General features: G+C 61.0%; 169 protein-coding genes and 4 pseudogenes. 101 read left to right on the top strand and 72 right to left on the bottom strand.

Annotated features, from left to right (window positions below):
* Positions 1–77 precede the first annotated feature (77 nt).
* From BSF40_RS24225 to BSF40_RS24190, 9 genes and pseudogenes are all read right to left on the bottom strand, one after another.
* Positions 78–1,502: an amino acid permease gene (locus BSF40_RS24225; RefSeq protein ID WP_095967102.1), complete on the bottom strand. Its 1,425-nt coding sequence runs from the start codon at positions 1,500–1,502 to the stop codon at positions 78–80.
* A 208-nt stretch (positions 1,503–1,710) separates the two neighbouring features.
* The gene (locus BSF40_RS24220; protein ID WP_095967101.1) at positions 1,711–3,966 is read right to left on the bottom strand and encodes an ATP-binding protein; all 2,256 of its coding nucleotides are present in this window, start codon (positions 3,964–3,966) and stop codon (positions 1,711–1,713) included.
* Entirely contained in the window at positions 3,963–4,736 is a 774-nt protein-coding gene (locus BSF40_RS24215) for an ABC transporter substrate-binding protein (RefSeq protein ID WP_095967100.1), read from the bottom strand. The genes BSF40_RS24220 and BSF40_RS24215 overlap by 4 nt, the downstream gene beginning before the upstream one ends.
* A 5-nt stretch (positions 4,737–4,741) precedes the next feature.
* Positions 4,742–5,011 (bottom strand): annotated as a pseudogene (locus tag BSF40_RS24210) (winged helix-turn-helix domain-containing protein); the annotation flags it as partial.
* Positions 5,012–5,533: 522 nt separating this feature from the next.
* Positions 5,534–6,484, bottom strand: a complete 951-nt coding sequence (locus BSF40_RS32245) for a hypothetical protein (RefSeq protein WP_141249790.1) — start codon at positions 6,482–6,484, stop codon at positions 5,534–5,536.
* Between the two features lie 290 nt (positions 6,485–6,774).
* Positions 6,775–7,491, bottom strand: coding sequence for a response regulator (locus BSF40_RS24205; protein ID WP_095967099.1), 717 nt, complete (start codon positions 7,489–7,491; stop codon positions 6,775–6,777).
* A gap of 92 nt (positions 7,492–7,583) precedes the next feature.
* The gene (locus tag BSF40_RS24200) at positions 7,584–8,231 is read right to left on the bottom strand and encodes a TetR family transcriptional regulator C-terminal domain-containing protein (RefSeq protein ID WP_095967098.1); all 648 of its coding nucleotides are present in this window, start codon (positions 8,229–8,231) and stop codon (positions 7,584–7,586) included.
* 217 nt (positions 8,232–8,448) lie between these two features.
* A complete protein-coding gene (locus BSF40_RS24195; protein WP_095967097.1) occupies positions 8,449–9,237 on the bottom strand; it encodes a class II aldolase/adducin family protein in 789 nt (262 codons plus the stop codon).
* 74 nt (positions 9,238–9,311) lie between these two features.
* The gene (locus tag BSF40_RS24190) at positions 9,312–10,361 is read right to left on the bottom strand and encodes an ABC transporter substrate-binding protein (protein ID WP_095967096.1); all 1,050 of its coding nucleotides are present in this window, start codon (positions 10,359–10,361) and stop codon (positions 9,312–9,314) included.
* Positions 10,362–10,678: 317 nt separating this feature from the next.
* On the opposite strand from BSF40_RS24190, the gene BSF40_RS24180 reads away from it, so the two are divergent.
* Both BSF40_RS24180 and BSF40_RS24175 read left to right on the top strand, forming a co-directional pair.
* Complete coding sequence (locus BSF40_RS24180; RefSeq protein ID WP_095967094.1) at positions 10,679–12,640, top strand: FAD-dependent oxidoreductase; 1,962 nt, start codon at positions 10,679–10,681, stop codon at positions 12,638–12,640.
* A 177-nt stretch (positions 12,641–12,817) separates the two neighbouring features.
* On the top strand, positions 12,818–13,414 hold the full coding sequence (locus BSF40_RS24175) for a cupin domain-containing protein (RefSeq protein ID WP_095967093.1): 597 nt from the start codon (positions 12,818–12,820) through the stop codon (positions 13,412–13,414).
* Here BSF40_RS24175 and BSF40_RS24170 read toward each other — a convergent pair.
* Positions 13,411–14,343: a helix-turn-helix domain-containing protein gene (locus BSF40_RS24170; protein WP_095967092.1), complete on the bottom strand. Its 933-nt coding sequence runs from the start codon at positions 14,341–14,343 to the stop codon at positions 13,411–13,413. The two genes, BSF40_RS24175 and BSF40_RS24170, sit on opposite strands and share 4 nt — an antisense overlap.
* A gap of 162 nt (positions 14,344–14,505) precedes the next feature.
* Between BSF40_RS24170 and BSF40_RS24165 the strand changes: the two genes are divergently transcribed.
* The 10 genes from BSF40_RS24165 (at position 14,506) to BSF40_RS24115 (ending at position 26,323) form a co-directional block, all read left to right on the top strand.
* Positions 14,506–15,864, top strand: coding sequence for a glutamine synthetase family protein (locus BSF40_RS24165; RefSeq protein WP_007974329.1), 1,359 nt, complete (start codon positions 14,506–14,508; stop codon positions 15,862–15,864).
* Positions 15,865–15,941: 77 nt separating this feature from the next.
* Complete coding sequence (locus BSF40_RS24160; RefSeq protein ID WP_095967091.1) at positions 15,942–17,030, top strand: polyamine ABC transporter substrate-binding protein; 1,089 nt, start codon at positions 15,942–15,944, stop codon at positions 17,028–17,030.
* Complete coding sequence (locus tag BSF40_RS24155) at positions 17,027–18,328, top strand: FAD-binding oxidoreductase (protein WP_095967090.1); 1,302 nt, start codon at positions 17,027–17,029, stop codon at positions 18,326–18,328. Before BSF40_RS24160 ends, BSF40_RS24155 begins: the two co-directional genes overlap by 4 nt.
* A gap of 316 nt (positions 18,329–18,644) precedes the next feature.
* Entirely contained in the window at positions 18,645–19,241 is a 597-nt protein-coding gene (locus tag BSF40_RS24145) for a paraquat-inducible protein A (protein ID WP_095967089.1), read from the top strand.
* Positions 19,238–19,894, top strand: a complete 657-nt coding sequence (locus BSF40_RS24140; protein ID WP_095967088.1) for a paraquat-inducible protein A — start codon at positions 19,238–19,240, stop codon at positions 19,892–19,894. Before BSF40_RS24145 ends, BSF40_RS24140 begins: the two co-directional genes overlap by 4 nt.
* Positions 19,875–21,551: an intermembrane transport protein PqiB gene (locus BSF40_RS24135; protein ID WP_095967087.1), complete on the top strand. Its 1,677-nt coding sequence runs from the start codon at positions 19,875–19,877 to the stop codon at positions 21,549–21,551. Before BSF40_RS24140 ends, BSF40_RS24135 begins: the two co-directional genes overlap by 20 nt.
* 17 nt (positions 21,552–21,568) lie before the next feature.
* The gene (locus tag BSF40_RS24130; protein WP_095967086.1) at positions 21,569–22,126 is read left to right on the top strand and encodes a membrane integrity-associated transporter subunit PqiC; all 558 of its coding nucleotides are present in this window, start codon (positions 21,569–21,571) and stop codon (positions 22,124–22,126) included.
* Positions 22,127–22,640: 514 nt separating this feature from the next.
* Positions 22,641–23,654, top strand: a complete 1,014-nt coding sequence (locus tag BSF40_RS24125) for an iron ABC transporter substrate-binding protein (protein WP_095967085.1) — start codon at positions 22,641–22,643, stop codon at positions 23,652–23,654.
* Between the two features lie 3 nt (positions 23,655–23,657).
* A complete protein-coding gene (locus BSF40_RS24120) occupies positions 23,658–25,256 on the top strand; it encodes an iron ABC transporter permease (protein WP_095967084.1) in 1,599 nt (532 codons plus the stop codon).
* A complete protein-coding gene (locus BSF40_RS24115) occupies positions 25,253–26,323 on the top strand; it encodes an ABC transporter ATP-binding protein (RefSeq protein WP_095967083.1) in 1,071 nt (356 codons plus the stop codon). Before BSF40_RS24120 ends, BSF40_RS24115 begins: the two co-directional genes overlap by 4 nt.
* Before the next feature lie 4 nt (positions 26,324–26,327).
* On the opposite strand, the gene xerC is transcribed toward BSF40_RS24115, so the two are convergent.
* Positions 26,328–27,266 (bottom strand): tyrosine recombinase XerC, encoded by a 939-nt coding sequence (gene xerC / locus BSF40_RS24110; protein ID WP_095967082.1) that lies wholly within the window; start codon positions 27,264–27,266, stop codon positions 26,328–26,330.
* Positions 27,267–27,582: 316 nt separating this feature from the next.
* Here xerC and BSF40_RS24105 point away from each other — a divergent pair.
* The 7 genes and pseudogenes from BSF40_RS24105 to BSF40_RS24075 form a co-directional block, all read left to right on the top strand.
* Positions 27,583–27,726, top strand: a pseudogene (locus BSF40_RS24105) (DegT/DnrJ/EryC1/StrS family aminotransferase); the annotation flags it as partial.
* Positions 27,727–27,875: 149 nt separating this feature from the next.
* Positions 27,876–28,013: pseudogene (locus tag BSF40_RS24100) on the top strand (4-amino-4-deoxy-L-arabinose-phospho-UDP flippase); the annotation flags it as partial.
* The gene (locus tag BSF40_RS24095; protein WP_095967081.1) at positions 28,010–29,389 is read left to right on the top strand and encodes a UDP-glucose/GDP-mannose dehydrogenase family protein; all 1,380 of its coding nucleotides are present in this window, start codon (positions 28,010–28,012) and stop codon (positions 29,387–29,389) included. The pseudogene BSF40_RS24100 and the gene BSF40_RS24095, both read left to right, overlap by 4 nt.
* A gap of 251 nt (positions 29,390–29,640) precedes the next feature.
* The gene (locus tag BSF40_RS24090) at positions 29,641–30,819 is read left to right on the top strand and encodes an MFS transporter (protein ID WP_095967105.1); all 1,179 of its coding nucleotides are present in this window, start codon (positions 29,641–29,643) and stop codon (positions 30,817–30,819) included.
* Positions 30,820–30,978: 159 nt separating this feature from the next.
* Positions 30,979–31,686 (top strand): HPP family protein, encoded by a 708-nt coding sequence (locus BSF40_RS24085; RefSeq protein ID WP_095967080.1) that lies wholly within the window; start codon positions 30,979–30,981, stop codon positions 31,684–31,686.
* A gap of 97 nt (positions 31,687–31,783) precedes the next feature.
* Positions 31,784–33,247, top strand: coding sequence for a nucleobase:cation symporter-2 family protein (locus tag BSF40_RS24080; RefSeq protein ID WP_095967079.1), 1,464 nt, complete (start codon positions 31,784–31,786; stop codon positions 33,245–33,247).
* A 66-nt stretch (positions 33,248–33,313) separates the two neighbouring features.
* Entirely contained in the window at positions 33,314–33,784 is a 471-nt protein-coding gene (locus BSF40_RS24075; protein WP_015095281.1) for an LEA type 2 family protein, read from the top strand.
* 27 nt (positions 33,785–33,811) lie between these two features.
* On the opposite strand, the gene BSF40_RS24070 is transcribed toward BSF40_RS24075, so the two are convergent.
* Entirely contained in the window at positions 33,812–34,828 is a 1,017-nt protein-coding gene (locus BSF40_RS24070; RefSeq protein WP_095967078.1) for an AraC family transcriptional regulator, read from the bottom strand.
* A 270-nt stretch (positions 34,829–35,098) separates the two neighbouring features.
* Positions 35,099–36,442, bottom strand: coding sequence for a CDP-diacylglycerol--serine O-phosphatidyltransferase (gene pssA / locus BSF40_RS24065; protein WP_095967077.1), 1,344 nt, complete (start codon positions 36,440–36,442; stop codon positions 35,099–35,101).
* A 217-nt stretch (positions 36,443–36,659) separates the two neighbouring features.
* Here pssA and BSF40_RS24060 point away from each other — a divergent pair, with 217 nt between their 5' ends.
* The 3 genes from BSF40_RS24060 (at position 36,660) to BSF40_RS24050 (ending at position 38,726) form a co-directional block, all read left to right on the top strand.
* Positions 36,660–37,223, top strand: a complete 564-nt coding sequence (locus BSF40_RS24060) for a TetR/AcrR family transcriptional regulator (protein WP_095967076.1) — start codon at positions 36,660–36,662, stop codon at positions 37,221–37,223.
* A gap of 55 nt (positions 37,224–37,278) precedes the next feature.
* Positions 37,279–37,755: a nuclear transport factor 2 family protein gene (locus BSF40_RS24055; protein ID WP_095967075.1), complete on the top strand. Its 477-nt coding sequence runs from the start codon at positions 37,279–37,281 to the stop codon at positions 37,753–37,755.
* 191 nt (positions 37,756–37,946) lie between these two features.
* Positions 37,947–38,726 (top strand): TSUP family transporter, encoded by a 780-nt coding sequence (locus BSF40_RS24050; RefSeq protein WP_007974280.1) that lies wholly within the window; start codon positions 37,947–37,949, stop codon positions 38,724–38,726.
* On the opposite strand, the gene nudC is transcribed toward BSF40_RS24050, so the two are convergent.
* Positions 38,694–39,524 (bottom strand): NAD(+) diphosphatase, encoded by an 831-nt coding sequence (gene nudC, locus BSF40_RS24045; RefSeq protein WP_015095286.1) that lies wholly within the window; start codon positions 39,522–39,524, stop codon positions 38,694–38,696. The two genes, BSF40_RS24050 and nudC, sit on opposite strands and share 33 nt — an antisense overlap.
* A gap of 6 nt (positions 39,525–39,530) precedes the next feature.
* Entirely contained in the window at positions 39,531–40,343 is an 813-nt protein-coding gene (locus tag BSF40_RS24040) for a crotonase/enoyl-CoA hydratase family protein (RefSeq protein WP_095967074.1), read from the bottom strand.
* 560 nt (positions 40,344–40,903) lie between these two features.
* Here BSF40_RS24040 and glgA point away from each other — a divergent pair.
* The 9 genes from glgA (at position 40,904) to BSF40_RS23990 (ending at position 56,592) form a co-directional block, all read left to right on the top strand.
* A complete protein-coding gene (gene glgA, locus BSF40_RS24035) occupies positions 40,904–42,487 on the top strand; it encodes a glycogen synthase GlgA (RefSeq protein WP_095967073.1) in 1,584 nt (527 codons plus the stop codon).
* A gap of 12 nt (positions 42,488–42,499) precedes the next feature.
* The gene (treZ, locus tag BSF40_RS24030) at positions 42,500–44,299 is read left to right on the top strand and encodes a malto-oligosyltrehalose trehalohydrolase (protein WP_095967072.1); all 1,800 of its coding nucleotides are present in this window, start codon (positions 42,500–42,502) and stop codon (positions 44,297–44,299) included.
* Positions 44,292–46,370, top strand: coding sequence for a 4-alpha-glucanotransferase (malQ, locus tag BSF40_RS24025; protein WP_095967071.1), 2,079 nt, complete (start codon positions 44,292–44,294; stop codon positions 46,368–46,370). The genes treZ and malQ overlap by 8 nt, the downstream gene beginning before the upstream one ends.
* Positions 46,367–49,162, top strand: coding sequence for a malto-oligosyltrehalose synthase (locus BSF40_RS24020; protein ID WP_095967070.1), 2,796 nt, complete (start codon positions 46,367–46,369; stop codon positions 49,160–49,162). The genes malQ and BSF40_RS24020 overlap by 4 nt, the downstream gene beginning before the upstream one ends.
* A 21-nt stretch (positions 49,163–49,183) precedes the next feature.
* Positions 49,184–49,504 (top strand): DUF2934 domain-containing protein, encoded by a 321-nt coding sequence (locus tag BSF40_RS24015; RefSeq protein WP_095967069.1) that lies wholly within the window; start codon positions 49,184–49,186, stop codon positions 49,502–49,504.
* Positions 49,505–49,602: 98 nt separating this feature from the next.
* A complete protein-coding gene (gene glgX, locus BSF40_RS24010; RefSeq protein WP_095967068.1) occupies positions 49,603–51,765 on the top strand; it encodes a glycogen debranching protein GlgX in 2,163 nt (720 codons plus the stop codon).
* Positions 51,766–51,980: 215 nt separating this feature from the next.
* Positions 51,981–52,739 carry a PIG-L deacetylase family protein gene (locus BSF40_RS24005; protein ID WP_015095294.1) on the top strand — a complete coding sequence of 253 codons (759 nt, stop codon included), beginning with the start codon at positions 51,981–51,983 and terminating at the stop codon, positions 52,737–52,739.
* 242 nt (positions 52,740–52,981) lie between these two features.
* Positions 52,982–53,782 carry an endonuclease/exonuclease/phosphatase family protein gene (locus BSF40_RS23995; protein ID WP_095967066.1) on the top strand — a complete coding sequence of 267 codons (801 nt, stop codon included), beginning with the start codon at positions 52,982–52,984 and terminating at the stop codon, positions 53,780–53,782.
* Between the two features lie 272 nt (positions 53,783–54,054).
* Positions 54,055–56,592, top strand: coding sequence for an autotransporter outer membrane beta-barrel domain-containing protein (locus BSF40_RS23990; RefSeq protein ID WP_095967065.1), 2,538 nt, complete (start codon positions 54,055–54,057; stop codon positions 56,590–56,592).
* Between the two features lie 121 nt (positions 56,593–56,713).
* Here BSF40_RS23990 and glgB read toward each other — a convergent pair whose 3' ends face one another.
* From glgB to BSF40_RS23975, 3 genes are read right to left on the bottom strand one after another with little or no spacing between them, the layout of a single operon-like run.
* Positions 56,714–58,945: a 1,4-alpha-glucan branching protein GlgB gene (gene glgB / locus BSF40_RS23985; RefSeq protein ID WP_095967064.1), complete on the bottom strand. Its 2,232-nt coding sequence runs from the start codon at positions 58,943–58,945 to the stop codon at positions 56,714–56,716.
* Positions 58,946–58,947: 2 nt separating this feature from the next.
* Positions 58,948–62,289: a maltose alpha-D-glucosyltransferase gene (gene treS / locus BSF40_RS23980; protein WP_095967063.1), complete on the bottom strand. Its 3,342-nt coding sequence runs from the start codon at positions 62,287–62,289 to the stop codon at positions 58,948–58,950.
* 56 nt (positions 62,290–62,345) lie between these two features.
* A complete protein-coding gene (locus BSF40_RS23975) occupies positions 62,346–64,343 on the bottom strand; it encodes an alpha-1,4-glucan--maltose-1-phosphate maltosyltransferase (protein ID WP_095967062.1) in 1,998 nt (665 codons plus the stop codon).
* A gap of 203 nt (positions 64,344–64,546) precedes the next feature.
* On the opposite strand from BSF40_RS23975, the gene BSF40_RS32770 reads away from it, so the two are divergent.
* Together BSF40_RS32770 and BSF40_RS23970 are read left to right on the top strand one after the other, a co-directional pair.
* Positions 64,547–64,714 (top strand): hypothetical protein, encoded by a 168-nt coding sequence (locus tag BSF40_RS32770; RefSeq protein ID WP_172435747.1) that lies wholly within the window; start codon positions 64,547–64,549, stop codon positions 64,712–64,714.
* Positions 64,715–64,960: 246 nt separating this feature from the next.
* Positions 64,961–65,206, top strand: coding sequence for a hypothetical protein (locus tag BSF40_RS23970; protein WP_095967061.1), 246 nt, complete (start codon positions 64,961–64,963; stop codon positions 65,204–65,206).
* Here BSF40_RS23970 and BSF40_RS23965 read toward each other — a convergent pair.
* The gene (locus tag BSF40_RS23965; protein ID WP_095967060.1) at positions 65,203–65,703 is read right to left on the bottom strand and encodes an MgtC/SapB family protein; all 501 of its coding nucleotides are present in this window, start codon (positions 65,701–65,703) and stop codon (positions 65,203–65,205) included. The genes BSF40_RS23970 and BSF40_RS23965 overlap by 4 nt on opposite strands.
* Before the next feature lie 120 nt (positions 65,704–65,823).
* On the opposite strand from BSF40_RS23965, the gene BSF40_RS23960 reads away from it, so the two are divergent.
* The 3 genes from BSF40_RS23960 (at position 65,824) to mapR (ending at position 69,210) form a co-directional block, all read left to right on the top strand.
* Positions 65,824–66,057 (top strand): DUF3203 family protein, encoded by a 234-nt coding sequence (locus tag BSF40_RS23960; protein ID WP_095967059.1) that lies wholly within the window; start codon positions 65,824–65,826, stop codon positions 66,055–66,057.
* Between the two features lie 195 nt (positions 66,058–66,252).
* Positions 66,253–67,665, top strand: coding sequence for a cytochrome c oxidase accessory protein CcoG (gene ccoG, locus BSF40_RS23955; protein WP_095967058.1), 1,413 nt, complete (start codon positions 66,253–66,255; stop codon positions 67,663–67,665).
* Between the two features lie 135 nt (positions 67,666–67,800).
* The gene (gene mapR / locus BSF40_RS23950) at positions 67,801–69,210 is read left to right on the top strand and encodes a GntR family transcriptional regulator MpaR (protein WP_095967057.1); all 1,410 of its coding nucleotides are present in this window, start codon (positions 67,801–67,803) and stop codon (positions 69,208–69,210) included.
* Between the two features lie 149 nt (positions 69,211–69,359).
* Here the strand turns inward: mapR and BSF40_RS23945 are convergent, their stop codons facing one another.
* From BSF40_RS23945 to tpx, 7 genes are all read right to left on the bottom strand, one after another.
* Positions 69,360–70,106, bottom strand: a complete 747-nt coding sequence (locus tag BSF40_RS23945; RefSeq protein ID WP_095967056.1) for an SDR family oxidoreductase — start codon at positions 70,104–70,106, stop codon at positions 69,360–69,362.
* 179 nt (positions 70,107–70,285) lie between these two features.
* Positions 70,286–72,367: a bifunctional diguanylate cyclase/phosphodiesterase gene (locus tag BSF40_RS23940; protein WP_095967055.1), complete on the bottom strand. Its 2,082-nt coding sequence runs from the start codon at positions 72,365–72,367 to the stop codon at positions 70,286–70,288.
* 303 nt (positions 72,368–72,670) lie between these two features.
* On the bottom strand, positions 72,671–74,152 hold the full coding sequence (locus BSF40_RS23935) for an efflux transporter outer membrane subunit (RefSeq protein ID WP_095967054.1): 1,482 nt from the start codon (positions 74,150–74,152) through the stop codon (positions 72,671–72,673).
* The gene (locus BSF40_RS23930; protein ID WP_095967053.1) at positions 74,149–77,256 is read right to left on the bottom strand and encodes an efflux RND transporter permease subunit; all 3,108 of its coding nucleotides are present in this window, start codon (positions 77,254–77,256) and stop codon (positions 74,149–74,151) included. Before BSF40_RS23930 ends, BSF40_RS23935 begins: the two co-directional genes overlap by 4 nt.
* Before the next feature lie 100 nt (positions 77,257–77,356).
* Positions 77,357–80,452, bottom strand: a complete 3,096-nt coding sequence (locus BSF40_RS23925) for an MdtB/MuxB family multidrug efflux RND transporter permease subunit (RefSeq protein ID WP_095967052.1) — start codon at positions 80,450–80,452, stop codon at positions 77,357–77,359.
* The gene (locus BSF40_RS23920) at positions 80,449–81,765 is read right to left on the bottom strand and encodes an MdtA/MuxA family multidrug efflux RND transporter periplasmic adaptor subunit (protein ID WP_095967051.1); all 1,317 of its coding nucleotides are present in this window, start codon (positions 81,763–81,765) and stop codon (positions 80,449–80,451) included. Before BSF40_RS23920 ends, BSF40_RS23925 begins: the two co-directional genes overlap by 4 nt.
* A gap of 308 nt (positions 81,766–82,073) precedes the next feature.
* A complete protein-coding gene (gene tpx / locus BSF40_RS23915; RefSeq protein ID WP_095967050.1) occupies positions 82,074–82,574 on the bottom strand; it encodes a thiol peroxidase in 501 nt (166 codons plus the stop codon).
* Between the two features lie 344 nt (positions 82,575–82,918).
* Between tpx and BSF40_RS23905 the strand changes: the two genes are divergently transcribed.
* The 13 genes and pseudogenes from BSF40_RS23905 to BSF40_RS23845 all read left to right on the top strand — a co-directional run bounded on the left by BSF40_RS23905 (position 82,919) and on the right by BSF40_RS23845 (position 99,671).
* A complete protein-coding gene (locus BSF40_RS23905) occupies positions 82,919–83,344 on the top strand; it encodes a YciI family protein (protein WP_095967048.1) in 426 nt (141 codons plus the stop codon).
* A gap of 505 nt (positions 83,345–83,849) precedes the next feature.
* Positions 83,850–84,131: pseudogene (locus tag BSF40_RS23900) on the top strand (DUF1214 domain-containing protein); the annotation flags it as partial.
* A 12-nt stretch (positions 84,132–84,143) separates the two neighbouring features.
* Positions 84,144–85,091, top strand: a complete 948-nt coding sequence (locus BSF40_RS23895; protein ID WP_095967047.1) for a transporter — start codon at positions 84,144–84,146, stop codon at positions 85,089–85,091.
* Positions 85,092–85,145: 54 nt separating this feature from the next.
* Positions 85,146–86,126 (top strand): MoxR family ATPase, encoded by a 981-nt coding sequence (locus BSF40_RS23890; RefSeq protein ID WP_095967046.1) that lies wholly within the window; start codon positions 85,146–85,148, stop codon positions 86,124–86,126.
* On the top strand, positions 86,126–87,070 hold the full coding sequence (locus BSF40_RS23885; protein ID WP_371918117.1) for a DUF58 domain-containing protein: 945 nt from the start codon (positions 86,126–86,128) through the stop codon (positions 87,068–87,070). Before BSF40_RS23890 ends, BSF40_RS23885 begins: the two co-directional genes overlap by 1 nt.
* Entirely contained in the window at positions 87,067–87,660 is a 594-nt protein-coding gene (locus BSF40_RS23880) for a DUF4381 domain-containing protein (RefSeq protein WP_095967044.1), read from the top strand. Before BSF40_RS23885 ends, BSF40_RS23880 begins: the two co-directional genes overlap by 4 nt.
* On the top strand, positions 87,647–88,639 hold the full coding sequence (locus BSF40_RS23875) for a VWA domain-containing protein (protein ID WP_095967043.1): 993 nt from the start codon (positions 87,647–87,649) through the stop codon (positions 88,637–88,639). Before BSF40_RS23880 ends, BSF40_RS23875 begins: the two co-directional genes overlap by 14 nt.
* 1 nt (position 88,640) lies before the next feature.
* Positions 88,641–90,221, top strand: a complete 1,581-nt coding sequence (locus BSF40_RS23870) for a VWA domain-containing protein (RefSeq protein ID WP_095967042.1) — start codon at positions 88,641–88,643, stop codon at positions 90,219–90,221.
* Positions 90,218–91,645 carry a BatD family protein gene (locus BSF40_RS23865; protein WP_095967041.1) on the top strand — a complete coding sequence of 476 codons (1,428 nt, stop codon included), beginning with the start codon at positions 90,218–90,220 and terminating at the stop codon, positions 91,643–91,645. The genes BSF40_RS23870 and BSF40_RS23865 overlap by 4 nt, the downstream gene beginning before the upstream one ends.
* On the top strand, positions 91,642–92,670 hold the full coding sequence (locus tag BSF40_RS23860) for an HAD family phosphatase (RefSeq protein WP_095967040.1): 1,029 nt from the start codon (positions 91,642–91,644) through the stop codon (positions 92,668–92,670). Before BSF40_RS23865 ends, BSF40_RS23860 begins: the two co-directional genes overlap by 4 nt.
* A gap of 69 nt (positions 92,671–92,739) precedes the next feature.
* Positions 92,740–94,320 carry an arylsulfatase gene (locus tag BSF40_RS23855; protein ID WP_095967039.1) on the top strand — a complete coding sequence of 527 codons (1,581 nt, stop codon included), beginning with the start codon at positions 92,740–92,742 and terminating at the stop codon, positions 94,318–94,320.
* 266 nt (positions 94,321–94,586) lie between these two features.
* Complete coding sequence (locus BSF40_RS23850) at positions 94,587–97,100, top strand: fused MFS/spermidine synthase (protein WP_095967038.1); 2,514 nt, start codon at positions 94,587–94,589, stop codon at positions 97,098–97,100.
* A gap of 210 nt (positions 97,101–97,310) precedes the next feature.
* Entirely contained in the window at positions 97,311–99,671 is a 2,361-nt protein-coding gene (locus BSF40_RS23845; RefSeq protein WP_095967037.1) for a tetratricopeptide repeat protein, read from the top strand.
* A gap of 104 nt (positions 99,672–99,775) precedes the next feature.
* On the opposite strand, the gene BSF40_RS23840 is transcribed toward BSF40_RS23845, so the two are convergent.
* The gene (locus tag BSF40_RS23840; RefSeq protein WP_095967036.1) at positions 99,776–100,678 is read right to left on the bottom strand and encodes a universal stress protein; all 903 of its coding nucleotides are present in this window, start codon (positions 100,676–100,678) and stop codon (positions 99,776–99,778) included.
* A 272-nt stretch (positions 100,679–100,950) separates the two neighbouring features.
* Here BSF40_RS23840 and BSF40_RS23835 point away from each other — a divergent pair, with 272 nt between their 5' ends.
* The 3 genes from BSF40_RS23835 to BSF40_RS23825 are packed head-to-tail and all read left to right on the top strand — an operon-like array spanning position 100,951 to position 104,929.
* Positions 100,951–102,246: an exo-alpha-sialidase gene (locus tag BSF40_RS23835; protein ID WP_095967035.1), complete on the top strand. Its 1,296-nt coding sequence runs from the start codon at positions 100,951–100,953 to the stop codon at positions 102,244–102,246.
* Positions 102,243–102,860, top strand: a complete 618-nt coding sequence (locus BSF40_RS23830) for a hypothetical protein (protein ID WP_095967034.1) — start codon at positions 102,243–102,245, stop codon at positions 102,858–102,860. Before BSF40_RS23835 ends, BSF40_RS23830 begins: the two co-directional genes overlap by 4 nt.
* 32 nt (positions 102,861–102,892) lie before the next feature.
* Complete coding sequence (locus BSF40_RS23825) at positions 102,893–104,929, top strand: LTA synthase family protein (RefSeq protein WP_095967033.1); 2,037 nt, start codon at positions 102,893–102,895, stop codon at positions 104,927–104,929.
* Between the two features lie 64 nt (positions 104,930–104,993).
* On the opposite strand, the gene BSF40_RS23820 is transcribed toward BSF40_RS23825, so the two are convergent.
* The 4 genes from BSF40_RS23820 to BSF40_RS23805 form a co-directional block, all read right to left on the bottom strand.
* Positions 104,994–105,488 (bottom strand): hypothetical protein, encoded by a 495-nt coding sequence (locus BSF40_RS23820; RefSeq protein WP_095967032.1) that lies wholly within the window; start codon positions 105,486–105,488, stop codon positions 104,994–104,996.
* A 187-nt stretch (positions 105,489–105,675) separates the two neighbouring features.
* Positions 105,676–106,197, bottom strand: coding sequence for a GNAT family N-acetyltransferase (locus BSF40_RS23815; RefSeq protein WP_095967031.1), 522 nt, complete (start codon positions 106,195–106,197; stop codon positions 105,676–105,678).
* Positions 106,198–106,384: 187 nt separating this feature from the next.
* Complete coding sequence (locus BSF40_RS23810) at positions 106,385–107,365, bottom strand: LysR family transcriptional regulator (protein WP_095967030.1); 981 nt, start codon at positions 107,363–107,365, stop codon at positions 106,385–106,387.
* A 73-nt stretch (positions 107,366–107,438) separates the two neighbouring features.
* A complete protein-coding gene (locus BSF40_RS23805) occupies positions 107,439–107,879 on the bottom strand; it encodes a carboxymuconolactone decarboxylase family protein (protein ID WP_095967029.1) in 441 nt (146 codons plus the stop codon).
* Between the two features lie 203 nt (positions 107,880–108,082).
* On the opposite strand from BSF40_RS23805, the gene BSF40_RS23800 reads away from it, so the two are divergent.
* The 4 genes from BSF40_RS23800 to BSF40_RS23785 all read left to right on the top strand — a co-directional run bounded on the left by BSF40_RS23800 (position 108,083) and on the right by BSF40_RS23785 (position 111,433).
* Positions 108,083–109,516 (top strand): PLP-dependent aminotransferase family protein, encoded by a 1,434-nt coding sequence (locus BSF40_RS23800; protein WP_095967028.1) that lies wholly within the window; start codon positions 108,083–108,085, stop codon positions 109,514–109,516.
* Between the two features lie 123 nt (positions 109,517–109,639).
* On the top strand, positions 109,640–109,933 hold the full coding sequence (locus BSF40_RS23795) for a putative quinol monooxygenase (protein ID WP_095967027.1): 294 nt from the start codon (positions 109,640–109,642) through the stop codon (positions 109,931–109,933).
* Between the two features lie 153 nt (positions 109,934–110,086).
* Positions 110,087–110,497 carry a cupin domain-containing protein gene (locus BSF40_RS23790; RefSeq protein WP_095967026.1) on the top strand — a complete coding sequence of 137 codons (411 nt, stop codon included), beginning with the start codon at positions 110,087–110,089 and terminating at the stop codon, positions 110,495–110,497.
* A gap of 228 nt (positions 110,498–110,725) precedes the next feature.
* Entirely contained in the window at positions 110,726–111,433 is a 708-nt protein-coding gene (locus BSF40_RS23785) for an ATPase (RefSeq protein ID WP_095967025.1), read from the top strand.
* 853 nt (positions 111,434–112,286) lie between these two features.
* On the opposite strand, the gene BSF40_RS23775 is transcribed toward BSF40_RS23785, so the two are convergent.
* Together BSF40_RS23775 and BSF40_RS23770 are read right to left on the bottom strand one after the other, a co-directional pair.
* Positions 112,287–117,182 carry an NAD-glutamate dehydrogenase gene (locus BSF40_RS23775; RefSeq protein ID WP_095967023.1) on the bottom strand — a complete coding sequence of 1,632 codons (4,896 nt, stop codon included), beginning with the start codon at positions 117,180–117,182 and terminating at the stop codon, positions 112,287–112,289.
* A 593-nt stretch (positions 117,183–117,775) separates the two neighbouring features.
* Entirely contained in the window at positions 117,776–119,596 is a 1,821-nt protein-coding gene (locus tag BSF40_RS23770) for a S8 family serine peptidase (protein ID WP_095967022.1), read from the bottom strand.
* A gap of 321 nt (positions 119,597–119,917) precedes the next feature.
* Between BSF40_RS23770 and BSF40_RS23765 the strand changes: the two genes are divergently transcribed.
* The 10 genes from BSF40_RS23765 to BSF40_RS23720 all read left to right on the top strand — a co-directional run bounded on the left by BSF40_RS23765 (position 119,918) and on the right by BSF40_RS23720 (position 133,198).
* Entirely contained in the window at positions 119,918–120,271 is a 354-nt protein-coding gene (locus BSF40_RS23765; RefSeq protein ID WP_095967021.1) for a hypothetical protein, read from the top strand.
* Between the two features lie 294 nt (positions 120,272–120,565).
* Positions 120,566–121,525: a MoxR family ATPase gene (locus BSF40_RS23760; RefSeq protein ID WP_015095342.1), complete on the top strand. Its 960-nt coding sequence runs from the start codon at positions 120,566–120,568 to the stop codon at positions 121,523–121,525.
* Positions 121,526–121,530: 5 nt separating this feature from the next.
* A complete protein-coding gene (locus BSF40_RS23755; RefSeq protein ID WP_095967020.1) occupies positions 121,531–122,475 on the top strand; it encodes a DUF58 domain-containing protein in 945 nt (314 codons plus the stop codon).
* Positions 122,472–122,966: a DUF4381 domain-containing protein gene (locus BSF40_RS23750; RefSeq protein WP_095967019.1), complete on the top strand. Its 495-nt coding sequence runs from the start codon at positions 122,472–122,474 to the stop codon at positions 122,964–122,966. The genes BSF40_RS23755 and BSF40_RS23750 overlap by 4 nt, the downstream gene beginning before the upstream one ends.
* On the top strand, positions 122,959–124,041 hold the full coding sequence (locus BSF40_RS23745; RefSeq protein WP_095967018.1) for a VWA domain-containing protein: 1,083 nt from the start codon (positions 122,959–122,961) through the stop codon (positions 124,039–124,041). Before BSF40_RS23750 ends, BSF40_RS23745 begins: the two co-directional genes overlap by 8 nt.
* Entirely contained in the window at positions 124,038–125,777 is a 1,740-nt protein-coding gene (locus tag BSF40_RS23740; protein WP_095967017.1) for a VWA domain-containing protein, read from the top strand. The genes BSF40_RS23745 and BSF40_RS23740 overlap by 4 nt, the downstream gene beginning before the upstream one ends.
* Complete coding sequence (locus BSF40_RS23735; protein WP_095967016.1) at positions 125,774–127,426, top strand: BatD family protein; 1,653 nt, start codon at positions 125,774–125,776, stop codon at positions 127,424–127,426. Before BSF40_RS23740 ends, BSF40_RS23735 begins: the two co-directional genes overlap by 4 nt.
* Before the next feature lie 296 nt (positions 127,427–127,722).
* The gene (locus BSF40_RS23730) at positions 127,723–128,967 is read left to right on the top strand and encodes an exonuclease SbcCD subunit D C-terminal domain-containing protein (RefSeq protein ID WP_095967015.1); all 1,245 of its coding nucleotides are present in this window, start codon (positions 127,723–127,725) and stop codon (positions 128,965–128,967) included.
* Positions 128,964–132,605, top strand: a complete 3,642-nt coding sequence (locus tag BSF40_RS23725; protein WP_095967014.1) for an AAA family ATPase — start codon at positions 128,964–128,966, stop codon at positions 132,603–132,605. Before BSF40_RS23730 ends, BSF40_RS23725 begins: the two co-directional genes overlap by 4 nt.
* On the top strand, positions 132,602–133,198 hold the full coding sequence (locus BSF40_RS23720) for a glutathione S-transferase (protein ID WP_095967013.1): 597 nt from the start codon (positions 132,602–132,604) through the stop codon (positions 133,196–133,198). The genes BSF40_RS23725 and BSF40_RS23720 overlap by 4 nt, the downstream gene beginning before the upstream one ends.
* A gap of 167 nt (positions 133,199–133,365) precedes the next feature.
* Here the strand turns inward: BSF40_RS23720 and BSF40_RS23710 are convergent, their stop codons facing one another.
* The 9 genes from BSF40_RS23710 to BSF40_RS23675 all read right to left on the bottom strand — a co-directional run bounded on the left by BSF40_RS23710 (position 133,366) and on the right by BSF40_RS23675 (position 140,330).
* Positions 133,366–133,623, bottom strand: coding sequence for a hypothetical protein (locus BSF40_RS23710; protein WP_015095351.1), 258 nt, complete (start codon positions 133,621–133,623; stop codon positions 133,366–133,368).
* On the bottom strand, positions 133,620–133,832 hold the full coding sequence (locus tag BSF40_RS23705; protein ID WP_095967104.1) for a hypothetical protein: 213 nt from the start codon (positions 133,830–133,832) through the stop codon (positions 133,620–133,622). The genes BSF40_RS23710 and BSF40_RS23705 overlap by 4 nt, the downstream gene beginning before the upstream one ends.
* A 115-nt stretch (positions 133,833–133,947) precedes the next feature.
* A complete protein-coding gene (locus BSF40_RS33150; protein WP_007979948.1) occupies positions 133,948–134,073 on the bottom strand; it encodes a hypothetical protein in 126 nt (41 codons plus the stop codon).
* 217 nt (positions 134,074–134,290) lie between these two features.
* Positions 134,291–134,470: a hypothetical protein gene (locus tag BSF40_RS23700; RefSeq protein ID WP_007979950.1), complete on the bottom strand. Its 180-nt coding sequence runs from the start codon at positions 134,468–134,470 to the stop codon at positions 134,291–134,293.
* Between the two features lie 156 nt (positions 134,471–134,626).
* The gene (locus BSF40_RS23695) at positions 134,627–135,796 is read right to left on the bottom strand and encodes a lactonase family protein (protein ID WP_095967012.1); all 1,170 of its coding nucleotides are present in this window, start codon (positions 135,794–135,796) and stop codon (positions 134,627–134,629) included.
* Positions 135,789–136,088, bottom strand: a complete 300-nt coding sequence (locus BSF40_RS23690) for a DUF5629 family protein (RefSeq protein WP_172435746.1) — start codon at positions 136,086–136,088, stop codon at positions 135,789–135,791. Before BSF40_RS23690 ends, BSF40_RS23695 begins: the two co-directional genes overlap by 8 nt.
* Before the next feature lie 176 nt (positions 136,089–136,264).
* Positions 136,265–137,845, bottom strand: coding sequence for an aldehyde dehydrogenase (NADP(+)) (locus tag BSF40_RS23685; RefSeq protein ID WP_095967010.1), 1,581 nt, complete (start codon positions 137,843–137,845; stop codon positions 136,265–136,267).
* Between the two features lie 10 nt (positions 137,846–137,855).
* Positions 137,856–138,848: an AraD1 family protein gene (araD1, locus tag BSF40_RS23680; RefSeq protein ID WP_095967009.1), complete on the bottom strand. Its 993-nt coding sequence runs from the start codon at positions 138,846–138,848 to the stop codon at positions 137,856–137,858.
* Positions 138,849–139,007: 159 nt separating this feature from the next.
* Complete coding sequence (locus tag BSF40_RS23675) at positions 139,008–140,330, bottom strand: MFS transporter (protein ID WP_095967008.1); 1,323 nt, start codon at positions 140,328–140,330, stop codon at positions 139,008–139,010.
* A 194-nt stretch (positions 140,331–140,524) separates the two neighbouring features.
* On the opposite strand from BSF40_RS23675, the gene BSF40_RS23670 reads away from it, so the two are divergent.
* Positions 140,525–142,261 carry an IlvD/Edd family dehydratase gene (locus BSF40_RS23670; RefSeq protein ID WP_095967007.1) on the top strand — a complete coding sequence of 579 codons (1,737 nt, stop codon included), beginning with the start codon at positions 140,525–140,527 and terminating at the stop codon, positions 142,259–142,261.
* Between the two features lie 185 nt (positions 142,262–142,446).
* Positions 142,447–143,166: a FadR/GntR family transcriptional regulator gene (locus BSF40_RS23665; RefSeq protein ID WP_032829613.1), complete on the top strand. Its 720-nt coding sequence runs from the start codon at positions 142,447–142,449 to the stop codon at positions 143,164–143,166.
* A 181-nt stretch (positions 143,167–143,347) separates the two neighbouring features.
* Here BSF40_RS23665 and BSF40_RS23660 read toward each other — a convergent pair whose 3' ends face one another.
* Both BSF40_RS23660 and BSF40_RS23655 read right to left on the bottom strand, forming a co-directional pair.
* Positions 143,348–145,732, bottom strand: a complete 2,385-nt coding sequence (locus BSF40_RS23660; RefSeq protein ID WP_095967005.1) for an RND family transporter — start codon at positions 145,730–145,732, stop codon at positions 143,348–143,350.
* Between the two features lie 28 nt (positions 145,733–145,760).
* Entirely contained in the window at positions 145,761–146,813 is a 1,053-nt protein-coding gene (locus tag BSF40_RS23655; RefSeq protein ID WP_095967004.1) for a YCF48-related protein, read from the bottom strand.
* Positions 146,814–147,180: 367 nt separating this feature from the next.
* On the opposite strand from BSF40_RS23655, the gene BSF40_RS23650 reads away from it, so the two are divergent.
* Positions 147,181–148,488, top strand: a complete 1,308-nt coding sequence (locus tag BSF40_RS23650; protein WP_095967003.1) for an ElyC/SanA/YdcF family protein — start codon at positions 147,181–147,183, stop codon at positions 148,486–148,488.
* A gap of 82 nt (positions 148,489–148,570) precedes the next feature.
* Here the strand turns inward: BSF40_RS23650 and pepN are convergent, their stop codons facing one another.
* The 6 genes from pepN to BSF40_RS23620 are packed head-to-tail and all read right to left on the bottom strand — an operon-like array spanning position 148,571 to position 155,087.
* On the bottom strand, positions 148,571–151,228 hold the full coding sequence (gene pepN / locus BSF40_RS23645; protein WP_095967002.1) for an aminopeptidase N: 2,658 nt from the start codon (positions 151,226–151,228) through the stop codon (positions 148,571–148,573).
* A gap of 10 nt (positions 151,229–151,238) precedes the next feature.
* Entirely contained in the window at positions 151,239–152,069 is an 831-nt protein-coding gene (locus BSF40_RS23640; protein ID WP_095967001.1) for a DUF2797 domain-containing protein, read from the bottom strand.
* Positions 152,066–152,326 (bottom strand): YeaC family protein, encoded by a 261-nt coding sequence (locus BSF40_RS23635; RefSeq protein WP_007979148.1) that lies wholly within the window; start codon positions 152,324–152,326, stop codon positions 152,066–152,068. Before BSF40_RS23635 ends, BSF40_RS23640 begins: the two co-directional genes overlap by 4 nt.
* Positions 152,327–152,359: 33 nt before the next feature.
* Positions 152,360–153,229, bottom strand: a complete 870-nt coding sequence (locus tag BSF40_RS23630) for a rhomboid family intramembrane serine protease (RefSeq protein WP_095967000.1) — start codon at positions 153,227–153,229, stop codon at positions 152,360–152,362.
* Positions 153,226–154,200, bottom strand: coding sequence for a metallophosphoesterase (locus BSF40_RS23625; protein ID WP_371918120.1), 975 nt, complete (start codon positions 154,198–154,200; stop codon positions 153,226–153,228). The genes BSF40_RS23630 and BSF40_RS23625 overlap by 4 nt, the downstream gene beginning before the upstream one ends.
* Positions 154,197–155,087: an NAD(+) kinase gene (locus BSF40_RS23620; protein WP_007979142.1), complete on the bottom strand. Its 891-nt coding sequence runs from the start codon at positions 155,085–155,087 to the stop codon at positions 154,197–154,199. Before BSF40_RS23620 ends, BSF40_RS23625 begins: the two co-directional genes overlap by 4 nt.
* 117 nt (positions 155,088–155,204) lie before the next feature.
* On the opposite strand from BSF40_RS23620, the gene BSF40_RS23615 reads away from it, so the two are divergent.
* Positions 155,205–156,155 carry a DUF1853 family protein gene (locus tag BSF40_RS23615; protein WP_095966998.1) on the top strand — a complete coding sequence of 317 codons (951 nt, stop codon included), beginning with the start codon at positions 155,205–155,207 and terminating at the stop codon, positions 156,153–156,155.
* Positions 156,156–156,353: 198 nt separating this feature from the next.
* Here BSF40_RS23615 and BSF40_RS23610 read toward each other — a convergent pair whose 3' ends face one another.
* A complete protein-coding gene (locus BSF40_RS23610; protein ID WP_095966997.1) occupies positions 156,354–156,914 on the bottom strand; it encodes an NADPH-dependent FMN reductase in 561 nt (186 codons plus the stop codon).
* 175 nt (positions 156,915–157,089) lie between these two features.
* On the opposite strand from BSF40_RS23610, the gene BSF40_RS23605 reads away from it, so the two are divergent.
* Both BSF40_RS23605 and BSF40_RS23600 read left to right on the top strand, forming a co-directional pair.
* Positions 157,090–157,317: a hypothetical protein gene (locus BSF40_RS23605; protein WP_015095369.1), complete on the top strand. Its 228-nt coding sequence runs from the start codon at positions 157,090–157,092 to the stop codon at positions 157,315–157,317.
* A gap of 88 nt (positions 157,318–157,405) precedes the next feature.
* Entirely contained in the window at positions 157,406–158,299 is an 894-nt protein-coding gene (locus BSF40_RS23600) for a LysR family transcriptional regulator (RefSeq protein ID WP_095966996.1), read from the top strand.
* Here the strand turns inward: BSF40_RS23600 and BSF40_RS23595 are convergent.
* The 5 genes from BSF40_RS23595 to BSF40_RS23575 all read right to left on the bottom strand — a co-directional run bounded on the left by BSF40_RS23595 (position 158,265) and on the right by BSF40_RS23575 (position 163,666).
* Complete coding sequence (locus BSF40_RS23595) at positions 158,265–158,879, bottom strand: GNAT family N-acetyltransferase (protein ID WP_095966995.1); 615 nt, start codon at positions 158,877–158,879, stop codon at positions 158,265–158,267. The genes BSF40_RS23600 and BSF40_RS23595 overlap by 35 nt on opposite strands.
* A gap of 14 nt (positions 158,880–158,893) precedes the next feature.
* Positions 158,894–161,149, bottom strand: coding sequence for an arginine/lysine/ornithine decarboxylase (locus tag BSF40_RS23590; protein WP_095966994.1), 2,256 nt, complete (start codon positions 161,147–161,149; stop codon positions 158,894–158,896).
* A gap of 261 nt (positions 161,150–161,410) precedes the next feature.
* On the bottom strand, positions 161,411–162,169 hold the full coding sequence (dnaQ, locus tag BSF40_RS23585; protein ID WP_007979124.1) for a DNA polymerase III subunit epsilon: 759 nt from the start codon (positions 162,167–162,169) through the stop codon (positions 161,411–161,413).
* Between the two features lie 193 nt (positions 162,170–162,362).
* Positions 162,363–162,815, bottom strand: coding sequence for a ribonuclease HI (gene rnhA / locus BSF40_RS23580; RefSeq protein WP_007979123.1), 453 nt, complete (start codon positions 162,813–162,815; stop codon positions 162,363–162,365).
* 92 nt (positions 162,816–162,907) lie between these two features.
* The gene (locus BSF40_RS23575; RefSeq protein ID WP_095966993.1) at positions 162,908–163,666 is read right to left on the bottom strand and encodes a class I SAM-dependent methyltransferase; all 759 of its coding nucleotides are present in this window, start codon (positions 163,664–163,666) and stop codon (positions 162,908–162,910) included.
* A 65-nt stretch (positions 163,667–163,731) separates the two neighbouring features.
* Here BSF40_RS23575 and gloB point away from each other — a divergent pair, with 65 nt between their 5' ends.
* From gloB to fabI, 8 genes are all read left to right on the top strand, one after another.
* The gene (gloB, locus tag BSF40_RS23570; RefSeq protein WP_095966992.1) at positions 163,732–164,499 is read left to right on the top strand and encodes a hydroxyacylglutathione hydrolase; all 768 of its coding nucleotides are present in this window, start codon (positions 163,732–163,734) and stop codon (positions 164,497–164,499) included.
* Positions 164,500–164,598: 99 nt separating this feature from the next.
* Positions 164,599–166,029: a transglycosylase SLT domain-containing protein gene (locus tag BSF40_RS23565; protein WP_095966991.1), complete on the top strand. Its 1,431-nt coding sequence runs from the start codon at positions 164,599–164,601 to the stop codon at positions 166,027–166,029.
* A 225-nt stretch (positions 166,030–166,254) separates the two neighbouring features.
* Entirely contained in the window at positions 166,255–168,075 is a 1,821-nt protein-coding gene (locus tag BSF40_RS23560; protein WP_371918119.1) for an extracellular solute-binding protein, read from the top strand.
* The gene (locus BSF40_RS23555; RefSeq protein WP_095966989.1) at positions 168,072–169,913 is read left to right on the top strand and encodes an extracellular solute-binding protein; all 1,842 of its coding nucleotides are present in this window, start codon (positions 168,072–168,074) and stop codon (positions 169,911–169,913) included. Before BSF40_RS23560 ends, BSF40_RS23555 begins: the two co-directional genes overlap by 4 nt.
* A 4-nt stretch (positions 169,914–169,917) precedes the next feature.
* Positions 169,918–170,991, top strand: a complete 1,074-nt coding sequence (locus BSF40_RS23550) for a microcin C ABC transporter permease YejB (protein ID WP_007979116.1) — start codon at positions 169,918–169,920, stop codon at positions 170,989–170,991.
* A gap of 1 nt (position 170,992) precedes the next feature.
* Positions 170,993–172,012, top strand: coding sequence for an ABC transporter permease (locus BSF40_RS23545; protein WP_015095378.1), 1,020 nt, complete (start codon positions 170,993–170,995; stop codon positions 172,010–172,012).
* 1 nt (position 172,013) lies between these two features.
* Positions 172,014–173,624 carry an ABC transporter ATP-binding protein gene (locus tag BSF40_RS23540; protein WP_095966988.1) on the top strand — a complete coding sequence of 537 codons (1,611 nt, stop codon included), beginning with the start codon at positions 172,014–172,016 and terminating at the stop codon, positions 173,622–173,624.
* Between the two features lie 19 nt (positions 173,625–173,643).
* Positions 173,644–174,438, top strand: a complete 795-nt coding sequence (gene fabI, locus BSF40_RS23535; RefSeq protein WP_008028639.1) for an enoyl-ACP reductase FabI — start codon at positions 173,644–173,646, stop codon at positions 174,436–174,438.
* Between the two features lie 182 nt (positions 174,439–174,620).
* Here the strand turns inward: fabI and BSF40_RS23530 are convergent, their stop codons facing one another.
* On the bottom strand, positions 174,621–175,481 hold the full coding sequence (locus tag BSF40_RS23530; protein WP_095966987.1) for a LysR family transcriptional regulator: 861 nt from the start codon (positions 175,479–175,481) through the stop codon (positions 174,621–174,623).
* A gap of 113 nt (positions 175,482–175,594) precedes the next feature.
* On the opposite strand from BSF40_RS23530, the gene BSF40_RS23525 reads away from it, so the two are divergent.
* A complete protein-coding gene (locus tag BSF40_RS23525; RefSeq protein ID WP_015095381.1) occupies positions 175,595–176,020 on the top strand; it encodes a VOC family protein in 426 nt (141 codons plus the stop codon).
* Between the two features lie 121 nt (positions 176,021–176,141).
* On the opposite strand, the gene BSF40_RS23520 is transcribed toward BSF40_RS23525, so the two are convergent.
* The 5 genes from BSF40_RS23520 to BSF40_RS23500 form a co-directional block, all read right to left on the bottom strand.
* On the bottom strand, positions 176,142–176,723 hold the full coding sequence (locus tag BSF40_RS23520; protein ID WP_095966986.1) for a GGDEF domain-containing protein: 582 nt from the start codon (positions 176,721–176,723) through the stop codon (positions 176,142–176,144).
* A gap of 74 nt (positions 176,724–176,797) precedes the next feature.
* Positions 176,798–177,379, bottom strand: a complete 582-nt coding sequence (locus BSF40_RS23515) for a hypothetical protein (protein ID WP_095966985.1) — start codon at positions 177,377–177,379, stop codon at positions 176,798–176,800.
* A gap of 1 nt (position 177,380) precedes the next feature.
* A complete protein-coding gene (locus tag BSF40_RS23510; protein WP_095966984.1) occupies positions 177,381–179,549 on the bottom strand; it encodes a xanthine dehydrogenase family protein molybdopterin-binding subunit in 2,169 nt (722 codons plus the stop codon).
* 7 nt (positions 179,550–179,556) lie between these two features.
* Positions 179,557–180,012: a (2Fe-2S)-binding protein gene (locus BSF40_RS23505; protein ID WP_007976259.1), complete on the bottom strand. Its 456-nt coding sequence runs from the start codon at positions 180,010–180,012 to the stop codon at positions 179,557–179,559.
* 172 nt (positions 180,013–180,184) lie between these two features.
* Positions 180,185–181,339 (bottom strand): NnrS family protein, encoded by a 1,155-nt coding sequence (locus BSF40_RS23500; protein ID WP_095966983.1) that lies wholly within the window; start codon positions 181,337–181,339, stop codon positions 180,185–180,187.
* Positions 181,340–181,701: 362 nt separating this feature from the next.
* Here BSF40_RS23500 and BSF40_RS23495 point away from each other — a divergent pair, with 362 nt between their 5' ends.
* The 5 genes from BSF40_RS23495 (at position 181,702) to BSF40_RS23475 (ending at position 187,269) form a co-directional block, all read left to right on the top strand.
* A complete protein-coding gene (locus tag BSF40_RS23495; protein WP_095966982.1) occupies positions 181,702–182,226 on the top strand; it encodes a sigma-70 family RNA polymerase sigma factor in 525 nt (174 codons plus the stop codon).
* A complete protein-coding gene (locus BSF40_RS23490; protein WP_095966981.1) occupies positions 182,223–183,206 on the top strand; it encodes a FecR domain-containing protein in 984 nt (327 codons plus the stop codon). Before BSF40_RS23495 ends, BSF40_RS23490 begins: the two co-directional genes overlap by 4 nt.
* A gap of 99 nt (positions 183,207–183,305) precedes the next feature.
* Positions 183,306–185,795, top strand: a complete 2,490-nt coding sequence (locus BSF40_RS23485; protein WP_095966980.1) for a TonB-dependent siderophore receptor — start codon at positions 183,306–183,308, stop codon at positions 185,793–185,795.
* A 103-nt stretch (positions 185,796–185,898) separates the two neighbouring features.
* Positions 185,899–186,402 (top strand): VOC family protein, encoded by a 504-nt coding sequence (locus BSF40_RS23480; protein ID WP_095966979.1) that lies wholly within the window; start codon positions 185,899–185,901, stop codon positions 186,400–186,402.
* 33 nt (positions 186,403–186,435) lie between these two features.
* Complete coding sequence (locus tag BSF40_RS23475; RefSeq protein WP_095966978.1) at positions 186,436–187,269, top strand: AraC family transcriptional regulator; 834 nt, start codon at positions 186,436–186,438, stop codon at positions 187,267–187,269.
* A 179-nt stretch (positions 187,270–187,448) separates the two neighbouring features.
* On the opposite strand, the gene BSF40_RS23470 is transcribed toward BSF40_RS23475, so the two are convergent.
* Positions 187,449–188,036, bottom strand: a complete 588-nt coding sequence (locus BSF40_RS23470; RefSeq protein ID WP_095966977.1) for a LysE family translocator — start codon at positions 188,034–188,036, stop codon at positions 187,449–187,451.
* Between the two features lie 86 nt (positions 188,037–188,122).
* Positions 188,123–189,454 (bottom strand): PLP-dependent aminotransferase family protein, encoded by a 1,332-nt coding sequence (locus tag BSF40_RS23465; protein WP_095966976.1) that lies wholly within the window; start codon positions 189,452–189,454, stop codon positions 188,123–188,125.
* A gap of 89 nt (positions 189,455–189,543) precedes the next feature.
* On the opposite strand from BSF40_RS23465, the gene BSF40_RS23460 reads away from it, so the two are divergent.
* From BSF40_RS23460 to BSF40_RS23435, 6 genes are all read left to right on the top strand, one after another.
* The gene (locus BSF40_RS23460; protein WP_095966975.1) at positions 189,544–190,440 is read left to right on the top strand and encodes a DMT family transporter; all 897 of its coding nucleotides are present in this window, start codon (positions 189,544–189,546) and stop codon (positions 190,438–190,440) included.
* Positions 190,441–190,530: 90 nt separating this feature from the next.
* On the top strand, positions 190,531–191,151 hold the full coding sequence (locus BSF40_RS23455; RefSeq protein ID WP_095966974.1) for a LysE family translocator: 621 nt from the start codon (positions 190,531–190,533) through the stop codon (positions 191,149–191,151).
* Positions 191,152–191,183: 32 nt separating this feature from the next.
* The gene (locus BSF40_RS23450; protein WP_172435744.1) at positions 191,184–192,140 is read left to right on the top strand and encodes a Dyp-type peroxidase; all 957 of its coding nucleotides are present in this window, start codon (positions 191,184–191,186) and stop codon (positions 192,138–192,140) included.
* 70 nt (positions 192,141–192,210) lie between these two features.
* On the top strand, positions 192,211–193,293 hold the full coding sequence (locus BSF40_RS23445) for a bifunctional transcriptional activator/DNA repair enzyme AdaA (protein ID WP_095966972.1): 1,083 nt from the start codon (positions 192,211–192,213) through the stop codon (positions 193,291–193,293).
* 35 nt (positions 193,294–193,328) lie between these two features.
* Positions 193,329–194,141 (top strand): isocitrate lyase/phosphoenolpyruvate mutase family protein, encoded by an 813-nt coding sequence (locus BSF40_RS23440; RefSeq protein WP_095966971.1) that lies wholly within the window; start codon positions 193,329–193,331, stop codon positions 194,139–194,141.
* A 4-nt stretch (positions 194,142–194,145) separates the two neighbouring features.
* Positions 194,146–194,763 carry a DNA-3-methyladenine glycosylase gene (locus BSF40_RS23435; RefSeq protein ID WP_095966970.1) on the top strand — a complete coding sequence of 206 codons (618 nt, stop codon included), beginning with the start codon at positions 194,146–194,148 and terminating at the stop codon, positions 194,761–194,763.
* 132 nt (positions 194,764–194,895) lie between these two features.
* Here the strand turns inward: BSF40_RS23435 and BSF40_RS23430 are convergent, their stop codons facing one another.
* From BSF40_RS23430 to BSF40_RS23420, 3 genes are all read right to left on the bottom strand, one after another.
* A complete protein-coding gene (locus BSF40_RS23430; RefSeq protein WP_095966969.1) occupies positions 194,896–195,993 on the bottom strand; it encodes an extracellular solute-binding protein in 1,098 nt (365 codons plus the stop codon).
* 2 nt (positions 195,994–195,995) lie between these two features.
* A complete protein-coding gene (gene aguA / locus BSF40_RS23425; protein WP_095966968.1) occupies positions 195,996–197,120 on the bottom strand; it encodes an agmatine deiminase in 1,125 nt (374 codons plus the stop codon).
* A 100-nt stretch (positions 197,121–197,220) separates the two neighbouring features.
* Entirely contained in the window at positions 197,221–198,105 is an 885-nt protein-coding gene (locus BSF40_RS23420; protein WP_095967103.1) for a LysR substrate-binding domain-containing protein, read from the bottom strand.
* A gap of 341 nt (positions 198,106–198,446) precedes the next feature.
* On the opposite strand from BSF40_RS23420, the gene BSF40_RS23415 reads away from it, so the two are divergent.
* Entirely contained in the window at positions 198,447–198,935 is a 489-nt protein-coding gene (locus tag BSF40_RS23415; RefSeq protein ID WP_095966967.1) for a GFA family protein, read from the top strand.
* 107 nt (positions 198,936–199,042) lie between these two features.
* Positions 199,043–201,286 (top strand): TonB-dependent siderophore receptor, encoded by a 2,244-nt coding sequence (locus BSF40_RS23410; protein ID WP_095966966.1) that lies wholly within the window; start codon positions 199,043–199,045, stop codon positions 201,284–201,286.
* A 192-nt stretch (positions 201,287–201,478) separates the two neighbouring features.
* On the opposite strand, the gene BSF40_RS23405 is transcribed toward BSF40_RS23410, so the two are convergent.
* On the bottom strand, positions 201,479–202,087 hold the full coding sequence (locus tag BSF40_RS23405; RefSeq protein WP_007976299.1) for a tRNA-(ms[2]io[6]A)-hydroxylase: 609 nt from the start codon (positions 202,085–202,087) through the stop codon (positions 201,479–201,481).
* Positions 202,088–202,249: 162 nt separating this feature from the next.
* Here BSF40_RS23405 and BSF40_RS23400 point away from each other — a divergent pair, with 162 nt between their 5' ends.
* Complete coding sequence (locus BSF40_RS23400; RefSeq protein WP_095966965.1) at positions 202,250–203,113, top strand: universal stress protein; 864 nt, start codon at positions 202,250–202,252, stop codon at positions 203,111–203,113.
* 130 nt (positions 203,114–203,243) lie between these two features.
* On the opposite strand, the gene BSF40_RS23395 is transcribed toward BSF40_RS23400, so the two are convergent.
* Positions 203,244–203,714: a DUF1289 domain-containing protein gene (locus BSF40_RS23395; RefSeq protein ID WP_095966964.1), complete on the bottom strand. Its 471-nt coding sequence runs from the start codon at positions 203,712–203,714 to the stop codon at positions 203,244–203,246.
* A gap of 454 nt (positions 203,715–204,168) precedes the next feature.
* Between BSF40_RS23395 and acnB the strand changes: the two genes are divergently transcribed.
* Positions 204,169–206,769 (top strand): bifunctional aconitate hydratase 2/2-methylisocitrate dehydratase, encoded by a 2,601-nt coding sequence (acnB, locus tag BSF40_RS23390; protein WP_095966963.1) that lies wholly within the window; start codon positions 204,169–204,171, stop codon positions 206,767–206,769.
* Positions 206,770–206,943: 174 nt separating this feature from the next.
* On the opposite strand, the gene BSF40_RS23385 is transcribed toward acnB, so the two are convergent.
* The gene (locus BSF40_RS23385; RefSeq protein WP_095966962.1) at positions 206,944–208,596 is read right to left on the bottom strand and encodes a SulP family inorganic anion transporter; all 1,653 of its coding nucleotides are present in this window, start codon (positions 208,594–208,596) and stop codon (positions 206,944–206,946) included.
* Positions 208,597–208,712: 116 nt separating this feature from the next.
* Complete coding sequence (locus BSF40_RS23380; protein WP_095966961.1) at positions 208,713–209,993, bottom strand: serine/threonine transporter; 1,281 nt, start codon at positions 209,991–209,993, stop codon at positions 208,713–208,715.
* A 364-nt stretch (positions 209,994–210,357) separates the two neighbouring features.
* Between BSF40_RS23380 and BSF40_RS23375 the strand changes: the two genes are divergently transcribed.
* The 5 genes from BSF40_RS23375 to BSF40_RS23350 all read left to right on the top strand — a co-directional run bounded on the left by BSF40_RS23375 (position 210,358) and on the right by BSF40_RS23350 (position 214,798).
* Positions 210,358–210,741, top strand: a complete 384-nt coding sequence (locus BSF40_RS23375; RefSeq protein ID WP_095966960.1) for a tautomerase family protein — start codon at positions 210,358–210,360, stop codon at positions 210,739–210,741.
* Positions 210,742–210,768: 27 nt separating this feature from the next.
* Entirely contained in the window at positions 210,769–211,356 is a 588-nt protein-coding gene (locus BSF40_RS23370; protein ID WP_095966959.1) for a TetR/AcrR family transcriptional regulator, read from the top strand.
* Positions 211,357–211,682: 326 nt separating this feature from the next.
* A complete protein-coding gene (locus BSF40_RS23360; protein WP_095966958.1) occupies positions 211,683–212,648 on the top strand; it encodes a 2-hydroxyacid dehydrogenase in 966 nt (321 codons plus the stop codon).
* 144 nt (positions 212,649–212,792) lie between these two features.
* On the top strand, positions 212,793–213,860 hold the full coding sequence (locus BSF40_RS23355) for a phosphotransferase family protein (protein ID WP_095966957.1): 1,068 nt from the start codon (positions 212,793–212,795) through the stop codon (positions 213,858–213,860).
* Between the two features lie 170 nt (positions 213,861–214,030).
* Entirely contained in the window at positions 214,031–214,798 is a 768-nt protein-coding gene (locus BSF40_RS23350) for an SDR family oxidoreductase (RefSeq protein ID WP_007976320.1), read from the top strand.
* Between the two features lie 171 nt (positions 214,799–214,969).
* Here BSF40_RS23350 and BSF40_RS23345 read toward each other — a convergent pair whose 3' ends face one another.
* A complete protein-coding gene (locus tag BSF40_RS23345; RefSeq protein ID WP_095966956.1) occupies positions 214,970–216,937 on the bottom strand; it encodes a hypothetical protein in 1,968 nt (655 codons plus the stop codon).
* Positions 216,938–217,394: the final 457 nt, after the last annotated feature.

Below are 217,394 nucleotides of genomic sequence, written 5' to 3'. Positions count from 1 at the left end.
ACATTGATGGTGACTGACACTCCGCTTTCGCGAGCAAGCCCGCTCCCACAGGGGGGGGAAGTGTTTAGTTCGAGGTATCAGGCAGTCGGCAAGCTCGGTGCCAGCACGCCCTGACGCTTGCGATGAATCAGGAAGTACGCGCCATAGCACAGCGCAATGAAGCCAAAGCCCCAATACAGCGACGGACGCTGGGTTTCATCCAGGGCCAGGAACACGAACAGCGAGCAGCACAGCGTGATGCACATCAGCGGCAATACCGGGAACCACGGTGCGCGGTACTTCAGGTCGCTGAGTTTGCCGCCGTCACGCAGGTACGCCTTGCGGAACTTGTATTGCGCCAGGGCGATGACGATCCAGGTCACGGTGCCGGACATGCCGCTCACCGCCATCAGCACCATGAACAAGGTGTCGGCGGCAACGAAGCTGGTCATCAGCGATACCAGCGCGAAGCACAAGGTGATGCTCAGGGCACGCAACGGCACGCCACGCTTGCTCAAGGGCGACAGGCTTTTCGGTGCCATGCCGGTTTTCGACATCGCCCACAGGATGCGCGTCGAGGCATAGAGGCCGGAGTTGCCCACCGACAGGATCGCGGTGAGGATCACGAAGTTCATCAGGTCGGCGGCGTAGGGAATGCCAACCATGTCGAACACCTGCACGAACGGGCTTTCCATCAGGCCGGCCTGCTGCCAGGGCACGATGGCCGACAGCACGATGATCGCCAGCACGTAGAAAATCAGCACGCGGAACACCACGTTACGCACGGCCCGGGGAATGCTCTTTTCCGGCTGGTCGGTTTCACCGGCGGCCACGCCCATGATCTCGCACCCCTGGAACGCGTAGACCACGGTCATCATCACCGCGAACACGGCGGACAGACCGTTGGGGAACAACGAATCGCCGATCAGGTTGGTCGCCATCGGTGCCGGTGCGCCGCTGCTCAGGGGCATCACGCCGAAGATCACCAGCACACCGACCACGATGAAACCGAGAATGGCCGCGACCTTGATCCCCGAGAACCAGTATTCGGCTTCACCGAAAGCGCGGGTGGCCAGGGCATTGATGCCGAACAGCACCACCACGAACAGCGCCGACCAGTACCAGATCGGCACTTGCGGAAACCAGCGGGTCATCAGCATGCCGGCGGCGGTGAATTCCAGGCCGACGGTGGTGGCCCAGCTCATCCAGTACACCCAGCCGATCATGAACCCGGTGGCCGGGCCGATGTACTTGGTGGCGTGGGTCTGGAACGAACCGGACACCGGCATCTGCACCGACAGTTCACCCAGGCAGACCATCACCAGGTACATCAGGAAACCCGCGACCAGATAAGCCAGGATCGCCCCCACCGGGCCGCCCTGGTTGATGGTCACGCCGGAGCCCATGAACAGCCCGGTGCCGATGACGCCGCCCAGGGACAGCATGAAGATGTGCCGGCTCTTGAGAGCGCGGGTCAGCTGTATGCCTTTTTGATGGGTGCTGCGATCAGTGTTTTCGTTCATCTCGGCACCTCAGCAGTCAGTGAGGAGCGCAGCGCGCGACAGGACGTCACGGCGCAGGGAGGGATCAGCTTTACGGCAATTCATTATTATTATCTCCAATAAGCTTCGAAGACCGCGCTGCGGCGGTTGCGTCGATTATTGGAAAGCCATGTAAGTTCGCGTTGACCGTAAAGATCGAAGTTGTACAAAGTCGTAACAAATTTGTACGTCAGCTCTGCAACAGGCCTTTGAGGGTATCGAGCGAGTGCTGCAATTGCTCATCCAGCGCCGGGTTCATACGCTGGATGTCCGACTCATCGTTGGCCAACGCCAGGGTTTCCAGCGTCCTCAAGGTGCTGGCCAGGGCCCTGAAACCCAGGGAATCGCAGCTGCCGGCCAGACGGTGCGCCAGTTGCGCGACCTCTGTGCAGTCAGCGGCGGCCATGGCTTCATGCAGCGCATCGCGGTGCTGCAGGATCGAATCGCGCAGCACCGCCAGCAGGCCCTGGACCTTTTGCTCACCGAGCAAGGTGCGATGGGTCTGCAACAGCGGCCAGTCCATCGCTTCATCGCTCATCAGCGCCCCGGCGAAGTGAGTACGCCCTTCCAGCACCTGGCGCAGGTTTTCCAGCTTCAAGGGCTTGGCCAGGACACCGTCCATGCCGGCCTCCAGATAACTGCGCACCAGTGCCGGTTGCACGCTGGCGGTCAGGGCGAAAATGCGCGTATGGCGGTTCGGCCCGTCGCTGTGACGGATCTGCCGGCATAACTCGACACCGCTGATGCCCGGCAGATGCACGTCCAGCAACAGCAAATCGAAAACCTGCGTTGTGCAGTGTTGCAGCGCCTGCTCCGCGTCTTCGGCGAGCCACACCCGGTGGCCGTCGCGCTGCAGCAACCCCTTGGCCACTTCGCGGTTGAGCGCCACGTCTTCGACCACCAGGATATCCAGTGCCGGCCCCGCCGCCAGAACCGGCGGGGCCTCTGCCACGCCGCTGGCCGGCTGCAGGGACAGCTCGAACCAGAAACAACTGCCGCGCCCCTCTTCGCTGTCCACACCGATGCAGCCGCCCATCTGCTCCACCAGGTGTTTGCAGATCGCCAATCCCAACCCGGTGCCGCCAAAACGTTGCGCGACTTCTTCGCTGGCCTGGGTGAAACGCTCGAAAATCTTCGCCTGCATCGCCGGGGCAATGCCGATGCCGTCGTCAGTGACACTGACCCGCAGCCGCTGTCCCACTTGTTCGCCGGTTTCGCCGAGAAGCGCCACCTGGACACTGACTTCGCCGCCCTCGGTGAACTTGATCGCGTTGGCCAACAGGTTGCTCAGCACCTGGCGCAGGAATTGCTCGGCGCCGTGGTGATGGTCGGCAATCCGCTGGTCGACCCGGCAACTGAGGATCGTGTCGTTGTTCAAGGCTCGCGGCTCCAGCAGCGTCAGCACCTCGTCGAGCAACTGGCGCAGCGAGAAATCCACCGGCTCGGGATGGCTGACGCCCTCCTCCAGCTTGGCGAAATACAGCACTTCGTTAAGGATCGTCAGCAAGCCTTCGCCGGCCTTGTGCAAGGCATCCAGGCGTTTGCCGTCCTGGGCATCCAGGCGCGCGCCGCGCAGCAATTCGGCCATGCCGAGGATGCCGTTGAGGGGCGTGCGCAGTTCGTGGCTCATGGTCGCCAGGAACCGCGACTTGGCAAGGTTGGCCGCTTCCGCTTCATCCTTGGCGCGCATCAGGCTGGCGGTGCGGCGCTCGACCATTTTCAGCAGCTCGTCGCGGTTGTCCTGCAAGGCCAGGCGATCGCTTTCCCGGCGCTCGATGTCGTGCAGGATCGCCCGGCGCATATCGTCCAGGGCATGGGCCACGGTGTCGATTTCGTCGCTGCCGCGGCGCTTGTCCAGTTGCAGGGGTTCCTGCCATTCACCGGCGGCGATGCGCCGGGCGAACTCGGCCATGACTTTCAGGTGTCGGGTCACCAGGCGATAAAACAAGCCCGACAACGCCACGGCCAGACCGCAGAGAAACACCGCCATCCACAACAGGCTGGTCAAACCGGTGGCGTACAGACGCTGGTACACCGCGCCCAGATCGGTGCTGACTTCCAGTTCACCCAGGTTACGCAACGGGCCGGACGGCGGCTGATAGTCCAGGGCAAAGCGCTCGATGCGCAGCGGCCCGACCGGCTCGGGATTGCCCTGTATCAGGTCGAAATCGGCGCTGGTCAAGTGCACCCGCGCGACGTCGGAGAAGTCCACCAGCCCGCGCAACTGCACGTTCAGCTGCTCCTGGTTCAAGTCCCACAGGCTGCGTTCCAGGCTGGCCAGGTAGCCGGCGCGGATCAGTTCCATGCGCGAATCGATGTCGCGCATTTCCCGTCGATACTCGATGTACAGTTGCACGCTGCTGGCCAGCACGGTGAAGCACAGGCTGAACAACAGAATGAACAGCAACAGGCGCCGCAACAGTCCACCGGGACGCGCGCGAATCATTGCGCATCCGCCGGCAGGTTGATCATGTCGCGGTAGGTCACTTCGCTTTGATTGAGCCAGCGTTCGATATCGCCGGCATCGACCATGCGCTGCAATTGCGCGTTGATCTCGGGCATGCGATTGGCCAAGGGCGAGCGCCGCGACACGGCAACCCGCAGATAGTCCACGCTCAAGGCTTTGGGCAAGGCGACGATGTCCTGGCCGCCGGGCAGGTTTTCCACGTACAACTGGCCGGTGCGCCGCTCCTGGGTGATGAAGTCGATGCGCCCGCGAATCAGCTTGCCGAAGTTCTGGTGGCTGTCGGACACCCATTCGATGTTGTTGTTGCGCGCGACCATGCGATCGAACTCCACACCGTAGCTTTCGCCGAACAACAGGCCGCCACGGTAATGGGCCAGGTCATCCAGTTGCTCGAATTTCACCGGGTGTTGACGGTTGATGAACAGCGCCACTTCTTCACGCAATACCGGCACCGTCGAGAACAGCATGCTCTGCTCCCGTTGCGCGGTGCTGTAGGCCAGCACCACATCGACCCGACCTTCGGCGGCGTCCAGCAGGCAGCGTTTCCAGTTGCCCAGCACGACCATCTCGACTTCGTACCCCAACTGACCGAACAGGTTTTTCACCACGCTCGGCGCCAGGCCACGCACCTGTTTGCCATCGCTCCAGGAGACCGGCGGGTACACCGGGTAATCGCAATAGCGAACCTTGTCCGCCGCAACGCCCTGGCCGGCCACCAGCAGCGCCAGCAGGCAAAGCCATCGCGCCATCCGGTTCAGGCCGCTACGCCGGCGGTGAACAGGTAACCGGCGCCGTGAATGGTGATGATCAACTGCGGTTCGGCCGGATCGTCGTGCAGTTTGCGACGCAGGCGCCCGACCAGCACGTCGATGGAGCGGTCGTTGGGCACCCATTCGCGGTTGCGGATCTGGCTGAGGGTGTGGCCGCTGTTGCGCAGGAACACGCTGAGCAACTGGTATTCGCCGTGGGTCAGCAGGGTTTCGTTGCCCGATGGATCGATCAGGCGACGGCGGTCGGTGTCCAGCGAATTGCTCTGGACGGGGTGATTGAGGGTGTTCCCCGCAGCGACTGCTTCGACCAAACCGAGCAGAGAACAGTGAGTAGTCATGCGAGCCCTCGAATTAGTGTGATTGGTCAGAGGTGATGTGTCTGAGGTCAGACTAAGCACGCGTTCAGAAAAGTGGGAGATGGTGTCGACTGAAACAGCTTAAAGCAAACTATCTACTGTGCTCATGGTTTTTTTGTGAAAGATGGATTTGGAGACGATCGCGCTGTTACAACTATGAACAACTGGAGACACGCTCATACTACAACACACAACCTCGTATGAACCAGGCTTGCCGGCGAAGGTGATCTCAAGAGCGCTTTCGCCGGCAGCCTGGCTCATACAGGTTATTACCCATAGGGAATGTGCTTGATGTTCAGAGCCGAACCTTCGGCAAGCTCGGCGCCAACACGCCTTCGCGCTTACGATGGGTTGGAGAACTCCAAGGCAGATTGGCAGCAATAACTATCGTGCCCAATATGCCTGTACTCGTTTTTTACATCAGGACTTTGGAGAAAGAAGCATATACCCTCTGCTCTCTCCGGTTGTACCGGGACGCTTCATTGAATCATACAGCTCTGCCAAGGGCACCCAAGGATCATCGCCATATTTATAATTTGCATGTTCAACAAGATGAAGATAACAACGACCTTCCTCATCAACCCTCATTTTGTCAACGTATGTAAAATGCCCAGTATTTTTACTAGTAAAGTGGGGTGCATATTGATCTAGAGGCTGCTCGACCTTTCCCAATTGATACAACTGCGCCCCACCAAAGTTCACGATCAACCTCTTCCCATCTAACTGATTTAACTGTTTTGCAAAATCCTCAAAAGAGGTGTTGGGAACTGGAAAATATTCCGCGCCCCATGAGATACCACAACCATCAAGGAGGCGACCACCAATGTTTGTTAATTGCTGTAGACTGAAGCCATCCGTAAATACATGTGCTCGCTCTTCATCGGTTAAGAACCCAATGGCAAAATCCAACTTGTCGACAACAGTTGCCTGCGCGATAAAATTCGGCGCCAATAGATCATGCACAGCAGCTAAAAAAGAAGTGAGATGGCAAGTCCTGGGCGTTGGTTGCGTGTAGCTCAGGGCTGTGACAGAGTTACCACTTGATAGATCCACCTCATACGCTGAGGGCTCTATTGCGAACTGCAGGGCTTTTTCATTTTCAAGTTGGTAAAGCGCTCTGCGTATTTCATTAAACACTGCTGGCTGAGCTCTCCAAAGCGTCCCTGCCCCGCTATTTTTTGCGGATGCAAAGTTCGAGTTATCAATGGCTATACTGGGTAACGACTTTGACTTTGATAATGGTGCGAAGCCCTTACTGGCATTCGAAGCCGATACGAGTTCTCGAGAAATAACACCAGGCACTTCGGTAGATGAGAGCTTTGATGAATCAACAGCAGGAAGCTTAACTGTAGAATTAAATGCTATGGGCATTATATCTCCTGAAACAGGTTGTTTTGCTTTTTTGTACAGGCGTAGACGCTGGCGCCCTCGCATTAACACATGAACCATCTAACGAGTCTTCAAAGCATTTCATAACATTTCGAAATCCTGCTAATGACTCAGACAGTTTTTCCATGCACAACAATAAGTTAGCGCAACCTGCTGCATGAAGCTCCTGAAAGAAAATTACATTTTATTGCATCAACAAAAACCAAGTGCACGCGTGACATCTGTAGTTATATGTGGCTAGTTTTGATAGGCCTGTAGTACGCCAATGAAAATCACGCCGCCACGCCGGCGGTGAACAGGTAACCGGCGCCGTGAATGGTGATGATCAACTGCGGTTCGGCCGGATCGTCGTGCAATTTGCGACGCAGGCGTCCGACCAGCACGTCGATGGAACGGTCGTTGGGCACCCATTCGCGGTTGCGGATCTGGTCCATCAATTGATCGCGGCTGAGGGTGTGGCCGCTGTTGCGCAGGAACACGCTGAGCAACTGGTATTCGCCGTGGGTCAGCAGGGTTTCGTTGCCCGATGGATCGATCAGGCGACGGCGGTCGGTGTCCAGTGCCCAATCGGCGAACTGCTTGACCGGTTTGGCCTGCGCAACGGCTGGCTGTGGTATCTGCGCATGACGTACCCGGCGAATCAGGTTTTTCGCCCGGGACACCAGTTCCCTTGGATTGAGGGGTTTGATCACATAGTCATCGGCGCCGCATTCGAGGCCGACGATGCGGTCGATTTCATCGTTACGCCCGGTGATCAGGATGATCCCGACCTCCGAACGCACCCGTAGCTCGCGGGTCAGGGTCAGACCGTCCTTGCCCGGCAGGCGGATGTCGAGCATCACCAGGTCGACGGACTGGCTGGCGAGGAAGGTTTCAGCCAGTTCCGCCGTGGCGGCGCAATGGACGTCGTAGCCTTCCTGGGACAGGTAGGCATGCAGCAGATCGCGAATCAGCGGATCGTCATCGACGATCAGTACCCGAGGAGTCATCGCTTGGTGTCCGGCTCAGGCCCGAAGGCCAGTTTCTTATTAGAGTGTTTTCCCGCATCGGCGCCAGAGAGTATCCAGTGTTGAACAACTGATCAACAGTCGCTCGTCTGCACGCAAAAGCGCTGGCGTCCACCGGCCCGCAAACCATCGACCCAGGCCTCGCAAATCTGGATGCCCTGTTCCGGGGTAAAGGTCCCGGGGTTCAGCCCGGACTCCAGCCACAGGCCGTCGAGCAAGGCGCTGAGGCTGATGGCGGCAAGGTCGGCGTCGAAGTTTTCCCACCCCTCCTCCTGGGCCAATTCCGCCAGCACCTTGCGCAGGATGGCGCGATACTCGCCATAGGAATGATCGTGGGCCTTGTTGATCGCCTCGGCGGTTTTCACCGCGCCCCAGAACGCCAGCCAGGCATCGATCAGTTGCGGATCGAGCAGTTCAGCGGAAAACGAACCGCGGAAAAACGCCGACAAACGCTCCCGGGCATTCGGTGCGGCCTGCTCCATGGCGTCGCGCAGCAGGGTCATGACCCGCCCGGTGATTGCCATGTAGGCCTCGGCCACCAGTTCATCCTTGCCGGAATAGTGATGGCTGATCAGTCCCACCGAGACCCCGGCCTCGGCGGATATCTTGCGGATCGACGCACCCTGGAAGCCGTGACGCTTGAGGCACACCAGCGTCGCCTCGATCAGGTTGGCTTTGCGCAGCTCCGGTTCCATGCGGGAAAAACGGGCTTCCTGGTTCATGGGCGACACGCTCCTTGGTTCAATCGTTTGGGCCGGCGCGGGTTGGCGGCGGGCTGAACGACTGTACAGCAAGAGTGGGCCTTGTCTCCAGTCAGATGGACCGCGGCGCCTGCTTCGCGAGCAAGCCCGCTCCCACAGGGTTTTGCGTACGGTGCAAATCTCCTGTGGGAGCGGGCTTGCTCGCGAAGAGGCCAGTTCAAACAACATAGGGTCTGGATCAGTCCCGATACCCCGGCGCCACCCGATCCAGCATCCGCAACAACGCCGCCCAGGCCAGTTGCATGGCATCCGGATCGTTCAACTCGCCTTCCTCCAACGGCCGCCCCGGATCATTGAACTGCCGCTCGGTATGCGCGCAGACCTCATGCGACGGCAGAACAACTTCACCGGCCGCTTGCGCGGCCAACTGGATTTCACAGGCCTTTTCCAGGTAGTACATGCGCAGGAACGCCTCGCTCACCGTTTCGCCCACGGTCAGCAACCCGTGGTTGCGCAGCATCAGGACCGATTTGTCGCCCAGGTCCGCCACCAGCCGTTGTTGCTCGCTCAGGTCCAGCGCCACCCCTTCGTAGTCGTGATAGGCAACCCGGCCGTAGAACTCCATGGAAATCTGATTGACCGGCAACAACCCGCACTTCAACGCCGCCACCGCACACCCGGACTTGGTGTGGGTGTGCAGCACGCACTGCGCATCTTCACGGGCGCCATGAATGGCGCTGTGGATCACGAAACCCGCCGGGTTGACCGGGTATGGCGATGGCTCCACAGCGTGGCCATCGAGGTCGATTTTCACCAGGTTGGACGCGGTGATTTCGTCGAACATCAGCCCGTAGGGGTTGATCAGAAAGTGATGCTCCGGCCCCGGAATGCGCACCGAGATGTGGGTGAAGATCAGGTCGGTCATGCGAAAGTGCGCAATCAGGCGGTAGCAGGCCGCCAGTTCCTCACGCAGGCGCTGCTCGGTGGCGCTGCGCTCAGGGGCCAGGTGGCTGGCGATTTTATTCATTGTCGTGGTTCTCCAGGCTGATCGGCTGGGCAGACAGTAAGGCTGGACGCTTGCACACGTCCAGCCACGCGCATTTATTTACTGGCCCAGGCGTTGAAGCGCTCTTCCAGCTCTTCGCCATGATCGACCCAGAAGCCGACGTTCATCGCCAGCGCGCCCTTGAGGTTCTGCGGCGCCGTAGGCACCCATTGCGCCAGTTTGTCGTCCAGCCGTGCGGCGGCCTGGATGTTGGTCGGGCCGTAGGGGATCTGCTGCACGTAGTTGACCTGGGCGTCCGGCTGATTGGCAAAGGCGATGAAGCGCTTGGCCTGGTCCACGTGCCTGGAGCCTTTGATGATCGCCCAGTAGTCCATGCCGTATAGGCTGCCGGGCCAGACCAGGCCGAGGTGACTGCCTTTCTGCGCGGCGTCGGCGATGCGTCCGCTGTAGGTCGAGGTCATCACCACATCGCCGGCGGTCAGCCACTGCGGCGGTTGCGCGCCGGCCTCCCACCACTGGATGTAAGGCTTGAGTTCAGTGAGTTTGGCGAATGCCCGGTCCACGCCTTGCGGGGTACCGAGTACTGTATAGACGTCTTCGGTTTTCACGCCGTCCGCGAGCAAGGCGAACTCCAGGTTGTACACCGCGCGTTTACGCATCCCGCGCTTGCCGGGGGTTTTCTTCACGTCCCAGAAGTCTGCCCAGGAGGTCGGGGCCTGGGCCAGTTTGTCGGTGTCGTAGGCAATCGCCACGCTCCACACCAGTGCGGCGGAACCGCATTCCTGTGCTGCTTCGGGGATCAACTGGTCGGCGTGACCCAGGCGGGTCCAGTCCAGGCGCTCGTACATGCCTTCCTCGCAGCCGCGCATCAGGTCGGGGCCTTCGATCTGCACCACGTCCCAGTCGACGTTGCCGGTGTCGACCATCACTTTGATCTTGGCCATCTCGCCGTTGTATTCGCTCTGGATCACCTTGCTTTGATCCACGGCGGCGAAGGGTTGAAACAACGCCACGTCCTGGGCTTTTTGTCCGGCTCCGCCGTATCCGACCACCACCATGTCCGATGCTGCCTGAGCGCTGCCCAGGCCCATGGCCATGGACAACACCAAGGGATAAAAACCGTGCTTGAGCGTGTGCGATTTCATCAAGGGTTCCTCTTGCAGGTGCTGCCCGGACAGAGGCCGGCGCAGCCCTTTTTTATTGTTGTGAGGTACGGCCCGGGAGCGGGCTCGAAATGAAATTACTCCACGCCGCAGTAAAAAAACAAGTTGATTTTTTACTGAAGGTAAATTTCTATAGCGCAATAATAACAACGCACAAAACCTGCTGCCTCTGTAGGAGCGAGCTTGCTCGCGATGGACGTCAACGATAACGCTGGGTACCTGACACCCCGCGGCGTTCTCGGGTCCATCGCGAGCAAGCTCGCTCCTACACAGGTCAGCCTGCCTGGAGTACCTGCACCATGCCGACCTCGACACCTGCCTTCGCGCACCTGTTCGAACCCCTGGAAATCCGTGGCAAGCGCCTGAAAAACCGCATCATGTCCAGCGGTCACGACACCTCGATGCCCACCGACAATCTGGTCAATGAACAACTGATCGCCTACCACCGGGCACGTGCCGAAGGCGGTGCCGGGCTGATCGTGCTGCAAGTGGCCGGTGTGCACGACAGTGCGCGCTACACCTCCCATGTGCTGATGGCCACCGACGATGCGTGCATCGAGGGTTATCGCAAACTGGCGCAAACCTGCCACGCCCACGGCACCCTGGTGTTGTCCCAGGTGTTCCATCCGGGTCGGGAGATCATGGAGTCCAGCGATGGCCTGCTGGCGGTGGCCTACTCCGCATCTTCAGTGCCCAACGAACGTTTCCGGGTGATGCCCCGCGCACTCGATCAGGCCATGATCGATGAAATCGTTGCCGGTTATGCCGCTGCCGCAAGCCGCCTGCATCAGGCCGGGATCGATGGCGTCGAAGTGGTTGCCAGCCATGGTTACCTGCCGGCGCAATTCATCAATCCGCGGGTCAACCGGCGCACCGATGGTTACAACGGAGATTTGGAACAGCGCTTGCGTTTCCTGCGCGAAGTCATCGAAGCCGTGCGTGCGGCGACCGACGAGCAGTTCATCATCGGCCTGCGCATCTCTGCCGACGAGCGCGACCCCGAAGGCCTGACCGAAGACGAATCCCTGGCCGCCGTGCAGTCACTGCAAGCGCAGCTCGATTACGTGCACATCGTCGCCGGGACTTCGGCCTCTCTGGGCGGCGCGGTGCATATCGTGCCACCCATGGCGATCGAAGCGGCGTACCTGGCCAAGGAAGCCGGGACGTTCAAGGCCGGTTTGAACATTCCGCTGTTCGTCACCGGGCGCATCAACCAGCCCCAGGAAGCCGAGCTGATTCTGGCTCGCGGCCAGGCCGATGTCTGCGGCATGACCCGGGCGTTGATCTGCGATCCGCAGATGCCCAACAAGACCGACACCGGCCGCGTCGAAGACGTGCGCGCGTGCATTGCCTGTAACCAGGCGTGCATCGGGCACTTCCACAAGGGCTTGCCGATTTCCTGCATCCAGCACCCGGAAACCGGTCGCGAGCTGATCTTCGGCGAACGCCAACAAGCGCCACAACGCAAACGCATCATGATCGCCGGCGGTGGCCCGGCCGGGATGAAAGCCGCCACCGTCGCGGCCCAACGCGGCCATGAGGTGACGTTGTACGAAGCCAGCTCGCAACTGGGCGGCCAGGTGTTGCTCGCGCAGTTGCTGCCACGGCGCAGTGAGTTTGGCGGCGCCAGCACCAACCTGCAGCGGGAAATGCAGCTGGCCGGCGTGCGCGTGCTGCGCAACACGCGGGTCGACCGGGCACTGGTGGAGCAGGAAAAACCGGACATGGTGATCGTCGCCACCGGTGCCGAGCCCTACTGGCCAAGCTTCGAGCGTGGCGGTGAATTGCAGGTGGTGGACGCCTGGCAGGTGTTGCGCGACGAGGTACGGATCGGCCGTTCGGTGGTGGTGGTCGACTGGCGCTGCGACTGGATCGGCCCCGGCATCGCCGAGCGCCTGGTTCGTGCCGGGCATCAGGTGCAACTGGCGGTCAACGGCACCCACTGCGGGGAAAACCTGCCGCTGTACGTGCGCGATCAACTGGCCGGCGAGCTGCATAAACTGGGCGTGCCGATCACGCCGTACGCGCGGCTGTATGGCTGCGATGACAACACGGTCTACCTGCAACACACCGCCAGCGGCGAGCCGATGCTGATGGAGAACATCGATACGCTGGTGCTGTGCCAGGGTCATCAACCAGTGGATACGTTGGGCGCCGAGTTGCAAGGGCTGGTGGAGTTTCGCCGCATCGGCGACTGCCTGGCGCCGCGCACCGCCGAAGAAGCGATTTATGAAGGCCTGAAAGTCGCGTGGGAGCTTTAAGGCTGTTTATACTCGGGGGCTTAGACGGCTAACACCACCCCTGTAGGAGCGAGCCTGCTCGCGATGAACCCGAGAACACCGCTGGGTGTCAGGCTTGCAGCGTTATCGTTGGCGACCATCGCGAGCAAGCTCGCTCCTACAGGGATTTGCGCCACTCCTCCCGGTTCGGATTTGACCATGAGCAACAGCAGCACCACACAGCCCGCACCCGGCAACGCCGAACCGCATTTCCTCGGCACACGCATTCGCGGCCTGCGCAAACGCCGGGGCATGACCCTGGCGGAACTGGCGCAACAGAGCGAACTCACCGCCGGCTACATCAGCCAGCTGGAACGCAACCTCGCCTACCCGTCGATTCCGGCGCTGTTCAACATTGCCCGCAGTCTCGGTGTCACCATCCAGTGGTTCTTCGCCAGTGAAGCGGTCACCGCCCCCGAAGACGATGGCGTCGTGGTGCGCAAGAACAGCCGTCTGAACGTGCATTACGAAGACGGCATCGTCGACCAGTTGCTGACGCCGCAAGCCAACCGCCAACTGGAAATGCTCCACTCACGGTTCCCGCCCGGCACCTACAGCCAGCAAAGCTACAGCCACGATGGCGAAGAAGCCGGTTTTCTGCTGTCCGGCAGTTTCGAACTGTGGGTTGGCGAGCGCCATTTCCAGCTCAATGAAGGCGACAGCTTCAGCTTTTCCAGCCAGGAGCCGCACCGCTACGGCAACCCCGGCGATGTGGACGCGGTGGTGATCTGGGTGATTACGCCGCCGACGTTTTAACGCCGGCCGCGCCCGATGGGCTGCGCGACACTCGCACGCTTGAGGGTGTCGCTCGGCAGTTCCTTGAACAGCGCGCGATAGCTGCTGGAAAACCGCCCCAGGTGCCAGAACGACCAGCGCATCGCCACTTCAGCCACGGTGGTTTGCGTGGGCGTGCGGCTCAGCAATTCGCGGCGGGCGCTGTTGAGGCGGCGCAAGCGCAGCCATTGGGTCGGCGCCATGCCGGTGTAGGTCTTGAACGCATGCTGCAACTGGCGCAGTGAAACCCCGGCCACATGGGACAATTCCAGCAGGTTGAGGTGTTCTTCCGGGGTGTCCGCCGCCCATTCCCCTACCCGCTTCATGATCGCCCGCTCTCCGGCACGGCGCTGCAATGCGCCTTGGTCGAGGCCGACACAGGCGTTGTCGAGAATGAACAGGCAGTCTTCCAGCAATTGCTGGGTCAGCGCTTCGCGGCTCGGTGGGTCGAAGGTCTGCGACAGCCGCGTCAGGGTCCCGCTGAGCCAGCGGCAGAACAGCGCGTTCTGCTGCGAGTTGAGCGGCGCCATGAACAGCCCTTCGAGCCGGGCGATGTCGAGGCTGTGGCGTTTTACGAACTCCGGCCCGAACACCACGGCGATTTCCTGGTAATTCTCCGGGGTGATCCAGATGTTGCGACTTTCGCCATTCAATACGTACAGCGCGTTGTCGCCGCGATCGAAACAGAACGACAACGAGCCCTGGGGCGCACTGAAATTCTGCTCGACCCGGGTATTCATCGACTCTTCGTAAATCTCCACGCCCTGCAGATCCAGATAGCGCACCAACCCCGCGAAATGCCCCGGCGACATCTGCTGGTAATGCTGAGTCCAACCCGGTGTGGCGCGGATTTGCTCGGCGACATCGGCGGTGTTGAAGGCTTGGACCTGGAGGGCGTTGGAACCTGTCATGGGATGACCTTACGCACTCTTTTGGTGCGCTTTGTGCTGCTTAAAGTGGATAGATGGAACCGCAAGGCTCGCCCAAGATAGACCTCAACGCGCTACAGGGGAAGTGTCCGGCGGATGAAACCGGCCTCTCCTGGCGTTAATAAAACCAATAACGAGGTCTTTATGAATGTCCCTTTCGATCAGCTGTTCACTTGGCTGAAAGATCACAAGATTACCGAAGTCGAGTGCGTTGTCAGCGACCTGACCGGCATTGCACGCGGCAAAATTGCACCGACCAACAAGTTCCTGCATGAGCGAGGCATGCGCCTGCCGGAAAGTGTCCTTCTGCAAACGGTAACCGGGGACTTTGTCGACGACGACATCTACTACGACCTGCTCGACCCGGCCGACATCGACATGGTGTGCAAGCCGGACGCCGACGCCGTCTACGTGGTGCCGTGGGCCATCGAGCCGACCGCCATCGTGATCCACGACACCTTCGACAAGTTCGGCAACCCGATCGAGCTGTCGCCGCGCAACGTGCTGAAGAAAGTCCTGCAGCTGTACACCGACAAAGGCTGGCGGCCGATTGTAGCGCCGGAAATGGAGTTCTACCTGACCCAGCGCTGCGAAGACCCGGACTTGCCGCTCAAGGCGCCGATGGGCCGTTCGGGCCGTGCCGAAAGCGGTCGGCAGTCGTTCTCCATTGACGCGGCCAACGAATTCGATCCGCTGTTCGAAGACGTCTACGACTGGTGCGAACTGCAAGGCCTGGACCTCGACACGCTGATCCACGAAGACGGCCCGGCGCAGATGGAAATCAATTTCCGTCATGGCAACGCACTGGACCTGGCCGACCAGATCACCGTGTTCAAGCGCACCATGCGTGAAGCGGCGCTCAAGCACAACGTGGCGGCAACCTTCATGGCCAAGCCGGTCGGCGACGAGCCTGGCAGCGCCATGCATATTCACCAGAGCGTGGTGGACATTGCTACCGGCCAGCCGATCTTCGCCGATGCCGATGGCAACATGAGCGAGCTGTTCCTGCATCACATCGGGGGCTTGCAGAAGTACATCCCGAAAGTGCTGCCGATGTTCGCGCCGAACGTCAACTCGTTCCGCCGCTTCCTGCCGGACACCTCGGCACCGGTGAACGTCGAATGGGGCGAAGAAAACCGCACCGTCGGCCTGCGCGTACCGACGTCCAGCCCGGACGCCATGCGCGTGGAAAACCGCCTGCCGGGTGCCGACGCCAACCCGTACCTGGCCATCGCCGCCAGCCTGCTGTGCGGTTACCTGGGCATGGTCGAGCGTATCGAGCCAAGTGCCGCGGTACAGGGCCGCGCCTATGAGCGTCGCAACCTGCGCCTGCCGATCACCATCGAAGACGCCCTGACCCAGATGGAAGAATGCGACACCATCAGCCGCTACCTGGGCAGCAAGTTCGTACGGGGCTACGTCGCAGTCAAACGCGCCGAGCACGAGAACTTCAAGCGCGTGATCAGTTCGTGGGAGCGTGAGTTCCTGATGCTCAGCGTCTGAGGCCTGCGCTCCCACAGGAGGCAAGTGATTACCAAAGAATTGCCTGAAGCATCCAATAATTCCAAGAAGGTATCGATATGCGTCTATTGAAATCCATGGTCCCGGCCGCACTGGCGGTTCTGTTCAGCGCCGTTGCCCAGGCTCAACCCCAGGTCAGTGTCTACAACTGGACCGACTACATCGGCGAAACCACCCTCGCCGACTTCCAGGCCAAGACCGGGATCAAGGTGATCTACGACGTTTTCGATTCCAACGAAACCCTGGAAGGCAAACTGCTTGCCGGTCGCACCGGGTATGACGTGGTCGTGCCGTCGAACCACTTCCTCGCCCGCCAGGTAAAGGCCGGCGCGTTCCTCAAGCTCGATCGCGAGCAGTTGCCGAACTTCAAGAATCTGGACCCGAAACTGCTGGCGCTGCTGGAGAAAAACGATCCGGGCAACGCCCACTCGGTGCCCTACCTGTGGGGCACCAACGGCATCGGCTACAACGTCGACAAGGTCAAGGCTGTGCTGGGCATCGACAAGATCGACTCCTGGGCCGTGCTGTTCGAACCGGAAAACATCAAGAAGCTCAGTGCCTGCGGCGTGTCGATGATGGACTCGGCGGATGAGGTGTTCCCGGCGGTCCTCAACTACATGGGCATGGACCCGCGCAGCGAAAACCCCGAAGACTTCAAGAAGGCCGAAGCCAAGCTGCTGCAGATCCGCCCGTACATCACCTACTTCCACTCCTCCAAGTACGTCTCGGACCTGGCCAACGGTGACATCTGCGTGGCGTTCGGTTACTCGGGCGACGTGTTCCAGGCCGCCAACCGCGCCAAGGAAGCCAACAACGGCGTGAACATCGCCTACGCCATTCCCAAGGAAGGCGCCAACCTGTGGTTCGACCTGCTGGCCATCCCCGCCGACGCCGGCAATCCGAAAGAAGCCCACGCCTTCATCAACTACCTGCTGGACCCGCAAGTGATTGCCAAGGTCAGCGCGTCGGTCGGCTACGCCAACCCGAACCCGGCCGCCAAGCAGTACATGGACCCCGAGCTGGTCAGCAACCCCGAGGTGTATCCGCCCCAGGAAGTCCTCGACAAACTCTACATCTCCACCACGCCGCCACAGTCGATCATGCGCCTGATGACCCGCTCGTGGAGCAAAGTGAAGTCCAACAAATGAATCAGTACACCCAGGAACATACCCACTCCTATTACGCAGCGTCCGCCAAGGGCATGAGGCAGCGTCCCGCGCTGGCCTCGGACCTGGTGGCCGATGTCTGCGTGGTCGGCGCGGGTTTCACCGGCATCAACACTGCCATCGAACTGGCCCAGCGCGGGCTCTCGGTGGTCCTGCTGGAGGCCCGGCGGATTGGCTGGGGCGCCAGCGGACGCAACGGCGGCCAGTTGATACGCGGCATCGGCCATGACGTCAGCGGCTTTGCCAGACATGTGGGCGCCGAAGGCGTGCAGTACCTGGAACAGGCCGGGGTCGAATCGGTGCAAGTCGTGGCCCATCGCATCCGCGAACACGGCATTGATTGCGACCTGCGCTGGGGCTTCTGTGAACTGGCCAACACCCCGGCGCATTTTGCCGGGCTGAAGGCCGAACACGCCCAATTGCTCGAGTCCGGTTACGCTCACGAAACGCGCCTGATCGAACCTGGCCAGATCCGCGAGCAGGTGGTGGACTCCGGCGTTTACGCCGGCGGCCTGGTCGACATGGGCTCGGGGCACCTGCATCCGTTGAACCTGGCACTGGGCGAAGCGCAAGTCGCCGAGTCCCTTGGCGTGCAGATCTTCGAGCAAAGCCCGGTGCTGGAGTTGATCCACGGCAGCACGGTGCAGGTGCGCTGTGCCGGGGGCACCGTGCGTGCGGCCACGCTGGTGCTCGCTTGCAATGCCCACCTGGAAGAGCTGGAACCGAAGCTCAGCGGCAAGGTACTCCCGGCGGGCAGCTACATCATCGCCACCGAACCCTTGTCGGAAGACGCCGCCAGGCAACTGATTCCGCACAACGTCGCGCTGTGCGACCAGAAAGTCGGACTGGATTACTACCGGCTCTCGGCTGACCGGCGTCTGTTGTTCGGCGGTGCCTGTCATTACTCGGGGCGCGACCCGGCGGACATCGCGGCCTACATGCGCCCGCAGATGCTCAAGGTGTTCCCGCAACTGGCCAACACGCGCATCGACTATCAGTGGGGTGGCATGATCGGCATCTCGGCCAACCGCTTCCCGCAGGTCGGGCGTCTGAGCCAGCACCCGAACGTGTTCTACGCCCAGGGCTACTCCGGCCATGGCCTGAACGTGACCCACTGGTGCGCGAAGTTGTTGGGCGAAGCGATCCATGCCGGACACAGCAAGGGCTTCGACGTGTTCAGCGCCGTGCCGCACATGACCTTCCCCGGCGGACGCGCCCTGCGCTCGCCGCTGCTGGCCCTTGGCATGTTCTGGTATCGGATGCGGGAAATGCTGGGCTGACACAATTCTCCCGGGCGCCCCCTACCTACTGTGGGAGCGGCGGTGCGGCGATCCGACTTGCTCGCGAAAGCGGTCGGACATTGAACATTGATGTCGACTGACCCACCGCTTTCGCGAGCAAGCCCGCTCCCACAGGTTCAGCGGTTGAGCGCAAACCTGCGAACTACCCAAGTCATTGGGGAGCTTGCTCCTACAGGGTTCTGCGTATTCGCTCATCTACCCATCCCCTTGTTTCGACTTTCGATTTGCTCAATCGCGAGGCACTTCTATATTGAGGGGGTGCTCTGAACTTCCTGCCTCTTGTTGAGCTTGACCCATGGCAACTACCGATCAGCTGATCATCTGCGAGCACTGCGACAGCGTTTACCAAAAAGTCACGCTCGCCAAACATCAGAAAACCTTGTGTACGCGCTGCGGCGGCGTGCTTCAGCGCTATAACGGCCTCACGGTGGAGCAGCGTCTTGCGTTGACCTTTACCGCGCTGATGCTGTGGATTTTCGCCAATTTCTATCCCGTGATGAGCATCAGCCTCAAAGGCTCGAAGCACAGCGCCACCCTCTGGGACTCGGTGCTGGCCCTGAGCCTGGGGCCTATCACCTTCATCGCCATGGTGGCGGCGATCGCCATGATCATCGCGCCGATCTTCCAGTTGTTGCTGCTGATCTGGGTGCTGGGCTTCGCACTCGCCGGGCAACGCTCACCGGGCTTCAGGTTCTGCATGCGCTGGCTGGAAACCCTGAGGCCCTGGAGCATGCTCGAAGTCTGCCTGCTGGGCGCCATGGTCGCCGTGATCAAACTTGCCGGCCTGCTTGATGTGCTGCCCGGTATCGGGTTGTTTGCCCTGGCCGTGCTGAGCCTGATGATGATCCGCATCGCCGGGCGCGACATCCGCGAACTATGGGACATTGTATGAGCACGCCTCCGTACGCCGACGAGCTCAACCTGTGCCTGTGTCACACCTGCGGCCTGGCTTGCGACATGACTGACGAACCTCACGAATGCGAGCGTTGCGGTGCACCGCTGCACCGGCGCAAAACCAATTCGCTGACCCGCACCTGGGCCTACATGATCGCGGCCCTGGTGTTTTACATCCCGGCCAACCTGTTGCCGGTGATGAACACCGAGATGGTCGGCCATGGTGCCGACAGCACGATCATGAGCGGCGTGCTGGAGTTCTGGGAAGCCGGGGCCTGGGACATCGCCCTGATCATTTTCATTGCCAGTATCGCGGTGCCGGGCATCAAGTTCGTCGCCATCACCTTGCTGCTGATCACCGTGCAGCGCGACAGCGAGTGGGCACGCAAAGAGCGTTCGACGCTGTACCGCTTCGTCGAGGTCATCGGCTACTGGTCGATGCTCGATGTGATAGTCGTGGCCCTGGTGGCCTCGCTGGTGAAATTCCAGGCCCTGGCCGACATCGAGCCGCGTCCGGGCATTCTGTTTTTTGGTCTGGTTGTGGTGTTCACCATGCTCTCGGCAATGAGTTTCGATCCACGCATGATCTGGGATAAAGAGCGGGAAAACCCGCACAATGAGGAGGTCACGGATGAAGTCGCAAGCCACTGACGGGCCGCAAGCCCCTGGGCAGGCACCGATCAAGACCCGCCGTTTCAGCGTTTCGCTGGTCTGGATCGTGCCGATCGTCGCGGTGCTGGTGGGTATTTCGCTGGTGGTTCACAGCATACTGCAGCAAGGCCCGACCATCGTTGTCACGTTCAAGACCGGGAGCGGCCTGACGGCGAATAAAACCGAGGTCAAGTACCGTAATGTGGTGATTGGCCAAGTCTCGGATGTGGAACTGAGCAAAGACCAGAAGAGTGTCAACGCCACCATCAAGCTGGCCAAGCAGGCCGAAAGCTTTACCCGCGAGGATTCGCAGTTCTGGGTCGTGCGCCCGCGCATTGGCGCTGGCGGTGTGTCCGGCATCGATACCCTGCTGTCGGGCGATTACATCGGCGCCGATATCGGCCAGGCCAACAGCCGGGCAAAACACTTCACGGGGCTGGAAAACCCGCCACCCATCACCTACGGCGAACCGGGCAAGCGTTTCACCCTGTTCACCCAGGACCTGGGGTCTTTGGATATCGGCTCCCCGGTCTACTACCGCAAGATCCCGGTAGGTCAGGTGGTGGCCTATGCGCTGGACCCGGATGGCAAAGGCGTGAACATCGAGCTGTTCATCCACGCCCCCAACGACAAGTACGTTACCGAAAACACGCGTTTCTGGAACGCCAGCGGCATTGACGTGAACGTCGGCGCCAACGGTTTTGCGGTCAAGACCGAATCGTTGTCCTCCCTGCTGGTGGGCGGCATTGCCTTCCGCGCACCCGACTACAGCCCTGGCGATAAACCGGCCGCTGCGGAGTACGCCTACGAACTGTTCGACGACCAGCAAACCGCCCTCGCCCCGCCAAACGGCAAGCCGCAATACCTGGCCATGCGTTTCGACCAGGCGATGCGCGGGCTCAAGGTCGATGCTCCGGTGGAATTCCTCGGTGTGGAAATCGGCAAGGTGGTGACGGTCAATCTGGATTACGACGAGAAGAATCGTTCCTTTCCGGTCAACGTCGGCATCGTGATTTACCCGCAACGCCTGGGCAAGGCCCACGAAAAGATGCTCAAGGCGCTCAATCATGACCCCAATGACGAAGCGGGTGGCGTGCGCCTGATGGGCACCTTTATCGATAACGGCCTGCGTGCCCAGGCGCGCACCGGTAATTTCCTGACCGGCCAGTTGTACATTGCCCTGGACTTCTACCCCAAGGCAGAAAAAGTCGCCTTCGATCCAACGGCACGTCCGATCATGATTCCAACCATTGCTGGCAGCCTCGAGCAATTGCAGGAAAAACTCGAAGCCATGGTCGACAAGATCAACAAACTGCCGATCGAGCGAATCGCTGGCAATCTCGATGGCAATCTCGTGGAACTGCGTAAGGGCATGGCGCAATTCAATGGCAAGATCCTGCCTGGCGTGCAAACCACTCTGTCGGACTTCAGCAAGACGCTGGAAACCGCCAACACGACCCTGAAATCCGCCGGTTCGACCTTGGCCGACGACTCGCCGCAACGGGAAAAACTGGATCAGACCCTGGATGAACTGGGACGCACGTCGAGATCCTTGCGTGATCTATCGGATTACCTGGGACGGCATCCGGAATCGCTGCTTCGCGGCCGCCCGAACAATGCCCCGCCCATGGATCTGCAAGGGCCACCGCGCAATTGAGCACAGGAGCAACACCCATGGCTTTTCCGCTGAAATTCACAGTGTTCACCGCGTTGTTGCTGCTCGCCGCTTGCCGCAGTGACCCGATTCAGTTCCACACCCTGACCCCCGCCCAGGTGGGCGATCATTCCAGGACCACCGTCGGGGTGATTCAGGTCGAGACGCTAAGCTTGCCACCCCAGGTCGATCGTGCGCAGATCGTCATTCGCGAGGGCAACAGTGGCCTGGCGATCCTCGAAACCCATTGGTGGGGCGCAACCCTCGTCGACGAATTGAGCAGTGCGCTGGCCGATCAACTGGGCAACAGTCCCGTACAGGGCAGGTATTCGGTGCGGGTCGATGTGCAGCGCTTTGACTCTGTCCCCGGTCAATATGCGCTGATGGACGTGATATGGCGTCTGCGCAGTGCCGAGCCAGGCGACAAGAAACAGGTGATTTGCCGCAGCACCTTGCAAACGCCGTCCGGCGCAAGTGTCGATGAACTGGTACTTGCCCACCAAAACAACATCAAACGCCTGGCCGCGCTGATCAGCCAGGCGGCCACCCGCCCCCAGGCGAGTTGCCCTTCGTCCTGACGGCCATCCATTGCCAGCCAGCTGGCTCCTACAGACGCGGTCTCTTGTAGGAGCTGGCTTGTCGGGTCGCCGCATCGCAGCGATGGTCGTTAACGATAACGCGTGGGATCTGGATGAACGCGGCGCACTGGAGTCCATCGCCAGCAGGCTGGCTCCACAGTAGTTTCAGCGACCCGTTCCTCGGCACACCGGCAATCACCGAGCTATCCTTTCGCAACCCCGATGAACTCCGCGCGGGGCCAGCAGCAACTGGCATCGGGTGATTGAAAAAGCAGTCGTGGGCAGCGTCACATTCTGACCGATGACATCGTTTGATCGAAGAGTCGAACCACAGTGGACGCAGTACTGCTAATCTGAATGAAAATTACATGTATTAACGGTTTTTTTGACGTTATTTTCTCATTTGGATCTCTACATTTCCCGCAACTCAAAAAACATGCAAATGATTCGCATTGGTTAACTGGCGTTTCACTGCGCATGACTTTCAAAAAATGCACCAGGAGCAGCCCGCAGAATGATTCCAAAAATCCCTTCGTTCTTGAAAAAAGCCCTGCTGGCCACCGCGTTGCTGAGCGCTGGCCAGGTCTATGCCGCTGACTCCGTCGGCATCGTGGTGTACAACGCGCAACACGCAGGCCTGACCAAGGCCTGGGTCGAGGGCTTTACCCAGGAAACCGGTATCCCTGTCACCTTGCGCAACGGCGATGACACCGAAATGGGCAATCAGATCGTGCAGGAAGGCGCGTCCTCTCCGGCAGATGTATTCCTGACCGAAAACTCCCCGGCCATGGTGCTGGTCGACAACGCCGGGCTGTTCGCACCTGTCGATAAAGCCACACTGGAGCAGGTCGACCCGGCCTATCGTCCGGCCCACGGCAAATGGGTCGGGATCGCCGCGCGTTCCACGGTGTTTGTGTACAATCCGAGCAAACTCTCGGAAACCAACTTGCCGAAATCGATCATGGACCTGGCCGACCCAAGCTGGAAAGGTCGCTGGGGCGCGTCGCCAGGCGGTGCTGACTTCCAGGCCATAGTCGCGGCCATCCTGCAACAAAAGGGTGAAGCCGCCACGCTGGAATGGCTCAAGGGGATGAAAACCAACTACACCAGCTACCGGGGCAACAGCGCGGTACTCAAGGCGGTGAATGCCGGGCAGATCGAAAGCGGTGTGATCTACCACTATTACAGCCTGGTGGATCAGTCCAAGACCGGGGAAAACAGCAAGAACACCGCCCTGCACTATTTCAAGCACAAGGATCCGGGCGCTTTTGTCAGCATCTCCGGCGGCGGCGTCCTCGCTTCCAGCCAACACAAGGAACAAGCCCAGGCGTTCCTCAAGTACATTACCGGCAAGGACGGCCAGGCTGTGCTGAAGAACGGCAAATCGTTTGAATACGCCGTCGGCAAAGGCGCTGAATCCAACCCTAAACTGGTGCCTCTGAATCAGCTCGATGCGCCGACTGTCGATGCTTCAAAACTCGACAGCAAAAAAGCCGTGGAGCTGATGACACAGGCCGGACTGCTCTAATTGATGCCTGAAACCCTGCCTGCGGGAGTCGCCAAGGCGACTCCCGCACCATTGCGTCGACGATCCCGCGGAGTATTCGCCGGGCGTGGCGGTGTATGGGTGATCGGTTTGTCGGTGCTGGTTTCATTACTGGCACTGCTACCGATCGCTTACGTTATCGGCGTGTCCCTGCAGACAGGCTGGTCAACCGTCGTGACCCTGGTGTTCCGCCCTCGGGTCGGTGAGCTGCTGGTCAACACCCTGTTGCTGGTGCTGCTGACGATTCCCTTGTGCGTGGCACTGGGGGTGACGCTGGCATGGCTGACCGAACGCACGAATCTGCCAGGGCGGCGCTGGTGGTCGTTGCTGGCCACCGCACCGCTGGCGGTGCCTGCGTTCGTTCACAGTTACGCCTGGGTCAGCCTGGTGCCACCGATTCACGGCTTGTTTGCCGGTGTCCTGGTCTCGGTCATCGCCTATTTCCCGTTCCTGTATTTGCCGGTGGCGGCCACGTTGCGCCGGCTCGACCCGGCCATCGAAGACGTCGCCGAGTCCATGGGGCTCAAACCCTGGAAGGTGTTTTTCCGTGTGGTGTTGCCGCAATTGCGCCTGGCGATCTGCGGCGGCGCTTTGCTGGTCGGTCTGCACCTGCTGGCCGAATATGGCCTGTACGCCATGATCCGCTTCGACACCTTTACCACCGCGATCTTCGACCAGTTCAAATCGACCTTCAACGGCGCAGCGGCGCACATGCTGGCCAGTGTGCTGGCGCTGTGTTGCCTGGCCATGTTGACGGCCGAGTCCGCCGCCCGGGGTTCGGCACGTTACGCTCGCGTCGGTTCGGGGAGCGCCCGGGAGCAACGGGTCGTGTGCCTGAAACCGGCATCCACCCTGCTCTCGTTGACGCTGCAAATGGTGACCTGTGCCCTGGCCCTGGGCGTGCCCTTGATCACCCTGGGCAAATGGCTGATCGCCGGCGGCGTGGAAGTCTGGGACATGGCCGAGTTGTTGCCTGCTCTGGAACAAACCCTGTTGCTCGGCGTCGCAGGTGCCGCGCTCACAACTTTCGCGGCGATCCCGATTGCCTGGCTGTCGATCCGTTACCCCGGTCGAATGCAACGCGTGCTGGAAAGCTGCAACTACATCACCAGTTCCTTGCCCGGAATCATCGTGGCGTTGGCCCTGGTCACCGTCACGATCCATTTTGCCCGGCCGATTTACCAGACCACCTTCACCGTGTTGCTGGCGTACCTGCTGATGTTCCTGCCCCGCGCCCTGGTCAGCCTGCGCGCCGGCATTGCCCAGGCCCCGGTGGAGCTGGAGAACATCGCCCGCAGCCTTGGCCGTTCGCCAGCCCGGGCACTGTGGCTGGTCACCTTGCGCCTGGCCGCCCCCGGAGCCGCCGCCGGCGCGGCGCTGGTGTTCCTGGCGATCACCAACGAATTGACCGCCACCCTGCTGCTGGCCCCGAACGGCACGCGCACCCTGGCCACCGGATTCTGGGCCATGACCAGCGAAATCGATTACGCCGCCGCGGCGCCCTACGCCTTATTGATGGTTGTGCTGTCGCTGCCGCTGACCGGACTTCTTTATCACCAATCGAAAAAAACGGCTGGCCGATGAACACTCTTGAACTGAATGCCCTCTACAAGTCCTATGGCGCCCATTGCGCGCTGGACAACGTCAGCCTGTCGGTGCCGAGCGGCAGTCGCACGGTCATCGTCGGCCCGTCCGGCTCCGGCAAAACCACCTTGCTGCGTATGATTGCCGGCTTCGAATTCCCCGATTCCGGGCGTCTGTCGCTCAATGGCCAGACCCTGGTCGACGGCACCCACGAAGTGCCGGCCCATCAACGCCTGATCGGCTACGTGCCGCAGGATGGCGCGCTGTTTCCGCACATGACCGTGGCGGCGAACATCGGCTTCGGCTTATCGACCAAGGGCACTGAAAAACAACAACGCGTCGCCGAACTGATGGACAGCGTGGCGCTGGACGCGAAGATGGCCGAGCGCTGGCCTCACGAATTGTCCGGCGGCCAGCAACAGCGCGTGGCCCTGGCCCGGGCATTGGCACAACAACCACGGCTGATGCTGCTGGACGAGCCGTTCTCGGCGCTCGACACCGGATTGCGCGCCGCGATGCGCAAGATGGTCGCGCGGCTGCTGGAAGACGCGGGCGTCACCACCATCCTGGTCACCCATGACCAGAGTGAAGCCCTGTCATTTGCCGACCAGCTGGCGGTGATGCGCCATGGCCGACTGGTACAGTCAGGGCATCCGCTGGACCTTTACCGCTATCCCGAAGACGAACAGACCGCCCTGTTCCTGGGGGATGCCGTGGTGATGCCGGCGCGCATCGAGGCCGGTTGGGCTCATTGCGACCTGGGGCGGATCCCGGTCAACAACCACCGCAACAACAACTCGGCGCAGATCATGCTGCGCCCTGAACAGCTGCAATTGGCCAGTATCCTTCCCGGCGACCCGCAAGCCGATGGTTGCCGGGCCGTGGTCACCGATCGGGATTTCAGTGGCAACACTTGCACGCTGACGGTAGAACTCCAGTCATTGACCAGCCGCGAGCAACCGGGCCGATCACTGCTGGTGCGCAGTTCCGGCATGTACGCACCACCCGCCGGCAGCGCGGTTCAGGTCTCGACCATTGGCCACGCCCATGTGTTGAGCGAGCTGTAATCGTTCACAGGTCGAAACGATCCACTGCCCGACGCCGCTCGTTGTCGTCGCGCACATCGTAGTTGGCCGTAGTCTGAATGTTGCTGTGGTGCGCCAGTTTCTGCGCAATCGACAAGTCATGCTCTTCGATCACCCGGGTAATGAATGAACGCCGGAAGTCGTGGGGCATGATTTTCACTCCGACCTGCGCGCCCCGTTGCCGGGCGATGTAGTAGATCGCATGTTTGGTGATGCGCTCACGGGTGATATGGCTGCCACGGCGAATGCGATTGAACAGGAACGGATCGTCCGGTTCGCCTTCCTTGAGCAGGGAGCGGCGCAGTTCAAGCCAGGCTTGCAGTTTGGCGAAAGCCCAGGCCGGCGCGTACTTGATCAACTGCTTGTTGCCCTTGGCCGTCACCTGCAGGCTGCGCTGGGTGAAGTCGACCTGATTCAGCTCCAGGTTCACCGATTCGGACTTGCGCATTCCCGAGCCGTACAAAATCCCGATGATCGCCGCATCCCGCAAGCCTTGTGGCCGCGGATCGGCGGCGCAGACGGCCATCAGTTCCTGGATCAGCGTACGCCTGAGGTTGCGTCCCTGGGACAGCCGTGTACCGGCGATGCCCTTCACCGAGCGCATCTTCAACAGGTGCTCCTGCGAGATCAGGCTCATGCGCCACGCTTCGTTCATCACCCCGCGCACCGCGTTGACATACAGTGAAGAGGTGTTCGGCGCATAGCCGTCTGAACGCAATGTGGCCACCAGTGCGATCACGTCTTCGGGCTGCAGGTTGTGCCAGGGGATCTCCTCGATATCGCAGTCTTCGAAGCCCAGGCGGTCGGCGGCGTCCTGCAGCACGTAGCGCATGGTCAGCTGACTGGAGGGTGCCAGCCGCGCCAGATACAGGGTCAGCGGATTGGTGAGGGGCGTGCGAGAATCAATTACAGGTAAGTCAATCAAACGAAACGGCCTTGAATGAAAACAGGTCAAAGAAGCAGCTAAGAAGAGAAATAACGATCATATAAAAGACATTGGTTCTGTAGAACTTTTCCTAAAACACCATCAACGCGGGAAGTCTGAACAGCAGATTAAATAGCCTTCAGATAAACGATTCCCCCACCGCTTTTCATGTCCCTTTCACAAAATCGGGCATAACCTCCCATGAAGTCGAAGCAACCCGAATGGACGTCCAACCTGCCGCCCACGGCGAAAAAAGTCAACCGAAGCAGTTTTTTACCGCCGACCGGTAACTATCTGATTTGATGCAGGTTCTGATATCGAAGCGGCGATCACGCCGTGCACCAAAGCCATCATCCCGGTGTATTACGCCGGTGCGGCATTCGATCTCGATCCGCTTTACGCCCTCGCCGACAAACACGGCATTGCCGTGATCCAAAACGCCGCCCACGCCGCAGTCACTCAGCCAGAGCGTCAGATTGCCGAGCAACGACCTGGGCGCCGCTTCGGCGTTGTCCTGGCGGATGAAACGGCCGCAAGTGGCTTTTTTCAACACGATAAGCAAATTGAAATATGGCCTTGCCTATCCTGCTGACCTGCCTGGGCCTGGGTCTGCTGGTCGCCAGCGTACCGCTGTTCATCGAAGCGTCCAGCCTTACAAAGAGCCCAGGCGTGGCATTGGTCATCCTCGGCGTCATCACCATCAATTCCCGACCTGCTCGTGCGCCCGAACAAAGGAGTGCCCCATGAAAATCAGTGTGTTTGGTAGCGGCTATGTTGGCCTGGTGCAGGCCGCGGTACTGGCGGAAGTCGGCCACGACGTGATCTGCATGGACGTTGACGAGAAAAAAGTCGAACTGCTCCAACAGGGCCACGTGAGTATTTTCGAACCCGGCCTGGCCAGCCTGGTACGCGAAGGTCTTGACGCCAAACGGTTGCAGTTCACCAGCGACGAAAGATTAGCGGTCCAGCACGGCCAGGTGCTGTTCATCGCGGTCGGCACACCGTCCCGGGAAGACGGCTCGGCAGACTTGCGCTACGTGATGTCGGTGGGCGAAGCGGTAGCACGGTATCGCGAACAGCCGGCGATCCTGGTGGAGAAATCCACCGTCCCGGTCGGCACCGGCGACGCCTTGCGTGCCCACATCGACAAATGCCTGCTCAGTGTCGGGCGGTTATTGCAGTTCGATATCGTCTCGAACCCCGAGTTCTTGAAAGAAGGTTCGGCCGTGGCCGACTGCCGACGCCCGGACCGTATCGTCATAGGCTGTGAACGCGATGAAGTGCGTGACGTGATGCGTGACCTGTACTCCCCCTTCAACCGCAACCACGAACGCATCATGTTCATGGGCCTGCGCAGCGCCGAACTGACCAAATACGCCGCCAACTGCATGCTGGCGACCAAGATCAGCTTCATCAACCAGATCGCCGAACTGGCCGAACACCTGGGTGCCGACATCGAATCGGTACGCCTGGGCATCGGCGCCGATTCGCGTATCGGCTACCACTTCATCTATCCCGGTTGCGGCTACGGTGGCTCGTGCTTCCCCAAGGACATGCGCGCCCTGATCCACAGCGCCGAAGAGGCCCATTGCTCCAGTGACCTGCTGCAGGCAGTGGAAGCCATCAACGAGCGGCAAAAGCACAAGCTGTTCGAGCGCATCAACGCGTTCTACCGGGGCGATTTGCGTGGCAGGACCTTTGCCGTCTGGGGCCTGGCCTTCAAACCCAATACCGACGACATGCGCGATGCACCGAGCCGGGTGTTGCTGGAATCGTTGTGGGCCGCCGGGGCGAATGTCCGCGCGTTCGATCCCGAAGCCATGCAGGAAACCCAGAAGCTGTATCCGGATGAGTCGAAACTGATGCTCATGGGGACGCCTGAGTCGGTCTTGTCCGGCGCCGATGCATTGATCATCTGCACCGAATGGCAACAGTTCAAGGCGCCGGACTTCGAGTTTATCCGCCAACGCCTCAACACGCCGGTGATCTTCGATGGCCGCAACCTGTACGACGCGGACCGACTGGCACGCATCGGATTTACCTACTTCCCGATCGGTCGGGGTGAGTCGCACAAATTGCCGATGCCTTACCAGCAATGGCTGGCCGAATCAGTGGTCGCTTAAACCTCATGCTCCCAGCTGTTTGTCTCGCGAAAGCTGGCATCGGCGCTGCTGGTGCCTGGCGCCGTTGCGTTGTCAGGCTCACGGGAAGCCGGGCCGGCCTTGCGCTTGCAGCGTAGCGGGCGATTCGACGGGAATGACTGGGTGTTGCTGCACCGCCAGTAAATCCCGTAGCAACGACCGGGTGTCCAACTGCTAGAGTAGCGCTGACCATTGGACTGATGCCGGCCCGATCGAATAAGGACATTCACACCGTGACCCGATACTCCCCCCTCATCCGCCGCCTGCTGATCTGCTCGCTGACCATCGTTGTCAGCCGCGCCATCACCAGCCCGTTACTCACGTTGTTCGTCAGCGACAAACTTGGCCTCAACCAACAGGACGTTGGTCTGCTGCTCGGCATTGCGGTGTTCGTCGCCACCCTGCTCTCCCTCTACGGCGGCTACATCATCGATCGCTTCGAAAAACGCCGATTGCTCGTGCTGTCGATGGCGTCCAGCGCGGTCGGCCTGGTGTTGCTGACCTTTGCCGAAAACCTCTACCTGACCACGATCACCCTGATCGTCACCGAAACCGCCTCGGCACTGTTCCTGATCGGTTCGAAAGCGATCCTCAGCGACAACCTGCCCGTGGGCCAGCGGGCCAAGGCGTTTTCCTTGAGCTATACGCTGACCAACATTGGCTACGCGGTCGGGCCGATGCTTGGCGTGCTGATTGCCGGTGCCTTTGCCAGTGCGCCATTTCTGATCGCGGCGGCCATCGCTTTTTTCAGTATTTTCCTGATGACCGGCATTCCCGCGGATCCGGGCAAAGTGGCTCCTGCGGGTCAAGCGCAGAGTTTTCTGAAAACCCTGATCACCCTGAAAAACGACCGCACCCTGATCATGTTCACCGCCGGTTGCCTGCTCAGCACCGTGGTGCACGGGCGATTTACCTTTTACCTGTCGCAATACCTGCTGGTGACCAGTAATCCCCAGCACACCATGGAAATCATGGCCGCCCTGCTCGCCTGCAACGCCATCAGCGTGATCCTGTTGCAATACCAGGTCGGACGTTTTCTCAAACGTGAGCAATTGCGCCAGTGGATAGTGGCCGGCACCGGCCTGTTCATCCTCGGCCTGATCGGTTTCAGCCTGGCGGACAGCCTGGTGAGCTGGTGCGTGGCAATGTTCATCTTCACCCTGGGTGAAATCATCATTTACCCGGCCGAGTTTCTCTTTGTCGACACCCTGGCTCCGGAAGCACTGCGCGGCAGTTACTACGGCGCGCAAAACCTGGCTGCGCTGGGTGGCGCGGTGAGCCCGGTGATTTGCGGCTTCATGCTGATGCACAGCCCGGCGCCGACGATGTTTTATGCCTTGAGTGCACTGGCTGCGGTGGGCGGCCTGCTCTGCTACATGAGTGGCCGACGGGGCCACTTAAAGCAAAATTAATGCACTGAAAGCTCATTAATATGAATTTGTCAGTAGCTGGATTGAACGGCACACTGTGCCTGTTCCTCCCCCAACAGTTGGAACACCTTCAAGGGCTTTCTGGGTTTCCCAGCTAAGCCCTTTTTTTACCTCGTTTTTTTCTTCCGGAGTTTTCTCGCAATGCTTGCCCGCTGGTTGCCTGTCGCCATCAACACCCGCCCCACCGAATGGAGCCGCGCCGCCATCGGCATGGCCTTGGGCACGCTGCTCAGCGTCTGGCTCTGTAGCCAGGTGTTTGGCATCGAGGTGGCCCAGCACCTGATCGGCCCGCTGGGGGCCTCGGCGGTGCTGTTGTTTGCCGTGTCTTCGGGGGCGCTCGCCCAGCCCTGGTCGATTCTGGGTGGCTACTTGTGCGCCGGGGTGATTGCGTTGCTGGTGGCCCATGTGTTGGGCCGAACCCTGGGGAGCGCCTGTCTGGCGGCGGGCATGGCAGTGTTGCTGATGTGTTGGTTACGGTGCCTGCATCCACCGGCCGGGGCATTGGCCCTGACCCTGGTGCTGGCCGATCCGGTGACCATTGCCATGGACTGGAAAGCCATTGAGCCGGTCATGCTCAGCGCAGCGACGATGCTGCTCTGCGCCCTCGCCTACAACAACCTGACCCGCGTTCGTTACCCCAAGGGCAGCAGCGAACCGGCCGTCATGATCCCGGCCGATCACCCGCCCGTCGACAGTCAGGCCATCACCGCCGAAGACCTGAAACTGGCGCTGGCGGACATGGAAGCCTTCTATGACGTCACGCCCGAGGACCTCGAACAGCTGATCCAGGCCAGCCAATTGCACGCCAAACGCCGCAGCGTCACCGAGGTGTTCGCCCCGCGTCCGTAAGCCCCTGTTCTGGTGGAACTTTTGCCGTGGCCGGGCGGTTCTGGCATCCTGCGCCTCCATTTTCTGACCCGGCCCGCCTTCTGGCACGCAAACCACCATGACCGCCTCCGAAAAAGCCCCCGCGCCCCGTAACACTGATCTGATCTACGGCCTCGATGACCGTCCGCACCTGACCGCCACCGTCTTCGCCGCCCTGCAACACGTGCTGGCGAGTTTCGTCGGCATCATCACCCCGACGCTGATCATGGGCAGCGCCCTGGGCCTGCAAAGCGAAATTCCCTATCTGATCAGCATGGCGCTGTTCGTCTCGGGCCTGGGCACCTTCGTCCAGGCGCGGCGCTTTGGCCCGGTGGGTTCGGGCCTGTTGTGCCTGCAAGGCACCAGTTTCTCGTTCATCAGTGTGATTCTCAGCGCCGGCTTCATGGTCAAGGCCCGGGGCGGTGGCACCGACGAGATTCTCTCGACCATCTTCGGCGTGTGCTTTTTTGCCGCGTTCATTGAAGTGGTGTTGAGCCAGTTCATCGGCAAACTGCGCATGCTGATCACCCCGGTGGTGACCGGGACGATCATCACGCTGATGGGGTTGTCGCTGATCAAGGTGGCGATGACCGACATCGCCGGCGGCTTCGGCGCCCAGGACTTGGGGGCTGCCAGTCACCTGGCCCTGGCGGCGCTGGTGCTGGGAACCATCGTGGTGTTGAACCGGGTAGACGTGCCGTTTCTGCGCCTGGGGGCGATTGTCATCGGCCTGACCCTCGGTTACGGGGTGGCCTGGCTCATGGGCCAGGTGGATTTCAACGGCCTGCCCGACGTCCCGCTGATGAGCGTACCGGTGCCTTTCAAGTACGGTTTTTCCTTCGACTGGGTGGCGTTCATTCCGGTCGCGGTGATCTTCCTCGTTTCGCCATTGGAGGCCGCCGGTGACCTCACGGCCAACTCGATGATTTCCCGGCAACCGGTCAAAGGCCCGGTGTACATACGCCGGATCAAGTCCGGCCTGCTCGCCGATGGTCTCAACTCGGCCATGGCGGCGGTGTTCAACAGCATGCCAATGGTGACCTTCGCCCAGAACAACGGGGTGATCCAGCTCACGGGCGTGGCCAGTCGCTACGTGGCGTTTTTCATTGCCGGTTTGCTGGTGGTGCTGGGCCTGTTCCCGATGATCGGCGCGGTACTGCAACTGATGCCCAAACCGGTGCTGGGGGGCGCGGAGCTGGTGATGTTCGGCACCGTCGCCGTGGCCGGGATCAAGATTCTCGCCGAGGCCGGCCTGCATCGGCGCAACATGCTGATCGTGGCGATTTCCATCGGCATGGGCCTGGGGGTGGCCGCCGTGCCGGAAGTCTTGCGTGAACTGCCCAAGGCCCTGCACAACATTTTCGAATCGCCCATCACTGTCGGCGCGCTGTGCGCTATCGTTCTTAATATCTTCCTGCCTGAGGAGTTCATCGAGCTGGAGGAGGACGAATTCGATCCGGAAGCCTCTGTGCTTCAGGTGATGCAGAACCCCGATGTGACCACCAGGGATGAACCCGCAAAAGCTGCGCTGGTTGCACCGTAAAACCGCCGGACGGGCTCAGGGGCTGAGCCGGTAGCGGAACAGCCCCTTTCAGATGAGAGCACGTCCATGCGCAGCGTTCACGCGGTCCTGATTTCCCTCCTGCTCTGCCTGAGCGCCTGTTCCTCGCTGCCCAATCGAGACCCGCTGAAAATCAACGTCGTGGGTATCGAGCCCCTGCAGGGCGAGGGCATGGAAGTACGCTTTGCCGTGACAATCCGCGTGCAGAACCCCAATGACAACAACCTCACCTACAGCGGCGTGGCCCTGGATCTGGACATCAACGGCCAGCCATTCGCCTCGGGCGTCAGCGATCAGAGGGGCGAGATCGGGCGTTTTTCCGACACCGTCGTGAGCGTGCCGGTCAGCGTTTCGGCATTTTCGTTCATCCGCCAGACCTATGGCATCAGCCAGATGAAAACCCTCAACAACATGCCTTATATCCTGCGCGGCAAGCTCTCGGGCGGGGTGTTCAACACGAAGCGTTTCGTCGACAGCGGCACCCTCAATCTGCCGGGATCGACCACTGGCAGTCGCTAGCGAGAGAGGGGCAGGCTGGCGCTGGATTTACTCGACGTCATTGAGAATCAGGCTGCGGTAATGCCCCGGATTTGACCCCGACCACTTGCGAAAGGCCTTGTAGAACGAACTGGTGTCAGCGAACCCGAGCCGTGTGGCGATTTCGCTGAAGCTGATCGCCGGCTCGGCCAGCCAGACGATCGCCAGTTCCTTGCGCACGCTGTCCTTGAGACCTTGATAGGTTTGCCCTTCTTCGGCCAGCCGGCGACGCAAGGTCGATGCCGACATGCACAGGCGTTGCGCCAGGGCCTCGGTTTCCGGCCAGTGCTCGGCCGGCAGGTGACGCAGATCGTATTTGATACGGTTGGCCAGGCTCTGCGGATCACGGTATTTCACCAGAATGTTCGCCGGCGCGTGGGCCAGGAATCGCTTGAGCTCTTCGGGGCTGCGCTTGATCGGCAAATCCAGGCAATCGGCGGAGAAAATCATCCGCGTGCGCGGACGGTCGAAACGCAGGTTCTCGGAAAACATCACCTGATAATCATCGCAGAAATCCGGTTTCGAACAGCGCAGCTCAATGGCCAGAATCGGAATCCGCCGCCCTGCCAGCCAGCAGGCAACGCCGTGGACAATCATCCAGTAGGTGAAATAGGTGAAGGCCCGGCGTGGCTCTTTGTCGTCTTCGAGCAGGACGATTTCCGCCAGGCTTTGCTGACGCACCAACTGCGCCGGCAGGTGTTCGAGGATCAACGACAGAAACGCCAGGCCGCCAGCCAGTCCCGCCGCCACGTTGGGTTGGAGCATGGCGCTGCGGCACAGGAATGCGAAGCTGCCGGATTTGAGTTTGCGTGGGTCCATGCCAAAAAACTCGTCATCCCCACGCCGTGCCAGCAGCCGCCACAGGCGCGCATAAGCGGTGGCTGGAACCCGGGCGCCGCAATTGCCCAACAGCTGTGGGTCGATGCCAACCTTGATCAACACCTCGTCCTTGTCGATGTCTGGCGCACAGCTTTGCAACAGTGCTTCACGCACCAGTTGGATGGAGATGGTGTCTTTTTCCGACATGGATTGCGGCAAGCCCTGTTCTTGTTCGAGTGGGGGGCATATTAGCTGAAACCACCCATTGAACGCAGATCCCCTGTACGAGCGAGCTTGCTCGCGAAAGCAGTGTGCCTGTCGTTGATGTACTGAAAGTGAAAACGCCTTCGCGGGCAAGCCCGCTCCCACAGGTTATTCAGCGAACACAGAGTTTGTGTACGACAAAGATCCTTGTGGGAGCGGGCTTGCCCGCGAAGGCGTCAGTCGCCGCAGGCTGCGACCTTTTGATTTTAATCTTTAAAGAATCCGGTAAAGCAGCCGCTCGATCCGCACACGACTCACGCGCTTGAGGAACTTGGCCACGCCCACCGGGTATTCGGCGAGGGTTTCCAGGTTCTGGAAGTGCTCGATTCGCCGCGTGTGCTGGAAAATCTCCGCCAGTTCCTGACGGCGCGGCTCCAGCCATTCGCCGTGCGGATCATCGATCAACAAGGCGTTTTCCAGATCGAGCCGGAACGCCCGCGGGTTGAGGTTGTTGCCGGTCAGCAAGGTATAGCGCCGGTCGATCCACATGCCCTTGAGGTGATAGGTGTTGTCACCATCAAGCCACAGGTGCAGGTTCAACTGACCGCTGTCGATGTTGCGCTGATGACGCTTGGCAAAACGGCGCAAGCTGATTTCGTACAGGTACGGCAGCGCCGAAATGACCCGGAACGGTTCGCTCGGCGGAATGTAGAAGTCATTGGCCGTCTTGTCACCGACCACAATATCGATCTTCACCCCACGGGCCAGTGCGCGGTTGATCTCGCGGATGATCGCCAACGGCAGGTTGAAGTACGGCGTGCAAATGGTCAGCTGCTGCTGGGCGCTGGCGATCAGCTCGCAGATCACCCGGTTCAGCGGATTGTTCTTGCCGACGCCGAGCAACGGGCTGACGGACAGACCGGTCCGGTCGGTGGTGCCTTGCGTGGTGTCGTACGCCGCGTGCTTGAGCCGGCTGCGCAGGTCGCCGATGTCATTGCGCAGGCTGCGGGTCGTCGGCAGGTTCGGCAGGTCGAGGCGGTGCACCGCTTTGGAGGCCACCAGGCCGTGCTGCACCAGGTGCTGCATCGAATCGGCCAGTTCGCGATTGTGCAGCACGTGATAGCGGTCGTAGCGGTACTTGTCGAACTTGTGCAGGTAGACGTTGTTCAGGCTCGCACCGCTGTAGATCACGCAGTCATCGATCACGAAGCCTTTGAGGTGCAGCACACCGAACAGTTCGCGGGTTTGCACCGGGACGCCGTAGATCGGCACTTCACTTGCGTGGGTGCGGGTCATTTCCTGGTACCAGGCCGAGTTGCCCGGTTGCTTGCCGGCACCGATCAGGCCGCGCTGGGCGCGCAGCCAGTCAACGACCACCACCACGTCCAGTTCCGGACGCGCCAGTTTGGCCGCGTGCAAGGCATCGAGAATTTCCTGGCCAGCTTCATCCTGTTGCAGGTACAGCGCAACGATGTAAATGCGCCGGGTCGCACTGGCGATTTTCTCCAGCAGGCAACGGCGGAATTCGGCAGCGCCGGAGAGGATGCCGACGGCATCGGCCGTCAGCGGAAAACTGCGCAGCTTGGGCAGCAGGGAACGTTTGAAAAGCGACGGCATAGGGCTCGCAATGGGTCGAATCCGAAGAACCTGAGAGCTTACACCATCGCTGGGGTCGGGTCTTGTTACTGTCTGTAATGCCCTATTCGCGAGCAAGCCCGCTCCCACAGGGGAACGCATTTCAAATGTGGGAGCGGGCTTGCTCGCGAAGACCATTTATCAGGCACTGCAAAAATATCGATTGACCAAGGAGAACGATCGTTCTACTGTTAGCCACATGAACGAAATCAATAGCAACGACACACGCGACATCATTCTGGATGTCACCGAAAAGTTGATCTACAAAAGTGGCATAGCCGCCACTGGCATGGATCTTCTGGTGAAAACCGCCGGCGTCTCCAGAAAAAGCATCTACCGCTACTTCGCCAACAAGGACGAACTGGTCGTGGCCGCCCTGCAACGCCGCGATCAGCGCTGGATGCACTGGTACCGCAGCGAAGTCGGCCAGGCCCAGACCCCGGCCGGGCGGCTGCTCAACCTGTTTACCGTACTGAAGTCGTGGTTCGCCAGCGAAGGCTTCCGCGGCTGCGCTTTCATCAACACCAGTGGCGAAACCGGCGACCCGCAAGACCCGGTGCGACTGGTCGCCAAAGAACATAAACAGAAACTGCTCGACTACCTGTGCGAGCTGTGTACCGAGCATGGCGCCGAGGATCCGCAGAGGCTGGCCAGACAGCTGCTGATCCTGATCGATGGTGCCATTACCGTGGCGCTTGTAACGGGTGATCACAGTGCCGCCGATAATGCGCAATGCATGGCGCGCAAGTTATTGGACCTGTAGCAACCAGATCAAGCTCGACAATTGTTTTAACTTTAACTTGATACGGAGACTTGAAATGTCTAATGCCGAAGTTCGTCCGCCATTGCCCCCTTTCACCCGTGAATCGGCCATTGAAAAAGTTCGCCTGGCTGAGGATGGCTGGAACTCCCGCGATGCGGAGCGCGTGTCCCTGGCCTACACCCTGGACACCCAGTGGCGAAACCGCGCCGAGTTCGCCCATAACCGCGAAGAAGCCAAAGGCTTCCTGACCCGCAAATGGGCCAAGGAGCTCGATTATCGACTGATCAAGGAACTCTGGGCCTTTACCGACAACCGCATCGCCGTGCGTTATGCCTATGAATGGCACGACGACTCGGGCAACTGGTTCCGTTCCTACGGCAACGAAAACTGGGAGTTCAACGAGGACGGCCTGATGGCCCGTCGCTTCGCCTGCATCAACGACATGCCGATCAAGGAAAGCGAGCGCAAGTTCCACTGGCCGCTGGGACGTCGTCCTGACGATCATCCGAGCCTGTCGGATCTGGGTCTGTAATTTAAATCCACACTAATCCCTGTGGGAGCGAGCTTGCTCGCGAAGAGGTCGTCAGATCCAGCATCGATGCTGGCTGACACACCCGCTTTCGCGAGCAGGCTCGCTCCCACATTGGTTTTGTGCTGTGCAGGTGGTTAAGATGCTGCCCTTCCCCGCAGCCTCTTTCTGCACCCGCCGAATAAGCCGATCCCATGCCTTTCGAACTCAGCGTTGACCTCTCCACCCTGGCCATCTTGGCCCTTGTCGCTTTTGTTGCCGGTTTCATCGACGCCATCGCCGGTGGCGGTGGGCTGTTGACCACCCCGGCCCTGTTGACCGCCGGCCTGCCGCCGCACCTGGTGCTGGGCACCAACAAGCTCAGTTCGACCTTCGGCTCGGCGATTGCCAGTTTCACCTTCTATCGGCGCAAGCTGTTCCACCCCGCGCAATGGGTGCACGCCATCGTCGGTACCCTGGTCGGCGCGCTGACCGGTGCCGTGGTCGCGCACTACCTGCCAGCGGAATGGTTGAACAAAATGCTGCCGGTGATCGTCTTCGCCTGCGGCGTTTATCTGTTGTTTGGCGGTACGCCGAAAGCGCCGACGGACAGCGACGCACCGATCAAGAAAACATGGCAGTCGACCCAGGGTTTCAGCCTCGGTTTCTATGACGGCGTGGCCGGTCCCGGCACGGGCGCGTTCTGGACCGTCAGCAGCCTGTTGCTCTACCCCATCGACCTGGTGAAGGCCAGCGGCGTGGCGCGCAGCATGAACTTCGTCAGCAACGCGGCGGCGCTGTCGATCTTCATCTTTTCCGGTCAGGTGGACTGGATCATCGGCCTGTGCATGGGCTCGTCATTGATGGTCGGCGCCTTTTTCGGCGCTCGCACCGCCATCAGCGGCGGCGCGAAATTCATTCGCCCGGTGTTCATCACCGTGGTGTTGGGCCTGACCGTGCGCCTAGCCTGGCAGCACTGGTTCAGCGTGGCCTAAACGCCGCGCCACGTAGACATCGATCAGGTAACGGGCAATCGAGCGCGACGCCGGCAACGGCGGCAGCGCATGTACGTTGAACCACTGGGCGTCCTCGATCTCGTCTTCCTGGCAGACGATCTCGCCACTGGCGTATTCGGCATGAAAGCCGAGCATCATCGAGTGCGGGAACGGCCAGCACTGGCTGCCCATGTACTGGATGTTCCTGACCTCGATGCTCACCTCTTCACGAACCTCGCGAATCAGGCAGTCCTCGGCCGATTCGCCCGGTTCGGCGAACCCCGCCAATGTGCTGTAGACACCGCTGACAAAACGCGGTGAGCGTGCCAACAGCACTTCATCGCCTCGGGTGACCAGTACGATCATGCTCGGCGAAATCCGTGGATAGCTGCGCAGATCACACGGCTGGCAATACATCGCCCGTTCGCGCGGCACCTGGGTCATGGCCTGACCGCAGTTACCGCAAAAGCGGTGCTCGCGGGCCCAGGTGCCGATCTGTGCGGCGTAACCGAGCACCTTGTAGACCGTGTGATCGCCTTCGAGCATGAACGCCCGCAAGCCCTTCCAGTTACAGCCCGACACCTCGCTGTGACTGCGCAGCTCCAGCAGGTAGACCGGCTCGCCATCGAGATGACCGATGCCATGTTCGGCAAGAATCGGCAGGTCCTGACGCTTCAGCCATTCGCGCGGAAACAGTGCGCCATTGTCATCGAACAGAAAGCCTTCGGGGCTGCGCGCGACGGCCCAGCCGCCGGGTTGGTCGGTGTCCAGTACTGCAGTGGTCCAGCGAGGAATCATGGTTAATCAATCCAGAAATTCGGGTTTCTGTTTGCTCATATGGGCGGCCATGGCCACGCGCAGATCGGTGGATTGCAGCATGGCGGCGTTCCAGGTGGCGATGTATTCGAGGCCGTCATCGATGCGATGGTCACGCATGTAGCTGATCATCTCCTTGGTGCCGGTGACGGCGATCGGCGACTTGCTGGCGATTGCGTAGGCAATGCCCATGACGCCGTCGAGCAGGCTGTCGTTGTCGCTGTAGACGCGATTGACCAGGCCCATGCTCCGCGCTTCGTCGGCGCCAAAGGTGCGACCAGTGTAAGCCAGTTCGCGCAGCATGCCGTCACCGATGATCCGCGGCAAGCGTTGCAGCGTGCCCACGTCGGCGGCCATGCCGATGTCGATTTCCTTGATCGAGAACTGTGCGTCCTCGGCGGCATAACGCATGTCGCACGCGGCAATCAGGTCGATGGCGCCACCCAGGCAGTAGCCCTGAATCGCTGCGAGCACCGGTTTACGGCAGTTGTCGACGGCATTGAACGACGCTTGCAGGGTAAGGATCTTGCGCCGCAACAGCCGCGCATTGCGGCCAACGTCCTTGCCCAGTTCATTGGCCACACCGGCCAGCATCATCAGGTCGATACCCGAGGAGAAATGCTTGCCTGCCCCGCTGAGGACCACCACGCGCACTTCATCGGTGTCGTCGATCCACTGGAAGATTTCGACGATCTCGCTCCAGAACGCAGCGTTCATCGAGTTGATCTTCTGCGGCCGATTGATCTGCACATGGGCGATTTTATCAACCAGTTCGACGTTGAACGCGCTGTACTGAGACATTCCATTGATCCTTTTGCGGGCAGAAAACGAGGCCCGAACTATAACAAGGCATCGCGACCGGCAGTAAGGCAGTGGTTCCGCCAAATCCGGGACTTGGCACGCGCACCATATTGGTGCGCGTGCGCTCGATCACGTCGCACATTGATGTGACGGCCCGGTGACTTTTTGCGGCAAAAACGCAAAAAAAACATGCACTTCGTCGGGGCGTTTGCACCTCGATCAAGCACGTCCGTACCGTTACAAACCGATTGTCGAACAATTTTGCCATCTGCCCTTTACCGCTCTAAGTTCTGGCCTAGACTCATTTTCTCAAAGCGAAACCGGTCGGTCACAAAGTGGAAAAACAGTCGAAACTTTTTCCATTCCCGATCGGTCCTCTGACAAGAAGGTGCGTTGCGACTGGTGCAATCTTTGCAACGGCTCATTCACCCCTTTTGCTTCAAAGCATCGGGCAGCGCTTGCTCACTGATGCGCAGCGCTTTTGCGCCCGGCCACGGGAATTGGCCATGAAACACCGTTTGCCAGACCTAAGAATTAGATCAACAGCACGGGAGATTCATATGATCAGTACGGCTTTGGAAATACAGGGAGAGCGTGCTCATCAGGTCGGCGAATCGAGCGCCGTAACTGCCGCAAACACCCAACCCGTCAGCGTGCCCGGCACCAGGACGCTGACCCCGGCAGCCCAGCAGAATCCGAACCGTAAGAAAGTGTTGTTCGTGACCTCGGAAATTGCCGACCTGGTGAAAACCGGTGGCCTGGGCGACGTTTCCGCGGCGCTGCCACGGGCCATGGCCCATCTGCACGATGTGCGGGTGTTGATCCCGGGTTACCCGCAGGTGCTGCACAGCGAGAACCCCATTCATATCATCGGTGAGCTCGGCGGTCATGCCGCGTTGCCTCCGTGCAAGATCGGGCGCATGGACATGCCCGATGGTCTGGTCATCTACGTACTGATCTGCCCCGAACTCTACGAGCGCGAAGGTTCACCCTACGGCGCCAACAACGGCCGCGACTGGCCGGACAACCATATCCGTTTCGCCCGCCTGGGCCTGGCGGCGGCCGATATCGCCGCCAACCTCGCGCAAATCCACTGGTGCCCGGACCTGGTGCACGCCCACGACTGGCCGGCCGGCCTGGCCCCGGCCTACATGCACTGGCGTGGGCAGCGCACACCGACGCTGTTCACCATCCACAACCTGGCCTATCAAGGCGTAACCAGCCTGGGCTCGTGCCCCGAACTGGGCATTCCCCATCACGCGCTGCAACAGGAAGGCATGGAGTTCTACGGCAAGATGTCGTTCCTCAAGGCCGGCATGGCCTACTCGAGCCACATCACCACCGTCAGCGCGACCTACGCCCAGGAAATCACCACCCCGGATTTCGGCTGCGGTCTCGACGGTTTCCTCGCCGCAAAGACCCAGCAAGGCCTGCTCAGCGGGATTCCCAACGGCATCGATGAAAGCTGGGATGCGGCCACCGACCCGCACCTGTTCTGCCCGTTCGAAATCGGCGACTGGGACGGCAAGGCGGTGAACGCCGCCCATGTGCGCGAGCTGTTCGGCCTGCAAGACTCCGAAGGGCCGCTGTTCGCCGTGGTGTCGCGCCTGGTCTACCAGAAAGGCCTGGACCTGACCGAAGCGGTCTCCGAGTACATCGTCAAATCCGGTGGCCAGATCGCGATCATCGGTCGTGGCGAGCCGGAAGAAGAACAGTCGATGCGCGAACTGGCCCTGCGTTTCCCCGGGCAGATCGGCGTGCGCATCGGCTTTAACGAAACCGATGCCCGGCGCATGTTCGCCGGCAGCGACTTCCTGCTGATGCCTTCGCGTTACGAACCCTGCGGCCTGAGCCAGATGTACGCCCAGCGCTTCGGCTCGTTACCGGTGGCGCGCAATACCGGCGGCCTGGCCGACACCATCGAAAACGGCGTGACCGGCTTCCTGTTCGATGAATCCACCGTGCAGAGCTACCAGGAAGCCCTGAGCCGCGCGTTCAAGGTGTTCGCCTTCCCCGACCTGCTGCACGCCATGCGCTGCCGGGCCATGGCAGCGCCGTTCAACTGGTGCAAGGCGGTCGAACCCTACGCCGAACTCTATGAACAGCTTGTGGCGAAAGCGTTGGGGAAATCGAACAAACAGTAAGAGGCTTTCAAGATGCCGTTACGGACCCTTGAGACCTGGCCCCACGGCGCAATCATGCTGGACGCAGAGCACACGCGATTCGCGTTGTGGGCGCCAGATGCGTTTTACGTCAGTGTCGAACTGGAACATGGACAGTCCTTGCCGTTGTTGCCCCAGGCCGACGGCTGGTTCGTGAGCGACACCCGATGCGCGGCGGGCACGCGTTACCGCTACAGCATCGACGGCGAACTGGAAGTGCCCGACCCGGCTTCCCGCGCACAGGACGGCGATATCGACCGGCACAGTGTGGTGGTCGATCCGCTGGCCTATGCCTGGCAACACAGTGCCTGGCCGGGACGGCCGTGGAACGAAGCGGTGATCTACGAGTTGCACGTCGGTGCCCTCGGCGGCTTCAGTGCCGTCGAGCAGCATCTGGCGCGCCTGGTCGAACTGGGGGTCACTGCGATCGAACTGATGCCCATCGCGCAGTTTCCCGGGGAGCGCAATTGGGGGTATGACGGCGTCCTGCCCTACGCGCCCCAGGCTTCATACGGGTCACCCGAGCAGCTCAAACACTTGATCGACACCGCCCACGGTCATGGTCTGGCGGTGATTCTCGACGTGGTCTACAACCACTTCGGTCCGGACGGCAATTACCTGCATCGTTATGCCAAGGGTTTTTTTCGCGAAGACAAACAGACGCCGTGGGGTGCGGCCATCGACTTCCGCCGCCGCGAAGTACGGGACTTCTTCATCGAAAACGCCTTGATGTGGCTGCTCGAATACCGTTTCGACGGTTTGCGCCTGGACGCGGTGCATGCCATCGAAGACCCGGATTTCCTCCAGGAACTGGCGCAACGGGTGCGCCAGCAGACGGGACCGGCGCGACATGTGTGGCTGATGGTGGAGAACGAACACAACCAGGCCGGCCTGCTTGAACAGGGTTACGACGCGCAGTGGAACGATGACGGCCACAATGCCCTGCATGTGTTACTGACCGGCGAAACCGAGGCCTATTACGCCGACTACGCACACAACCCCACCGAACAACTGGCGCGTTGCCTGAGCCAGGGGTTCGTGTTCCAGGGTCATGTCAATCGCCATGGCGTGGCCCGCGGTGAACCCAGCGGACACTTGCCTCCCGGCGCCTTCATCCTGTTCCTGCAAAACCATGACCAGATCGGCAACCGGGCCTTCGGCGAGCGCCTGCATCAACTCGCCCACCCGCAAGCGCTGCGGGCCGCCACGGTGTTGCTGCTGTTGTCGCCGATGATTCCGCTGCTGTTCATGGGCGACGAGTTCGCCGTCGAGCAACCCTTCCTGTTTTTCACCAGCCATCACGGTGAGTTGGCCAAGTTGGTACGGGACGGCCGGCGCAACGAGTTCGCGGCGTTCAGCGTGTTTGCCGACCCACTCCTGCGCGAACACATTCCTGACCCGAACGATCCGCAGACATTTGCAGCGTCCCGCCCTGTCCTGCCTTCGACCGGCCATACTGAGATGCACGAGCTGTATTGCCGGCTGTTGCAGATCCGTCACCGGCTCCTCATCCCCCGCTTGCCGGGCACCCAGGCACTGGGGGCGGACAAGCTGGGCGAAGGCGCGGTCAGTGCCGCCTGGCGCCTGGGCGATGGCAGCGAACTGCGCATTGACCTGAACCTCAGCGACAAGCCCGTAGTCCACTCCTCACAGAGCGGTGCCGCGCGGTTGTTCGAATACCCGCCACAGAGCGCCGATCTGCTGGACCAGGGCACCCTTGCCCCCTATTGCGCGCTCGTCAGTCTCGCCGCCGCAGCCCCTATGCCACTTCGTATGGAGAGCGTCCATGAGTGATGCGCAACTGGAAATTCTGGCCAGCCGTGCCGGCCTCGCGGTCGACTGGATCGACGCCAACGGCCGCCCGCAAAAAGTCGCACCTTCCGTGTTGCGCAATGTGCTGACCGGCCTGGGCCACCCGGCGGGCAGTGCCCAGGAAATCGACGCCAGCCTGCTGGAATTGCAAGCGGTGCAACAGACCCATCACTTGCCGCCATTGATCACCGCCGATGTCGGGACAAGCCTGGATCTGGCGCGCTTTTTTGCACCTCAAACCCCTTGCGAAATCCACCTCGAAGACGGTTCGCGGCTCAACCTGAAACTGGACGCCAACGCAAAGCTGCCGGGGCTGGTACCGGTCGGCTACCAACAGGTCAGTATCGACGGACAAACCTTCACCCTGGCGGTGGCCCCCTCCCGGTGTTACAGCGTCGCCGATGCCGTGGATAACCCGATCCCCCGTGCCTGGGGCCTGAGCGTGCAACTGTATGCCTTGCGCCGCCCCGGCGATGGCGGGTTTGGTGACACCCAGGCGCTGGAGGACCTTGCCCGGGTGGCCGGTGAACGTGGCGCCGAGGCGCTGGCGATCAGCCCCTTGCATGCGATGTTTTCCAATGACACCCAACGCTACAGCCCTTACTCGCCCTCCAGCCGTCTGTTTCTCAACAGCCTTTACTGCGCCCCCGGCACCATTCTCGGCGAGCGCGCCCTGCGTACCGCCATCGATGCCACCGGGCTGGCCATTGAGCTCAAGGCGCTGGAAGAGCGTCCGCTGATTGACTGGCCGGCCGCCGCCGAAGCCAAGCATCGGCTGTTGCAGTCGCTGTACGAAGGTTTCGTCCAGGGTGAACACCCCTTGCATGAAGACTTCAGCAGTTTTCGTCACGCTGCCGGCGAAGCGCTGGAAAACCACTGTCGCTTCGAAGCCATCCAGGAGGCACGCGCCGCTCGCGGTGAACACCTCGACTGGCGGCAGTGGCCCGAACCCTGGCGTAATCCGCGAAGCGCTGAACTGGCGGCATTCGCCGAAGAGAATGCCGGGCGCATCGGCTTCTTCGCTTTCTGCCAGTGGCTGATCACCCGCTGCCTGGAGCGCGCGCAAACCGCCGCCCGCGCCAGCGGCATGAGCATCGGCCTGATCGCCGACCTGGCCGTCGGTGCCGATGGCGGCGGCAGCCAGGCCTGGAGCCGGCAGGACGAATTGCTCGCGTCCCTCACCGTCGGTGCGCCACCGGATATTCTCAACCGCACAGGCCAGGGCTGGGGAATTTCCGCGTTCTCCCCGGAAGGCCTGGTGCGCAATGGATTCCGGGCGTTCATCGAGATGCTGCGGGCCAATTTCGCCCACTGCGGTGGCTTGCGTATCGATCACATCATGGGGCTGCAGCGTCTGTGGGTGATCCCCAACGGCTCGCCGCCGGCCGACGGCGCCTACCTGTATTACCCGGTGGACGACCTGTTGCGTTTGCTGACCCTGGAATCCCATCGGCACCAGGCCATCGTCCTCGGCGAAGACCTCGGCACCGTGCCGGACGGCCTGCGGGAAAAACTCATCGCCCGTTCGATGCTCGGCATGCGGGTGTTGCTGTTCGAGCAGGACAACACGCACTTCAAGCCGATCCTTGACTGGCCGGACAACGCACTGGCGACCACCAGCACCCATGACCTGCCGACCCTCAACGGCTGGTGGCATGGTCGCGACATCGACTGGAACGCCCGGCTCGGCATGGTCGACGCCAGCGGTGAGATCGAATGGCGCCAGCATCGCGAGCGCGAGCGCGAGGGACTGCGCCGGGCGTTGAGCCAGGACCCGCAGAACTTCCGCGAAGAATCCCACGAAACCGACCAGGTGCTCGACGCCAGCGTGCGTTTTCTCGGGCATACCCGGGCCCCCTTGGTGCTGTTGCCGCTGGAGGATGCCCTTGGCGTGGAACAACAGGCCAACCTGCCCGGCACCATCGACACCCACCCGAACTGGTCACGGCGCTTGCCCGGCTACAGCGAAGCCCTGCTCGATGGACCGGATGCCGCGCGGCGCCTGGAACTGCTCGCCTGTGCGCGACTGCAGGCGGCTGAGCGTGACCGATGACCCGACAGCCGACCCGCCCGCTGCGCGCCACGCTGCGCCTGCAATTTCATAAAGGTTTCACGCTGGAAGATGCGGTGCCGCTGGTGCCGTATTTCGCACGCCTGGGCATCAGCCATGTCTACGCCTCCCCGCTGTTGCGTGCCCGAGCCGGATCGATGCATGGCTATGACGTGGTGGACCCGACCAGGGTCAACCCGGAACTGGGAGGCGAAGGGGCGCTGCGCAGCCTGGTCAACGCCTTGCACGAGCAGGACATGGGGTTGATCCTCGACATTGTCTCCAACCACATGGCGGTCGGCGGCGCTGACAATCCCTGGTGGCTGGACCTGTTGGAGTGGGGACGCCTGAGCCCCTACGGCGAGTTTTTCGACATCCAGTGGCACTCTCCCGATCCGTTGATGGAAGGCCAGCTGCTCCTGCCGTTCCTGGGCAGCGATTACGGCGTGGCACTGCAGGACGGCACCCTGCCCCTGCGCTTCGATGCCTGGCACGGCAGCTTCCATGTCGAGCACTACGAACACCGTTTCCCGATTTGCCCCCGGGATTACGGCGAACTGCTCAAGCCCGATGCAGCGCTCGATACGGAGCAGACCGAACAACTGAAAAACCTGGCCGATCGCTTCAGCACCCTCAGCTACCAGTTCGACGCCCACAGCCTGGCCATACCGTTGAAAGCGGAACTGCGCGATCTGGTCAGCGATCCACTGATTGCTCAAGCCATTGAGCAACACCTGAAACACTACGACTCACTGACCGGCGAAGGCTTCCAGCGCCTGCACAACCTGCTGGAGCGCCAGAGCTATCGCCTCGCCAGCTGGCGCACGGCCGCCGATGACATCAACTGGCGGCGCTTCTTTGATATCAATGAACTCGGCGGACTGCGCGTCGAACGTCCCGCGGTGTTCGAAGCCACCCACGCGAAGATCTTCCAGCTGGTGGCCGAGGGGCTGATCGACGGGTTGCGCATCGACCACATCGACGGCCTCGCCGACCCGCGAGGCTACTGCCGAAAGCTGCGGCGTCGGGTCGACAGCCTGTCCGCAGGCCGCCATCTGCCGATCTTTGTCGAAAAAATCCTCGGCGAAGGCGAGTCTCTGCACCTCGACTGGTCGGTGGACGGCACCACCGGTTATGAATTCATGAACCAGCTGTCACTGCTGCAACACGACCCACGGGGCGCGCAGACACTGGCCGAACGCTGGCAGCGCCACAGTGAGCGGCCCGCCGACTTCTCCCAGGAAGCACAACTGGCCCGCCAGCAAATCCTCAACGGTTCCCTGGCCGGCGCTTTCGAAAGCGTCGCCCAGGCCTTGCTGCAAGTGGCCCGGGACAACCTCATGAGCCGCGACCTGACCCTCGGCGCCATTCGCCGGGCCTTGCAGGCGCTGATCGTGCATTTCCCGGTGTACCGCACCTACATCAGCCCCCTCGGCCGGACAGGCCAGGACGAGGTGTTTTTCCAACAGGCCATGGACGGCGCCCGCCAGACACTGAGCGAGGCTGACTGGCCGGTGCTCGATTGCCTGGCCGGCTGGCTCGGTGGTGAGCCCTGGCGGCAACGCCCGGCCGGTCGCCAGCGCAAACGCCTCAAGCACGCCTGCGTACGTTTCCAGCAACTGACCTCGCCAGCCGCGGCGAAAGCGGTGGAAGACACCGCGTTCTATCGTTCGGGCGTCTTGCTCTCGCGCAATGACGTGGGGTTCAGCACCGAGCAGTTCAGTGTCCCGGTTGCCGACTTTCATCGGGCCTGCATCGAGCGCCTTGAAACCTTCCCGGACAATCTGCTGGCCAGCGCCACCCACGACCACAAGCGTGGCGAAGACTCACGCGCGCGGCTGGCGGTACTGAGTGAACGCAGCGGCTGGTACAGCGAGCAGATCGGCCTGTGGCGCGCCCTCGCCCGGCCCTTGCGCCAGGACGATCAAGTGCCGTCGGCGGGCGATGAGTTGATTCTGTACCAGGCCATCCTTGGCAGTTGGCCGCCGGGATTGGCTATCGATAATCCGCCGGCGCTCGAGGACTACGCCAGACGCCTCTGGCAATGGCAGCGCAAGGCCCTGCGCGAAGCCAAGCTGCAAAGCAGCTGGAGCGCGCCCAATGACGCTTACGAGCAAGCGACCGAGAACCTTATCCAGCGTCTGTTGCTCAGCCCCGAAGGTGAGCTGCTGCGTGCGGCCCTGGCCAGGGCGGCCCGTTCGATTGCCGCCCCCGGTGCCCTTAACGGTTTGGCGCAAACCTTGCTGCGCATGACCGTGCCCGGCGTGCCGGATTTGTATCAGGGCAACGATTTCTGGGACTTCAGCCTGGTCGACCCGGACAACCGTCGCCCCGTGGATTACGCCAGCCGCCAGCAGGCACTGCAGCACGCGGCAGACCTGCCGGACCTATTGTCGAACTGGCAGGACGGGCGCATCAAGCAAGCCCTGATTGCGCGCACCCTGGGCCTGCGCGCCGAACATGCCGAGCTGTTTCGACGTGGCACTTACCAGGCCCTGCAAGTGCTGGGCAGCGAGGCCCATCGAGTGCTGGGTTTTGTCCGCGAGCGGGAGGGAGAACGCGCCATCGTGATTGTGCCGATACGCTGTGCCGAACTGCTGGAAAACAGTGCCATCCCCCAGGTCCACGCGCCGCTGTGGGGCGATACCCGGATCAAACTGCCGTTCACCGTTGCAGACGAACATCTGAAGGGACTTTTCACCGGCATCACAGTCACAAAACACAGAGAGCTGCTGATCAGCGCCGCGCTGGGGGATTTCCCGGTCAACCTCATTATTCAAACTCACCACACTTGAGTTCAGTTCAGGAGCATTGCGATGAGTACCGACGATAAACGCATCCGCGAATTCGCCTATCAGATCTGGGAATCCGAAGGAAAACCCGAAGGTCAGGAAGCCCGCCACTGGGAGATGGCGTGCAAACTGGCGGAAGCCGAAGCCCTGGCACCAAAGAAACCAGCCAAAGCAGCGGCGAGCAAAACCCCGGTCAGCAAAACGGCCAATGGCAAGGCTGGCGATGCCAAGGTCGCCACGCCAAAAACCAAGGCCAAACCGGCGGCGGCTTCAAAAGTGATCCCGCCGGGAGAAAAGCCCGTCGAGAAAAAGCCCCGGGCGCCGCGAAAACCGCCCGCGGTTTGAATAGGTCTTGAGGCCCCTTCGTCGGAACGCCGCCCGGAGCAAACCCGCTCCCACAGGTTCCAATGCTGATCAGCGAGTATTTGTAGCCAGGAGCACTTATGACCAGCCCAAAGAAAGCCCCCACGCCAGCCCCCCGTGCCGAAACCACACGAATCCGCGAAGGCCTGCCCTTCCCGCTGGGTGCCACCTGGGACGGACTGGGAGTCAACTTCGCCCTGTTTTCCGCCCACGCCACCCGGGTTGAACTGTGCCTGTTCGACGACAGCGGCGAGGTGGAGCTCGAACGCATCGAACTGCCCGAATACACCGACGAGATCTACCACGGCTACCTGCCCGACGCTCATCCCGGGCTGATATACGGCTATCGCGTCTACGGTCCGTACGACCCGGCCAACGGTCATCGCTTCAATCCCAACAAACTGCTGATCGACCCCTACGCCAAACAGCTGGTCGGCAAGTTGAAATGGTCCGAAGCGCTGTTCGGCTACACCATCGGCCACCCCGACGCCGACCTCAGCTTCGATGAACGCGACAGCGCGCCCTTCGTGCCCAAGTGCAAGGTGATCGACCCGGCGCACACCTGGGGCCACGACCACCGCGTCAGCGTACCGTGGGACAAGACGATCATTTATGAAACCCATGTGCGCGGCTTCAGCATGCGCCATCCCTCGGTTCCGGAAAACCTGCGCGGAACCTTTGCCGGGTTGATGGTCGATGACGTGTTGGAACACATCCGCAAGCTCGGCGTGTCGACCGTGGAGTTGCTGCCGATCCACGCGTTCGTCAACGACCAGCATTTGCTGCACAAGGGCATGACCAATTACTGGGGCTACAACAGCATCGCGTTCTTCGCCCCCGACCCGCGTTACCTGGCCAGTGGCAAGATTGCCGAGTTCAAGGAAATGGTCGCGCACCTGCACGAAGTGAATCTGGAAGTGATCCTCGACGTGGTCTACAACCATACCGCCGAAGGCAACGAGCAAGGCCCGACCCTGTCCATGCGGGGCATCGACAACGCGTCCTACTACCGCCTGATGCCCGATGACAAACGCTTCTATATCAACGATTCCGGCACCGGCAACACCCTGGACCTGAGTCACCCGTGCGTGCTGCAGATGGTCACCGACTCCCTGCGCTACTGGGCTTCGGAAATGCACGTGGACGGTTTCCGTTTCGACCTGGCGACCATACTCGGGCGCTATCACGACGGTTTCGATGAGCGCCACAGTTTCCTCGTCGCCTGCCGCCAGGACCCGGTGCTGCGCCAGGTCAAGCTGATCTCCGAACCCTGGGACTGTGGCCCCGGCGGTTATCAGGTCGGCAATTTTCCACCGGGCTGGGTCGAGTGGAACGACAAATTCCGCGACACCGTGCGCGCGTTCTGGAAGGGCGACGACGGTCAACTGGCGGACTTCGCCAGCCGCCTGACCGCTTCAGGCGAAATGTTCAATCAAAGGGGTCGGCGCCCCTATTCATCGCTGAACTTCGTCACTGCCCATGACGGTTTCACCCTCAACGACCTGGTGTCATACAACGACAAACACAACGAGGCCAACGATGAAGACAATCAGGACGGCAGCAACAACAACCTGTCCTGGAACCACGGCGTCGAAGGCCCCACCGATGATCCCGAGATCAATACGCTGCGCCATCGGCAGATGCGCAACTTCTTCGCCACCCTGCTGCTGGCCCAGGGCACGCCGATGCTGGTGGCCGGCGACGAGTTCGCCCGCACCCAGGAGGGCAACAACAATGCGTATTGCCAGGACAGCGAGATCGGCTGGGTCAACTGGGACCTCAGCGAAGACGGCAAGGCCCTGCTCAAGTTCGTCAAACGCCTGATCAAGTTGCGCCTGACCTACCCGATCCTGCGCCGCGGGCGTTTTCTGGTGGGCAACTACAACGAGGACATCGGCGTCAAGGACGTGACCTGGCTGGCACCGGACGGCACGGAAATGACCACCAAACATTGGCACGATGCACACAACCGCTGCCTGGGCATGCTGCTCGATGGCCGCGCCCAGGAAACCGGGATTCGCCGCAAAGGCGCCGACGCGACGCTGATGCTGGTGGTCAACGCGCATCACGACATCGTCAATTTCCACCTGCCGCAAGTGCCTGACGGCGGTTTCTGGACCTGCATGATCGACACCAACCAGCCGTCGATCCGTGGCCAGGAACGCTTCGAGTTCGGCCACGAGTACTCGGTTACCGGCCGCTCATTACTGCTGTTCGAGTTGCAGCGTGAGGAAGAGGAGTGACGACGAAGTCCAGGCATTCAGCACGCGACTGCCGCAGAGCGGAAAAATCATTTTGGTCGGGTTCGCGACGCGACGAATAGCGTTGCATGAGCAATACTCGATTCGCGGCAATCCAGGGTTGGGGTTGTCGCACCTCGCTATCCACCAGCCCTCACGGGTCGGCCGGGCTTGTCTCGCGCACGACTGAAGGCGAAGCAGCACAAGGACGTATACCCATGAAATCCGTTTCCCTCAGCGAAGCCAGCCTGCCCTCCCAGATCTGGAACAGTGCCCCGCAACTGGACAGCATTGCGGTCATCAACACCCAAACCCTGGTGCCAGCCGGTGCACGCGCAGTGCTCATTGCCCCGCACCCCGGCGATGAAGTCGTGACCTGCGGCGGCCTGCTGCAGTTGCTCAGCAACCTGGGCCACCCGCTGCAATTGATCTCGATCTCCGACGGCAGCGCCAGCCATCCCGGTTCTCGACAGTGGTCGGAAAAACGCCTCAGTGTGTTTCGTCCCCAGGAAAGCGTGGAAGCCATCCGCCGACTCGGTTTGCCGATGCACAGCCTGAAGTGGATCCGTGGCGGGTTTACCGACAACGCCCTGGTGGAACACGAAGAACGGATCACCCAGTTCATCAGGCGCTACCTGCGCCCGGGTGATGTGGTGTTCAGCACCTGGTGCGAAGACGGCAACGTCGACCACGACACCGTCGGCCGCGCCAGTGCCAGGGCGGCGGCCAGTGTGGGAGCCACCTACAACGACGTGCCGTTCCGGGCCTGGCACTGGCCGGCGCGGGACCGGGAGCTGATCCCCTGGCACCGTGCGCGCAAGGTGCGCCTCGATGCCTGGACCGTCGCCCGCAAGAGCCACGCCACCCACGCCTACGCCAGCCAACTCGACGGTGAACCCGCCATCGGCCTTGCGCCGTCGCTGCCGCGCACGCTGCTGGAGCGCATTCGTTTGCCTTATGAAATCGTCTTCGTCTAAGCCCACTGCGCTTTCTGTAGGAGCGAGCATGCTCGCGATGGTCGTCAACGATAACGCTGGTTGGCAGGCGCCCCGCGGTGTTCTGCCGTTTTTCGCGAGCAAGCTCGCTCCTACAGGGGGCATTGGTCGCCGATGTTACGCCGCAAAGTGTCAGATCTGGCGCCTTGGCGTTAAAGGCAAACTGAACTGCCCGTCCATGCATCAGTCGCATGCATAGGCAGCCCCCAACCCCAGGAGCGAACGTGGCCAGTCATTCCAAGCGCCAATCAGCTGAACCGGTGCCGTTGAGTACTCCCCCGGACATCCACCGACTGCGCGTGCTGACGGTCAACACCCACAAGGGATTTACCGCGCTCAACCGGCGCTTCATCCTCCCCGAGCTGCGTGAAGCCGTGCGCAGTACATCGGCAGACCTGGTGTTTCTGCAGGAAGTGGTCGGCGAGCACGACCGCCACTCCTCCCGCTACAACGATTGGCCACAGACCTCGCAATATGAGTTCCTTGCCGACAGCATGTGGAGCGACTTCGCCTATGGGCGCAATGCCGTCTATCCCGACGGTCACCATGGCAATGCCCTGCTGTCGAAATACCCGATCCGCGAATACCGAAACCTGGATGTCTCCATTACCGGCCCGGAACGCCGCGGCTTGCTGCACTGCGTGCTGGACGTGCCGGGGCACAGCGAAGTGCATGCCATCTGCGTGCACCTCAGCCTGCTGGAAAGCCATCGTCAGCTGCAATTGCAGTTGCTCTGCCTGCTCCTCGAGTCCCTGCCGGATGATGCGCCGGTGATCATTGCCGGCGACTTCAACGACTGGCAGATGCAAGGCAATGCCGCCCTTGCCCGCCGCGACTACCTGCACGAAGCCTTCGAGCGCCACCATGGCCGCCCGGCCAAAACCTACCCTGCGCGGTTCCCCTTGCTGCGCCTGGATCGCGTCTACCTGCGCAATGCCAGCAGCCATGAGCCGCAGATACTCGGGAACAAGCCGTGGACCCACCTTTCCGACCATTTGCCGCTGGCGGTGGAAGTGCATCTTTGAATCGCGGCCGTTCGGTTCGAAGTGACGAAAGGTCATCCCCACCTGTTATTTCTGACAGTAGCCACGTTGTAGCGGTGCCTGCTACGTTGTTGCCGCCCTGACGGAAATCCGCAAGGGCTTGCGACACACACGTAGCGCCTTGGTTGCCGAAGGTACTTGCGGGTCATGGTTGCTCCCGATGTTGTCTTGCAACTCGCGCTGCCCAGCACGTCTGGTTCCTGGCCATCGATGACGGCCAAAGGAACGGAAGTTGATCCCATCGCGGAGGCAACATGGAGTTTTCGACAGATCTGTCCAAGTACCGTTATGGCGCCTGCCTGTTCTCGATCTGGTTATGTGCGAACTGGCCCCAACCCGCCTATGCAGCCTGCACACTTACCCCTACCGCCGGCGACGACAACTTCGTCTGCGACAGCGGCACCAGCGCGCCGTTGACCGACTTGTCGGGCAATAACACCCTGACCTTCCCCGCCAATGGCACCGGCAGGATCAACGGCAACGTGACCTTCGGTGCCGGCGCCGACGCTGTGAACATCGCCTCGGGCACTGTGATCGGAACGATCAGCCAGGGCAGCGGCATCGATGACTTCATCATGTCCGGCGGAATCATTGAGTCCCTGGCCCAAGGGGACGGCCGCGATACCTTCCTGATGATCGGCGGCACCATCGTCAAGGCCTTCGAAGATGGCGACGTGGCCAGGATGACCGGCGGTACCATCGGCCGGGTCGACATGAAACTCGATAACAATATCTTCGATATGTCCGGTGGGCAGATCCTCGGCAATCTGGTGACGGGTTTAGGCACCGATACCATCATCGTTTCCGGGGGGCGTATCGGCGGCAACATCAGTGTCAGCAACGGCAACGACAACATCACCGTCACCGGCGGAGAAATCGCCGGCGAGATTCGCGCCGGCAACGGCGATGACACGCTGGTGTGGGACGGCGGCGGGATCATCCGCTCGCAAGTCCTGATGGAGGCAGGCAACGACCGCGCCACTTTGAGCAATCTGACCGAAAGCACCCTCGCCCTGACCCCGAGTCTCAATGGCGGTAGTGGCAATGACTTGCTGACCTTCGATCACACCATCTCATCGGGCGCTGCCCGGTATATCAATTGGGAAACCCTCAATCTGGTCAAGAGCTCGCGACTGGATCTCGATGGCAATCTTCAATTGGGGGACAGCACCACGGGCACCGGCGTGTTCAACATCGACGGCAGCAGTATGCTTACGTCAATCCGGGGCAGCATCTCATCTTCGACCGCGGGCCGGCTCGCCACCTTGAACAACAGCGGGGTGATCGACCTTGCCAGCGGTAACTCGCGTACCAACGACACCCTGACCGTTGAAGGCAATTACGTGGGTAACGGCGGCCAGTTGCTCTTGCAAAGCGCAGTGGGCGATGACAGCTCCCCCAGCGACAAGCTGGTGGTCAACAACGGAACGCTGACCGGCAGCACCCTGATCAGCGTCACCAACCTTGGCGGCGCGGGGGGGCTTACCCAGCAAAACGGCATCCAGTTGGTTCAGGCCAATGGCACGGCGGTCAGCGACAACACCGCGTTCGCCCTCAAAGCCCCGGTATCGGTTGGCGCTTTCGATTACCGCCTGTTCAAAGGCGGTATCACACCGGGCAGCGAAAACAGTTGGTATTTGCGCTCCTCGGTGGTGGCGCCGCCCGTGGTTGCCGTCGCCAATCCTGATCCCGCTTTACCGCCGACGCTGGAGCCCATCGTGGCAGTGCCGGTCGCCGCGCCCGTGGTCGTGGCAACCGGGGTACAAGGATCTGAAGGCGTCGTGACGCTCAAAGCTCTTGCGTTACCGGCCGCCGTACCCGGCGCAGAACCTATCCCCCTGTATCGCGAGGCAGTGCCTGCCTGGTCGGTGGTGCCGCCGGCTGCAGCACAATTGACCCTGACAGCACTGGGTACCTTTCATGACCGTCAGGGCGATCAGCGTCTGCTGACCGAAACCGGCGCCTTGAGCGCAGGTTGGGGACGGGTCTACGGCAAGAACCTCGATCAGACCTGGGCTGGCACCGTCACACCAAGGCTGGATGGCTCGCTCAATGGCTTCCAGGTCGGCAATGACCTGTTCAGCTCACAACTGGCGGGTGGGCAAACCCAGCGCAGAGGTTTCTTCATCGGCCACAGTCGCCTGCAAGGGGATGTCGATGGTTTCAATCAGGGCTTCGAAGGCAAGCGCTCCGGCAACGTCGAGCTGAAAGGCGACAGCCTTGGCGCCTACTGGACCCTCACCGATCCCGCCGGCGCCTATTTCGATGCCGTGGCCATGCACACCTGGCTCAATGGCGACAACCGTTCCGAAAGTGGCCTGAAGATCGACAATGATGGCCACGTAACGACGTTATCAGCAGAGGTCGGATACCCGATCACCGTGGCAGGCAACTGGGTGGTCGAACCCCAGGCCCAGGCGGTTTACCAGAAGGTCAAACTCGACAGCCAGGACGACGGCATCTCCCATGTCTCGTTCGATTCCGACAGTGCCTGGACCGGCCGCGTCGGCGCACGCCTCAAGGGTCGCTACGAAGTCAGTGGCCGGCCGCTGGAACCCTATCTGCGGGCCAATATCTGGCACACCTTCACCGGTACCGACACGGTCACCTTTGACCATGTCGATCAGGTCGAAACCCAGCAACGAGCCTCGTCCGCCGACCTCGGAATCGGGATGGTGCTGAGCGTTGCGGCTTCCGTCAGTGTGTATGCCGGTGTCGACTACACCAGCAATATCGACAGCAACCAACAACGGGGGACATTCGGTAACGTGGGGGTTCGGGTGAAGTGGTGAGGAGTTGAAACCGCTCGATCCAGAGGGAGTTCGCCAAGACACCACCAAAGTCCAAAAAGCTCAGCGGGGTACCTCCCTATAAATCATACAAGACAAACTCAGGGAGGCACCTGCAAATACGTTATATCTGCGGCCGCAACATCAACACCGCCAACGGCGGCAAATTCAACACCAACGACAACGCCTGCCCATGGCTCGGCGTTTCCTCTGCAACCGCGCCTCCGCTATTACCGTAGTTGGAACCGGCATAGATGGACGAGTCGCTATTGAGCACCTCGTTCCACTGCCCGGCAAACGGCACCCCGACGCGATACGCCTCGCGCGGTACCGGTGTGAAGTTGGCCACCACCAGCACAGGCCGGCCGTCCTTGCTCCAGCGCAGCCAGGCATAAACGCTGTTGATCGCGTCATCGCCAATCAGCCATTGGAAACCCTGCGGCACATCGTCCTGATCATGCAGCGCCGGTTCTTCGCGGTACAGGCGATTGAGGTCGCCGACCAGTTTTTGCACGCCTTTGTGTTCGGGGTACTGCAACAAGTACCAGTCCAGTTGTTGATCGTGGTTCCACTCGCGCCACTGGCCGAACTCGCAGCCCATGAACAGCAGTTTCTTGCCCGGGTGTGCCCACATGAAACTCAGGTAGGCCCGCAGGTTGGCGAATTTCTGCCAGCGGTCGCCGGGCATTTTGTCGATCAGCGAGTGTTTGCCGTGTACCACTTCGTCGTGGGAGATCGGCAGGATGAAGCGCTCGGACCAGGCGTACACCAGGCCAAAACTCAGCTCGTTGTGGTGATGGGCGCGGTACACCGGGTCCTGCTGGATGTAATGCAGCGAATCGTGCATCCAGCCCATGTTCCATTTGTAGGCAAAGCCCAGACCACCCTGTTGTGTGCCCTGGCTGACGCCTGGCCATGCGGTGGATTCCTCGGCGATCACCAGGGCACCGGGTGCTTCCAGGGCGACCACATCGTTGAGGTGGCGCAGGAAGTCGATGGCTTCCAGGTTCTCCCGCCCGCCATGGCGGTTCGGCACCCACTCGCCGGCTTTGCGCGAGTAGTCGCGGTACAGCATCGAGGCCACGGCATCGACGCGCAGGCCATCGACGTGGAAATGCTTGAGCCAGTGCAGCGCCGACGCCAGCATGTAGCCGTGCACTTCGGTGCGCCCCAGGTTGTAGATCAGCGTGTCCCAATCCTGGTGGAATCCTTCCTGCGGGTTGCCGTACTCGTACAGGGCCGTGCCGTCGAACTGGGCCAGGCCGTGGGTATCGGTGGGGAAATGCGCCGGCACCCAGTCGAGAATCACCCCGATGCCGGCCTGGTGGCAGGCGTTGACGAACGCGGCGAACTGGTCCGGCGTGCCATAACGCGCACTCGGCGCGAATTGCGACAGCAACTGATAACCCCACGAACCGCCGAACGGGTGTTCCATGATCGGCATCAGTTCGATGTGGGTGAAGCCCAGGTCTTTGACATAGGGAATCAGTCGCTCGGTCAGTTCCGGCCAGGTGTATTGGCGGGCCACTTCACCCAGGTCGTCCAGCTCGCATTGCCACGAACCCGCGTGCAATTCGTAGATCGACAAGGGCGCCGTCACCCGCTGATGGTCGCCACGGGACAGCATCCAGTCCTGGTCCTGCCAGTCGATTTTCAGCGGCGAGGCGACTTTCGAGGCGGTGTCCGGCGGCAGACTGGTGGCCAGCGCCATCGGGTCGGCCTTCAGCGGCAGGATGCCGTGGGCACCGAGAATTTCGTACTTGTAGGCGTCCCCCGCTTGCAGGCGCGGGATGAACAACTCCCAGACCCCGGTGGGATGCCGCAGGCGCATCGGATGGCGGCGCCCGTCCCAGACGTTGAAATCACCGACCACCGACACCCGCCGGGCATTGGGTGCCCACACCGCGAAACGCACACCGTCGACGCCGTCCACGGTCTTGAGCTGGGCACCGAGGCACGCACTGAGGTCGCGGTGATTGCCTTCGGCAAACAGGTACAAATCCATGTCGCCCAGCAAGGGGCCGAAGCTGTAAGGGTCTTCGGCCGTCTGCTCGCCACCGGCCCAACGGGTGCGCAGCAGATACGCTTGCGCGCGGTCGAAATGCCCGGCAAACAACCCCGGCGTCTCTGTGGCTTGAAGACTCCCAAGCGCTTCGCCCGAGCCCCTGGCCAGAACTTCTACACTCAGGGCGCCTGGCAGATAGGCGCGGATGAACTGTCCACCGGCACCATCACCGTGGGGGCCAAGTATGGCGAAGGGATCGATATGCTCGGCACGCACCAAGGCATCGATATCCCGTGCGCCGGGCAGCAGCGCTTCTTTGTGATGACCCTGTTCCTTGTTCGAGACACTCATGACTACTCTCCACCAAGATCGGAAAAGGGTTTAAGCCCACTCAATAATCCATATAAACCGTGCAACGGCACGGGCAACCAGGTGGGGCGATTTTCCGCCTCATAGGCCACTTCATACGCCGCCTTCTCCAGACCGAACAACGCCAGCGCAGCGTCCTCGCCTTCGGGATCTTGCCATGCATGGGCAAGACTAGCTGCCGCCAGCCGATAGGCGTCGACAAATGCTGTTCGCGCTTCACTCAAATAGCGACCGGTGACCCGCACACGCGCGGCATCGGCTCCCGCCGTGTTATCGACGCTGTGCACGTTGATCGCCATGGCCGCCGCATAGTCGAAGGAACGCAGCACGCCACTGACATCCTTGTACGGGCTGTGTTTGCCCCGACGTTCATGCAAGGGCCGCGCCGGTTCCCCCTCGAAGTCGATCAAGTACGCATCGCCCTTGATCACCAGCACCTGGCCCAGATGCAGGTCGCCGTGCACACGAATGCGCAAACCGCCTGCAGTCTTTTTGCCCAACGTTTGCACATGTCCGAGGATGGCTTTTTTGTTGTCCAGTAAACGGCTGACCAGGGTCTGGTCCGCCGGGCTCAGTTGATGTTGATGCTGCTTGAGCAAATTCAGCGCGTGCTCGATTTGCGTTGCGACATCCCTGGCCGAGGCCAGCGCGTCCTTTTGCGTGGTGACCTGCGGCAAGAAGTCCGGGTTGGCATTGGGCGCTGCCAGCACCTGATGCATTTCCCCCAGACGCCGGCCCAGCATACCGGCGAAATCTTTCAGTTCGACGAGCGCGTTGTAGTGTTGCTCCTGCTCGGACATGGCGTCGGCCAGTTCATCGCGCAGCGCCCGTTCGAGGTTGTTTTGCGTCCATTCCCAGGCATCGCCCTGATTGTTCAGGTAGCCCTGGGCGATCATCAGCAGGTTGTCTGCACCCGCCCCGTCCCGGCGCACCACGGCCCCCAGCAGTGGCGAGATATTGCTGAACCCGGCTGCGGTCAGACAGGCGCTCATCTCAAGCTCGGGATGCACGCCGCTGGCGACCTTGCGGATCAGCTTGAGCACCATGCTGTTGCCGATCACCACCGAGCTGTTGGACTGTTCCGCCGACAGGTAGCGCACCGGCGACTCCGCGTTGAGGCCGAGTTTTTCCAGTTCGGCGGTGGCCTCGAAGCGAATGTCGCCATCGCTGCAGGCCAATACGGTGCCAGCCTGAATCCCTTGCAATACGGCATGCACGAAGGACTCCAGGCTGAAGGCATCGGTGATCAGGCCGACCTGGCGTCCGCGCCGTACCCGCGACAGCGCCAGCTGCTGCGGCAACGGCGTACCGACCTGATCCTCGGAGATAAAGCCGAACGGCAACTGATAGCGACTGCTCTGGCCACCGCTGGTGACATTGATCTCACTGAACAGCACCGGATGCTGCGCATCGCCGAAGCGCACACCGTAGGCCAGATCGACCTGCTCGATGGCGGCGTCCTTACCGGCGAACCAGCGACGATTCTGCAACCAGCTGGGCAGGATGCTTTGCTCAAGGGTGTGGCGTGACGGCGCTTCGAGCAGTTCCTCCATGCGTTTTTTCAGCACCAGCGTGGTGAAGTCCGGCAGACTTTGTGCGGGTTCCACATGCCAGCTGGGCATCTGGTTTTCCGCGGCGAGGCCGAACCAGTAAAAGCCGTAGGGCGCGAGGGTCAGGAGGAAATTCAGCTGGCCGATGGGCGGGAACGCGTTACCCCCGAGCATCTCCACCGGCACCATGCCGACGTAGGCCGACAAATCGAGTTCGGCGGCCTGGGCACTGCGCGACACGTTGGCCACGCACAGGATGATTTCGTGTCTGCCGTCCGCCCCGGTGTATTCACGGGTGTAGGCCAGAATCCGCCGGTTGCTCGGCGACAGCATCTTCAATGTACCGCGCCCGAAGGCCTTGGATTGCTTGCGCACGGCGAGCATGCGCCGGGTCCAGTTCAACAGTGAATGCGGGTCGCCAGCCTGGGTTTCGACGTTGACCGACAGATAGCCGTATTGCGGGTCCATGATCGGTGGCAGCACCAGGCTGGCCGGGTCGGCGCGGGAGAAACCGCCGTTGCGGTCGATGGACCATTGCATCGGCGTGCGCACGCCATCGCGGTCGCCGAGGTAGATATTGTCGCCCATGCCGATCTCGTCGCCGTAATACAGGGTCGGCGTGCCGGGCATCGACAGCAACAGGCTGTTAAGCAGTTCGACCCGGCGTCGATCACGCTCCACCAGCGGCGCCAGGCGCCGGCGAATCCCCAGGTTGATCCGCGCCCGGCGGTCGGCGGCGTAGTAATTCCACAGGTAATCGCGTTCCTTGTCGGTGACCATCTCCAGGGTCAGTTCATCGTGGTTGCGCAGGAAGATCGCCCATTGGCAGTTTGCGGGGATATCCGGAGTCTGGCGCAGAATGTCGGTGATCGGGAAGCGATCTTCCTGGGCCAGCGCCATGTACATGCGCGGCATCAACGGGAAGTGAAAGGCCATGTGGCATTCGTCGCCGTTCAGGCCTTTTTTGTCGGTGTCGCCGAAGTACAGCTGGGTGTCCTCCGGCCACTGATTGGCCTCCGCCAGCAGCATGCGGTCGGGGTAATTGGCATCGATTTCGGCGCGGATCTGTTTCAGGACGTCGTGGGTTTCCGGCAGGTTTTCGTTGTTGGTGCCGTCGCGCTCGATCAGGTAGGGAATCGCATCCAGGCGCAAGCCGTCGATGCCCATGTCGAGCCAGTAACGCATCACCGATAGCACCGCTTTCATGACTTGCGGGTTATCAAAATTCAGGTCCGGCTGGTGGGAATAGAAACGGTGCCAGAAGTATTGGCCGGCGACCGGGTCCCAGGTCCAGTTGGACTTCTCTGTATCGAGAAAGATGATGCGGGTGCCGTCGTATTTCTGATCGTCGTCGGACCACACGTAGAAGTCCCGCGCCGCCGATCCGGGTTTGGCCTTGCGTGCGCGCTGGAACCACGGGTGCTGGTCGGAGGTGTGGTTGATGACCAGTTCGGTGATCACCCGCAGGCCGCGTTTGTGTGCCTCGGCAATGAAACGCCTGGCATCGGCCATGGTCCCGTAGTCACTGTGCACGCCGCGGTACTCGGCGATGTCATAACCGTCGTCGCGCCGTGGCGAGGGGTAGAAGGGCAAGAGCCAGATGGTGTTGACGCCCAGGTCGGCGATGTAGTCGAGCTTGGCGATGAGGCCGGGAAAGTCGCCGATCCCGTCGTTGTTGGAGTCGAAATACGATTTGACGTGTACTTGATAGATCACCGCATCCTTGTACCAGAGCGGGTCCTTGATGAACGTGGCTGCCTTGGGTTTCTTCGCCATGTGAAACTCCTGGTGAATTCATCTTGGCCACAGGCTGAGAATCCCCTGTGGTGTTCTCAAGAGGCGGTAATTCTCCAAATCCCGAACGGCTGGTACGCCGGGTCGATCCGCATGAACTGATGCTTGCCATGCCAGGTCCAGCGATGACCATTCATCAGGTCTTCGCCCTGGGTGCTGGCGTCGTCGGGCAGCCCCATTTCCCACAGCGGCAACTCGAAATTCGCCTCCTGCACGTTGTGCGGATCGAGGCTGACCGCCACCAGGATGAAATTGCCTCCATCGGCGCTGCGTTTGCCGAAGTACAGGATGTTGTCGTTCCAGGCGTTGTAGACCTTCAGGCCCAGATGCGAGTGCAGCGCCGGGTTCTGCCGACGGATGCGGTTGAGCTGGGCAATCTCGGCAATGATGTTGCCCGGCGCGTTGAAGTCCCTGGGGCGGATTTCGTACTTCTCGGAGTCCAGGTACTCCTCCTTGCCCGGTACCGGTGCCGACTCGCACAACTCGAAACCCGAGTACATGCCCCACAGGCCCGAACCCATGGTCGCCAGTACGGCGCGGATGAGAAACCCGGGACGTCCGGAGTCATGCAGAAACGCCGGGTTGATGTCCGGTGTATTGACGAAAAAATTCGGCCGGTAACACTCGCGCCACGGCGATTCATTGAGTTCGGTGAAGTAGGTCGCCAGTTCGGCCTTGGTGTTGCGCCAGGTGAAATAGGTATAGCTCTGGGAATAACCGACCTTGCCCAGGCGCGCCATCATCGCCGGAGTAGTAAAGGCCTCGGCCAGGAAGATCACTTCGGGGTACAGCGCCCGTACATCGGCGATCAGCCATTGCCAGAACGGCAACGGCTTGGTGTGCGGGTTATCGACGCGAAAGATCTTCACGCCCTCCTCGACCCAACCCACCACGATGTCACGCAGCTCCACCCACAGGCTCGGAATCGCCTCGGGGGCATAGAAGTCGACGTTGACAATGTCCTGGTATTTCTTCGGCGGGTTCTCCGCGTATTTGATCGTGCCGTCGGGCCGCCAGTTGAACCAGCCGGGGTGTTGCTTGAGCCATGGGTGGTCCTGGGAGCACTGGATGGCGAAGTCGAGGGCGATTTCCAGGCCGTGGGCCGCAGCGGCCGACACCAGTCGCCGGAAGTCTTCGCGAGTCCCCAACTGTTTGTGAATCGCCTCGTGCCCGCCCTCCTCGCTACCGATCGCATAGGGACTGCCCGGATCATCGGGGCCTGCCGTCAGCGAGTTGTTCGGGCCCTTGCGGTAACTGCGCCCGATCGGGTGGATCGGCGGAAAATACAGCACATCGAAGCCCATGTCGTGGATCATCGCCAGCCGCGAATGCACATCGTTGAAAGTACCGTGGCGCTCCGGACTGTCGGTGATCGAACGCGGGAACAATTCATACCAACTGGCGAATTGCGCCAGCTCGCGCTCCACATCCACCGGGTACTCCGGGCTCAGGCTGAGGTAAGCACGATGATCGACGCGGGCCATGAGGTCGGCGCTACGTTGGTGCAAAAACAGTGCGACCTGCTCGGTTTCGAGCAGTCCTGCCAGTTCATGGTGCAATGCCGCCAATTGCTCACTGAGCTGCCCCTCACTGCGCTCGGCGGCTTGCTGCACCTGGATCCGCCCTTCCTGCAATTCGAGGCTGACGGGCACCGCTGCCATATGCTTCTTTTCAAGTTCGTAGCGAAAACTGGCGAACTGGTCGATCCAGGCTTCGATACAGAACAGATAACGGCCCTGACTGTTCACCCGGAACTGCCCCTGCCAACCGTTGTTGCCCAGATCGTGCATGACAGCGCTTTGCCAGACGTCCTCGTCCTCGGCCCGCCAGCGCACGCGAACCGCCAGCTTGTCATGCCCGTCGGCAAAGACCTTGGCGGTGACCACCACATCCTGCCCCACCACCGCCTTGACCGCGAACTGCCCGCCTTCAAGGGTCGGCATGATGTTCTCTATGACAATGCGTGGCAGCAACAGCGCCTGCGACAGCGGCATGTGCGGGTTGTAGCTCAACTCAGTCGGTTTTTCAGCCGTCATCGAGCCTCTCTCCTTACGCCCCATGGACGCGCTTGTGTCGGGTCGCCATCCCGTTGGGCCATCCGCCCCGGAACGTACTCACTTAGGTTCCGAGCGATGGCTGGCGGGAAAAGTTCATCGGCAATTTGCGGAATCAAATCGATCGCACAGCAGTCCACCTACTTAAGCACGACTCACGCCATGTGCCACTGGAGGCTTGAACCATGACCAATCCATTCCCGGCAGAAACCCCCGATCCAAACATCGACAACCCGGTGATACCGCCGAGCGAACCACAACCGGTGCCCGAACAGGACCCACCCGGCACGACCCCGCCGCCAAGGGAAGAACCGCCAGCGACGATGCCGCCGGTGATTGTGAATCCTGAATGAAGACAGTTGATCGTTCCTGCCTCGACAGCAGGAACGATCATCAAAAATGAATGACGCTTCCCAAGTACCTGTAGTACCGATCCTAAAGCGCCCATTCTGCCCGTCCGACACTTTACGAAACTTGCACCCCGCGCCTTATATAGCCATCACTTCTTCAGCCTTGAGTGTGGTTAGCCATGAAAACGTTTTTTTCCAGCGTCAGCGAATTCACAAACAAAGCTAGCGCACAGCACCACGCGCTACACCGTGAACGACCTACCGACGGCTGGCCATCCCTTGAAAATATTCAACTACGAATTTCTTTGCTTCGAAGCCGAGCGCAATCCCTCTGAACAATCAACCAAAAGCTCAATCATCAGGGAACTGGAGAAACATTTGCTGCACGGTGATATGGACTACAGCCAGCACGAACTCTCGGAAACGAAGAGCAACGAGCCGGACTCAGGCTGTGAAGCAACTGCGCAGACAGGGTTAATCCCTGACAGCGCCTAGGGTTGATGATCCTTGTCAATCAGCTTCACGATCCTCGGCATCACACTGAACACCCCCAGCGCCAACAGCGTGCTGAGCACTGCCGTCGCCTCCCGGCCCAGCCCGGTGGCGACGCCGATGGCGGCGGTCATCCACAGGCCGGCGGCGGTGGTCAGGCCCTTGACGTCGCTTTCGTCGCCTTCGCGGTTTTTCAGGATGGTGCCGGCCCCGAGAAAGCCGATCCCGGCAATCACGCCCTGCACGACCCGACTCATGGCATCGGCCTGTGAACCGGACATCTGCGGCACCAGCACGAACAGCGCCGCCCCCATCGCCACCAGCATGTGGGTGCGCACGCCAGCGGCCTTGCCCTGGTGCTCGCGCTCGAACCCGAGAATCCCCCCCAACAAGGCGGCCATCAACAGACGTACGGTCATCCGCGTCAATTGCGAGGCATCGGTAATGTCGGCGAACTCGGCTTGCAGGGTCACCCAGACTTCGTGCCACCAGGCGTTCATGGTGTTGTCCTTGTGAGGAGCCATGGAGAGTGGACCGCAGCGACCATTAATCGGTTGCACAGAACGATGACCGGCGATTGCGGCCTGAAACTTTAGATACCCCTGAAAATGGATTCCGCCATGACCGTGCGCATTGAGAACCAGACCTGCTTTTTCACCACCGAAAATGGCGAACAAATTCGTCTGTGTCCTGACGTGACCATCGTCACCGATGGAAGCAAAGCCATGTCGGCGGTGGACATCGAAGGCCAGCGGATCTACATCACCGAAGCGGAAGCCGACGCCTTGACCGTCGCAGGCGCGGTGGATGGACGTCGGCACCTGAAAGCCAGCGACAGTGATTCGGTGATTTGACTGACGTTGGTCAACACCCGCCGCAGCTGTTTTGCCCAAGCGTTTGCACCTTTGTGCGACAGGTGCTTCAAGTTGTCGCAGGCCGGGCGGTCATGGCCATCTGATCCGCTTTTTAATGCAATACCTGAGTCTGTTATGCAAACAGATCGCCGCTCATAGTGCTCATGCCTGATGGAGGCTGATGAGCGAAAGACCATGAGCGAAAGAATCCCCGTCCGAACCGTAGAAACATTCGAGCCTGCGCGTCCAAAGTCGAAGGCCAAAACCAGTGACAACCTGATCCACACCCGCAGCTTCACCGGGCTGTTCCGCAACCTGCGCATCAGCGGCGCGGGTTTTCTGTTTTTGCTGTTTTTCGGCACCGTGTGGTTGAACTGGGGCGGCCGCCAGGCGGTGCTCTGGGATCTTTCCGAAAGTAAATTCCATATCTTCGGCGCCACTTTCTGGCCGCAGGACTTCATCCTGCTGTCGGCGCTGTTGATCATCGCCGCGTTCGGCCTGTTCGCGATCACCGTGTTTGCCGGCCGGGTCTGGTGCGGCTACACCTGCCCACAAAGTTCGTGGACCTGGATCTTCATGTGGTGCGAGAAAGTCACCGAGGGCGAGCGCAACCAACGGATCAAGCTGCAAGCCGCGCCGTGGGGCGTCAACAAACTGATGCGCCGCTCAGCCAAACACACCTTGTGGCTGGCCATCAGCCTGCTGACCGGCCTGACCTTCGTCGGCTACTTCACTCCGATCCGACCACTGGCCGAAGAGCTGCTGACCTTGCAAATGAGCGGCGTCAGCCTGTTCTGGGTGCTATTTTTCACCGGTGCCACCTACATCAATGCCGGCTGGCTGCGTGAAGCGGTGTGCATGCACATGTGCCCTTACGCGCGTTTCCAGAGCGTGATGTTTGATAAAGACACCCTGACCATTTCCTACGACGTGGCCCGTGGCGAAAACCGTGGCCCGCGCAAACGCGAGGTCAAACCCGCCGAGGCCGGTCTGGGCGATTGCATCGATTGCCAGCTCTGCGTACAGGTCTGCCCGACCGGCATCGACATCCGCGATGGCTTGCAGATGGAATGCATCGGTTGCGCCGCGTGCATCGACGCCTGCGATTCGATCATGGACAAAATGGGCTACGCCCGGGGACTGATCAGCTATACCTCCGAACATCAGTTGCAAGGTGGCAAGACGCACCTGCTGCGTCCGCGCCTGATCGGCTACACCGCCGTATTGCTGGTGATGATCGCCGCCCTGGTGGTGGCATTGATGGAACGGCCGATGGTCTCGCTCGACGTCAGCAAGGACCGGGGCCTGTTTCGTGAAAACAGCCGGGGGCAGATCGAAAACATCTACAGCCTGAAGGTGATCAACAAGACCCAGCAGCGTCAGGACTATCAATTGAGTCTGGTCGATGCCGATGATTTCGAGTTGCAGGGCAAGACCGTACTGAGCCTGGCGCCGGGCGAGATTGTCGACGTGCCGGTGTCGGTGGTGATGCTCACGGAACGCCCGGCCAGCAGTTCGCAGAGCATCGGCTTCGAAGTGATCGACAGCGATGAGCCTGGCGTCTACAGCGTGGCGAAGAGCCGGTTTGTTGCGCCAATGAATCGCTGAGCCTTTAAGATGTTGACTTGGTGAAGTGCAGTCTTGTTTTGGCAACGCAATCCACTGTGGCGAGGGAGCTTGCCCCCTCGCCACAGGCAGCCCCCTCGCCACAATTAATCGAAACGACTCCATTGCGGGACACCGATGAAACGCTACGAAAAATTCGCTGACGACATCGCAGAACTGATCCGCTCCGGCGTCCTGGGTCCCGGCCAGCGTGTGCCGTCAGTGCGCTACGCCAGCCAGACCTACGGCGTCAGCCCGTCGACGGTGTTCCAGGCCTACTACCTGCTGGAACGTCGTGGACTGATCCGCGCCCGTCCGCGCTCCGGCTATTTCGTCAATGCCCATGCGCCGCGACCGTTTTCCGAGCCGGTGATCAGCAATGAGGTCAACGAATCCACGGAAGTCGACGTCAGCGAGCTGGTGTTTTCGGTACTCGACTCGATCAAGGACCCGAACACCGTGCCCTTCGGCTCGGCATTCCCCAGCCCGACGCTGTTCCCCCTGCAACGCTTGTCCCGCTCCCTGGCCAGCGCCACCCGCGAGATGGACCCGCGCATGGTGGTCACCGACCTGTCGCCGGGCAACCCGCAGCTGCGCCGGCAAATCGCCCTGCGCTACATGGTCGGCGGGCTGATGCTGCCCATGGAAGAACTGCTGATCACCAACGGCGCCCTGGAAGCCCTCAACCTGTGCCTGCAAGCGGTGACGCAACCTGGCGACCTGGTGGCCATCGAAGCCCCGGCGTTCTACGCCTGCCTGCAAGTGCTCGAACGGCTGAAACTCAAAGCCGTGGAAATCCCCGTGCACCCGCGCGACGGCATCGACCTCGGCGTGCTCGAGCAAACCCTGGAGCGTCATCCGATCAAGGCCTGCTGGTGCATGACCAGCTTCCAGAACCCCATGGGCGCCACCGTGCCCGAGGCCAAGAAACAACAGCTCGTGGAACTGCTGCGCCGCCACCAGGTGCCGCTGATCGAAGACGATGTCTACGCCGAACTGTATTACGGTCAACAAGCCCCGAAACCGGCCAAGGCATTCGATACCGAAGGTCTGGTGATGCATTGCGGCTCGTTCGCCAAGAGCCTGGCCCCCGGTTACCGCATCGGCTGGGTCGCCGCCGGGCGTTATGCGCAGAAAATCGAACGCCTGAAACTCATGACCTCGCTGTGCGCTTCGATGCCTGCGCAGGCGGCGATCGCCGACTACCTGCAACACGGCGGCTACGACCGGCACCTGCGTAAATTGCGTCATGCGCTGGAGGACCAGCAAGCCGCCATGCTCGCCGCCATCGCCCGCTATTTCCCGGCGCAGACCCGGGTCAGCCAACCCGCAGGCGGGTACTTTTTGTGGCTGGAATTGCCGGAGCAGATGGATTCGTTGAAGTTGTTTCAGATGGCGCTGGCGCAGGGGATCAGCATTGCGCCGGGGCCGATTTTTTCACCGACGCAAAGGTTCAGGAATTGTATTCGGTTGAACTATGGGAGCCCGTGGGATGAGGCTGCGGAAAAGGCGATGGAGACGTTGGGGCGGATTGTGCGGTCGTTCTGATAAACAGGCGTCGCCCGGTCAAATGCCTTCGCGGGCAAGCCCGCTCCCACAAGGAATCTCGGGTGTTCACAGACTTTGCGTACACCAGGTAACCCTGTGGGAGCGGGCTTGCCCGCGAAGAGGCCAGCACTGACAACGCGAACCTCAGATCAACGCCCACCGCCAAGATCGACGAAAGTCCCCGTCGCATAAGACGCCTTGTCCGACAACAACCAGACAATCGCCTCCGCCACTTCATCCGGACGCCCGCCCCGTGCCATCGGGATCGCCGATTCCAGCTTGCTGACCCGGTCCGGATCGCCGCTCAAGGCATGAAAATCGGTGTAGATGTAGCCCGGGCGCACCGCGTTGACACGGATCCCCTCTCCCGCCACTTCCTTGGACAGGCCGATGGTGAAGGTGTCCAGCGCCCCCTTTGACGCTGCGTAGTCGACATATTCGTTGGGCGCGCCCAAGCGTGCGGCCACCGAGGACACGTTGACGATACTGCCGCCCTGCCCGCCGTGTTTGGGCGACATGCGCAGGATCGCGTGCTTGGCGCAGAGGATCGGCGCCAGGACGTTGGTTTTCATGATCTTGAGAATGCGGAACTCGGACATTTCGTCGACCCGGGACTTTTGCCCCACGGTGCCGGCGTTGTTCACCAGCGCCGTGACCCGGCCCAGTTCATTGTCGACCCGATGGAACAGCGCGATGACTTCGTCTTCGATGCTGACGTCGGCCCGTACCGCAATAGCTTGCGCACCGAGGGCGCGAACTTGCTCCAGCACGCCGAGTGCAGCCTTTTCGTCCACCTGGTAGTTGATGCAGATCCGATAGCCCTGCGCGGCGGCCAACAGTGCGGTGGCGGCACCAATGCCGCGGCTGCCGCCGGTGATGACGATGACTTTGTCCATGCGAGCCTTCCCCCCAATCAAAGCTTAAGCGGTCGGGGGCAAGAATAACCGCCATTGATGGTTTTTGCATGGCTTCGGTGGCGTTTGCACAGACGCCATCGCGGGCAAGCCACGCTCCCACAGGTTTTGCATATTCTGTGGGAGCGTGGCTTGCCCGCGATGAACGATGACACGGACTATCAAGCCAGCGCCAATCGCTCCGAGCGATGGATTTCCATCATGAAACCTGCGGCTGGCAGCGGATGCCCCAGCAGGTAACCCTGCAACGAGTCGCAGCCCAGTTGCGTCAGGAAGTCCTGCTGCGAGTCCGTCTCCACTCCCTCGGCAACGATGCGCAACCCCAGCGCCTGGCCGAGCGCCACGATGGCCGAAACGATCGCGGCGTCATCGCTGTCGTGCTCCAGGTCACGGACAAAACCGCGGTCGATCTTCAGTTCGTTGGCCGGCAGGCGCTTGAGATACATCAAACTCGAATAACCGGTGCCAAAATCGTCGATGGACAGGTCGACACCCATTTCCGAGAGTTCCTGGAGCACCGTCATGCTCGCGTCGGCATCGCTCATGGCGGTGGTTTCAGTGATTTCCAGGGTCAGGCTATTGGCCGGCAGATGGTGAGTCGCCAATGCCTTGGCGACGCTCTGGACCAGCCCGGCATGGCAAAACTGGATGGCCGACAGGTTCACTGCGATGCGCCAATCGGTGTAGCCCAGCACGTACCACTCGCGCATCTGGCGGCACGCTTCGTTGAGCACCCACTCGCCGATCGGAATGATCAGCCCGGTCTTTTCCGCCAGTTCGATGAATTTGTCCGGCAACAGCAAGCCTTGCGTCGGATGCTCCCAGCGCAACAGGGCCTCGGCGCCCACCGGCCGGCCATTGGCGGCATCGAACTTGGGCTGGTAATGCAGGCTGAATTCCTGATGCTCCACGGCATTGCGCAAATCCTGCAGCAATTGCAGTTGCTTGCGCGCGTTGGTGTTCATCGAGGCGTCGAAAAAGCTGTAGCCGTTTTTACCCGCGCCCTTGGCGTGGTACATCGCCGCGTCGGCGTTCATCAGCAATTCGTGGGCGGACTGCCCGTTACCCGGATAGAGCGCGATGCCGACACTGGCGGAAATGTGCAAATCATGTTCGGCAACCCGGAACGCCTGCGCGATCAACCCGACCTGGCGGGCCGCGAGGTTCAAGGCATCGTTCTGTTCGCTCAATTGCACCAGCAACACGAACTCATCGCCGCCGATCCGCGCCAGGGTGTCCTGGCTGCGCAAGTCTTCGCGCAGGCGCAGGGCCACTTCGCGCAACAGCAAGTCGCCCATGTGGTGGCCGAAGGCATCGTTGACGGGTTTGAAGCCGTCCAGGTCGATGAACATCAGGGCAAAGCAACCACCCTGTTCACGAACCCGCGACATGGCCTGATCGATTCGGTCGGCGAGCAACGTCCGGTTCGGCAACCCGGTGAGGGTGTCGTGCAGGGCCAGTTGGGTCAGTTCACGGTTGGCTTCGGTCAGCGACTGGGCCAAGCTTGCAGTGCGAGCCTCCAGGCGCGCATCGAGGATCGAGGTCAGCAAGGCAATGCACAGCACCGCCAACGTGGTGATCAGCACCAGGTTGTCCAGACCCTTACCATTCAGGCCGTCGACCGCAGCCCCGCAAAAGCTGCCATCGGCAAAGCGTGCAGCGGCCATCCCGGTGTAGTGCATGCCGACGATGGCGATGCCCATGATCACGGCGGCACCGCCGCGGATCAGGCGGACATAAGGCGTGTGTTGGCGTAAATGGAACGCGATCCACAATGCCGCGCCCGAGGCAGCGACAGCGATCATCAGCGAAGCGCCGAACAGCGTCGGGTCATAGTCGATGCCCGGTTGCATGCGCATGGCCGCCATACCGGTGTAGTGCATCGCGCTGATGCCAGCGCCCATGACCAGCGCGCCAAAGGCCAGTTGCCAGGCCGGCAGTTTTGGCTGGCTGACCAGCCACAGCGCGAAACCACTGGAGAGCACGCCGATCAACAGCGACAACAGGGTGATTGCGCCGTCATAGCCCAGATCGATCGGCAGCTTGAATGCGAGCATGCCGATAAAGTGCATCGACCAGATGCCGATGCCCATGGCAATGGCCCCGCCGGCGGTCCACAAATGCACGGCGCGGCCTTTGGCAGTGGCAATGCGTCCGGTCAGGTCGAGTGCGGTATAGGAAGCGAGAATCGCGACACAGAGCGAAATGATAACCAGGGTGGGGGAATAGCTACCGATGAGCATGGGGACTTCTCGCGAATGCCCCCGTTAATGGTATTGATTCTCGCCGGGGGAAAATGCGGCGATTGTACTGATTCCGAATGAGAACGCACTCACAAAATTAGCAAAGGGCCATCAGTCCGATGAAACGCTTGTTTTAAGGTTTTACATTAACTCGCATCAAGCTGCTGGCGCCTGCCACAAGGAAGGAGTCGAGAGCAAAAAACCTGTGGGAGCGAGCTTGCTCGCGATGACTGCGTCACATTCAGCATGAATGTTGCCTGAACCACCGCTATCGCGAGCAAGCTCGCTCCCACAGGGATTGCGCTATCGGCTCTCGCTCACCTCAAGCTGTCCGTCCCAGCCACCGCCCAGCGCGGCAATCAACTGCACGCTGGCGATCAGGCGGCTTTGCAACAGGTCCAGGTTGCTGCGCTCATTGCTCAGCGCCGCCGCCTGGGTCACCACCACATCGATGTAGGCGATCAAGCCGGCCTTGTACTGGTTCTGGGTCAGACGCAACGATTCACGGGCGGCGTCCAGCGCCTGTTGGCGTACAACGGCTTCGTCCTGCAGCACCTTGAGTTGCACCAGGAAGTTTTCAACTTCGCGGAATCCGTCCAGCACGGTCTGGCGGTACTTGGCCACTGTTTCGTCATAGGCCGCTTCACTGCGGTCGACTTCCGCCGAGCGCTGGCCGCCGTCGAACAGGGTCATGGCCAATTGCGGCCCGACCGACCAGAAGCGGTTCGGCAGGCTGAACAAGTCTTTCGAGGTACTGCTGCTGTAACCACCGTTCAAGCTCAGGGTCAGGTCCGGGTAATAGGCCGCCTTGGCCACACCAATGTTGGCGTTGGCAGCCATCACCGAACGTTCGGCGGATGCGATGTCCGGGCGACGCTCCAGCAACTGCGAAGGCAGGGCCACCGGCACTTGCGGCAACTGCGGAATGTCCTGGCTTTCCGCCAGGCTGAACTGCGCCGGCGGCAGGCCGATCAGCACGGCAATGGCGTTCTCGAACTGCGCGCGTTGCCAGATCAGGTCGATCATGTCCGCTTCGGTGCTCTTGAGCTGGGTCTGGGCCTGGGCCACGGCGTCCTTGCCCGATACGCCGGCGCGGTACTGGTTCTCGGTCATCTTCAGGGAGCGCTGATAAGCCTCGACCGTGTCCTGGAGCAGGCGCTTCTGGCCATCGATCACGCGCAATTGCAGGTAATTCTGCACCAGCTCCGACTGCTGGCTCAGGCGCATGGCCGCCAGATCGGCAAAGCTTGCCTGGGCATTCGCGGTGTCGGCTTCCAGGCCACGGCGCAGCTTGCCCCACACATCCGCTTCCCAACTGACGCCCGCCTGGGCCGAATACGTGTCGCGAATACCGCTGGAGGAACTGCTCAGGCTGGAGTTGCTGCTGCCGGTGCCCTGGCTCGAACGGTTCTTGCTGACGTTCAGGTCGACCGTCGGGAAAAACGCCCCGCGTGCGCTGCGCACCAAGGCCTGGGCCTGACGGTACTGGGCTTCGGACTGGGCGACGGTCTGGTTGGCGCTGTTGAGCTGCTCGATCAGGCCATTGAGCTGTTGATCGCCATAAAGCTCCCACCATGCCCCGCGCGCCAGGGCATCGCTCGGGTTGGCCTGGCGCCAGCCTTCTGCTGCCTTGTATTGCGCAGGTTCCGCGGTTTGCGGGCGCTGGTAATCCGGGCCGACGGCGCAGGCACTGAGCATCGCCACGCACAGTGACAGGCTCAGCAGACGCGAGCCTCGAGCCGTGATCAGCGGTGCAGCCAGGTTGAAAAGCGAACGTTCAGTCATAGCGGAGTTTCCAGAGCAGCATCGGTACGCACTCCACGCCATTTGTTGAAGCGATGGCGCAGTTTGTCGAGATAGAGGTAAACCACTGGTGTGGTGTAAAGCGTCAACACCTGGCTGAAGATCAGCCCGCCGATGATGGTCAGGCCCAGCGGCTGGCGCATTTCCGCCCCTTCGGCGCGGCTCAGCAGCAATGGCAAGGCACCGAGGATCGCCGCCAGGGTGGTCATCAGGATCGGTCGCAGACGTTGCAGGCAGGCACTGCGAATCGATTCCAGCGGCGCCATGCCCTGATGCCGCTCCAGCTGCAACGCCAGGTCGATCATCAGAATGGCGTTTTTCTTGACCACGCCGATCAGCAGAAACAGCCCCAGCAACGAAATCAGGCTGAACTCGCCGCCCAGCGCATAGATCGACAGCAACGCGCCGACCCCGGCGGACGGCAGGGTGGAGAGGATGGTCAGCGGATGAATGTAGCTTTCGTACAGCACACCCAAGACCAGATACACCGCCACCAACGCCCCCAGAATCATCCACGGCTGACTCTTTTGGGTCGCCGCGAAAGCGTCGGCTGTGCCGGCCATTTTCGCGATCACCTCTTCCGGCAGCCCGACCTTGGCAATCGCCCGCTCGATGGCGGCACCACCCTGCTCCACGGTCACGCCTTCGGCCATGTCGAAGGCAATGCTTTCCGAGGCGAACTGGCCTTCGTGGCTGACCCGGTCATTTTCCAGGCTGTTTTCGTAATGGGCGATGGTCGACAGCGGGATCCGCGCGCCATCGGCGGTGATCACCTGGACCTGCTTGAGGGTGACCGGGTCCTGGGCGTATTTCGGGTTGACCTCCATCACCACCTGATACTGGTTGAGGCTGTCGTAGATGGTCGAAATCTGCCGCTGGCTGTAGGCGTTGTTCAGCACCGCCGTGACCATGTCCATGTCGACACCCAGGCGCTTGGCCTGGTCGCGGTCGACGATCAGGGTCACCTGCCGGGCGCCCCGGCCTTCCCGCGCATCGATGGCCGTCAGTTCCGGCAGGGCCCTGAGCGCAGTGACGACTTTCGGATACCACTCGCGCAATGCCCCGAGATCCCCGCTTTGCAGGATGTAGGAGTATTGCGAGGTGGTCTGCTCACGGCCACCACCGAACTGCAGGTCCTGGTCCGCCATGAGCATCAGCTGTGCGCCGGGCACCTTGGGCATTTCCTTGCGCAGGCGTTCGATGACTTTCTGCGCTGAAATGTTGCGTTCCTTGATCGGCTTCAGCCGCACCAGCATGAAGGCGTTGTTGGTGCCGTTGTTGCCGCCGATGAAGCCGGCGACGCTTTCTACCGCCTCATCCTTCAAGACCGCCCGACGGAAAATCTCCATCTTCGGCTGCATCACACTGAACGACAGGCCGTCGTCACCGCGCACGAAACCGATCAGCTGACCGGTATCCTGCTGAGGTAAAAATGTTTTAGGAACAACAATATACAGCGCAATATTAACGCCGATTGTCACGAACAGACTGAGCAACGTCAGGCGTTTGTGGCGCAGCACCCAGTCGAGGCTGGTGGCGTATTTGCCAACCATCCAGTCGTTGGCCCGCCGGCTCCAGCGTTGCAAGCGGTTCTCCTGCCCCGGCGTGTGCGGCTTGAGCCAGCGGGCGCAGAGCATCGGGGTCAGGGTCAATGACACCAGCAGCGACACCACGATGGCGGCCGCCAGGGTGATGGAGAATTCGCGGAACAGGCTTTCAATGATCCCGCCCATGAACAGGATCGACAGGAACACCGCCACCAGCGACACGTTCATCGACAGCAAGGTAAAGCCGACTTCCTGGGCACCGAGGTAGGCCGCCTTCATCGGCCGCACGCCTTCGTCGATGTGCCGGGAAATGTTCTCCAGCACCACGATGGCATCGTCCACCACCAGCCCGGTGGCCAGGATCAGCGCCATCAGCGACAGGTTGTTCAGCGAAAACCCGTAGAGGTACATCACGGCAAAGGTACCGACCAGCGACACCGGCACCGCCAGGGTCGGGATCAGCGAGGCACGGAAGTTCCCGAGGAACAGGAACACCACCAGGATCACCAGCGCCACGGCGATCAGCAAGGTCATTTCCGCTTCGTGCAACGTGGCTTTGATCACCGGTGAACGATCCATGGCCAGGTTCAGCTTGACGCTGGCCGGCAACACCGCCTGCAACGCCGGCAACTGCGCCTTGATCTCGTTGACCGTCTCGATGATGTTGGCCCCGGCTTGCCGGTTGATCACCAGCAGCACTGCCGCGTCGTCGTTGAAGAAACCGCTGTTGTAGCGGTCTTCGACGCCGTCGCTGACCTTGGCCACGTCCTTGAGGCGCAGGGCCGCGCCGCCGTTGTAGTGGATGATCAGCGACTCGTAGTCCTTGGCTTTTTCCAGTTGGTCGTTGGCCTGGACCTGCCACAGACGTTGATCGTCCTCCACCGAACCCTTGGGCCGGCGTACGTTGGCATTGGCGATGGTGTTGCGCACATCGTCCAGGGCCACGCCGTACTGGTTCAGCGCCTGCGGTTCGAGTTCGATACGCACCGCCGGCAGCGAACTGCCCCCGATCTGCACCTCGCCGACGCCCTGCACCTGGGACAGGCTCTGGGACAGGATCGTCGAGGCCAGGTCATAGAGCTGGCCTTTTTCCAGCACATCGGAGGTCAGCGACAGCACCATGATCGGCGCCTGGGACGGGTTGACCTTCTTGTAGGTCGGCATGCTGCGCATCCCGCTGGGCAGCAGGTTGCGCGAGGCGTTGATGGCTGCCTGCACTTCCCGCGCCGCGCCGTTGATGTCGCGGTCCAGGTCGAATTGCAGGATCACCCGGGTCGAGCCCTGGCTGGAGCGGCTGCTCATGGTATTGACCCCGGCGATGGCGCCGAAGGAGCGTTCCAGCGGCGTGGCCACCGTCGACGCCATCACCTCGGGACTGGCCCCGGGCAGGCTGGCCTGGACCACGATCACCGGAAAGTCCATTTGCGGCAGCGGCGACACGGGCAGTAAACCGAAGCTCACGCCGCCCAGCAGCATGATGGCCAATGAAAGCAGCATGGTTGCCACGGGGCGTTTGATGAATGGACCCGAGAGATTCATAGGTGGCAACCACTAGCTGCAAGCTGCAAGCTGCAAGAAAAAAGCAGGGATCGCGCAGGCTTTAACTTGCGGCTTGAAGCTTGCAGCTTGTAGCTCGCCGTCATACCACCACCTCTTTCGAGTCAGACTTACCAAAGCGGCGTCCCAACCGATCGAAATACAGGTAGATCACAGGCGTAGTGAACAGGGTCAACACCTGGCTCAGCAACAGGCCGCCGACCATCACCAGGCCCAGCGGCTGGCGCAGTTCCGCGCCGGAACCGGTGGCCAGCATCAGCGGCACGGCACCGAAGAGCGCCGCCAGGGTGGTCATCAGGATCGGCCGGAAACGCAGCAAGGCGGCCTGATAGATCGCCGTTTGCGGGTCCATGCCCTGGTTGCGCTCGGCGTCGAGGGCGAAGTCGATCATCATGATCGCGTTCTTCTTGACGATGCCGATCAGCAGGATGATGCCAATGATCGCGATCATGCCCAGGTCGTTGCCACTGAGGATCAACGCCAGCAAGGCGCCCACCGCCGCCGACGGCAAGGTCGAGAGAATGGTGATCGGGTGGATGTAGCTCTCGTAGAGCACGCCCAGCACGATGTACATGGTCACCACCGCCGCCAGGATCAGCAGCAAGGTGCTCGACAACGAGGCCTGGAAAGCCTGCGCCGCGCCCTGGAACTGGGTCTGCACGCCAATCGGCATGCCGATGTCCTTCTGCACCTGCTCGATGATCTCGACCGCATGCCCCAGCGCCACGCCAGGCGCGAGGTTGAAGGACATCATCACCGCCGGGAACTGGCCGATGTGGGTGATCGCCAGTTGCGCCTGACGCTCCTCGATATGCGCCAGGCTGGACAGGCGCACCTGCCCGCCATCAGTGGTCTTGACGTGAATCTGGTTCAACGCATCCGGGCCGATCTTCTCGCCGGACTGCGATTGCAGGACCACGCGGTATTGACTCGCCTGGGTGTAGATCGTGGAAATCTGCCGCTGGCCGAAGGCGTCGTACAGCGCATCGGTGATGTTCGACACCGACACCCCGACCCGCGACGCCGCATCGCGGTCGATCACCAGATAAACCTGCAGGCCCTTGTCCTGCAGATCGCTGGCCACGTCGGTCAATTCCGGGCGGTCGGCCAAGGCCTCGACCAGGCGCCCGCTCCACAGGCTCAGCAGCTCCGAGTCCGGCGACGACATGCTGAACTGGTACTGCGTGCGGCTGACCCGGTCCTCGATGGTCAGGTCCTGCACCGGCTGCATGAACAGGCGGATGCCGACCAACTTGTCCAGCTCCGGTTGCAGGCGGGCAATCACTTGCGTTGCACTCAGGTCACGGTCGCGGTGCGACTTGAGGTTGATCAGCAAACGACCGCTGTTGAGGGTCGAGTTGTCGCCGTCCACGCCAATATAGGAGGACAGGCTCTCAACCGCCGGGTCGGCCAGAATCACCTTGGCCAGCTCCTGCTGACGCTCGCTCATGGCGGCGAAGGAAATCGATTGCGGCGCTTCGGAAATACCCTGGATAACCCCGGTGTCCTGCACCGGGAAGAAGCCTTTGGGCACCACCATGTACAGGAATACCGTCAGCGCCAGAGTGCCGATGGCCACCATCAAGGTCAGGGGCTGGTGCTTGAGCACCCACTGCAACTGGCGTCCGTAAGCGGCGATCATCCAGTCGATGAACGCACCGCTGGCGCGATAGAAACGCCCCTGCTCGGTTTCCTTGGGTTCGCGCTTGAGCAGCCGCGCGCACATCATCGGCGTCAGCGTCAGGGAAACCACCAGGGAGATCAGGATCGCCACCGCGAGTGTTATGGCGAACTCGCGGAACAGCCGCCCGACCACGTCCGCCATGAACAGCAGCGGGATCAGCACGGCGATCAGCGACAACGTCAGGGAAATCAGGGTAAAACCGATCTGCTTGGCGCCCTTGAGCGCCGCGTTCAGCGGGCTGTCGCCCTCCTCGATGAAGCGCGCAATGTTTTCCAGCATGACGATCGCATCGTCCACCACGAAACCGGTGGCGATGGTCAGGGCCATCAGGGTCAGGTTGTTGACCGAGAACCCGGCCAGGTACATCACGCCGAAGGTCCCGATCAGCGACAGTGGCACGGCCACCGACGGAATGATCGTGGCGCTGGCGCGACGCAGGAACAGAAAGGTGACCATGACCACCAGGGCGATGGCGATCAGCAATTCGTGCTGCACGTCCTTGACCGAGGCGCGGATGGTCTGGGTGCGGTCGGTCAGCACCACCACGTCGAGGCCGGCCGGCAGGTTGTCGGTGATGCTCGGCAGCAGCGCCTTGATCCGGTCCACCACCTCGATCACGTTGGCACCGGGCTGACGCTGGATGTTGAGCAGTACGGCCTGGTTCTCGTTGGCCCATGCCGCGAGGCGTTCGTTCTCGGCGCCGTCGACGATTTCAGCGACGTCCTTGAGCCGCAACGGCGCGCCGTTGGCATAGGCCAGGATCAGGTTGGCGTAGTCCTTGGGCGACGTCAGTTGATCGTTGGCATCGAGCATCGAAACCCGGGTCGGGCCGTCGAAGTTACCCTTGGGCTGGTTGACGTTGGAGGCGCCGATCAGGGTGCGTACGTCCGACAGGTTCAAGCCGTTGGCCGCCAGGGCCTCCGGGTTGACCTTGATCCGCACGGCCTGGCGTTGACCACCGGCAATGCTGACCATGCCGACGCCGCTGATTTGGGCGATTTTCTGCGCCATGCGCGTATCGACCAGATCGTTGAGCTTGGGCAGCAGCATGGTCTTGGAGGTGATGGCCAGGGTCAGCACCGGCGTATCGGCCGGGTTGACCTTGTTGTACACCGGCGGTGCCGGCAGGTCCTTGGGCAGCAGGTTGGTGGCCGCGTTGATCGCCGCCTGCACCTGTTGCTCGGCCACGTCCATGTTGATGTCGAGGCTGAACCGCAGGGTCAGCACCGACGCACCGCCGGAACTGGTGGAGGCCATTTGCGTCAGGCCGGGCATTTGCCCGAACTGCCGCTCAAGCGGCGCAGTCACCGCGCTGGTCATGACATCCGGGCTGGCGCCAGGGTACAGGGTCATGACGCGAATGGTCGGGTAATCGACCTGGGGCAGCGCCGACACCGGCAGCAACCGATAGGCAATGACGCCGGCCAGGATAATCGCCAGCATGCTCAGCGTGGTGGCTACCGGGCGAAGGATGAACAGCCGCGAGAGATTCATGCGCCGCCCTTTTTCGCCTTGTCGGTGGTCGCGGGCTCAGCCGCGTTGACCGCCGACTTGCCCTGCAGGTGTTCGGTTGGCGTGGTCGGCACGTCCTGGCTGTCGTTGACCACCTCCACGTCGCTGCCGTCTTTGAGGCGGTCAGTGCCTTCCAGTACGACCCGGTCGCCCGCGGACAGGCCTTCGGTGACCACGGTGTTCAGACCGTCACTGGCACCGACTTTCAACTGACGGATCTTGACCTTCTTGTCACCGTCCAGAACATAGGCGAACGTGCCGTTGGTGCCGAACTGGATCGCGGCGGACGGTGCGAGCACCACGTTTTTGAGGGTGTCGGCCAGCAGGCGCACATTGACGAACTGGTTGGGGAACAGCGACTGATCGCGGTTCTCGTAACGGGCCTTGAATTTCAGGGTGCCGGTGGTGACGTCGATCTGGTTGTCCAGGCTCTGCAGCACGCCAGTGGCCTGCAATTTGGTATCGCCGCGATCCCAGGCTTCAGCTGGCAATCTGGCACCGCTGCGATAACGGGCAAGCACGGTGTCGAGGCTGTTTTCCGGGAGGGTGAAGGCCACGCTGATCGGTTGGGTCTGGGTGATGATCGCCAAGGCGGTGGTGTCGTTGGCCGCCACCAGGTTGCCGACGTCCAGTTGACGCAGGCCCACGCGACCGGTGATGGGTGCGCGGATCCGGGTGAATTCAAGGTTGAGTCTGGCATCGTTGACCGCTGCCTGATTGGTCTTGACCGTGCCCTGGAACTGGCCGACCAGCGCTTCGGCGGTGTCCAGGGTCTGCTTGGCAATACTGTCTTCACGGTACAGGCCGCGATAGCGCTCGACATCGACCTGGGCGTTTTTCAATTGCGCCTGATTCTGCAGCAAGGTGCCTTCGGCCTGCAGCAAGGCGTTCTGGTATGGGCGCGGGTCGATTTCGGCCAGCAGGTCGCCGGCCTTGACCATCTGCCCTTCTTCGAAAGAGATCTTGACCAGCTCACCGCCGACGCGGCTACGGACGTTGATGGTGTTCAGCGCCGTGACTGTGCCCAGCGCCTTGAAATACAGCGGGAAGTCACCGGTGACGGCCGCAGCCACGCGTACCGGTACTGGCCCTGACGCACCGCCGAACCCCGGGCGCATGCCCCCCGATCGCCCGGTATGCCCGGCAACGGCTTTCTGCCCCGCCGCCTCTTTGGGTGCAGCGCTGCCCGGCCAGAATTTCCAGCACAGGGCGGCGATGACCAACAGGACAAGCAGGCCGAACAGCCAGCGACGAGGACTACGGGAAGCGGAGGATTGCATTGAGTGATCAACCATTGGGCGCGTGGGCTTTTTTACATGAGGCTGAACGATAAGCACTGGCGGGGTTTAAGCAAAGCGCCTTTACCGGCAATTTACTTTCGGCTTACGTAACAGGAGTTTTATCCAAGACACTGAAACACAAATGAAAACGGCCTGGACAGAGGGTAATGCCGATCAGTGTAGGAGCGAGCTTGCTCGCGATGGTCGTTAACGATAACGCATGTCTACTGACGAAACGCAGCGTTCTTGAGTCCATCGCGAGCAAGCTCGCTCCTACAACAGCATTATTGACAGCGGGGGTGTTAACAATTGTAACGACGTACTTATTTCAGAACAGCAAGTGCCGCATCGTAGTTCGGCTCATCAGCGATTTCACCAACCAGTTCGCTGTGCAGCACATTGTCGTTTTCGTCCAGCACGACCACGGCACGGGCGGTCAGGCCCTTGAGCGGGCCGTCGGCGATGGCAACGCCGTAGTTCTGGATGAACTCTGCGCCGCGCAGTGTCGACAGGTTCTGTACATTTTCCAGGCCTTCGGCACCGCAGAAGCGGGCCTGGGCGAACGGCAGGTCAGCGGAGATGCACAGCACGACAGTGTTGTCGACGCTACCGGCCTTGGCGTTGAACTGGCGCACGGAAGTGGCGCAGGTCGGGGTGTCAACGCTTGGGAAGATGTTCAGCACCTTGCGCTTGCCGGCAAAGTCTTTAAGGGTGACGTCGGACAGATTGCCGGCAACCAGGGAAAAGGCTGGCGCCTTGGAACCGGCTTGTGGCAGTTGGCCATTGACTTGAACCGGGTTGCCTTTAAGAGTGACTTGAGCCATGAACGGAGTCCTTCTGAACGTTGTGGTGGAGAATTTTGACGAGGCCGAAGTTAACCACGAAATTGCCCTGCGACCTACGGCCAAACATAAATTGTCATGTATCAGCGTACAAAACTGGATACAACCCATAACCCTGTGGGAGCAGGCTCGCTCCCACAGGGTTCACTTGTTAGCCGAACAAGTCGGCAAAAGTACAGAGTACGCCCTCACCCGCCGCTTCCCGATGTTCATGACGAAAGGTACGCGATACGTCTTCGACTAAAACCTTTGATAGCACTCTGTCGAATTGCTCCATCGTCGTTCGACTATAAATCGAATCACTCAACTGCAACGGAGACGACACCATGCGATTCATGATCATCATCAAGGCCAGCCAGGATTCCGAAGCCGGCGTCATGCCCAGCCAGGAACTGCTGACCGCCATGGGCAACTACAACGAAGAGCTGGTCAAGGCCGGCATCATGCTCGCGGGCGAAGGCCTGCACCCGAGCAGCAAAGGCGCTCGCATAAAGTTTTCAGGTGAAAAACGCACGGTGATCGACGGCCCCTTCATCGAAACCAAGGAACTGATTGCCGGTTTCTGGTTGTGGAAAGTGAAGTCCAGAGAAGAAGCCATCGAATGGGTCAAGCGCTGCCCCAACCCGATGCCGGGCACCGAGGCCGAGATCGAGATTCGCCAGGTGTTTGAGGCCGAAGACTTTGGCGCCGAGTTCACTGCGCAACTGCGCGAGCAGGAAGAGCGGGTTTGGGAGCAAGCGAAGAAGAACTGACTGATTCGACCTTCTCCTCAGCTTGCAGTGGGAGCGGGCTTGCTCCCACATTAACTAGATAGCCACTTAACTTGCTTGGGCAAGCCTTTGACCCGCATTAACTTTTTAGTACACGAAAATAACGAGAATCCACACACAAAACGAAAGAATTAATCCATATGGCTGGCTAACCCGTGGTTAACTGCTAACTTCATCCGATAAGTCCTACAGGCTTGATCGGAAAGGGATTACGAAGTTGCGGCTGAACTTAAGGGGCCGCACGCCCGATCAGTCAGCCACCAGGGAAGCGGGGGGAATGATGTCAAAGCAATTGGGGAAGTACGCCTTCGTCTGGGTGACTTCACTGGCGCCTGTTTTTCGTGTTCACGCCGAGACGGCCAACCGGTTACTGCACCGGCATAGGACCACCCTCAAGTCAAGTCCGCCACCTTCCAGCCGTTCATCATCCACAACCTGGAAAAAGGCTGGTACCTGCGCTCGACCGGCACCTGGACGTTCGACCTGATCCCTGACCATGTATGACGGCAAAAACAAATTGCTGGTGGCCAACCCGCTCAATCGCTACTTGATCAATTCGCGGATGTTGCCCGACCTCAAGCTCGATGCCGATGGCGGCCTGACACTTTACGTGCAGCACAAGGCACCGGCCAAAGCATTGCAAAGCAACTGGCTGCCGGCACCGAATGGTCCGTTCTACGGCGTGCTGCGCCTGTACCTGCCCAAACCGGAAGTCAACAACGGCCAATGGAAACTGCCGCTGCTGACGCCAGCAACCAAACAACAATAAGCGGAGTCGTTCATGATCAGGCCTTACGTAGTGCGCCCCTTGTTGGCGCTGTGCATGGTCAGTATCAGCCCATGGGGCCTGGCGGCCGAAGGGGGTGTCGGTCGCCCGATCACCGGGCAACAAGTGTTTTCCGATGCCGGAATCGTGCCTCCGGAGCCAGGTTGGGTCATGTCCCTGACCAGCATCTGGTACGACGGCGATCTCAAGGGCAATGCCCAGGTGCCGATCGTTGGCGCCCTGAGTACCGGGCTGGACATGAAAGTGTCTTACACCATGGCCAACTTCACCCGCGTCTGGGACACGGGCAAGGGTCGCTGGAACTACGCCTCGGCCATTGGTGTACCGGTGCAGTACACCGACATTACCGCCAGTATCAGCGGCCCTCGCGGCAGAACCCTGGGCACGGAGGACAGCGGCACCCAATTCGCCGACATGCTGGTGACGCCGATTGCCGCCGGCTATCACTTCGACGAGCTCAACCACATCGCCTTCTCGCTGCCGATCTACGTGCCGACCGGTGCCTACAACGACGATCGCCTGGCCAACCCGGGGCAGAACACTTACACCTTCATGCCGACGGTGGCGTTCACTCACCTTGACGGCAAGGGCGGCGAGTTCACGTTGTCGAGCGGCCTGGAGTTCTACACCGAGAACGAGGCCACGGATTATCGCAACGGCAACATTTTCACCCTCGACGCCCTGTGGACCCACGGTTTCGGCAACGGCTGGAACGCCGGTTTGGTGGCCGGCTATATCCAGCAGGTCACCGATGACTCCGGATCCGGCGCAACCAGCGGTTTTCGCGGACGCTCGGTGGGTGCTGGCCCGACGGTAGGCTGGAGCGGCAAGTTCGCCGACGCCCAGGCCAACATCAGTGCCCGTTGGGTCCCGGAGTTCGACACCAAGAACCGGCCCGAAGGCAATGGCATCAGCGTCAACCTGACCCTAGCATTTTTCTAAGAGGTAGCCAGGAATGGCCATCAGCACCCGTTCGACCTTTTGCAGGAACCTTTCATGACCGCACTCAACGACCTCAACGCCCTGCAAGCCAGCATCGCCGAAGCGGTGCTCGGTCAGGACCAGGTGATCCGGCAAATCCTCGTCGGCCTGCTGGCCAACGGGCATCTGCTGCTGGAAAGCCTGCCCGGCCTGGCCAAGACCCGCACGGTCAAAGCACTGGCCAAACACCTGGACGCGAAGATGAGCCGCATCCAGTTCACCCCGGATTTGCTGCCGTCGGACATCACCGGCGCCGAGGTGCTGCATCAGGTCGAAGGCAAGAACGAAATCCGCTTCCAGCCCGGCCCGCTGTTCGGCAACCTGATCCTGGCCGACGAAATCAACCGTGCGCCGGCCAAGGTCCAGGCCGCGTTGCTCGAAGCCATGGAAGAGCGCCAGATCACCGTGGCCGGCAACAGCCATGCCCTGCCGGAGCTGTTCATCGTAGTGGCGACCCAGAACCCGATCGAACAGGAAGGCACCTACCCGCTGCCGGAAGCGCAGATGGACCGCTTCCTGATGAAGGTGCTGCTCGATTACCCGAGCGCGGAAAACGAAAGCCAGGTGCTGCGCCTGCTGCGCGAAGAAGAGCAGGCACTCGGCGCCAAAACGGCTGCGGTGCAGGGGTTCGCCCTGGCCCAGGACGTGATCTTTGCCGCGCGCCGGGAAGTCAGTGCCGTGCACGTGTCCCCGGCCATCGACCGCTACCTGATCGACCTGATCAATGCCACGCGCCATCCGGCCGATTACGACGTCGATCTCGGGCGCTGGATCAGCATCGGCGCCAGCCCTCGCGGCGGTATCGGCCTGGACCGTTGTGCCCGGGCCGACGCCTGGTTGCAGGGCCAGGATTTCGTGTCTCCGGACAACGTGCGCGCCGTGGTGCACCCGGTGCTGCGCCATCGCCTGCAACTGAGCTACGACGCGGTGGCCGATGGCGTGAGCGCCGACCAGGTGCTCGACCGTCTGCTCGATAAAGTCGCGATCCCGGCCTGATGCCCATGAACAGCGTCGACGGCCTGGTGTATGTCTCTCTGGCGCAGTTGATGGCCCTGGAATTCAAGGCCCGTGACCTGAGTTTTGTCGCTCGCCAACCTCAAGGCAGCATCCTCGCGGGTAATCACGCTTCACGCTTGCGTGGCCGTGGCCTGAACTTCGATGAGCTGCGCCGTTATCAGCCGGGGGACGATTTGCGTCATCTCGACTGGCGCGCCTCCCTGCGCACCGGCAAACCGGTGGTACGGACATTCACCGAAGAGCGCGACCGCCCGGCGCTGATCCTCGTCGACCAGCGCATGTCGATGTTCTTCGGTTCGCAACGCAGCTTCAAATCCGCCATCGCCGCCGAACTCGGCGCCCTGGCGGCGTGGATGGTGTTCAACGCCGGCGACCGCGTCGGTGGGCTGGTATTCAACGATCAACGCATCGACAGCATCGCCCCGCTGCGCAGCCGTAAACGCGTCGAGGCGCTGTGCAGCCGCATTGCCAAGCAGAACCAGGCACTCAATGCCGCCAACCCGGATGCCGAGGGCGAAGACCAACTCGACAAGGTCTTGCAGCATTGCCTGGCCGTGGCCGGTCACGATCACCTGATCTGCATCGTCAGTGATTTTGCCGGGGCTGGCGAACGCACCTTGCAGCTCATGCGGCAACTGGCGGCCCATAACGATGTGATCGCCATGCAGGTCTATGACCCGCTGGCGCTGAACCTGCCGAAAAACGGCCGCGTACTGATCACCCAGGGGCAATTGCAGGTGGAATTGGCGGTGGATCGGCAACAGGTGCATCAGCCATTGGGGGATTTTCTCAGCGGTCGGCTCAAGGACGTCGCCACTTTGCTACGCCGCAGCCAGGTGCCGTTGATGATGTTCAGCACCGCCACCGAAGCCCACGAACAACTGCGCGCCGAACTGGGCAAGCTCGTCCGGGGGCGCCGATGAACCCCGCTGTTCCGAGCATCGACCAACTCAAGGAAATGGCCCTGCCGGCACCGGTCAGCTATGCGCCGCAGACGTGGGGGTGGTGGGCGTTGCTGACATTGTTGGTGCTCAGCCTGTTGCTGGTCAGCGCCCGACGTTACAGGCAATGGCGGCGCGACCGCTATCGGCGCGAGGCACTGGCACGGCTGGCGGAGTTGCAGCAGCGCAGCAATGACCTGAATGCGTTGCGCGAACTTCCGGAGCTGCTCAAACGCGTGGCCCTCTCCATGCCGTCCTCTAACTGGAATGCATTCCCTGTGGGAGCGGGCTTGCCCGCGAAGGCGTCCTGTCAGTCGACATCAATTTTGAATGTCATGGCCTCATCGCGGGCAAGCCCGCTCCCACAGGGTCCTGCGGCGTTAGGAAACAAGGATTGGCAGGCATTCCTGCAGCGGCACATTTCACAACCCTTGCCCGCCGACTTCAGCCAACAACTGTCGCTGCTGGCCTACGCGCCTGACGCAACCTTGCGGGCCATGCCCAACGAGCAACGCCAACTGTTGTTCAGCACCTGCACAACCTGGGTGGAGCGTCATCATGTGGCAGCTTGATTACCCCTGGTTGCTGATCCTGCTGCCATTGCCATGGCTGGGTTATCGCTACCTGCCCGATTACCGCGAGGCGCGCAGTGCCGTGCGCGTACCGTTTTTCGGCGCCATGAGCCGTGCTGTCGGCCAGGCACCCAGCCAGGCCGGTACCCGCAGCAACCGCTGGCAGTTGCTGCTGAACCTGCTGGTCTGGACACTGTTGCTGGTGGCGGCGAGCCGGCCGGTGTGGGTGGAACAGCCCATCGAGCGCCAGCAGCCCGTGCGTGACCTGATGCTGGCCATCGACATTTCCCAGTCGATGGAAACCACCGACTTCAGCGACGCCAACGGCCAGAAAATCAATCGCCTGGCCGCGGTCAAGGAGGTGGTGCACGGGTTCATCGACAAGCGCAAGGATGATCGAATCGGACTGATCGTGTTCGGCACCGGCGCCTATCCGCAGGCACCCTTGACCCTCGATCACACCAGCCTGTCACTGCTGCTGGACGACACCGGCATCGGCATGGCCGGCCCCAACACGGCCATCGGCGACGCCATCGGCCTGAGCCTGAAACTGCTGGAGCAGGCCCACGAGCAGGAAAAAGTGCTGATCCTGCTCACCGACGGCAACGACACCAGCAGCGCCATCACCCCGGATCACGCAGCCGCCATGGCTGCCGCCAAAGGGGTGGTGATTCACACCATCGGCATCGGCGACCCGAACGCCGAAGGCGAAGCCAAGGTCAACCTGCAAGGTTTGCAGGACATTGCCCAGGCCACCGGCGGACGCTTCTTCCGCGCCGAAGACCGCAACGCCCTGGATCAGGTCTACACCACCCTCGACAAGCTCACCCCGCATCAGGTGAAAACCCTCAGCCACCAACCCAAACTCGATCTGTTCTGGTGGCCGCTGGGCGCAGCCCTTGCGCTGCTGGCGATGTATCACCTGGGCGCCCTGCTGCTTCCACGGCTGATGCTCGCCCGTCAACGGCAGGAGGCCTGAGATGGACATCAACCTCGGCGACTTCCATTTCCTGCGCCCCGTGTGGCTGTTGCTCGCCGTGTTCGGCGCACTGCTGCCAGTCCTGTGGCGACATAGCCAGGATTTGCAGCGTCGCTGGCGCAGCAATATCGCGGCACACCTGCTGCCGCATCTGCTCATCACCCCGCAAGACCGGCACCGCCTGCGCCCGGTGCATCTGCTGTGTGCGCTGTTGGTACTGGGCGCCCTCGCCGCCGCCGGACCGACCTGGGAACAGGATCGCCCGGATTTTCTGGAAAACCGCGCGCCGCTGATCATCGCCGTCGACCTGTCGCCGTCCATGGACGCCAGCGATGTCCCACCCAGTCGCCTGGAAGCGGTCAAGCACAAACTCCACGACCTGGTCCAGCGCCGCGCCGGTTCGCGCAACGCCTTGATTGCCTATGCCGGCAGCGCGCATCTGGTGTTGCCCGCCACCGACGATCCGGCGCTGCTCGATACCTTCATTCAGGCCCTGAGCACCGATCTGATCGACAAACCGGGGAAAGATGTCGGTGCCGTTATCGATCAGGCCAAGCGCCTGCTGGCCGCCGAAAAAACACCCGGTACCCTGCTGCTGATCACCGATGGCGCCGACACCACGGCACTGACCGGGCTGGACAAGCGACTGGCTGGCAGTGCGTTGCAAGTGCTGATTCTGGCGGCCGGCAGCACCGACGGCGGGATCATCCGCGATGCCAGCGGCCAGCCACGCATCGACAGCAATGGTCGCCCGCAACTCGGCCGTTTCGACCAGGACGCCCTCAAGCAGCTTGCTTCAACGCTGGATGCCCCGCTGGGCAGCCTGACCCTCAACGATGACGATCTGGACTGGATCGAACTGCATGCCGAGCAGCACTACCAGTCAGCCAGCGACGAACAGCGTGAGTTGCACTGGAAAGACGCCGGTTACTGGTTGTGCTGGCCGCTATTGCTGTTCGCTTTCTTCAGCATACGCAAGGGCTGGAGCGTGAACTGGATGGCTGGACTGCTGCTGGCGATGGGCCTGGGCCTGCAACCGACGCCGGCACAGGCCAACGCGCTGACCGATGCCTTTTTCACCCGCGACCAGCAAGGCCGCTGGGCCTTCGAACACCAGCACTACCCTCAGGCGGCGGCGCTGTTCGTCGATCCGTACTGGAAAGGCGTGGCCGCCTACAACGCGGCCGATTTCGACCTGGCACTGGCCAGTTTCGCGCGGCTCGATACACCGCAGGCGTATTTCTACCTGGGCAATATCTACGTGCGCCGGTTCAAGTTCGATCAGGCCATCGCCGCCTATAACCAGGCGCTGACGTTGCAACCGCAGTTCCCCGAAGCCACAGCCAACCTGGCCCTGGCCATCGCCTTGCAGAAAGACACCGAAAGCGCCGAGAAAAACACGCCAGAGGTCAAACCCGACGAAATCAAGATGGACAAGGCGCCTGGCAAGGGCCAGAGCAAACCGGTGCAGACCCAACAGGCCGCCTCGGATGAGCAGTGGCTGCAGAACCTGACCACGTCGCCGGCGAAGTTTCTCAAGCAGAAGTTCAGCCTGCAGGATCAGGCGGGGGCTAAACCGTGATCAGCCTGAAAGTCCGTGTCGCGGCCTTCGCGAGCAAGCCCGCTCCCACATTTGATCCGCGCCCACCACAAATCCCCTGTGGGAGCGGGCTTGCCCGCGAAAGGGCCAGATCGCTCACCACAAAACTCGGCACCTTGCTCCTTTGCCTGATCAGCACTGGCACCCTCGCCGTCGAACCCCAGCTGCGGGTCAGCGCCACCCTGCAACCCGCCGACCCCGTCATGGTCGGCAGCCTGGTCGAACTGCAACTCGATGTCTTCACCGACACCTGGTTCACCAGCGCTCCCACCCTGCCCGACCTGAAGTTACCCGGCGCACTGGTGATGCCACCGGACGGCCATGCCGAGCACATCAACCAGACGATCGACGGCCAATCCTTCAGCGGCATGCGCTACAGCTACCTGATCACGCCGAACCTGGCCCAGGGCTTCGACATTCCGGCGCTGAGGGTACAAGCCACACCGGGCCAGGCCAGCCACGAACTCAGCGCCCAAAGTCAGCCATTGCACTTCAACGCCGCACAGCCGCCGGGATTCCAGCCCGGGAAGGCGGTGCTGGTGGCTCAAGGACTGCGCTTCACCCAGAAGACCATCAATTCAGCGACACCCTTGAAGGTCGGCGACAGCATCACCCGGGAACTGACGCTACAGGCCGACGGTGCCCTGGCCATGTCACTGCCGACACCGACGCTGGAGGCCATCAAGGGCCTGAGCCGTTACCCGAACGCAGCGCAAATCCGCAACCTGGATGACGGTCGCGGCCACTTCAATGGCGGCCAGCGCATCGACAGCGTGACATATCGAATCGACACCGAAGGCCACTACAGCCTGCCAGCCATCGAACTGAAATGGTGGGATGCCAGCAGCCGGCAAACCCGCACGGCCACGGTGCCTGACGTGACCTTCGACGCCGCGGCCAACACCGCCTACAAACCGGTGTTTTCAATCACCGAAGACCTGAAAAAACTCGGCCAGCACAATCGCCTGCACCTTCCCGGACACTGGTTCGGACTATTGGCACTGGCGTTGGCGGTGGGGGCCCTGGGCTGGTTCAGTCGCCCGCTCGTACGCCGCGCGCACCTCAAGTGGCAGGCCCGCCGCCGCGCCCGGCACGCCGTCTGGCTCGAGTCCGCCGACTACGCGTGGCAGCAGATTCCGGCACAACTGGGGAGCAAACCGACGCAATTGAGCGCCCTGTACCTGTGGACCCGACGCAGCCGCCAGGGCCTGAAACTGACCGGTCTCGGCCCGCGCCTGCAAAGCTTCCTGCGGGCCTGTTACGGCCGCGAAACGGACAAAGAGCAGGCCCTGCGCCAAATCAGGGAATCCTTGTCTACGCTGCATAGTCAGGCCGATTGCAACAGAGAATCAGTCTCCTCTGCTCTTCATCCGCTCAACCCCGTTCATAAGAAGGGTTTCCCATGACGAATTCGATATCGTTACGCCATCCTCGCGTATTCAGCTTCCTGCTGACCCTGGCCTTGAGCCTGCCACTGCTGGTCCAGGCAGCCGAACCGCTGCCCTCGTGGAACGATGGGCCGTCGAAAAAGCAGATCATCGAGTTCGTGCAGGCGGTGACCAATCAAGGCAGCAAGGACTTCGTCAAACCCGAAGACCGCATTGCCGTGTTCGATAACGACGGCACCTTGTGGAGCGAGCAGCCGATGTACTTCGAAATGCTGTTCGCCCTCGAAGAAGTCAAACGCACCGCGGCGCAGCACCCGGAATGGAAAACTACCCAGCCGTTCCAGGCCGTGCTGGAAAATGACCACAAGGCCCTGGCCGCCAGCGGCCTGGAAGGCATGATGAAGATCTTCGGTGCGACCCACACCGGCATGACCAGCGAAGCCTTCGATGACTACGCCAAGACCTGGTTGAGTCAGGCCAGACACCCGAAAACCGGCAAGCCGTACACCGAAATGATCTTCCAGCCGATGCTGGAGATGCTCGACTACCTGCGCAGTAACGCTTTCAAGACCTACATCGTCTCAGGTGGCGATACGGGGTTCATGCGTGCCTTTGCCGAGAAGGTCTACGGCATTCCACCGGAACAAGTCATCGGCACCACCTTCGTCACCGCGTTCCAGTACAAGGACGGCCAGGCGTCGATCCTGCGCACACCGAAACTGGCCCACAACGACGATGGCCCAGGCAAGCCGGAAAGCATCGACGCGGTAATCGGTCGTCGTCCGATCCTTGCGTTCGGCAATTCCGACGGTGACCTGCAAATGCTCCAGTGGACCGCCGCCGGTCCCGGCAAACGATTCATGGGGCTGGTGCACCACACCGACGCCAAGCGTGAATGGGCTTACGACCGACAGTCGCAGATCGGTCGCCTGGACAAGGCCCTGGACGAAGCGAACAAGCGTGGCTGGACAGTCGTCGACATGGCGTCCGAATGGCGCCGGATCTATCCGTACGACGCCGCCACACCCGAGCAAGTGCAATAAAAAGACGTAACGCAGGACCGCAATAAACGTTTGTCGCATTCAGCGACGCAGTGAAAAGGAGCCAGTCAGATGACTCGCATAGGTAAGTGGCTACCGAAACTCGCCCTGGTGGCAGCCTCGGTGATGGCGATTTCGGCAACGGCCGGAGCCGCTGAAAAACCCAACATTCTGGTGATCTTCGGCGACGATATCGGCCAGACCAACATCAGCGCCTATTCCATGGGCGTGGTCGGCTACAAGACGCCCAACATCGACCGAATTGCCAAAGAAGGCATGATGTTCACCGACTACTACGCGGAGAACAGCTGCACCGCCGGGCGTTCGTCGTTCATCACCGGGCAGACGCCGCTGCGTACCGGCCTGTCGAAAGTCGGCATCCCGGGCGCACCGGTTGGCCTGCAAAAGCGTGACATCACCATCGCCCAGGCCCTCAAGTCCCAGGGCTACGCCACCGGCCAGTTCGGCAAGAACCACCTGGGCGACAAGGATGAATACCTGCCGACCAACCACGGTTTCGACGAGTTCTTCGGCAACCTGTACCACCTCAACGCCGAAGAAGAGCCTGAGCGTCCATACTGGCCAAAAGACGATGCCGAGTTCGTCAAGGCCAACACCCCGCGCGGTGTGATCCACAGCTTCGCCGACGGCAAGATCGAAGACACCGGTGCGCTGACCACCAAGCGCATGGAAACCATCGACGATGAAACTACGGCGGCGGCGCAGGCGTTCATCGAGAAGCAGGCCAAGGCGGACAAACCGTTCTTCGTCTGGATGAACACCACACGCATGCATTTGTTCACCCACGTGCGCGATTCGATGAAGGGCCAGAGCGGCATGCCCGGCAACGATTACGCCGATGGCATGCTTGAACACGACGGCGACGTCGGCAAACTGCTGAAGACCCTCGACGACCTGAAAATCACCGACAACACCATTGTCGTCTACACCACCGACAACGGCCCGAACCAGTTCTCCTGGCCGGACGCAGCGACCACGCCGTTCCGTAACGAGAAGAACTCCAACTGGGAAGGCGCCTACCGCGTGCCGGCGATCGTTCGTTGGCCGGGCAAGATCAAGGCCGGTGAAGTCTCCAACGAGCTGTTCTCGGGTATGGACTGGTTCCCGACCTTGCTGGCAGCCGCGGGCGAAACCGACGTGAAGGAAAAGCTGCTCAAGGGGTGGGCACCGACCTCGGGTGGCAACAACTTCAAAGTGCACCTGGACGGTTTCAACCAGCTGCCCTACCTGACCGGCCAACAACCTAAAGGCGAGCGCAAGGAGTTCTACTACTTCAACGACGACGGCGTGCTGGTGTCGATGCGCTTCGGTAACTGGAAAGTGGTGTTCTGCGAACAACGCGAGCCCGGTGGTTTTAAAGTCTGGAGCGAACCGTTCGTGTGCCTGCGCGTACCGAAAATCTTCAATCTGAGGATGGACCCGTATGAACGGGCCGACGTGGTTTCCGACCAGTATTACGATTGGCAGACCAAAAACGTCTACCTCGCCGCGCAAGCCGTACAAAAAGCGGCCGGGTTCCTGCAAACGTTCATCGAATACCCGCCAAGCCAGAAACCGGCGAGCTTCAGCATTGACCAGATCCGCGCTGCGGTAGATGCCAAGATCGCTGAAAAAATGAAAGCTGCACAGTAAGACCGCCAGACCGCCGCTCGCCCTTACCGGCGAGCGGACTTTTTTGTGGCAAACACTATTCTGTGGCGAGGGGGCTTGCCCCCGTTCGGCTGCGAAGCAGTCGCAAACCAGGCGATTTGATTTGCCTGAAACAACGCATGGGGCTGCTTCGCAACCCAACGGGGGCAAGCCCCCTCGCCACATTGGTTTTTGTAAGGTTTGAAATTATCTGACTGACTCAGATCCAGCAGTCACTGTTTTAACGTACCAGTACAAGGCAATCTGCAATGACCTCACGTGTCGCCAGCAAGTCGTCGGCCATACCTGCCCCTCAAGTCGCCTCCCCGGCGCTGTTGATCCCCGCCCTGCTGCTGTTTGTCTCCGGCGCCGCGGCGCTGGTGTATCAGGTGCTGTGGATCAAGCAGCTGTCGTTGGTCGTAGGCGTCGAGGTCTATGCCATCACCACCGGGATCAGCGCGTTCTTTGCCGGACTGGCCTTGGGCGGCTTGCTGTTCGGCCGCTGGGCGGACCGGATGCAGCAACCGGTTGTGCTCTACGCCGGTCTGGAAGTGCTGGTGGCGGTGCTGGGCGTCGCTACGACCTTCGCCATGAGCCTGGCGGCCAGCCCGTTTGCCTGGCTGGAAGCGCACGTGGGCTTGCTGGCCTGGGTACTGCCGTTCGCGCTGGTGGGCATTCCCGCGCTGTTGATGGGCGGCACCCTGCCGGTGCTGGTTTGCTCCCTGGCCACTGACCCGCAACACCTGGGCAAGGCCGGCGGGCAACTGTATGCGGCAAACACCGCCGGGGCCATCGCCGGCACCCTGCTCGCCGCGTTCGTGCTGATTGCCACCCTCGGCGTGCGCGGCAGTGCACTGGCCGCCGCCATGCTGAACCTGCTGGCCGCCGCCGGAGCCCTGTGGTTCCAGCGCCGGCGCGTGGCCCCCGTCGATGCGGCGGCGAAACATCACGTTCAAAAGGCCCCCGACCGCCTGGCCCTGTGGCTGTACGCCATTGCCGGTGGCGTAGCGCTGGGCTACGAAGTGGTGTGGTCGCAATCGATCGTGCAGTTCATGAGCACCCGTACCTACGCCTTTGCCGTGGTGCTGGCAACCTACCTCACCGGGTTGTTCCTGGGCAGCATGCTGCTGGCCCGTCGGGTCGATCGACTGCGCGATCCCTGGGGGGTGTTCGGTTTGCTGATTGCCGCAGCCGGGGCGATTGCCTTGCTGGAAGTGACGTTGCTCGGACGCTGGCTGGTACTCGCCCAGACCCTGGCTGAATCCTGGGTATTGTCATGGGGCGGCAGTGAACTGGCGGGCATGAGCACGCGGTTTGCGGTGGCGGCCTTGAGCATTGTATTTGTACCGACCCTGTTGCTGGGTGCGGCGTTCCCCTTGGCCCTGCGCTTGAGCGTCGGCGGCGCACAGGTGGGGCGCAACGTCGGCGAAGTCGTCGCGTTCAATACCCTTGGCGGGATCATCGGCGTGATGCTCTGCGGCTTTGTCCTGATCCCGATGCTGGGCCTGGTACGGACCCTGGGCCTGCTGGCGATGATCGCCGCCGGTATCGCGTACCTCGCCGTGCGCAGGGGCCATGGCGTGAAGAAAGGCCGGCGTCAGGCGGTGGTTGCCATTGGCCTGGTGTCCTTGGCACTGGCCGTGTTCACGCCGGTCAACAAGCTCGCCAGCCTGCTGCCGGGCGCACGCAATGGCACGCTGACGTTTTACGAAGAAGGCCGTGGCGGGACCGTCGCCGTGGTCACCCAGGGCAAGGGCGAACGGGCGTTCCAGCGCTTGTACATCCAGGGCGTGTCCAATACCGGCGACGCCATGCCGTCCCTGCGTTACATGCGGATTCAGGCGCTGCTGCCCTTGCTGATCCACAACGGTGAACCGCGTTCGGCGCTGGTGATCGGCTTTGGCACCGGCATTACCGCCGGCGCCCTGACCCGCTACCCTGGCCTGGAACATCGCGTGGTCGCCGAACTGCTGCCCTCGGTGGTCAAGGCGGCCCCCTTGTTCAAGGGCAATTTCAATGCCGCAGCCGATCCGGGTGTCGATGTGCGCTTGCGTGACGGTCGCCAGGAACTGCTGCGCAATCCACAGCGCTACGACCTGATCACCCTTGAACCGCCACCGCCCTCCGCTGCTGGCGTGGTCAACCTGTACTCCCGGGACTTCTACCAACTGGCCGCCAGCCGTTTGCAAAAACAGGGCCTGGTCGCCCAATGGCTGCCGCTGCCGACGCAGAACATCGACGACTCGCGCTCATTGGTGCGCAGCTTCCTCGACGTGTTCCCCTACGCGACCCTGTGGACCAGCGAGTTCCACGAGATGCTGCTGGTGGGTTCGATGGAACCGATTGAGTTGGATGCGGCGAAGATCAACGCACGCTTCCAGCAGGACAGCGTCCGCAGCACCTTGCAGGATGTCGGCATCGGTTCGGCCGCGGCATTGCTCGCCACCTGGGTGACTGACCGGGCAGGGCTGGAACGCTTCGCTGGGCAAGCGCAACCGGTGACGGACGATCAGCCGCGCATCGAATACGCGCCATGGGTGCGGGCCAAGGAGATCACACGGGTACTGCCGGCCCTGCTCGACTTGCACCAGCCACCAGCACTGCTGAACGCCGATGCCGGGTTCATCAAGCGCATGAACAATCAGCAACAACGCCTGATGCAGTTCTACCGGGCGAGCCTGCATGCCTATGCGGGTGACCGTGAGGGCTGGGCCAGGGACATGCGCGAGGTGATGCGCGGGGATTCCGGGAATCCGTATTACCGGTGGTTTGTCGGAGATTGATGCAGCGCCTTGGCGATCGCCTTCGCGGGCAAGCCCGCTCCCACAGGGGGCTTGTGGCGCTCACAGATCCAGTGTGGGAGCGGGCTTGCTCGCGAAGGGGCCATCAGCTTCACAACATCAGTTATTTGACAGACGCCGACCCTCCGGCAAAGCTGCATCAAGCTTCAACGCGCGCCTGACGGCAATCGCACCTGGACCATGGAAGTCGTAATGCCGAAAAATAAAAACAACGCTGCACAGCCAAACCCTGATTCGCAACCGACGCTGATCAACCGTTACCTGTTCCCCGTCACCATCGGCATCCTGTTGCTGACTGTGGCGGGTATTGGCTGGTTTTTGCTGAGCAGCACACCCACGCCGCCCAAGTCGGTCACCGTCAGCCCCCCTGCTGTTCAACCGGCCAAACCGCAACCCGTCGCCATCGTGCCAGCGAAAATGGTCGACGAGCAGCAATGCCAGGCTTGCCACGGCGAGCAGGTCAAGGACTGGCAAGGCTCCCATCACCAGTTGGCGATGCAGCAAGCCAACGCGGACACGATGCTCGGGGACTTCAACAACGTCACCTTCAAGGCCGAAAAGGAGACCACGGTGTTCTCGCGCAAAGGCGACGAATACTGGGTCAACACGCCGGGCATCGATGGCAGGAATGCCGATTTCAAGGTGGCCTATGCCTTTGGCATCGCCCCCTTGCAGCAGTACCTGATCGAAGTCGGCGAAGGCCGGTTGCAGGCCCTTGGGATTGCCTGGGATACCGAAAAGCACCGCTGGTTTCACCTGTACCCGGGCCAGGGCGTGAACTTCAAGAACCCGCTGCACTGGAGCAAGCCGAGCCAGAACGCCAACTTCATGTGCGTCGAATGCCACACCACCGGCTTCAAGCGCAATTTCGATGCGACAAAAAACACCTTCGACAGCCACTGGAACAGCCTGGGTGTCGGCTGTCAGGCCTGTCATGGCCCCGCATCCAGTCACCTGGAATGGACGGCGAAGAAGACCGACCTGATCCATGCCGGCTTTGCCGTCGACCTCAAGGACAAGAACGCCACCGTCGAAATCGAAACCTGCGCCCGCTGCCACTCGCGCCGCGCGCCTCTGGATGATGGCTACACGGTCGGCAAGCGGTTGATGGACGACTACCTGCCGAGCGTCCTGACCCGCGAGCTGTACGCGCTGGACGGCAAGATCAAGGACGAAGTGTTCGAACACGGCTCCTTTGCCCAAAGCAAAATGTTCGACAAGGGCGTGCGTTGCAGCAACTGCCACAACCCGCACAGCACGCAATTGAAAGCGCCAGGCAACGGTGTCTGCCTGCAATGCCACAACACCGCCGGCAAAACCACCGTGGAAGGCGTCGACGGCAAAGGCCTGCAAGCGAAAAACTACGACTCCGTCGAACACACCCGCCACACCATGGGCCAACCGGGTTCGCAGTGCGTGGATTGCCACATGCCCGGCAAGTTCTACATGGGCAATGACTTCCGGCATGACCACAGCTTCAGCATCCCCAACCCTGAGCGGGCAAAGAAACTCGGTACGCCTGATGCCTGCCTGACCTGCCACCAGGGCAAGGCCGGCGACAAGGTCACCGAGCAGTTCAAGCTGTGGAACACCGCCAACGCCAGCGCGGTACAAGCCCCTCGCTACGACGAAAGCCTGTGGCTGATTCGCAACGGTCAGGCCGGTGCCGCACAGGCCTTGATCGAACAACTGCAACGCAGCAACCTGCCGGCGATCCAGCGCGCGACGCTGCTTGGCGAATTGTCGCAGTATCCGAGCGAACAAGCGTTGAAACTGGCCACCAGGGACCTCAACAACCCGGCACCGCAAGTCCGTGAGAGCGCCATCCGCGCACTCAGCGCCTTCCTGCCGCCAGCGGAACGTGCGCCACTGCTGACACCCTTGTTGAGTGACCCTGTGAGAGCCGTGCGCATCGCCGCCGCCCGTGATCTGCTCAGTGTCGCGCACAACGGCCTGGGCACGGCCCAGAACAGCTGGAATGCCGCCATCGCCGAATACGAGGCGGTGCAGAAAAACCTGCTCGAACGCGCCGAAGCGAACCTCAACCTGGCGATGCTGTATCAGGCCAGCGGTCGCAACGCAGAAGTCGAAGGATTCCTGCGCACGGCCCTGCAGCGCGATCCGGACTTCTACCCGGCGCTGGTCACCCTGGTGCAATGGCTGGAGGCCAACGGTCGCAGCCAGGAAGGTCATGCCCTGCTGGCGCAAAGCCTCAAGGACCACCCTGACTCGGGCCTGCTGCAATACACCCAGGGCCTGGCGCTGATTCGTGCCGGCCAGGCCGCTCAAGCCATGCCGTACCTGCGCCAGGCCGCGAAACTGGAACCCCAGAGTGGGCAATTCGGCTACGTACTGGCAGTGGCCCTGCATGACAGCGGCAAGATTGACGAAGCCTGCGCCGAACTGGAACGGCTGTTGAAAGAGCAACCGGCCAACCGTAATGCCCGCTTGTCGCTGATCCAGTATTACCTGGCCAACGGCCAGGAGCCCAAGGCCCAGGTGCTGTTGCAGGGCTGGAAGAAAATGAACATGGGGGATCCGGCGTTGAAATGATCGGGGGGCTGGCTCAAAGGCCTCTCGCGGGCAAGCCTCGCTCCCGGGAAATCAATGTGATCTCCGTAGGAGCGAGTCATTTTGCGGTGTAGCAGCCAATCCATTCACTGGTCCGCGGATCCCGCAACGGCGAGAATGTTGCAGGGCACTTGATACAGGACATGCTCCGTCGTACTGCCCACCCATTTGCCCAGTCCCTTGCGATGCGCATTTCCCATGACGATCACATCGGCCCGGTGATGCGCTGCAAAGTCGGCCAGTGCTTTGCCAGGTGGCCCTTCAACGAAGTGTTGTCGCTCAGTGGGCACGCCGTAGTGGTCGGCCAGTGCGATAAATGACTTTTGCAGTGACTTGCGCACATCGCTGCTGAAGCCCGGCATCGTCACTGCACCAGCACCTGCGTCGGATATATGTGTCAGCGATAGATCGTAGGCATACAGCAGATGCAGCTCCGCGTTGCATTGCATCGACAATCCGTTCGCCGCCTGGATGATGCGGTCGTTGATGCCAGTGATCTGAGTCTCGGGTTGTGACGGATCGACTGCCGCCACTACCACTCGCGGAAGTGGGCACCTGACTTCGCTGACCAGATGCACAGCCACCGGACATTCGCGCAACAGGTGCCAATCCAGAGGTGTAATGAAAACGCGTTTGAGCGCCGACTCGTGTTGCACGTCCTTGATAACCAGATCCGGCTGCATTTCTGCCACATGCACAAGTATTTCTTGCAGCGCGGTTCGCGTAACAAGCACTTCGGTACTCACCTTGACCCCGTGCCCGCGAATTAGCTCGGCCTCATCCTTGAGCCACTTTTCGTTCTCTTGCTGACAGGCCTCACGAAAACGCGCACCTGCGCTCATCAAACTCAAGAGGTTGGAGTCTTCGATAAACACCGTGATGTGCAGCGCTGCACCAGTGGCTTGGGCAATGGCGATAGCTCGTTCCAACGCCGGGGTGTGACGCATGGCTGGACCTGCTATCAGAAAGAGTCGTTGATACTGGCTCATGTAACACCTCCAAACGTTCCGGGTATCCAATTCCCCCAGCGCTCTGGCCTGTCACACCACCGACGATTTACTATCGCCTCAACTGTCTGGATCGACACTATCAATATACGCCTGGATTCAATCAATCCCCCACTTCACCGAGTCGACTTTTTCAACAGCGGCGACGCCTTAAACACATTTACTTACAAATACTTCATTTGCATAAAATCGATCTTGCATCTATAGGTGATAAGTTATGGTCCTCGATCGGGCCAAAAGATGCCTAGCCTCAAATGCGCATCAAACTACCCAGTATTCCTGCCCTCGGTGTTTATCTCGCACTGTCTTGCCTGTTTGTGACCGCATGGTTACTCAATCCTGCCCACACGCATTCGTCCTTTGCGATGAATCCAGTGAAGGCGGTGACCGATCAAGTGGCCAGGCCCATTTATACCAGCCGTTTCGCCTCGTCCGGGCTGGTGGACTTCGTGCACTCCTCGGCCGTAACAGCCTTGCCTGACGGTAGTTTGATGACAGCCTGGTTTGCCGGCTCCCGCGAAGGCGCAGCCGATGTGCAGGTGCGTTCCGCCCGCTTCGACGCGAAAACCGGCGAATGGGGTGCTGAACGGGTATTGGCGACACGGAATTCGACCCAACAGGGCACCCAAAGATACATTCGCAAGCTGGGCAACCCGGTGATTGCACTGGCGCCGGATAAACGCCTGTGGTTGTTCTACGTATCCGTGTCCATGGGCGGCTGGGCCGGCAGTGCAGTCAACGTGATGGTTTCCGACGACTTCGGTGAAAACTGGTCCGCTCCGCGCCAACTGATCACGTCCCCCTTTCTGAACATCAGCACCCTGGTCCGGTCCGCCCCCGTGTTTCATGCCGACGGTTCCATCGGTTTACCGGTCTACCACGAGTTTCTGGGCAAGTTTGCCGAGTACCTCTACTTGAGCGCAGACGGTGATGTGATCGACAAATACCGCATCAGCCACGGCAAGAACTCATTGCAACCCACGGTGGTTCCGCTGGATGGGCAGCGCGGCATCGCCTTGTTGCGTTATGCCGGCAACACCCACCACCGTGTTCTGGCAACCCGCACTGAGGATGCCGGACAAAACTGGAGTGAACCTTATCCGCTCGAGCCTTGGAATCCGAACTCCTCGCTGGCGGCCGTCGCAACCCCCGAGCATGGGTTGCTGGTAGCGCTCAATGACCTGCAAGAGGGTCGCTTCAAGCTGAGCCTTTATGGCACCGACGAAAAAATGGACGATTGGCGCTCGTTGCGTGACCTGGACAAATCACCTGATCCGGAAGGAGATCCGTTTTCACCCCAGGCCTACAAAAAAATCATAGGCAATGAGTTCCGCGGTTCCAGTGGCGCGCAGCGCCAACCTCTGGAGGCGCAATTCCTGAACAATCTCGACACACGTGTCTGTAACCCCCGAGGCTGCGAGTTTGAATATGAATATCCATATTTCATCCGCAGCCCGGACGGCATGTATCACCTGGTTTATTCCTGGAACAACACTTTCATCAAGCACGTTACTTTCAACGATGCGTGGCTGTCCGAGCGACTCAAATGATTAACCTATGGCAAGCCCATGTCTGCTTCGCGATGATCATCTTCCTTTTGCTGCCGTCTTTCGGTTTGAACAGGAACTGGCGTATCACGCTGCTGGCCGCCTTGCTGGCCGCCAGCTTCATACCGCTGGACGGGTTATCGTTGGCCACGTATTTGCGCAGCCACATCGATGACCTTGCAATCACGTCACTGGTGTTCATGGCATGGGGCTGTTTACGTCGGCTGGGTTTCCTGCCACCTGTGCGGCAGGGTAAAACCTGCATTCTGATCATGTTCGCCCTGTTGGCCCTGGTGCTGTACCCGGCAACCCTTGGTCTGAGCGATCTGGATCCTTATCGACTTGGATACAGCCCGCGCCCGATGTTGATTTTCTTCGCACTGCTCACTCTGGGCCTGTTTTACCTGCGCAACAGCCTGGCCGTCGTGATGCTGGCCAGCGCGACCCTGGCCTTCACCGCCGGGATAAAACCTTCGCAAAACTATTGGGATTACCTTATTGATCCACTACTGGGTCTGTTTTGCTGCGTGGCACTTCTGATGCATTTCACACGCTGGACGTATGGTTGCCTCAACAAACAACCCAGCCCAGTGTTTAAAGCATCCAGATCCGTTTGAGCTTGAACGACATATTTAACAGGGGAACTTGGATGGGTTGGCTGCAATCGAGACGTTTGCACTATTGGCTAGGCGCAACAGCGATTCTGTTTGCGTTGTTTGCCCTGCTACGGGTGGTGTTCTTTTTCGGCTATTCCGGTTTCGACGCTAATGCCCTGATCAACGACGAAGTCGTACGGGAAACCCTGGGCATCGGCTTTCGTTTCGATCTGCGCCTGGCCATTCTGGTAATGCTGCCGTTGGCTTTGCTTGCCTGGATTCCTCGCTGGAACCTCATCACAAGCCGCTTGCTGCGCTGGATCGCACGCCTTTACATTGTCGCGGTTCTAGGCGCCCTGCTGCTGATCTACATCATCGATTTCGGGCATTACGCTTACCTGGGCATGAGGATCAACGCCACGGTATTGCGCTTCATCGAGGATGCACAAATATCCCGTGACATGGTCTGGCAGACCTACCCGGTCATCTGGATTTCTCTGGGCTGGCTGGCAACGGTAGCGTTGACGTCACTGGCCCTGGTGCATCTGGAGCGTGTGACACTGGACCGCTCTCGCAAAACGATTCACCCGTTCTCTGCCACATGGGGCGGCGCGTTGATGGTCATGGTGGTATTGCTGGGCATTTTAGGCCGTGTCGAGAACATGAACCTGGAAAACCCTGTGCCATTGCGCTGGAGCGATGCCTTCTTCTCGGGCAATAACCAGACTGCCGCACTGGGGCTCAACCCGGTGATCTTCCTGTATGACACCCTCAAAGTCGGCCAGTCGCGCTATGACGAAGCACAGGTGCGCGAGCACTATTCAGTCATGGCCAACTACCTGGGCGTTGACCAGCCCGATCCGCAAACGCTTAATTTTGTTCGCCACCAGGCACCACAACCCTACAAAGTATCGGGATCACGACCGCCGAACGTGATGTTTGTCATGCTTGAATCCCTGGGCACCAGTGCCGTCGGGGCTTACGGCAACCCGATCAATCCGACCCCCAATCTCGATCGCCTGGCCACGCAGAGCTGGTTCTTCGAGCACTTCTATGTGCCGGTGACCGGCACCGCAAAAACCGTATGGGCCAGCATTTCCGGGGTCCCTGACGTCACGCGTCAAGAGACTGCGACGCGTAACCCGTTGATCACCCGGCAGCACTCCCTGGTCAATGCCTTCACCGGCTACGAGAAGATCTACACCATCGGCGGCAATTCCGGCTGGGCCAATATGAATGCCTTGATTCGGCAAAGCATCGACGGCGTTCGCCTGTACGAAGAGCGGGACTGGAAATCCCCGGTGGTGGATGTCTGGGGCATTTCCGATCTGGACCTGTTCAAGGAAACCGACCAGCTCCTGCAGGCGCTGCCCAAGGACAAACCGTTCTTTGCGTATGTACAGACTGCCGGCAACCATCGTCCCTTCACGATTCCCAAGACCAATGATGGATTCGAGGTCAAGCACCCTACCCTCGAGGAAGTCCAGGCCGCAGGATCGCGCAGTGTCGAGCAATACAACGCCGTGCGCCTGCTGGACTTCAACATCGGCCGCTTGATGGAAATCGCCAAGGCCGGCGGCTACTACGACAACACCATCTTTGTGCTGTTTGGCGACCACAACACCCGTATCGCGCAGATCCCTTTCCTGGCCCCGGCCTATGAGCAACTGGGCCTGGAAAGCAATGCGGTGCCGATGATCATCCACGCCCCGGGCTTGCTCGGGACACGCAAGGTCCAGGAGGCGGTTGGCCTGGTGGATTTACTGCCAACAGTGGCGGGCATGGCCGGTCTTGAGTTCCGCAACAGCGGCATGGGTCGTGATATTCAGCAGCCGGCGCCCGAGGGTGAGCGCGTAGTACCGCTGGTATTGCGCGAGGGAACGTTCCCGCTGATTGCAGGCGTGACTCAACATTACATGGTGCAAATGGAGCACGACGGCAGCTCGCCAACGCTCCACGACCTTGCTTCGAAAACGCCCCTGGACAACGTGGCCGAGCAAAACCCTGAAGAATTCAAACGCCTGGTGCAGTTGACCCGCGCCATGCATGAAACCTCAAGGTTAATGCTGTATCAGAACGTGCGACAGTAACTGCTGGCGCCAGCGAGCCCGCGTCTATGGTGCAGATAGACGCGGGTCGCCCTGACCTATGACATCAGCTGCGCTCGCGGGGAATCAGGCTCTGCAGCTGTTGCGCCAGAAAGTTTGCATCGAACTCAAAGGTATCCGGGTCCTTCAAGCCATTGGTCTTGCGCCACTGCCAGCCAGTGGATGGCGGCAGGCACACCAGTGACACGCTGCCATAACGTGCTGCCGTAAAGCCCATCACCGCCACGCAAATCTGCCCGCCGACACCCATCGCCTCCGGCACGAACTCCACCGGCTTGCCCGCGATCAGGATGCTCAGCTTTTCAGTCTTGAAGGGAGAGGTCTCCACCGGAACACTCGGCCCCGACGCGACATACACTTCACGATTCACTTCGAGCAGGTCAGGCGCCTTGACCGGTTCGAGCCACTGCTGGATCTCATCGAACAGCGCACCAATGCGCTTCGCCCACTCGGCCGATTGCGATTCGAACACTTGTTTTTTGTGCGCTTCGCTTTCGGCGTAGTGGCGAAGCATTTCGCCCAGTTGCTGTACATCGTCCATAGCGGTGTTCCCTGAATAGACCGGTGTTGCGGACCTGGAGCATGGCAGATGCGCGCACGCTGTGTACGACTATAACCTGACGACAGTTTGCACCGTCGCGTAAACGCAGGCACTGCAGGTGCGCACTTCACCGGACAAACGGAGCTGCAAGCGCCAGCTGCGGTGGCGTTCGCCCTGGGCGAATGACTCAGCCGGCCCTGGGCGGGCGACGCAGGCGCGCCATGCTCAAGGTGTCCACCAGTACGCCGTCGCGAACGGCGTAATCACGAAACAGGCCCTCGGTTTCGAAGCCGAACTTGCGGTACAGGGCAATGGCTGCTTCGTTATCGGCATACACCGAAAGCTCGACGCGCTGCAGGTTCATCCAGTTGTCGGCGATATCCAGCGCCGTCGCGAGCAACTTGGAACCCACGCCCTTGCCTTGCCACTCGACCGCAACACCCATGCCGAAACTGCCGGCATGGCTGCGACGAATGCGCGAGAACTGCTCCAGGCCAATGTTGCCGACGACCGTGCCTTGATGCAGGGCCACTACCTTCACCAGGCGTTCGTTATCCGGCGCCAGGCGACTGCGCCAGAGCTCGGTGGACTGAAACGGCATTTGCAGGGTTTGCCGGGCGATGGCGGGATCGTTGTACAGCGCCGTAATGCCTTCGATATGGGATTCGTTGAAGCGCTCGAACGTGATAACGGGTTCGGTGGTCGGCATGGGTGAATCATCCTTGAAGCAGACATGGCCGTTCACTCTATAACGCTTTCTTCAGTGTGGCGAGAATCGATGTGGGAGCGGCGGTGCGGCGATCCGACTTGCTCGCGAAGGCGGTTGACCAGTCACCTTCAATGTTGAATGTGATGACGCCTTCGCGAGCAAGCCCGCTCCCACATTTTGATCGCACTCAGCTTTCGAACCACTCCCGACGCTCGCTGAAGGTGTTTTCGATCAACTCGACGATCATCCGTACCTGCGCGTCCTCCTCGGAACGGGCATTGACCGCCATCCACACCTGACGCTGCATCGGCCGGTCAAACAGTCCCGGCAAGGCAACGAGGCCGCGGTCGAAGTGGCTCATGTAGTGCGGCAGCAGGCCGACGCAGGCGCTGCAACGGATCATCTCCAGCATCAGTTCGTAGGACTGCAACTGCACAGCTCCCGCCAGGCGCTGGTCCACCAGTGCATTCCATGGCCGGAAGCTTTCAACCTGGCAGTCCTGCTGCCATTGCACCAGGAGGAAATCGGCCAGTTCCTCCAGGCATTCCGGCCTGGAAGCCACCCGTGAGTAACGCTTGGCAATGTGCGGCAGGTACTCCAGTTGCGCCAGAGACCGGGCTTCGGTGGTGGTAAAGCTCGGCCCCGGCAACGGCGATCCGGTTTCGCCCAGCCACACCACCACGTCGGCGCTGACCGCTTGCAGGGACAGTTCGCTGTCGAGGGTCTTGATGTCCAGGCGCACGCTGGCATTGCGTCGCAGCAGCGCCACCAGGTCACGCCCGAGAATGTCATGCAGGATCGAATCGGCCACGGCCAGCCGAATCAACGGCTGTTCGATCACCGGCAAATTGCGCTCATGGGCCAGTGCGATCAATTGTGCGTGCAGGCGCAAGCCATCGCGACTGAGGCTCAAACCATTGTCTGACGGGTTGAACAGCGAGCAGCGCAGCTGTGCCTCCAGCAGTGCCAGTTGCCTGCGCAGGCGGGTGGCCTTGATGTTCAGGCTGCGCGCGGCCTGCATGAAACAACCGCAACGGGCACTGACGGTGAAGCACAGCGCCAGTTCGGGGTCGATACCCGCGGCCAACTGGCGCCAGGACGCATTTTTATCGATGGTTACACGATACTCGGTAGCGCCCCGGTGGGCGCCGGTTTCCATGACTGACATCGAGGACTCCCTGTCGACATGACACTGACAGTTCCATCCTGCGGATCATTGATGAACCTGCCGTGACAATAACTCAGGCGCTGGGTGTCTGGCGAAAGCTCACGGCCAGGCGATTCCAGCTGTTGATGGTGGTGACGGCGATGGTCAGGTCGACTATTTCGCTTTCACTGAACTGCTCCCTGGCCTGCACGTAAACATCGTCCGGGACGTGGCTTTGCGAGAGCAAGGTGACGGCTTCGGTCCAGGCCAGCGCGGCTCTTTCCCGCGGATTGAAAAAGTTGCTGTCGCGCCAGACCACGATGGAATACAGCCGGCGCTCGCTTTCGCCGAGGCGCCTTGCATCCACCGAGTGCATGTCGGTGCAGAAGGCACAGCCGTTAAGTTGCGAGGCGCGAATCTTGACCAGGTGCAGCAGGCCCTGCTCGATGCTCAGGCTGCTGGTCAGGGCCTCCATGGCGATCATGGCCTTCATCGCTTGGGGGGACGCGCTGTAGTAATCCAGGCGGGGCTTCATGGCGTTCTCGTGCGGCCTTGAGTTGATTTTCACGGTAATAGCTGGCGCGCGAGCATGACAGATCCAATTTCGCGATTTCCCCGTGGACCACGGCCTGCAGACCAATTGACGGTTTTTCCACCGCGCAACTTCTGCCGAGCGAGCGGATAAGGGTAATCTTGCGCGACGCACACGCGCCTCAACAGCCCCGGAGTCTCGCCGGCATGGAACTACATGTTGTCATCAACGGCCGCAAGGACCTGGCCGGCCAGTTGTATAACCAACTGCGCAGCGCCATCGAGTCCGGACGCCTGGCCGCCGGGACGCAACTGCCGCCCAGCCGTTTGCTGGCCGAACAATTGGGCATTTCACGCAAGACCATTTCCGATACCTACGCCCAGTTGACCTACGAAAACTTCCTCACCGGGGTGGTCGGCAAAGGCACTTACGTCAATGCGCGCTCGTCGAAAGTGCAGCGTAAACAGAACTACACGGAGCTTGGCGGCTTTGAGGTGATCGAATCCTGGCGCAACCTGCCGGTATTCCTGCGTCATCCGACCCTGGAAGGCTCGCTGCGCTACGATTTCATTGGTGGCGCCACCAGCAAGGGCCAGTTTCCCCAGGATGACTGGCGACGCTGCACCTCCCACGCGCTGCGCCAGATTGCCGGCTCCAAGGGCTTGTACAGCCAGCCTGAGGGCTTGCCCGCCCTGCGCAACGCCATTGCGCGGCACATCGCATTCTCTCGCGGGGTCAATTGCCAGGATGAGGATGTGGTGGTGTGCAACGGCGCGCAGCAGGCACTGGACCTGATTGCGCGGGTGCTGATCAGTCCGGGCAGCCTGGTCGCCATGGAGGACCCTGGCTACCCGCCGGCGCGACTGCTGTTCGGCACCCATGGTGCCACGGTGATTGGCGTGCCGGTGGACGCCGAAGGCATTGTGGTGGACCAGATTCCTCGCGGCACGCGCCTGATCTACGTCACCCCGTCGCACCAGTTCCCGCTGGGCATGCCGATGAGCCAGGCGCGCCGGCAAGCACTGCTGGCCAAGGCCCATGAACTGGGCGCGATCATCATCGAGGACGACTACGACAGCGAATTCCGCTACGAAGGACGCCCCACCGATTCCCTGCAAAGCATGGATGAACGGGGGATCGTCGCTTACGTCGGGACCTTTTCCAAAACCCTGCTGCCGGAACTGCGGCTTGGCTATGCGATCCTGCCGCCAGCGATCCTGGAGGCCGTGGTGCGCGCCAAACAGCTCACCGACCTGCACACCTCAACCCTGCCGCAATGGGCGCTGGCCAAGTTCATCGCCGAAGGCTGCCTGCTCAAGCACATCCGCCGCTGCCATACGGTCTATGCCGGGCGCCGTGAACGGATCCTGACGCGCATGGCCGGCGACCTCTCCCCCTGGCTGGAGGCGGTGCCGTCCACCGCCGGCTTCCACATGGTGGTGATGTGCAAAGTGCCCATGGATATTCCATTGGTGATCGAACTGGCGAAAAAAGTCGAAGTCGGGCTCTATGCCATCGACGGCTTTTTCTATCAGCAAGCGCCCAAGGCCGGGTTTTTCCTCGGTTTTGGCGCCATCGAGACCCTGGACATCGACACCGCCCTGGACCGTGTGCGCGACATTTTGCAGCAGCTGGCCTGACGGATTGGCCTGGGATTTTATCCGGCGATTGGCTATTGGCGGTCCGCAGGGTCAGGCCTATCCTGCATAGGCGTTAACCCTCAATGAGCAGGATTCGTCCGGCCTGATTCAGGAGTGTGAGCAATGTCCCATGAAGTGATCAATACCGTACAGGTACAGGCCGCCGCCGGCCGCTCGGATGAACTGGGTAAGCAACTGCAAAAGATTGTCGAAACCCTGCGTGAACTACCGGGCTGCGAATCCTATATGGTCGACCGCTGCCCAGAGGACAGCAATCGCTGGACCGTCAGCGCCCGCTGGCAATCGGAAGCGGCCATGAAATCCCATTTCAACTGCCCCGAAGTCCAGGGTTTCATTAGCCTGATCGACAGCCAACTGGCCAATGCCGTGGACTTCAACAGTTTTCCGATCGTCTGAAAACAAGATCAAAGGATCGCAGCCTGCGGCAGCGCTTGCACGGGCTGCGATCTTTGCTTTGGTCCCCTCGCCTTCCGCAATATTGGCTGTTTAACCGCTACCGCTTGCGCACTACTGTGGTTTGCAACAACTAACCACCGCAGGTAAAGAACCATGAACATGTTGCGTTGCTGTGCTACCTCCCTCGCCGCTCTGGCCATGATTGTGTCCGCTTCGGCCTTTGCCCATGACCCTTCGGAAAAGGTCACTGTTTTGCAGGACCAGATGCTGAAAAATGCTCCCGGCAAAAAGGCTTTGATGATCGAAGTTGACTACCAGCCAGGCCAATCGTCCATCGCCCACAAGCACGACGGCACGGCCATGGCCTATGTGCTTTCGGGATCGATCACTTCTCAGGTGAAAGGCGAAAAAGCGGTTACCTACAAGGCCGGTGAGTATTGGTACGAACCCGCAGGTTCGGAACACCTGGTCTCGAAAAACGCCAGTACAACCAAACCGGCGAAGCTGTTGGTGTTCATGGTATTAGCCCCGGACGAGAAAGTGTTGATCCCATTGGAAAACTGATGACTGAACGTACAGCCATAAATAAAAAGGCTCGAATGGCGAATTCGGGCCTTTTTATTTCCCGAGGCAATTAACCGCAAGCTGTTAAGCCAAACAAAACTATTGGCCACCGGATAAGTTCGAACATTGGCTGTTTCAATAAAACATCCAGGGTTTAGTCTTGAGTCACTGTCGGCACAACACCGGCAACATCAACTGTCGACCAAACTGTTTCACTGGAGAAACACCATGAAACTTGCACTTGTCAGTACGTTGACCATAACGGTAGTTTTAACTGGTTGCTCGATCCCGACTGCGCCAACGGCGATCTCTTCGCTCAATGGCATGTTCACCGAACCGGTAGGCCGCAGTGGTGCCACCCTGATTACCAACGGCAGCCATGTCTCGCTGGGCATTATCTACAGTCAGAATACCCAGACGAACCGCGCCTATCTGCGGGACTACCAGGCCAACGCCGGCACCGGTTTCGGCCAAAGCCTGCTGGTACAGCCGATTCATGACGCCTATGTAGCCACCTCCAGGCCGGACATGGCCGTGGATTGGGTCAAGGCCTCCCTGCAGCGGCAATTCGGTTCGGTGACCGTGTATCCGGACATGCAGAGCCTCAGGGCAGCGAAGCCGGACGTGATGGCAGTGATCGACACCCGCAGCCAACTGATGACATCGCGCAGTTCAGACATCCAGTCAGATGTCAGTGCGGACTTTTACGACAAGAACTTTAACTATATCGGTACTGCACAAGGGCATGACGCCAAAGCACTCAGTCCCGTGTGGGCTGACTACAAACGTAGTGAAGACATAGTTGCAGACATCAATGAACAACAGAATGTGCAAGTCAGGGCGCTGCAGAAGTTCGACCAGTCGCTCAATAGTTTGCTTAGCAAACCGACTAGCCTCTCGATGATTGACAACACGCCAGAGCAAAACCACTACTGACGTTATCGCCCTCCAGACTTTCTGACGCCTAAAGGCACGCTCAAGCTCGCTCCCACAGTAGATCAGGAAATGGGAGCGGGCCGTGTAGCACTGCGAAACAAATAACCAAGGTAAAACAAACCAATTAAAGTTATTTTAAGTTCGGCACGGAACAGCCACCTTTTAAACTTTAAATAATGGATTGATATATGAGCAAAGATGAGGAAAGATCCTTCATAGCGTGCTTGACCTGCGAAGGGAGCCCCATGACTTTTTTCGAAAGGGTATTAAGCGACAGGCATTTTCAGCAAGACGATGAAGATGGCCCACACAAACACTTGATTACGACTGCAGAAGTCTACTCCGCTGATTTACAGAAAATGGTACCCTTGGGCGTCACCTCTAAAAATAAAAACAGCATAGGGATAGTGGTGCATTTCAGGTGCTATGACGACTACTACAATCTGCAGATTTTAAGCGAGCCCTACTACAACAACTACTTCAGCAAGAGCACCCAAGGTTTCCTCGGAGCGCTTCCGGCGGCGGGAGGTGATACGACTTCTTTTAACTTGCTGAATGAAAGTTTCAAGACTGTCACGCTAGATGATTTCGACAGCGACAATCAGACCGTTTACTTGCAGGCACGCAATGCAGGCGTTATCAAAAAAATGCTATGGGGCGCTCAGGTGAACCGTTATTGCTTCCACGACCTGGCGGGTCACCAGGTTTTATTCAAACTGCACATTCTTGAAAGAAACGTGGCCACCCCTCAAAGCACTACACCCTACACTTGAAATAGCAGTGTGTGGTGATTTGACCCATTAAAAAAAAGCCCCGCATCCTTCGATGCGGGGCTTTTTCATTCAACGCCTGATCAGGCCGCCGGTTCCAGCTCGGCGGCGACGGCGGCAGGCACTACCGCTTGACCGCTCAACGCCAGGTCCAGCAGTTCGCGGTTGGCCACCGCGTACATGGCGTAGTCGGTGCCGCTGGCGGCACGGATTTCCACCAGCATGGCGCGCCAGCGTTCGATCATGCCTTCGTGCTGCGCCATCCACAGGGAGAGCCGTGTTTCCACGTCCTGGGTGCCGTCGCCCTGTTGCAGGACCGAGATGGTGATCGCGCGTTGCTGCCAGTCGACGTCATCGCGGAACGCTTCACGGGCCAGGGCCTGCCAGTTGTTTTCAACCGGCAGAGCGCTGATCTGTTGCATGTACCAGGTGATGTCCAGCGCGCTGCCCACGGCGAAGTAAGCCTTGGCCACCTCAGCCGGATCCTGGCCGGTCACGTCGGAAGCCTCGATGATCGGCAGCAGGGTGTACAGGTGCGAGGTACCCGCCACCATACGCGCCAGCAGCTCCGGCACACCGGCTTCGACGTAGGCCTGATAACGGCGCTGCCAGGTTTCACGGATCTCGCCACTGAGCAGCTCGTCGAGCTTCAGGCCCAACTCTTTCAAGTGCGGACCAAAGTGCGCGACGTCACGGGCAGCATTCTGCTCGTTGCGACGGGCACGCAGGAACCAGCGCGTAGCGCGACGGCCCAGGCGCATCAGCTCGTCCATCAGCTCCAGTTGCACGTCGGCGGCAACCTGGTAGTCCAGGTTTTCGATCTGACGGAACCAGTGCGGGAGATGGAAAATGTCACGCACGATCACGTAGGCACCGGCCACGTTCGCCGGGCTCATGCCGGTCGACTCTTTGAGTCGTTGAACGAAGGTGATGCCCATGTGGTTGACCAGGTCGTTGGCGATCTGGGTGCTGACGATTTCGCGCTTCAGGCGGTGACGGCGCATGGCCACGGAGAACTTGCTCACCAGCGTTGGCGGGAAAGCGGTTTCCATGTCGCGGGTCAGGTAGTCGTCGTCCGGCACCAGGGAGCCCAGCAACTGCTCCTTGAGGTCGATCTTGCTGTAGGAGATCAATACCGACAGCTCGGCACGGGTCAGGCCATGGCCTTGCGCGACACGCTCGTTGATCGCGTCTTCCGACGGCAGGAACTCGATGGCACGATCCAGCTTGCCGCGGCCTTCCAGGTCGTTCATCAGGCGCTTGTATTCGGCAATCCGCGGCAAGGCGCGACGGGCTGCCAGGGACAGGGCCTGGGTCTGCTTGTAGTTGTTGCCCAGCACCAGACCACCGACTTCGTCGGTCATGCTCGCCAGCAACTGGTTACGCTGCTTGTCGGTCATGTCGCCGGCCTGAACCACTTCGTTCAGCAGGATCTTGATGTTCACTTCGTGGTCGGAGCAGTCCACACCACCGGCGTTGTCGATGAAGTCGGTGTTGGAACCGCCGCCATTGAGGCCGAACTCCACACGACCCAGTTGGGTCATGCCCAGGTTACCGCCCTCGCCCACGACTTTGCAGCGCAGTTCGTTGCCGTTCACGCGCAGTGCATCGTTGGCCTTGTCGCCGACATCGGCGTGGCTTTCGCTGCTGGCCTTGACGTACGTACCGATACCGCCGTTCCACAACAGATCCACCGGTGCCTTGAGCAAGGCGTTCAGCAGTTCGGTCGGGGTCAGTTTGTCGGCCTCGATGTCGAAGCGCTCTTTCATCTGCGGGGAAATCGCGATGCTCTTCGCGCTGCGCGAGAAGATACCGCCGCCTTCGGACATGATGCTGGTGTCGTAGTCCGACCAGGCCGAACGCGGCAGGTCGAACAGGCGCTGACGCTCGGCGAAGCTCGACACCGGCTCAGGGTTCGGATCGATGAAGATGTGCAGGTGGTTGAACGCCGCGACCAGCTTCAGCTTGTCGGACATCAGCAAGCCGTTGCCGAACACGTCACCGGCCATGTCGCCGACACCGACCACGGTGATGCTGTCTTCCTGGACATTGATGCCGCGCTCGCGGAAGTGGCGCTGTACGCCGACCCACGCGCCCTTGGCGGTGATGCCCATTTTCTTGTGGTCGTAACCGGCCGAGCCGCCGGAGGCAAACGCGTCACCCAGCCAGAAGCCGTAGTCGATGGCGATGCCGTTGGCGATGTCGGAGAAGGTCGCGGTGCCTTTGTCCGCCGCCACGACCAGGTACGGGTCATCGTCGTCATGACGCACGACGTTGGCAGGTGGTACCAGTGCGCCGTCCTTCAGGTTGTCGGTGATGTCCAGCAGACCCGAAATGAAGATGCGGTAGCAGGCGATGCCCTCGGCCGCGATCTCGTCACGGCTGCCGCCCAGTGGCAGGCGACGCGGCAGGAAGCCGCCCTTCGCACCCACCGGCACGATCACCGAGTTCTTCACTTGCTGGGCTTTTACCAGGCCCAGCACTTCGGTACGGAAGTCTTCTTCACGGTCGGACCAGCGCAGGCCGCCACGGGCAACGTTGCCGAAGCGCAGGTGCACGCCTTCGACGCGTGGCGAGTACACGAAAATTTCGAACTTCGGTACCGGCTTGGGCAGCTCGGGAATCAAGTGCGGGTTGAACTTGAAGCTGAAGTACGACTTGTTATGGCCGTTGGCATCGGTCTGGTAGAAGTTGGTGCGCAGGGTGGCCTTGATCAGGTCCAGGTAGCGACGCAGGATGCGGTCTTCGTTCAGTACCTGGACGTCGTCCAGGGCGCTGAGAATCGCGTGTTCCAGACGCTGTTGCTTATCGTCCAGGTCATCGCTGGTCAGCTTGCGCGCCAGGTAGAAACGGGTCTTGAACAACCGGGTCAGTTCGCGAGCGATGTCGGTGTGGTTGTTCAGGGTGCTGGCGATGTAACCCAGGTCGAAGCCCAGGCGGATCTGCTTCAGGTAACGAGCGTAGGCACGCAGCAGCGCCACGTCACGCCATGGCAGGCCGGCGGTCAGTACCAGACGGTTGAACGCGTCGTTCTCGGCATCGCCACGCACGATGTGGACGAACGCGTCCTGCAGCGTGTCGTTGAGCTGCTGGATGTCGAGTTCCAGGCCTTCGGCGGCGGTGAACGCGAAGTCGTGAATCCAGAATTCGCGGCCATTGCTGTGACGCAGGTGATACGGGAACTCGCCCAGCACGCGCAGACCGAGGTTCTCCAGGATCGGCAGGACGTCGGACAGTGCCAGCGGCGTGTCGGCGTGGTACAGCTTGCAATGCAGCTGGCGCTGACCGGCGACCTGGCCCAGCGGCTGATAGAAACTCATCACCAGCGGGTTTTTGTCGCTCAGGCTCAACAGATGCTGCATGTCGACCACAGCGGAATGCGCGGCGAAACGCTCGCGGTAACCGGCCGGGAAGCCTTTCGGGAAATCGGCCAGCACGTTGGTGCCCTGGGCTTCACCGAAGCTCTCGACGGTCAGTGCGGCGTAGTCGTCCTGCCAGCTGCGACAGGCCTGCACCACTTCTTTTTCCAGCAGCAGCGGGTCGATGTCGAGGCGGTTTTTCGGGTCGACGCGCAGGATCAACTGCACGCGGGCCAGCACGGACTCGGAGAAGAAGGTCCAGAACTCGCAGTCGGTGGCTTTCAGGCGATCCATCAGCACTTGCTGGATCTTCTGGCGCACTTCAGTGGAATAGATGTCGCGCGGCACGTAGGCCAGGCAGTAGCAGAAACGGCCGTACGGGTCTTTGCGCAGGAACACGCGAATCTTGTTGCGTTCCTGGATCTGCACGATCGACATCACGGTGCTGAACAGCTCGTCCACCGGAGTCTGGAACAGATCGTCGCGCGGCAGCACTTCGAGCACCTGCGCCAGCTCCTTGCCCAGGTGAGCCTTGGCCTGGAAGCCGGAACGGTGTTCGATTTCCTCGACCTTGCGGCGGATGTACGGGATCACCCGCACGCTCTCGCCATACACCGACGAGGTGTACAGACCCATGAAACGGCATTCCTTGACGACCTTGCCGTTGGCGTCGATTTCGCGGATCGACACGTAGTCCGGGTAAGCCGGGCGGTGTACACGGCTTGGGTGCGCGGCCTTGGCGAACGACAGCAGGGTCGGTTCGCGCAGGTAGTTCACGGCGTAGTCTTCGATGCGCAGGTCATCGTAGGTCAGGCCGGCACGCAGCAGCTTGGTCAGGCCGAGGAAGGAGTCCTTGTCGTAGACGATATGGCCGCCATCGGCTTCGTCGCTGACCACGAACTCTTCGTAGCCGAGGAAAGTGAAGTGGTTGCCCACCAGCCATTCCAGGAAGCTCTTGATTTCGCTCTTCTCGTCGCCATCGACGGCGAACTGGCTGTTGTCCAGCTTGCTCAGGATCTCCTGGACCTTGGCCTTCATCGGCTCGAAATCGTCGACCGCCACGCGAACTTCACCGAGCACCTGCTCCAGCTCTTTGCTCAGCACATTGAGTTCGGCGGTGTTGGCGCAGCGGTCGATTTCCAGGTACATCAGCGATTCTTGCTGAATGTCCTCGCCCTGGGTGCCCTTGGGCAGGATTTCCAGCAACTCGCCCTTGCTGCCACGACGCACGCTCAGCACGGTGGTTTGCAGGGTATGGATGCTGTAGCCGCGGCGGTTCAATTCGGTACGCACCGAGTCCACCAGGAATGGCAGGTCGTGGTGCAGCACTTCGACCGCCGTGTGGGTCGACTGCCAGCCGTGGCGTTCGTAATCGGGGTTGAAGACGCGCACTTGCGGTTGCGCGTGATCGAAGCGCTCAAGCAGGCGCCATGCAGAAAGGGTGCAGCCAGCAAGGTCGGACAACCGACGCTGGGTCAGCTCGTCAAGGGAAATGATGCCGAAGAATTGTTCAGCGAACAGCGCCACTTGTGGCAGTGCCTGTTCACTGATGTGCTGCGCCAGTGCCGCTTGCAGTTGGTGCTGGAAGTCGGCTTTGCTGGCTGCGGTGAAGAACGCCATCTGTGGTACTCCGCTTGGGCTTGTTATTGATGGAAGCGTCGCGCGAAACCCCTTTCGGGGCTACGTTTCAAAGCTAGCCGTCACCCGGTTCCTGATTCTCGGGCAGAGGAAACAGGGTGACAGGTGGGTGAAGCTGGACGAGACACTCAGGTCACATTCACCTTCCGTGAATGGGCATCTGCAAAAACGACTGGCCACAGGTTGCTCCAATGTCTTTACAGGTATCCATTGGTTGCGCAGCTTAACCAGTGCGGCAAGGCCCGTGCTTGCGGTGCTGCGACATATTCGGTCATCGGCACGCTGCTCAAGGCATGCGTATCGAACAACACTAGCAGTCGTACAGGAAAATGACGGCTTTGCACCCGCATTTACGGGACCTTCGCACCAGAAATGACCGGTAACACACTGATTGTTCACTACATGAGCATGGCCGCTCGGACGAGCAGAGTTTTTTTTGGGGGGGGGGGAATGAGGCTTGTTGGTGTCAGGTGCAGTGATCAACGAAGATGAGCGAGTCAAAGGTGGCAGTGAGCACGGGGACTTCAGTGCTCACTGGCGGTTCAAGATTTCGGCAGAGACAACAAACTGCCTTGTTATGGGCAATCAACCCCTGGCTGCCAAGGCTCTCCCCACGGAGCTGAATAGAGATCCGGTGGCTTATTCTCGCTCTGGAAGTTTTGTTTGTATTTTTTCCTTTTGTACGCCACCTCTTCGTCATAAGTTACATATTTTTTACTGGCATCCCAGGTCGGGATATCGCCGCACTCACCGCCCCCGGCAGGTGCTTTGATATTGAGATGCTCGGTTAGCGTAATGGTATGCGCGCCATCAGAAACAGCTACAGAAAGGGTGCCTCTAGTATCCGCAGTGACTGTCGGCGCTTTGAAGGACATCGATTGCGTATCACCTCTCGAAGGCTCGAATCCGGTGGCGGTCCAAAGATAATTCAGGGGCTTGTTTGCTGGAGACCCCGCATAGACATGTGCGCTGAATATCTCGCCCGATGCTACTTCCTCTGGCACGGCAAGCCGTCCTGCAGGCGGTTTGTCCTCCAACATTTTCTGGATTGCGACCTCCAGATCGGGTTGAACGCCTATTTCTGCACTATCGCCGTTGATCTGCGGGTAGCCTGTTTCGACAAGGAGTTTACGGAGTTCTTTCGGTGGAATATTGCCTAGTCCCTTGGCGCGGGCTACTCCTTGTAACGAGGCAACAACACCGGCAATGATTGGGTTCGCTGAAGAGGTGCCGCTAAACGTATGCGTATAGCCCGTGATTGGATTGTTCACACTCCATGCTGTCGTTGTGACATTGTAACCCCAACTAAATAAATCGACGCGACTTCCGTAGTCGGAATAGCTCGCTCTAAGGCCAGTTTTTGGGTCAACAGCCCCCGCATAAATTGCACCGCTATCGAAAAAATTACGATCATAGTAGCCATTGAAAAATGAATGATCCAAATCTATGTTGCCATTCCCCGCAGCCTCCACCACATGCACGCCTTTTTCTTCAACAAGATAAGAAATAATATCGCGCACCGTTCTATTTTCTTCGATCGGCACAAAACAGTTAACCGTGCAGCCAACCTGACTAAAAGGCTCCTTTTTTCTGATTTGAACACCTATCTGCACTACATCACCCTCACCTAGCTTATCCGCCAACTGGAGCAATCTGTCCGTACCCCAGTGCAAATAACCGAGCTTGGTCCAGGGAACAATCCCGGTAGTGCCAAAGCCATTTTCCTGTGATGCAATAATGCCTGCACTGGCCGTATCATGAGAGCCTGTTACGGCCCCAACATCAATTTCCAGATTAGCTTTTGGCAAATCAACATGTTCCCTCGCCCATCGATCTACTTCTGCGGAGACCACCTGCATATCGCGGCCTTTGCCACCCAAAACTTTCCAGGCTTCAACCGCGTTCACGCCACCAATCTTATAGGGGGTTACAGTAGCTTTGCCTTGCAGATAGTTTTGTTGACCCGTGAAGTCAGGAATACTTTTGCGCGCGAGCTTTTTAATAGGCTTACCATTATCTTCATGCATCCCTTCTACACGCGGTTCAAACTCGGCGCTTTCGACCAAAGGATTCTGTCTTAATTTATCAAGCAATGACTCAGCCTGATTTTCAGTCAGTTGGTGGGTATCAACCATGAAGTAACGATCCAATCGATGTCTCTGCAGTGCCTGTAACTGGGCATTGGTTCTCTCTCGGGAAGCTGGAACCAGCGGCCGCATATCAGGCACAATAAGCCTGAGTGTCTTTAACGATTCATCATGACTTTCCGAAGATAAAACACCGCGCTTAACCAATATCATCACACGCGAATAATCAGGAGCGGCCGCATTCACCAGCAAAGGCAACGAAGCAACACAGAACAACATAGCACCCAGCCATTTATTCATCGACTTCATGTCTATACCTCGCAACTGTTGCAAAAATCAATAAAGCACTTTCCAGCAACACCAACACTGACCCATGCAACACAATGCAAACTCGACTGCTATTCATTGATTGCTCGGCCTACAGTGAATGCTGCAATCCGAAGAGTGGCTACTGTCAAAAATAACAGTGCCGACGACTGGTCACATAGACTGAAGACAATTGCACAGAGACGTCTCGTTGTTATTGCTATCGCTACGCAAAAGGCCCTGTAGCCGAGCAGGATTTTTTAAAGGCTGGCAGAATTGTGCCCTTGTCTGTCTTCGCAGCGCTCGTCGAGCCAGGAAATCCCCATGAAAATGAAAACCGCCCTCTTGATCGTCAACCCATGCGATGACGAAGAAGACAACATGGCCATGCTCTGCTGCCACAGCGAACAGGGCGAAATGTTCCTGATGAGCCGTTACCCGGACGAAGACGAACTGGAAATCACCCTCGACGGCGAGCCTTCGACCCTGGAGGGCGTGAAAGTCACCCTGAGCCCTTCCCTGCTGAAGATTGAAATTGCGGCGGCAGATGCCGATGCGCTCAATGGGGATGATGTGCTGGAGATCACCTTTGATGCCGACATGACGGATCTGGCTGAAGTGGAAGAAACCCTGCAGAACATTCTCAAGGGTACTGGCACCTATATCAGTCAGATTTGATGGTGTCTGGGCGGGTGCTTTCGCGAGCGAGCCCGCTCCCACAGGGTCCTGATGTGTTACGCAGATCGCAAGCCCGCCACCGATACTGTGGGAGCGGGCTTGCTCGCGAAGAGGCCCGAAAGAACACCACCAGCCTGAAACCTGTAGAAAGTTCCTACAACGATTACCAACCATTTCCTGCACTTTGCACAAAATGCCGTTAGTCGCCGCCCCCCGCGATGGATTAAAGTAACGCCCCCAGCCCTGGCGCATTTTCGAACGTCCTCGGCCACCCTTTTGCAGGAACAGTCATCGATGGAACATCGTGAAGCGCTGCTCGCGCTGCGAACCTTTCTTTCAACGCAGATTCTCGGCCAGGAAAAACTCATCGAGCGCTTGCTCATCGCCCTGCTCGCCGACGGCCACATGCTGGTCGAAGGCGCCCCTGGCCTGGCCAAGACAAAGGCCATCAAAGAACTCGCCGAAGGCATCGAGGCCCAGTTCCACCGCATCCAGTTCACCCCCGACCTGTTGCCGGCCGACATTACCGGTACGGAAATCTACCGCCCGGAAACCGGCAGCTTCGTGTTCCAGCAAGGGCCGATCTTCCACAACCTGGTACTGGCGGACGAAATCAACCGCGCCCCGGCCAAGGTTCAGTCGGCCTTGCTCGAGGCCATGGGCGAGCGGCAAGTCAGTGTCGGGCGCAGCACCTATGAGCTGTCGCCGCTGTTCCTGGTGATGGCCACGCAAAACCCCATCGAGCAGGAAGGTACCTATCCGCTGCCGGAAGCCCAACTTGACCGGTTCCTGATGCACGTGAAAATCGGCTTTCCCGATGCCGCTGTCGAGCGCCGGATTCTGCAGCAAGCCCGTGGAGAAGCCCTGAACGGCGAAGCGAAGCCTGAGCGTCGGGTTACTCAACAGACGATTTTTGTCGCGCGCAAGGAAATCCTCGGTTTGTACATGGCCGACGCCGTGGAGGAATACCTGGTGCAGCTGGTCATGGCCACCCGCATCCCGGCCAAGTTCGACCCGGAGATGGCCGAGTGGATCGCCTATGGCGCCAGCCCGCGCGGTTCGATTGCCCTGGACCGCTGCGCCCGTGCCCACGCCTGGCTGGCCGGCCGCGACTTCGTCAGCCCCGAAGACATCCAGGCCGTGCTGTTCGACGTGTTGCGCCATCGCATCATTCTTTCCTTTGAAGCCGAAGCCGCTGGCATCGATCAGGACCGGGTGGTCCAGCGGATTCTCGACGTCGTAGCCGTCGCTTGACCCCGATGAACGCCAGCCTGCCGCCCGAGCCGGGCATCCGTGTCAGCCTCGCCGACCTGATCGAGATGCGCCATCGCGTGCGTGAAGTGCAATTGTTTTCCACGCCGAGCCAGCGCAGCCCGCTGATCGGCCTGCACCATTCAAAACTGCGCGGACGTGGCGTCGACTTCGATCAGGTGCGGGTCTATCAGGCCGGCGACGATGTGCGCACCATTGACTGGCGCGTGACTGCCCGCACCCAGGAACCCCACACCAAGCTGTTCCACGAAGAACGTGAGCGACCGATCTTCATCATGGTCGAACAAAGCCGCCGGCTGTTTTTCGGCTCGGGCCTGATGTTCAAATCGGTGCTCGCCGCCCAGGCCGCGAGCCTGATCGGTTGGGCCGCACTGGGGCACAACGACCGGGTCGGCGGGCTGGTGTATGGCGACAACGAACACTACGAAATCAAGCCTCGGCGCAGCAAGCAAAGCCTGCTGCAGTTGCTCAACCGGCTGGTGCGGGTCAATCACTCGCTCAACAGCGAAAGCGAGCCGGACCGCGACGCCTTTGGCATTGCCCTGCGCCGTGCCCGGGAAGTGTCGCGCCCTGGCAGTCTGGTGATCGTGATCTGCGACGAACGCGCCCTTTCGGACAGCGCCGAGCAACAGCTGAGCCTGTTATCGCGCCACTGCGACCTGTTGCTGCTGCCGTTGTCCGATCCGCTGGATCATGCCCTGCCCGCCGCAGGTCTGTTGCGTTTCGCCGAACGCGGCGCACAACTGGAACTCGACACGCTGAATTTCGATCTGCGCCAGACTTACCGGGCCCAGGCCGAAGCACGTATCGCCCGCTGGGAACTGCTCGCGCAGAAACTACGGGTGCTGATGATGCCGTTGAGCACTCAGAGCGAGATGGTCGAGCAATTGCGCGAATACCTGAACCCACAGAAACCGGGGAAAGGCCGATGAGCAGCCTTGATCAACTGCAACCGCTGATATCCCCGCCACCGGTGCAATTCTGGCCTCCGGCACCGGGTTGGTGGTTACTGCTGCTCGTGATCCCGCTGATCGGTCTGGGCCTGTGGAAGCTGCGTCGCTTCATTCCACACAAACGTCCCGTGGTACGTGCCGAACAGCCGCTTGACCCGGTACGCCTTGCGGCCCTGGCCGAGCTGGCACTGATGCCCAAGCCTTACGACGGTGCGCCGGCCGGTGCCTGGCTGCAGCAACTCAACGGCTTGCTCAAGCGCCTGTGCCGCAACCATTATCCTTACAGCCAGAGCCACACCCTCAACGGCCGCAAATGGCTGGCGTTCCTCGACAATCGCTGCCCGGCGGCCGGCCTGACCCGCTGGATGGTGCTTGTCGAAGGCGCCTACAAACCCGAATGCAAACTCGACGACAAGGCCATCGCCGGCCTGACCCAAGCCGTCGAAACGTGGATTCGCAAACATGTTTGAATTCGCCTGGCCGTGGATTTTTGCCCTTGCGCCGCTGCCGTGGCTGATGCGCATCGTATTGCCGGTGGCCGACAGTGGTGAACCGGCACTCAAGGTCAGCTTCCTCAGCGATCTGGAAGGTCTCGCCGGGCGACGCGCCCGGGCCAACCTGCCAGCCTGGCGCCAGCAGGCACCGTTCATCCTCCTGTGGCTGTTGCTGCTGGTCGCGGCGGCTCGCCCGCAGTGGCTCGGCGAACCCATGCCAATTGCCGCCAGCGGACGTGACCTGCTGGTGGCAGTGGATGTTTCCGGGTCCATGGATTTCCCTGACATGCAATGGCAGGACGAAGACATCAGTCGCCTGTCACTGGTCCAGCATCTGCTCGGAGACTTTCTCGAAAGCCGCGAAGGTGACCGGGTCGGGCTGATCCTGTTCGGCAGCCAGGCCTACCTGCAGGCACCGCTGACCTTCGACCGCCACACCGTGCGCGTCTGGCTCGACGAGGCGCGCATCGGCATCGCCGGCAAAAACACCGCCATCGGCGATGCCATCGGTTTGGCCCTCAAGCGCCTGCGTTTGCGTCCGGCCACCAGCCGCGTGCTGATCCTGGTGACCGATGGCGCCAACAATGGCGGTGAAATCGACCCCCTCACCGCAGCGCGACTCGCCGCCAAGGAAGGCGTGAAAATCTACCCGATCGGCATCGGCGCCGATCCAGAGCAAAGTGGCACGGTCGGCTTTCTCGGCGTCAATCCGAGCCTGGACCTGGACGAACCGTCCCTCAAGGCCATCGCCGAGGCCACGGGTGGCCAGTATTTCCGTGCTCGCGACGGCAAAGAGCTGCAGGCGATCAAGGACACCCTGGACCAACTGGAGCCCGTGGCCCAGCAACCCACCCAGGCCCGCCCGACTCAAGCGCTGTACCACTGGCCACTCGCCCTGGCGCTGTGGTTGAGCATGCTCCTGGTGGCCCCCGTGCTCTGGCCGGACAACCCCTTGCAACGCCTGTTTACCAAGGACCTGTTCTTGCAAACCCAACTGCTGCCTGACTGGCGTCAGCGTCTCAAACGCCTGCGCCTGCGGAGGCGTCGATGAGTGCGCTGTGGCCGTACTGGTTCCGCCCCTGGTGGCTGCTGTTGCTACCGGTGCTTGGCTGGTTGCTCTGGCAACTCTGGCACCGCAAGAAGCGCGCCGGGCGCTGGCAAATGATTTTACCACCGGCCTTTCACGCCGCACTGCTCAGTGGCGGCAGTGGCCGTGACAGTAAACTGCCCTGGATCGCCCTCGGTCTGGCATGGCTGTTGACCGTGCTCGCCCTGCTCGGTCCGGGCTGGCAGCGTGTCGAGCAGACCAGTCAAAAGCCCGCCGACCCGCTGGTGGTGGTGCTCGAACTGACCCCGGAAATGCTCGCCACCGACGTCATGCCCAACCGGCTTGAACAGGCTCGACGCAAGTTGTTCGATCTGCTGCAGATTCGCAGCGACGCGCAAACCGCCATCGTCGTCTACGCCGGCAGTGCCCACACGCTGGTACCGCTGTCGGATGATCTGTCCACCAGCCGCAATCTGCTGGACGCACTGAAGCCGTCGTTGATGCCAGAGGCCGGGCATCGCGCCGATCTGGCGGTGCTCAAGGCGCTGGCGCTGCTCGAACAAGCGGCGCTGGGCGACGGCCGGATCCTGCTGATCGGTTCGTCCTTGACCGAACAGGAACGGCTGGGCATTCGTCACGCGCTCAACGGCAAATCGACTCAATTTCTGATGCTTGGCATCGGCACCGCCGAAGGCTCGCCCATCACCCAGGAGGACGGCAGTTTCCTCAAGGATGAACAAGGGGCCATTCTCGTGCCGCGCCTGGACGAGCCAGGCTTGAAAAGTTTTGCCAACGACCTGGATGGAAGCTTTCGCCAGGCACGCCTGGACGACAGTGACCTGCATGCCCTTGGCCTGTTCGACGGCCCACGCCACCTGCGCAACGATGGTCAGACCCTGCGCCTGGACACTTGGGCCGATCAGGGTTACTGGCTGTTGCTACCGCTCCTGTTGCTGGCGGCCTGCGCGGGACGTCGTGGCTGGCTGCTGTTCCTGCCGCTGCTATTGGCGCTGCCTCAACCGAGCTACGCCTTCGACCTCGTCGACCTGTGGTTGCGTCCCGACCAACAAGGCGTACACCTGCTCAAGCAAAAGCGCCCGGCCGAAGCCGCGCGGCGCTTCGAAGACCATCAGTGGCAAGGCGTGGCGCTCTATGAAGCCGCAGACTATGCCCGCGCCGCCGAGCGGTTCGCAGAAGGCAACGATGCCCACGCCCACTACAATCGAGGCAATGCCCTGGCCAAAAGCGGTGAGCTGGAGGCGGCCCTGGACGCGTACGAACAGGCTCTGGAACGTCAACCGGATTTGCGCCCGGCGCTGACCAACAAGGCGCTGGTAGAGGAGCTGCTCAAGCAGAAAAACAGCTCGCCCGCCCCGGAACCGGACCCTTCTGGCAGCGACGAACCCCAGGCCATGCAACAACAGACTCCACCTGGTGTTTCATCGCTGTCTTCGGAAAACGGTGAGCCGCAGGCGCAGGAACCGCCGGCCGACTCCAACACCGCGCAACCGCCGGTGTCGCCGCCCAGACCGGGTGCCAATGAAGTGCCCGGCAGCGAGTTAGGCGACGAACAACACACCACGCCGCCCTTGCGCCCTGCCACCGACAGTATCGAAGGTGAACAGCGTCAGGCACTGGAGCAGTGGTTGCGGCAGATTCCGGATGACCCCGGTGAGCTGCTGCGGCGAAAATTCTGGTACGAACAGCAACAACATCAGGATCAGGAAAAAACTCGATGACCCGCTTCACCGTTTTATTGCTCGCGCTGATGCACGGCCTGTTGCTCTGCTCTATCCAGGCGCAGGCTGCAGAGCTGGCCGCCAGTGTGGACCGCACTCGCCTGAGCTCAGGCGAGACGGTCGAGCTGACCCTGGAGTCCACCGACGTGACACAGTTCGGCAAACCCGACCTGACACCCCTGGAGCCGTTGTTCGAAGTGCGCGGCACCCGCCAGGTCAACCAGTTGAATACCCTCAGCGGTGAAAACCAGGCCGCCACGCGCTGGATCATCACCCTCCTGCCGCGGCAAAACGGCAGCGTCGTGATTGCGCCACTGCAACTGGGCGAACTGCAGAGCCAGCCGATCACCCTGCAAGTGGTCGAGAGCGAAACACCGGACACCCCGAACAAACGCGCCCCGGTGTTCATCGATGCCAGCCTCGATCAAACCAGCGTGTACGTTCAGGCCCAGGCCGTCCTGACCCTGCGCATCTACCACTCGGTGTCGCTGTACGACGACAGCAGCCTGCCACCCTTGCAGATACCTGACGCACGCATCGAACAATTGGGCGACTCACGCACCTACGAAAAAGACATCGATGGCCTACGCCACGGCGTGATCGAAATGCGCTACGCGATCTACCCGCAACACAGTGGCGAACTGATCATTCCGGCACAGATCTTCAACGCGGCGCTGGTCGACGCACAACCGGTACAGGACAGCGCCGCCCAGGGAGCGAAATCCGGCAAGCTGATGCGCGTCACCTCGACCGAACTGCTGTTGACGGTCAAGGCCAAACCCATCACCTGGCCGGCCGATCTCCCCTGGCTGCCTGCGCGCAGCCTGACCCTGAGCGAAAGCTGGAACCCGGAGCCGGACCACACCCAGGTCGGCGATTCACTGACCCGCAGCCTGACGGTGACGGCCGAAGGCTTGTCCAGCAGCCAACTGCCACCGCTGCCCGGCACCGATGTCGGCGGGCTGCGCCGCTACCCGGATCAACCGGTGTTCGGCAACCAGAACAGCGAACGCGGCCTGGTCGGCAGCCGTGAAGACCGCGAGGCCCTGGTGCCGACACGGACCGGTGCCATCGAGCTGCCCACCGTCGACGTAGTCTGGTGGAACACTTTCGAAGACCATCTGGAACACAGCAGCCTGCCTGCCCGCACGCTGCACGTGGCGGCCAACCCGAGCCTGGTGGTCGACACCCCGGCCGGCGCGTCTGCGGTCCAGGCCAGCGCCGACAGCGAAGCCCTGTGGCGCTGGAAGCTCAGCACCTTGTTTCTGGCCTGCACCACCCTGCTCGGCTTCGGCCTCTGGTGGCGTGGCCGCTGGCAACCGGCGGTGGCGCGCACCGCCCAAACCGGCCCGAGCCCGCGCACCGTACTCGACGACCTCAAGCGTGCCTGCCTGGCCAATGATTCCCACGCCACCCGCCAGGCCCTCGACGCCTGGGCCCGGCAACAACCGGAAACCCTGGCCGACATGGCCGCCCGCTTCGTGCCCCTGTCCAATGCCCTCGACGGCTTGAACGGCGCGCTCTACAGCGAAACCGGCCAGTACTGGCAAGGTGACGAGCTGTGGCGGGCGATCAAGGCGATCCCGATGGCCGAACGGGTGCAGGATGTGGTTGGCGAGAGTGGGTTGCCGCCGCTTTATCCCAAGTAAATTCCGATCCTTGTGGCCAGGGGGCTTGCCTGTGGCGAGGGAGCTTGCTCCCGCTCGGTCGCGAAGCGGCCGTAAATCCTTACAGCTCGGTATGCCTGAAGGAATCAGGGGGGCCGCTTCGCGGCCCAACGGGAGCAAGCTCCCTCGCCACAGGCAAGCTCCCTCGCCACAGAACTCCATACCACAAGAAATTCGGTGTGCAACCACACCCGACCGGTTTACCAGTAAACTCTCCCCCCTTTCGCCGCCTTCATTTTTCACGCGGCCACCACCTGTTTTTTGTACCGGAGTCCGCCTTGCGCTTGTTTCACACCTCCGACTGGCACCTGGGGCAAAACCTGCACGGCCAGGATCGCGATTTCGAACACGGCTGTTTTCTTGACTGGCTGTTGCGCCAGCTGAAGCTGGATCAGCCGGATGTGCTGTTGATCGCCGGCGATATCTTCGACACGGTCAACCCGCCGGTCAAATCTCAGGAGCGGCTCTACGACTTCATCGTCAGCGCCCACGAGCAGCAGCCGTCGCTGACCATCGTGATGATCGCCGGCAACCACGATTCCGGCTCGCGGATCGAGCTGCCGGCCCCCTTGATGCGGCGCTTGCGCACCCATGCGCTCGGTCGTGTGCTGTGGCTGGATGACGGACAGCTGGATGCCGAGCGCCTGTTGTTGCCGTTGCCTGACGCCAGTGGTGAAGTCACCGCCTGGTGCCTGGCGCTGCCGTTCCTGCGCCCGGCGGAAGTCACCGGCGCGCACTTGGGCGACAACTACCTGCGCGGGATCGGTCAGGTGCACGAATGGCTGATCGAAGCGGCCAACGCTAGGCGCACGCCAGGCCAGGCACTGATCGCCATCAGCCACGCGCACATGGCGGGCGGTTCGGTGTCGGAAGACTCCGAGCGCAGCCTGATCATCGGCAATGCCGAAGCCCTGCCCGCCAGCCTGTTCGGACCGAGCATCAGCTACGTTGCCCTGGGCCACCTGCACAAACCGCAGAAGGTCAACGGCGAGGAGCGCATCCGCTACAGCGGCTCGCCGATTCCGCTGTCGTTCTCCGAGATCAGCTATCAGCACCAGATTCTCGACATCACGCTCGACGGCGAAACCCTGGTCAGCGTCGAGCCGAAACTGATTCCCCGCGCGGTCAACCTGCAACGCATCGGTCCGGCGCCCTTGAGCGAGATCCTGCTGCAGCTGGCGGACCTGCCGGACATCGACCTGTTGGCCGACATCCAGCGCCAACCCTGGCTGGAGGTGCGGGTGCGCCTCGATGAGCCGCAGCCCGACCTGCGCAATCAAGTGGAAACCGCCCTGCAAGGCAAGGCCGTGCGCCTGGTGCGCATCGCCGCCGAGTACGCTGGCAACGGCAGCCGTGACGGTGCCGATGAGGGCAGCACGCTGATCGAACTGGACCAGCTCACGCCCCAGGAGCTGTTCAGCCGTGCCTGGCAGGACAACTACGGCAGCGAGGTCGACGAGCAGACCCTCAAGGACTTTGCCGAGCTGTTGCAAGACGTGCAGATGGAGAGCGAACAGCCATGAAAATTCTCGCGATCCGCCTGAAAAACCTCGCCTCCCTGGCCGGGCCCTTTGAAATCGACTTCACCGCCGAACCCTTGGCCAGTGCCGGACTGTTCGCCATCACCGGCCCCACCGGCGCCGGTAAAAGCACGTTGCTCGATGCTTTGTGCCTGGCGCTGTTTGGCGCCGTACCACGCCTGAACAACACCGGCCGCGACGCGAAAGTGCCGGACGCCGACGGCGAAATCGGCACCGGTGACCCGCGAACCCTGCTGCGGCGCGGCACCGGTGAAGGCTATGCGGAAGTGGATTTCGTCGGAGTCGACGGCCGCCGTTACCGCGCCCGCTGGGAAGCCAACCGCGCCCGGGACAAGGCCGCCGGCAAGCTGCAGGCCAGCCGCCAGAGCTTGCGGGACATCGATCAGGACCAGTTGCTGGCCAGCCAGAAAGGCGAATACAAGGCTCAGCTCGAAGCCGCGCTGGGGCTGAACTTCGAACAGTTCACCCGTGCCGTGCTGCTGGCGCAAAGCGAGTTCAGCGCATTCCTCAAGGCCGACGACAACGACCGCAGCGAACTGCTGGAGAAACTCACCGACACGGCGCTCTACACCCGTCTCGGTCGTCGCGCCTTCGACAAGACCAAGGAGGCTCGCGAGGTTCACAAGCTGCTGCAGGATCAGGCCAGCGGTGTGACGCCGCTGGCGCCGCAGGTCCGTGCAGAACTGGATGCGCGCTTCAACGAAGCGCAACAACAGCAGAAATTGCAGCAGGCACAACTCAAACAGCTTGAGCAGCAGCACACCTGGCTCAAGGATTTGCGTCAGTTGCAGGACGCTCAACTCGCAGCGACCGAGCAACTTCAAAGCGCCCAACAGCACTGGGAAGGTCTGGCCAGCGAACGCTTGAAGCTGACACGGCTGGAACAACTCGGCCCGCAACGGCACCAGTTCGCCCGCAAAACCGAACTCGATGCACTGCTGACGCCACTGGCCGCACAGGTTGCTGCCCATACCCGGCAGCAGCACGAACTGACTGAACGCCAGACGGTGCTGGAGCAAAACCTCTCGGCCACACAAATCGCCCTGAGCGAAGCCCAACAACGACAAACCGACAGTGCTCCGCTACTGCGTCAGGCCTTCGAAGAGCAAAGCACCCTCGCCCGCCTGGCCAGGGACGCCGCCCTCAGCGCCGAGGCGAAGCACAACGCAGAACAAGCCTGCGCCCAAGGCCAAAGCGCCATTCAAGCCTTGCTGGAAAAGCAGCACCAGGTTGCCGAACGTTTGCAGCGTATCGCCACCGAGCTTGAACAAAGCGCCCATCTGGCGCCGCTCAGCGACGCGTGGAATGCCTATCGGGATCGCCTGCAACAGTTGATGCTGATCGGCAATCGCTTGAACAAAGGCCAGGCCGAGCTGGCGACCCTCGAACAAAACGCCACCCGCTTCGGCGAAGAACTCGCCTTGCAAAAGCAGCAACTTGAAGTGCTGTTCAAGGAGGCTGGTGCGGAGCCGGACGCCGTGGCCGAGCAGATCGGCATCCTCGGCAACCTGTTGCAGGACAACCGTAAACAGCTGCGCGCCATCGAAGACCTGACGCGGCTGTGGGCCAGCCAGCAGGAACTGGACAAGCGCGGCGCCGAACTGCAACAGCGTCAGCTCGCCGCGCAACAGGAACGTGAGCGCCTGACTCAGGACGGGGTGAAAACCAAAGCCGAACTGACGGTCGCCGAACAAACCTTCAACGTCACCCGGGAACTGCTGGAGCGCCAACGTCTGGCCCGCAGTGCGAGTGTCGAAGAGTTGCGCACGCAGTTGCAGGACGACCAGCCGTGCCCGGTCTGCGGCAGTCACGAGCATCCTTACCATCAGCCCGAAGCGCTGCTGCAGAGTCTCGGTCGCCACGATGAAAACGAACAGGCCCGGGCGCAGCAAGCGGTCGACCAGCTCAAGGAAAAGCTCACCGAATTGCGCGCCGAGGTGGTGGGCGTCATCGCCCGGCAAAAGGAGCTGCTGCAACAACAGGAGCAACTGGACGCCCAACAACAAGCCTTGGCACCGAGCCTCGACGCTCACCCACTGGCCGCACAACTTCTGGACCAGGACGCCGAAAAGCGCGACGCCTGGCTGAGCCGGCAAAACGATCAGTTGAACCAGAGCATCACTCAGGACGAACAGCGTCAGCGCGCCCTGCTCACCCTGCAGCAGGACGCCGCGCGCCTGACCCAGCAATTGCGCCACGCCGAAACCGCGCATCAGCAAGCGGCCCAGCACCTGAGCAACCAGCAGCGCGAACTGAGCAGCGACCGTCAGCGGCTCGACGAGGAGCTCACCGCGTTCGGCAGTCTGCTGCCGGCCGAAACCCTCGAAGCGCTGCGGATGGAGCCTGCTGCGACGTTCATGCAACTGGATCGGCAGATCGCCGAACGCCTCACACAGCTCGATCAGCAGAAGGAAGAACTTGCCGAGCAGCAACAGCGTCAACAGACGCTTGAGAAAGAACAGGATCGCCAGCAAACCCGCGTGCAACAGCAGCAAATCGCCGAGCAACAATTCACTGCACTGGCCGAACAGCAAACGGCTTGCCAGCTCCGACTTGCACAACTGCTGGGCGAGCACGGCAGCGCCGAGCAGTGGCAGCAAGGGCTGGAAAACGCCGTAGAGCAAGCACGCAGTGCCCAGGCAACAACGGCGCAGGAGCTGCAGCACGTAAGTACGCAACGGGTGCAAATCGCCGCCGAACTCAAGGCGCAGCAGGAGCGTTTGCAAGCGCTGGAAAACGAAGATCGCGATCTCACCGACAAAATCGCCGACTGGCGCGGCCGACATCCCGAGCTGGATGACGGTGGCCTCGAAGATCTGCTGCGGGTCGACGACACGCAAGTCAGCGAACTGCGCCAACGCTTGCAACACAACGAAAAAGCCATCGAACAGGCCAAGGTGCTGCTGCAGGAGCGTGATCAGCGATTGCTCGATCATCAAGCCCGGCACAACGGCCACCTCGATGCCGAGCAACTCGCCACCGCCCTCACCGACCTGCAACATCAGTTCGCCGCCAGCGAACAGCACTGCGCCGAACTGCGCGCCGAGCAGGTCGAAGACCAGCGCCGGCAGAACGCCAATCAGGCCCTGGCCCAACAGATTGCCGACGCCTACAACGAGTATCAACGCTGGGCACGCCTGAATGCGTTGATCGGCTCCGCCACCGGCGACACCTTCCGCAAGATCGCCCAGGCCTACAACCTCGACCTGCTGGTGCATCACGCCAACGTGCAATTGCGCCAACTGGTGCGCCGTTATCGCCTCAAGCGCGGCGGCAGCATGCTCGGGTTGCTGGTGATGGACACCGAAATGGGCGACGAACTGCGTTCGGTGCATTCGCTGTCCGGTGGCGAGACCTTCCTGGTATCGCTGGCACTGGCCCTCGGCCTGGCCTCAATGGCATCGAGCACGCTGAAAATCGAGTCGCTGTTCATCGACGAAGGCTTCGGCAGCCTCGATCCGGAGTCCCTACAACTGGCCATGGACGCCCTCGACGGCTTGCAGGCCCAGGGCCGCAAGGTCGCGGTGATTTCCCACGTACAGGAAATGCATGAACGGATTCCGGTGCAGATCCAGGTCCGCCGCCAGGGCAACGGCCTGAGCACCCTGGAGGTGAAATGAACACGCTGTATTCCTTCCGCCGCTGCCCGTACGCCATGCGCGCACGCATGGCCCTGCGTTATTCGGCAGTGGCCGTGGACATCGTCGAAGTCAGCCTGAAGGCCAAGCCCGCCGAGATGCTCGCGCTGTCGGGCAAAGGCACGGTGCCGGTGCTGAGCGCCGATGGCCGGGTGATCGACGAAAGCCTCGACATCATGCGCTGGGCCCTGGCACAGAACGATCCGCAAGACTGGCTGCTCAAGGATGATCCTGATGCAGCGGCACAGATCGCCCCGCTGATCGAACAGAACGATCAAGTGTTCAAGGTGCACTTGAACCGCTACAAGTACGCCGAGCGTTATCCCGGGCAACCGATGGAGGCGTATCGCGCCGAGGGCGAGGTGTTTTTGCAAAGGCTGGATGAGTTGCTGGAGGGACGCGACTATTTGCTGGCCGACCATGCAAGCCTGGCCGACGTAGCGCTGATGCCCTTCGTGAGGCAGTTCGCCCACGTCGACCGTGAATGGTTTGCGCAGACGCCGTATCGGCGGTTACAGGACTGGTTGCAGCGGTTTCTGGAGTCTGAACTGTTTACCAGTGTGATGCGCAAGTAAGCACACCGACACTGTGGCGAGGGAGCTTGCTCCCGCTGGGCTGCGAAGCAGCCCCAAATCCATTGCACTCAATTCTTCAGGTAAACCATATCAACCGGTTTACGACTGCTGCGCAGCCGAGCGGGAGCAAGCTCCCTCGCCACAAAGGATTCAGTGACCAGCAGAGTTCAAGCCAACACCTCACACATCCCGATCGCCGAGCAATCCACATGGAACGGGCCGAAAACCACGCCTTCATTCCTGATCGGCGGATTGCCGGCCAGCATGCCCTGCGCATTGGCATTTTCGATGTTGCGGGCAATGTTGTGATTGGCTTCGATGGCGCGTGCCACCGAGCCCGCCGAGCCCTGTCCGATCCCCAACAGGGAGGATCCGTTGGTCATGAACGCCAGGAAGGCGATGACCCAAAGTCTGTGCCCTTTCATGCGCCGGCGACTCCTGCGAGTTCAGCCTGATCAACGCTGGCGTTTTGCGCACGGTGGTCAAACTGGATGCCGGGATGAGCGACCTGAATCGGCGCTTCGAAGCTGGATTGTGACTGGGCTGACAGGCTGACCAACAGCACCATGGCAAGGTACAGGCCGATCGCTACATAGGCACCGAGTTTGGCAGAAGTGAGAATTGCGCTGGCCATGATGTTCTCCGCAGGCATGTTTCAATGCCCACAGAATCGATCAAAAAAGCCTGGGTAACCACTCAGGGTTATCCATAGTGATCATCAGCTTCGTTGATCATTAAGCCAGACTATTTCAGTCTTCAATAAAACTCATCAAACGCTCGCGCGCAGCATCCGGTTCACCGGAAACAGCGTCGGATGCCGACAAAATAGGGGTGGAATAGAGAAACAGAAGAACCAATGCCAGACGCGTCACCATGCTGCCGATCCTTGCCGTGAGGAGGAGTCAAAAAATCAGCGTCAATTTAAACGTATGGCTATGTGATATCAAGCGCAACATTGATGGCAAACTGATGCTGTCGCAAATGCGTTATGCAGGAGCGACATCACTCTGATCGTTTTCGACACCTGCTTCTCAGCATCAGGCGCTTCGATCATCAGTGACTTCGCTCCTGCATAAAGGCAGGGGGGGAAGTTCAGGCTTGGGTCTTGTGATCCAGCGCGGCGTAGAAGTTGGCGCTCTGTTGCAGGTATTTCTGGGTGTAGCTCTGGGTGTGGGCTTTTTTGTCGCTGATTTCAACGTTGGCACTGGCTGGCAGCGCAACGGTGGCAGAAATGGCGGAAGCGGCGATGACAGAGAAGATGTTGAAGTTCATGGCGGTATTCCTCGGATTCAGTTGGCTTGCTTGCCCGGTGGGGCCGTGAAGCAAACTTAACCCTCGAGGGTTCGCGCCTTGAAATGCTTTGTAGCAGTACCAGATATCAGCGTCATTGATAAAAGCAGGCAGGCCCCATCAACCGGGGCCTGCGGCTTATTGACGCAGCAGAAACTTCAGGTCGCTCGGGGCGTCCATCGGCAGTTTTTGCACGGTTTTACCCAACAGACCGCTCTTGGCGTCGCGTTCGACGACGACAATCTGGTTGCTCTTCTGGTTGGCGATCAACAGGAATTTGCCGCTCGGGTCGAGACTGAACTCCCGCGGATGGTCACCTTCTACCGCCCGGCGTTGCAGCTCGGTAAGGCGTCCGGTTAGCGGATCAATGGCAAACACCAGCAGTTGATTGGCCGTGCCACGGTTGCTGACGTAGAGGAACTTGCCATCGGCCGAGGCATGCAACGCGGCGGCTGCCTTGTCCGAGACGGGTTGCCCGGCAGCCAGGTCGACCATCTGCGTCTGCTCTAGCGTGCCGTCGTGGTAATCGAACACCGCCACCTGAGCGCTCATTTCCATGGTCAGCCAGGCGTGTTTGCCATCGGCGCTGAACAGCAGATGACGCGGTCCGCTACCGGGCGGCAGTTGCACGAATGCCAGGTTGCCCGGGGTCAGTGGCCGCTGCGGATTGGCCTTGGGGTCGAAACGGTAGGCAAACACCTTGTCGGCGCCAAGGTCGATGGAGAACACGTATTTACCGTCCGGCGACGGGATGGACGAATGTACGTGGGCCGAGGCCTGGCGCTCGGGGTTGACCCGGCTCGCCGGGCGGCTGCTCATCTGCACCACCGGTTTTAGCTTGCCATCGGCCGCCACCGGCAGCACCGCGAGAGTACCGCCGGGGTCTTCGGCCACCGAGTAATTGCTGACAAACAAATGGCTGCCATCGACGCTGAGACTCGAATGGGTCGGCTCGTTGCCCAGGCTTTGTACCTGGCTGATCAGGCTCAGCCCGTGGGTCTTGGGATCAATCGCATAACTGCTGACGCGCCCGACCGGATCAACCTGGCCCGGGCCGTTTTCGTTGACCACGAACAGGTGTCGCTGGTCTTTCGACAGGGTCAACCACGATGGATTTTCGCTTTTCACCACTTGCAAGGGCCTGGCGTTGATCTGCCCGGTGGTGCTGTCGAACGCCAGGCGGTAGATGCCTTGGCTTTGCCCGGCGGTGTAGGAGCCCACCAGCAGTTGATAGTCCTCGGCGGATGCGGCCTGGACGCCCATCGCGCCGATGCTGCCGGCCATCAACAGTGGCCAGAGGTTACGCATCGTCTTGCGCGTCTTCGCCGTCATCGTTGTCACCGCGGTATGCGGTCATGCACACCAACCGGTGCTCACCGGATTCACCGGTAATCAGCCAGCTTTGCAGGGTTGGATCGAAGCTCGCCGCCTGGATTTGCGCCGGCGTGAACTCCCAGTGCTTGGCCGCGCGGCCATCCATGCATTCGATGTGCAGGTTGTCGAATTCATCGAGGGAGAATTCGAAAGCGTGCAAACCGTCGATTTCCACCATATCGCAGTGTTCGAGGACGTTGAGCAGGGTGTCGGTTGCGGAAGTCATGGCAGTCAATCTTTGAATGGGAAAGCACCAATGATAGCGCAAGCACCCGACCAAAGTTTCACACAAAACTGTGGGAGCGGGCTTGCTCGCGAAGGCGGTTTATCATTCAACATCTCTGTTGGCTGACACTCCGCTTTCGCGAGCAAGCCCGCTCCCACAGGGATTGTGGTAAACCGTTACAACGCCTCGCGGGACGATTGGCCATCCACCAGTCGCTGGATGCGCAGCGGATTGCCGTTCTTCAGCGCGTCCGGCAGCAAACTGTCCGGGTAGTTCTGGAAACACACCGGGCGCAGGAAACGATCGATGGCCAGTGTACCCACCGATGTACCGCGCGCATCGGACGTTGCCGGGTAAGGCCCGCCGTGGACCATCGAATCGCAGACTTCCACACCAGTCGGATAGCCATTGAGCAGGATGCGTCCGACCTTCTGCTCCAGCAATGCCGTCAGCCCGGCGAACTGCTCGAAGTCTTGCGGCTCGCCAATGACGGTGGCGGTCAATTGGCCGTGCAGGCCGTTCAGGGCGGCCGTCAGTTGCGCCTGATCCGCGACCTCGACCACCACGGTGGTTGGCCCGAACACTTCCTCTTGCAGGACTTCATCGCCATCGAGCAGCAGACGGACATCGGCCTTGAACAGCTGCGGTTGGGCCTGATTGCCCTGCTGCGGATTGCCGGCCAGGTGTTCAATTCCCGGATGCGCCAGCAGTTTTTGCACGCCTTGACCGTAGCTGCCCAGGGTGCCGGCATTGAGCATGGTTTGCGCCGGTTGGTCGCCCATCAGCCCGGCCACTTGCTGCACAAAGGCACTGAACGACGCCGAGCGAATGCCGATCACCAGACCCGGATTGGTGCAGAACTGCCCGCAGCCCTGCACCACCGAAGCCGTGAGGTCCCGGGCAACCGTGTCGGCCCGCACCTGCAATGCCTGGGGCAAGACAATCACCGGGTTGATGCTCGACATCTCGGCGAACACCGGAATCGGTTGCGCACGTGCCGCGGCCATGTCGCACAGGGCTCGACCACCCTTGAGCGAACCGGTGAACCCCACGGCCTGGATGGCCGGATGCTTGACCAGTGCCTCGCCGACACCCCCGCCGTAGATCATGTTGAACACACCGGCCGGCATACCCGTTTTTTCCGCAGCGCGAATGATCGCATCGGCCACCTGCTCGGCGGTGGCCATGTGGCCGCTATGGGCCTTGAACACCACCGGGCACCCGGCGGCCAGCGCCGAGGCGGTATCGCCACCGGCGGTGGAGAACGCCAGCGGAAAGTTGCTGGCACCAAACACCGCCACTGGCCCCAGGCCGATGCGGTACTGACGCAGGTCCGGACGTGGCAACGGCTGACGCTCAGGCAATGCCCGGTCGATTCGCGCGCCGTAGAAATCACCGCGACGCAGTACTTTGGCGAACAGGCGCATCTGCCCGCTGGTACGCCCACGTTCGCCTTGAATCCGGCCTGCGGGCAACGCCGTTTCGCGGCAGACGACAGCGACAAAGTCGTCACCGAGGGCATCCAGTTCATCGGCGATGGCATCGAGAAACTGCGCCCGTCGCTCCGCGCTCAGGCTGCGATAGGCCGGATAGGCGATCGCTGCTGCGTGGGCCGCCGCATCGACCTCCTCCGGTGTCGCCTGAGAAAAATCGTGGGGCAAGGCCTCCCCCGTCGACGCATCGACACTCTGCAACTTGACGCTGCCGGCGGCGCTACGTTGGCCGCCGATGTAGTTGTGACCAAGAATCCGGGTCATGGACAAGTCCTCAAAGTGTGCCGACGGTGCCGGGCTCGAAAGCCGCCGGGACCGGTGCGATGCCATTGATCAATGGTGCGCCGAACTCGGCCTGGGTGATCTCGAACACGTCACCCGGTCGGGTGCGAATGCCGTCGGCAAAGGACAGGGTCGCGGTGCCGAAGAAGTGAATGTGCACGTCCCCCGGGCGCAGGAACTGGCTGTACTTGAAATGATGGAATTCCAGGTTGGCGAGGCTGTGGCACATGTTCGCCTCGCCACTGAGGAACTCGTTCTGCCACAGCACTTCGCCGTTGCGCAGGATGCGGCTGGTGCCCGCCAGATGCTGCGGCAGCTCGCCCACCCGCAGTTCCGGGCCGTAGCTGCAGCTACGCAGTTTCGAATGGGCCAGGTACAGGTAGTTCTTGCGCTCCATGACGTGGTCGGAGAACTCGTTGCCCACGGCAAAACCCAGGCGATACGGCTTGGCGTCGTGACCGATCACGTACAGGCCGGCGATCTCCGGTTCTTCACCGGCATCTTCGGCAAACGGTGGCATTGGAAACGGCTGGCCTGGCCTTACGACGATGCTGCCATCGCCTTTGTAGAACCATTCCGGTTGCACGCCGGCTTGATCCGCCGCCGGCTTGCCGCCCTCCACGCCCCATTTGAATATGCGCATGGTGTCGGTCATCGCGGTTTCGTCGCCACTTTGCTGGTGCATCTTGTCCCGGGCCGACGCGCTGCCCAGATGGGTCAGGCCCGTACCGCTGACCAGCATGTGCGCCGGGTCCGCATGATCCAGCGGCGGCAGGATGCGCCGTTGCGTCAGCAGATCGGCATAGTCATGGCTGATGCCCAGCCCCAGGCTCTGCACCTGTTGTTCAAGGCTCGCGCCCGCTTCAATCGCCGCCAGTGCCAGGTCGCGAACAGTGCGCGCGTCTTGCACTTCACGGACCAGGCCGTTGTCGACCACACCGACACGGCGTTCGCCGTTACTCAATTCGAATTGAACCAAACGCATGAATTTTCTCCTGTAAAACAAAACTTCAAATCACCGCAGAACCAATGTGGGAGCGGGCTTGCTCGCGAAGAGGCCGTCATACCCGACATCACCAGTGACTGACACTCCGCTTTCGCGAGCAAGCCCGCTCCCACATTTGGTCGGTGTGAACTCTCAAAATCAGGTACGGGAAGCCCCACGCGCACTCGCTGCAAACTCATCGGCCGGCAACACGTGCTTGCGTTCCAGCAAGCGATACACCACACCGGTCAACACCAGCCCGAACACCATCACGCACGACAGGAAATACAGGCCCGAAGCCAGGTTGCCGGTGTATTCCTTGAGTGCGCCGATCACGAATGGGCCGAGGTAGCCGCCGAGGTTGCCCACCGAGTTGATCAAGGCGATCCCCGCCGCCGCACTGGCGCCGGCAAAGAAGCGGCCCGGCAAGGTCCAGAACACCGCCGTGCAGGAGAACAACGCGAATGCCACCAGGCACAGTGCCGCCAGTTGCAGCACCGGCACCGACAGCCAGGCGCTCAGAAACAGGCCGATCGCACCCAGCACGTAAAGCACGGCGAGGTGGCCGTAGCGGTCATTCAAGCGGTCGGAACTGCGAGGAATGATCAGCAGGCCGACGATGCCGAAGATGTACGGCACCGCGGAAACGAAACCGGTCACCAGGTCGCTGCCGCCGAACTGCTTGATCAGGGTCGGTAACCATAAGCCGAGGCCATAGATGCTCAGGGTCACCGGCAGGTAGAACAGCGCCAACAACAGGACGCGCTTGTCCTTGAGGGCGTACAGCGGATTGCCGTGACGGGTCTGGCCATACGCGTCCAGGTCCTTTTTCAGCTCGCCGCTCAGCCAGTCTTTTTCCGCCTGGTCCATCCACTTCACTTGCTGCGGGCCGTCCGGCAACCAGCGCAGCACAGGCCAGGTCAGCAGGATCGCCGGGATGCCAATGACAATGAACAGCCACTGCCAGCCGTGCAGCCCGAGCACGCCGTCCATACCCAGCAGGCCGCCGGACACGGGGCCGGTGATCATCATCGCAATGGGTTGCGAGAGGATGAACAGCCCGAGGATCTTGCCGCGATGGCGCACCGGGAACCATTGGGTGATGTAGTACAGAACACCGGGAAAGAAACCGGCCTCGGCGGCGCCGAGCAAAAAGCGCATCACATAGAAGCTGTTCGGCCCCTGGACGAAAGCCATGCCGATGGTGATGGCGCCCCAGGTGAGCATGATCCGCGCGAACCAGCGCCGTGCGCCAAAGCGGTCGAGCATCAGGTTGCTGGGGATTTCCAGCAGGAAGTAGCCGATGAAGAACAGCCCGGCACCCAGTCCGTACGCCGCATCGCCCAGACCGATGTCGGCGCCCATGTGCAGTTTGGCGAAGCCCACTGCGGAGCGGTCCACGTAGGCGATCAGGTACAGCAGGATCAGGAAGGGAATCAGTTTCAGCGTGATGCGACGGATAAGCCGCAGTTCCTGGCTCATGAGATCGGTCTCCGATTGTTGTTGTTATGGAACCTCGGGGGACGCCTCTCGCGAAAAATCCGCCAGGACCATCCCTCCGTTTGAGCGGACTATATAGTAATACTATTTGCGCAACAACACTTCCAAACATCGCAATTTGCGCTTATGTTACGCCTCAGCTCGAACAATATAGTCATACAATAAGAGAACCGATCATGTCTGATAAGAAACCCACCCTGCGCTCCGCCCAATGGTTTGGCACGGCCGACAAGAACGGCTTCATGTACCGCAGCTGGATGAAGAATCAGGGCATTGCCGACCACCAGTTCGATGGCAAGCCGATCATCGGCATCTGCAACACCTGGTCGGAACTGACTCCGTGCAACGCGCATTTCCGCCAGATTGCCGAGCACGTCAAACGTGGTGTGATCGAGGCCGGCGGCTTCCCGGTGGAGTTCCCGGTGTTCTCCAACGGCGAATCCAACCTGCGTCCTACCGCCATGCTCACCCGTAACCTGGCAAGCATGGACGTGGAAGAAGCCATTCGCGGCAACCCGATCGATGGCGTGGTGCTGCTGACCGGTTGCGACAAAACCACCCCGGCACTGCTGATGGGCGCCGCCAGTTGCGACGTGCCGGCCATCGTCGTCACCGGCGGGCCGATGCTCAACGGCAAGCACAAGGGCAAGGACATCGGCTCCGGCACCGTGGTCTGGCAGCTCAGCGAACAGGTCAAGGCCGGCACCATCAGCATCGACGACTTCCTCGCGGCCGAGGGCGGCATGTCCCGCTCGGCCGGCACCTGCAACACCATGGGCACGGCCTCGACCATGGCCTGCATGGCCGAAGCACTGGGTACCTCCCTGCCCCACAACGCCGCGATCCCGGCCGTGGATGCGCGCCGTTATGTGTTGGCGCACATGTCCGGCATGCGTGCCGTGGAGATGGTGCGTGAAGACCTGAAACTGTCGAAGATCCTCACCAGGGAAGCCTTCGAAAACGCCATTCGCGTCAACGCCGCCATCGGCGGTTCGACCAACGCGGTGATTCACCTCAAAGCCATCGCCGGGCGCATTGGCGTGGAGCTGGACCTCGACGACTGGACCCGTATCGGTCGCGGCATGCCGACCATCGTCGACCTGCAACCGTCGGGACGCTTCCTGATGGAAGAGTTCTATTACGCCGGTGGCTTGCCGGCCGTGCTGCGTCGCCTCGGCGAAGCCAACCTGATCCCGAACCCGAATGCCCTGACCGTCAACGGTAAATCCATCGGCGAGAACACCAAAGACGCGCCGATTTATGGCGAGGACGAAGTGATCCGCACCCTCGACAACCCGATCCGCGCCGATGGCGGCATCTGTGTCTTGCGCGGCAACCTGGCACCGCTGGGCGCCGTGCTCAAGCCGTCCGCCGCCACGCCGGCACTGATGCAGCATCGCGGACGTGCGGTGGTGTTCGAGAACTTCGACATGTACAAGGCGCGGATCAACGACCCGGAACTGGACGTGGATGCCAACTCGATCCTGGTGATGAAGAACTGCGGGCCGAAGGGTTATCCGGGCATGGCCGAAGTGGGCAACATGGGTTTGCCAGCCAAGCTGCTGGCCCAGGGTGTGACCGACATGGTGCGCATTTCCGATGCGCGCATGAGCGGCACCGCGTACGGCACTGTTGTCCTCCACGTCGCCCCCGAAGCCGCTGCCGGTGGACCGCTGGCCGCAGTGAAAGAAGGCGACTGGATCGAACTCGATTGCGCCAGCGGCCGTTTGCACCTGGATATTCCCGATGCAGAACTGGCCGCGCGCATGGCCGACCTGCAACCGCCGCAGAATCTGATCGTCGGGGGATATCGTCAGCTGTACATCGACCATGTGCTGCAAGCGGACCAGGGTTGCGACTTCGACTTCCTGGTCGGTTGCCGTGGGGCTGAAGTACCGCGTCACTCCCACTGATCACCTCCGTCCCCTGTGGGAGCGGGCTTGCTCGCGAAAGCGGAGTGTCAGCCTACGCATATGTTGTCTGACCCACCGCTTTCGCGAGCAAGCCCGCTCCCACATTTGATCTACGCCCGCCTCAAGATTGTGCCGCGCCTGCTATCATGCGCGACACCTATTCGCACAGGACCGCGTCGCTCCCCATGGATTACCGCAAACCCTCCGACCGCAAAAGCATGCACTCGCGCATCGTCCAGGAACTGGGCATGCAGATCGTCTCGGGACGTTTCCTGCCGGACGACAAACTGCCCGCCGAAGCGCTGTTGTGCGAAGAGTATGCGGTCAGCCGGCCGGTGCTGCGCGAAGCCACCCGAGTATTGGTTGCCAAGGGTCTGGTGTATTCCCGCCCGCGCGTCGGGACTGTGGTCAAGCCGCGCAAGGACTGGCACATGCTCGATCCGGACGTGCTGCACTGGCTGATGCAGAGCAGTCCGCAGAACCAGTTTTTCGACCTGCTGACCAGTGTGCGCAGCATCATCGAACCGGCCGCTGCCGCCCTCGCCGCGCAATTCGCCACCGAGGCGGACATCGCGTCCATCGGTGAGGCCTACCAGCGCATGGAAGCCGCGCCGACACCGGAGGCGCTGTTGCAGCCGGACCTGGACTTCCACAGTCGCATCGCCGACGCCACCCACAACGACTTGCTGGCCAATCTGTGCAACATGCTCTCGGTGGCGATTGCCGAAGCCTTGAAGCATTCGAACCAGCGACCGAACCTGCATGAACTGGCGCTGCCGCGGCACAAGGCGATTCTCACCGCCATCGAGAACCGTGATGCTCTGGGCGCACGGCATGCGACGCTGGTGCAGCTCGATGATGCGCGTAGCGCGTTGAATGTGGTGTTGGGTAGCGATCCTGCCTGATCACCGTCCCCTTGTAGGAGCGAGCTTGCTCGCGATAAACCGCAGAGCACCGCGGGGCATCTGCCAACCAGCGTTTTCGTTGACGACCATCGCGAGCAAGCTCGCTCCTACAGGGGCTGGTGCGAATTTGAGATAAAAAAAAGCCGCAACCAAGGTTGCGGCTTTTTCACTTCTGCATGGATCAGTGAGCAAACAACGAGTTGCCCTTCTGCCCCGCCAGTTTCTCCGGCTTGATCAGGAACCGCGCCAGTGCCGGCAACAGCCACAGCGCGCCGAACATGTTCCACAGCAGCATGAAGGTCAGCATCAGCCCCATGTCGGCCTGGAACTTGATGGCCGAGAAGATCCAGGTGCACACGCCGATCGCCAGGCACAGACCGGTGAACAGCACGGCCTTGCCGGTGGACTTCAGCGTCTGGTAGTACGCCTCTTGCAGCGGCAGGCCGGCACGCAGGAAGCTTTCCAGGCGGCTGTAGATGTAGATGCCGTAGTCCACGCCAATCCCCACCCCGAGCGCCACGACCGGCAGGGTCGCCACTTTCACGCCGATGCCCATGAAGGCCATCAGGGCGTTACCGAGTACCGAGGTCAGCACCAGCGGCAGCACAATGCACAAGGTCGCCGCCCATGAACGGAAGGTGATCATGCACATGACCGCCACGCAGATGTACACCAGGATCAGGATGGTCAGCTCGGACTTCTTGATCACCTCGTTGGTGGCCGCCTCGATCCCGGCGTTACCGGCAGCGAGGATGAACTCCAGGCCTTCCTTGTTGTTTTCCTTGGCGAACTCCTGCACCGCATGCACCGCGCGATCCAGGGTTTCGGCCTTGTGATCGTTGAGGAACACCAGCACCGGCGCCAGGGAGCAACTGTTGTTGTACAGGCCGTCGGCGCGGGCAATGGAGTTGTTCAGCACATCAGGGTTACGCGACAGGGTTTCCCATTTCAGGTTGCCCTCGTTCATGCCCTTGATCATTTGCTTGGACACGGTTACCAGGGAAATCGCCGACTGCACGCCCTCGGTGTTCTGCATCTTCCACATCAGCTCGTCGATCGGCGCCATGGCTTCATAGCGCGAGCAGCCTTCGGACTTGGTCTTGACCATCACCACCAGCACGTCGGAACTGGTCGAGTAGTTGTTGATGATGAAGTTGTTGTCCTTGTTGTAGCGCGAGTCCGGACGCAGCTCCGGGGCACCCTGGTCGAGGTCGCCGATTTTCAGGTTCTGGCTGTACCACAGGCCGCCGCCAAAGGCGATCAGCGCCAGCAGAATGGAAACCGGTGCGACTTTGGCGCTGGCAAAATTCGCCAGCAGGCGCCAGAACGGGTGTTCACGGGTGGCGTCTTTCTTGCTGCGGGCCACGGCACGCTTGCTGATGCCGACATAGGAAATCGCCACCGGCAGCAGGATCAGGTTGGTGAACACGATCACCGCCACGCCGATGGACGCGCCAATCGCCAGTTCGCGGATCACGCCGATATCGATGATCAGCAGCGTGATGAAACCCACGGCATCGGCAAGGATCGCGATCATCCCCGGCAGGAACAATTGACGGAAGGTGCGGCGCGCCGCCGTCAGGGCGTTGTCCGCCTCGCTCGATTGCAGGGCGATCCCGTTGATCTTCTGCACGCCGTGGGAAATACCGATGGCGAAGATCAGGAACGGCACCAGCATCGAATAGGGGTCGAGCCCGAAGCCGAAGAAGTGCATCAGGCCCAGCTGCCAGATCACGGCCACCAGCGTCGTGCTCAACACGGCGACGGTACTGCGCAGGCAGTTGGTGAACCACAGCAGGAGGATCAGGGTGATGACGAAGGCGATGCCGAAGAACATCACGACCATCACCAGGCCATCGATCAGGTCACCGACCTTCTTGGCGAAACCGACGATGTGGATCTTCACATTCGGGTTCTGCGCTTCGAACTTGGTGCGGATCTTGTCTTCAAGCTCGTGGGAGAACTTGCGATAGTCCAGCGCCAGCAGCTTGCCCTGGTCCTGCGGGTCCGGGTAAGACTCCAGCAACGGAATGTCGACGATGCTCGACTTGAAATCGTTGGACACCAGGCGCCCGACCTGACCGGACTTGAGCACGTTGTTGCGCAGCAAATCGAGACTGGCCTGGGAGCCGTTGTAGCTCTGCGGAATCACTTCACCGCCGGCGAAGCCCTCTTCCGTCACTTCGGTCCAGCGAATGCTGGGGCTCCACAGCGATTTCAGACCGGAACGGTCGACACCGGAGATGTAGAACACCTCGTCGTTGATCTGACGCAGGGTCTCCATGTACTCCTTGGAGAAGATGTCGCCATCGGTGGCTTCCACCGAGATCCGCACGGTGTTGCCCAGGTTCGCCAGATCGTTGCGGTGCTCCATCATCTTCTGGATGAAGGGATGCTCCAGCGGGATCATTTTTTCGAAGCTGGTGGACGGACGGATCAGCGTCGCCTGCCAGAACAGGAAAATACTGACCAGCAGGCAGATCGTGATCACTGCCGGACGGTTATTGAAGATCAGGCGCTCGAGGAACGTCGCCTTGTCCTGGTGATGTGTACTCAAGGAAGTCATAGCTCCGCCTTCTTATTATTAACCCGGCTCATTTGCCCGACTCGGTACCGTTTGGCGAGGTGACGCGAACGCCGCCCTGCCCGGCCAGAACCAGATTGCCATTGCCTGCCGCCGTCACTGCCGAGACCGAAATACGGTCCGCACGGTTGACCACCTTGAAGGTTTCGCCATTGTCACTGCTGCGAATCACCGAACCGCCGTTGCCGACGATCACGATCGAACCATCGTCGAGCAGCGTGCCGCCGGACAGCCCGAACTCCAGGTCGCCGCGCTCGGCCTTGAGCTCGACTTGCTCCCAGGTGCTGCCGAAATCCGTGGAGCGGTAAAGGTTGCCGCGCAGTCCGTAGGCCAGCAGCGTATTGGCTTGCGCCGTGCCGATCACGCCGAACAGCGAACCTTCGTACGGACCTTCGAGCTTTTCCCAGGTCTGGCCCCAATCAGCGGAGCGGAACATGCTGCCCTGCTCGCCGACGATGAACAGCCCGGCGTCCTTGACCGCGGCGATCGCGTTCAGGTGGTACTGGTCCTCGTTGTCAAGGCGGTCGCTGGCATCTTCCCAATGCTTGCCACCGTCGGTGGTTTCCATCAGCGAGCCATAAGCGCCCACGGCAAAGCCGCTGTCGACGTCCTTGAACCAGACATCGAGCAGCGGCGATTCACGATTCAGATCTTCGAATTGCTTGGTCCAGGTCGCCCCGCCGTCCTCGCTGGCGAGGATCTGCGCGTCATGGCCGACGGCCCAGCCGTGCTTGTCATCGACAAAAAACACCGACGTCAGCAGGGCCCGGGTCGGCACCTTGGCCTGGGTCCAGGTCGCGCCCTGGTCATCGGAATACAGGATGTGCCCACGATCCCCGACCGCCACCAGGCGCTTGCCGGCGTGGACGACATCGAGCATCAGGGTTTTGGCAGCCTTGGCCGATTCAATGGAATAAACAACATCGGATGCTGGCGCCGCCGCGGCCAGCACAGGTGCCGACAGCATGGCAGAGCCCAACAGCGAGAGCGCTGTAGCCAGCAACGCTAATTTGCGCAGTGCCGGCGGGCGGCAGATACCCACACCCATGACAGGCTCACTCATAGACCTTCTCCCATTATTATTGTTAGGTCGTTCAACCTTTCTGGGCGCCGCAAGGGTGCGTGTCTGGACCGGTTGTTTCAGAGCATAGTCCTGAAACCCGCCATCCAGAGCCCCTTCGGAAGCTGGCTTATCCTATCGGTGTTTTTTCATGTCTGACAATCGACGCCACGTTATGTTTTGTTAACCGAGGGGGGATGCGGCCCGGGTGAATGGTCGGGTATTCCACAAACTGATCGAGCCACCTCCAGGCAACCGGTTGCCATTCGTCAACGGAGTCAATCGAACTGTAGTCATAATCGTTTTTTTACAGATATCAACTTGCCCCCGCCCTATGGTGATTCAAATTTACTAACCATGAAGGCGTGAAATGATTTCCTCAGTAAACGGCTCCTCATCCAATCAGCCTCTCGAACCCAGACCCCAGCCAGCGGATACCACACCTGTTTCAAAGGAGTTGAAAAATGTACGCCAAGGAAACGCTGAATTAGTGCTGACAAAGGACAACCGCCTTAATCAGTTCACTGTTCCCAATGGGTATGTTTTGACCTCCGGGTGCCTATTCACCGTGGCGCGCCCTTATTCGAATGACAGCGCGGCGAAACCGCCATTCGAACAGACTCTGGCCAATGCGAAAAGCATCCTGAACACCGCGCTCACCATGCGCAACCTGATCAAGGAAGGGCATGAACTCGCCGAACAAAAACCTGCAGGCAACTCGCCACACATAGAACTGGCCACACGTATTCAGTCCAGCTTGGGCGAAGCTGCAAACGGTCGTCTATCAGTACTCGCCTCACCGATTGCCTTGACCCTCGACAACAGCAAGGTCACTTCACTCAGCCCTTCCAAAAGCGACATGGCCGATTGGATAAAAAGCCATGACAAGCCTGGCAGCTACATTGTGTTGAACGGCAACAACGACGAAACCTACGTCTCATACATCGCCGAGAAACTCGCGAACAGCAAGCTCATCAACTTTATTACCAGCGGCTTCGGTGGCCACGGCACGACGGATCGCCATGCCATCGCGACCAACAAAACCGAAGGTGACCGCTTTAAAGAGTTGCTGATGAAAAAAGGCATCGCCCCACAACGGATTACGGTTGATCCGTTCTCGACCAACAGCGGTCAAAACGCAATTAACGTCGCGGACATCATCAACCGTGACATTCAGGATGGAAAACCACTGGACACCGTAATTGTCAGCGGTACGCCCGCCGCGGTCTTTCGACAAACCTATACCTATGCCCAGCAACTCAAGGTAAATACCGAACAGCCTTTTCAGATTGAATCTTTCCCATTCTGTGACGAGGCTAAATACACCACGCTCTCTGACAATCTGGCCGTTATTCGAGAGTTTTCCACAACACTGAATTACTTGTTTAACACCCAGTATCTTCCAAGTGATGCAGGCGTCTACCCTGATGCCTTTTTTTCCTCGGCTCAGGATTGTCTGACGACGTTCGCTGATAAGTTGACTGCGGACCATCCGATAGATGCGGGTGAACATAAAAAGGTTATCAGTGCTATTCGTACGATTGATCAACAGATGATTGAGCGATTCAAGTCGGCGCAGTTGACCCCGGAAGACAAGACAGCCGTCCGCACAGTCGACGATTTCTTCAGGTCTCTCTTCAATCCGCTGGAACTCACATTCAGTCGCGACACCGTGTAAGCCACAAAAAATGCCCGTATCGCAAGATACGGGCATTTCAGTATTTCAACAGACGGTGCGAACAAACCCGCTCACACAGACATCAAGCCAAACTCTTGCTGACCACTTCAAACACATCACTGGACAACTGCCCCGAAGCCCGAATCCGCTCCAGCTCTCCCTTCATCAAAGCCTGCCGAGCGCTGTCGTACTTGCGCCAGCGAGTCAAAGGCGCCAACTGACGCGACGCGATCTGCGGGTTAAATCCGTTCAGCTCAATCACCAGATCCGCCAGGAAGCGATACCCGGAACCATCCGCCGCATGGAAGTTGATCAGGTTCTGCCCGGCAAACGCGCCGATCAACGCCCGCACCTTGTTCGGGTTCTTGATGTTGAACGCCGGGTGCTGCATCAACGCCTTGACCCGCGCAAGTCCGCCCGGCAACACGCTACCGGCCTGGACACTGAACCACTGGTCCATGACCAGCGGGTTGTCCTTGAAGTGCTCGGCGAAGCTGGCCAGGGCCTTGGCCTTCTCGGCTTCGAACGGAGAATTGACCAACACCGCCAGCGCAGTCAGGCGTTCGGTCATGTTGTCGCACGTGTCGAACTGCTCCAGCGTCGCTGCCAGAACCTCCGCCTTGCCGCTGAGCATCAGGTACGACAGCGCAATGTTCTGCAAGGCGCGACGGGCAAAATGTTCCGCCTCCGCCACGTACGGTGTTTGCTTCGAAAGTTCGCGGTTGGCCTGGTAACGCAGCCACAAGCCCTCGAACAACGCGTCAGCCAGTTGCTTGCGGGCAAACTCGCGGGCGCTGTGAATGGCTTCGACGTCCGCCACTTCGCTGATTTCGGTCAGGTACGCTTCGCTTGGCAGCGAGAGCATTTCGGCGACCATGGCCTGATCCAGCGACTCGTCCGAGAGCACCGTGCGCAGCGCCGACACCAGGCGCTGATCGAGCACCAGCGTTTCGCCCTTCTGCTGCTGGGCGATCAGCTCTTGCAGCACCTGCACCGACAGTTGCTGGCCGGCATCCCAGCGGTTGAAGCCGTCGCTGTCGTGCTGCATCAGGAACATCAACTGGTCGCGGTTGTACGGGAAGCTCAGTTTCACCGGTGCCGAGAAGCCACGCAGCAACGACGGCAGCGGTTGTTCGGCGATGTCGACGAAGGTGAAGGTCTGCTCGGCTTCGGTCACGGAAATGACCCGCGAAGTGCCTTGCGCGGTGGTTTCACCAGCCAGACGCAGGGCAATCTCGCCACCCTTGCTATCGAGCAGCCCCAGCTCAACCGGGATCACGAACGGCAGTTTTTCAACCTTGTCCGGGGTTTGCGGGCAGCTCTGGCGGAAGGTCAGGCTGTAGGTTTTCGCCGCGGCATCAAAGGACTCGCTCACCGTCAGACGCGGTGTACCGGCCTGGCTGTACCAGCGCTTGAACTGGGTCAGGTCGACGCCATTGGCATCTTCCATGGCCTTGATGAAGTCATCGCAGGTCACGGCCTGGCCGTCGTGGCGCTCGAAGTAAAGGTCGCTGCCTTTGCGGAAGCCTTCGGCGCCGAGCAAGGTGTGGATCATGCCGACCACTTCCGAGCCCTTTTCGTACACGGTCAGGGTGTAGAAGTTGGAAATCTCGATGAAGCTGTCCGGGCGCACGGCGTGAGCCATGGGGCCGGCGTCTTCGGCGAACTGGTGGGTGCGCAGGTACGCCACGTCCTGGATGCGCTTGACCGTGGCCGAGTTCATGTCCGAGGAGAAACCGGCATCGCGGAACACGGTGAAGCCTTCCTTGAGCGACAGCTGGAACCAGTCGCGGCAGGTCACGCGGTTGCCCGACCAGTTGTGGAAGTATTCGTGGGCGACGATCGCCTCGACCCGCTGGTGCGCGGCGTCGGTGGCAGTTTCGGCCTTGGCCAGCACGGCACTGGAGTTGAAGATGTTGAGGCCCTTGTTCTCCATGGCGCCCATGTTGAAGTCATTCACGGCAACGATCATGAAGATGTCCAGGTCGTACTCGCGACCATAGACCTCTTCGTCCCAGCGCATGGATTTCTTAAGGCTGTTCATGGCGTGCTGGCACTTGTCGATGTTTTCCGGCTCGACGTAAATGCGCAGCGCCACGTTGCGCTCGCTCAGGGTGGTGAAGCTGTCTTCGACGCACCACAGGTCACCGGCCACCAGCGCGAACAGGTACGCCGGTTTCTTGAACGGGTCTTCCCAGGTCGCCCAGTGCCGGCCGTCTTCGCCGGGGCCGGAAGCGATCGGGTTGCCGTTGGACAGCAGCACCGGGTAGCTGTGCTGCTCGGCGACCACCGTGGTGGTGAAGGTGCTCATCACGTCCGGGCGGTCGAGGTAGTAGGTGATCTTGCGAAAGCCCTCGGCCTCGCACTGGGTGCAGAACATCGTGCCGGACTTGTACAGGCCTTCCAGCGCGGTGTTGGTTTCGGGGTGGATCCTGACGCTGGTATCGACCGTGAAGGTAGCGCTGGTCGGGTGCAGGGTCAGGTGATTCTCGGTCAGCTGATACTGCGCAGCGGAAAGCGCCTGGTCGGCCAGGGTGACCGACAGCAGTTCCAGCTGCTGGCCATCCAGCACCAGCGGCGGCAGCCCCGGGCCACGCTCGGGGTTGCGGCGCATCACCAGTTGCGCATGGACCAGGCTGTGGTCCTCGTACAACTCGAAGGTCAGGTGTGTTTCGTCGATCAGGTACTCGGGCGCCTGATAGTCCTTGAGGTAGATCATCTTCGGTTGTTCGGTGCGCATGCTGGAGTCCTTACTGATGCACGGCGAGCTGGTAAGCCGTGTATTTACGAATGTTGATCACGCCGGTGTCGAAGATCAGGTATTGACCCTTGACCCCCATCAGCGTGCCTTCGGCAATCGGGTTCTTGTCCAGGTTGAAGCTGACAATCTTCGCCGGGTATTGCTCCACCGGGTAGCGGATTTCCAGCGGTTCGACGCCGGTAACCGTCTGGATCGCCTGCAAGCCGAAACGTTCCTGCAACCCTTGCAAGCCTTCGGCACAGCTGTCGAACAGTTGATCGCGAACCTCGGCCAGGTTCACCGCCGCCGCATCGCCCTTGAGTAAAGCACGCCAGTTGGTCTTGTCCGCCACCTGGCTGCGAAACAGATCCTCGACGAAACCCGACTGTTGCCGGGTCGAGACGCGCACGATCGGCAAGGCCTGGCTCGCGCCCTGGTCGAGCCAGCGGGTCGGCAGCTGGGTGGCACGGGTAATCCCGACTTTCACCCCCGACGAGTTGGCCAGGTACACCACGTGATCGGTCATGCAGAACTTCTCGCCCCACTCCGGTTCACGGCAGGTGCCGGCGTCGAAGTGGCAGCGCTCCGGGCTCATGATGCACAGGTCACACTGGGCCAGTTTGGTCATGCACGGGTAGCAGTAACCCTGGCTGAAACTGGTCTTGGTCTTGCGTCCGCAATGGGTGCAGTGGATCGCCCCCAGGTATTCCAGGCGCACCGTGGTGCCGATCAACGGATTGACCGGGACCTCGGTTTCGCCCAGACGGAAAGCGTATTGCACGTTCGGCCCGTCAAGGCGTGCCGACATTTTGCTGATTGCACCGCGGCCAATCTCGATCAATGGATGGCATCCGACTTGAACAGGATGTTCGGCACTTCGATCGACTTCGAGGCGCATTCCTGCGGGCCCATGTAGCCGGTACGCTGGTCCTCGGGCAGGTTCTGGATTTCCCAGGCGATCATCGCCTGCAGCGACAGCTCGCGTTGTTCGGCGGTGAGTTTGCCACCGTCGGACCATTTGCCGATTTCCACGGCCAGTTTCAGGCTCTCGTAGATATCGGGGGTGATGTTCTGGATCATTTCGTTAAAAGAGGACATTGGGTCTCCGTCTCTTTATTGCATGTTCTTGAATTAGGCGGCCAGTTTACGGCGGTTATACAAACCGCCCAACAAACCGGTGAAGCATCCGATGAGTAACCCGCTGACGTGGGCCGCGTTGGCGATTTCGCCGAAGCCGATCATCGAGACCAGCCCGGACAGGCACAGCAGCAACCACACCAGCATCATCACCAGCACGCCGCGCGGCAGGCGATAGGCCGGGTTCGGCGCCAGCAGCTGGAAGATCCAGCAATGCCCGAGCAGGCCGTACAGTACGCCGGACAAACCGCCGAACAAGGTCGGGCCGCTGAAGGCGTACTGGGCGTAGTTGGACACCAGGCTGAACAGCAGGGTCAGGCCGATCAGGTTGATGCTGCCCTGGCGCGACTCGATGCGCCGCCCCAGCTCCCAGTACCACATGCCGTTCATCGCCAGGTGCAGGATGCCGAAGTGGATCAACATCGGCGTGAACAGGCGCCACCACTGCCCCGCCGCCAGGCTGTCGGCCAGCGGTGTGAAGTGGATGTATTCGCCGACTACGCGAAATTCGAGGAAGGTCAGCCAGCGCATCGTTTCCAGGTTGTCACCGAGCAAGGTGATCGCACCGACGATGAGGCTCAGCAGCAATACCAGCGCAGTGGCCCTGGCGTATTTCAACTGTTCGACAAAGCCCGGACGCTTGATGGTCTGCGCCACCGGAATGTCCAGTTGCTGGTCGGGATCGCCCGCCGGAAACCGTTCGTACAGTGCGCGCACGTCTTCACTGATGTTGTCCGGCACCCACAGCACTTGCTCGCCCGCTTCTTCGCTGACCCGATGGGGCACCTGCATGCGTTTGAGCAGGGTGACGAACCCGCTCAAGTCCACCGCCAGGGGCAGACGCAATACCGCTACAGCACTCATTGCAGCACCTCCGGCCGCTCGACATCGACCCAGACGAATTTATCCGGATCGAGGCGGGTTTCCTGATCCAGTCGATAGGCAACCAGTTTGCCGTAGAGCACTGCACTGTAATCCAGGCAGGCCAGGTTCGGGCGGATCGGTGCCGGCTTGCCGCTGCGCCAGTAATGGCCGACGAACAACAACGGTTCATCGACGCCATAGCGCAGCAAGCTGTTCTTTTCAGTGGACGTGAGCGGCGTCCGGGCAACGGGCTCAGGCAGCGCGTCCGGCTGGAACACGATGTCGCCGTAGGTTTTCGGATCGTCTTCCCAGAACTTGGTACGAAAGAACGAACGCACCAGGCCGTCGCCGCTGGTCATGGTCAGGCCATGGGGCAAGCGCATGTCGGTGCCGCGCAACAGGCGATCGAACACGGTGCAGGCAAACGAACCCGACTCCGCCGACGCCTGGAGAAAATGCTCGTCGACACAACCGTTGGGGAACAACGCCCGCAGCGGCTCGATCAGCCCGGCATCCCAACAGGCGTGGACCACGCGGAAACGCCCGGCATCGACGAACAGCGGCAGCTCATAGAACCATTGCTGGAAGTCGTGCCAGTCAGCCGGATGGCCTTCGAACTGGGTCAGGGTTTCTTGCAGCAGGCGGGCATGGCGCGGCGTGTGCTCGCGCACGAACTGCTTGCCGCTGCCGGGCAGCGCCGGGGTGCTCCAGCCCAGCGCATTGAACTCATGGTTGCCCATGATGCACAGCGCCTGACCGGCCTCGACCATGTCGTGGACGATGTGCAGCGCCTCGCGAATCCGCGGGCCGCGGTCGATGATATCGCCGACGAACACCGCCATGCGCGAAGCATGCCGCCAGACGCCACCCTGTTTGTGATAACCGAGTCGGTCGAGCAAGTGCTCCAGGGTCAGGGCGCAACCGTGCACGTCACCGATCAGGTCGTAGCTACGCGCGGGATCGAGCATCAGTCGCCTCCACCCCCCAGCTTGCTGCCCCAGCCGAGCTTGGTCCGGCAGACTTCGTAGTAGTTGTGGTCGAGCGGGTGAATCAGCCGCAGTTTCTGGGCTTTTTTGCTGACGGTAATGGTGTCGCCGGGCGCGCAGGTGAAGTGGTTCTGCCCGTCGCACGAGACTTGCGGGTAAATCTGCATATCCTTGGACACGACGATTTTCAGCTCACTGTTGCCATCGACCACGATCGGTCTACCCGACAAGGTATGGGGGTACATCGGCACAATAACAATAGCGTCGAGCTTGGGGTGCATGATCGGCCCGCCGGCAGACAACGCGTAGGCGGTGGAACCGGTCGGCGTGGCGACGATCAGGCCGTCGGCCTTTTGGCTGCAGACGAACTGGCCGTCGATGTACAGCTCGAATTCGATCATTCGCGTGGATTTGCCAGGGTGCAGCACGACGTCGTTCAGGGCATCGCCCTGGCCGATCGCCTCACCGTGGCGGCGGACCTCGGCCTGCAGCAGGAAGCGGTTTTCCACCAGATAGTGGCCGTCCAGCACTTCGGCGACCTTGGCTTCCAGCTCGTCGGGGCGGATGTCGGTCAGGAACCCCAGGCTGCCCCGGTTGATGCCGAGCACCGGAATATTGTGCTTGGCCAACGCCCGGGCAGCGCCGAGCAGACTGCCGTCACCACCGACCACGATGACCATGTCGCAGACTTCGCCGAGCATCTTGCGCGACGAGGTTTGCAGGCCGTGCCCTGGCAGCACTTCGGCGATGGTGTCTTCGAGGATCACGTGCAGGTGACGATCGAGCAGAAACCGTTTCAGTCGGCGGACGGTATCCAGCACCTGGGAACTGCCCAGGCGACCGATGATGCCGATATTGCGAAATTGCTCCATGGGGCTCCTGCGGGGATCTGTGTGGCGGCGAAAACCACGATTATGGGCGAAAGCCGCCCGTAGACAAAATCCTTTCAGCTTCAAGGGGGTGCCCGGGTTTCGGGCTATGCTCGCAAGATGATGCTATTTCCGGATCTGCTCCACCTGCCCCATCAGTTACGCCATCCCGAAGTGCGTGACCTGGCGTGGGTCATCCTCGCCCCGCCCATGCTGGACGATACCCCGTGGCCGCAACGTCACCCGTTGGCCGGCAGCGACTGGGTGCAGGCACCGGACCGGCTGGAGCTGTGGCTGCGGCAGCTGGACCGGGACAGTTATGGCTTGCTGCACTGGCTGGCCCAGGCCCGCACCCGCCGCCTGGGCCTGTACTACGAACGCCTCTGGCAATTTGCCGTGCAGCACGCGCCGGGCATTGAGCTGATTGCCGCCAACATGCCGATTCGCCGCGAAGGGCACACCCTGGGTGAACTGGACATGCTGCTGCGCGACCGCGACGGCGTGCATCACCTGGAACTGGCGATCAAGCTCTACCTCGGCCCGCAGTCGGGCGACGGGCACGACACCGCCCAGTGGCTGGGCCCGGGCTGCCACGATCGGCTCGACCGCAAACTGGCGCACCTGAGCCAGCATCAGTTACCGATTTCCGCACGCCCCGAGAGCCGCGAAGTACTGGCGGCGCTGGATATCCAGGCCTTCAGCGCCCATTTGTGGCTGGGGGGTTATTTGCTCTACCCCTGGCCCGGACAGGCCGCCCCGCCGTCGGGTGCCCATCCGCAACATTTGCGCGGTCGCTGGCTGCATCAAAAGGATTGGCCCGCGCTGGTTGCCCAGAGCGCGCCCGGTCGCTGGCAACCCCTGCCCCGCCATGCCTGGCTGGCGCCCGCGCACTATTGGGCGGAGCACACCTGGACCCCTGAACAGATGCGGGCATGGCTCAATGACCTGGACCCGCTGGCGCCGGCACAATTGCTGGTGCGACTGACGGAAAATGCCAATGGCGACTGGGAAGAGGCCGAGCGATTGTTTCTGGTGGCGGATCTTTGGCCGAATGTGCCGGGACAGGGTTGAGTCCAGTATTGCCTGAGACGGCCTCTTCGTCGGATCGCCGCCCGGACCAAGCCCGCTCCCACATTGGGCCTCAGCCGAACACAAGTCTTGTATCCACTGAGGATCCCTGTGGGAGCGGGCTTGCTCGCGAAGGGGCCAACACGGTCTAAAGAGATAACCACCCAGCGCTTTGCAGGCCAAAGCGCTGGCAAACGACCATCAGACTTTCTTGTGCTGCTCGACCCATTGCCCATAGGCATTGATGAAACTTTGCAGGAACGGCTTGACCGACTCGGACAATTTGCCCGCCTCGTCGAACGCCGAACCCGCGTTCCCCAGATAGGCCTCCGGTTGCTGCATCAGCGGCACATTGAGAAACACCATGGATTGACGCAGGTTGTGGTTGGCACCAAACCCGCCGACGGCCCCCGGCGAAACGCTGATAACCGCGCCCGGCTTGCCGTTCCAGGCACTTTTCCCATAGGGGCGCGAACCCACGTCAATCGCGTTTTTCAACGGTGCCGGCACCGAGCGGTTGTATTCCGGGGTCACGAACAACACCGCGTCGGATGAACTCACTTGTTGTCGGAAAGTGCTGTAGGCTGCCGGCGGTGAAGCGCCATCGATGTCTTCGTTGTACAGCGGCAGGTCGCCAATTTCGACGATATTCAGCTTCAGATTGGCCGGTGCCAGTTCAGCCAGGGCCCGTGCGACCTTGCGGTTGATCGATTCCTTTCTCAAGCTGCCGACCACGACGGCGACCGAATAGACGTTGCTCATGGGAATGTCTCGACTGTCCGATAGGAAGAGCTTGTAGTTATAGATGACGATTCAAGCAGCGGGCGACTGAAAACGCCGTCCCTGATTATTTTTTCCCTGTAGGAAAACTTACCTCACCCAGACACGGTCTACAGAACCGCAAATTGAGTGATTTATCTCCAGAGGTTCTAAGCAGATGGCAGCAGTACTTGTCGGTCAGTTCCATGCAAGAGACGCGCAAGGCCGTATTTATTCGGTGCACGAGTTCCAGGAATCCACCCCGGCGGTAGACGGTTCCGGGCCTGTTACCACTTATAAGCTGGCCATTGGCGACCGCGTCAACAAGGTCGACGACAATCAATTCATGCTGGTGCAAACCGGCGTGACCATTACCCGCGAACCGCAAACCGTCAGCGCTTCATAACCCGTCGTTATGAGCAGAAGTCATATGCGCGGACTTGGGGTAGGATTCAGCCACTGACTCCTCCACCTGCTGAACATGGACTTCACGCATGCGCTTACGCCATATCGAAGTGATCCAGGCGCTCCTGCAGACCGGTCACCTGGGCACCGCCGCCGAATGGCTGCAGTTGCCAGTGACCGAAGTCGAGCGCTTGCTGCGCGACGCCGAGGATCAGTTGGGGTTCATGCTGTTCGCCAGCGTCCGCGGACGATTGCAGGCCACCCGCGAAGCGCAGCAACTGCAGGTGGAAATCGCCCGGGTCTACGACGCGCTCGAACCGGTGCAGCGTCTGGCCAACAGCCTCAGGCAATACCTCGCGCCGCCGTTGCGCATCATCTGCACCCCGCCCCTGGCCAACCAATTGTTGCCACACAGCATCGCGGCCCTGCGCCGACGCCTGCCCGACGCGCCTTGCACACTGCTGAGCCAGCCGACCCGCGACATCGTCAGAAGCCTGCTGCTGCGTGAAAGCGATCTGGGCCTGAGCCTGCACGACCCCGATCACGCCGACCTCGATTGCCAGGTGATTGCCCAGGGCAAACTTCAGTTGCTCGCCCCCCACGGCTGGCTGCAACCGAAGCAGAAATACATTTCACTGCAGGACCTGGCCGGTCAATCGATGATCGGCCTGGAGGGGCACGACCCGCTGAGCCCGGCACTGGAAAACAAACTGCACGGCTTGCGCCCTGCCCCGGTGATTCAGACCCGGGTCCAGACGCACCAGATGATGCGCAGCATGGTCGAGGCCGGCGAAGGCCTGGCCATCGTCGACCCCTTTACTGCCGTCGGTGCCAAAGCCTCGGGACTGGACAGCTGCCCGCTGGCACCCGCTATCCCGATCAATCTCTACGCCCTGTCCCTGAAAAACGCCGAACCCTCTCCGGCGGTTCAGGCCCTGTTGGCCATCGTCACGGAACAAGCCGCGGCGATGCTGACGAACTGAGCGGGTTTTCCAGCGGATTTTCGAATATTCGATACCAGAACAGCGCCACTTCGGCGGTGTTCGGATCGATGCCGCGATAGCGCAGGTGGTCGATCCCGCCGATCATGTAACCGCAGCGTTCATAGAGCCGGCAGGCCCCCAGGTTGTTGTTCTGGGTTTCGAGCATGATGCCCGGGAGTTTCTTCTTGCGGCTCCAGAACTGCGCCACATCCAGCAGGGCCTTGGCCACGCCGTGCCGTCGGGCCGGCGCATGCACCGCCAGTTCGTCGATATGGGCAAAGCCGTTCCAGTTGGTACTGACCACCAGGTGCCCCACGGGCTGGTCATCCAGGTAGGCCATGAAAATCGCGCTGTCGGCGGCATCGCGAAAGCTGCTGAACTCCTCCGGGTCGATGCCGTAGCACTTGCGGTAAGGCGTGATCGGCGTCACCGGCCACTGCGCGACCGGTTTGCCGATTTCAGCCGCACCATAGGCCGCGACTTCAAAACTGAAATCACTGCCCCAGATGTAGGCGGCAAAACCTTCATCGGCAACCCGTACCGACAACCCTGGGTAATTCGGATTTATAACCGGCTGCATACTGGGAAAGGTCCTCACTCCTTGATGCAATCGACGGTGTAGCACCGCCCACTGCCCTGATCTTCGTGTTGCAATCCGTGCACATCAGCAACGAACCCCGGGAAACTGCTATCGAACGTGCGGGCAAACGCCAGGTAATCGATGATTGAGCGGGTCGACTCGGTAAAGCGTTCACCCGGCATGATCAACGGAATGCCGGGTGGATACGGCACCAGCATCACCGCGGCAATCCGTCCGTCCAGCGCATCGATCGACACCGCCTCGACTTCACCGCGCACCAATTGATCATAGGCGTCCGCCGGCTTCATCGCGACTTCCGGCAGTACCGTGTACATGCGCTTGAGGTGCCTGGCGGTGGCATTGCTGCGATAACAGGCATGCAACTGATCGCACAGATCACGCAGGCCCATGCCCTGATACCGCGCGACGTTTTCCTGCGCCACGCAAGGCAGGCAACTGGCCAGACTGACGTTGGCGTCATAACTGCGCTTGAACTCCAGCAATTCGGTGAGCAGCGTGCTCCACTTGCCCTTGGTGATACCCATGGAGAACAACACCAGGAACGAATACAGCCCGGTTTTCTCAACCACCAGGCCACGCTCCCAGAGGAACTTGCTGACCACCGCCGCCGGAATCCCGCGCTCGCTGAGGGCGCCACCGGCCGTCAGCCCCGGCATCACCAGCGTGACCTTGATCGGATCGAGCAGCACATAATCCTCGGTCACGCCGCCAAAACCGTGCCAGTCGGCTTCCGGCTGCAGCAACCAGTCCTCGGTGACGACCCGCTCGATGCCTTCCGCCGACGGCGGTTGCCAGATCGAAAACCACCAGTCATCAGCGGCAATGTGCTGGCGCAAGTTAGCCAGCGCCCGTCGAAAACTCAGGGCTTCGTCGAACATTTCCTGCAACAGCGAACGCCCGGCCGGCCCTTCCATCATCGCCGAAGCCACATCCAGCGAGGCGATGATGCCGTACTGCGGCGAGGTCGAGATGTGCATCATGAACGCTTCGTTGAAGCGATCCCGATCCAGCTGCCGCGCGCCGCCGTCGCGCACGTGAATCATCGACGCCTGACTGAAGGCCGCCAGCAACTTGTGGGTGGAATGGGTGGTGAACACCAACGGACTGCCTTCATCACGGGACGTGCCCATGCCGTAGCGTCCGGCAAAAAACTCATGGAACGCCGCATAGGCGTACCAGGCCTCGTCGAAGTGCAATACCTCGACACTGCTACCCAGTTGCTGCCTGATCAGTTCGGCGTTGTAGCAAAGGCCGTCATAGGTCGAATTGGTCACTACGGCGAGCTTGACCTTCGGTGCACGCCCCTTGGTCAGCGGGCTGGCGTCGATCTTGGCCTGGATCGATTCGCGGCTGAACTCGCTCAGGGGAATCGGGCCGATGATCCCCAGCTCATTACGCTCCGGACACAAGTACAGCGGAATCGCGCCGGTCATGATGATCGAGTGCAGCACCGACTTGTGGCAATTGCGATCCACCAGCACCAGATCATCGCGAGCGACCACCGAATGCCAGACAATCTTGTTGGCCGTGGACGTGCCATTGATCACAAAAAAGGTGTGATCGGCGCCGAAATTACGCGCTGCACGGGCCTCGGCTTCAGCCAGGGGGCCGGTATGATCGAGCAAGGATCCGAGCTCCGGCACCGACACCGAAAGATCCGAGCGCAGGGTGTTTTCCCCGAAAAACTGGTGAAACGCCTGCCCGACCGGACTCTTGTGATACGCCACCCCTCCGCCGTGACCGGGGGTGTGCCACGAGTAATTGGAATCCGCGGTGTGCTGCACCAGGGCCTTGAAGAACGGCGGCAACAGGCCATCCAGGTATTTGCGCGCAGCACGGGCCACCTGCCGGGCAAGAAAGGGCACGGTGTCTTCAAACAGGTAAAGAATGCCGCGCAACTGGTTGAGCTCGGCCATGGCATCGGCGGGCGCGTTTTCCAGGGTCACTTTTTCGCCCAGGGCGAAGATCGGCAGATCCGGCGCACGCACTCGCGCCAGACCGATCAGTTCGGCCATGTTTTGCAACAAGTGGGAATGGGTGCTGGCGTCCTCAGACGCTATCAACATGCAGGACAGGCCATGGTAGGTCGACGCCACCAGTCGTCCTTCGGTGTAGTTCACCGCCGAAACGACGCTGAACCCTTCCTGCTCCAGCTCCCGGGCAATCCCCCGCACGCGGTCGCCGGCGACGCTGTCGGCCTTGATGTCGCGATGGACAATCAGGACCGGGAATTTCAAATCTTTATACATGAGGCTCAGTGTCCTGAGGCGGCAGACCAGAGCCTGCCAATCACCTCAGGGTAGAGTGTTACAGCGCAAGTGGCGAGCGGGATGCACCACTTTGTGGCGACGAGAGCGCTTCCCTGTGGCGAGGGGGCTTGCCCCCGTTGGGTCGCGAAGCGACCCCCAACAATCTTTCGGATAAACCGCAGAGAATGGAATTACGTCTGCTTCGCAGCCGAACGGGGGCAAGCTCCCTCGCCACAAAAGCAGTGGTTGCAAAATGGGGGGTTACGCCTGCGCTTCAGCCTCAGCCAACTGCACCCACAACGCCGGGGCACCAGCGGATTTGCCGATGATTTCCAGGCGCGCCGCGTGGCGGGCCAGGTCGTCTTCGCTGGCGCGGATGATGCGCGTCGGCTGGCGATCCGCCGGCAAACGACGGATCTCGGTGGCCGAATTGTCCGCCCCTTCACCGGAGCCATTGCCATCGGAGGCGTTACCGGCCAGGGACAGGCTGGTCTGCCCGCCGGTCATGGTCAGGTAGACGTCGGCGAGAATCTCGGAGTCGAGCAAGGCGCCGTGCAGCTCACGGCCGGAGTTGTCGACGCCATAACGTTTGCACAAGGCGTCGAGGCTGTTGCGCTGCCCCGGGTGACGTTCCCGGGCCATCATCAGGGTGTCGAGGATCGTGCAGTGCTGCGTGATGTCCGCGCGGTCCTGCTGCCCCATCAGGGCGAATTCGTTGTTGATGAAGCCAACGTCGAACGCCGCGTTATGGATGATCAGCTGCGCGCCCTTGATGAACTCGAAGAATTCTTCGGCCACCTCGGCAAAACGCGGCTTGCCCACGAGGAATTCGTTGGTGATGCCGTGGACGCCGATGGCGCCCTCGTCACTTTCGCGATCGGGCTGCAGGTACACGTGAAAGTGCCGGCCCGTCAGGCGTCGGCCGATCAACTCGACACAACCGATTTCAATAATCCGGTGGCCGTCGGTCACCGGCATGCCGGTGGTTTCGGTGTCGAGTACAACGGATCTGGTGGCCATCAGTGCTCAGCTCTCAATCGGTCAATCGTGCAAAAGCGGCGATGTTATCACGCTTGCAGGGGCTTTCAGATATACCGAGTCGCCACCTTCGCGAGCAAGCCCGCTCCCACAAGGGATCTGTGGCGCATGGAGATCAATGTGGGAGCGGGCTTGCTCGCGAAGGCCGCGGCGCGGTGCATCGGTAGTACCCGAATCAGCCCTGCTTGTACCCGCGCACTTCATCGACGCCACGGTTGGCCAACTGGTCAGCCCTTTCGTTGCCGTGATGGCCAATATGCCCGCGCACCCATTTCCAGGTGACCTTGTGGCGGTTGACCTGCTCGTCGAGCAATTTCCACAGATCAGCGTTTTTCACCGGTTCCTTCGCCGCGGTTTTCCAGCCGCGCTTCTTCCAGTTGTCCATCCACTCGTTGATGCCCTTCATCACGTACTGGGAGTCGGTCACCAGCAGCACCTCACAGGGACGCTTGAGCTCTTCCAGGCCACGGATCGCGCCCATCAGCTCCATGCGGTTATTGGTGGTATTGGCTTCGCCGCCCCAGAGTTCCTTTTCAACGCCCTTGCACACCAGCAGTGCGCCCCAGCCGCCAGGGCCGGGGTTGCCCTTGCAGGCGCCGTCGGTGAACAGTTCTACGCTATCGCTCATGCCAATCTATCCAGAAAATGCGCTGGCCCGCCGATCGCAGATCGACGACGCCCGAAGCCGGGACAAGCCCGGCCGCAAATGAAAAGTGTGTATTACGGTTCGATGTTGCGACGGTTGACCTTGGCCATCGGCAAAGGAATCAACTTGCCCATCGGCTCGCGCCGCTCCTGACGGACCGGTCGCAGGCCCACCACGATCTTGCGCGCCACCAATAAATAGAAGCCGCCGCCCGACAGTTGCCAGTCACCGGCCTTGCGCTCCCATCCGGCCAGGCGGGTCTGCCACGCCGCAGACGCAAGCGGCGGACGATAGCACCCGAAGCGGCGTTTCTCCAGCGCGAAGCCCAGCAGGTTCAGCCAGTCCGCAACCCGTGACGGCGAAATGCAGCGCGCCTTGCGCAGCCCATCCTGGGCAAACACATGCCGCAGGCCCCAACTGCTCCAGGGATTGATGCCGATGATCAGCAAATGCCCGCCGGGTCGCACGCTGCTTGCCGCCTCGCGCAGCAAACCGTGGGGCGACAGACAGAAATCCAGGCCATGCTGCAACACCACCACGTCGGCAGCGTGCTCGCTCAGCGGCCAGGCCTGTTCTTCACAGACGATCTCGACCCCCGGCAACGGCGCGCCAAGGCGTACGTTGCGCTGCACCTGCGGCGCTGATGGCGGGGTCTGGGCCGAGGGACCGTAATGCACCAGATAGCCACCAAAGAACCGCCCGAGCTCGTCTTCGAGCATGCGACGCTCTTCGTCCAGCAGGAATTGCCCGATCGGACCTTCCAGCCACTCGCGGGCGGCGCTGATCAACGCCAGCCAGTCAGGATCAGCCTGTGCGAACGCTTTATCAGTCATTGCATTCTCCAACGCGCCAGGAAGTTCTAAGATGCGCCATTGTTTTCCGCTTGGCGAATCCGACGATGATACAGATCACAGCCCTGCCCGCCTTCACCGACAACTACATCTGGTTGTTACAAGACCACCGCAGCAAACGCTGCGCGGTGGTCGACCCGGGTGATGCCGCCCCGGTACATGCCTGGCTTGCGGCCAATCCGGGCTGGGTACTGAGTGATATTTTGATCACTCACCACCATCATGACCACGTCGGCGGGGTCGAACAGCTGAAAAAAGCGACGGACGCGAAAGTCTATGGTCCGGCCAGCGAAAAGATCCCGGCGCGGGACGTAGCGCTCAAGGACAACGAGCGCATCAGCGTGCTCGGGCTGGACTTCGATATCTTCGCGGTCCCCGGCCACACCCTGGGCCATATCGCCTATTACCATCACGGCTTGCTGTTCTGCGGCGACACCCTGTTTGCCGCCGGTTGCGGGCGGTTGTTCGAAGGCACGCCACAGCAAATGTACAGCTCGCTGACACGTCTCGCGGAGTTGCCGGAAGACACGCTGGTCTACTGCACCCACGAATACACCCTGAGCAATCTGAAGTTTGCCGCAGCCGTCGAACCGAACAATCCGGATACGGCCGAACGCCTGGCCAAAGTCACCCGCCAACGGGAATCCGGGATCATGACGCTGCCGTCGACACTGGCACTGGAAAAGCTGACAAACCCGTTTTTGCGCGCCGGTGAAACATCCGTTAAAGAAAAAGCGGACGAACGGACCGGCACCGATAACTCGGCGCCCGATATGGTTTTTGCTGCGCTTCGCGCTTGGAAAGACACGTTCTAAAGGGGTCCCCAAAGGCTGTAACAATTCTGAAAGGTTGACCGCGCAGGGTGCGCTTTCTAGAATCGCCCGACATTTTTGCCCGGAACTTACTTCCAGCCAATGTCGTCACCTATTCGCAAAGCCATCAGTTCCGACGCATTGACCCGCCTGGCTCAAGCCATTGCGGTGGCTGTGTCCGCCACCCTGGCGGGCTGTTCCAGCCATGCGCCGCAGACCGATGCGGCGCACACGCAGAACATCGCCGCGCGCGCCAAGCAGAAGCCGGTCTGGCTCAGCGAAAAGCCCAGCCCGCAAATTCCACAGGACGTCTGGGAGCGAATGCGCCAGGGCTTCCAGTTGCAGGACGGGCTGGGTGTCAACCCGCGTATCGAGCAGCAGCGCCTGTGGTTCGCCAGCAATCCGTCTTTCCTCGAAAACGCCGGTGAACGTGGCAGCCTCTACATTCACTACATCGTCGAGCGCCTTGAAGAACGCAACATGCCGCTGGAACTGGCCCTGCTGCCAGTGATTGAGAGTGCCTACAACCCGATGGCCTATTCCCGGGCCAACGCGGTGGGTCTTTGGCAGTTCATCCCGTCCACCGGGCGTTACTTCAACCTGCGCCAGACCCGTTTCTATGATGGCCGCCGCGACATCACCGCGTCGACCACCGCCGCGCTGGATTACCTGACCCGCCTGCACGACATGTTCAACGGCGACTGGATGCTGGCCCTGGCGGCCTACAACGCCGGTGAAGGCACCGTCAGCCGGGCCATCGAGCGCAACGAGCGTCTCGGTCTGCCAACCGATTACTGGAACCTGCCACTGCCCTCCGAAACCCAGGCCTACGTGCCGAAGTTGCTGGCGCTGTCGCAAGTGGTGATGGCGCCGGAAGCCTACGGCGTGAACCTCAACCCGATCGCCAACGAACCCTATTTCCAGGTCGTCGAAATCAACCAGCGCATGGACCTCTCCAAGGTTGCTGAAGTCGCCAACATCGACGAAGACGAACTGTTCCAGCTCAACCCGGCCTTCAAGCAGCGCACCACCATCGACGGCCCGCAGCACCTGCTGGTGCCGACCTCCAAGGCGCAACTGCTGACCAGCAGCCTGCAGACCATGCGTCCTGAAGAGTTGATCAGCAAGAAATCGCTCAAGCCGGTCTTCGAAGGTGCCGATGACACCCAGGTCGCCAGCGCCAGGCGGTCCTACCGGGTCAAGCGGGGGGACAACCTCGGCTCCATCGCCAAGGCCAACAACGTTGACGTGAAGGACCTGCAACGCTGGAACAAACTGACCGGCAAGAATCTCAAGCCCGGCCAGACCCTGGTGATGCAGGACAACAGCAAACGCAGCTCCGGGCGCGTCAACACCGTGATTGCCGCCAACTCCAAAAAGCAGCAGACCAAGTACAAGGTCCAGCAAGGTGACTCGCTGTACATCGTGGCCAAGCGCTTCAACGTCGAGATGCAGCACCTCAAGCGCTGGAATCCTCGTGTCGGCCAGGCGCTGAAGCCCGGCCAGATGTTGACGGTGGCCAATCCGCACTAAAACTGTAGGAGCAGCCGGTCGACGTTCGATTGCTCGCGAAAAACCCAAGGGCACCGAGTTGATTCAGGCGCCCCGCGTCATCGTTGACCACCATCGCGAGCAAGCTCGCTCCTACAGGATTGCGACCGCCCAAATCCCCCGTCTTTTTCCTGTCCATACAAGCTGTTACTGTACGGTCCACAAAGCCCAAGCCGCCTGGATCGGATCTCCTATTTGAAGCGTCCCCTGCCCCTGCTCCTGATCAGCCTGGCCTTGAGCTCCACCGCAAGCGCGACGATCAGCGAAAGCCATGGTTATGCGCAGTTCGGCACGCTCAAGTACCCGGCCCGATTTACCCACTTCGACTGGGTCAACCCGCAAGCGCCCAAAGGCGGTACGTTGCGGGTGATGGCGTTTGGCACCTTCGATACGCTCAACCCGTACACCTTCAAGGGCACCAGCCCGGTCACCACGCCGAACTTCCTGCAATACGGCATCAACGAACTCAACGAACCGCTGATGGTCGGCACCGGGCAGTACGCGCCGTCGGGTGACGAGCCCGCGTCCAGCTATGGCCTGATCGCCCAGTCGGTGGAGTTCAGCGAGGACCGCAGTTGGGTGGTGTTCAACCTGCGTCCTGAAGCACGCTTCCATGACGGCACGCCGATTACCGCCTTCGACGTTGCGTTCTCCTACCGCACGCTGCTCAAGGAAGGGCATCCGTTGTACCGCACCAACCTTCAGGAGGTGCTGCGGGTCGACATCCTCAACCCCCAGCGCATCCGTTTCGTGTTCAAGCGCGCCGGCAATCCGCTGCTGATCCTGCGCCTGGGCGAAATGCCGGTGTTGCCACAGCACTACTGGAGGGGCCGTGACTTCAAGGCCACCACGTTCGAACCGCCACTGGGCAGCGGGCCGTACCGCATCACGTCGGTCACGCCAGGACGCCAGATCGTCTTCGAACGGGTCAAGGATTACTGGGGCAAGGACCTGTCGGTCAATCGCGGCAAGTACAACGTCGACCGCATGGAAGTCGAGTTCTACCGCGACAGCGACGTCGCGTTCGAGGCGTTCAAGGCCGGTGAATTCGACATCTATATCGAGCATCAGGCGAAGAACTGGGACACCGGCTACAACTTCCCCGCCCTACGCCGTGGTGATGTGATCAAGGCACAGATTCCCCACCAGATCCCGACCCAGACCCAGGGCCTGTTCATGAACGGCCGCCGACCGACTTTCTCGGATGCCAGGGTCCGTGAAGCACTGGGGCTGATGTTCAACTTTGAATGGACCAACCGCGCGCTGTTCAGCGGTGCCTACAAACGCGCCATGAGCTATTACCCCAACAGCGAGTTCTCGGCCAGCGGCTTGCCGGTCGGACATGAATGGCTGTTGCTCAAGCCCTACCGTGAACAGCTGCCGGCCAGACTCTTTACCGAGCCGTTCAGCCTGCCGCAGACCGATGGCCGCGGCATCCCCCGGGAGACCTTGCGCAAAGCCCTCGGCCTGCTCGCCGAAGCCGGCTGGAAGCTCAATGGCCAGCACCTGCAAAACGCCGCAGGCCGACCCTTGCGCCTGGAGCTGTTGCTGGTCAACCCGAACCTGGAACGCATCCTCCAGCCCTACGTCGAGAACCTCGCCAGCATCGGCATCGATGCGCGACTGCGCACGGTCGATCGCGCGCAATACAAGCAGCGCCTCGACCAGTTCGATTTCGATATGATCCTGATGACCCTCAACCAGACCCTAAGCCCGGGCCTGGAACAATGGCAGTACTTTCACTCCAGCCAGGCCGGGGTCAAGGGCAGCAAGAACTACGCCGGCATTGCCAACCCGGTGGTCGACCATCTGCTCGAACAGTTGCTGGCCGCCCAGACCCGTGACCAGCAAGTCGCCGCCGGCAAGGCCCTGGACCGCGTGCTGCTGTGGCAGCACTACATCGTTCCCAACTGGTACCTCAATTATCACCGTCTGGCGTACCGTAACCGGCTCGCCTTTGTCACCACGCCGCCTTATACCCTGGGCCTGAATGCGTGGTGGCTGAAATCTTCGGAGAAAGATCAATGAACCCCATCCGCACCCTGCTGCTGCAGGCCGGCGGCCTGTTGTTCGCCGGGCTGGCCTGCGCCGCCCCGCAACATGCAGTGACCCTGTACAACGAGCCGCCGAAATACCCGGCCGAGTTCAAGCACTTCGACTACGTCAATCCCGACGCGCCCAAGGGCGGGATCTTCCGCCAGGCCGGGTTCGGTGGCTTCGACAGCCTCAACCCGTTCATCAGCAAAGGCGTGCCGGCGGATGATATCGGCATCATCTACGACACCCTGGCCAAGCAAGGCCTGGACGAGCCGTTCACCGAGTACGGCCTGATCGCCCGGCTGATCGAGAAAGCCCCGGACAACGGCTGGGTGCGCTTCTACCTGCGCCCCGAAGCGCGCTTCCATGACGGTCATCCGGTACGCGCCGAAGACGTGGTGTTCAGCTTCCAGATGCTGACCAAGGACGGCGCACCAATGTACCGCGGTTACTACAACGACGTGGCCGAAGTGATCGCCGAAGACCCGTTGACCGTGCTGTTCAAGTTCAAGCACACCAACAACCGCGAGCTGCCGCTGATCCTCGGCCAGTTGCCGGTGCTGCCCAAGCATTGGTGGGCCGACCGCGACTTCAACAAGGGCAACCTTGAAATCCCGTTGGGCAGCGGCCCCTACAAGGTCAGCGAAGTGAAGGCCGGGCGCTCGGTGCGCTACGAGCGAGTCAAGGACTACTGGGGCAAGGACCTGCCGGTCAATCGCGGTTTCTATAACTTCGACGTGATGACCACCGATTACTACCGCGACAACACCGTGGCCCTGGAAGCGCTCAAGGCCGGGCAGTTCGACTACTGGCTGGAGATGACCGCGAAGAACTGGGCCAACGCCTACAACATCCCGGCGGTCACCGAGGGCCGACTGGTCAAGGAGCAGATTCCCAACGGCAACCCGACCGGCATGCAAGGCTTCGTGTTCAATATGCGTCGCCCGGTGTTCCAGGATGTGCGTGTGCGCCAGGCCCTGTCGCTGTTGCTGGATTTCGAATGGACCAACAAGCAACTGTTCAACGGGGCCTATGTGCGTACCCGCAGTTACTTCGAGAACTCGGAAATGGCTGCCACCGGCCTGCCTGACGCCGAGCAGGTGGCGATCCTCGAGCCGTTCCGCGCCAAGCTGCCACCGCAGGTGTTCAGCGAAGCCTTCCAGAACCCGAGCACCGACGGCAGCGGCATGATCCGCGCCCAGCAACGGCAAGCCTATCAACTGCTGCAGGAGGCCGGCTGGCGCATCGTCGATGACAAAATGGTCGACGCCACCGGCAAGCCGGTGGTCATCGAGTTCCTGTTGGCCCAGACCGAATTCGAACGGGTGCTGCTGCCGTTCAAGCGCAACCTGAGCGATCTGGGTATCGACCTGGTGATCCGCCGGGTCGACGTCTCGCAGTACATCAACCGCGTGCGCTCCCGGGACTTCGACATGATCGTCGGCAGCTTCCCGCAGTCCAGCTCACCGGGTAACGAACAACGGGAATTCTGGATGTCGGCCGCCGCCGACAAACCCGGCAGCCGCAATTCCATGGGCCTCAAGGATCCGGTGGTCGATCAACTGGTCGAGCAACTGATCAACGCCGATTCGCGCAAAAGCCTGGTGGCCCATGCCCGCGCGCTGGACCGCGTTCTGCAATGGGGCTATTACGTAATACCCAACTGGCACATCAAGACCTGGCGCGTGGCGTACTGGAACCACCTCGGCCACCCGAAGGTCTCGCCCAAGTACGACATCGGCACGGCCACCTGGTGGGTCAAGCCCGACATCAAGCCGGCGATAGAAGTCGAAACCATACTGCAGGCCGATCCTGCGGGCACGGAGTAATCAGATGCTGGCGTACATTTTTCGTCGACTGTTGCTGATCATTCCGACGCTGTTCGGCATCTTGCTGATCAATTTCGTGATCATCCAGGCCGCCCCGGGCGGGCCGGTGGAACAGATGATCGCCAAGCTCGAAGGCTTCGAAGGCGCCACCAGCCGCATCGCCGGCGGCGGTGCCGAAGTCTCGGTGGCAGGCTCGGCCTATCGCGGCGCCCAGGGCCTGGACCCGGCGCTGATCAAGGAAATCGAGCACATGTACGGCTTCGACAAATCGGCGCCGGAACGCTTGTGGATCATGGTCAAGAACTATGCGTCGCTGGATTTTGGCGACAGCTTCTTTCGCGACGCCAAGGTCATCGACCTGATCAAGGAAAAGATGCCGGTGTCGATCTCCCTCGGTCTGTGGAGCACCCTGATCATGTACCTGGTGTCGATCCCGCTGGGGATCGCCAAGGCCACGCGACACGGCAGCCATTTCGACGTCTGGACCAGTTCGGCGATCATCGTCGGCTACGCGATCCCGGCGTTCCTGTTCGCCATCCTGTTGATCGTGGTATTCGCCGGCGGCAGCTATCTGGACTGGTTCCCGTTGCGCGGGCTGACCTCGAACAACTTCGATGAACTGAGCATGGGCGGCAAGATCCTCGACTACTTCTGGCACCTGGCGCTGCCGGTGACCGCGCTGGTGATCGGCAACTTCGCGACCATGACCCTGCTGACCAAAAACAGCTTCCTCGACGAGATCAACAAGCAGTACGTGATCACCGCCAGGGCCAAGGGCCTGACCAACCACCGCGTGCTGTACGGCCATGTGTTCCGCAACGCCATGCTGCTGGTGATCGCCGGCTTCCCTTCAGCCTTCATCGGTATCTTCTTCACCGGCTCGCTGCTGGTGGAGGTGATCTTCTCCCTCGACGGCCTGGGCCTGATGAGTTTCGAAGCGGCGATCAACCGCGATTACCCGGTGGTGTTCGGCACGCTGTTCATCTTCACGTTGCTGGGGCTGGTGGTGAAACTGATCGGCGACCTCACCTACACCTTTGTCGATCCGCGCATCGACTTCGAAAGCCGGGAGCATTGAGATGAACCTGTCCCCTCTCAATCGCCGACGCTTTGAACTGTTCAAGGCCAACAAGCGTGGCTGGTGGTCGCTGTGGCTGTTCCTGATCCTGTTTGGCGCAAGCCTCGGCGCCGAGCTGATCGCCAACGACAAGCCGCTGGCGGTGCATTACGACAACAACTGGTACTTCCCGGCGCTCAAGCGCTACCCGGAAACCACCTTCGGCGGCGAATTTCCGCTGGAAGCCAACTACAAGAGCCCGTACATCCGCGAACTGCTCAAGGCCAAGGACGCCTGGGTGCTCTGGGCGCCCATTCCCTACAGCTACCAGAGCATCAACTACGACCTGAAAGTCCCGGCCCCGGCCCCGCCCTCGACGGACAACCTGCTGGGCACCGACGACCAGGGCCGCGACGTGCTGGCCCGGGTGATCTACGGTTTCCGCATTTCGGTGCTGTTCGCCCTGACCCTGACCGTGTTCAGTTCGATCATCGGTGTGATCGCCGGGGCCTTGCAGGGTTTCTACGGCGGCTGGGTGGACCTGGCCGGGCAGCGCTTCCTGGAGATCTGGTCCGGGCTGCCGGTGCTGTACCTGCTGATCATCCTCGCCAGCTTCGTGCAGCCCAACTTCTGGTGGCTGCTGGGGATCATGCTGCTGTTCTCGTGGATGAGCCTGGTGGACGTGGTGCGCGCCGAATTCCTGCGCGGGCGCAACCTGGAATACGTACGCGCTGCCCGCGCCCTGGGCATGCAGAACGGTGCGATCATGTTCCGCCATATCCTGCCCAACGCGATGGTCTCGACCATGACCTTCATGCCATTCATCCTCACCGGCGCCATCGGCACATTGACCGCCCTGGACTTCCTCGGTTTCGGTCTGCCGGCGGGCAGCCCGTCGCTGGGTGAACTGGTGGCCCAGGGCAAATCCAACCTGCAGGCGCCCTGGCTGGGCATCAGCGCCTTTGCGGTGCTGGCCCTGATGTTGAGCCTGCTGGTGTTCATCGGCGAATCCGCTCGCGATGCCTTCGACCCGAGGAAGTGAAATGAATCAGGACAATCTGATCGAAGTGCGCAACCTGTCCGTCGAGTTTGTCGTCGGCAATCGTTGTCAGCGGGCCGTCGAAGGCGTCAGCTTCGACATCAGGCGCGGCGAAACCCTGGCCCTGGTCGGCGAGAGCGGTTCCGGTAAATCGGTGACCGCGCATTCGATCCTGCGCCTGCTGCCCTACCCGCTCGCCCGCCATCCCTCCGGCACCATCGAGTATTCCGGGCAGAACCTGCTGGACCTGAAGGAAAAAACCATCCGCCACATCCGTGGCAACCGGATTGCAATGATCTTCCAGGAGCCGATGACCTCGCTCAACCCGCTGCACTCGATCGAAAAGCAGATCAACGAGGTGCTGGGCATCCACAAGGGCCTGAGCGGCAAGGTGGCGACCAAACGCACCCTGGAACTGCTGGAGATGGTCGGCATCCCCGAGCCACACAAGCGCCTCAAGGCCCTGCCCCACGAATTGTCCGGCGGCCAGCGTCAGCGGGTGATGATCGCCATGGCCCTGGCCAACGAACCGGAACTGCTGATCGCCGACGAGCCGACCACCGCGCTGGACGTGACCGTTCAGCTGAAAATCCTCGAATTGCTCAAGCAATTGCAGGCCCGCCTGGGCATGGCGCTGCTGCTGATCAGCCACGATTTGAACCTTGTGCAAAGAATTGCGCATCGCGTATGTGTCATGCAGCAAGGTTGCATCGTCGAACAGGCATCGTGCGAAGAATTGTTCCGCGCGCCGCAGCATCCGTACACTCGGGAACTGCTGGCAGCGGAGCCCGGCGGCAAGCCTGCCAGCAACGTGATCGGCCCGCCCTTGCTGGCGGTCGAGGACCTGAAAGTCTGGTTTCCGATCAAGAAAGGCTTGCTCAAGCGCACGGTGGATTACGTCAAGGCGGTCGACGGCATCAACTTCAGCCTGCCCCAGGGCCAGACCCTGGGGATAGTGGGTGAAAGCGGTTCCGGCAAATCGACCCTGGGCCTGGCCATTTTGCGGTTGATCGCCAGCAAAGGCGCCATTCGCTTTGAGGGCCAGCCGCTGGACAGCCTGACACAGCAACAGGTCCGGCCGTTGCGGCGGGAGATGCAAGTGGTGTTTCAGGACCCGTTCGGCAGCCTGAGCCCACGGATGTGCGTGAACGACATCGTTGGCGAAGGCCTGCGGATCCACAAGATGGGCACCGAGGCGCAACAGGAACAAGCGATCATTGCAGCACTCAAGGAGGTAGGCCTGGATCCGGACACCCGGCACCGCTACCCCCACGAATTTTCCGGCGGGCAACGGCAGAGAATCGCCATTGCCCGGGCATTGGTGTTAAAACCGGCGTTGATTTTGCTGGACGAGCCGACTTCGGCCCTCGACCGCACGGTTCAACGCCAGGTAGTGGAGCTTTTGCGTTCGCTGCAAACCAAGTACAACCTGACGTATCTGTTTATCAGCCATGACCTGGCTGTGGTGAAAGCGCTGAGCCACCAGTTGATGGTGGTCAAGCATGGCCAAGTGGTCGAACAGGGAGACGCGCAAAGCATTTTTGCCGCCCCCCAACATCCGTATACACAGCAGTTGCTGGAAGCCGCTTTTTTGGCTCCGGCCACTGCGCAATAACCTGAAAGAGGAGCAACACATGGGTTTTCTCGCCGGTAAGCGCGTACTGATCGTCGGTGTCGCCAGCAAGCTGTCCATCGCATCCGGCATTGCTGCCGCCATGCATCGCGAGGGCGCTGAGCTTGCCTTCACTTATCAGAACGACAAACTCAAGGGTCGTGTCGAAGAGTTCGCACAGAGCTGGGGCTCCAACCCTGACCTGTGCTTCCCGTGCGACGTGGCCAGCGATGAAGAAATCGCCAAGGTCTTCGTTGAACTGGGCAAGAAGTGGGACGGCCTGGACTGCATCGTGCACTCCGTGGGCTTCGCCCCGGGCGACCAACTGGACGGCGACTTCACCGAAGCCACCACCCGTGAAGGTTTCCGCATCGCTCACGACATCAGCGCCTACAGCTTCGTGGCCCTGGCCAAGGCCGGCCGCGAAATGATGAAAGGCCGCAATGGCAGCCTGCTGACCCTGTCGTACCTGGGCGCCGAGCGCACCATGCCGAACTACAACGTGATGGGCATGGCCAAGGCTTCCCTGGAAGCCGGCGTACGTTACCTGGCCGGCTCCCTGGGCCCGGACGGTACCCGCGTCAACTGCGTATCGGCCGGTCCGATCCGTACCCTCGCCGCTTCCGGCATCAAGAACTTCCGCAAGATGCTGGCCGCCAACGAAGCGCAAACCCCGCTGCGCCGCAACGTCACCATCGAAGAAGTCGGCAACGCCGGCGCCTTCCTGTGCTCGGACCTGGCGTCCGGCATCAGCGGTGAAATCATGTACGTGGACGGTGGCTTCAACACCACGGCCATGGGCAGCCTCGAAGAGTAATCTTCGGTCAGCCTGAAAAACCCGCCTCTTTTTGGCGGGTTTTTTATGCCTGTGATTTCCCCGGCCGATGCAGCCGCCCCCTGTAGGAGCGAGCTTGCTCGCGAAAAACCCGGGCACGCCGCGTTCATCCAGACTGCGCGTTATCGTTAACGACCTTCGCGAGCAAGCTCGCTCCTACAGGGTTAGAGTTGTGTCAGACATTGCGCAAACAACTGCTGAATCGGCTGAGTCCGCTGACTATAGCGCTGCAACAACACAATCTCCCGATAGAACGTCAACTCGCCCAAGGGAATGACTCGCACCCCGGCCCCATGCTCAAGCCACAACCCCGCCTGCGGCAACAACGAAATCCCCAACCCACACTCGACCATTTTGACAATGGCCTCCAGCTCATCCAGCTCCAGCGCCCCGTGCACCTCGATCTGCTGTTCGCGCAAGAACCGCGTCACCAGTCGCCCGCCAAACGAATTGCGGTCGTAACGCACATGCGGGTGCTCGGCGAGCAGTTGCAACGGATCATCGCCGTCCAGGTCCGCCGGTACGATCAGCACGAACGGTTCCCGGCGTATCACCTGCGCGGACAACTCCTTGGGCAACTCGAATGGCGGCTTGATCAGGATCGCCAGATCCACTTCTCCGGTGTCCACCTGACTCAGCAGGTTCAGTGACACACCCGGCACCAGTTTGGGCTCCAGCAAGGGCGCCTGCTGGCGCAATCGCAGCAGCGCCTGAGGCAGCAGCCCGGTCTGGGCGGTCGCCACCGCGCCGATTTTCAACTCGCCACGGTACTCGCTGACATCGTCACTGACCGCCATGCGGCTGAAGGTTTCGAGCATTTCCCTGGCCATCGGCAGTGCACGCTGCCCCGCCGCATTGAGCAGCGCCTGGCGGCCGGTGCGGTCGAACAGACGGATGCCCAGGGCCTGTTCCAGATTGCGAATCTGCGCGCTGACCGCCGACTGCGTCAGGCCGATGTGCATGCCGGCCGCGGCGAACGTGCCGTGACGCGCCACGGCGACAAAGGTTTTCAGTTCTCGCAGCATGGCGGCCTCGATTGATCGAAATTATTTGAGCTCGACGCAAAAATTATCGTCTTTCAATCAAAAAGCACAGGACTAAACTCAACCCACGCCCACCCACCAACGAGGTTCGCCCGATGCAGCTCTCCCCTTTTCACCTGGCCATTCCGGTCTACGACTTGCCCGCCGCCCGGCACTTCTATGGCGCGGTGTTTGGCCTGGAAGAAGGTCGGTCGAGCGACCATTGGGTCGATTTCAATTTTTTTGGCCATCAACTGGTGATTCACCTGGCGCCGAAAAACCCTTCGCAAGAAGCAGCCCACACCAACGCCGTCGATGGCCACGATGTGCCGGTGCCGCATTTTGGCGTGGTGCTCGGGATGGCGGAGTGGGAAGCGCTGGCCGAGCGGCTGAAATCGCTGGGAACTCGCTTCGTGATTGAGCCGGGGATCCGTTTTCAGGGGCTGGTGGGCGAGCAGGCGACGATGTTTCTGTTCGATCCTTGCGGGAATGCGCTGGAGTTCAAGGCGTTCAAGGATATTGGGCAGTTGTTTGCCAAATAGGTGGCGTCTGTCAGGACGCCTTCGCGAGCAGGCTCGCTCCCACAGGGGTTAGTGGGTGGCCAACGCCGGTCAATGTGGGAGCGAGCCTGCTCGCGATTGGGCCCGCCCAGCCAGCCTGATACTAACGACTCATCACACTCTCGGCCTCCTCCAGCAGCTCCTCAATCGAGCCATGAACAACCGGGTCATATTCGACCTGCACGACGCTGAAGTGAATGTCATAACTGCGATGCGCCGCAGCGTTGCGCTCATCGAGTATCTCATTGAGTCGCGCCTTGATCGCCGCAATCTCAACGCTGCCAGACCCGGTCAGCAGCGCCACGAAGCGGTCGCCTTCGAGCCGGCCGACCACATCGTTTTCTCGAAACCCGATACGCAGGACATCGGCGAAGGTCTTGAGCGCATCGTCACCTTTGGCCCGGCCATACAGATAGCTGATGCGCTTGAACTCATCGAGGGAAAAGTACAGCAGCGTCGCCGGCGTCTCCAGCGCCCGGCAAGCCTCCAGCCCGAGGCGGGCCAGTGCGGTGAAGCCATGGCGATTGGACAGCAGCGTCAGCTCATCCATGCTTGCCATTTGCACACCCGCCAGCTCTCGCTCGGCCTGGCGCGCCATTTCACGCAGCCGCTCCCGTTCTTGCTGTGGCGTGAGCAACGGGCTCGCGGAACGTCCCGATTTACCCGTTTTGCCTGAGATCAACATCGTTCACTCCCATTGCAGGTATGCACTTTAGAGTCGCCCATACCCGCATTGACTCCCTGCAAGCGTGCCGTTGGTCAGCTACCCGCCACCGGGCACGGCCCTCCTGCGTCGGCCCAGCGTTTGAATTGGCTGACGAAGATGTCGTGCGGCACCGACACCGGCGCGCGATTGCCACCCGGGTTCCAGCCCCACAGCACCAGTTTGTCGTCGCTGACGTGCTTGATCAGCGCGGCGAAGTCCCGGTCGCCGTTGCCGGTGCGATCCTTGATCATCGCGCACAGACGGTCGGCCGGCAGACCGATCCAGGCCATCCGCTGCGCTGCCGGCGGCAGGCTCCAGTGTGGCGCCCCGGGCGGCGCATGAGGACCATAGCTGGCCGGTGGATTGCTTTGCCCATGGCAGGTTGCACAGGGCAACCCGGCCGCGCCCTTGCCGTCCATGCCACGCACGACATTCATGGCGTGGGGCACGCCGGCATCGAATTGCAGCGGCGAATCCCCGGGAATGTGGCAGTTCTGGCAACGCGGGCTCTGGAAGACCTTCTGCACGGTGTCGAACGCCTGCAAGGCCTCGCGGTCATCGGCGAATACATGCGACGCGTAGGCCACAAGACAGATCAGAATCACCGTCCCGAGCAACCAGTGATGACGTTTCATCTCACACCCCCGACAGCTGCAAGGGCAGCTCGCGCAGGCGCTGCCCGGTCAGGGCAAACACCGCGTTGGCCACCGCCGGCGCCGTGGGTGGCACACCGGCTTCGCCGATACCGCCGGGTTTGTTGCTGCTGGGCACGATATGCACTTCGACCACCGGCATTTCATTGAGGCGCAGCACCTGATAGTCGTGATAGTTGGACTGCACCACCTGCCCGTCCTTGAGCGTTAGCTTGCTGTGCAAGGCGAAGCTCAGGCCAAAGGTGATGCACGACTCCATTTGCGCGGCGATGCTCTGCGGGTTGACCGCAATGCCGCAATCCACCGCACACACCACCCGGTGCACGCGGATGGCGAGATTGTCCTGGGACACCTCGGCCACCTGGGCCACGTAACTGCCGAAGGATTCATGCACCGCCACACCCAGGGCATGGCCATCGGGCAGCGGCGCCTTCCAGTTGGCCTTCTCCACTGCCAGGTTCAATACACCGAGGTGGCGCGGATGGTCCTTGAGCAAAGTGCGCCGGTACTCCACCGGATCCTTGCCGGCCGCCGTCGCCAACTCATCGATCAGCGACTCCATGACAAACGCGGTGTGGGTGTGGCCCACCGAACGCAACCACAACACGCTGATCCCGGTTTGTGGCGAATGCAGTTCGATCTGGTGATTGGCCAGCCCTCCGATGTAGGGGCTGTCGGCCACGCCCTCGACCGAGGTCTTGTCGATCCCGTCCTTGACCATGCTCGCTTCAAGCGAGGTCCCGGCCATGATCGACTGCCCGACCATCACGTGCTTCCAGGCCAGCGGCAGGCCGTCAGCGCCCAGCCCGATACGCGCATGGTGCAGGAACGCCGAACGGTAATAGCCGCCGCGGATGTCGTCCTCCCGCGCCCATACGGTTTTCACCGGCACACCGGCGGCCTTGGCGACATGCACCGCTTCGCTGACGAAGTCCGAGGTCGGATTGGCCCGGCGCCCGAAGCCGCCGCCGAGAAACTCGGTATGGATCTCGACCTGCTCGGGTTTGAGCCCGGTGATTTGCCCGGCGACCATCTGGTCCAGGGTCTGGAACTGGGTGCCGGTCCAGATTTCGCACTTGTCCTTGCTGATGCTCACGGTGCAGTTAAGCGGCTCCATCGGCGCGTGGGCCAGATAAGGCACACTGTATTCGGCGTCGATGGTCTTGGCCGCTTTCGCCAGCGCAGCCTGGGTATCGCCCGCCTGACCGGCGTTCAGGCCGGGGGTGGTGGCGAGTTTGCGGAAGCTTTCCAGCAGCGCCTGGCTATTGAGCCCCGCGTTCGGCCCCGGGTTCCACTCGACTTTCAGCGCATCGCGCCCCAGCTTCGCCGCCCAGTAATGATCGGCAATCACCGCAATGCCCGTCGGCACTTGCACCACTTTGTGCACGCCGGGAATCGCCAGCGCCTCGGCGCCTTCAAAGGATTTGACGCTGCCGCCGAAGGTGGGTGAACGGGCGACCATCGCCGTCATCAGCCCCTCGAACTGCACGTCCATGCCGAACTTCGCCCGGCCGGTGATTTTCTCCGGTGTGTCCAGACGCTGGGTGGGTTTACCGATCAGCCGCCAGTCTTTCGCGTCCTTGAGTTTGATCGAGGCCGGGTCCGGCGGTGACAGCTGTCCGGCGTCATCGGCCAACTCGCCGTAGGTGGCGCGATGCTCACCGGCAACCACCACGCCCGACTCTGTATGAATCGCCGAGGGAGCGACGTTGAAACGCTTGGCCGCGGCATCGATCAACATCAAGCGCGCCGCCGCGCCGGCCAGACGATAGCGATCGAATTCCATCCAGGTCGAGGTCGAGCCGCCGGTGATCTGCATCCCGCCAAACCCGGGCATGCCGTAATCGGCGGCCGATGCCGGGGAATGCTCGACGCGGATCTTCGACCAGTCGGCGTCCAGTTCCTCGGCAATCAGCATGGTCAGGCCGGTCCAGATACCCTGGCCCATTTCCGAATGGCCGAGCAACACGGTGACGCTGTTGTCATTGCCAATGCGCAGGAAAGCGTTGGGCGCAAACACCTTGCCCTGATTCTCCGCGCCCATGGCGAACCGGTGGGCGCCGGGCATGACAAACGCCACCACCAGCCCACCGCCCAGCACAGCACTGCCCTTGAGAAAACCCCGGCGCGATAACGCGTTGATGCTGTTCATGGCCACCTCAACCCAGCTCGGCGGCGCGCTTGACCGCCGCGCGAATCCGCGGGTAAGTGCCGCAGCGGCAGATGTTGCCGGACAGCGCCTGATCGATGTCGCTGTCGGTCGGTTTGGGAATTTTCGCCAGCAGCGCCGCCGCCGACATGATCTGCCCGGACTGACAGTAACCGCACTGGACCACGTCGAGTTCCGCCCAGGCCTGTTGCACCGGGTGCGAGCCGTCCGCCGACAGGCCTTCGATGGTGAGAATCTTTTGTCCATGGGCGACGGCAGTGGCTGGCGTGATGCAGGCGCGTAGCGGCGCGCCGTCGACGTGCACCGTGCAGGCGCCACATTGGGCCATGCCACAACCGAACTTGGTGCCGGTGAGGTGGGCGACATCGCGCAAGACCCAGAGCAACGGCATGTCGGCGGGGACATCCAGCTCCTGATCCTGGCCATTGATGTTCAGGGTGAGCATGGCGCGGTTCCTCAGACTCACGGTGATCTGAAGGGGCGTCGCTGCAGCCTTGTACAACCTGCGCGCGCCTCGGGTTATCCCTTCAGCTAAGCGCAGATTTGCCGCCAGACCTTGGCGCATCGACCACCGGTCATGCAAAGGCCGCCTCGATGGGCGGCCCTGGAACCCTTCGCTAGAGCCTTGGCCCCAATAGAATCCCGGTGTAGCGCCAGACAAACACCGCAAAAGCGCTACACCACAGCAACGCCGACAGCGCCAATCCGAGACTGGAAAAAGGCACCAACCCTACCCGGCACGCACCCGCCAGCAACACCAGGACAAACCCCGCAACGACCGCCCCGGACGGCTGCAGCAATCGCCCGGTATGCCCCAGACTGACCCGCGCGATCATTGCCAGAATCAAGCCGCCGATAGCGCCGACGGCCAGCGAATGGGTGGCCAGGCTTTGTTGCGCCAGCCAGCCCAGGTGCCACAGCGCCATGGCCAGTGTCGCCGCGGCGAGCCAGGCGTAAGCCAGGTACAGCGACCACAGCAGCGGCAAGCGCCACAGGCCGCGGTCATGCCAGCGCCACAGGCGCAGCAGATGCAAAGCGCTGATCAACGCAAACAGCGGCGCCAGCCACACACGGGGGACGTCATTCAAACCGGCGGCAAAGGACAGCGCCGCCAGCATGGCGCTGACCAGCAGCACCTTGCCCGGCAGCGGATGGGCCGCAGGCGTTGCCGGGCGGTTCAAGCCGCGCTGGATAAAGAACGGAATCACCCGCCCGCCAATCACACTCATCAGCGCACCGACCAGCCACAGGGCGGCCAGCACGCCATGCCGTTGCAGGTTGCCGTCATCAACGGCTAAACCCAGCAACGTCAATGCCTGACACCCGGCCAGCAGCGACACCATCAACAGAATCGGATAATTCTCGCGCTTGCCCGCCGCCACCAGGTCGCGCCCCAACGCCCATGCCAGCAGCGGCAGAAAAGGCACCTGCAAGGCCAGCAGCAAGGATGCAGGCATCGGCAGCCACCAGGCCAGTCGCGCCAGCAGCCACACCAGCACCAGGCCGATCAGCGGCCAGCCCTTGAGCCCCGGTCGACCTGTCCAGTTCGGCACCGCGGTCAGGAGGAACCCGGCGATGATGGCCGCGGCAAAGCCGAAGGGCATTTCATGTCGATGCCAGGCCAGCATGCCGCCCACGGGTTGCGCCTGGGGTAAACGGCCGTACAGCCACATTGCCCAGACCGCCACGGCGAAGCTGGCGAACCCGGCCCCGGCCAGAAAGAACGGCCGAAAACCAACACTGAAAAGCGCTGCAGCGCCAAGCTTACGCATCAAGCCACCACCTGGAGCAGGCTTGGGCTCTGGCGATATCTCTGAAGTTTGCTGGAGAAGTCGGACATTTTTTGCGTTTTCCTGAAGGCGTTCAGTTGTACCTCTTCTGCATCATGTTTCGTGCCAATGAGATATCTCCCGGTAAATCAATGACCTCAGAAAGTCGCAGTCAATATGACTCATGCAAAAAATAGTCCTTATGACACACACAAGAGTCATAACGACTGCAAGCTCATTCGAGCCCGGGCCGAACCTGATAAAAGCAAACCAATATCATTTGCACAGTCATAGGCCTTTTGTTTTAATCGCGATCAATTCTTATTTGCATAAGCGTGCGGATCGCCCATGGACATGTGCTCACGATGACGGTTGCCGACTCCTCCTGCGTCCAGAACCTCTACGCCAGCCACCACCACTGGCTGCACGAGTTGCTGCGCCGACGCTTGAACAATGCGTTCGATGCCGCAGACCTGGCCCATGACACTTTCATCCGGGTGCTCAAGCGTCCGCAGGTGTTTGACGGGGAAACCCACGAACGCTCTTACCTGGCGACCATCGCCCGAGGCCTGTGCATTGACCACTGGCGTCGTCGCCAACTGGAACAGGCCTGGCTCGAGACCCTGGCCGCGCAGCCCCGGGCCGTCCAGCCTTCGCCGGAGCAGCGGGCGATCATCGTCGAAACCCTGTACGAAGTGGATGCCATGCTGCAGCGCTTGCCCCAGCGGGTGCGTGATGCGTTCGTTCTGGCGCAGGTGCATGGGCTGCCCTACCGAAACATTGCCGAAGAAATCGGCGTGAGCGAGCGCATGGTGAAAAAGTACCTGGCCCAGGCGCTGATGCATTGCGCAATGCTCGAAGCCGAACTCGACGGCCTGCTGATTCAATGACCCGCGCCGCCACCCACGCCATCAGCCACGCCAGCCTCGAACAGGCAGCCAGCTGGTACGTGCAACTCAACGATCACCACGCCAGCGAGCAGGAACGCGAGCATTGGCAAGCCTGGCTGGCGCAAAGCGGCGAGCATCAGGCCGCGTGGCACTACGTCGAGCGTGTGAGCCAGCGCTTTGCCGCGCTACAGGACAATCATCAGCAGGCGGCCGGCCACGTATTACGCAACAGCGGACGCGCTTCCATCAGCCGCCGCCAGACGCTCAAGAGCCTGCTGGTGCTGGTCTCGGGCAGTTGGCTCGGCTGGAGCGCATGGCGGCAAAGCGCCCTGCCGCTGACCCTGACCCGATGGACCGCCGACCTCTCCACCGGCACCGGCGAAACCCGGGAAGCCCGGCTCAGCGATGGCAGCCGAATCTGGCTCAACGCCCTCAGTGCGCTGGATGTACGTTTCGACACCGTACAACGGTTATTGCTGTTGCAGGCCGGAGAGGTGTTGATCGACACCGCCAGCGACACCAGCCGCCCGCTGCTGGTGCAAACCGTCGAGGGCCGCCTGCGCGCACTGGGCACGCGTTTCAGCGTGCGCCAGGAAGACCGGCAAACGCTGTTGAATGTCTACGAAGGCGCCGTTGAAGTCCGCACCACCCAGGGTCAGGTGCAGGTGGTCAAGGCCGGACAGCAGCTGTGTTTTACACAAGACCACACACCGACACCGACCGCTTCGTCGGCCGGCCGCGAAGCCTGGCGCCGCGGCCTGTTGCTGGCGGACAACCTGCCGCTGGGGCAGTTGCTCGAAGAACTGAGTCGCTATCGCCCCGGGCATCTGGGATGTGACCCGGCGGTGGCCGGGCTGCCGGTCATGGGTGCGTTCCCGCTCAAGGACACCGATCAGGCTTTGCGCCTGCTGGAAGCAGCATTGCCGGTACGGGTGCAGAAGCCGCTGGAGTGGTGGGTCAACGTAGGCCCGAAAACCTGATGAGGGTTTTTTCTGGCGCGTCGGTTCCCTTTTACCTTTTTCGCTCGGTTAATCCTTCAAGCACTTCGAATGCAGATTGATCCGACTTCCAGGAACTCCATGCCACGCGCCACCCGTACTCACCAACGCTTCGCCTTGCATCCGCTGGTGCTGGCGCTGGCGGTGGTCTTGCCGGGCCTGGACATGTCGCGCAGTCAAGCCGCCCCTCTGGTCGAGAGCGAACAACCCGGCAGCCAGACACGCCATTACGCAATCGCCGGCGGATCGCTGGTGAGCGTTCTCAACCGCTTTGCCGAACAGGCCGGGATCTTTCTCGCCGGACACAATGAACTCGCTGCGGGCAAACGCAGCCCAGGCCTCAACGGTGTCTACAGTCAGCAGCAAGCCTTGCAACGACTGCTGCAAGACAGCGGTCTGCAAGCGCAACGCCAGGGGAACGGCGGGTATGTGCTGCACGCCGCCCCCGTGGCACAAGATGCGCTGGAACTGGGGGCGACCAACATTTCCGGGCAGGCACCCGGGACCATCAGCGAAGACTCCCACGCCTACACCGTCGGCTCGACGTCTTCAGCCACCGGCCTGCCGCTGTCCCTGCGCGAGACGCCGCAATCGGTCACGGTCATCACCCGCCAACTCATGGACGACCAGGGCGCCACCAGCATCGTCGACGCCCTGCGCCGCGCGCCCGGCATCAGCGTGCAAAATTACGACAGCGAGCGCTGGGAGTTTTCCAGCCGTGGCCTGCCGATCACCAACTTCCAGTACGACGGCGTCAATACCGACTACGACGGTGTCTACGACTACGGCACCACCAGCACCGACATGGCCCCCTATGACCGCGTCGAAATCATCAAGGGCGCGACCGGCCTGATGACCGGGGCGGGTGATCCCTCGGCGACCGTCAACCTGATTCGCAAGCGCCCGACCCCGGCATTCAAAGCCTCGGTCAGCGGCACCGTCGGCTCCTGGGACACCTATCGCAGCGAAGGCGATATTTCCGCTCCGCTGAGCGCCAGCGGAAATGTGCGCGGGCGTCTGGTCGGGGTCTATCAGGAGCGCAGCGCCTACATCGATCACTACCGCAACACCAGGGACATCGCCTACGGCATTGTCGAAGCCGACTTGACCCCGGACACCCTCGTCACCCTCGGTATCGACCAGCAAGACACCCGTTCCCGGGGCGCCAGCTGGACCGGTTTCCCGATGCACGACAGCGACGGCTCGCGCAGCGATTTCTCCCGCTCCTTCAACCCGGCCACCGACTGGAGCCGTCGCGATTTCACCAACCAGACGCTGTTCGCCAAGGTGCAGCAACAACTGGCCAACGACTGGACACTCAAGGTCAGTTACGACCGCAAGCACCGCCGGCACGATACCTTCCTCGCCTCCGCCAGTGGCGGCAACCCGGACCCGGTCAGCGGTGACGGCATGTTCATGTACATGGGCAAGTTCAAGGGCGACCAGGTGCAGGACAACGTCGACGTCAACCTGAGCGGACCGTTCACCCTGGCAGGTCGCGAGCACGAACTGATCGCCGGCTTCATGTCGATGAACACGCGCCAGGACATCCCGGTGTACGGCTCGGTGTACCCGCCGGTGGACGGCAGCCTCTTCGATTGGCGCGGCGAGTTTGCCAAACCCGAAATCCCGCGGGTGGGCACCGACGTCATTGTCCAGCGCCAGACCGGTGCCTACCTGGCCGCCCGGCTGAAACCCGTCGACGACCTGGCGCTGATCCTCGGCGCGCGCGTCAGTAACTTCAGCGGACACGACGACCTGGACTACAGCGACCCGAACAGCGTCGACCTGCGCGACCGCTATCGCCAGAGCGGTGTCGTCACGCCTTACGCCGGGTTTGTCTATGATCTCGACGACACCTGGTCGGTGTACACCAGCTACACCAGCATCTATCAGCCGCAAATGAGCAAGGACGCCAACCGCCAACTGCTCGATCCAGTGCAAGGCAAAAGTCTTGAAGCGGGCATCAAGGCCGAATACTTTGGAGGGCGCCTGAACGCCAGCTTCGCCCTGTACCGCATCGAACAGGACAACATCGCCGAACATGTCAGCGGCGTTGATACCGAGTCGGTGTACCGCGCCGTCCAGGGCGCCACCACCCAAGGCTTCGAGTTCGAACTGGCCGGCGAGTTGCGCGACGGCTGGAACCTGTCGGCCGGCTACACCTACAACCACACCCGCGATGCCCAGGGTGATTACGTCTACGGTTCGGTGCTGCAAACCACGGCACCGGAACAGCTGGTGCGGGTTTTCAGCACCTACCGCCTGCCAGGCGCGTGGGACAGGCTCACCGTCGGCGCCGGGGTGAACTGGCAAAGCGAATTCTTCGGCAAGGTGTTCCGTCCCGACCCCGCCGATACGGTGAACTTCGGTCAGTACACGACGATCACCCAACCGGGCTACGCCCTGGTGGACGCGATGGCGCGCTATCGCTTCAACGAGCACCTGAGCACTACGCTGAACGTGAAGAACCTGTTCGATACAACCTACTACACCGGGCTGGGCAACTTCGGCACCGGGTTTTATGGCGAACCACGCACCGTGCAACTGACCACCCGGTGGGCGTTCTGATCGCACCCTGAAACGGCTGTTTGGCGATCTACGGTACTGCCGACCCCACTCAGGCTGGCTACGCTGTATTCCTGCATGCATAACCTGCCGAGGAGTGCCCGCCATGCAACGCGTACAAAAACTCACGCCCTGCCTGTGGTTCGACGATCAGGCCGAAGCAGCGGCGACGTTCTATTGCTCGATCTTCGACCATTCGAAAATCACCGCCATCACCCATTACGGCCACGCCGGTTTCGAATTCCACGGCCGGCCCGAAGGCTCGGTCATGACCGTCAGCTTCGAGCTCGACGGCCAGAGTTTCACTGGCCTCAACGGCGGCCCTTTGTTCTCGTTCACTGAGGCGGTTTCGTTTCAGGTCAATTGCCTGAGCCAGGAAGAAGTCGACCATTACTGGGGCAACCTGTCGGCCGGTGGCGCACCCGAGGCCCAGCAATGTGGCTGGCTCAAGGACAAGTTCGGGCTGTCGTGGCAGATCGTCCCCGTCGCGATGATGGACATGATCAAAGACCCCGACACGAAAAAATCCCAGCGGGCCATGCAGGCGATGATGCAAATGAAAAAACTCGATATCGCCACACTGCAACGAGCCTTTGACGGCGAGAGCTAATACACTCCGGCACTGACCTGCCGAGGAGTGAGCATGAAGCACGCCGTTGCCAAGAACGCCGACAAGGCCCCGCGCTTCTGGCGCGATGACGCCCTGCCCTTCATCGAAGCCCGCGCCATCGCCGACGGGCGCGAGGTCTGCTACACCCGGCACGCCCACGAACACTTTTCCATCGGGGCGATCACCGCCGGGCGCAGCACCTATCTCCATGAGCAGTCAGCCTTCGAGGTCAGCGCCGGCACGGTGGTGCTGATGAACCCCGGCGACGTCCACGCCTGCAACCCGATCGAAGACCAACCCTGGTCGTACCTGATGCTGTACGTCGATACGCCGTGGCTGACCGATTTACAGCACCAGCTCGGGTTCAGCGATGACGCGGCGTTTCGCCGTTTTTCAGCGACCCATACGCGCGATGCCAACCTGTTTGTCGGCCTCGCGGGCTTGTATGAAGTGTTGGTCGACCCGCAGCAGGATGTCCTGCGCAAACACAGCGTGGCCGTGGAGTTTTTCACTGACGTGCAGCTACGACTCAACCCGGTCGATCAGCCGCTGCGCGAACCCAATTTCAAGCTCGAGCGTGCCGCCGATTACATCCGCGAACACTGCACGCAAACCCTCAGGCTCGAAGACATTTGCGAGGCCGCGCAATTGTCGCCTTCCTACCTGATCCGCGCCTTCAAACAGCATTACGGCATGACGCCCCACGCATTCCTGGTGAACCGGCGCATCCAGTTCGCCCAGGATCAATTGCGCAGCGGCAAGCTGATCGCGGACGTGGCACTGGAAGCGGGGTTCGCCGATCAGGCGCATTTCCAGCGGGCGTTCAAACAGCATTTGGCGGCGACACCGGGGCAGTATCGGGGGTAATACCCGAGGTTTTACCTAGATCTGTGGTTCGGTTAAATCTGTGGCGAGGGAGCTTGCTCCCGCTCGGCGGCGAAGCCGTCGCAAAACCTGCCTACATGATTGATCTGAAGAAAAGCGGGGGCCGCTACGCAGCCCAGCGGGAGCAAGCTCCCTCGCCACAAAAGCTGTAGCGACTGCAGTTACGGCAGCAACAGGTATACCGCGCTCACCACCAGTAGCAACGCCATGACCCGATTGAACAACCGCATCCCCACCGGGTTGTTCAGGAAACCGCGCAAAAACGTCCCGGCATACGCCCAGCAACCGACCGACACATAGCAGATCACCAGATAAATCGCGGCAAACTGCCAGACCAGGCGTGCCTCGCCATCGGCGACAAACGCGCCCATGCCGGCCACGCAGGCCAGCCAGGCCTTGGGGTTGAGCCATTGCATGATGGCGCCATACAGCATTGACGGGGCCTGCGCCGATTCACTGGCGTGCACCTGCCCATTGTCGGCCGCCAGCTTGAAGGCCATGTACAACAGAAAGGCTACGCCGGCCCATTGCACCCCCTGGGTCAACGCCGGCCACTGTTGTAGCAACTCATGCAGGCCCAGCCCCATCAGCACCAACAACAGGACAAACCCCAGCGTGGCCCCGGCCACGTGACGCTGGCTGGCCCGGAAGCCAAACCGCGCGCCGGCGCTCAACGCCACAATATTGACCGGCCCCGGCGTGATGGACGCGACCAGCGCAAACGCCGCCATGGACATCATCAGACTCATTGCACACCTTCTTCCATCGAGTTGAACAAGGCCCCCAAGGTAATGAGGCGAGCGGCTCGCGTATTGAACAAAACTGCCCTGCTTCGCTATGAGTAATAACCGACGACGCTTTTCACTTTGCCCAGGGCAATGCGCAGCGAATCCATGTCCACCGAGCCCAACGCCAGGCGTATCGCGTGGGGCACATGGGCTGAAATCGCAAAGGGCTCGGCCGGCGACACCGACACTTGCTCGCGCATCAGCGCCATGGCGATCTGGTCGGCCCGGGCGTCCTCCGCCAACGGCAACCAGATGAAGTAGGCATTCGGGTGACTGATGGTCCTGAGTCCCGCCAACACCTCCCGGGCCAGGGCTTGCCTCGCCCGGGCGTCCGCACGTTTTTGCGCTTCCAGCTGGAGGACGGTGCCATCGTCGAGCCAGGCCGTGGCGATGGCGGTCATCACGCCGGGGGTGTTCCAGGTGGTTGCCATGATGGTGCGTTCGAAGGCGGCGATCCATTGCGCCGGTGCGGCGATAAAGCCGACGCGCAAGCCGGTGGCGATATTCTTCGACAGACCGGACACGTACACCGTTCTCTCCGGCGCCAGCTCGGCCAGCGGTGGCGGTACGTTTTCGGCCAGGAACGCGTAGGCGGCGTCCTCGATGATCGTCAGGTCATGCTGGCGCGCTATCGCCACCAGTTGCTCGCGTTGATCGGCGTCCATCACCCAGCCCAGCGGGTTATGCAAGGTCGGCATCGAATAAACGGCGCGCACCAATCGGCTGCGGCAGAGTTTTGCCAGGGCCGGCAGATCAGGCCCGGTATCGGTGACCGGAATGGGCAAGACTTCCAGATGCAGGGTTTCGGCCAGCGTCTTGAAACCGGGGTAGGTCAGCGCATCGGCGGCGATGACATCGCCGGGCTTGAGCAGCGTCATCAGCGTCACCGCCAGGCCATGCTGGGCACCGCTGACGATCAACACCTGCTCGGCCGGCACGTTCAGCCCGCGCTCGACCAGATGACGGGCGACCGAGGCCCGCTCGTGCAGGCGCCCCGCGTGGGGCTGGTAACGCAGGAGCGCCTCCAGGTCACCAGACAGCGCCAGCTGACGCAAGGCATGGCGCAGCAGGTCGGCCTGGCCGGGCAATGACGGGTAGTTGAAATTCAGGTCAATCATCCCCGCCGCCACCACGTGCTGCGAAATGCCCTGCCCCGGCGGCAGCGAAGTCTCCCTGACAAAGGTCCCGCGACCGGTTTCGCCACTGACCAGGCCCATGCCCTCCAGCTCGGCATAGACCCGGCTGGCGGTGACCAGCGCCAGACCGTGCTCGGTTGCCAGTTGCCGGTGCGTCGGCAGGCGCGTGCCCGGCGGCAAACACCCGGAACGGATGTCGGCGGCAAAGGCATCCACCAGCGTTTTATAACGGGATCGAGGCATGTCGAGATGTATCCATGACAATTTTTTGATTGTATCGATACTCGCTCATACGATGGGTTTCGTGCAATCAGACAATGAGCGTGAGCCAAATGGAACGGACTTCGAACCTGCAACACCGGACGCTGGAAAACAGCACCAGCGGCTGGATCAACGGACTGATCGGTGTGGTGATCTTCAGCGGCTCGCTGCCGGCGACCAGGGTGGCGGTGCTGGAATTCGACCCGGTGTTCCTGACGGTTGCGCGGGCGACCATCGCGGCGGCCCTGGCGCTGTGCCTGCTGGGGTTATTCAAGGAAAAACGCCCGGCGAGCCAGCAACTGGTCCCGCTGATCATAGTCGCCCTCGGCGTGGTCATCGGTTTCCCCCTGCTGACGGCCCTGGCGCTGCAATACGTGACGTCCGCGCACTCCATCGTCTTCGTCGGCCTGTTGCCCCTGGCGACGGCAGTGTTTGGCGTGCTGCGCGGCGGCGAACGGCCACGGGCGGCGTTCTGGATTTTCTCGGTGCTGGGCAGCCTGTTGGTGGTCGGCTTTGCCCTGTCCCAGGGGCTGAGCGCCTCCCCGCAGGGCGACATCCTGATGCTGCTGGCGATCCTTGCCTGTGGCCTGGGTTATGCCGAAGGCGCAAAGCTGTCGCGCACCCTCGGTGGCTGGCAGGTGATTTCCTGGGCGTTGGTGCTGTCGCTGCCGGTCGTGGCGCTGCTCAGCTGGATGCGCATGCCGGCTTCGTTCAGCGGCATCAGCACCCCAGCCTGGTTCAGCCTGGCGTACGTCTCGCTGTTCAGCATGCTGATCGGTTTCGTGTTCTGGTATCGCGGCCTGGCCCAAGGAGGCATCGCCGCCGTTGGGCAGTTGCAGCTGCTGCAGCCGTTTTTCGGGTTGACCCTCGCGGCGACCCTGCTGCATGAACAGGTCAGCCTCGGCATGCTGGGTGTGACCGTCGCGGTGATCCTGTGCGTCGCCGGGGCGAAAAAATTCGCCAAATAGCCCTGATACGGTGGTTTACGCCCATCACTGTATGGGTCTGACCACCGCCGGGCTGTGATAAAAATAGCGCTCTTGCTTCAGGAGCCGACCATGGACCTCGCCACCCTCACCCTGTTTCTGCCGGCCTGCTTCGCCCTCAACATGGCACCCGGCCCCAACAACCTGCTGTCGGTCAGCAATTCGACCCGCTATGGCTACCGCACCGCGTGCGTGGCCGGCATCGGCCGGTTGCTGGCGTTCGCCGGGATGATTGCCCTGGCCTCGGCGGGGCTGGCAGTGGTGCTGCAAACTTCAGAACTGTTGTTCTACGCCATCAAGATCCTGGGTGCGGCGTATCTGTTCTACCTCGCCTGGCAATTGTGGCGCGCCGATCCCGGTGTCGAGAACGTCGTCACCAGCGCGCCAGCGGGCACCTTGGCACTGGCGCGGCAGGAGTTCCTGGTGGCGGCCGGCAACCCCAAGGCGATCCTGATCTTCACCGCGTTCCTGCCGCAATTCGTCGACTCGACCCAAGCCATTGCGCCGCAGTTCGTGGTGTTGGGCGCGCTGTTCCTGGTGCTGGAATGGATCGCCATCGGCGCCTATGCCTACATGGGCCTGCACATGCGCCGCTGGTTCGCCCGGCCGTCCGGCAAGCGCCTGTTCAACCGCTGCTGCGCCGGGTTGCTGTCGGCGGCGGCTTCAGTTTTGCTGATGGCGCGACGCGCCTGAATATTCCGCCTGCTCATGGAGTGCAAATGCCAATGGATAACCCAACACCAGAGCCTCAAGCGGTATGCAGCCCCATCACCGGCAGCGCGATGTTCATCGTCGCCACATTGACGCCCGGCGGGGATGCGGCCGCTAAAGTGCGGGCCTGGTGTGCAGACATCGCGGCCCTCACGCGCTCGGTCGGCAAACGTGTTCCCTCCGGCAATTTGTCGTGCATCTGTGGCTTTGGCTCCAGTGCCTGGAACACCTTGTTCAGCGGCCCGCGCCCGGCTTCGCTGCACGGGTTTCGCGAGTTCGGCGCCGAAGGACGTCGAGCGGTGGCAACGCCGGGCGACATCTTGCTGCACATTCGCGCCGAGCAGATGGACCTGTGCTTCGAACTGGCCACGCAATTGCTCTCGTCCCTTGGAGACGCGGTCACGGTCGTCGATGAAGTTCAGGGCTTTCGCTATTTCGATATGCGCAGCATCATCGGCTTTGTCGATGGCACCGAAAACCCGGTCGGTCGCAAGGCTGCCCACTTCACGATGGTCGGCGATGAAGACCCGCTGTTTGCCGCGGGCAGCTATGTGCTGGTGCAGAAATACCTGCACAACATGACGGCCTGGAACGCGCTCTCGGTCGAGGCCCAGGAACGGGTGATCGGACGCACGAAATTGTCCGATATCGAACTGGATGACTCGATTAAACCCAGCTGCTCCCACAGCGCCTTGACGACAATCACCAAGGACGGGCAGGAAGTGAAAATCCTGCGCGACAACATGCCGTTTGGCCGACCCGGTGCCGGTGAGTTCGGTACGTATTTTATCGGCTATGCCCGTTCGCCTGAGCCTATGGAACAAATGCTCGAGAACATGTTTGTCGGCAAGCCGCCTGGCAATTACGACCGCCTGCTGGATTTCAGCACGGCAGTCACGGGTGGCTTGTTCTTTGTGCCTTCGGCCGATCTGCTGGAAGAACTGGCCGATCGCGAACCACCCCACACCTGATTGGAAACAACTGAAATTCGCTGTCGATTTTCCGGTGGAGGTCCCCCATGACGCCCTCTATGCTGCGCCCATGAACCTACAAAAAACGCTGCTCCCGCCCCGCGCCGAGATGGTTCGCGCCATGCTCGAACGAGACACCTCCTACGAGGGCGTGTTCTTCACGGCGGTCAAGACCACAGGCATCTTCTGCCGCCCCGGCTGCACCGCTCGCAGCCCGAAGCCTGAGAATGTCGAGTTCTTTGCCAACGCCGAGCAATGCCTGGCGGCGGGCTACCGCGCCTGCCTGCGCTGCAAACCGCTGGACACCGCTGCCAGCGCGCCGGGCTGGGTGCAGAGCCTGTTCAAATCAGTAGATGCCGACCCGGAGCAGCGCTGGACCGACGCCCAGCTACTGGCCGCAGGCATCGAGCCGCTGAAACTGCGCCGCTGGTTCAAGCAGCATTTCGGCATGACCTTCCACGCGTGGCTACGCGCCCGGCGTCTGGGCATGGCATTGGGCGGGATCAAACAGGGCGACTCCATCGACGCCGTCGCCTTCGATTCCGGCTACGAGTCCCTGAGCGGCTTTCGCGATGCCTTTCAAAAGTCGTTTCACATCACCCCGGGCCGCGCGGCCAACAGCGAGCCGCTGCTGTTCACCCGCCTGACCACGCCGCTGGGGCCGATGATCGCCATGGCCGAACGGCGCGGGCTGGTGCTGCTGGAGTTTCTCGATCAGGCCTCACTGACCCCGTCGATCGAAGCGCTGCAAAACCGTTTCGGTTATGCCGTGGCCCCGGGGCACAACACCCATTTGCAGCAGATCGAAGCGCAATTGTCGGCGTACTTCGCCGGGACGTTGACTGAGTTCAGCGTTGCCCTGCACATGCCCGGCAGCGAGTTCTCCCGCCGCGTCTGGGCTGAACTGGCGAAGATCCCCTACGGCCAGACCACCACCTACGGCACCATTGCGGCGACCTTGGGCAAGCCCGGTGCCAGTCGGGCGGTAGGCCTGGCCAACGGGCATAACCGCTTATCGATTGTCGTGCCGTGCCACCGCGTGATCGGCGCCGACGGCTCGCTGACCGGCTACGCTGGAGGCCAGCCGCGCAAGGCGTTTCTGCTCAGGCTGGAAAACGCTGCGGTGCAGCTCACGGAGCGGTTGACGCTCTGATCCCCCCTCAGGCTTTTCATAAGGAAGGACACTCGATGGACAGACTCGACAATCAACTGCACCAACTGCATCACGAGGGTCTGCTGATCCTCACCAACGTCGCCGATGCCGCCGGGGCGCGACTGGTGGAGCAACTGGGCAACAAGGCGGTGGCCACCAGCAGCGCCGCGGTGGCCTGGGTGCATGGCTATCCGGACGGCAACACCCTGCCCCTGGAGCGACTGGTCTCGACCGTCGAGTCGATTGCCCGGGTCATTTCGGTGCCGCTGACCGTGGACATCGAGGCCGGTTACTCCGATGACCTGGAGCGGGTGGCACAGGTGGTTGACGCGGTGATCGCCGCCGGCGCGGTCGGGATCAATATCGAGGACGGTTCCTCGCCACCGGAATTGCTGATCCGCAAGATTGAAACCGCGCGCCAGGTGGCCGATCGACGTAACGTGAACCTGTTCATCAATGCGCGCACCGATGTCTACCTGCGCGGCCTGGTGCCTGCCGAAGACCGCGTCGCCGAGACCCTCAGGCGCGCCGCGCTGTATCAGGCGGCCGGTGCCAATGGCCTGTTTGCGGCGGGCGTTACCGCCGAGTACGAGATCAAGGCGCTGTGCCACGGCACCTCGTTGCCATTGAATGTGCTGGGGTTCCCGGGCCTGCCGTCGCCCGAAGTGCTTGAGACGCTCGGCGTACGCCGTCTGAGCGCCGGTTCCGGCATCGCCGAATTCCTCTACGGTGCCATGGCCAGCATTGCCCAAAGCTTTCTGCAAACCGGCAAGTTCGATAGCCACAACCTGAAGGCTTTCACCTATGGCGAAATCAACGCCCTGTTGAAACCGTCCGGGAACGCCTGAGCCCATGGCCGACGGCTATCGGGCCGCCAGTGAGTTCCTGGCCGCCATCGATGACGACTGGCGCCGCCACATCGACGCCATCGGCCCGTGCCTGCACCAGCCGCATGCGGCGCGTGATCCCTATGAGTCGCTGGTGCGGGCGATTGCCTATCAGCAACTGCACGCCAAGGCCGGCGATGCGATTGTCGGGCGGCTGCTGGCGCTGTTCGGTTCGGGTGCCTTTCCCCGGCCTGAACAGATCGTCGCCACGGACTTCGACCGATTGCGCAGTTGCGGGTTTTCCGCGAGCAAGATCGCGACCATCCAGGGTATCGCCCAGGCAGCGCTGGACGGCGTGGTGCCGGATTACGCCACGGCGCTGGCCATGGACGATGAAGCGCTGATCGAGCGGTTGATCACGTTGCGCGGCGTCGGGCGCTGGACGGTGGAGATGCTGCTGATCTACAGCCTGGAACGCCCGGACATCCTGCCGGCCGACGACTTTGGCGTGCGCGAGGGTTATCGCCGGCTCAAGGGCCTGGAGGTGCAGCCGACGCGCAAGCAGATGATCGAGATCGGCTCGGCGTGGAGCCCGTATCGGACGGTGGCCTCCTGGTATTTGTGGCGGGTTCCAAACAAGTAAACCGCGTTATCGTTCTTCGCGAGCAAGCCCGCTCCCACAGTTGACCGAGTTCTCAAATGAGATCGCGGTCAACTGTGGGAGCGGGCTTGCTCGCGAAGACGTCAGTCCAGTCAACACACCATCAAGGGCCAATCACAACCCCGACTTCAACCGACTGAACGCCCGGATCAACGCCCGGTTGAATGCCTTGCCATTGTCATTCTTGCTGTACAGCAAAGCCTTGACCGCGGCCGGTGGATACGTCCCCGGATCATTGCGGATCGCCGGGTCGATCAAGCCATCGGCCGCCGTGATCGCATTGGCGTAATGGATGGTGTCGGTGATCGGCGCGATCACTTGCGGGGTCATCAGGTAGTCCATCAAGGCAAGAGCGGCCTTCGGATGCGGCGCATCCCTGGGAATGACCATGGCATCAAACCAGATCAACGTGCCCTCCTTCGGAATCCGGTACTTGAGCGAATAGGGTTTGCCCGCTGCCTCGGCCTGGCCCGCCGCGATGCCCACGTTGCCGTTCCACGACATCGCCACGCAGGTGTTGCCGTTGGCCAAGTCGCTGATGTTCAGGTCGTTGTCGAAGTAGCGAATGTACGGCCGAATCTTCGCCAGTTGCTGCTCGGCGAGTTTCAGGTCGTCGAGGTTCTGGCGATTGATGTCCAGCCCCATGTACTTCATGACCGCCGCAAACACTTCATTGGGATCGTTGAGCAGGCTCACCCCGCAATCGGCGAATTTCGAGACCACGGCCGGGTCGAACAGCATCGCCCAACTGTCGGTCGGCGCGTCGGCCAGGCGCTGTTTCACGGCCTGTTCCTGATAACCCACGCCCGTGGTGCCCCAGGCGTAGATCCCGGCATAGCGGTTGCCCGGATCGAACATCGCCATGTGCTGGCGGAACTCCTCGCCGACACCGGCGAAATGCGGCAGTTGCTGCTTGTCGACCGTCTGCACCGCACCACTCTCGATGGCGCGCGACAGGTGCTGCCCCGCCGTCAATACCAGGTCGTAGCCACTGTGGCCGGTGAGCAACTTGGTCTCGACGGTTTCCAGGGAGTCGAAGTGATCGACCACCACATGAATGCCGGTTTTTTCCTCGAAGTTTTTCAGGGTGTCCGGGGCCAGGTACTCGCCCCAGATATACAGGTTGACCACCGGCTTGGCGGTGTCGGCGGCCTGCACACACAGGGGTGCAAGCACCAGCAGTATTGCTTGAGTCAGTTTGTGCAGGCCCATGGTCAGACTCCCTTTTTGTTGCAAGCAGTGCCGGCGTACTGCGGCATGGTGATGCACGCGACGTTGCCGCCGCCGAGGAGGATTTCCCGGGAGTTTTCGATGCCGACGATGCTGTGTTTCGGAAACAGCTCGGCCAGGGTCGCCAGCGCCACCTTGTCGTTGCGATCACCAAACAGCGGCACCACGATGGCGCTGTTGCCGGCGTAGTAATTGATGTACGACGCGCAGATCTTCGTCCCGGCCTGGCGGGTATGGGTGCTGTCCTGCTGGTCCAGCCCTTCGGCTTCTTCGGCCGTCCATTGCAGCACATCCGGCTGCGGCAGCTTGTGCACGATCAGCTCGCGGCCGCGACTGTCGCGGGTGCTGCGCAGGATGTCATAGGCTTCCTGATAGATTTCCCACTGCGGGTCGTCGCGGTTGTCGGTCCATTGCAGCACCACTTCACCGGGGCGCACGAAGCAGGCGAGGTCGTCGACGTGGCCATCGGTTTCGTCGAACTTGCAGCCCCGCGGCAGCCAGATCACCTGCTCGGCGCCGAGGTAGTCGGTCAGGCGACGGGTGACTTCGTCCTTGCCCAGATGCTGGTTGCGGTTACGGTTGAGCAAGCATTGCTCGGTGGTGAGGATGCTGCCCTGGCCATCGCTCTGGATGCCGCCCAGTTCGGCAATCAAGGGGGCGCGATAGCGGTCAAAGCGTTCGATTTCGAGGATCTTGCTCGCGATCTGGTCGTCCTTGTCCCACGGGTAGTACAGGCCGCCGTCGAGTCCGCCGTAGGCATTGAATTCAAAGTCGACGCCGCGCACTTCGCCGCTCTGGTCATTGACCACAAAGCACGGGCCGCTGTCGCGGAACCAGGTGTCGTTGCAGGTCATTTCCACCACACGCACCTGCGGCGGCAACTGGCGGCGCGCGGTGGCGAACTGTGCCGCCGAGGCGCACACGGTGACCGGTTCGCTCATGGAAATGGCGGTGACGATCTGCACCCAGACTTTCTGCGCAGGCTTGGCGCCGTTGCGCCAGACGTCGGTGCGCTCCGGCCAGCCGAGCCAGCAACCGGACTTGGCTTCGAATTCGCCGGGCAGACGGAAACCGTCCTGTTTGGGAGTGGTGTCGAGCAAACGGGCCATGGTCAAACCTCTTCATCAGGGATTGGAATGACCACAGGCTAAGGGCGTTGGTGACAGGCTCGCCAACGATGATTATTTCGGAATACTTGAATTCAACTCATCAATCGAGCAACTGATCGTTGAACCATTCCAGCATCTGCGCGACTGCCGGACGTTCCAGCCGCACCCGTTCGCACACCAGTGCGTATTGGCCCAGGGCGGTCATGCTCGAGGTAAACGGCCGTACCAGCCGACCGCTGAGCAAGTCCTCCTGGGCCGTCAGGTTGTCCCCCATGGCCACGCCCTGCCCTTGCGCCGCCGCCTCCAGCGCAAGCCCGGCGTGGGCGAAATACAACTGGCGGTCGGGGCGCTGGTCGCCGGCGTGGCTGGTGAGCCACGCAGTCCAGGTCTTGCCGTCCTGGTCGTCGTGCAGCAGGCAATGGCGGGCCAGGTCCTTCGGGGTTTTCAGCGAGCCCAGGTTGAACAGGCCGGGGCTGCACACCGGGAAGAATTGCAACGCCGGCAGCGGCCGGACGAAATACGCGCTGCTGTCCACCGGGCCGGTGCCGTAGGTGATCGCCAGGTCGATGTCTTCCCCCGGCGCCGTGGCGTCGATCGGTTGTTCGTACAGGTGCAGGGTGATGTGCGGATAGCGCGCATAGAAATCCGTGAGACGGCTCATCAGCCACTTTTGCGCCAGCTCGGCGGTCACCGCCAGACGCAGCACCGCGAGCGATGAAGGATCGCGCAGCTCATCGCAGGCATCGCCAATCAGTTCGAACGCCTGTTGCAAACTCTGCATCAGGCGCCCGGCGGCCAGGGTCGGGCGAATCTGCCGGCCTTCGCGCACGAACAGCGGCACACCGAGCTGCTCCTCGAGCTGACGAATCTGGTGGCTGACCGCACTGTCGGTGACACACAACTCGGCCGCCGCCCGGCCGAAATGGGCATGGCGGGCGGCGCATTCGAAGGTTCGCAGGGCTGCCAGGGAAGGTAGTCGTCGCATCAGGTCGTGTCCCGGTTTCGAGGCGGACATGCTGACTTGGCCTGTGGCAGGCGTCCAGTGGGACCGCGTTATCGTTCTTCGCGAGCAGGCTCGCTCCCACAGGGGATCGCATTCAAAATGTGGGAGCGGGCTTGCTCGCGAATGGGCCGGCCCACTCACCACAAATCCACCTTCCCATCACCTTCCCTTATGGACCATGACATCCACCCGCACCCGGCACATGCTGGACGTGACCCGCGCACAAAGCGGCGAAGCCGAAATCACCCTGGCTTTTCGCGCCTGTCCACTCACGCTAAGGGTCTAGGCTGTCCCGGGTACGCTCAAGACAGCCGGAGGCTCCCATGCAACTCGAAGGTTCCTGCCATTGTGGCGCGGTGTCGTTCAGCCTGACCTGCGCCCACCCCTACCCGTACCAGCGTTGCTACTGCTCGATCTGCCGCAAGACCCAGGGCGGTGGCGGCTATGCGATCAACCTCGGTGGCGATGCCGCCAGCCTCAAGGTGCGCGGGCGCAAGCACATCGCGATTTACCATGCGCGGCTCAAGGAAGAAGGCGACAAACGCGCCCACAGCAGCAGCGCCGAGCGGCATTTCTGTGCGGTCTGCGGCTCGGGCCTGTGGCTGTTCAGCCCGCAGTGGCCGGAATTGATTCACCCGTTCGCTTGCGCCATCGACACACCACTGCCGGTGCCGCCGGAGCACACGCACCTGATGCTCGGCTCGAAAGCACCGTGGGTGGAGGTCCAGGCGCAGCCCGGGGATCAGCAGTTCGATCTGTACCCTGAAGAATCCATCGCCCAGTGGCATCAGCGTCTCGGCCTGGCTCGCTGAGAACAATTATCAATTTTTTCAGGCGGCAGTTCCCCTTTGCATTTTTCGTTCGGTTAACCCCTCAGAAGCACTTCAACTACCGATCGATTCGATGCAAAGGGATCCCCATGTCGCACCCGCTTGTCGCCCGTTTCCGTTTTGCCCTGTGCCCTCTGGCGCTGGCCCTGCCCGCCGCCCTGATGAGCCTCGCCGCCCACGCCGCTGAAACCGATGCCGAGAAGAAGCCGGCGAAGGACGACGGCGTACTGCAGCTGGGCGCAACGAACATTTCCGCCCAGGCGCTGGGCGCCACCACCGAAGGCACCCACTCCTACACCACCGGTTCAACGTCTTCGGCCACCGGCCTGCCCCTGTCGATCCGCGAAACGCCGCAATCGGTGACCGTCATCACCCGCCAGCAGATGGACGACCGCGGCGTGCAGACCATCGGCGACGCGCTGCGCAACACCCCCGGCATTTCGACGCAGAAGTACGACAGTGACCGCACCGAGTTTTCCGCCCGTGGCTTTGCCATCACCAACTTCCAGTACGACGGCATCAACATCCCGTATGACGGCGTCTACGGTGAAAACCCCAGCAATGGCGACGACGCCTCCAGCCTGGACCGCATCGAAATCGTCAAGGGTGCGACCGGCCTGATGACCGGTTCGGGCGACCCGTCCGCCACCGTCAACCTGATCCGCAAGAAGCCGACCAAGGAATTCAAGGCGTCGATCAGCGGCACCGTCGGTTCGTGGGATGCCTATCGCAGCGTCGGTGACATTTCCGGTTCGCTGAACGATTCCGGCAGCGTGCGTGGCCGTTTTGTCGGCGCCTATTCCGACAAGAACTCCTACCAGGATCACTACAGCCAGAAGAAGGACCTGTTCTACGGCGTCCTCGAAGCCGACCTGACACCCGACACCCTGCTGACCTTCGGCATCGACAAGTCCAGCGCCACCCCGCGAGGCTCGTCCTGGACCGGCAACCCGGTGTACTTCTCGGACGGCGGCCGTACCGACTTCCCGCGTCACTTCAACCCGGGCGCCGACTGGAGTCGTCGCGACTTCGACGACATCACCTACTTCGCCTCCCTGGAACAGGCCCTGGCCAACGACTGGACGTTCAAGGCCACGTTCGACCAGAAAACCACCGATCACGACACTCGCCTGGCCTCGGCCAGTGGCGGCAACCCGGACCGTGCCACCGGTGAAGGCATGTTTCTGTACTGGGGTCGCTGGGAAGGTCATCGCGTGCAAAACACCGCTGACGTGAACGTCACCGGCCCCTTCTCCCTGGGTGGTCGCGAGCATGAACTGGTGGCCGGCTTCATGGCCTCCCACTCGCGCCAGACCGGCGCGACCTTCGACACCAGTGCCTTCGCCATGGTCCCGGGGAGCATCTACGACTGGAACGGCGATCTGCCGGAACAGGACTTCCCGAAAAACGGCAAGTACGAACGCACCCAAAGCCAGAACGGCCTGTACCTGGCCACGCGCCTACACGCGACCGATGACCTGTCGATCATCCTCGGCAGCCGCTTGAGCACCTTCAAGTACAACGAAGACTATTCGTACTATCCGGGTGCGGGACTCGATGATACCCATGCCAGCTACAAGGAGCATGGCGTGGTCACGCCTTATGCCGGTGTGGTGTATGACCTGGACGACACCTACTCGGCCTACGCAAGCTACACCAGCATTTACCAGCCGCAAACCTACAAGGACATCAACGGTTCGACCCTGGCACCGGTCGAAGGCGACAGCTACGAAGCCGGCCTGAAAGCCGCCTACTTCGAAGGGCGACTGAATGCCAGCCTGGCCTTCTTTCGCATCGAGCAAGACAACCTCGCTGAATCGATCGGCACCAACCCGGTGACCAACGAAGGCATCTACAACGCCGTTGACGGCGCGACCACCAAAGGCGTGGAGCTGGAATTGGCCGGTGAATTGGCCGAAGGCTGGAACGTGTCGGCCGGCTACACCTACGCCCGCACCCGTGACGCCGATGAACAGCGCATCTTCGGCTTCCCGCTGTCCACCAGCAAACCGGAACACGTCGTGCGTACGTTCACCACCTACCGCCTGCCCGGCGCACTGGACAAGGTGACCATCGGCGGCGGCATCAGTTGGCAGAGCGCGTTCTACGGCAAGATCTACAGCCCGACCGTGGGCGACTACACCCGCATCAAGCAAGGCGGATACACCCTCGTCGACCTGATGAGCCGCTACCAGTTCAACGAGAACCTGAGCTTCACCGTCAACGCCAACAACGTCTTCGACAAACGCTACCTGACGGGCCTGGGCAACTTCGACACCACGTACTACGGCGAACCACGCAACGTGATGTTGACCACCACGTGGGATTTCTGAAGCTGAAGACCTGACAAAAAAGCCAGTCAGTCAAGCACAATACCTGTGGGAGCGGGCTTGCTCGCGAAAGCGGTGCGTCAGGCAGCATCAATATTTACTGTTGCGCAGTCTTCGCGAGCAAGCCCGCTCCCACACTGGATCCCGGCGTTTATGAGATCCCATGTGGGAGCGCGTCAGAACCGCACCAGTTGATCAGGCTGCGGCCGGTACGCCGCTATGGAAACGGAATTCCACATCCGGGGATTCGATCAGTTCCTGTTCGGCGGCGCGGACCTTGTCGATCACCTGGGCGATGTCCCTGGCGTCACCATACTGGTAGGCCAGTTTCAGGTATCCCTGGAAATGCCGGGCCTCGCTCTTGAGCAGGCCGAAATAGAACTTGCCCAGTTCTTCGTCCAGATGCGGCACCAGTGCTTCGAAACGCTCGCAACTGCGGGCCTCGATAAAGGCGCCCACCACCAAGGTGTCCACCAGTTTCACCGGCTCGTGACTGCGCACCACCTTGCGCAGACCCGACGCATAGCGCCCGGCGGACAGCTGGCGCAACGCAATCTTGCGGCGCTTCATCAGGCGCATGACCTGCTCGTGGTGCACCAGTTCTTCACGGGCCAGGCGCGACATCATGTTGATCAGGTCGACGTGGGAATGGTACTTGGCGATCAGGCTCAACGCGGTGCTGGCGGCCTTGAATTCGCAGTTCTTGTGGTCGATCAGCAAGGTTTCCTGATCGGCCAGCGCGGCTTGAACCCAGCCGTCGGGAGTGCGGCAGCCAAGGAACTCGTGAATTTCGGGAAGGATCATGGGGCTCACGGACAAATAGGTTCAAAACGAAGGGCGCCGATTATACCGGCCTGCCCGCAGACCACCAGTCGCCAACCGTTGATATGCATCAAGTCCCCGAATCGCAGGCAGCAACTATAGTTGTGCAACGCCGTGCTTTTTTATTTTCAGGAGATCGCGCTCATGCAAGCCGTACGCAGCATTCTGGTGGTCATCGACCCCGAACACTCCGAAAGCCTCGCGCTCAAGCGGGCGAAGCTGATCGCCGGCGTGACCCAGGCGCAGTTGCATCTGCTGGTGTGCGACCCCAAGCATGATCACAGTGGCATGTTGGGTGTGCTCAAGGCCGCTTTACAGGGAGACGGATACAACGTCACCACTGAGCAGGCCTGGAACCAGAGCCTGCATCAAACCATCGTCGATGTGCAGCAAGCCGAAGGCTGCGGTCTTGTGGTAAAGCAGCACTATCCCGACAGCGCCCTGAAAAAGGCCCTGCTGACACCCGAGGACTGGAAGTTGCTGCGCCAATGCCCCTCCCCGGTACTGCTGGTGAAAACCGCTGGCTCATGGAAAGACAAAGTGATCCTGGCAGCCATCGACGTCGGCAACACCGACCTCGAACACCGCCACCTGCACAACACCATCATTGATCATGGCTATGACATCGCAACCCTGGCCAAGGCCCGTTTGCACGTGATCAGCGCCCACCCGTCGCCGATGCTGTCGTCGGCCGACCCGACCTTTCAACTCAGCGAAACCATCCAGGCGCGCTACCGTGAGCAATGCAAGTCGTTCCAGGCCGAGTTCGACATCGACGATGATCACCTGCACATCGAGGAAGGTCCGGCGGACGTGTTGATTCCGTTCATGGTGCACAAGCTGCAGGCGGCCGTGATCGTCATCGGCACCGTGGCGCGTAGCGGGTTGTCAGGCGCGTTGATCGGCAATACGGCGGAAGTGGTGCTCGATGCGGTTGAAAGTGACGTATTGGTGCTCAAGCCGCAGGAGATCGAAGATCATCTTGAGGAGATTGCCGGCAAGCACTGAGATATGTGGTGATTGAAAGGCCGTCTTCGCGAGCAAGCCCGCTCCCACACTGGATCTTCAGCAGACACAACTTTTGTGTACGACCGAGGAAAATGTGGGAGCGGGCTTGCTCGCGAAGCTTTTTAACAATTTAGCCTTCAAACGCATCCTTCAGAAACCCCGGCGCAATGTAGCGCTGGTAATGCGCCTCGGAGAGCAGGAAAAATTCCCGATCAATGGCATCGCGCAGTTCCGGCAGGTTCCAGTCGCGAAACTCCGGCAGCAACACCATCCCGTAGGCTTCCAGGTTGTTGATCACCCGCGCCCCCCGGGCGATCAACTGGTAGGCCCAGCAATATTCCGACTGATGGGGTACGAAACGGATCTTGCGTTGCTCCAGCTGCATCCGCAGCTGCGCCGGATCGAAAATTTCCACCTTGGCGGCCATCACTTGCGACAGCAATTGCTCAAGACGCAGCCATACAGCGCGCTTTTCCTCCTCGTTGTAACCGTTCCAGTGGATCACTTCGTGGTGGAAACGCTTGCAGCCACGGCACACCAGGTCACCGTAAACAGTGGAGCAAAGGCCGACGCACGGCGTCTTGATGGTCTGATTGGGCATAGGTAGGCAAAACGCGAAAAAGCAGAACAGGCCGGCATGTTAGTCCTTTGTCCACCATTGATCACCCCTCAAAGTTCAGGGCCATGGGTAAATCGGCGTTTACCGGCCGCCACCAAAGTCCAATAAAACCTGACTTACCTTAAATTTTTTTTTGCCGTAGAATCAGCCTGCCTTTTTAGGCGCCAATGTCCGTTAGAAGCTGTTTTCAAAGCGTCACGAGCACAGTCGTTCCTTCAGAGCGGTGTTGGCGAGGGGTTTTTCCAGCGGGGAAAAGCCCAACGCCAACCCTCATCAGCTCCCGTTCTGCAGGCGTAAAACTTTGAAAGCAGCTTCTGTAAGGAATTGTCGGTAATTCTGGCTAAGTGGCTCACAACGCCATGCAGCGCATGAGTACGGCAATTTCGGGATGAGCGTCCCGGACACCCATTTGGGACCACTGATGAGGGTAATAACTGTGCTTGAAGCCTACCGCAAACATATCGAAGAGCGCGCAGCACTGGGTATCGTTCCCCAGCCGCTTAACGCCGAACAAACTGCAGGCCTGGTCGAGCTGCTGAAAAATCCCCCGGCTGGCGAAGAAGCATTCCTCGTTGACCTGATCACCGACCGCGTTCCGCCAGGCGTGGACGAAGCGGCCTATGTCAAGGCCGGCTTCCTGTCCGCCATCGCCAAAGGCGAAGCCAAATCCCCCCTGATCGACAAGAAGCGCGCTGTTGAACTGCTCGGCACCATGCAGGGCGGCTACAACATCGTGACCCTGGTTAACCTGCTGGACGACGCCGAACTGGCGCCAGTAGCTGCCGAAGAACTCAAGCACACCCTGCTGATGTTCGATGCCTTCCACGACGTCGCTGAAAAAGCCAAGAACGGTAACGTTCACGCCAAAGGCGTGCTGCAATCCTGGGCTGACGGCGAGTGGTTCGTGAAGCGCCCGACCCTGGCCGACAAGATCAGCCTGCGCGTGTTCAAGGTCACCGGCGAAACCAACACCGACGACCTGTCCCCTGCGCCTGATGCCTGGTCCCGTCCGGACATCCCGCTGCACGCCCTGGCCATGCTGAAAATGGCTCGCGACGGCATCGTGCCTGACGTACAAGGCGTCACCGGCCCGATGAAGCAGATCGAAGAAATGCGCAACGCCGGCTTCCCGATCGCCTACGTCGGCGACGTGGTCGGTACCGGTTCTTCGCGTAAATCGGCCACCAACTCGGTGCTGTGGTTCTTCGGCGACGACGTTCCTTACGTGCCGAACAAGCGTGCCGGCGGTTTCTGCTTCGGCAGCAAGATCGCTCCGATCTTCTACAACACCATGGAAGATGCCGGCGCACTGCCAATCGAATTCGACGTTTCCAACATGCACATGGGCGACGTGATCGACCTGTACCCGCATGCTGGCAAAGTCTGCAAGCACGGCACCGACGAAGTCCTGACCACCTTCGAAATGAAGACCCCGGTCCTGTTGGACGAAGTTCGCGCCGGCGGCCGTATTCCGTTGATCATCGGCCGCGGCCTGACCGAGAAGGCTCGCGCCGAGCTGGGTCTGCCACCTTCGACCCTGTTCAAGAAGCCTGAAGCACCGGCTGAAAGCACCAAGGGCTTCACCCTGGCACAGAAAATGGTCGGCAAGGCTTGCGGCGTGACCGGCGTCCGTCCGGGCACCTACTGCGAACCGAAGATGACCACCGTGGGCTCCCAGGACACCACAGGTCCCATGACCCGTGACGAACTGAAAGACCTGGCGTGCCTGGGCTTCTCGACCGATCTGGTGATGCAGTCCTTCTGCCACACCGCGGCTTATCCAAAGCCGATCGACGTGACCACCCACCACACCCTGCCTGACTTCATCATGACCCGCGGCGGCGTTTCCCTGCGTCCGGGCGACGGCATCATCCACTCGTGGCTGAACCGCATGCTGCTGCCAGACACCGTCGGTACCGGTGGTGACTCCCACACCCGTTTCCCGATCGGCATCTCGTTCCCGGCCGGTTCCGGTCTGGTTGCGTTCGCCGCAGCCACCGGCGTCATGCCGCTGGACATGCCTGAGTCGATCCTGGTTCGCTTCAAAGGCGAACTGCAGCCAGGCGTCACCCTGCGTGACCTGGTTCACGCCATTCCTTACTACGCGATCCAGGCTGGCCTGTTGACCGTAGAGAAGAAAGGCAAGAAGAACGCCTTCTCCGGTCGCATCCTGGAGATCGAAGGTCTGCCTAAACTGACCGTAGAACAAGCGTTCGAACTGTCTGACGCCTCGGCTGAACGTTCGGCTGCCGGTTGCACCATCCAGCTGTCCAAAGAGTCGATTGCCGAATACCTGCAGTCCAACATTACCCTGCTGCGCTGGATGATCGGCGAAGGCTACGGCGATGCACGTACTCTGGAACGTCGTGCTCAAGCGATGGAAGCCTGGCTGGCCAACCCTGAGCTGCTGGAAGCGGACAAGGACGCCGAATACGCCGAAGTCATCGAGATCGACCTGGCCGACATCAAGGAGCCTGTACTGTGCGCGCCGAACGACCCGGACGACGCTCGCCTGCTCTCCAGCGTTGCTGGCGAGAAGATCGACGAAGTGTTCATCGGTTCGTGCATGACCAACATCGGTCACTTCCGCGCTGCCGGCAAGTTGCTGGAACAGGTCAAGGGTCAGTTGCCAACCCGTCTGTGGCTGTCGCCGCCGACCAAGATGGACGCTCACCAGCTGACCGAAGAAGGCTACTACGGCATCTACGGCAAGGCCGGCGCGCGCATGGAAATGCCGGGCTGCTCGCTGTGCATGGGTAACCAGGCACGTGTAGAGCCGAACTCGACCGTTGTGTCGACTTCGACCCGTAACTTCCCGAACCGTCTGGGTGACGGCGCGAACGTCTACCTGGCTTCGGCTGAGCTGGCGTCCGTGGCTTCCATCCTGGGTCGCCTGCCGACCGTCGAGGAGTACATGGAATACGCTGGCAAGATCGACAGCATGGCGGCCGATGTCTACCGCTACCTGTCCTTCGACCAGATCGCCGAGTTCCGTGAAGCTGCTGCGAACGCCAACATCCCGGTCGTTCAAGCCTAACGCTGCAACGCAATGAAAAACGCCGCCCATCGTGAGATGAGCGGCGTTTTTTTATGCATCCAGTTCAAACACCAAAAACCCTGTGGGAGCGGGCTTGCTCGCGAAGGCGGTGGGTCAGTCAACATCAATGCTGAATGTCATGACGCCTTCGCGAGCAAGCCCGCTCCCACAGGGTTATGCGTTCGGCTTCAGGGCTTGTTGCACTGCGCCATCAACACTTAGCCCGCTCAGGACCACTCCGTTAGCCTTCACCTGCGACAACACCGCCAACGCCGCTTGTGCGTCGTCCTTCAGGCGCGCCAGGATCAGGCACGGGCCTTCCTCATGCACATGCACGAAAAACGCCTGCAACGCCTCAATGCTGGTGCCATCCAGATCCGGCGACTCCTCCAGACTGAGAATCACCGTATGAATCGGCGTTTGCGAATGCCGGATCAAGTGCAAGGCAGCGCCGAGAATCCGCTCGACATTGGCAAAAAACAACGCCTCACCCGGCCGCACAATCAACACACCAGGCACGACCTGGGCCGCTGGATGGCGTTGCAGGTCGACAAAGTCGTGACCGCCATCGATGCGCCCGAGAATCTGGATATCCGCCGCCGACAGTTGCTTGAGCATCAGCAACACACTGATCGCCACCGCCACCAGCAAGCCATCCAGCACACCCAGTAGCAATACCGCACCCACGGCGCAGATCACCAGCAAGCGGTCACGGCGCCAGATGAAATAGCGTCCCAGCGGTTGCAGGCTCAAGCCACGCCCCAACGCATGGATAACGATGGCGGCGAGAATCGGTTCCGGAGTCAGGGCGATATACGGCAGCACCGTCAGGACAATGAGCAGCACCACCAGCGCCGCCACGATCCCGGACAGGCGTGAAGTGGCGCCGGCAGCCTCATTGGCCGAGGTCGCCGAATACCCCGCGCCCGCCGGCATGCCGTGGAACAGACCGGACAGCAGGTTGGAAGCACCCAGCGCCAGCAGGTCGCGGTTCGAGGTGACGCGATCACCGTGCTTGAGCGCATAGGCACTGATCGAGCCATACGACTCGGCATACAAAATCATCACCATGGCGAACGCCAACTCACCCAGACGCAACCAGTCGGCAAACGGCAGTACCGGCAGCTTCGGCACCTCCAGGCTCAGGTCGATCAAGCCGATCAGCTTCACGCCATAGGCCGGCAGGTCCAGCCACTGCCCCGCCGCGATGCCGATCACCACCACCAGCAAACCACCCGGCAGGTGCCGGAACCGCGCGAACAGCCATAACAAGGTCAACGCCACGGCGCCGACCGTGGCTGCGACCCAGTTCCATTGCGGCAGTTGCTCCAGCAATTGCGGCAGAAAACCCACCAGGTTGGCTTCGGTCAGATGCACGCCAACCACGCTGGCGACCTGCTTGAGAATGATGGTCAGCGCCAGGCCAAAGGCAAAACCACGCAGCACCGGCTTGGCGATGAACGAGGTCACGCTGCCGAGCTTGAACAGCCCGGCCAGCAGGAAAAACGCCCCGGTCACCAGCACCAGGCCGATAGCCAGGGTCGAGCGAAGCTCAGGGTCGCCATTGGCCAGGGTGGCGGTCGCGGCGGCCAGCACGGCGGCGGAGGATGAAGTGGCCGAGACAATGGCGAAGCGGCTGCTGCCCAAGAGTCCATAACACAACAACCCGGCAAACAAGGCAATCACCCCGGCCTGGGGCGCCAGTGCGGCGATGCTTGAATAGGCGACGGCTTCGGGCAACAACAGGCCGGCTATCGACAACCCGGCCAACAGGTCCTGCCAACGGTTGGGTTGCTCGGTGGGGTTTGCGTTGGGGGCGCTCGACAATCGAATGTCTCCAGGCGAAAAAAAGCCGCTGCACGTTTCACGTGCAGCGGCCACTGTAGCTGAAAATCAAAGGATCGCAGCCTGCAGGAGCTGCCGAAGGCTACGATCTCCTGATCTTACGCGCTCAACGAATAAATCAACGCCGTGATCGCCACCAGGCCCACCGCCGTCACGAAGACGTTGGACGCCTGACCGCGATAGCGTGCCATCGCCGGCACCTTGCGAATGGCGTACATCGGCATCAGGAACAGGATCGCCGCGATCACCGGGCCACCGAGGGTTTCGATCATGCCCAGGATGCTCGGGTTCAGCGTGGCGACGATCCAGCACACCACCAGCATGAACGCGGCGGTCATGCGGTCCAGGGCCTTGGCGGACGGACGCTTGCCGCTCTTGACGATCAGCCCCTTGAGACCTTCGCTGGCGCCGATGTAGTGCCCCAGGAACGACTTGGAGATGGCCACGAAGGCAATCAACGGCGCCGCGAAGGCGATGGTCGGATTGCTGAAGTGGTTGGCCAGGTACGACAGGATCGACAGGTTCTGCGCCTTGGCTTCAGCCAGTTGCGCTGGCGACAGGGTCAGCACGCAACTGAAGACGAAGAACAGCACCATCGCCACCATCAACAGGTGCGCCCGGGACAGGATCTGCGAGCTGCGCTCCTCGGCGTGATCGCCGTAGCGACGCTTCTGGTCCACGGCGAAGGCCGAGATGATCGGCGAATGGTTGAACGAGAACACCATCACCGGGATCGCCAGCCACAGGGTGTGCAACAGCGCCGACGGTGCCGGCACGCTGCTGGCGGTGGTCAGGATGCCGCCGTTCCAGTGCGGAACCAGGTACACCGCCAGGAACAGCAGGGCGACGATGAACGGATAGACCATCAGGCTCATGGCCTTGACGATCAGTTGCTCACCGCAACGCACCACCGCCAGCAGGCCGAGGATCAGCACCAGCGACAGCACGGCGCGCGGCGGCGGCGTGATGTGCAGTTGATGCTCGAGGAAGCTGCCCACGGTGTTGGTCAGGGCCACGCTGTAGATCAGCAGGATCGGGAAAATGGCGAAGAAGTACAGCAAGGTGATCAGCGCACCGGCCTTGATGCCGAAATGTTCTTCCACCACTTCAGTGATGTCGGCGCCTTCGCGACCGGACAACACAAAACGGGTCAGCCCGCGGTGCGCGTAGAACGTCATCGGGAAGGCCAGCAACGCCAGGATCAGCAGCGGCCAGAAACCGCCGAGGCCCGCATTGATCGGCAAAAACAGGGTGCCCGCACCAATCGCCGTGCCAAACAGGCCCAGCATCCACGTGGTGTCCTGGCGATTCCAGCTCGAAAGCGTTGCGGGTGTTGCTGCTACATAGCGTTTGTTGACGCTATTGGCCTGATCATTCATCCGGTGGGATCTCCACATTCCGGTCACTTGCCACCCGGTCAGAACGCGTCGGAATACCCGACAGGCAGCGCCCTGACCGGAACAGGGGCGCGATTCTGGAGGATTAGTGAACAGAAGCAAAGACTTAGGTGAGGAACGGTGGTACCAGATTGACGAAAGTCCCCCCTTGTGGGAGCGGGCTTGCTCGCGAAGACAGCGGCACATTCAGCATTGATGTGTCTGACACACCGCATTCGCGAGCAAGCCCGCTCCCACAGGTTTCTGTTTGTTTTCGAGATCTCCATCGGCATTTCATCATCCGCACTTGATAAAGGTCTACCATCATGTATTTTTAAACAACCTGCATTCCTCCTGGAGTCTTCCCATGCCACTGGTTCGCGTCGACATCAAAAAACATCAGGACCCCACCCACGCCAAACGCATCGGCCAACTGATCTACGCCGCCATGCACAGCACCATCGGCGTGCCGGAGAACGATAATTTTCAGATACTCGCCGAACACGATGAGCAGCATTTCATCTTTGATCCCGGTTATCTGGGTATCGACCGCACGGACCAGTTGGTGGTGATCCAGATCACCATGAGCGAGGGGCGAACCGTCGAGCAGAAAAAACGCCTCTACAGAACCATCGCCGAAAGCCTTCACACAGAGCTGGGCGTGCGTCTGGAGGACGTTTTCATCAATCTGGTGGAAGTCAAAAAAGAGAACTGGTCGTTCGGCAACGGAATTGCCCAATACGCCCTCTGATATTCAACCTGAAATCGAGAAAGACCCATGCCCCGCGTTTCCCGCAAACAAGCCGACCTCAACCGCGAGACCATCGTCGATGCCGCCACGCGGCTGTTCCGCGAACGCGGTTTGCACGGGATCAGCGTGGTCGATGTGATGGCCGCCGCAGGCCTGACCCACGGCGGCTTCTACGGGCACTTCGAATCCCGCGAAGCCCTGGCGCAGGAGGCCAGTGGCCGGGCTTTCGAGCAAGCCGCGCAACGCTGGCAAGCACGGGTGGCCGATCAGGAGAGCAAGGACACCGCCCGCCGCGCCGTGGTCGAAACGTACCTGTCCAGCGAAAGCCGGGACAATCCGGGTGACAGCTGCCCGGTAGTGGCCTTTGCCGGGGACATGTGCCACGAGGCCGCCGAGAGCGGTTTGCGTCAAACCTATCTGCTGGGCCTGAACAACCTGCTCGATTCCCTGGGCTCACTGCTCGACACCGAAGACGAGGCCGACAAACGGCAACAGGCGCTGGTCCAGTATTCGCTGATGTTCGGCGCGCTGATGTTGTCCCGGGCGACCCGCGGCGATCCACTGTCGGATGAAATTCTCGAGGCGGCCCGGGCAGCACTCTCAGCATCGAAATAAAAGGTCCTTCACGCATTCCCGGAACCTGTAGGAGCCAGCCTGCTGGCGATGGACTCAAACGCGCCGCGTTTATCCAGTTCCCACGCGTTATCGTTAACGACCATCGCTGCGATGCGGCGACCCGACAAGCCAGCTCCCACAAAGGACCGTGCCCACGCTGAAACTGTAGGAGCCAGCCTGCTGGCGATGGACTCAAGTGCGCCGCGTTTATCCGGTTCACACGCGTTATCGTTAACGACCATCGCCGGCGGTTGCCAAGCTATCCTGAAATCAGCAATCTCAAGTGAAGTTCGAGCCGTTTTTCCGATGCCCACAGGGAGCCAAGCATGCCTGTAACCGTTCTGGTACTGGTTGAAACCATCAATGATTACCTGCCTATCCTCGAACATCAGGGCTTCCACCTGATACTGGCCCCGACGCCCGCCGAGCGTGCCGAAGCCATCGCCCGCCACGCCGGGCAGATCGACGCCGTCCTGACCCGTGGACCATTGGGGCTGCATGCCGATGAAATCGCGGCGCTACCCAAACTCAAGATCATCTGCGTGATCGGCGCCGGTTATGAACACGTCGACCTGCAGGCCGCCGCTGACCGGGGCATCACTGTCACCAATGGTGCCGGAGTCAACGCCTCGTCCGTCGCCGACCATGCCATGGCGCTGCTGCTATCGCTGGTCCGTGATGTGCCCCGCTGTGACGCCGCCGTTCGGCGCGGCGAGTGGCCGAAGATCATGCGCCCTTCCCTCGCGGGCAAACGCCTGGGCATCCTCGGCCTCGGCGCGGTCGGCATGGCCATCGCCAAGCGTGCTGGCGCCGGCTTCGACATGAGCATCTGCTACCACAATCGCCAACGTCGCCGCGATGTGCCCTACACGTTCTGCTCGACGCCGACCGAACTGGCGCGCGCCTCGGACTTCCTGATCGTCGCCACGCCAGGCGGGCTGGGCACCAAGCACCTGATCAATCGCCAGGTCCTCGACGCCTTGGGCCCCAAGGGTTTTATCGTCAACATTGCCCGGGCCAGCGTGATTGCCACCACCGACCTGATCACCGCCCTGGAGCAACGCCGGATCGCCGGCGCCGCGCTGGATGTGTTCGACGCCGAACCGAAGGTGCCGGATGCGCTCAAGACCCTGAGTAACGTGATCCTCACACCCCATGTCGCCGGACTGTCCCCGGAAGCCACCCAGGGCACCGTCGAACTGGTGGGCAAGAACCTCCTGGCGTTTTTCTCCAGCCAACCGGTGCTGACGCCGATCGACTTGCCGCCGGCCATGAGTCGGGTCGTTCATTGAGGGCAATTCAAACAGCTGTATCAAAAACAATGATTGGCCGGCAACACGCTCACCTATAAGAGCCGATCGCGGTTGTGGGTGCGGGGTGTGCGCATTAGATTAGCCAATAGTTTCAGGCCTCCAGAATAAGCAGAAGGGATAAGCATGGCGCTTACTGACCAGTCCACCCGTATCCGCACCGGCGAAGAGCTCGATGCCAGCCTGATCGATCCATACCTCAAGGCCCATATACCGGGGCTCAGCGGTTTGCCGAAGATCAGCCAGTTCCCGGGCGGCGCGTCGAACCTCACTTACTTGCTGGAATACCCCGAGCAGGAATTCGTCCTGCGTCGACCGCCCTTTGGCCACAAGGCCAAGTCGGCTCACGACATGGGCCGTGAATTCCGCATCCTCAATCAACTGCGCGACGGATTTCCGTACTGCCCGAAAGCCTACGTGCACTGCACCGACGAATCGGTGATCGGTGCCGAGTTCTACGTGATGGAACGGGTCAACGGCATCATCCTGCGCTCCGACCTGCCGCCGGAGCTGGGGCTGGACGCGGCGAAAACCCAAGCCCTGTGCAAGAGCTTCATCGACAAATTCGTCGAACTGCACCAGGTCGACTACAACGCCTACGGCCTGGGTGACCTCGGCAAGCCCGAAGGCTACGTGGCGCGCCAGATCAAAGGCTGGAGCGATCGCTACGAGAAGGCCCTGACCCCCGATGCGCCACAATGGCAAACGGTGAAAGCCTGGCTCAACGACAAGATGCCGGCCGACCACCCGACCTCCAGCATCGTGCATAACGACTACCGCTTCGACAACGTCATCCTCGACCCGAACAACCCGATGCAGATCATCGGCGTGCTCGACTGGGAACTGACCACCCTGGGCGATCCGCTGATGGACCTGGGCAACACCCTCGCCTACTGGATCGAAGCCGATGATCCGGCACCGGTGCAGATGATGCGCCGCCAGCCAAGCCACGCGCCGGGCATGTTGACCCGCCGCGAGTTCGTCGATTACTACGCCCAACGCTCGGGCATCCAGATCGACAATTTCGATTTCTACTACACCTACGGCCTGTTCCGCCTGGCCGGCATCGTGCAGCAGATCTACTACCGCTTCTACCACGGCCAGACCCAGGACAAACGCTTCGCGCAGTTCATTCACATGAACAAGCTGCTGGAGCAGATGAGCTTGCAGGTGATCCAGAAATCCAGCCTGTGACCCTGATTCTGTTCGATTACACACAACCCCTGTAGGAGCGAGCTCGCTCGCGAAGATCGTGAACGATAACACCCGTTCACTGACCAGACGCAGCAAGCCGCCCCTACCCAACAGCCTCAGCGACACCCCGGCATTTGACTCGATAACAAGACTTTCTAAAAGGGAATCCCATGTCCAAGACTCAGTTGTTCGACCTCGACGGCAAGATCGCTTTCGTCTCCGGCGCCAGCCGTGGCATCGGTGAAGCCATCGCCAAACTGCTGGCCCAGCAAGGCGCCCACGTGATCGTCTCCAGCCGCAAGCTCGAAGGCTGTCAACACGTCGCCGACGCCATCATCGCCGCCGGCGGCAAGGCCACCGCGATCGCCTGCCACATCGGCGAAATGGAACAGATCAGCCAGGTCTTCGCCGGCATCAAGGAACAGTTCGGCCGCCTCGACATCCTGGTCAACAACGCCGCGACCAACCCGCAGTTCTGCAACGTCCTGGACACTGACCTCAGCGCCTTCCAGAAAACCGTCGACGTGAACATCCGCGGCTACTTCTTCATGTCGGTCGAAGCCGGCAAGCTGATGCGCGAAAACGGCGGCGGCAGCATCATCAACGTTGCTTCGATCAACGGCGTTTCACCGGGGATCTTCCAGGGCATCTACTCGGTGACCAAGGCGGCGGTGATCAACATGACCAAGGTGTTTGCCAAGGAGTGCGCGCAGTTCGGGATCCGTTGCAATGCCCTGTTGCCGGGTCTGACCGATACTAAATTCGCCTCGGCACTGGTGAAAAACGAAGCCATTCTGAACACCGCCTTGCAGCAGATTCCGCTCAAGCGGGTGGCGGATCCGAGTGAAATGGCGGGGGCGGTGCTTTACCTCGCCAGCGATGCTTCGAGCTATACCACTGGGGTTTCGTTGAATGTCGATGGTGGGTTTCTGTCCTGATGCGAGTCAGCGAATGAAACAGGAAAGGCAACCCGTGCTGGCTTCTTGCTGATCCAGAATATGAAAAAAAGGCAGCCGATTGGCTGCCTTGCGAGCGGGAGCCCCTGTTATGCAGCGGGCTCATGACACTGCCGTTTTTTAACTATGCGCAATAATTGTTTAGCGAGCAAATTAAGACGGTCGACCAAAAAGCAAAACATCTTCCCGCGCCGTATATACAGATGAATAATCAAAAGTTAGCGTATCTAAAACATAACCGACAGCTGGAGATGAAAAGGTCCACTCCACCCTTCCATTAATTACAGGAAACGACCGATTCAAAGGAGGATTAAAGATGAACTCATTAGGGCTATTTTTGACATATATGCTCGACACTCCAGCTGAAACCTCCACACTTAAAGAATACGGCCTATCAGGTAAAATAAAATCGGTAAGATCAAGAAGCTCCTTTCCATTCACATAGTACTTTGGAACTATCTGCCTAATAACAGGCAACACCAGCATTTCACTGAATCCTGCCCCACGGAATCCGAGTTCATAACTCCCCGACTTCGTGAAAGAACCAGTAACCTGCCAACTATAGACAACAGACTCTGTGTTTATTTGCGGCCGAAATTCCAGATCCCCCGACTCAATTCCATCTCCTTTGATCCATTGTAGCCTCAACGGGTACCCGGCCAACGGGCTATACAACTTCGGGACCAATGTAAATGTATGCCATTCTCTCCTCAGGTTCGGGATGTCAACATTGGAAATCTCCTTACCGTCCATCAAAACATTTACTTCGTCAGCCAGATTATTCGACAACAACTTGCTGATTGGAAGAGTAATAGGCGTAGTCATGCCCTTACCCAACAACTTCAATTCAAAAGCACCGCTTTTGGTGTTCCCCACTACGTCCCACCGATAGCCAGTTTGCTCACTGCCAAATGCAGGCGAACTGGCTAAATTGGCGGGACTGAGCCCACCTTTGACTGCAAAGGTCAAACTGACCGGAAGGCCAGCGAGTAGACTGCCGGGTTTTGGAGTCAACGTGACAGTTTTCGGTTTATCCCGGAAAAACCAATTGCCCTCCGCGGGCACCGCTACACCATCAATCTTGACATTAGCTTCATCCGCCAGGTTGTTGGACAGCAACTTGCTGATTGGCAAGGTAATTGGTGTAATCATGCCCTGCCCTGAGAGTTTCAGTTCAAAAGTACCGCTGTTGGTATTCCCCGTCACCCTCCAACTATGCATAGTTTGCTCAGAGCCAAAGCCTGGTGCACTCACCACGTTGGCAGGATTAAGGTTGCTTTTTATTGTGCAGGTCAACGTGACCGGTAAGCCTGCCAATGGACTATCTGACTTGGGTCTCAGTGTGACGATCTGGGCTTGATTACGGATAAACCAATTACCTCCGTCCGGTACAGCGACGCCGCCAATGTTGACAACAGCTTCGTCAGCTAAATGGTTCGACAGCAACTTACTGATTGGCAGGGTAATAGGCGTAGTCATGCCCTTTCCCGACAGCTTCAGCTCGAAAGTACCGCTTTTGGTATACCCCGTCACTCTCCAACTATACGTGGGTTGCTCACTGCCGAAGGCCGGTGCACTCACCACGTTGGCGACATCCAGGCCACTTTTGATTGCGCAGGTCAGCTTGACCGGAAGGCCGGCCAGCGGGCTGCCTGATTTGGGAGTCAACGTCACCGTTTGCACCTTGCCCCGGTAAAACCAATTACCCCCGGCAGGCACGGCGACGCCGCCGATCTTCACGTCTGCCTCATCCGCCAGGTTGCTCGAAATCACCAGGCTTCGGTGCTCCCACGACTCCAGCACTTCCCTGCTGAAAAACACCAGGGTGACACGGCCGCTCTTGCCAGTGTCCGGCGTAATCTTCCAAGTGAACTTGCCATCGACGGGGGCCACCCAATTGCCAAAATCCGGCGATGCAGCGATGCTCAAACCGCCATCCTCAGACAGCCCCAGATTCAACGCCCTGGCGATTGCGGGTGGGGCCTCCACCGTCACTACGTTCTCCTGCCCACGGAGCAAAACAGGTGCCGTACCCCATTCCACTTTATTACCATTGATCAACAACGTGGCTTGGTCCCAAAGGCTTGATGCAACGGATGCAGCTTTTAATTCGTCGGTCATGACGACGTTTCCTTTTTAGCGTTGGACAAAAAACAGTCCATTCACTATCAGGAAAAATCGATATACCGAAAACTGCCAGAACTGACAGGGCTACTAGACCAAGCTGCGATAAAAACCGCTGATGGCCTACAAGTCGTTCACGTTTTTCAAGGTGACTGAATCGGCGCCGTACCTCGGCAGAAATGCATCGAGTCGGCCACGGCCTCGGCAGGCGTGGCGCCAATCAGCAGATCTCGGGTCCCGCTCTACCCAGGGCGACGATGAAAGCAATCACCATCACCCCGAGCAGGTCGAGGTTGCTGCACATCGCGCCCGGGTTTACTGCGTAACGCAACGAGTCGTGGTGGTGACTCGGGTCACCTCGCCATTTTCAGCGCGCACATCGCCCAGTACATCGGTTTTATCCATGGCCTGGCAGGTGCGTACAGGAGGGGGTGGCGTGACCGCTGGAGGGGGT

Source organism: Pseudomonas sp. ACN5 (genome assembly GCF_002303975.1).
Classification (GTDB): Bacteria; Pseudomonadota; Gammaproteobacteria; order Pseudomonadales; family Pseudomonadaceae; genus Aquipseudomonas; species Aquipseudomonas laurylsulfatiphila.
Note: the sequence above shows the minus strand (reverse complement) of the source record. Positions and strands in the feature narration are given on the sequence as shown.

Bases quoted from the DNA above. Each gene is read 5' to 3' on its own strand.
- BSF40_RS24120 (WP_095967084.1), top strand. From the start codon at position 23,658: ATGCCTGAAACCCTGCCTGCGGGAGTCGCCAAGGCGACTCCCGCACCA.
- BSF40_RS23655 (WP_095967004.1), bottom strand. From the start codon at position 146,813: ATGAGTGAGCCTGTCATGGGTGTGGGTATCTGCCGCCCGCCGGCACTG.
- BSF40_RS23765 (WP_095967021.1), top strand. From the start codon at position 119,918: ATGAAAATGAAAACCGCCCTCTTGATCGTCAACCCATGCGATGACGAA.
- BSF40_RS23930 (WP_095967053.1), bottom strand. From the start codon at position 77,256: ATGAATCTCTCGGGTCCATTCATCAAACGCCCCGTGGCAACCATGCTG.
- BSF40_RS24075 (WP_015095281.1), top strand. From the start codon at position 33,314: ATGCGCAGCGTTCACGCGGTCCTGATTTCCCTCCTGCTCTGCCTGAGC.
- BSF40_RS23420 (WP_095967103.1), bottom strand. From the start codon at position 198,105: ATGCGACGACTACCTTCCCTGGCAGCCCTGCGAACCTTCGAATGCGCC.
- BSF40_RS23745 (WP_095967018.1), top strand. From the start codon at position 122,959: ATGTTTGAATTCGCCTGGCCGTGGATTTTTGCCCTTGCGCCGCTGCCG.
- BSF40_RS23495 (WP_095966982.1), top strand. From the start codon at position 181,702: ATGACGGTTGCCGACTCCTCCTGCGTCCAGAACCTCTACGCCAGCCAC.
- BSF40_RS23400 (WP_095966965.1), top strand. From the start codon at position 202,250: ATGCAAGCCGTACGCAGCATTCTGGTGGTCATCGACCCCGAACACTCC.
- BSF40_RS23775 (WP_095967023.1), bottom strand. From the start codon at position 117,182: ATGGCGTTCTTCACCGCAGCCAGCAAAGCCGACTTCCAGCACCAACTG.
- BSF40_RS23630 (WP_095967000.1), bottom strand. From the start codon at position 153,229: ATGAGTGCTGTAGCGGTATTGCGTCTGCCCCTGGCGGTGGACTTGAGC.
- BSF40_RS23975 (WP_095967062.1), bottom strand. From the start codon at position 64,343: ATGACGGCTGAAAAACCGACTGAGTTGAGCTACAACCCGCACATGCCG.
- BSF40_RS23720 (WP_095967013.1), top strand. From the start codon at position 132,602: ATGAACACGCTGTATTCCTTCCGCCGCTGCCCGTACGCCATGCGCGCA.
- BSF40_RS23415 (WP_095966967.1), top strand. From the start codon at position 198,447: ATGCAACTCGAAGGTTCCTGCCATTGTGGCGCGGTGTCGTTCAGCCTG.
- BSF40_RS24125 (WP_095967085.1), top strand. From the start codon at position 22,641: ATGATTCCAAAAATCCCTTCGTTCTTGAAAAAAGCCCTGCTGGCCACC.
- BSF40_RS24145 (WP_095967089.1), top strand. From the start codon at position 18,645: ATGGCAACTACCGATCAGCTGATCATCTGCGAGCACTGCGACAGCGTT.
- BSF40_RS23770 (WP_095967022.1), bottom strand. From the start codon at position 119,596: ATGAAGTCGATGAATAAATGGCTGGGTGCTATGTTGTTCTGTGTTGCT.
- aguA (WP_095966968.1), bottom strand. From the start codon at position 197,120: ATGGCCCGTTTGCTCGACACCACTCCCAAACAGGACGGTTTCCGTCTG.
- BSF40_RS23725 (WP_095967014.1), top strand. From the start codon at position 128,964: ATGAAAATTCTCGCGATCCGCCTGAAAAACCTCGCCTCCCTGGCCGGG.
- BSF40_RS23370 (WP_095966959.1), top strand. From the start codon at position 210,769: ATGCCCCGCGTTTCCCGCAAACAAGCCGACCTCAACCGCGAGACCATC.
- BSF40_RS23790 (WP_095967026.1), top strand. From the start codon at position 110,087: ATGAACATGTTGCGTTGCTGTGCTACCTCCCTCGCCGCTCTGGCCATG.
- BSF40_RS23620 (WP_007979142.1), bottom strand. From the start codon at position 155,087: ATGGAGCAATTTCGCAATATCGGCATCATCGGTCGCCTGGGCAGTTCC.
- BSF40_RS23840 (WP_095967036.1), bottom strand. From the start codon at position 100,678: ATGAGCCAGTATCAACGACTCTTTCTGATAGCAGGTCCAGCCATGCGT.
- nudC (WP_015095286.1), bottom strand. From the start codon at position 39,524: ATGATTCCTCGCTGGACCACTGCAGTACTGGACACCGACCAACCCGGC.
- BSF40_RS24015 (WP_095967069.1), top strand. From the start codon at position 49,184: ATGAGTACCGACGATAAACGCATCCGCGAATTCGCCTATCAGATCTGG.
- BSF40_RS23860 (WP_095967040.1), top strand. From the start codon at position 91,642: ATGACGAATTCGATATCGTTACGCCATCCTCGCGTATTCAGCTTCCTG.
- BSF40_RS23540 (WP_095966988.1), top strand. From the start codon at position 172,014: ATGAATCAGGACAATCTGATCGAAGTGCGCAACCTGTCCGTCGAGTTT.
- BSF40_RS23510 (WP_095966984.1), bottom strand. From the start codon at position 179,549: ATGAACAGCATCAACGCGTTATCGCGCCGGGGTTTTCTCAAGGGCAGT.
- tpx (WP_095967050.1), bottom strand. From the start codon at position 82,574: ATGGCTCAAGTCACTCTTAAAGGCAACCCGGTTCAAGTCAATGGCCAA.
- BSF40_RS24040 (WP_095967074.1), bottom strand. From the start codon at position 40,343: ATGTCTCAGTACAGCGCGTTCAACGTCGAACTGGTTGATAAAATCGCC.
- BSF40_RS33150 (WP_007979948.1), bottom strand. From the start codon at position 134,073: ATGGTGACGCGTCTGGCATTGGTTCTTCTGTTTCTCTATTCCACCCCT.
- BSF40_RS23675 (WP_095967008.1), bottom strand. From the start codon at position 140,330: ATGAGCCAGGAACTGCGGCTTATCCGTCGCATCACGCTGAAACTGATT.
- BSF40_RS23830 (WP_095967034.1), top strand. From the start codon at position 102,243: ATGATTAACCTATGGCAAGCCCATGTCTGCTTCGCGATGATCATCTTC.
- BSF40_RS24085 (WP_095967080.1), top strand. From the start codon at position 30,979: ATGCTTGCCCGCTGGTTGCCTGTCGCCATCAACACCCGCCCCACCGAA.
- BSF40_RS23740 (WP_095967017.1), top strand. From the start codon at position 124,038: ATGAGTGCGCTGTGGCCGTACTGGTTCCGCCCCTGGTGGCTGCTGTTG.
- BSF40_RS23500 (WP_095966983.1), bottom strand. From the start codon at position 181,339: ATGCGTAAGCTTGGCGCTGCAGCGCTTTTCAGTGTTGGTTTTCGGCCG.
- BSF40_RS23710 (WP_015095351.1), bottom strand. From the start codon at position 133,623: ATGAAAGGGCACAGACTTTGGGTCATCGCCTTCCTGGCGTTCATGACC.
- BSF40_RS23485 (WP_095966980.1), top strand. From the start codon at position 183,306: ATGCCACGCGCCACCCGTACTCACCAACGCTTCGCCTTGCATCCGCTG.
- rnhA (WP_007979123.1), bottom strand. From the start codon at position 162,815: ATGAGCGATAGCGTAGAACTGTTCACCGACGGCGCCTGCAAGGGCAAC.
- BSF40_RS23525 (WP_015095381.1), top strand. From the start codon at position 175,595: ATGCAGCTCTCCCCTTTTCACCTGGCCATTCCGGTCTACGACTTGCCC.
- pepN (WP_095967002.1), bottom strand. From the start codon at position 151,228: ATGCGCACCGAACAACCGAAGATGATCTACCTCAAGGACTATCAGGCG.
- treZ (WP_095967072.1), top strand. From the start codon at position 42,500: ATGCCGTTACGGACCCTTGAGACCTGGCCCCACGGCGCAATCATGCTG.
- BSF40_RS24130 (WP_095967086.1), top strand. From the start codon at position 21,569: ATGGCTTTTCCGCTGAAATTCACAGTGTTCACCGCGTTGTTGCTGCTC.
- BSF40_RS23515 (WP_095966985.1), bottom strand. From the start codon at position 177,379: ATGAAACGTCATCACTGGTTGCTCGGGACGGTGATTCTGATCTGTCTT.
- BSF40_RS23350 (WP_007976320.1), top strand. From the start codon at position 214,031: ATGTCCAAGACTCAGTTGTTCGACCTCGACGGCAAGATCGCTTTCGTC.
- BSF40_RS23555 (WP_095966989.1), top strand. From the start codon at position 168,072: ATGAACCCCATCCGCACCCTGCTGCTGCAGGCCGGCGGCCTGTTGTTC.
- BSF40_RS24020 (WP_095967070.1), top strand. From the start codon at position 46,367: ATGACCCGACAGCCGACCCGCCCGCTGCGCGCCACGCTGCGCCTGCAA.
- treS (WP_095967063.1), bottom strand. From the start codon at position 62,289: ATGGCGAAGAAACCCAAGGCAGCCACGTTCATCAAGGACCCGCTCTGG.
- BSF40_RS23825 (WP_095967033.1), top strand. From the start codon at position 102,893: ATGGGTTGGCTGCAATCGAGACGTTTGCACTATTGGCTAGGCGCAACA.
- BSF40_RS23885 (WP_371918117.1), top strand. From the start codon at position 86,126: ATGCCCATGAACAGCGTCGACGGCCTGGTGTATGTCTCTCTGGCGCAG.
- BSF40_RS23430 (WP_095966969.1), bottom strand. From the start codon at position 195,993: ATGGGCCTGCACAAACTGACTCAAGCAATACTGCTGGTGCTTGCACCC.
- BSF40_RS24190 (WP_095967096.1), bottom strand. From the start codon at position 10,361: ATGAAATCGCACACGCTCAAGCACGGTTTTTATCCCTTGGTGTTGTCC.
- BSF40_RS23760 (WP_015095342.1), top strand. From the start codon at position 120,566: ATGGAACATCGTGAAGCGCTGCTCGCGCTGCGAACCTTTCTTTCAACG.
- BSF40_RS23940 (WP_095967055.1), bottom strand. From the start codon at position 72,367: ATGCTCATCGGTAGCTATTCCCCCACCCTGGTTATCATTTCGCTCTGT.
- BSF40_RS23960 (WP_095967059.1), top strand. From the start codon at position 65,824: ATGACCGTGCGCATTGAGAACCAGACCTGCTTTTTCACCACCGAAAAT.
- BSF40_RS23690 (WP_172435746.1), bottom strand. From the start codon at position 136,088: ATGACTTCCGCAACCGACACCCTGCTCAACGTCCTCGAACACTGCGAT.
- BSF40_RS24055 (WP_095967075.1), top strand. From the start codon at position 37,279: ATGTCTAATGCCGAAGTTCGTCCGCCATTGCCCCCTTTCACCCGTGAA.
- BSF40_RS23870 (WP_095967042.1), top strand. From the start codon at position 88,641: ATGGACATCAACCTCGGCGACTTCCATTTCCTGCGCCCCGTGTGGCTG.
- BSF40_RS23665 (WP_032829613.1), top strand. From the start codon at position 142,447: ATGGATTACCGCAAACCCTCCGACCGCAAAAGCATGCACTCGCGCATC.
- BSF40_RS23880 (WP_095967044.1), top strand. From the start codon at position 87,067: ATGAACCCCGCTGTTCCGAGCATCGACCAACTCAAGGAAATGGCCCTG.
- BSF40_RS23635 (WP_007979148.1), bottom strand. From the start codon at position 152,326: ATGTCCTCTTTTAACGAAATGATCCAGAACATCACCCCCGATATCTAC.
- BSF40_RS23505 (WP_007976259.1), bottom strand. From the start codon at position 180,012: ATGCTCACCCTGAACATCAATGGCCAGGATCAGGAGCTGGATGTCCCC.
- BSF40_RS23450 (WP_172435744.1), top strand. From the start codon at position 191,184: ATGGATAACCCAACACCAGAGCCTCAAGCGGTATGCAGCCCCATCACC.
- BSF40_RS24165 (WP_007974329.1), top strand. From the start codon at position 14,506: ATGAATGTCCCTTTCGATCAGCTGTTCACTTGGCTGAAAGATCACAAG.
- BSF40_RS23355 (WP_095966957.1), top strand. From the start codon at position 212,793: ATGGCGCTTACTGACCAGTCCACCCGTATCCGCACCGGCGAAGAGCTC.
- BSF40_RS32770 (WP_172435747.1), top strand. From the start codon at position 64,547: ATGACCAATCCATTCCCGGCAGAAACCCCCGATCCAAACATCGACAAC.
- BSF40_RS32245 (WP_141249790.1), bottom strand. From the start codon at position 6,484: ATGCCCATAGCATTTAATTCTACAGTTAAGCTTCCTGCTGTTGATTCA.
- glgA (WP_095967073.1), top strand. From the start codon at position 40,904: ATGATCAGTACGGCTTTGGAAATACAGGGAGAGCGTGCTCATCAGGTC.
- BSF40_RS24225 (WP_095967102.1), bottom strand. From the start codon at position 1,502: ATGAACGAAAACACTGATCGCAGCACCCATCAAAAAGGCATACAGCTG.
- BSF40_RS23445 (WP_095966972.1), top strand. From the start codon at position 192,211: ATGAACCTACAAAAAACGCTGCTCCCGCCCCGCGCCGAGATGGTTCGC.
- BSF40_RS23755 (WP_095967020.1), top strand. From the start codon at position 121,531: ATGAACGCCAGCCTGCCGCCCGAGCCGGGCATCCGTGTCAGCCTCGCC.
- dnaQ (WP_007979124.1), bottom strand. From the start codon at position 162,169: ATGGCCACCAGATCCGTTGTACTCGACACCGAAACCACCGGCATGCCG.
- BSF40_RS23945 (WP_095967056.1), bottom strand. From the start codon at position 70,106: ATGGACAAAGTCATCGTCATCACCGGCGGCAGCCGCGGCATTGGTGCC.
- BSF40_RS23475 (WP_095966978.1), top strand. From the start codon at position 186,436: ATGAAGCACGCCGTTGCCAAGAACGCCGACAAGGCCCCGCGCTTCTGG.
- BSF40_RS23360 (WP_095966958.1), top strand. From the start codon at position 211,683: ATGCCTGTAACCGTTCTGGTACTGGTTGAAACCATCAATGATTACCTG.
- BSF40_RS24095 (WP_095967081.1), top strand. From the start codon at position 28,010: ATGAAAATCAGTGTGTTTGGTAGCGGCTATGTTGGCCTGGTGCAGGCC.
- BSF40_RS23410 (WP_095966966.1), top strand. From the start codon at position 199,043: ATGTCGCACCCGCTTGTCGCCCGTTTCCGTTTTGCCCTGTGCCCTCTG.
- gloB (WP_095966992.1), top strand. From the start codon at position 163,732: ATGATACAGATCACAGCCCTGCCCGCCTTCACCGACAACTACATCTGG.
- BSF40_RS23380 (WP_095966961.1), bottom strand. From the start codon at position 209,993: ATGAATGATCAGGCCAATAGCGTCAACAAACGCTATGTAGCAGCAACA.
- BSF40_RS24175 (WP_095967093.1), top strand. From the start codon at position 12,818: ATGAGCAACAGCAGCACCACACAGCCCGCACCCGGCAACGCCGAACCG.
- pssA (WP_095967077.1), bottom strand. From the start codon at position 36,442: ATGCCGTCGCTTTTCAAACGTTCCCTGCTGCCCAAGCTGCGCAGTTTT.
- ccoG (WP_095967058.1), top strand. From the start codon at position 66,253: ATGAGCGAAAGAATCCCCGTCCGAACCGTAGAAACATTCGAGCCTGCG.
- BSF40_RS23405 (WP_007976299.1), bottom strand. From the start codon at position 202,087: ATGATCCTTCCCGAAATTCACGAGTTCCTTGGCTGCCGCACTCCCGAC.
- BSF40_RS23990 (WP_095967065.1), top strand. From the start codon at position 54,055: ATGGAGTTTTCGACAGATCTGTCCAAGTACCGTTATGGCGCCTGCCTG.
- BSF40_RS24115 (WP_095967083.1), top strand. From the start codon at position 25,253: ATGAACACTCTTGAACTGAATGCCCTCTACAAGTCCTATGGCGCCCAT.
- BSF40_RS23855 (WP_095967039.1), top strand. From the start codon at position 92,740: ATGACTCGCATAGGTAAGTGGCTACCGAAACTCGCCCTGGTGGCAGCC.
- glgX (WP_095967068.1), top strand. From the start codon at position 49,603: ATGACCAGCCCAAAGAAAGCCCCCACGCCAGCCCCCCGTGCCGAAACC.
- BSF40_RS23850 (WP_095967038.1), top strand. From the start codon at position 94,587: ATGACCTCACGTGTCGCCAGCAAGTCGTCGGCCATACCTGCCCCTCAA.
- BSF40_RS23490 (WP_095966981.1), top strand. From the start codon at position 182,223: ATGACCCGCGCCGCCACCCACGCCATCAGCCACGCCAGCCTCGAACAG.
- mapR (WP_095967057.1), top strand. From the start codon at position 67,801: ATGAAACGCTACGAAAAATTCGCTGACGACATCGCAGAACTGATCCGC.
- glgB (WP_095967064.1), bottom strand. From the start codon at position 58,945: ATGAGTGTCTCGAACAAGGAACAGGGTCATCACAAAGAAGCGCTGCTG.
- BSF40_RS23810 (WP_095967030.1), bottom strand. From the start codon at position 107,365: ATGTCAGTCATGGAAACCGGCGCCCACCGGGGCGCTACCGAGTATCGT.
- BSF40_RS23735 (WP_095967016.1), top strand. From the start codon at position 125,774: ATGACCCGCTTCACCGTTTTATTGCTCGCGCTGATGCACGGCCTGTTG.
- BSF40_RS23920 (WP_095967051.1), bottom strand. From the start codon at position 81,765: ATGGTTGATCACTCAATGCAATCCTCCGCTTCCCGTAGTCCTCGTCGC.
- araD1 (WP_095967009.1), bottom strand. From the start codon at position 138,848: ATGCGTTTGGTTCAATTCGAATTGAGTAACGGCGAACGCCGTGTCGGT.
- BSF40_RS23455 (WP_095966974.1), top strand. From the start codon at position 190,531: ATGGACCTCGCCACCCTCACCCTGTTTCTGCCGGCCTGCTTCGCCCTC.
- BSF40_RS23705 (WP_095967104.1), bottom strand. From the start codon at position 133,832: ATGGCCAGCGCAATTCTCACTTCTGCCAAACTCGGTGCCTATGTAGCG.
- BSF40_RS23935 (WP_095967054.1), bottom strand. From the start codon at position 74,152: ATGACTGAACGTTCGCTTTTCAACCTGGCTGCACCGCTGATCACGGCT.
- BSF40_RS24060 (WP_095967076.1), top strand. From the start codon at position 36,660: ATGAACGAAATCAATAGCAACGACACACGCGACATCATTCTGGATGTC.
- BSF40_RS23965 (WP_095967060.1), bottom strand. From the start codon at position 65,703: ATGAACGCCTGGTGGCACGAAGTCTGGGTGACCCTGCAAGCCGAGTTC.
- BSF40_RS23375 (WP_095966960.1), top strand. From the start codon at position 210,358: ATGCCACTGGTTCGCGTCGACATCAAAAAACATCAGGACCCCACCCAC.
- BSF40_RS23660 (WP_095967005.1), bottom strand. From the start codon at position 145,732: ATGACTTCCTTGAGTACACATCACCAGGACAAGGCGACGTTCCTCGAG.
- BSF40_RS24205 (WP_095967099.1), bottom strand. From the start codon at position 7,491: ATGACTCCTCGGGTACTGATCGTCGATGACGATCCGCTGATTCGCGAT.
- BSF40_RS23750 (WP_095967019.1), top strand. From the start codon at position 122,472: ATGAGCAGCCTTGATCAACTGCAACCGCTGATATCCCCGCCACCGGTG.
- BSF40_RS23695 (WP_095967012.1), bottom strand. From the start codon at position 135,796: ATGCGTAACCTCTGGCCACTGTTGATGGCCGGCAGCATCGGCGCGATG.
- BSF40_RS23595 (WP_095966995.1), bottom strand. From the start codon at position 158,879: ATGCAGCCGGTTATAAATCCGAATTACCCAGGGTTGTCGGTACGGGTT.
- BSF40_RS23650 (WP_095967003.1), top strand. From the start codon at position 147,181: ATGATTTCCTCAGTAAACGGCTCCTCATCCAATCAGCCTCTCGAACCC.
- BSF40_RS23800 (WP_095967028.1), top strand. From the start codon at position 108,083: ATGGAACTACATGTTGTCATCAACGGCCGCAAGGACCTGGCCGGCCAG.
- BSF40_RS24160 (WP_095967091.1), top strand. From the start codon at position 15,942: ATGCGTCTATTGAAATCCATGGTCCCGGCCGCACTGGCGGTTCTGTTC.
- BSF40_RS23895 (WP_095967047.1), top strand. From the start codon at position 84,144: ATGATCAGGCCTTACGTAGTGCGCCCCTTGTTGGCGCTGTGCATGGTC.
- BSF40_RS24155 (WP_095967090.1), top strand. From the start codon at position 17,027: ATGAATCAGTACACCCAGGAACATACCCACTCCTATTACGCAGCGTCC.
- malQ (WP_095967071.1), top strand. From the start codon at position 44,292: ATGAGTGATGCGCAACTGGAAATTCTGGCCAGCCGTGCCGGCCTCGCG.
- BSF40_RS23435 (WP_095966970.1), top strand. From the start codon at position 194,146: ATGGCCGACGGCTATCGGGCCGCCAGTGAGTTCCTGGCCGCCATCGAT.
- BSF40_RS23395 (WP_095966964.1), bottom strand. From the start codon at position 203,714: ATGCCCAATCAGACCATCAAGACGCCGTGCGTCGGCCTTTGCTCCACT.
- BSF40_RS24195 (WP_095967097.1), bottom strand. From the start codon at position 9,237: ATGAATAAAATCGCCAGCCACCTGGCCCCTGAGCGCAGCGCCACCGAG.
- BSF40_RS23925 (WP_095967052.1), bottom strand. From the start codon at position 80,452: ATGAATCTCTCGCGGCTGTTCATCCTTCGCCCGGTAGCCACCACGCTG.
- BSF40_RS23520 (WP_095966986.1), bottom strand. From the start codon at position 176,723: ATGTTGATCTCAGGCAAAACGGGTAAATCGGGACGTTCCGCGAGCCCG.
- BSF40_RS24005 (WP_015095294.1), top strand. From the start codon at position 51,981: ATGAAATCCGTTTCCCTCAGCGAAGCCAGCCTGCCCTCCCAGATCTGG.
- BSF40_RS23835 (WP_095967035.1), top strand. From the start codon at position 100,951: ATGCGCATCAAACTACCCAGTATTCCTGCCCTCGGTGTTTATCTCGCA.
- BSF40_RS23905 (WP_095967048.1), top strand. From the start codon at position 82,919: ATGCGATTCATGATCATCATCAAGGCCAGCCAGGATTCCGAAGCCGGC.
- BSF40_RS24140 (WP_095967088.1), top strand. From the start codon at position 19,238: ATGAGCACGCCTCCGTACGCCGACGAGCTCAACCTGTGCCTGTGTCAC.
- BSF40_RS23550 (WP_007979116.1), top strand. From the start codon at position 169,918: ATGCTGGCGTACATTTTTCGTCGACTGTTGCTGATCATTCCGACGCTG.
- fabI (WP_008028639.1), top strand. From the start codon at position 173,644: ATGGGTTTTCTCGCCGGTAAGCGCGTACTGATCGTCGGTGTCGCCAGC.
- BSF40_RS24200 (WP_095967098.1), bottom strand. From the start codon at position 8,231: ATGAACCAGGAAGCCCGTTTTTCCCGCATGGAACCGGAGCTGCGCAAA.
- BSF40_RS23460 (WP_095966975.1), top strand. From the start codon at position 189,544: ATGGAACGGACTTCGAACCTGCAACACCGGACGCTGGAAAACAGCACC.
- BSF40_RS23670 (WP_095967007.1), top strand. From the start codon at position 140,525: ATGTCTGATAAGAAACCCACCCTGCGCTCCGCCCAATGGTTTGGCACG.
- BSF40_RS23815 (WP_095967031.1), bottom strand. From the start codon at position 106,197: ATGCCGACCACCGAACCCGTTATCACGTTCGAGCGCTTCAACGAATCC.
- BSF40_RS23685 (WP_095967010.1), bottom strand. From the start codon at position 137,845: ATGACCCGGATTCTTGGTCACAACTACATCGGCGGCCAACGTAGCGCC.
- BSF40_RS23600 (WP_095966996.1), top strand. From the start codon at position 157,406: ATGCGCTTACGCCATATCGAAGTGATCCAGGCGCTCCTGCAGACCGGT.
- BSF40_RS23470 (WP_095966977.1), bottom strand. From the start codon at position 188,036: ATGAGTCTGATGATGTCCATGGCGGCGTTTGCGCTGGTCGCGTCCATC.
- BSF40_RS24220 (WP_095967101.1), bottom strand. From the start codon at position 3,966: ATGATTCGCGCGCGTCCCGGTGGACTGTTGCGGCGCCTGTTGCTGTTC.
- BSF40_RS23700 (WP_007979950.1), bottom strand. From the start codon at position 134,470: ATGAACTTCAACATCTTCTCTGTCATCGCCGCTTCCGCCATTTCTGCC.
- BSF40_RS23785 (WP_095967025.1), top strand. From the start codon at position 110,726: ATGAAACTTGCACTTGTCAGTACGTTGACCATAACGGTAGTTTTAACT.
- BSF40_RS23890 (WP_095967046.1), top strand. From the start codon at position 85,146: ATGACCGCACTCAACGACCTCAACGCCCTGCAAGCCAGCATCGCCGAA.
- BSF40_RS23590 (WP_095966994.1), bottom strand. From the start codon at position 161,149: ATGTATAAAGATTTGAAATTCCCGGTCCTGATTGTCCATCGCGACATC.
- BSF40_RS24070 (WP_095967078.1), bottom strand. From the start codon at position 34,828: ATGTCGGAAAAAGACACCATCTCCATCCAACTGGTGCGTGAAGCACTG.
- BSF40_RS23820 (WP_095967032.1), bottom strand. From the start codon at position 105,488: ATGGACGATGTACAGCAACTGGGCGAAATGCTTCGCCACTACGCCGAA.
- BSF40_RS24135 (WP_095967087.1), top strand. From the start codon at position 19,875: ATGAAGTCGCAAGCCACTGACGGGCCGCAAGCCCCTGGGCAGGCACCG.
- BSF40_RS23545 (WP_015095378.1), top strand. From the start codon at position 170,993: ATGAACCTGTCCCCTCTCAATCGCCGACGCTTTGAACTGTTCAAGGCC.
- BSF40_RS23795 (WP_095967027.1), top strand. From the start codon at position 109,640: ATGTCCCATGAAGTGATCAATACCGTACAGGTACAGGCCGCCGCCGGC.
- BSF40_RS23605 (WP_015095369.1), top strand. From the start codon at position 157,090: ATGGCAGCAGTACTTGTCGGTCAGTTCCATGCAAGAGACGCGCAAGGC.
- BSF40_RS24170 (WP_095967092.1), bottom strand. From the start codon at position 14,343: ATGACAGGTTCCAACGCCCTCCAGGTCCAAGCCTTCAACACCGCCGAT.
- BSF40_RS23530 (WP_095966987.1), bottom strand. From the start codon at position 175,481: ATGCTGCGAGAACTGAAAACCTTTGTCGCCGTGGCGCGTCACGGCACG.
- BSF40_RS23805 (WP_095967029.1), bottom strand. From the start codon at position 107,879: ATGAAGCCCCGCCTGGATTACTACAGCGCGTCCCCCCAAGCGATGAAG.
- BSF40_RS24050 (WP_007974280.1), top strand. From the start codon at position 37,947: ATGCCTTTCGAACTCAGCGTTGACCTCTCCACCCTGGCCATCTTGGCC.
- BSF40_RS23565 (WP_095966991.1), top strand. From the start codon at position 164,599: ATGTCGTCACCTATTCGCAAAGCCATCAGTTCCGACGCATTGACCCGC.
- BSF40_RS23345 (WP_095966956.1), bottom strand. From the start codon at position 216,937: ATGACCGACGAATTAAAAGCTGCATCCGTTGCATCAAGCCTTTGGGAC.
- BSF40_RS23845 (WP_095967037.1), top strand. From the start codon at position 97,311: ATGCCGAAAAATAAAAACAACGCTGCACAGCCAAACCCTGATTCGCAA.
- BSF40_RS24080 (WP_095967079.1), top strand. From the start codon at position 31,784: ATGACCGCCTCCGAAAAAGCCCCCGCGCCCCGTAACACTGATCTGATC.
- BSF40_RS23875 (WP_095967043.1), top strand. From the start codon at position 87,647: ATGTGGCAGCTTGATTACCCCTGGTTGCTGATCCTGCTGCCATTGCCA.
- BSF40_RS23615 (WP_095966998.1), top strand. From the start codon at position 155,205: ATGATGCTATTTCCGGATCTGCTCCACCTGCCCCATCAGTTACGCCAT.
- BSF40_RS23480 (WP_095966979.1), top strand. From the start codon at position 185,899: ATGCAACGCGTACAAAAACTCACGCCCTGCCTGTGGTTCGACGATCAG.
- BSF40_RS23440 (WP_095966971.1), top strand. From the start codon at position 193,329: ATGGACAGACTCGACAATCAACTGCACCAACTGCATCACGAGGGTCTG.
- BSF40_RS23465 (WP_095966976.1), bottom strand. From the start codon at position 189,454: ATGCCTCGATCCCGTTATAAAACGCTGGTGGATGCCTTTGCCGCCGAC.
- BSF40_RS24215 (WP_095967100.1), bottom strand. From the start codon at position 4,736: ATGGCGCGATGGCTTTGCCTGCTGGCGCTGCTGGTGGCCGGCCAGGGC.
- BSF40_RS24180 (WP_095967094.1), top strand. From the start codon at position 10,679: ATGCCGACCTCGACACCTGCCTTCGCGCACCTGTTCGAACCCCTGGAA.
- BSF40_RS23610 (WP_095966997.1), bottom strand. From the start codon at position 156,914: ATGAGCAACGTCTATTCGGTCGCCGTCGTGGTCGGCAGCTTGAGAAAG.
- BSF40_RS23575 (WP_095966993.1), bottom strand. From the start codon at position 163,666: ATGACTGATAAAGCGTTCGCACAGGCTGATCCTGACTGGCTGGCGTTG.